At 30.8% G+C, this 230,686-nt stretch carries 202 protein-coding genes, 31 pseudogenes, 2 riboswitches and 2 other annotated features (2 of these 237 cut by a window edge); of the genes and pseudogenes, 109 read left to right on the top strand and 124 right to left on the bottom strand.

Going from position 1 to position 230,686, the window contains the following annotated elements:
• The 4 genes and pseudogenes from AGR56_RS19715 to AGR56_RS22975 form a co-directional block, all read left to right on the top strand.
• Nucleotides 1-746 (top strand): annotated as a pseudogene (locus AGR56_RS19715) (spore germination protein); it begins 729 nt to the left of the window's first position.
• 30 nt (nucleotides 747-776) lie between these two features.
• Nucleotides 777-1,934 carry a Ger(x)C family spore germination protein gene (locus AGR56_RS14820; RefSeq protein WP_053242877.1) on the top strand — a complete coding sequence of 386 codons (1,158 nt, stop codon included), beginning with the start codon at nucleotides 777-779 and terminating at the stop codon, nucleotides 1,932-1,934.
• Nucleotides 1,935-2,006: 72 nt separating this feature from the next.
• Entirely contained in the window at nucleotides 2,007-2,480 is a 474-nt protein-coding gene (locus AGR56_RS22970) for a GerAB/ArcD/ProY family transporter (RefSeq protein ID WP_278279651.1), read from the top strand.
• Nucleotides 2,481-2,490: 10 nt separating this feature from the next.
• The gene (locus AGR56_RS22975; protein ID WP_278279652.1) at nucleotides 2,491-3,057 is read left to right on the top strand and encodes a GerAB/ArcD/ProY family transporter; all 567 of its coding nucleotides are present in this window, start codon (nucleotides 2,491-2,493) and stop codon (nucleotides 3,055-3,057) included.
• A gap of 54 nt (nucleotides 3,058-3,111) precedes the next feature.
• On the opposite strand, the gene AGR56_RS14830 is transcribed toward AGR56_RS22975, so the two are convergent.
• Genes AGR56_RS14830 through AGR56_RS14840 form a run of 3 tightly spaced genes read right to left on the bottom strand, consistent with a single transcriptional unit; the run spans nucleotide 3,112 to nucleotide 6,745 of the window.
• Nucleotides 3,112-3,579: a (2Fe-2S)-binding protein gene (locus tag AGR56_RS14830; RefSeq protein ID WP_053242878.1), complete on the bottom strand. Its 468-nt coding sequence runs from the start codon at nucleotides 3,577-3,579 to the stop codon at nucleotides 3,112-3,114.
• A gap of 3 nt (nucleotides 3,580-3,582) precedes the next feature.
• Nucleotides 3,583-4,413, bottom strand: coding sequence for an FAD binding domain-containing protein (locus tag AGR56_RS14835; RefSeq protein ID WP_053242879.1), 831 nt, complete (start codon nucleotides 4,411-4,413; stop codon nucleotides 3,583-3,585).
• Nucleotides 4,400-6,745, bottom strand: a complete 2,346-nt coding sequence (locus AGR56_RS14840) for a xanthine dehydrogenase family protein molybdopterin-binding subunit (protein ID WP_053242880.1) — start codon at nucleotides 6,743-6,745, stop codon at nucleotides 4,400-4,402. Before AGR56_RS14840 ends, AGR56_RS14835 begins: the two co-directional genes overlap by 14 nt.
• A gap of 140 nt (nucleotides 6,746-6,885) precedes the next feature.
• On the opposite strand from AGR56_RS14840, the gene AGR56_RS14845 reads away from it, so the two are divergent.
• Both AGR56_RS14845 and AGR56_RS14850 read left to right on the top strand, forming a co-directional pair.
• Entirely contained in the window at nucleotides 6,886-7,554 is a 669-nt protein-coding gene (locus AGR56_RS14845; RefSeq protein WP_053242881.1) for a hypothetical protein, read from the top strand.
• A complete protein-coding gene (locus AGR56_RS14850; RefSeq protein ID WP_053242882.1) occupies nucleotides 7,551-8,012 on the top strand; it encodes a nucleoside-triphosphatase in 462 nt (153 codons plus the stop codon). The genes AGR56_RS14845 and AGR56_RS14850 overlap by 4 nt, the downstream gene beginning before the upstream one ends.
• 674 nt (nucleotides 8,013-8,686) lie before the next feature.
• On the opposite strand, the gene AGR56_RS14855 is transcribed toward AGR56_RS14850, so the two are convergent.
• From AGR56_RS14855 to AGR56_RS14870, 4 genes and pseudogenes are all read right to left on the bottom strand, one after another.
• Nucleotides 8,687-9,523, bottom strand: coding sequence for a polysaccharide deacetylase family protein (locus AGR56_RS14855; RefSeq protein ID WP_231015273.1), 837 nt, complete (start codon nucleotides 9,521-9,523; stop codon nucleotides 8,687-8,689).
• Between the two features lie 562 nt (nucleotides 9,524-10,085).
• On the bottom strand, nucleotides 10,086-10,781 hold the full coding sequence (locus tag AGR56_RS14860; protein WP_053242884.1) for a hypothetical protein: 696 nt from the start codon (nucleotides 10,779-10,781) through the stop codon (nucleotides 10,086-10,088).
• Nucleotides 10,782-10,855: 74 nt separating this feature from the next.
• Nucleotides 10,856-12,161: pseudogene (locus tag AGR56_RS14865) on the bottom strand (folylpolyglutamate synthase/dihydrofolate synthase family protein).
• Nucleotides 12,162-12,245: 84 nt separating this feature from the next.
• A pseudogene (locus AGR56_RS14870) lies at nucleotides 12,246-14,889 on the bottom strand (valine--tRNA ligase).
• 80 nt (nucleotides 14,890-14,969) lie between these two features.
• Nucleotides 14,970-15,193: a binding site (T-box leader), on the bottom strand.
• A gap of 152 nt (nucleotides 15,194-15,345) precedes the next feature.
• Here AGR56_RS14870 and AGR56_RS22125 point away from each other — a divergent pair.
• Nucleotides 15,346-15,633, top strand: a complete 288-nt coding sequence (locus tag AGR56_RS22125) for a hypothetical protein (protein ID WP_242851470.1) — start codon at nucleotides 15,346-15,348, stop codon at nucleotides 15,631-15,633.
• Between the two features lie 563 nt (nucleotides 15,634-16,196).
• Here AGR56_RS22125 and AGR56_RS14880 read toward each other — a convergent pair.
• A pseudogene (locus AGR56_RS14880) lies at nucleotides 16,197-20,468 on the bottom strand (acyl-CoA dehydratase activase-related protein).
• 378 nt (nucleotides 20,469-20,846) lie between these two features.
• On the opposite strand from AGR56_RS14880, the gene AGR56_RS14885 reads away from it, so the two are divergent.
• Nucleotides 20,847-21,200 carry a tetratricopeptide repeat protein gene (locus tag AGR56_RS14885; protein ID WP_053242885.1) on the top strand — a complete coding sequence of 118 codons (354 nt, stop codon included), beginning with the start codon at nucleotides 20,847-20,849 and terminating at the stop codon, nucleotides 21,198-21,200.
• Nucleotides 21,201-21,298: 98 nt separating this feature from the next.
• Here AGR56_RS14885 and AGR56_RS14890 read toward each other — a convergent pair whose 3' ends face one another.
• From AGR56_RS14890 to AGR56_RS14905, 4 genes and pseudogenes are all read right to left on the bottom strand, one after another.
• Complete coding sequence (locus AGR56_RS14890) at nucleotides 21,299-22,474, bottom strand: transglutaminase-like domain-containing protein (RefSeq protein ID WP_053242886.1); 1,176 nt, start codon at nucleotides 22,472-22,474, stop codon at nucleotides 21,299-21,301.
• Between the two features lie 18 nt (nucleotides 22,475-22,492).
• Complete coding sequence (gene recX, locus AGR56_RS14895) at nucleotides 22,493-23,140, bottom strand: recombination regulator RecX (protein ID WP_053242887.1); 648 nt, start codon at nucleotides 23,138-23,140, stop codon at nucleotides 22,493-22,495.
• A gap of 1 nt (nucleotide 23,141) precedes the next feature.
• A pseudogene (locus tag AGR56_RS14900) lies at nucleotides 23,142-24,391 on the bottom strand (pitrilysin family protein).
• Between the two features lie 485 nt (nucleotides 24,392-24,876).
• Nucleotides 24,877-25,875, bottom strand: a complete 999-nt coding sequence (locus AGR56_RS14905; protein ID WP_053242888.1) for an NAD(P)/FAD-dependent oxidoreductase — start codon at nucleotides 25,873-25,875, stop codon at nucleotides 24,877-24,879.
• 183 nt (nucleotides 25,876-26,058) lie between these two features.
• On the opposite strand from AGR56_RS14905, the pseudogene AGR56_RS14910 reads away from it, so the two are divergent.
• Nucleotides 26,059-28,323: pseudogene (locus AGR56_RS14910) on the top strand (ATP-dependent Clp protease ATP-binding subunit).
• 40 nt (nucleotides 28,324-28,363) lie between these two features.
• On the opposite strand, the gene AGR56_RS14915 reads toward AGR56_RS14910, so the two are convergent.
• From AGR56_RS14915 to AGR56_RS14925, 3 genes and pseudogenes are all read right to left on the bottom strand, one after another.
• Nucleotides 28,364-29,059 carry a hypothetical protein gene (locus AGR56_RS14915; protein ID WP_053242889.1) on the bottom strand — a complete coding sequence of 232 codons (696 nt, stop codon included), beginning with the start codon at nucleotides 29,057-29,059 and terminating at the stop codon, nucleotides 28,364-28,366.
• Nucleotides 29,060-29,154: 95 nt separating this feature from the next.
• Complete coding sequence (gene tsaD / locus AGR56_RS14920) at nucleotides 29,155-30,177, bottom strand: tRNA (adenosine(37)-N6)-threonylcarbamoyltransferase complex transferase subunit TsaD (RefSeq protein WP_053242890.1); 1,023 nt, start codon at nucleotides 30,175-30,177, stop codon at nucleotides 29,155-29,157.
• 208 nt (nucleotides 30,178-30,385) lie between these two features.
• Nucleotides 30,386-31,839 (bottom strand): annotated as a pseudogene (locus AGR56_RS14925) (6-phospho-beta-glucosidase).
• Nucleotides 31,840-32,052: 213 nt separating this feature from the next.
• Between AGR56_RS14925 and AGR56_RS14930 the strand changes: the two are divergent.
• Entirely contained in the window at nucleotides 32,053-32,685 is a 633-nt protein-coding gene (locus AGR56_RS14930; protein WP_053242891.1) for a RusA family crossover junction endodeoxyribonuclease, read from the top strand.
• Here the strand turns inward: AGR56_RS14930 and aroQ are convergent.
• From aroQ to aroF, 9 genes and pseudogenes are all read right to left on the bottom strand, one after another.
• Complete coding sequence (gene aroQ / locus AGR56_RS14935; RefSeq protein WP_053242892.1) at nucleotides 32,677-33,111, bottom strand: type II 3-dehydroquinate dehydratase; 435 nt, start codon at nucleotides 33,109-33,111, stop codon at nucleotides 32,677-32,679. The genes AGR56_RS14930 and aroQ overlap by 9 nt on opposite strands.
• Nucleotides 33,108-33,614 (bottom strand): shikimate kinase, encoded by a 507-nt coding sequence (locus AGR56_RS14940; RefSeq protein WP_053243351.1) that lies wholly within the window; start codon nucleotides 33,612-33,614, stop codon nucleotides 33,108-33,110. Before AGR56_RS14940 ends, aroQ begins: the two co-directional genes overlap by 4 nt.
• Nucleotides 33,604-34,716 (bottom strand): shikimate dehydrogenase, encoded by a 1,113-nt coding sequence (gene aroE / locus AGR56_RS14945; RefSeq protein WP_053242893.1) that lies wholly within the window; start codon nucleotides 34,714-34,716, stop codon nucleotides 33,604-33,606. The genes AGR56_RS14940 and aroE overlap by 11 nt, the downstream gene beginning before the upstream one ends.
• Before the next feature lie 5 nt (nucleotides 34,717-34,721).
• Entirely contained in the window at nucleotides 34,722-35,801 is a 1,080-nt protein-coding gene (gene aroC / locus AGR56_RS14950) for a chorismate synthase (RefSeq protein ID WP_053242894.1), read from the bottom strand.
• Nucleotides 35,779-37,062: a 3-phosphoshikimate 1-carboxyvinyltransferase gene (gene aroA, locus AGR56_RS14955; RefSeq protein WP_053242895.1), complete on the bottom strand. Its 1,284-nt coding sequence runs from the start codon at nucleotides 37,060-37,062 to the stop codon at nucleotides 35,779-35,781. Before aroA ends, aroC begins: the two co-directional genes overlap by 23 nt.
• A gap of 47 nt (nucleotides 37,063-37,109) precedes the next feature.
• Nucleotides 37,110-38,136: pseudogene (aroB, locus tag AGR56_RS14960) on the bottom strand (3-dehydroquinate synthase).
• The gene (locus AGR56_RS22135; protein ID WP_242851471.1) at nucleotides 38,133-38,318 is read right to left on the bottom strand and encodes a prephenate dehydrogenase dimerization domain-containing protein; all 186 of its coding nucleotides are present in this window, start codon (nucleotides 38,316-38,318) and stop codon (nucleotides 38,133-38,135) included. The pseudogene aroB and the gene AGR56_RS22135 overlap by 4 nt, the downstream one beginning before the upstream one ends.
• A 13-nt stretch (nucleotides 38,319-38,331) precedes the next feature.
• Nucleotides 38,332-38,997, bottom strand: coding sequence for a prephenate dehydrogenase (locus AGR56_RS14965; RefSeq protein ID WP_242851472.1), 666 nt, complete (start codon nucleotides 38,995-38,997; stop codon nucleotides 38,332-38,334).
• Between the two features lie 26 nt (nucleotides 38,998-39,023).
• On the bottom strand, nucleotides 39,024-40,037 hold the full coding sequence (gene aroF / locus AGR56_RS14970; protein ID WP_053242896.1) for a 3-deoxy-7-phosphoheptulonate synthase: 1,014 nt from the start codon (nucleotides 40,035-40,037) through the stop codon (nucleotides 39,024-39,026).
• An 870-nt stretch (nucleotides 40,038-40,907) separates the two neighbouring features.
• On the opposite strand from aroF, the pseudogene AGR56_RS14975 reads away from it, so the two are divergent.
• Together AGR56_RS14975 and AGR56_RS14980 are read left to right on the top strand one after the other, a co-directional pair.
• Nucleotides 40,908-41,917: pseudogene (locus AGR56_RS14975) on the top strand (ABC transporter substrate-binding protein).
• The gene (locus AGR56_RS14980) at nucleotides 41,886-42,629 is read left to right on the top strand and encodes an ABC transporter ATP-binding protein (protein WP_053242897.1); all 744 of its coding nucleotides are present in this window, start codon (nucleotides 41,886-41,888) and stop codon (nucleotides 42,627-42,629) included. Before AGR56_RS14975 ends, AGR56_RS14980 begins: the two are co-directional and overlap by 32 nt.
• A 106-nt stretch (nucleotides 42,630-42,735) precedes the next feature.
• Here the strand turns inward: AGR56_RS14980 and AGR56_RS14985 are convergent, their stop codons facing one another.
• Both AGR56_RS14985 and AGR56_RS14990 read right to left on the bottom strand, forming a co-directional pair.
• Nucleotides 42,736-43,035: a spore coat protein gene (locus AGR56_RS14985; protein ID WP_053242898.1), complete on the bottom strand. Its 300-nt coding sequence runs from the start codon at nucleotides 43,033-43,035 to the stop codon at nucleotides 42,736-42,738.
• 25 nt (nucleotides 43,036-43,060) lie between these two features.
• A complete protein-coding gene (locus AGR56_RS14990) occupies nucleotides 43,061-43,261 on the bottom strand; it encodes a hypothetical protein (protein ID WP_053242899.1) in 201 nt (66 codons plus the stop codon).
• Nucleotides 43,262-43,406: 145 nt separating this feature from the next.
• On the opposite strand from AGR56_RS14990, the gene AGR56_RS14995 reads away from it, so the two are divergent.
• The 3 genes from AGR56_RS14995 (at nucleotide 43,407) to AGR56_RS15005 (ending at nucleotide 45,755) form a co-directional block, all read left to right on the top strand.
• Nucleotides 43,407-43,832, top strand: a complete 426-nt coding sequence (locus tag AGR56_RS14995; RefSeq protein WP_053242900.1) for a hypothetical protein — start codon at nucleotides 43,407-43,409, stop codon at nucleotides 43,830-43,832.
• Between the two features lie 280 nt (nucleotides 43,833-44,112).
• Nucleotides 44,113-44,559 carry a MarR family transcriptional regulator gene (locus AGR56_RS15000; protein ID WP_053242901.1) on the top strand — a complete coding sequence of 149 codons (447 nt, stop codon included), beginning with the start codon at nucleotides 44,113-44,115 and terminating at the stop codon, nucleotides 44,557-44,559.
• Nucleotides 44,560-44,579: 20 nt separating this feature from the next.
• Complete coding sequence (locus tag AGR56_RS15005; protein WP_053242902.1) at nucleotides 44,580-45,755, top strand: cyclopropane-fatty-acyl-phospholipid synthase family protein; 1,176 nt, start codon at nucleotides 44,580-44,582, stop codon at nucleotides 45,753-45,755.
• Between the two features lie 134 nt (nucleotides 45,756-45,889).
• On the opposite strand, the gene AGR56_RS15010 is transcribed toward AGR56_RS15005, so the two are convergent.
• Nucleotides 45,890-46,471, bottom strand: a complete 582-nt coding sequence (locus AGR56_RS15010; protein ID WP_084757059.1) for a diguanylate cyclase — start codon at nucleotides 46,469-46,471, stop codon at nucleotides 45,890-45,892.
• A gap of 915 nt (nucleotides 46,472-47,386) precedes the next feature.
• Between AGR56_RS15010 and AGR56_RS15020 the strand changes: the two genes are divergently transcribed.
• Nucleotides 47,387-47,890 carry a GAF domain-containing protein gene (locus tag AGR56_RS15020; protein ID WP_053242905.1) on the top strand — a complete coding sequence of 168 codons (504 nt, stop codon included), beginning with the start codon at nucleotides 47,387-47,389 and terminating at the stop codon, nucleotides 47,888-47,890.
• 20 nt (nucleotides 47,891-47,910) lie between these two features.
• On the top strand, nucleotides 47,911-48,282 hold the full coding sequence (locus AGR56_RS15025; protein WP_053242906.1) for an HIT family protein: 372 nt from the start codon (nucleotides 47,911-47,913) through the stop codon (nucleotides 48,280-48,282).
• Nucleotides 48,283-48,526: 244 nt separating this feature from the next.
• On the opposite strand, the gene AGR56_RS22140 is transcribed toward AGR56_RS15025, so the two are convergent.
• From AGR56_RS22140 to AGR56_RS15040, 4 genes and pseudogenes are all read right to left on the bottom strand, one after another.
• Nucleotides 48,527-48,832, bottom strand: a complete 306-nt coding sequence (locus AGR56_RS22140) for a hypothetical protein (protein WP_242851473.1) — start codon at nucleotides 48,830-48,832, stop codon at nucleotides 48,527-48,529.
• A 17-nt stretch (nucleotides 48,833-48,849) separates the two neighbouring features.
• The gene (locus tag AGR56_RS15030) at nucleotides 48,850-49,734 is read right to left on the bottom strand and encodes a M20 family metallopeptidase (RefSeq protein ID WP_242851474.1); all 885 of its coding nucleotides are present in this window, start codon (nucleotides 49,732-49,734) and stop codon (nucleotides 48,850-48,852) included.
• Nucleotides 49,735-49,765: 31 nt separating this feature from the next.
• A pseudogene (locus AGR56_RS15035) lies at nucleotides 49,766-50,232 on the bottom strand (YbaK/EbsC family protein).
• Nucleotides 50,233-50,318: 86 nt separating this feature from the next.
• Nucleotides 50,319-50,425: riboswitch (SAM riboswitch) on the bottom strand.
• Nucleotides 50,426-50,548: 123 nt separating this feature from the next.
• Nucleotides 50,549-51,112: a DUF1836 domain-containing protein gene (locus tag AGR56_RS15040; protein WP_053242907.1), complete on the bottom strand. Its 564-nt coding sequence runs from the start codon at nucleotides 51,110-51,112 to the stop codon at nucleotides 50,549-50,551.
• 221 nt (nucleotides 51,113-51,333) lie between these two features.
• Here AGR56_RS15040 and AGR56_RS15045 point away from each other — a divergent pair, with 221 nt between their 5' ends.
• From AGR56_RS15045 to AGR56_RS15055, 3 genes and pseudogenes are all read left to right on the top strand, one after another.
• On the top strand, nucleotides 51,334-51,978 hold the full coding sequence (locus AGR56_RS15045; protein ID WP_157055824.1) for a hemolysin III family protein: 645 nt from the start codon (nucleotides 51,334-51,336) through the stop codon (nucleotides 51,976-51,978).
• Nucleotides 51,979-52,329: 351 nt separating this feature from the next.
• A complete protein-coding gene (locus AGR56_RS15050) occupies nucleotides 52,330-52,767 on the top strand; it encodes a MarR family transcriptional regulator (protein ID WP_053242909.1) in 438 nt (145 codons plus the stop codon).
• A 52-nt stretch (nucleotides 52,768-52,819) separates the two neighbouring features.
• A pseudogene (locus AGR56_RS15055) lies at nucleotides 52,820-54,219 on the top strand (MATE family efflux transporter).
• Between the two features lie 2 nt (nucleotides 54,220-54,221).
• Here AGR56_RS15055 and AGR56_RS15060 read toward each other — a convergent pair.
• A pseudogene (locus tag AGR56_RS15060) lies at nucleotides 54,222-54,906 on the bottom strand (Crp/Fnr family transcriptional regulator).
• Nucleotides 54,907-55,065: 159 nt separating this feature from the next.
• Between AGR56_RS15060 and AGR56_RS15065 the strand changes: the two are divergent.
• Both AGR56_RS15065 and AGR56_RS15070 read left to right on the top strand, forming a co-directional pair.
• On the top strand, nucleotides 55,066-55,794 hold the full coding sequence (locus AGR56_RS15065) for a 4Fe-4S dicluster domain-containing protein (RefSeq protein WP_053242910.1): 729 nt from the start codon (nucleotides 55,066-55,068) through the stop codon (nucleotides 55,792-55,794).
• A gap of 344 nt (nucleotides 55,795-56,138) precedes the next feature.
• Nucleotides 56,139-56,996 carry an AraC family transcriptional regulator gene (locus tag AGR56_RS15070; protein ID WP_053242911.1) on the top strand — a complete coding sequence of 286 codons (858 nt, stop codon included), beginning with the start codon at nucleotides 56,139-56,141 and terminating at the stop codon, nucleotides 56,994-56,996.
• Nucleotides 56,997-57,148: 152 nt separating this feature from the next.
• Here AGR56_RS15070 and AGR56_RS23520 read toward each other — a convergent pair whose 3' ends face one another.
• The 10 genes and pseudogenes from AGR56_RS23520 to AGR56_RS15115 all read right to left on the bottom strand — a co-directional run bounded on the left by AGR56_RS23520 (nucleotide 57,149) and on the right by AGR56_RS15115 (nucleotide 67,943).
• A complete protein-coding gene (locus AGR56_RS23520; protein ID WP_347460491.1) occupies nucleotides 57,149-57,976 on the bottom strand; it encodes an ATP-binding cassette domain-containing protein in 828 nt (275 codons plus the stop codon).
• Complete coding sequence (locus tag AGR56_RS23525; RefSeq protein WP_347460492.1) at nucleotides 57,951-58,781, bottom strand: ATP-binding cassette domain-containing protein; 831 nt, start codon at nucleotides 58,779-58,781, stop codon at nucleotides 57,951-57,953. Before AGR56_RS23525 ends, AGR56_RS23520 begins: the two co-directional genes overlap by 26 nt.
• Before the next feature lie 634 nt (nucleotides 58,782-59,415).
• Nucleotides 59,416-60,888: a DUF4179 domain-containing protein gene (locus tag AGR56_RS15080; protein WP_053242912.1), complete on the bottom strand. Its 1,473-nt coding sequence runs from the start codon at nucleotides 60,886-60,888 to the stop codon at nucleotides 59,416-59,418.
• Nucleotides 60,878-61,402, bottom strand: a complete 525-nt coding sequence (locus AGR56_RS15085) for a sigma-70 family RNA polymerase sigma factor (protein WP_053242913.1) — start codon at nucleotides 61,400-61,402, stop codon at nucleotides 60,878-60,880. The genes AGR56_RS15080 and AGR56_RS15085 overlap by 11 nt, the downstream gene beginning before the upstream one ends.
• A 268-nt stretch (nucleotides 61,403-61,670) precedes the next feature.
• Nucleotides 61,671-62,567, bottom strand: a complete 897-nt coding sequence (gene pdaA / locus AGR56_RS15090) for a delta-lactam-biosynthetic de-N-acetylase (protein ID WP_242851475.1) — start codon at nucleotides 62,565-62,567, stop codon at nucleotides 61,671-61,673.
• Nucleotides 62,568-62,710: 143 nt separating this feature from the next.
• Nucleotides 62,711-64,284, bottom strand: a pseudogene (locus AGR56_RS15095) (DEAD/DEAH box helicase).
• Between the two features lie 117 nt (nucleotides 64,285-64,401).
• On the bottom strand, nucleotides 64,402-64,560 hold the full coding sequence (locus AGR56_RS15100) for a zinc-ribbon domain-containing protein (protein WP_053242914.1): 159 nt from the start codon (nucleotides 64,558-64,560) through the stop codon (nucleotides 64,402-64,404).
• 150 nt (nucleotides 64,561-64,710) lie between these two features.
• Nucleotides 64,711-65,199 (bottom strand): TrmH family RNA methyltransferase, encoded by a 489-nt coding sequence (locus AGR56_RS15105; RefSeq protein ID WP_347460544.1) that lies wholly within the window; start codon nucleotides 65,197-65,199, stop codon nucleotides 64,711-64,713.
• A 23-nt stretch (nucleotides 65,200-65,222) separates the two neighbouring features.
• On the bottom strand, nucleotides 65,223-65,441 hold the full coding sequence (locus tag AGR56_RS15110; RefSeq protein ID WP_053242916.1) for a hypothetical protein: 219 nt from the start codon (nucleotides 65,439-65,441) through the stop codon (nucleotides 65,223-65,225).
• Between the two features lie 320 nt (nucleotides 65,442-65,761).
• Nucleotides 65,762-67,943, bottom strand: a pseudogene (locus AGR56_RS15115) (alpha-galactosidase).
• 323 nt (nucleotides 67,944-68,266) lie between these two features.
• On the opposite strand from AGR56_RS15115, the gene AGR56_RS15120 reads away from it, so the two are divergent.
• Both AGR56_RS15120 and AGR56_RS15125 read left to right on the top strand, forming a co-directional pair.
• Entirely contained in the window at nucleotides 68,267-69,031 is a 765-nt protein-coding gene (locus tag AGR56_RS15120; RefSeq protein ID WP_053242917.1) for an AraC family transcriptional regulator, read from the top strand.
• 70 nt (nucleotides 69,032-69,101) lie between these two features.
• Nucleotides 69,102-71,001 (top strand): annotated as a pseudogene (locus AGR56_RS15125) (ABC-F family ATP-binding cassette domain-containing protein).
• 26 nt (nucleotides 71,002-71,027) lie between these two features.
• On the opposite strand, the gene AGR56_RS20830 reads toward AGR56_RS15125, so the two are convergent.
• From AGR56_RS20830 to AGR56_RS19725, 15 genes and pseudogenes are all read right to left on the bottom strand, one after another.
• The gene (locus tag AGR56_RS20830; protein ID WP_084757062.1) at nucleotides 71,028-71,231 is read right to left on the bottom strand and encodes a hypothetical protein; all 204 of its coding nucleotides are present in this window, start codon (nucleotides 71,229-71,231) and stop codon (nucleotides 71,028-71,030) included.
• A gap of 24 nt (nucleotides 71,232-71,255) precedes the next feature.
• Entirely contained in the window at nucleotides 71,256-73,322 is a 2,067-nt protein-coding gene (gene fusA, locus AGR56_RS15135) for an elongation factor G (protein ID WP_053242918.1), read from the bottom strand.
• 98 nt (nucleotides 73,323-73,420) lie between these two features.
• Entirely contained in the window at nucleotides 73,421-73,891 is a 471-nt protein-coding gene (gene rpsG / locus AGR56_RS15140; RefSeq protein ID WP_053242919.1) for a 30S ribosomal protein S7, read from the bottom strand.
• Nucleotides 73,892-74,059: 168 nt separating this feature from the next.
• Nucleotides 74,060-74,437, bottom strand: a complete 378-nt coding sequence (gene rpsL, locus AGR56_RS15145; RefSeq protein ID WP_053242920.1) for a 30S ribosomal protein S12 — start codon at nucleotides 74,435-74,437, stop codon at nucleotides 74,060-74,062.
• 127 nt (nucleotides 74,438-74,564) lie between these two features.
• The gene (locus tag AGR56_RS15150) at nucleotides 74,565-74,804 is read right to left on the bottom strand and encodes a ribosomal L7Ae/L30e/S12e/Gadd45 family protein (RefSeq protein ID WP_053242921.1); all 240 of its coding nucleotides are present in this window, start codon (nucleotides 74,802-74,804) and stop codon (nucleotides 74,565-74,567) included.
• Nucleotides 74,805-74,923: 119 nt separating this feature from the next.
• A pseudogene (gene rpoC, locus AGR56_RS15155) lies at nucleotides 74,924-78,463 on the bottom strand (DNA-directed RNA polymerase subunit beta').
• A gap of 21 nt (nucleotides 78,464-78,484) precedes the next feature.
• Entirely contained in the window at nucleotides 78,485-82,192 is a 3,708-nt protein-coding gene (rpoB, locus tag AGR56_RS15160) for a DNA-directed RNA polymerase subunit beta (RefSeq protein ID WP_053242922.1), read from the bottom strand.
• 404 nt (nucleotides 82,193-82,596) lie between these two features.
• The gene (rplL, locus tag AGR56_RS15165) at nucleotides 82,597-82,962 is read right to left on the bottom strand and encodes a 50S ribosomal protein L7/L12 (protein WP_053242923.1); all 366 of its coding nucleotides are present in this window, start codon (nucleotides 82,960-82,962) and stop codon (nucleotides 82,597-82,599) included.
• Between the two features lie 54 nt (nucleotides 82,963-83,016).
• On the bottom strand, nucleotides 83,017-83,523 hold the full coding sequence (rplJ, locus tag AGR56_RS15170) for a 50S ribosomal protein L10 (protein ID WP_084757065.1): 507 nt from the start codon (nucleotides 83,521-83,523) through the stop codon (nucleotides 83,017-83,019).
• 56 nt (nucleotides 83,524-83,579) lie between these two features.
• Nucleotides 83,580-83,715 (bottom strand) — a sequence feature (ribosomal protein L10 leader region).
• A 36-nt stretch (nucleotides 83,716-83,751) separates the two neighbouring features.
• Nucleotides 83,752-84,442 (bottom strand): annotated as a pseudogene (gene rplA, locus AGR56_RS15175) (50S ribosomal protein L1).
• A gap of 66 nt (nucleotides 84,443-84,508) precedes the next feature.
• The gene (gene rplK, locus AGR56_RS15180; protein WP_053242925.1) at nucleotides 84,509-84,934 is read right to left on the bottom strand and encodes a 50S ribosomal protein L11; all 426 of its coding nucleotides are present in this window, start codon (nucleotides 84,932-84,934) and stop codon (nucleotides 84,509-84,511) included.
• A 42-nt stretch (nucleotides 84,935-84,976) separates the two neighbouring features.
• Nucleotides 84,977-85,498 (bottom strand): transcription termination/antitermination protein NusG, encoded by a 522-nt coding sequence (gene nusG / locus AGR56_RS15185; protein ID WP_053242926.1) that lies wholly within the window; start codon nucleotides 85,496-85,498, stop codon nucleotides 84,977-84,979.
• 46 nt (nucleotides 85,499-85,544) lie between these two features.
• Nucleotides 85,545-85,769 (bottom strand): preprotein translocase subunit SecE, encoded by a 225-nt coding sequence (secE, locus tag AGR56_RS15190; protein WP_053242927.1) that lies wholly within the window; start codon nucleotides 85,767-85,769, stop codon nucleotides 85,545-85,547.
• 44 nt (nucleotides 85,770-85,813) lie between these two features.
• Nucleotides 85,814-85,963 (bottom strand): 50S ribosomal protein L33, encoded by a 150-nt coding sequence (rpmG, locus tag AGR56_RS15195; protein WP_053242928.1) that lies wholly within the window; start codon nucleotides 85,961-85,963, stop codon nucleotides 85,814-85,816.
• 252 nt (nucleotides 85,964-86,215) lie between these two features.
• Nucleotides 86,216-86,314 (bottom strand): annotated as a pseudogene (locus tag AGR56_RS19725) (elongation factor Tu); the annotation flags it as partial.
• Here AGR56_RS19725 and AGR56_RS15200 point away from each other — a divergent pair.
• A complete protein-coding gene (locus tag AGR56_RS15200) occupies nucleotides 86,314-86,478 on the top strand; it encodes a hypothetical protein (protein ID WP_053243354.1) in 165 nt (54 codons plus the stop codon). The pseudogene AGR56_RS19725 and the gene AGR56_RS15200 overlap by 1 nt on opposite strands.
• A 67-nt stretch (nucleotides 86,479-86,545) precedes the next feature.
• On the opposite strand, the gene AGR56_RS15205 is transcribed toward AGR56_RS15200, so the two are convergent.
• The 16 genes from AGR56_RS15205 to AGR56_RS15280 all read right to left on the bottom strand — a co-directional run bounded on the left by AGR56_RS15205 (nucleotide 86,546) and on the right by AGR56_RS15280 (nucleotide 101,250).
• Complete coding sequence (locus AGR56_RS15205; RefSeq protein ID WP_053242929.1) at nucleotides 86,546-86,803, bottom strand: response regulator transcription factor; 258 nt, start codon at nucleotides 86,801-86,803, stop codon at nucleotides 86,546-86,548.
• On the bottom strand, nucleotides 86,796-88,124 hold the full coding sequence (locus AGR56_RS15210) for a sensor histidine kinase (protein ID WP_053242930.1): 1,329 nt from the start codon (nucleotides 88,122-88,124) through the stop codon (nucleotides 86,796-86,798). Before AGR56_RS15210 ends, AGR56_RS15205 begins: the two co-directional genes overlap by 8 nt.
• 17 nt (nucleotides 88,125-88,141) lie before the next feature.
• Entirely contained in the window at nucleotides 88,142-89,119 is a 978-nt protein-coding gene (locus tag AGR56_RS15215) for a sugar ABC transporter substrate-binding protein (RefSeq protein ID WP_053242931.1), read from the bottom strand.
• Between the two features lie 267 nt (nucleotides 89,120-89,386).
• Nucleotides 89,387-90,220, bottom strand: a complete 834-nt coding sequence (locus AGR56_RS15220; protein ID WP_053242932.1) for an MBL fold metallo-hydrolase — start codon at nucleotides 90,218-90,220, stop codon at nucleotides 89,387-89,389.
• Nucleotides 90,221-90,273: 53 nt separating this feature from the next.
• Complete coding sequence (locus tag AGR56_RS15225; protein ID WP_084757070.1) at nucleotides 90,274-91,248, bottom strand: ABC transporter ATP-binding protein; 975 nt, start codon at nucleotides 91,246-91,248, stop codon at nucleotides 90,274-90,276.
• Nucleotides 91,238-92,227 (bottom strand): ABC transporter ATP-binding protein, encoded by a 990-nt coding sequence (locus AGR56_RS15230; RefSeq protein ID WP_053242933.1) that lies wholly within the window; start codon nucleotides 92,225-92,227, stop codon nucleotides 91,238-91,240. Before AGR56_RS15230 ends, AGR56_RS15225 begins: the two co-directional genes overlap by 11 nt.
• Before the next feature lie 64 nt (nucleotides 92,228-92,291).
• The gene (locus tag AGR56_RS15235) at nucleotides 92,292-93,092 is read right to left on the bottom strand and encodes an ABC transporter permease (protein WP_053242934.1); all 801 of its coding nucleotides are present in this window, start codon (nucleotides 93,090-93,092) and stop codon (nucleotides 92,292-92,294) included.
• A 23-nt stretch (nucleotides 93,093-93,115) separates the two neighbouring features.
• Nucleotides 93,116-94,057: an ABC transporter permease gene (locus AGR56_RS15240; protein WP_053242935.1), complete on the bottom strand. Its 942-nt coding sequence runs from the start codon at nucleotides 94,055-94,057 to the stop codon at nucleotides 93,116-93,118.
• A 15-nt stretch (nucleotides 94,058-94,072) separates the two neighbouring features.
• Nucleotides 94,073-94,435, bottom strand: a complete 363-nt coding sequence (locus AGR56_RS20405; RefSeq protein WP_053242936.1) for a hypothetical protein — start codon at nucleotides 94,433-94,435, stop codon at nucleotides 94,073-94,075.
• Nucleotides 94,420-95,625, bottom strand: a complete 1,206-nt coding sequence (locus tag AGR56_RS15250) for an ABC transporter substrate-binding protein (RefSeq protein WP_053242937.1) — start codon at nucleotides 95,623-95,625, stop codon at nucleotides 94,420-94,422. Before AGR56_RS15250 ends, AGR56_RS20405 begins: the two co-directional genes overlap by 16 nt.
• Before the next feature lie 12 nt (nucleotides 95,626-95,637).
• Nucleotides 95,638-95,865 (bottom strand): HAD hydrolase-like protein, encoded by a 228-nt coding sequence (locus AGR56_RS15255; protein ID WP_053242938.1) that lies wholly within the window; start codon nucleotides 95,863-95,865, stop codon nucleotides 95,638-95,640.
• The gene (locus AGR56_RS15260) at nucleotides 95,849-96,352 is read right to left on the bottom strand and encodes an HAD hydrolase-like protein (protein ID WP_053242939.1); all 504 of its coding nucleotides are present in this window, start codon (nucleotides 96,350-96,352) and stop codon (nucleotides 95,849-95,851) included. The genes AGR56_RS15255 and AGR56_RS15260 overlap by 17 nt, the downstream gene beginning before the upstream one ends.
• Before the next feature lie 111 nt (nucleotides 96,353-96,463).
• Nucleotides 96,464-97,642 carry an aminotransferase class I/II-fold pyridoxal phosphate-dependent enzyme gene (locus tag AGR56_RS15265; RefSeq protein WP_053242940.1) on the bottom strand — a complete coding sequence of 393 codons (1,179 nt, stop codon included), beginning with the start codon at nucleotides 97,640-97,642 and terminating at the stop codon, nucleotides 96,464-96,466.
• Between the two features lie 435 nt (nucleotides 97,643-98,077).
• Nucleotides 98,078-99,361 carry an O-acetylhomoserine aminocarboxypropyltransferase/cysteine synthase family protein gene (locus AGR56_RS15270; protein WP_053242941.1) on the bottom strand — a complete coding sequence of 428 codons (1,284 nt, stop codon included), beginning with the start codon at nucleotides 99,359-99,361 and terminating at the stop codon, nucleotides 98,078-98,080.
• Between the two features lie 205 nt (nucleotides 99,362-99,566).
• Nucleotides 99,567-99,675: riboswitch (SAM riboswitch) on the bottom strand.
• A 117-nt stretch (nucleotides 99,676-99,792) separates the two neighbouring features.
• Nucleotides 99,793-100,281 (bottom strand): hypothetical protein, encoded by a 489-nt coding sequence (locus tag AGR56_RS15275; RefSeq protein ID WP_053242942.1) that lies wholly within the window; start codon nucleotides 100,279-100,281, stop codon nucleotides 99,793-99,795.
• Nucleotides 100,282-100,359: 78 nt separating this feature from the next.
• Complete coding sequence (locus tag AGR56_RS15280; protein ID WP_053242943.1) at nucleotides 100,360-101,250, bottom strand: D-alanine--D-alanine ligase; 891 nt, start codon at nucleotides 101,248-101,250, stop codon at nucleotides 100,360-100,362.
• Between the two features lie 334 nt (nucleotides 101,251-101,584).
• Here AGR56_RS15280 and AGR56_RS15285 point away from each other — a divergent pair, with 334 nt between their 5' ends.
• Nucleotides 101,585-102,262, top strand: coding sequence for a fructose-6-phosphate aldolase (locus AGR56_RS15285; RefSeq protein WP_053242944.1), 678 nt, complete (start codon nucleotides 101,585-101,587; stop codon nucleotides 102,260-102,262).
• Nucleotides 102,263-102,497: 235 nt separating this feature from the next.
• Here the strand turns inward: AGR56_RS15285 and AGR56_RS15290 are convergent, their stop codons facing one another.
• The gene (locus tag AGR56_RS15290; protein WP_053242945.1) at nucleotides 102,498-103,094 is read right to left on the bottom strand and encodes a DeoR/GlpR family DNA-binding transcription regulator; all 597 of its coding nucleotides are present in this window, start codon (nucleotides 103,092-103,094) and stop codon (nucleotides 102,498-102,500) included.
• A 384-nt stretch (nucleotides 103,095-103,478) separates the two neighbouring features.
• On the opposite strand from AGR56_RS15290, the gene AGR56_RS15295 reads away from it, so the two are divergent.
• From AGR56_RS15295 to AGR56_RS23540, 6 genes are all read left to right on the top strand, one after another.
• Nucleotides 103,479-103,916 (top strand): fructose PTS transporter subunit IIA, encoded by a 438-nt coding sequence (locus AGR56_RS15295; protein ID WP_053243356.1) that lies wholly within the window; start codon nucleotides 103,479-103,481, stop codon nucleotides 103,914-103,916.
• A gap of 33 nt (nucleotides 103,917-103,949) precedes the next feature.
• Nucleotides 103,950-105,053, top strand: coding sequence for a PTS fructose transporter subunit EIIC (locus AGR56_RS15300; RefSeq protein WP_053242946.1), 1,104 nt, complete (start codon nucleotides 103,950-103,952; stop codon nucleotides 105,051-105,053).
• Between the two features lie 344 nt (nucleotides 105,054-105,397).
• Nucleotides 105,398-105,574, top strand: coding sequence for a hypothetical protein (locus AGR56_RS23530; RefSeq protein WP_347460493.1), 177 nt, complete (start codon nucleotides 105,398-105,400; stop codon nucleotides 105,572-105,574).
• Nucleotides 105,575-105,600: 26 nt separating this feature from the next.
• Nucleotides 105,601-107,751, top strand: coding sequence for a formate C-acetyltransferase/glycerol dehydratase family glycyl radical enzyme (locus tag AGR56_RS15305; RefSeq protein ID WP_347460545.1), 2,151 nt, complete (start codon nucleotides 105,601-105,603; stop codon nucleotides 107,749-107,751).
• 1 nt (nucleotide 107,752) lies between these two features.
• The gene (locus AGR56_RS23535; RefSeq protein WP_347460494.1) at nucleotides 107,753-108,346 is read left to right on the top strand and encodes a glycyl-radical enzyme activating protein; all 594 of its coding nucleotides are present in this window, start codon (nucleotides 107,753-107,755) and stop codon (nucleotides 108,344-108,346) included.
• Nucleotides 108,347-108,374: 28 nt separating this feature from the next.
• Nucleotides 108,375-108,665, top strand: a complete 291-nt coding sequence (locus tag AGR56_RS23540) for a hypothetical protein (protein WP_347460495.1) — start codon at nucleotides 108,375-108,377, stop codon at nucleotides 108,663-108,665.
• Nucleotides 108,666-108,906: 241 nt separating this feature from the next.
• Here AGR56_RS23540 and AGR56_RS15315 read toward each other — a convergent pair whose 3' ends face one another.
• Nucleotides 108,907-109,248 carry a helix-turn-helix domain-containing protein gene (locus AGR56_RS15315; RefSeq protein WP_053242947.1) on the bottom strand — a complete coding sequence of 114 codons (342 nt, stop codon included), beginning with the start codon at nucleotides 109,246-109,248 and terminating at the stop codon, nucleotides 108,907-108,909.
• Nucleotides 109,249-109,464: 216 nt separating this feature from the next.
• On the opposite strand from AGR56_RS15315, the gene AGR56_RS15320 reads away from it, so the two are divergent.
• A complete protein-coding gene (locus AGR56_RS15320; RefSeq protein ID WP_053242948.1) occupies nucleotides 109,465-110,100 on the top strand; it encodes a flavodoxin family protein in 636 nt (211 codons plus the stop codon).
• A gap of 239 nt (nucleotides 110,101-110,339) precedes the next feature.
• Here the strand turns inward: AGR56_RS15320 and AGR56_RS19730 are convergent, their stop codons facing one another.
• Entirely contained in the window at nucleotides 110,340-110,561 is a 222-nt protein-coding gene (locus AGR56_RS19730; RefSeq protein WP_157055782.1) for a winged helix-turn-helix transcriptional regulator, read from the bottom strand.
• Between the two features lie 20 nt (nucleotides 110,562-110,581).
• Here AGR56_RS19730 and AGR56_RS19735 point away from each other — a divergent pair.
• The 3 genes and pseudogenes from AGR56_RS19735 to AGR56_RS15330 form a co-directional block, all read left to right on the top strand.
• Nucleotides 110,582-110,792: pseudogene (locus tag AGR56_RS19735) on the top strand (PhzF family phenazine biosynthesis protein); the annotation flags it as partial.
• A 547-nt stretch (nucleotides 110,793-111,339) separates the two neighbouring features.
• Nucleotides 111,340-111,462 (top strand): hypothetical protein, encoded by a 123-nt coding sequence (locus AGR56_RS22980; RefSeq protein WP_278279657.1) that lies wholly within the window; start codon nucleotides 111,340-111,342, stop codon nucleotides 111,460-111,462.
• 142 nt (nucleotides 111,463-111,604) lie between these two features.
• A complete protein-coding gene (locus AGR56_RS15330) occupies nucleotides 111,605-111,784 on the top strand; it encodes a hypothetical protein (protein WP_053242949.1) in 180 nt (59 codons plus the stop codon).
• 382 nt (nucleotides 111,785-112,166) lie between these two features.
• Here the strand turns inward: AGR56_RS15330 and AGR56_RS15340 are convergent, their stop codons facing one another.
• A complete protein-coding gene (locus tag AGR56_RS15340; protein ID WP_053242951.1) occupies nucleotides 112,167-114,542 on the bottom strand; it encodes a phosphoketolase family protein in 2,376 nt (791 codons plus the stop codon).
• Nucleotides 114,543-115,070: 528 nt separating this feature from the next.
• A pseudogene (locus tag AGR56_RS15345) lies at nucleotides 115,071-115,259 on the bottom strand (methyltransferase domain-containing protein); the annotation flags it as partial.
• 924 nt (nucleotides 115,260-116,183) lie between these two features.
• Here AGR56_RS15345 and AGR56_RS19750 point away from each other — a divergent pair.
• Nucleotides 116,184-116,524 (top strand): annotated as a pseudogene (locus tag AGR56_RS19750) (DUF4317 family protein); the annotation flags it as partial.
• Between the two features lie 106 nt (nucleotides 116,525-116,630).
• Here the strand turns inward: AGR56_RS19750 and AGR56_RS15360 are convergent.
• Both AGR56_RS15360 and AGR56_RS15365 read right to left on the bottom strand, forming a co-directional pair.
• A complete protein-coding gene (locus tag AGR56_RS15360) occupies nucleotides 116,631-116,918 on the bottom strand; it encodes a hypothetical protein (RefSeq protein ID WP_242851476.1) in 288 nt (95 codons plus the stop codon).
• A gap of 456 nt (nucleotides 116,919-117,374) precedes the next feature.
• Nucleotides 117,375-117,983: a sugar O-acetyltransferase gene (locus tag AGR56_RS15365; RefSeq protein ID WP_053242955.1), complete on the bottom strand. Its 609-nt coding sequence runs from the start codon at nucleotides 117,981-117,983 to the stop codon at nucleotides 117,375-117,377.
• A 207-nt stretch (nucleotides 117,984-118,190) separates the two neighbouring features.
• Here AGR56_RS15365 and AGR56_RS22145 point away from each other — a divergent pair.
• Both AGR56_RS22145 and AGR56_RS15380 read left to right on the top strand, forming a co-directional pair.
• Nucleotides 118,191-118,640, top strand: a pseudogene (locus AGR56_RS22145) (staygreen family protein); the annotation flags it as partial.
• An 857-nt stretch (nucleotides 118,641-119,497) separates the two neighbouring features.
• A complete protein-coding gene (locus tag AGR56_RS15380) occupies nucleotides 119,498-120,832 on the top strand; it encodes an amino acid permease (protein WP_053242956.1) in 1,335 nt (444 codons plus the stop codon).
• Nucleotides 120,833-120,925: 93 nt separating this feature from the next.
• Here the strand turns inward: AGR56_RS15380 and AGR56_RS15385 are convergent, their stop codons facing one another.
• A complete protein-coding gene (locus AGR56_RS15385; RefSeq protein WP_053242957.1) occupies nucleotides 120,926-122,485 on the bottom strand; it encodes an alpha-amylase family glycosyl hydrolase in 1,560 nt (519 codons plus the stop codon).
• 165 nt (nucleotides 122,486-122,650) lie between these two features.
• Between AGR56_RS15385 and AGR56_RS15390 the strand changes: the two genes are divergently transcribed.
• Nucleotides 122,651-123,550, top strand: a complete 900-nt coding sequence (locus AGR56_RS15390) for a helix-turn-helix domain-containing protein (RefSeq protein ID WP_053242958.1) — start codon at nucleotides 122,651-122,653, stop codon at nucleotides 123,548-123,550.
• 158 nt (nucleotides 123,551-123,708) lie between these two features.
• Nucleotides 123,709-124,356: a cyclase family protein gene (locus AGR56_RS15395; RefSeq protein ID WP_053242959.1), complete on the top strand. Its 648-nt coding sequence runs from the start codon at nucleotides 123,709-123,711 to the stop codon at nucleotides 124,354-124,356.
• Nucleotides 124,357-124,438: 82 nt separating this feature from the next.
• On the opposite strand, the gene AGR56_RS15400 is transcribed toward AGR56_RS15395, so the two are convergent.
• From AGR56_RS15400 to sigI, 6 genes and pseudogenes are all read right to left on the bottom strand, one after another.
• On the bottom strand, nucleotides 124,439-124,708 hold the full coding sequence (locus AGR56_RS15400; RefSeq protein ID WP_053242960.1) for a hypothetical protein: 270 nt from the start codon (nucleotides 124,706-124,708) through the stop codon (nucleotides 124,439-124,441).
• Between the two features lie 97 nt (nucleotides 124,709-124,805).
• A pseudogene (locus AGR56_RS15405) lies at nucleotides 124,806-126,043 on the bottom strand (glycoside hydrolase family 68 protein).
• 134 nt (nucleotides 126,044-126,177) lie between these two features.
• A complete protein-coding gene (locus tag AGR56_RS15410; protein ID WP_053242961.1) occupies nucleotides 126,178-127,722 on the bottom strand; it encodes a glycoside hydrolase family 32 protein in 1,545 nt (514 codons plus the stop codon).
• A gap of 174 nt (nucleotides 127,723-127,896) precedes the next feature.
• Nucleotides 127,897-129,360, bottom strand: coding sequence for a glycoside hydrolase family 68 protein (locus tag AGR56_RS15415; RefSeq protein ID WP_053242962.1), 1,464 nt, complete (start codon nucleotides 129,358-129,360; stop codon nucleotides 127,897-127,899).
• Between the two features lie 187 nt (nucleotides 129,361-129,547).
• Nucleotides 129,548-130,279: an anti-sigma factor domain-containing protein gene (locus AGR56_RS15420; RefSeq protein ID WP_242851479.1), complete on the bottom strand. Its 732-nt coding sequence runs from the start codon at nucleotides 130,277-130,279 to the stop codon at nucleotides 129,548-129,550.
• Nucleotides 130,280-130,304: 25 nt separating this feature from the next.
• Entirely contained in the window at nucleotides 130,305-131,006 is a 702-nt protein-coding gene (gene sigI, locus AGR56_RS15425; protein WP_053242964.1) for an RNA polymerase sigma factor SigI, read from the bottom strand.
• A 934-nt stretch (nucleotides 131,007-131,940) separates the two neighbouring features.
• Between sigI and AGR56_RS15430 the strand changes: the two are divergent.
• From AGR56_RS15430 to AGR56_RS15460, 10 genes and pseudogenes are all read left to right on the top strand, one after another.
• Nucleotides 131,941-132,976 (top strand): annotated as a pseudogene (locus AGR56_RS15430) (ribonucleotide-diphosphate reductase subunit beta).
• A 55-nt stretch (nucleotides 132,977-133,031) separates the two neighbouring features.
• Entirely contained in the window at nucleotides 133,032-133,532 is a 501-nt protein-coding gene (locus AGR56_RS20840; RefSeq protein WP_198150064.1) for an alpha/beta hydrolase family protein, read from the top strand.
• Nucleotides 133,504-133,830 carry a hypothetical protein gene (locus tag AGR56_RS20845; protein ID WP_198150065.1) on the top strand — a complete coding sequence of 109 codons (327 nt, stop codon included), beginning with the start codon at nucleotides 133,504-133,506 and terminating at the stop codon, nucleotides 133,828-133,830. The genes AGR56_RS20840 and AGR56_RS20845 overlap by 29 nt, the downstream gene beginning before the upstream one ends.
• 463 nt (nucleotides 133,831-134,293) lie before the next feature.
• Nucleotides 134,294-134,641, top strand: a complete 348-nt coding sequence (locus tag AGR56_RS22155) for a helix-turn-helix domain-containing protein (RefSeq protein WP_242851480.1) — start codon at nucleotides 134,294-134,296, stop codon at nucleotides 134,639-134,641.
• The gene (locus tag AGR56_RS22160) at nucleotides 134,631-134,930 is read left to right on the top strand and encodes a hypothetical protein (RefSeq protein WP_242851481.1); all 300 of its coding nucleotides are present in this window, start codon (nucleotides 134,631-134,633) and stop codon (nucleotides 134,928-134,930) included. Before AGR56_RS22155 ends, AGR56_RS22160 begins: the two co-directional genes overlap by 11 nt.
• Entirely contained in the window at nucleotides 134,920-135,519 is a 600-nt protein-coding gene (locus AGR56_RS15445; protein ID WP_242851482.1) for a biotin/lipoyl-binding protein, read from the top strand. Before AGR56_RS22160 ends, AGR56_RS15445 begins: the two co-directional genes overlap by 11 nt.
• Nucleotides 135,516-135,665 carry a hypothetical protein gene (locus AGR56_RS22165; RefSeq protein WP_242851483.1) on the top strand — a complete coding sequence of 50 codons (150 nt, stop codon included), beginning with the start codon at nucleotides 135,516-135,518 and terminating at the stop codon, nucleotides 135,663-135,665. The genes AGR56_RS15445 and AGR56_RS22165 overlap by 4 nt, the downstream gene beginning before the upstream one ends.
• A 15-nt stretch (nucleotides 135,666-135,680) precedes the next feature.
• Nucleotides 135,681-136,457, top strand: coding sequence for an ABC transporter ATP-binding protein (locus AGR56_RS15450; RefSeq protein WP_053242965.1), 777 nt, complete (start codon nucleotides 135,681-135,683; stop codon nucleotides 136,455-136,457).
• A 16-nt stretch (nucleotides 136,458-136,473) separates the two neighbouring features.
• Nucleotides 136,474-137,610, top strand: a complete 1,137-nt coding sequence (locus tag AGR56_RS15455) for an ABC transporter permease (protein ID WP_053242966.1) — start codon at nucleotides 136,474-136,476, stop codon at nucleotides 137,608-137,610.
• A 114-nt stretch (nucleotides 137,611-137,724) separates the two neighbouring features.
• On the top strand, nucleotides 137,725-138,072 hold the full coding sequence (locus tag AGR56_RS15460; RefSeq protein WP_053242967.1) for a spore germination protein GerW family protein: 348 nt from the start codon (nucleotides 137,725-137,727) through the stop codon (nucleotides 138,070-138,072).
• Between the two features lie 121 nt (nucleotides 138,073-138,193).
• On the opposite strand, the gene AGR56_RS15465 is transcribed toward AGR56_RS15460, so the two are convergent.
• A complete protein-coding gene (locus AGR56_RS15465; protein WP_053242968.1) occupies nucleotides 138,194-139,468 on the bottom strand; it encodes an ATP-binding protein in 1,275 nt (424 codons plus the stop codon).
• A 390-nt stretch (nucleotides 139,469-139,858) separates the two neighbouring features.
• Between AGR56_RS15465 and AGR56_RS23545 the strand changes: the two genes are divergently transcribed.
• The 3 genes from AGR56_RS23545 (at nucleotide 139,859) to AGR56_RS22170 (ending at nucleotide 141,915) form a co-directional block, all read left to right on the top strand.
• Entirely contained in the window at nucleotides 139,859-140,095 is a 237-nt protein-coding gene (locus AGR56_RS23545; protein ID WP_347460496.1) for a hypothetical protein, read from the top strand.
• 2 nt (nucleotides 140,096-140,097) lie between these two features.
• Nucleotides 140,098-140,382 carry an MGMT family protein gene (locus AGR56_RS23550; RefSeq protein ID WP_347460546.1) on the top strand — a complete coding sequence of 95 codons (285 nt, stop codon included), beginning with the start codon at nucleotides 140,098-140,100 and terminating at the stop codon, nucleotides 140,380-140,382.
• Between the two features lie 291 nt (nucleotides 140,383-140,673).
• The gene (locus tag AGR56_RS22170) at nucleotides 140,674-141,915 is read left to right on the top strand and encodes a methyltransferase domain-containing protein (protein ID WP_231017204.1); all 1,242 of its coding nucleotides are present in this window, start codon (nucleotides 140,674-140,676) and stop codon (nucleotides 141,913-141,915) included.
• Between the two features lie 117 nt (nucleotides 141,916-142,032).
• On the opposite strand, the pseudogene AGR56_RS15480 reads toward AGR56_RS22170, so the two are convergent.
• Nucleotides 142,033-144,157, bottom strand: a pseudogene (locus tag AGR56_RS15480) (sodium-translocating pyrophosphatase).
• Between the two features lie 342 nt (nucleotides 144,158-144,499).
• Here AGR56_RS15480 and asnS point away from each other — a divergent pair.
• Both asnS and AGR56_RS15490 read left to right on the top strand, forming a co-directional pair.
• Nucleotides 144,500-145,891 (top strand): asparagine--tRNA ligase, encoded by a 1,392-nt coding sequence (gene asnS, locus AGR56_RS15485; RefSeq protein ID WP_053242969.1) that lies wholly within the window; start codon nucleotides 144,500-144,502, stop codon nucleotides 145,889-145,891.
• Between the two features lie 541 nt (nucleotides 145,892-146,432).
• Nucleotides 146,433-147,371: an LD-carboxypeptidase gene (locus AGR56_RS15490; protein ID WP_053242970.1), complete on the top strand. Its 939-nt coding sequence runs from the start codon at nucleotides 146,433-146,435 to the stop codon at nucleotides 147,369-147,371.
• Between the two features lie 66 nt (nucleotides 147,372-147,437).
• On the opposite strand, the gene AGR56_RS15495 is transcribed toward AGR56_RS15490, so the two are convergent.
• The 10 genes from AGR56_RS15495 to tpx all read right to left on the bottom strand — a co-directional run bounded on the left by AGR56_RS15495 (nucleotide 147,438) and on the right by tpx (nucleotide 156,590).
• Nucleotides 147,438-147,791, bottom strand: a complete 354-nt coding sequence (locus tag AGR56_RS15495; RefSeq protein WP_084757078.1) for a leucine-rich repeat domain-containing protein — start codon at nucleotides 147,789-147,791, stop codon at nucleotides 147,438-147,440.
• A complete protein-coding gene (locus tag AGR56_RS15500; protein ID WP_053242972.1) occupies nucleotides 147,770-148,300 on the bottom strand; it encodes an Ig-like domain-containing protein in 531 nt (176 codons plus the stop codon). Before AGR56_RS15500 ends, AGR56_RS15495 begins: the two co-directional genes overlap by 22 nt.
• 72 nt (nucleotides 148,301-148,372) lie before the next feature.
• Entirely contained in the window at nucleotides 148,373-149,374 is a 1,002-nt protein-coding gene (locus tag AGR56_RS22985) for a methylenetetrahydrofolate reductase (RefSeq protein ID WP_347460547.1), read from the bottom strand.
• Nucleotides 149,319-150,164: a homocysteine S-methyltransferase family protein gene (locus AGR56_RS22990; protein ID WP_278279659.1), complete on the bottom strand. Its 846-nt coding sequence runs from the start codon at nucleotides 150,162-150,164 to the stop codon at nucleotides 149,319-149,321. Before AGR56_RS22990 ends, AGR56_RS22985 begins: the two co-directional genes overlap by 56 nt.
• Before the next feature lie 85 nt (nucleotides 150,165-150,249).
• The gene (locus tag AGR56_RS15510; protein WP_053242973.1) at nucleotides 150,250-150,705 is read right to left on the bottom strand and encodes a C40 family peptidase; all 456 of its coding nucleotides are present in this window, start codon (nucleotides 150,703-150,705) and stop codon (nucleotides 150,250-150,252) included.
• 34 nt (nucleotides 150,706-150,739) lie between these two features.
• Nucleotides 150,740-151,354 carry a peptidoglycan-binding protein gene (locus AGR56_RS15515; protein ID WP_053242974.1) on the bottom strand — a complete coding sequence of 205 codons (615 nt, stop codon included), beginning with the start codon at nucleotides 151,352-151,354 and terminating at the stop codon, nucleotides 150,740-150,742.
• A 5-nt stretch (nucleotides 151,355-151,359) separates the two neighbouring features.
• Nucleotides 151,360-152,574, bottom strand: coding sequence for an N-acetylmuramoyl-L-alanine amidase (locus tag AGR56_RS15520; protein WP_347460548.1), 1,215 nt, complete (start codon nucleotides 152,572-152,574; stop codon nucleotides 151,360-151,362).
• Nucleotides 152,575-152,831: 257 nt separating this feature from the next.
• Entirely contained in the window at nucleotides 152,832-154,445 is a 1,614-nt protein-coding gene (locus tag AGR56_RS22175; RefSeq protein WP_053242976.1) for an N-acetylmuramoyl-L-alanine amidase, read from the bottom strand.
• 247 nt (nucleotides 154,446-154,692) lie between these two features.
• On the bottom strand, nucleotides 154,693-155,370 hold the full coding sequence (locus AGR56_RS15530) for a manganese catalase family protein (RefSeq protein ID WP_053242977.1): 678 nt from the start codon (nucleotides 155,368-155,370) through the stop codon (nucleotides 154,693-154,695).
• A 725-nt stretch (nucleotides 155,371-156,095) separates the two neighbouring features.
• The gene (gene tpx, locus AGR56_RS15535) at nucleotides 156,096-156,590 is read right to left on the bottom strand and encodes a thiol peroxidase (protein WP_053242978.1); all 495 of its coding nucleotides are present in this window, start codon (nucleotides 156,588-156,590) and stop codon (nucleotides 156,096-156,098) included.
• Between the two features lie 265 nt (nucleotides 156,591-156,855).
• On the opposite strand from tpx, the gene AGR56_RS15540 reads away from it, so the two are divergent.
• The 5 genes from AGR56_RS15540 (at nucleotide 156,856) to AGR56_RS15560 (ending at nucleotide 160,323) form a co-directional block, all read left to right on the top strand.
• Entirely contained in the window at nucleotides 156,856-157,671 is an 816-nt protein-coding gene (locus AGR56_RS15540) for a PAS domain S-box protein (RefSeq protein ID WP_053242979.1), read from the top strand.
• 91 nt (nucleotides 157,672-157,762) lie between these two features.
• A complete protein-coding gene (locus AGR56_RS15545; protein WP_198150066.1) occupies nucleotides 157,763-158,323 on the top strand; it encodes a PP2C family protein-serine/threonine phosphatase in 561 nt (186 codons plus the stop codon).
• Nucleotides 158,324-158,341: 18 nt separating this feature from the next.
• Nucleotides 158,342-158,725, top strand: coding sequence for an ATP-binding protein (locus tag AGR56_RS15550; RefSeq protein ID WP_053242981.1), 384 nt, complete (start codon nucleotides 158,342-158,344; stop codon nucleotides 158,723-158,725).
• A 25-nt stretch (nucleotides 158,726-158,750) separates the two neighbouring features.
• A complete protein-coding gene (locus AGR56_RS15555; RefSeq protein ID WP_053242982.1) occupies nucleotides 158,751-160,031 on the top strand; it encodes a HAMP domain-containing methyl-accepting chemotaxis protein in 1,281 nt (426 codons plus the stop codon).
• A gap of 13 nt (nucleotides 160,032-160,044) precedes the next feature.
• A complete protein-coding gene (locus AGR56_RS15560) occupies nucleotides 160,045-160,323 on the top strand; it encodes an STAS domain-containing protein (RefSeq protein ID WP_053242983.1) in 279 nt (92 codons plus the stop codon).
• A 469-nt stretch (nucleotides 160,324-160,792) separates the two neighbouring features.
• On the opposite strand, the gene AGR56_RS19760 is transcribed toward AGR56_RS15560, so the two are convergent.
• The 4 genes from AGR56_RS19760 to AGR56_RS23565 all read right to left on the bottom strand — a co-directional run bounded on the left by AGR56_RS19760 (nucleotide 160,793) and on the right by AGR56_RS23565 (nucleotide 163,922).
• Nucleotides 160,793-160,909 carry a hypothetical protein gene (locus AGR56_RS19760; protein ID WP_231017112.1) on the bottom strand — a complete coding sequence of 39 codons (117 nt, stop codon included), beginning with the start codon at nucleotides 160,907-160,909 and terminating at the stop codon, nucleotides 160,793-160,795.
• Nucleotides 160,910-161,115: 206 nt separating this feature from the next.
• Nucleotides 161,116-162,765, bottom strand: a complete 1,650-nt coding sequence (locus AGR56_RS23555) for a PRD domain-containing protein (protein ID WP_347460497.1) — start codon at nucleotides 162,763-162,765, stop codon at nucleotides 161,116-161,118.
• Entirely contained in the window at nucleotides 162,749-163,663 is a 915-nt protein-coding gene (locus AGR56_RS23560; RefSeq protein ID WP_347460498.1) for a sigma 54-interacting transcriptional regulator, read from the bottom strand. Before AGR56_RS23560 ends, AGR56_RS23555 begins: the two co-directional genes overlap by 17 nt.
• A gap of 19 nt (nucleotides 163,664-163,682) precedes the next feature.
• Nucleotides 163,683-163,922, bottom strand: coding sequence for a hypothetical protein (locus tag AGR56_RS23565; protein ID WP_347460499.1), 240 nt, complete (start codon nucleotides 163,920-163,922; stop codon nucleotides 163,683-163,685).
• Nucleotides 163,923-164,530: 608 nt separating this feature from the next.
• On the opposite strand from AGR56_RS23565, the gene AGR56_RS22180 reads away from it, so the two are divergent.
• The 3 genes from AGR56_RS22180 to AGR56_RS15580 all read left to right on the top strand — a co-directional run bounded on the left by AGR56_RS22180 (nucleotide 164,531) and on the right by AGR56_RS15580 (nucleotide 166,833).
• Nucleotides 164,531-165,178, top strand: coding sequence for a MerR family transcriptional regulator (locus tag AGR56_RS22180; protein ID WP_242851485.1), 648 nt, complete (start codon nucleotides 164,531-164,533; stop codon nucleotides 165,176-165,178).
• 408 nt (nucleotides 165,179-165,586) lie between these two features.
• Nucleotides 165,587-165,739: a hypothetical protein gene (locus AGR56_RS22185; RefSeq protein ID WP_242851486.1), complete on the top strand. Its 153-nt coding sequence runs from the start codon at nucleotides 165,587-165,589 to the stop codon at nucleotides 165,737-165,739.
• Between the two features lie 125 nt (nucleotides 165,740-165,864).
• Nucleotides 165,865-166,833, top strand: coding sequence for an MFS transporter (locus tag AGR56_RS15580; protein ID WP_242851487.1), 969 nt, complete (start codon nucleotides 165,865-165,867; stop codon nucleotides 166,831-166,833).
• Between the two features lie 89 nt (nucleotides 166,834-166,922).
• Here AGR56_RS15580 and AGR56_RS22995 read toward each other — a convergent pair whose 3' ends face one another.
• Nucleotides 166,923-167,057: a hypothetical protein gene (locus tag AGR56_RS22995; RefSeq protein WP_278279661.1), complete on the bottom strand. Its 135-nt coding sequence runs from the start codon at nucleotides 167,055-167,057 to the stop codon at nucleotides 166,923-166,925.
• A gap of 146 nt (nucleotides 167,058-167,203) precedes the next feature.
• On the opposite strand from AGR56_RS22995, the gene AGR56_RS15585 reads away from it, so the two are divergent.
• Nucleotides 167,204-167,431 (top strand): helix-turn-helix transcriptional regulator, encoded by a 228-nt coding sequence (locus AGR56_RS15585; protein ID WP_053242985.1) that lies wholly within the window; start codon nucleotides 167,204-167,206, stop codon nucleotides 167,429-167,431.
• Nucleotides 167,431-167,754: a hypothetical protein gene (locus tag AGR56_RS15590; RefSeq protein ID WP_053242986.1), complete on the top strand. Its 324-nt coding sequence runs from the start codon at nucleotides 167,431-167,433 to the stop codon at nucleotides 167,752-167,754. Before AGR56_RS15585 ends, AGR56_RS15590 begins: the two co-directional genes overlap by 1 nt.
• A 411-nt stretch (nucleotides 167,755-168,165) precedes the next feature.
• Here the strand turns inward: AGR56_RS15590 and AGR56_RS15600 are convergent, their stop codons facing one another.
• Both AGR56_RS15600 and AGR56_RS15605 read right to left on the bottom strand, forming a co-directional pair.
• Nucleotides 168,166-169,554 carry an MATE family efflux transporter gene (locus AGR56_RS15600; protein ID WP_053242988.1) on the bottom strand — a complete coding sequence of 463 codons (1,389 nt, stop codon included), beginning with the start codon at nucleotides 169,552-169,554 and terminating at the stop codon, nucleotides 168,166-168,168.
• Nucleotides 169,555-169,718: 164 nt separating this feature from the next.
• A pseudogene (locus tag AGR56_RS15605) lies at nucleotides 169,719-171,801 on the bottom strand (helix-turn-helix domain-containing protein).
• A gap of 199 nt (nucleotides 171,802-172,000) precedes the next feature.
• Here AGR56_RS15605 and AGR56_RS23570 point away from each other — a divergent pair.
• The 3 genes from AGR56_RS23570 to AGR56_RS23580 all read left to right on the top strand — a co-directional run bounded on the left by AGR56_RS23570 (nucleotide 172,001) and on the right by AGR56_RS23580 (nucleotide 174,199).
• Nucleotides 172,001-173,230, top strand: coding sequence for a hypothetical protein (locus tag AGR56_RS23570; RefSeq protein WP_347460500.1), 1,230 nt, complete (start codon nucleotides 172,001-172,003; stop codon nucleotides 173,228-173,230).
• 266 nt (nucleotides 173,231-173,496) lie between these two features.
• Nucleotides 173,497-173,811, top strand: a complete 315-nt coding sequence (locus AGR56_RS23575; RefSeq protein WP_347460501.1) for a UvrD-helicase domain-containing protein — start codon at nucleotides 173,497-173,499, stop codon at nucleotides 173,809-173,811.
• 175 nt (nucleotides 173,812-173,986) lie between these two features.
• Complete coding sequence (locus AGR56_RS23580; protein WP_347460502.1) at nucleotides 173,987-174,199, top strand: ATP-binding domain-containing protein; 213 nt, start codon at nucleotides 173,987-173,989, stop codon at nucleotides 174,197-174,199.
• 913 nt (nucleotides 174,200-175,112) lie between these two features.
• Here the strand turns inward: AGR56_RS23580 and AGR56_RS15615 are convergent.
• The 14 genes from AGR56_RS15615 to AGR56_RS23005 all read right to left on the bottom strand — a co-directional run bounded on the left by AGR56_RS15615 (nucleotide 175,113) and on the right by AGR56_RS23005 (nucleotide 188,276).
• Entirely contained in the window at nucleotides 175,113-175,904 is a 792-nt protein-coding gene (locus AGR56_RS15615) for an ABC-2 family transporter protein (protein WP_053242989.1), read from the bottom strand.
• A 4-nt stretch (nucleotides 175,905-175,908) separates the two neighbouring features.
• Nucleotides 175,909-176,016, bottom strand: a complete 108-nt coding sequence (locus AGR56_RS22190) for a hypothetical protein (protein ID WP_242851488.1) — start codon at nucleotides 176,014-176,016, stop codon at nucleotides 175,909-175,911.
• On the bottom strand, nucleotides 176,013-176,726 hold the full coding sequence (locus tag AGR56_RS15620; RefSeq protein ID WP_242851489.1) for an ABC-2 family transporter protein: 714 nt from the start codon (nucleotides 176,724-176,726) through the stop codon (nucleotides 176,013-176,015). The genes AGR56_RS22190 and AGR56_RS15620 overlap by 4 nt, the downstream gene beginning before the upstream one ends.
• Nucleotides 176,727-176,729: 3 nt before the next feature.
• Nucleotides 176,730-177,689, bottom strand: a complete 960-nt coding sequence (locus AGR56_RS15625) for an ATP-binding cassette domain-containing protein (protein WP_331000752.1) — start codon at nucleotides 177,687-177,689, stop codon at nucleotides 176,730-176,732.
• A gap of 422 nt (nucleotides 177,690-178,111) precedes the next feature.
• Nucleotides 178,112-178,987, bottom strand: coding sequence for a metallophosphoesterase (locus tag AGR56_RS15630; RefSeq protein ID WP_053242991.1), 876 nt, complete (start codon nucleotides 178,985-178,987; stop codon nucleotides 178,112-178,114).
• 73 nt (nucleotides 178,988-179,060) lie between these two features.
• Nucleotides 179,061-179,834, bottom strand: a complete 774-nt coding sequence (locus tag AGR56_RS15635) for an alpha/beta hydrolase (protein WP_053242992.1) — start codon at nucleotides 179,832-179,834, stop codon at nucleotides 179,061-179,063.
• A gap of 137 nt (nucleotides 179,835-179,971) precedes the next feature.
• Nucleotides 179,972-181,042 carry a butyrate kinase gene (buk, locus tag AGR56_RS15640; protein ID WP_053242993.1) on the bottom strand — a complete coding sequence of 357 codons (1,071 nt, stop codon included), beginning with the start codon at nucleotides 181,040-181,042 and terminating at the stop codon, nucleotides 179,972-179,974.
• A 190-nt stretch (nucleotides 181,043-181,232) separates the two neighbouring features.
• The gene (gene rbr, locus AGR56_RS15645; RefSeq protein ID WP_053242994.1) at nucleotides 181,233-181,820 is read right to left on the bottom strand and encodes a rubrerythrin; all 588 of its coding nucleotides are present in this window, start codon (nucleotides 181,818-181,820) and stop codon (nucleotides 181,233-181,235) included.
• A gap of 73 nt (nucleotides 181,821-181,893) precedes the next feature.
• Entirely contained in the window at nucleotides 181,894-183,276 is a 1,383-nt protein-coding gene (locus tag AGR56_RS15650; RefSeq protein WP_053242995.1) for a radical SAM protein, read from the bottom strand.
• 533 nt (nucleotides 183,277-183,809) lie between these two features.
• The gene (locus AGR56_RS15655) at nucleotides 183,810-184,349 is read right to left on the bottom strand and encodes a MerR family transcriptional regulator (RefSeq protein ID WP_242851490.1); all 540 of its coding nucleotides are present in this window, start codon (nucleotides 184,347-184,349) and stop codon (nucleotides 183,810-183,812) included.
• A 40-nt stretch (nucleotides 184,350-184,389) separates the two neighbouring features.
• A complete protein-coding gene (locus tag AGR56_RS15660) occupies nucleotides 184,390-185,136 on the bottom strand; it encodes an ABC transporter permease (protein ID WP_053242996.1) in 747 nt (248 codons plus the stop codon).
• Nucleotides 185,136-185,864, bottom strand: coding sequence for an ABC transporter ATP-binding protein (locus AGR56_RS15665; protein WP_053242997.1), 729 nt, complete (start codon nucleotides 185,862-185,864; stop codon nucleotides 185,136-185,138). The genes AGR56_RS15660 and AGR56_RS15665 overlap by 1 nt, the downstream gene beginning before the upstream one ends.
• A 259-nt stretch (nucleotides 185,865-186,123) precedes the next feature.
• Complete coding sequence (locus AGR56_RS23000) at nucleotides 186,124-187,023, bottom strand: hypothetical protein (protein ID WP_278279662.1); 900 nt, start codon at nucleotides 187,021-187,023, stop codon at nucleotides 186,124-186,126.
• Nucleotides 187,008-188,276 carry an Orn/Lys/Arg decarboxylase N-terminal domain-containing protein gene (locus AGR56_RS23005; protein WP_278279663.1) on the bottom strand — a complete coding sequence of 423 codons (1,269 nt, stop codon included), beginning with the start codon at nucleotides 188,274-188,276 and terminating at the stop codon, nucleotides 187,008-187,010. Before AGR56_RS23005 ends, AGR56_RS23000 begins: the two co-directional genes overlap by 16 nt.
• 579 nt (nucleotides 188,277-188,855) lie before the next feature.
• Here AGR56_RS23005 and AGR56_RS15675 point away from each other — a divergent pair.
• The 15 genes and pseudogenes from AGR56_RS15675 (at nucleotide 188,856) to AGR56_RS15745 (ending at nucleotide 204,031) form a co-directional block, all read left to right on the top strand.
• A complete protein-coding gene (locus tag AGR56_RS15675; protein ID WP_053242998.1) occupies nucleotides 188,856-190,391 on the top strand; it encodes a DrmE family protein in 1,536 nt (511 codons plus the stop codon).
• Nucleotides 190,392-190,464: 73 nt separating this feature from the next.
• Complete coding sequence (locus tag AGR56_RS15680; protein ID WP_053242999.1) at nucleotides 190,465-190,947, top strand: hypothetical protein; 483 nt, start codon at nucleotides 190,465-190,467, stop codon at nucleotides 190,945-190,947.
• Nucleotides 190,948-190,954: 7 nt separating this feature from the next.
• A complete protein-coding gene (locus AGR56_RS15685) occupies nucleotides 190,955-191,488 on the top strand; it encodes a DrmE family protein (protein WP_278279712.1) in 534 nt (177 codons plus the stop codon).
• Between the two features lie 5 nt (nucleotides 191,489-191,493).
• Nucleotides 191,494-192,324 (top strand): hypothetical protein, encoded by an 831-nt coding sequence (locus AGR56_RS20875; protein WP_053243001.1) that lies wholly within the window; start codon nucleotides 191,494-191,496, stop codon nucleotides 192,322-192,324.
• A complete protein-coding gene (locus AGR56_RS20880; RefSeq protein WP_053243002.1) occupies nucleotides 192,308-192,628 on the top strand; it encodes a hypothetical protein in 321 nt (106 codons plus the stop codon). The genes AGR56_RS20875 and AGR56_RS20880 overlap by 17 nt, the downstream gene beginning before the upstream one ends.
• Before the next feature lie 47 nt (nucleotides 192,629-192,675).
• A complete protein-coding gene (locus tag AGR56_RS20885; protein WP_053243003.1) occupies nucleotides 192,676-194,172 on the top strand; it encodes a hypothetical protein in 1,497 nt (498 codons plus the stop codon).
• Nucleotides 194,126-195,121, top strand: coding sequence for a helicase-related protein (locus AGR56_RS20890; RefSeq protein ID WP_198150068.1), 996 nt, complete (start codon nucleotides 194,126-194,128; stop codon nucleotides 195,119-195,121). The genes AGR56_RS20885 and AGR56_RS20890 overlap by 47 nt, the downstream gene beginning before the upstream one ends.
• On the top strand, nucleotides 195,114-195,623 hold the full coding sequence (locus AGR56_RS20895) for a hypothetical protein (RefSeq protein ID WP_053243005.1): 510 nt from the start codon (nucleotides 195,114-195,116) through the stop codon (nucleotides 195,621-195,623). The genes AGR56_RS20890 and AGR56_RS20895 overlap by 8 nt, the downstream gene beginning before the upstream one ends.
• A complete protein-coding gene (locus AGR56_RS15715; RefSeq protein WP_084757083.1) occupies nucleotides 195,560-196,990 on the top strand; it encodes a DUF1998 domain-containing protein in 1,431 nt (476 codons plus the stop codon). The genes AGR56_RS20895 and AGR56_RS15715 overlap by 64 nt, the downstream gene beginning before the upstream one ends.
• A gap of 654 nt (nucleotides 196,991-197,644) precedes the next feature.
• Nucleotides 197,645-198,142 carry an A/G-specific adenine glycosylase gene (locus AGR56_RS15720; RefSeq protein WP_242851491.1) on the top strand — a complete coding sequence of 166 codons (498 nt, stop codon included), beginning with the start codon at nucleotides 197,645-197,647 and terminating at the stop codon, nucleotides 198,140-198,142.
• Nucleotides 198,143-198,458: 316 nt separating this feature from the next.
• Nucleotides 198,459-198,668 (top strand): helix-turn-helix domain-containing protein, encoded by a 210-nt coding sequence (locus AGR56_RS15725; RefSeq protein ID WP_053243007.1) that lies wholly within the window; start codon nucleotides 198,459-198,461, stop codon nucleotides 198,666-198,668.
• A gap of 22 nt (nucleotides 198,669-198,690) precedes the next feature.
• The gene (locus AGR56_RS15730; RefSeq protein ID WP_053243008.1) at nucleotides 198,691-199,743 is read left to right on the top strand and encodes a DNA cytosine methyltransferase; all 1,053 of its coding nucleotides are present in this window, start codon (nucleotides 198,691-198,693) and stop codon (nucleotides 199,741-199,743) included.
• A gap of 11 nt (nucleotides 199,744-199,754) precedes the next feature.
• The gene (locus AGR56_RS15735) at nucleotides 199,755-201,308 is read left to right on the top strand and encodes a restriction endonuclease FokI C-terminal domain-containing protein (protein ID WP_053243009.1); all 1,554 of its coding nucleotides are present in this window, start codon (nucleotides 199,755-199,757) and stop codon (nucleotides 201,306-201,308) included.
• A 139-nt stretch (nucleotides 201,309-201,447) separates the two neighbouring features.
• Nucleotides 201,448-201,902 (top strand): annotated as a pseudogene (gene tnpA, locus AGR56_RS15740) (IS200/IS605 family transposase).
• Between the two features lie 551 nt (nucleotides 201,903-202,453).
• Complete coding sequence (locus AGR56_RS15745; RefSeq protein WP_053243010.1) at nucleotides 202,454-204,031, top strand: Ig-like domain-containing protein; 1,578 nt, start codon at nucleotides 202,454-202,456, stop codon at nucleotides 204,029-204,031.
• A 61-nt stretch (nucleotides 204,032-204,092) separates the two neighbouring features.
• Here the strand turns inward: AGR56_RS15745 and AGR56_RS15750 are convergent, their stop codons facing one another.
• Together AGR56_RS15750 and AGR56_RS15755 are read right to left on the bottom strand one after the other, a co-directional pair.
• Nucleotides 204,093-204,929, bottom strand: a complete 837-nt coding sequence (locus tag AGR56_RS15750; protein ID WP_053243011.1) for a hypothetical protein — start codon at nucleotides 204,927-204,929, stop codon at nucleotides 204,093-204,095.
• 160 nt (nucleotides 204,930-205,089) lie between these two features.
• On the bottom strand, nucleotides 205,090-205,491 hold the full coding sequence (locus tag AGR56_RS15755; protein WP_053243012.1) for a hypothetical protein: 402 nt from the start codon (nucleotides 205,489-205,491) through the stop codon (nucleotides 205,090-205,092).
• Nucleotides 205,492-205,697: 206 nt separating this feature from the next.
• On the opposite strand from AGR56_RS15755, the gene AGR56_RS15760 reads away from it, so the two are divergent.
• From AGR56_RS15760 to AGR56_RS15785, 6 genes are all read left to right on the top strand, one after another.
• Nucleotides 205,698-206,492 (top strand): zinc ribbon domain-containing protein, encoded by a 795-nt coding sequence (locus AGR56_RS15760; RefSeq protein ID WP_053243013.1) that lies wholly within the window; start codon nucleotides 205,698-205,700, stop codon nucleotides 206,490-206,492.
• A 106-nt stretch (nucleotides 206,493-206,598) separates the two neighbouring features.
• A complete protein-coding gene (locus AGR56_RS15765; RefSeq protein WP_278279713.1) occupies nucleotides 206,599-207,792 on the top strand; it encodes a type IV secretion system DNA-binding domain-containing protein in 1,194 nt (397 codons plus the stop codon).
• A 14-nt stretch (nucleotides 207,793-207,806) separates the two neighbouring features.
• A complete protein-coding gene (locus AGR56_RS15770; RefSeq protein WP_053243015.1) occupies nucleotides 207,807-208,280 on the top strand; it encodes a hypothetical protein in 474 nt (157 codons plus the stop codon).
• Between the two features lie 3 nt (nucleotides 208,281-208,283).
• The gene (locus AGR56_RS15775; RefSeq protein ID WP_053243016.1) at nucleotides 208,284-209,249 is read left to right on the top strand and encodes a hypothetical protein; all 966 of its coding nucleotides are present in this window, start codon (nucleotides 208,284-208,286) and stop codon (nucleotides 209,247-209,249) included.
• A 14-nt stretch (nucleotides 209,250-209,263) separates the two neighbouring features.
• Nucleotides 209,264-210,358: a hypothetical protein gene (locus AGR56_RS15780; RefSeq protein WP_053243017.1), complete on the top strand. Its 1,095-nt coding sequence runs from the start codon at nucleotides 209,264-209,266 to the stop codon at nucleotides 210,356-210,358.
• Nucleotides 210,359-210,483: 125 nt separating this feature from the next.
• Nucleotides 210,484-211,254 (top strand): methyltransferase domain-containing protein, encoded by a 771-nt coding sequence (locus AGR56_RS15785; RefSeq protein ID WP_053243018.1) that lies wholly within the window; start codon nucleotides 210,484-210,486, stop codon nucleotides 211,252-211,254.
• 508 nt (nucleotides 211,255-211,762) lie between these two features.
• Here the strand turns inward: AGR56_RS15785 and AGR56_RS15790 are convergent.
• Complete coding sequence (locus AGR56_RS15790) at nucleotides 211,763-212,368, bottom strand: sugar O-acetyltransferase (protein WP_053243019.1); 606 nt, start codon at nucleotides 212,366-212,368, stop codon at nucleotides 211,763-211,765.
• A gap of 232 nt (nucleotides 212,369-212,600) precedes the next feature.
• On the opposite strand from AGR56_RS15790, the gene AGR56_RS15795 reads away from it, so the two are divergent.
• Nucleotides 212,601-213,932, top strand: coding sequence for a PLP-dependent aminotransferase family protein (locus tag AGR56_RS15795; protein WP_053243020.1), 1,332 nt, complete (start codon nucleotides 212,601-212,603; stop codon nucleotides 213,930-213,932).
• On the opposite strand, the gene AGR56_RS15800 is transcribed toward AGR56_RS15795, so the two are convergent.
• The gene (locus tag AGR56_RS15800; protein WP_053243021.1) at nucleotides 213,910-214,809 is read right to left on the bottom strand and encodes a hypothetical protein; all 900 of its coding nucleotides are present in this window, start codon (nucleotides 214,807-214,809) and stop codon (nucleotides 213,910-213,912) included. The genes AGR56_RS15795 and AGR56_RS15800 overlap by 23 nt on opposite strands.
• A 581-nt stretch (nucleotides 214,810-215,390) precedes the next feature.
• Between AGR56_RS15800 and AGR56_RS15805 the strand changes: the two genes are divergently transcribed.
• The 18 genes and pseudogenes from AGR56_RS15805 to AGR56_RS15885 form a co-directional block, all read left to right on the top strand.
• Complete coding sequence (locus AGR56_RS15805; RefSeq protein WP_053243022.1) at nucleotides 215,391-216,458, top strand: ROK family protein; 1,068 nt, start codon at nucleotides 215,391-215,393, stop codon at nucleotides 216,456-216,458.
• A 3-nt stretch (nucleotides 216,459-216,461) separates the two neighbouring features.
• Nucleotides 216,462-216,677, top strand: coding sequence for a sulfur carrier protein ThiS (gene thiS, locus AGR56_RS15810; protein WP_053243023.1), 216 nt, complete (start codon nucleotides 216,462-216,464; stop codon nucleotides 216,675-216,677).
• A complete protein-coding gene (gene moeB / locus AGR56_RS15815) occupies nucleotides 216,667-217,497 on the top strand; it encodes a molybdopterin-synthase adenylyltransferase MoeB (protein ID WP_053243024.1) in 831 nt (276 codons plus the stop codon). Before thiS ends, moeB begins: the two co-directional genes overlap by 11 nt.
• Before the next feature lie 4 nt (nucleotides 217,498-217,501).
• Complete coding sequence (locus tag AGR56_RS15820; protein WP_053243025.1) at nucleotides 217,502-217,912, top strand: M67 family metallopeptidase; 411 nt, start codon at nucleotides 217,502-217,504, stop codon at nucleotides 217,910-217,912.
• 14 nt (nucleotides 217,913-217,926) lie between these two features.
• Nucleotides 217,927-218,724 (top strand): nitrite/sulfite reductase, encoded by a 798-nt coding sequence (locus AGR56_RS22200; RefSeq protein WP_242851493.1) that lies wholly within the window; start codon nucleotides 217,927-217,929, stop codon nucleotides 218,722-218,724.
• Nucleotides 218,696-220,243 carry a sulfurtransferase TusA family protein gene (locus AGR56_RS15825; RefSeq protein WP_242851494.1) on the top strand — a complete coding sequence of 516 codons (1,548 nt, stop codon included), beginning with the start codon at nucleotides 218,696-218,698 and terminating at the stop codon, nucleotides 220,241-220,243. Before AGR56_RS22200 ends, AGR56_RS15825 begins: the two co-directional genes overlap by 29 nt.
• An 18-nt stretch (nucleotides 220,244-220,261) precedes the next feature.
• Complete coding sequence (locus tag AGR56_RS15830) at nucleotides 220,262-221,491, top strand: O-acetylhomoserine aminocarboxypropyltransferase/cysteine synthase family protein (protein ID WP_053243026.1); 1,230 nt, start codon at nucleotides 220,262-220,264, stop codon at nucleotides 221,489-221,491.
• A gap of 1 nt (nucleotide 221,492) precedes the next feature.
• On the top strand, nucleotides 221,493-222,095 hold the full coding sequence (gene cysC / locus AGR56_RS15835) for an adenylyl-sulfate kinase (protein ID WP_084757184.1): 603 nt from the start codon (nucleotides 221,493-221,495) through the stop codon (nucleotides 222,093-222,095).
• A gap of 10 nt (nucleotides 222,096-222,105) precedes the next feature.
• Nucleotides 222,106-223,791 (top strand): adenylyl-sulfate reductase subunit alpha, encoded by a 1,686-nt coding sequence (locus AGR56_RS15840; RefSeq protein WP_053243027.1) that lies wholly within the window; start codon nucleotides 222,106-222,108, stop codon nucleotides 223,789-223,791.
• The gene (locus AGR56_RS15845) at nucleotides 223,775-224,089 is read left to right on the top strand and encodes a ferredoxin family protein (protein WP_053243028.1); all 315 of its coding nucleotides are present in this window, start codon (nucleotides 223,775-223,777) and stop codon (nucleotides 224,087-224,089) included. Before AGR56_RS15840 ends, AGR56_RS15845 begins: the two co-directional genes overlap by 17 nt.
• 12 nt (nucleotides 224,090-224,101) lie before the next feature.
• Nucleotides 224,102-225,133 carry an aliphatic sulfonate ABC transporter substrate-binding protein gene (locus AGR56_RS15850; protein ID WP_053243029.1) on the top strand — a complete coding sequence of 344 codons (1,032 nt, stop codon included), beginning with the start codon at nucleotides 224,102-224,104 and terminating at the stop codon, nucleotides 225,131-225,133.
• Between the two features lie 13 nt (nucleotides 225,134-225,146).
• Nucleotides 225,147-225,986, top strand: a complete 840-nt coding sequence (locus AGR56_RS15855) for an ABC transporter ATP-binding protein (protein ID WP_053243030.1) — start codon at nucleotides 225,147-225,149, stop codon at nucleotides 225,984-225,986.
• Nucleotides 225,943-226,694, top strand: a pseudogene (locus tag AGR56_RS15860) (ABC transporter permease). Before AGR56_RS15855 ends, AGR56_RS15860 begins: the two are co-directional and overlap by 44 nt.
• Nucleotides 226,695-226,706: 12 nt before the next feature.
• Nucleotides 226,707-227,508 (top strand): annotated as a pseudogene (gene cysD / locus AGR56_RS15865) (sulfate adenylyltransferase subunit CysD).
• A gap of 12 nt (nucleotides 227,509-227,520) precedes the next feature.
• Nucleotides 227,521-227,934, top strand: a pseudogene (locus AGR56_RS15870) (GTP-binding protein); the annotation flags it as partial.
• A gap of 189 nt (nucleotides 227,935-228,123) precedes the next feature.
• A complete protein-coding gene (locus tag AGR56_RS15875) occupies nucleotides 228,124-229,053 on the top strand; it encodes a DMT family transporter (RefSeq protein ID WP_053243032.1) in 930 nt (309 codons plus the stop codon).
• A 93-nt stretch (nucleotides 229,054-229,146) separates the two neighbouring features.
• The gene (locus AGR56_RS15880) at nucleotides 229,147-230,163 is read left to right on the top strand and encodes a YceG family protein (protein ID WP_053243033.1); all 1,017 of its coding nucleotides are present in this window, start codon (nucleotides 229,147-229,149) and stop codon (nucleotides 230,161-230,163) included.
• Nucleotides 230,164-230,343: 180 nt separating this feature from the next.
• Nucleotides 230,344-230,686: pseudogene (locus AGR56_RS15885) on the top strand (toxic anion resistance protein) (it continues 601 nt past the right edge of the window).

A 230,686-nucleotide genomic window follows, 5' to 3' on the forward strand; every position in this document is an offset into this window, starting at 1 on the left:
GTATTAATAGTTCCTACAATTTTTTTCAGTTTATTCAATCAACAGATGACTATTATGAACGATTTCCAATAGGAACACTTACAAGGTTTGTTAGAATCAGTGCTTATTTTATTTCGGTTATTCTTCCTGCAACGTATATTGCTTTAACAAGCTTTCATCAGGAAATGATTCCTACTACACTGGCCTTGTCAATTGCAGCTTCTCGTGAGGGCGTACCTTTTCCTAGTATAGGAGAAGCATTTATGATGGAAGCTACATTTGAAATTTTAAGGGAGGCAGGTCTGCGCTTACCAAGGCAGGCAGGTCAAGCGGTGAGCATAGTAGGTGGTCTTGTTATAGGTCAGGCTGCAGTTCAGGCCGGAATTGTTTCACAGGCAATGGTAATTGTTGTAGCTTTAACAGGAATAAGTTCTTTTGCTATTCCAGCCTTTAATGCCTCAATTTCAGGACGATTGCTAAGGTTTCCGCTTATGATACTGGCTGCGGTACTCGGTTTGCCTGGTATTTTAGCAGGATTAAGTATAATAGTTATTCATTTAAATAGCCTGCGTTCTTTTGGGGTCAGTTATTTGGAGCCTTTTACATCAGCAGGTAAAAATGGGAACAAAGACATTATGGTAAGACCTCCATGGTGGAAAATGAATTGGCTTCCAAGTTATATTGCTCGTAAAGGATTTAGAAGGATGAGGCACAATGCAAAACCTGAATTCAAAACAGATTCCAACGAAAAAAGCGACAATAAATAACTCTGTTTTAAAGTGAAAGGAGAAATACGGATGAAGAGGAAAATAGCTTGTGTGTTAGTTATTATATTTTCACTTTTGCAGACTGGGTGTTGGGATGCTAGAGAAATTGATGAACTTGCTTTTGTATTAAGTATAGGCTTGGATAAAACTGATAATGGATTTAAAGTGACAGCACAAATTGCAAGTCCTGATACTTACAGTAAGACACCATCAGGTTCTGCCAGCCAAAAGGCTAAACCTTATTGGATAATTTCAAGTACGGGCAAAACAATCTTTGAGGCAATACGTAATATGTCTTCAATATCATCCCGTCGTATTTTTTGGTCTCATATTAAAGTAATAGTTATAAGTGAAGATTTGGCAAGAAGTAATACCTTAGAAATATTTGATTTTTTTAGCAGAAATCCCGAAATACGTTTGAGAGCTTTAGTAGCAGTTACACCGGGTGAGGCGGCAAAGGTTATTGATATTGTACCTGAAACGGAAAAAGATCCATCTATATATTTGGAAAAAATAATTGAAAATAGAAGTTTAAATGGTAAGTCTTACATGATAATGCTTAAAGATTTTCTTGAAGACTATCTTGATCCTAATGTAGGTCCGGTAACTTCAAGAATTATTCTTGATAAGTCAAAATTACCACATTTTTTAAAAACAAGCGGCGCATATGTTTTTGATGGTGGTAAGGTATCTGGTGCATTGAAGGAAGAACAGACAAGAGGACTTTTATGGATTAAAAACCAAATGAAAGATTCTATAATGGTTGTCAATTGTCCCTATGACTATAAACCTGTAACACTGGAAATTAAAAAAGCTAAGACATCCCTGAAAAGCCATATGCAAAGTGGAGTGCCAAGCTTTACAGTTAAAGTAAATGTAAGCGCCAACATTACTGAGCAATCATGTGATACTAATTTTAATGATATACAAAAATTGAATGAACTTGAGAAGGCGATGGAAACAGCCATTGCAAAGGATATACAATCTACAATAATAACGGCAAAAAATGATCAAATAGATTTTATTGGTTTAGGCCGCGTACTTCACAGTCAGCACAAAGAAAAGTGGCATGAAATGTATCCGAAATGGAAGGAAATTTTTAAAAATGTTGAGGTAAATGTAGCTGTAAAAGTAGATATTCGTCATGTATCATTGGCAAAACCGCTTGAAACAACCAAAGCGAAATAAGGGGTAAATAACATGTAAAAAGAAAAGAAAGTCATTAACAATAAGCAGTTCAGAGATATATTAATTTGCATTATGTGGCCTTCAACAATTAATTATGCCAGTGGCATGTTAGCGAGAGAGGTAGGGCGTGATATGTGGATAAGTGGTATTATAAGCGTACTTACCGTACTGCCATTTGTTCTTCTTATTATTTATATCGGACAAAAATTTCCGAACAAAACAATAATGGAATACAGTGAGGAACTGCTGGGAAACGTATTGGGGAAAGTTTTGGGAGTACTACTTGTAGTATATTTTTTTATTTCTGCTGCTAGTTCAATATCTATGTACATACATCATCTTAGTGATTTTTTACTCACAGGAACACCTTTTTTGGTGATTATTACGATGCATGTTTCTGTAATATGCTATTTAATATGGAAGGGACCTGAAGTTATTGCAAGGGTAGGAGTTATTGCATTTAAAGCAGCTGTAATTTTTTATTTGATGGTTTTTGCAGCTTCTCTTAGTGAAATAGATATCAGCAGGATTAAACCTTTTTTTTGATTCAGGAGTTGTGAATGTATTTAAGTCAAGTCTGCAGGTCGATACATTTGTAGGCTTATCTCCACTAGTTGCGCCAATGCTTTTGCCAATGGTGCATGATCGAAAAAGCATTTTTGGAGCAGCTGTTTCTGGGCTAATTATCGGAGGCTTTTTCTTTGTATTTTATTTTGTTGTAGAATTAATGGTTATGGGACCTAAAGTGGTAGCATTAATGCGTATTGCTAGCATGGATTTTGTAAGATCTATTCAAATTACTAAATACCTTCATCGTTTTGAATCATTTATGGTTGCATTGTGGTATTGGAGCATAATGATTCAAGCAGGGGTTTTGAGTTCATGCTCCTTAGAGGCATTTGTGCAAACTACTGGAATAAAAAAGAAAAAGCTATTGATTATTATTTTTGGTTTAGTAATGATAGTTGCCACATATTATATGGCTAATAATAGGGTGTATTTTCTAAATTTAAGAGAACATGTATGGAAGTATTTTTCTATTCCAATTGATTTCGGAATACCATTGCTAATTGCTTTAGCTTTGGGTGTAAAAAAAGTACGTAAATATAGGAGAAAAAAGTAAAGAGTATACTGATAAATAATTTTTTCTCGATTTTTCAAACGCTAATTTAAAAAATTAATTATTTTTTAGAATCGATTTAATTGCATTTTCTATTTCTTCATAACCTGTACATCGACAAATATTTGATTGCAGCCACTGCTGTATTACATAATCATTTGCATCAGGATGGATAGTAGCTAGAGCGTGACAGACCATCAAAAATCCAGAAGTACAATAGCCGCATTGAAAGCCCCAGTTTTCTACAAAAGCTTTTTGTATTGGTGCATTTTTTAAGCCCTCAACAGTTACTATCTTTTTACCTATTGCTTCAACTGTCAGCATTAAGCAGGATTTTATTGGCCAGCCATCTACAAGAATGGTGCATGAACCACAGTCTCCATTTTCGCAGCTAGGTTTAGCTCCTGTAAGTCCTAACTCATTTCGAAGGGTATTAAGCAAGATATCTGATGGTTTCGCAGCCACTTCCCTATCTTCTCCATTTACATTTAATACGATTATGGTTTTGCCAGAGATCTTTAACATATGCTATCCCTCCAATTTCTTTAAAACTTCTATAAGCATTCTTTGCAGCATAAATTTTCTAAAATTAGCTGATCCAGTTAAGTCAGTTAGTATTGAGCCTGGTATGTTATCTATGGTGTTGTTGATCTTAATTTTATTTTGAAGATTAGGATCGTTTAAATAACCTTCAATTAAAGAAGATCTAAATGGATAGTTGCAAAGTCCACTAAAGGCTATGTTTATTCCGTTATTATCTTTAAGTGCTGCAAGTGTAATTAATGGGTAGTCTATTTTATCACTTTTAGTTCTTTTTACATGACAATATGGCAAAGATAAAAAATGATTGTCTATTACTATGCTTACTATAAATTCACCGCTGCTTAATTTTATTCTTTTATCAAATATATCTTTTAATAAAACCTGCTTTATCCCGTTTGGGGTTGCTATAACTACCTCGCTGTTAGATACTAAAAGTGGTAATACAGCCTCACGGTATATAATAGTACCTGCTATATTTCCTCCAAGCGTGATTTTATCCTGCACAGTGTGGTCTGCGATTCTTTGCACTGTTAAGGCAAGTAAAGGAAATAAATTTGCTTCGGCAATTTGTGTAAGAGTAACAGCAGCTCCAATAATAAGTTTGTTGTTTTTTAATTCTTGAACATTACATTCTGCAATGCCTTTTATATCAATAACTGCTTCAGTGTATACATTGTAAGCTCTTGCCATACTTATGATTTCAGTTCCGCCGCCATAATATAAAGGCTTATTTCCTTTAATGCTTAAATCTAAATATAATTTGATGGCTTCTTCAATTGTGTCAGGTTTATAGTATTCAAAATCAAAGGGTATCATAATTTCCTCCAGTTTTAGCTTTCCAAATTGTTTCAGGTGTTATGGGAAGGCTATCAAATTCATACTCGGCTGCCTTTGATATAGCATTTGAAAATGCAGCTGGGATTGCTATTATTCCATGCTCCGCAAGTCCTCGAGCTCCAAAGGGTGCATCAATTTGTGGTGTTTCAATAAATTTCACTACATACTCAGGATTTTCACCAAATCTTATTGGTTTATAAGTTCGAAGCGTAGTAGTCTGAAGTTTAGCATCAGCATCGTATTCAAAGGCTTCTCTAGTGGCTATCCCAAATCCCATATTTACTCCTCCCATTATAAGACCTCTTGCGGTTTTAGGATTGATTACTTTGCCTGCATCTAGGACTGTAATGGCTTTTAAGAGTCTATATGTAAAATTCTTTGGATCATACTCTATTTCGACAGCTTGAGCACCTACAGTCCAAGCTGGGCCAGGTTTACCCTTTCCTGTTTCTTCATCTATATCGGTAATATGGCTCATTATAAAGCTTCCACGTCCAAGTATTTGTCCGTCAACTGCAAGACCATTTGCTTGTTTATGTCCTCTGGCTAAATCTTTAAAAGAAACGTATATTTCAGGATCTTGCCTTAAATATACTTTTTCTTCTTTAATGTCTAAATCTTCTGGAGGAGATTTCATAACAGTAGCAGCTACACTTTTTAGTTGGCGGATAAGATCTTCCGCAGCTCTAAGGGTAGCTCTTCCTGCCATAAATGTCGACATGCTTGCAACAGTTTTCCAATGCTCCGGTGAAACCTGGGTGTCTACGCCCATAAATACATGAATTCTTGCTACATCCATTTTTAATCTTTCGGCAAGGATTTGAGCTAAAGTGGTCTTTGTGCTAGGACCAATTTCAACAGTTCCAGAGTTGAGATTTAAGCTTCCATCTGTATTAAAGGTTAGAAAAATTCCAGAAACAGCATCAGTTGGTGAATCTGAGGTTTTCCAAAGACAGCCTATTCCCTTGGCTTTTATCATGCCATTTTTTGTTCTTATTACTTGACCTTCCTCCCATTTTGCTAGCTTTTTTAATTTTTTTAGACAAGAGGATAAATCTCCTATATTGCTTACGGTTGTTTTTACTTGTGTTGGCGTATGCTGACCAGGTTTTATAGCATTTTTAGCTCTTAGTTCTAACGGATCAATACCAAGCTTTTCTGCTAATTTATCCATCAATCTTTCCATGCAAAAAGTGTATTCTGTATGACCAAATCCACGAAAAGCAGTTGTATAAGTATGATTGGTGTAAACACATAATGAATCACACCATATATTATCAATGTTATATGGACCTGAACCATCTACAGCTATGGCCTTAGCTATGCGGGGAGTACTATCAGCGTAAGCACCACTGTCAACCATGTACTTAGCTTCAAGGACTTTAATAATTCCATTTTTCTCTGCCCCTATTTTTAAGTTTGCTTCGAGACCTATTTTACAAGGCGAAGTTTTAATATCTTCTTCCCTTGAGTTTGATATTTTAACTAATCTACCATTAACAGCTTTTGAGGCAATATATGCAAGAAGCTCTAAATTCACAGTCGCCTTTCCGCCAAATCCACCACCTACAAAAGGTACTTTAACGACTATGTTTCCTTCAGGTATATTATAATATTTGCTTAAAAGAGTTTTTACAGAATATGGTGCTTGGGAAGAGGTATAAATTATTACTCTTCCATCAGTCATAATTTGAGCTTTGGAGTTTCTAGTTTCCATTGCGATATGGTCAGACTGTGGGAGAGAAAAGTTTCCTTCTACAGTAATTTCGCTTTCCGCCCATCCTTTTTTTATATCGCCTTTTCTTATTTGAATTCTATCGGAAATATTTGTGTTTTTCTCAGGATATACATCATGTACTGTATGCTCATACTGCATTAAATTTTCATGTACAAGGACCGCATTTGGTCTTAAGGCATCATTTACTGAATTGACAACAGGCAGAGGTCTATATTTTATATTTATTAGTTTTAGAGCCTTCATTGCTTCTTGCTCGCTGTTTGCAACTACTATTGCTACTGGTTCACCGTAATAACGAACTTTATCCTTTGCTATAGGAGGTCTGTCTTTTATTACTGAGCCACACATGGTAGGAAAGGAATCCCCTGTTATTACTGCTTGAACACCAGATGCTTTTCTTGCTGCCGATACATCTATTGATTCAATCTTTGCATGTGCATAACGACTTGTAAGTATTTTTGCGTGTAAAGTACCAGGAAGTAGTGGATCATCAGTATATTTCGCTGCCCCTGTAACTTTATCAAAAGCTTCTTTTCTTGGTATGCTTACTCCAATTCCTACTGTGTTACTCAAGTGATTTACCTCCTTATGAAAAGATATTATTATAGTATATATTTGCCAATTCAATGATAAGTATGCAGTTTACTTTGAATGTCATAAAAATTAAATAAGAAAAATAAAATATAAGGAATATTTAAATTTGGGGGATTTATATGATTAATTGGTTAATAAAATTACGTCAGCAGGAGAAACTATGGAAAAATTTCTGCACTGTTGTATTCTTTGGATCTATTTGGGGTATAGTTGAAGCTACACTTGGATACCTATTACATCGAATGAATTTAAGCGTAGGATGGTGTATATGGTTTCCTCTTGCTTTTTATTTTTTGGATAAAATCTATAGAAAAACAGGGGATGCGTGGTGCGTGCTTTATGGAGGCTTTGTCGCAGCAGCAATAAAGCTTACTGATTTGTTTATTGAACCAAACGTTATTAAGGTGGTTAATCCATCTGCCTCTATAATTTTTGAGGTGGTCTCACTGCTTATTTTGTACAAGGTAATGGAAAAAAGGAATAAGAAGGTAGGAGTTTTAGGCATAGCTGGAGTAAATGTAGCATGGAGAGCAATTTTCCTAACATATATTTTTTTGTTTATGCCAAAAGCAGTTATATCTACATCGCAGCTCAGAGCGTTAAATCCATTTTTACAATTCATGCTGCTTGAAAGTGCCGCAAATACTATCATTATTGAAGCATATTTAATATTAAGAGAAAGATTTTCAAAAAAACGGGTAAAGGAGAAGCAAGGAGGCATAAGTATAAAAATTGCTTTATCCATTGCAATGTTTTTATTTGCTATAGTGCTGCATAAATTCATATGATTAATATAATTACTGGAAGCGTTAATTCAGGAAAATCAACAAAGCTTGTTAATATCTATAAAAATTTAGGTAAAGGGGATGGATTTTTTAATAAGAAGATATACAATGAAAATTTTTATATAGGACAGAAAATTGTAAGATTATCAAGTGGTGAAAGTGTAATATGGTCTTTAAAGGGGAAGCTTCCAAATTGCTGGCAAGAGGAATACAGTTATGAAACCTATAGTTTCTCTAGGGCGGCACTAAAGTTTGCAGAACAAATAATTAATTCACTGCTTGCATCAGAGGAACCAATATTTATAGACGGAATTGGTCCTCTAGAACTTCAAAACAAGGGTTTCCATAAGCTGTTTCAGCGCTGTCTCACGCTTAATAAGGAATTATATGTTGTTATAAGGAAAAGCTGTGTTAAAATGATAATATGTAAATACAATATAAAAGACTATAAGATTATATAGATAAACTAGAATTTAGCGAGGTGATATTGATTTGGGATATTAAATAAAGCTAATAAATCTAAGATGATAAATCCTAAAAATCTAAGAGAATTTAATAACTCGCATACGCTCAAGCAGATTAAATTCTCTAAGACTTTTACGATTTATCATCTAAGATTTATAAAGCTTTATTTAAACCATCCCAAGTCAACATCACTTCACTTAGCCCGAAAAAGCAAGGAAGATACACATATTGGAGTTTGGGCGTAAGCCATGTGATTCATGAACAAAATGTTATGTACTTTCTATAATCCGATTCTCTACGAAAAACACACTGTAAATGATATTTTACAATAAAATAAATGCTAAATTGTTTAAATAAAGGATTATAAAGATTCACGTCAAAATTCCGTAGGTACGGAGGAATTTTTTCCTTGCACTACCGTGGGGGTGAAGTAACAATGCTGAAGGAACGGTTTAAAAAAATTCTAATAAATCTTGGTTTTTCCCCTGTTTGTATTTCTTTAAAGACTAACATAATTCTCTCATGTTTTTTTACCATCAGAAGAAGCTCCTTTTTGCTTTAAATATAACATATAAAAATATATTTAAAAACAAAAAAATTTTGGATTTTTATAAAATCCAAATTTTTTTCTTTAAGTTGATGACATTGAAAGCCCAAGCCCCGCGTAGGTTTACTTAAATACTCCAAAGGTGTAGCCTTGGCTTTTAAGGTATTGTATTATTGTTGGAAGAGCCTGTACAGTAGTAGTCTTCGCAGGTGCATCGTGCATCAATAAAACCACAATCTTTTCTCCTCTTACATCGTTTTTTACATGATTTATGAGGTATTCTACAGGTTCAAGATTTCTATCTGCATCGCCCGTCATAGCATTCCAGTTAAGGAACCTATAACCGTTTTGCTTTACTGCATCTCTATAAGGTTCAAGCCTTTTTTCACTCTCAAATGCACCTCCGGGAAATCTCATAAATTTTGAGATGTATTTATCACCAACTATGTTTCTAAGTATTCTATCACATTTGTTTACATCATCTATAAAACCTTGAGCAGATCCTCTGTATCTTAGTGGATGACTATAGGTATGGTTAGCTATAGAATTTCCTTCCTCTACTTCTTGTCTTACAAACTGGGGATATCTCTCTGCATTTTGACCAATTAAAAAAAATGTTGCATTTATATTATTTTCTCTAAGTATATCTAATATTTTTCTTGTATTATAAGATGGTCCATCATCTATAGTCAGGTATACTATCTTCTTCTTACTATCTTTTTCAAGTCTCCATGGTTCAAACTCTCCTGGCTCACTATTAACCTTAAACACCTCCATTCCACTTCTTACATTAGTTTTATTTTCTTTTTTTACTACCTTTTTAACTTGGACATTTTTAACTTCCGCATCTACCTTGGATTTTTCACTATAATATCTTCCAAATTGAAAAAAAGCTTTCCAACAACCTACAGCGATAAAACAGGTTAAGACAATAAATATGATTCCTTTTTTGTTTTTCAATAAATTCACCTTCTATATGCAAAGTATAACTAAAGGGTTACCGTACCGAAACTTAAGTTATACATGTTTCAAAATGCATGTTCTAGGCATTATGATGCATGTATAACTTAATAGTTGAGTCGGTAACCCTATAAAGATAAACCACCCTGAAACTTAAAATTTACTTGTGCCAAAATGCCGTCTTCTGAGCATTATTGTACAAATTAATTTCAATAGTTGAAGCGAATTATCTACAGAGAAACTACTTTAAACTTAATTTATATATCTTGTTTCAACTATTAATTAAAAAAATTATAAAACTCATATAAATTTATAGTTAAACTTGTTCCACATATATAATACCACTCAACATTATAATAAATATGTACAAATTTATTACAATATAATTACAACATAATAAATTTGATGTTATCCAACATAATTAAAAAAATCACAATGCAAATACTATACTTTTTTTCTAGCTTTAAAATGAAACACAAATAAGTATGGCTATTAAAGTATCTTTAATAACCATACTTAAACTGGCTTTATTATATTAACGAACAAAAATTAAAATTTTACATTATTTTATTTTCGTATATAAATTTACAGCATATATCATGTTAATTAATGGAGATTCTGAATTTTCAAGTTCCCTGGCAATAGACATTTTACTGCAGCTTTCTATAAACTCCATAATGCTCCAATACCTCAATGGCTTTAACACATCTATAATTCCCTTTTCCCTAGTTGGAATTATAAAACTTACTACTTTTCTTTTGGCATCTTTATCACCTATTATTTCGTCTCTATATTCTTCAATAAGTTTAGCTGCTTTTTTAAACACCATCGATGCTTCTCCACCATTAAACTTACTCCATAAAAGTAACAGCATAGCTCTTATTATTTTATTTTTTTCATTTATATTTTCAATTATAGGAAAATCCTTATTTTCTCTACATAATCTATATAGATATACAATTTTTAAGGTAACGCTAAAGTTATTCCAATTCTTTTCGATGAAGTCCCAATTAAGCTTCCATAACATTTCTAATTTATCATACAATTCAATATTATCAAACATTATGCTTTCTACACATTGTTTTAATAATTCTATATTATCTTCATCTCTTAATAAATTTACTTTTATAGCTTGAGGTCTTCTATTTTTATAGTTCAATCCTTCCTCAAAGCTAACAACTCTACCCTTAGTTAGTTCTCCTACATTACAATGAATATGATTTTTATTAAAATATATATCTTCCTGACCATCTCTCATTATAAATCCAAAATCATTAAACTTTTTTTATTCTAGGATTATATCCGCCAAACCATTTTATGATTCCTATATTTCTACTTTTTTTTGTTTACAATAACTTTTCGCATATCACCTATCATATACAGAGAGCCACATACAAGAATTAAATCTCCATTTTCATAATACGAAACAGCCTTATCATAAGCTTTGTCATATTCCCTTTCCCACTCACAATTTGCATTATATCTTTTAACCACATTACATAAATCCTCTGCAGTTTCTGCCCTATCATTATTAGGAGCAACTGTTATAACTTTATATGCATTTTTAGCTATTATTTCAACCATATTCTCGACTTGCTTATCAGCCAATATACCAAGTATTAATATTATTCTATTGTATTTAAAATAAGTACGCATGCTATCATCTAATTTTTTAATTCCATCAATATTATGTGCACCATCAATAAGTACAATTGGATTAGTACTTATTATTTCAAGTCTCCCTTTCCATATAACGCTGGAAAAGTGCCTTTGTTATATGTTCCTTTTCAATTTTAAGCCCCATATCCTTAAGCTTTTCTGCTGCATAAACCGCAGTTGCACAATTTAAAAGTTGATGAGTTCCTAGAAGAGAAAGCCTGATATCATATTCATTTTTTAAAGTTTTTATAATTATATGCTGAAAATATTTGCTTCCTTCTACCTCAGTTTCTATATAATGAGCAGAATTCTCCCCAACATTTATAATGTCCACATTTTTATTCTTAGCAACATCATTTATTATATCATTAGCTTCTTTTACTTGAGGATATAAAATAAGTGGAACCCTTTCCTTTATTATTCCTGCTTTCTCATAGGCTATTTTACTTAAAGTATCTCCCAATATATTCATGTGATCATAGCTTATAGACGTTATTACCGTTAAAATTGGTTCTATTACATTGGTGGCATCAAATCTTCCTCCAAGCCCAACTTCAATTACTGCGTAATCTATTTTTTCAATATAAAAATAAAGGAAAGCTGCGCAGGTTATTATTTCAAACTCTGTAGGATATTCCTTGCTTTCTTTTTCAACTTTTTCAGCAGCTTCTTTAACTTTTTCTATTATATTGCACAATTTCTCTTTAGGAATATTAACTCTATTTATCTGTATTCTCTCTTCAAATTCCTCTATAAATGGTGATGTATACATTCCAACTTTGTATCCTGCATCCATTAAAATCTCCGATATCATTGCTGTTGTAGATCCTTTTCCATTTGTACCTGCTATATGTATACATTTGAGTTTCTTATGGGGATTATCTAAAAACTGTAAAAGTTTTTCTATTCTTGAAAGTCCCAAAACACTTCCAAATTTCAAAGTGCTGTGTATGTAACTCATAGTTTCTTCATAAGTCAAAAAAATCACCACCAAATTATATAATAATAAGTATATAGGCATACACCCATATACTTATTATATTGTAATAAATATTAATACATTTTACAAGGTATTTATTCTTTCTTCTACAGCGTTAAGCATCTTTTCATATTTTTCGCCTTTTGCCTTTTCTTCATCAACAACTGCTGCAGGTGCTTTTGATACAAATCCCTTATTAGAAAGTTTTTTATTAACTCTTTCAATTTCCTTAGTTAATCTTTCCTTTTCCTTATTTAATCTTTCAATTTCTTTCTCTCTATCTATAAGATCAAAAAGAGGTAGGAATATTTCTGCTCCTTTTGTAACTGCTGATACAGCATTTTCTGGCACATCATTTTTTGACTTTATAAACATAACTTCTACTGCAGAAGCTAATTTTTCGAAATAACTCCTTCCTTCTTCAAAAGCTTTCTTAGTCTCATCTCCTGCAAGTATTATTACCTTAGCTTTCTTTGAAGGTGGAACATTCATTTCGGCTCTTACATTTCTAATAGCTTTTATAGCTTCTATTACATAATTCATAGCCTCCTGAGCAGTCCCATCATTAAGCTTTTCATCATATTCCGGCCATTTAGAAATACTTATTGATTTACATTCACCACCAAGATGTTGATATATTTCTTCAGTTATATAAGGCATAACTGGGTGAAGTAATTTAAGACCTATTGTAAGAACATTATAAAGCACATTAAAGGCAACACCCTTAGCCTTTTCATCATCACCATACATTGCAGGTTTTACAAGTTCTATATACCAATCACAAAATTCATTCCACATAAAATCATAAACTTTTTGTGCTGCTATACCAAGCTCAAAATTTATCTATATTTTCAGTTACTTCCTTTGCAAGACTATTAGCCTCTGACATTATCCACTTATCAGCTAAAGTATACTCCTTGCAATCCTTGTATTTTTCCATTATATTCTTATCGAGATTCATTAATACAAATCTAGATGCATTCCATACCTTGTTTGCAAAATTTCTCGCTGCTTCAACCTTTTCAGTTTTATATCTTATGTCATTTCCTGCTGAATTTCCTACTATAAGAGTAAACCTAAGTGCATCAGCACCATATTCATCTATAACATCAAGTGGATCTACTCCATTTCCAAGTGATTTTGACATTTTTCTTCCTTCTGCATCTCTTACAAGTCCATGAATATATACATTTTCAAAAGGAATATCATTCATATTGTGAATTCCTGAGAATATCATTCTTGCTACCCAGAAGAAAATTATATCGTAACCTGTAACAAGTGTGTTTGTTGGGTAAAAATAATCCAAATCTTCAGTTTTGTCTGGCCACCCCAAAGTTGAAAAAGGCCAAAGTGCCGAACTAAACCAAGTGTCAAGAACATCTTTATCTTGCTCAATATTTTTGCTTTTACATTTACTGCACTCGCAAGGTGTTTCAACTGATACTGTTATCTCACCGCAATCCTTGCAATACCATACTGGAATTCTATGTCCCCACCAAAGTTGTCTTGATATGCACCAATCTTGAATATTTTCCATCCAATTATAATAAATCTTGTCAAATCTTTCTGGTACAAATTTAGTCTTTTTGTTTCTTACAGCTTCTATAGCAGGCTTTGCAAGTGATTCCATTTTTACATACCATTGTTTAGAAATCATTGGTTCAATTACATTCCCACATCTATCATGAGTACCAACGTTATGAACGTGTTCTCTAATTTTCACAAGTGAGCCTGCCTTTTTAAGATCTTCTACCATTAATTTTCTTGCTTCATATCTATCAAGTCCTGAATACTTTCCATAACCTTCTGCTATAGTTCCATCATTATTCAAAATAACTATTTCAGGGAGATTATGTCTCTTCCCAACCTGATAATCATTTGGATCATGTGCAGGTGTTATTTTAACTGCTCCTGTACCAAATTCCATATCAACATAATTATCTGCAATAATTGGTATTTTTCTACCTACAAGCGGAAGTATAAGAGTTTTTCCAACAAGATGAGTATATCTTTCATCCTTTGGATTTACTGCAACAGCTGTATCGCCAAGAAGTGTTTCTGGTCTTGTAGTAGCAATTTCAATACATTCATCGCTTCCTTCAACCTGATAGTTAATATGCCAGAAAAAACCTGATTGCTCTTCATATTCTATTTCAGCATCCGATAATGCAGTTTGGCATTTAGGACACCAATTTGTTATCCTGTTACCCTGATATATAAGACCTTCATCATATAATTTTACAAATACAGTTTTAACAGCTTTATTCAATTTTTCATCCATAGTAAAACTTTCTCTTGTAAAATCAGCTGAAACTCCCATCTTTTTAAGCTGAGTTCTTATTCTGCCTCTATATTCATTAGACCATTCATGTACTTTTTCTAAGAAGGCTTCTCTGCCAATTTCTTTTTTCTTAATTCCTTTTTTTAATAGTTCCTTTTCAACTTTAACTTCTGTAGCTATACTTGCATGATCTTCTCCTGGAAGCCATAATGTACAGTAACCCTGCATTCTTTTTGTTCTAATAAGAAAATCCTGAAGTGCATTATCAAGAGCATGCCCTAAATGCAGTTTTCCTGTTATATTTGGAGGTGGCATTACTATACTATATGGTTTTTTTGATTTATCTACTTTAGGTGTGAAAAAGCCCTCGCTTTCCCAATAATCATATATTCTTTGCTCAAATTCTTTAGGATTATACGTTTTTGCAATATTATTTGATTCATCCATATAAAAAATCTCCTTTCTTAATTGTGAAGTACATTGGAATTGTGTACTAAAAAATACAAATAAAAAAAACACAGCAATCCAAAAAGGACGACTGTGCGCGTTACCACCTTTATTCTTGAAATGTAACATTTATTTTCAAGCTCTCAATACATAACGGTGAGATTCACCGCTTCTATCTACTATAAATTTCAATAGAAGTGCTCCGAAGCTACCTTCAAAGTAATCCACATAGGAAGCCTTTCAGCAAGCTAACTTCCCTCTCTAGATGTTTTATACTTCTACTCCTCTTCATCTAAGCATCTTTATAAAATAACCATGTATATATTATAGACTATTTTAAACTTATGTCAATATATTTTAATATAAAATAGTGTAACACTTGTCTATTATTTTTTATACTCTAATATTAAGGTACTTAATTTACCACTTACGTGAGATTAGAAGAAGGTGTAAAAATTGAAAGAAAAAAAATGCCACACAAATGCTATTATAAGACTAGATGAATGTACTTTTCTTGGTAAAGGTCATAGTGGCAGTGTATATCTTATGAACGACGGCAGAGTCGTAAAAATATTTAAAAACCCAGAAACATGTAAAGAAGAATATTATGTATTAAAAAAGCTCATAAATGGTCCATATTATCCAAAACCATTTGAATTTCATAATCATTATATGATAAGGGAATATATCGGCGGAACAAATATATCAGAATATATCAATAAGCATGGTGTTTCAAAAAATTAATTATAGAGATCATTAATTTCCTATGTTATATAAAAGAAAATGGTTTTAAAAAAATAGATGTAAGATTTCCACATATATTTGTTCAAGAAAATACTTCAATAAAGGTCATAGATCCCAGAAATTCATATACCCAAAAAACCTATTACCCTAAACATCTCATTAGGGATTTAACAACCGTAAACTCACTCGATTTATTTTGGAATGTTTTAAAAGAAAAAAGACCTGACTTATTTAAAAAGTGGTATAGAAGAGTGAAAAAATAATATTTCCGCATATTAAATAAAGAGGTTATATCACTAAAATAATTATTTAATGATGAATAAAAAAGTTGTCAACCCTAAATCAGAGTACAGATAAGAGAGTACATTAAATGTCATATTACATTCGTTCAATAAGTTGAACATCATACTAGATTTTTTATATGACTTTAGATTTATTTGGCGTGAGGAGGATAAATAACCTTCACTATACTCTGTCATCTGTACTTCGTAATCTGATTTAATGGCTTAACAATTCTTATAAATTACGATTGAATTAATTTTTACAACAAATATTTACTTGTTTTACCTATTTCTAAAGGCTGCTATCTCTTGTTTTGAAGCTGTTTCAAGATTATTATCATTATTTAAATTCTTAAATGCTGTAGATAGCATAAGTTTTATTCTATTAAGCTGGTTGACTTCACTTGCACCTGGATCAAAATCTATAGGTGATATGTTAGCCTTAGGATACCTTCTTTTAAGTTCCTTAATCATACCTTTCCCAGTTACATGATTAGGCAAGCAGGCAAATGGTTGCATGCATATTATATTTTGTGTACCGCTTTCTATAAGTTCTACCATTTCTGCTGTAAGGAACCAACCCTCACCAGTCTGATTTCCAAGGGAAACTATATCAGACACTCCTTTTGCAAGTTCTTGTATAGCTTTAGGCGGCTCAAATCTTTTACTCTTAGCTAATGCAGCTTTCATAGGTTTTCTAAACCATTCTATAGCCTTAATCAAAAGATCACTAATAATTTTAGCTTTTTTTGAAGTACCTAAATACCTATTTTTGAAAGTCTCATTGTACGCACAATAAAATATAAAATCCATAAGATCAGGCATAACTGCTTCTGCACCTTCAGCCTCAATAGTATCTACAATATTATTGTTTGCTGTAGGATGAAATTTAACAAGTATTTCTCCAACAAGACCAACCTTAGGTTTTTCAACGGGATTTATTTCAAAATTATCAAATTCATATACTATATTATTAACATTATTTTTAAAGCTTTTAATTCTCACATTTTTAACATCTTCTTTGCAAATTTGAACCCATTTGTTATAAAGACTATTGGCAGAACCTTTTATTTTTTCATAAGGTCTTACTTTATATAAAACTCTCATAAAAAGATCACCATATAATATGGCTTTAATTGCTTTTATACCAGTTGAAACGGAGTAAGTAATTCCAGGGTTACTTTCTAGCTTCTGAGCACTTATTGCAATCACTGGTACATTCTCAAAACCTGCTTCCTTAATTGCTTTTCTTATAAATCCAATATAATTTGTTGCTCTACATCCTCCGCCAGTTTGAGAAATAAGAAGTGAGGTATTATTAACATCATATTTCCCTGATTTAAGAGCCGCTATCATCTGCCCTGTAACTATTATAGAAGGATAACATGCATCGTTATTCACATACTTTAATCCCTCATCAACACAATCCTTGTCAACAGATGGAAGCACATCAAGATTATATCCCTCGCTCCTAAGAGCTTCCTCTAAAAATTGAAAATGGATTGGTGACATTTGTGGACAAAGTATAGTATGTTTCTTCTTCATCTCTTTTGTAAAAACTAATCTTTTAGTAGGTTTATTTATTCTTTTAGGTTTCACATGATTAGCTTCTCTTTCAGCCATAGCTGCTTTAAGAGAACGAATTCTTATTCTTACAGCACCTAAATTATTTCCTTCATCTATTTTTATAGCAGTATATATCTTACCAAAATTCTGAAGTATTTCTTGTACTTGGTCTGTAGTTACTGCATCGAGTCCACAGCCAAATGAGTTTAATTGAATTAGTTCTATATTATCTTGTGTTGCAACAAAACTCGCTGCTGCATAAAGCCTAGAATGATATACCCACTGATCCACAACTCTAAGTGGCCTTTCAACATTTCCAAGCTGTGCAACGGAATCTTCAGTAAGTACTGCCATTCCATAACTTGTTATGAGTCTGGAATACCATGATTTATTTCTGGATCTATATGGTATGGCCTTCCTGAAAGAACTATACCCTTTTTACCTGTTTCCTTTAAATATTTTATAACTTCTTCTCCCTTTTTTCTTACGTCGCTTCTTACATTTTCTTGTTCATCCATGCCTTACTTACAGCCTCTTCTATTTCATTTTTTGAAATTCCAAATTCATTGAACTCCTCATAAAGTCTTTTCTTTAATTCTTCTTTATCATCTAAAGCCACAAAAGGATTTTTAAATACTATACTTTCATCTCTTAGTCCATCAATATTATTTTTAAAACTTCAGCATAAGAAGTAACAATAGGGCAATTATAATGATTATTAGCACCATTCTGCTCTTTCTTTTCATAAGGCACACAAGGATAAAATATAAATTTAATTCCCCTTTTCATGAGGTTAATTATATGTCCGTGACTTAATTTTGCTGGATAGCATACTGATTCAGAAGGTATTGTATCCATTCCATTTTCGTATATTTTCTTTGATGATCTAGGAGAAAGTTCAACTCTAAAACCAAGTTCTGTGAAAAATGTAAACCAAAATGGATAGTTTTCGTACATATTTAAAACTCTTGGTATGCCAACCACACCTCTTTTAGGATTTTTAAGTGGAGTATAGCCAAATATCCTTTTGTACTTATAATCATACAAGTTTGGTATGTCATTTTTCTTTATATCATTTCCAGCTCCTCTTTCACATCTATTACCTGTTATAAATTTTCTTCCATCAGAAAACCCATTTATAGTTAAAAGACAATTGTTAGCACACTTTCCACATCTCCTCATAGAAATCTCACTATTAAAGTTTTTAAGATCTTCTTTCTTTAAAATAGTAGTTTCATAGCCGCTAACATATTTTTCTTTAGCTATTATTGCTGCTCCAAATGCTCCCATAAGTCCTGCAATATCTGGTCTTACAGCTTCTCTTCCAGATACAAGTTCAAATGCCTTAAGTACAGCATCATTATAAAAAGTTCCTCCCTGAACTATCACTTTATTTCCGAGTTCTTCTGGATTTCTAACTTTTATAACCTTAAATAGAGCATTTTTTATTACGGAATACGAAAGCCCTGCTGATATATCTCCTACTTTAGCTCCTTCTTTTTGGGCTTGTTTAACTCTTGAATTCATAAAAACAGTGCATCTTGATCCTAAATCTACTGGATTTAAAGATTTGAGCGCCACCTTTGCAAATTCTTCAACAGTCATATTTAAAGACTTTGCGAAGGTTTCAATAAATGAGCCACAGCCTGACGAACATGCTTCATTTAAAGTAACAGAACTTATAACTCCATCATTTATTCTTATGCATTTCATATCCTGTCCACCAATATCAAGTATGAAATCCACACCAGGAAGAAAAAAATCGGCAGCTTTATAGTGAGCTACTGTTTCAACTTCACCAATATCTACGCACAATGCTGCTTTAATAAGTGCTTCTCCATATCCTGTAACAGCACTATTTACAATGTTAGCATCAGCTGGAAGTTTTTCATATAAATCTTTAAGTATCTTTATGGTAAGCTTAAGAGGACTTCCCTCGTTACTTCCGTAATAAGAATACAAAAGAGTACCATCTTTCGATATAAGTGCCGCTTTAGTAGTAGTTGAACCAGCATCTATTCCTAAAAAACATTCCCCTTTGTATTCTTCAAGCTTTTCAGTTTTTACTTTGTTTTTACCATGTCTCTCTTTAAAACTTACATAATCATTTTCATCTTTAAATAATGGTTTTAATCTTTGAACTTCATAGGTTTCCTTATTATTAAGCTTTAAAAGTCTTTTTTTAACTTCCTTAAAACTAATAAATTCTTCATTTTCAGCTGCTAAAGCTGCACCCATTGCAACAAACAACTGAGAATTTTCGGGAAAAATCACTTCATTTTCTCCTAAATTTAAAGTTTCTATAAATCTCTGCCTAAGTTCAGAAAGAAAATATAGTGGTCCTCCTAAGAAAGCAACTTTACCTTTTATAGGCTTTCCACAAGCAAGTCCACTGATAGTTTGATTAACCACAGCCTGAAATATTGATGCTGCAATATCCTCTTTTGCTGCTCCTTCATTTAAAAGTGGTTGTACATCTGTTTTAGCAAAAACACCGCACCTTGCAGCAATTGGATATATGCATTTATGGCACTTTGCAAGTTCATTTAGTCCAGCTGCATCTGTTTTAAGAAGCGTTGCCATTTGATCTATAAATGCACCAGTTCCACCCGCACATGTACCATTCATTCTCTGCTCAACAGCCCCACCAAAATATGTTATTTTAGCATCTTCTCCACCAAGTTCTATTGCAACATCAGTTTCTGGAATTAATCTTTCTATGGTTTTTGTGCAGGCAATTACCTCTTGTGTAAAACCAATATTAAGCCACTTTGAAACTGATAGTCCTCCTGAACCAGTAACCATAACTTTTACATTTTCATCTTTAAATTTATCATAAGCTTCTGTTATAACCTCTACAATAGTCGATTTTATATCAGAAAAATGTCTTTTGTATTTATTATATATAATATCTTCATTGCTATTAAGCATTACAATTTTTACAGTAGTTGATCCTACATCAAGTCCCAATTTAAAAATATTATTCATTTTTACCTTCCTATCACATAATTTTATAATACAAATTTTCTAATAGAATTTGTTTAAAATATACAATATATGGTGCTGTTATTTTTGTCTTATACCCTATTTTGCATTAATCAATATAATAGTCCTGCAAGCAAATTAATTATAACACATAAATTTATAAAACAACAAGATTATAATTACTATTTAAAAATAACTATTATTAAAAAATTTGTCCCTCTTTTTATTAATTTATCAAATTGTTTATGTTTTCGTAAGTTGAAGCATTTAAAAGTTAATAATTGAACTGTTAACATTATTAAATAAAATTCCATTGAATATTATTACATATTTTGGTTATAAATTATTATGTAAGAACTACTTTAATTAGGAGGAAATTATATGGTTTATTTCGATAAAGGCATAGAATATTACAACAAAAAAAACTACAAAAAAGCTATAGAAATGTATTGTAAGTCAATTGAGATGAAGGAAAATGAAACTGCTTCAATGTATAATGCTGCAGTTTGTTTTATAAAATTAAAAAACTATGTAAATGCAATTTCACTTATAAGAGCAGCTTTAGAAAGAAAAAAGGATAGTAAATACTATTTCAATTTAGGTTACTGCTACGCAATGCTTAAAGAAAGTAAACTAGCCTTAATATACTTCAACAGATCTTGGGCTCTTAATAATGATGACACAGAATGTGAAAAAGCAATAAATATCTTGCTTACAAAATTAAAGTCAGCTTAAATAAAACTTATAATAAGTGAAAGATCTTACCAAAGCTTTACGTCATTAAATCTTTCACTTAAAATAACTTTTCTCTACACCTCACCCATTATTCATTTTTACCACTCGCCTACAATTTTAGCATCTTTATGATCTATTGAAAACATAGTTTTATTAAAGTAATTTCCACCCTTCGCAAAGGTGGTATCAACATTTATCCATTTACCACTTTCCGGTATATATACTTGGTTCCATGCATGACTTACCCATGAAACCCCATTAAATCCTTGTCCAGTTATAAGCCTTACTTTAATATTGTTAGCCCTTGCCATCGCAACATACAAACAAGAATAATCAAAACATATACCCTTTCTAGTATTAAATGTATAAATAGCTCCTGATTTTACATCATAATCATTATTAAGAACTAAATTTGCCTTATTATAATCATACGATATATTGTTTCCTATCCAATCATATATCTTTCTTGCCTTATTTTCAGTACCAGTTTCGTTAAAAACAAGATTTCTAGCAAAATTGTCAATTTGGCTATTTGAAGCTACTCCTTCATCAAGAGTTACACCGTTATAATAAACAATGGTTCTTCCAGTATCTATACTGTTGCCAGAGGCATTATCACTAGGTACAATAATTTTATCCTTTTGTTTATATACAACTTTAAAAGAATTATCTATAATCGATGGTAATTTTTTAGCTAAATTTGAACTTGTAACTGGCAAAACTATTTGCTTGCATAAGTACCCATATACTTTAGATGCTTGTAGATATTTATCTAAGTTTTTATTTATATTTACCATAGATAAAATATTTAGTACAAACAATATTGTAATAAGATAGCATATTGACCTTGGTACTTGTACTACTGCACCTAATATCCTTTTTACAAAGCTATTTTTATTAGAAATCATTCTATCTATTCCATCAAATAATCTATAAAAAGTAATTTTATTTATAAAATTAAATGCCGTCCTAATAATAATATAAATTAAATACACTAATATAGGTATAACTACAAAATATAATACCATTGGTTTTTTTTCTATGAAGCTGTATACATTCGTCGGTAAAAACTTATATATCTTATTTATATTGCCAATTAAAAGTAATTTAGAATATCTTACCCCTATAAAGATTGCGGCTATAAAAGCTATGCTATTTACAACTCCTTCCCAATCCCTTTTAACATCATAGGAAGAAAACTTAAACAAAAATCCTTTTAAAAGTGGATATGCAAAGCAAACAACTATAAAAATAGTTACAGGATTTATTTTCAAATAAAATCATCTCCTACATTATTCAAAATCACTACTATTAAACAACTCATTTGAAACTAATTTTATTTCACTCCACGAATATCCTTTTCTAAGCAAATAGTCATATAGCTTTTTTTTCAATTTAACTAATTCTAAATTTTGCTTTTTAAGACTAATATACTTTTTTTCAGCAATCTTCTTTAATGAATTTATATATTCGTTCTTATCTTCATCATAAAACTCAAAGCCCCTATTTATAGAACTTTCATTTATTCCTTTTTTAAGTAAATTAAACTTTATTTTTTTCTTTCCATCTACTTTTAGTTTTTCCTTCATGTAACATTTTACATATTTATCATCATCTACAAAGTCATATTCTCTAAGAAAAATCATCACTCTATCGATTGCACTCTTATCAAAACCTTTTTTCTCTAATTTGCCTATCACTTCTTTTTCCGTTTTTAAAGTCCTCTCTATAGCTTTAAGTGCTGATTCTTTACAGTAAATATAATTATCCTCTTTGACTACTTCTTTAATATAATCTAAATCTATATCAGCACCTTTTTCTAAATTATATCTATATACTAACTCCATACTGCACGAAAAAGAATAATCCTCATTTATATATACATTTACTCTTTCTTTTTTATTTTTTTGTGCTTCAATTTTAGTTATAATATGCTTCAATCTAATCACTTTCCTTTGAGGTCAATATATGAATAGTTGGATCATTCAAAACTTTATTAGCAACTACCATTATATCATTGCAATTTACCGAATCTACATTTTTTATATCTTCCAAAAATTCATATATACTCTCTCCATCCAAACACTGATGAAGTGCATAATTTGACAAATCTGTAGTATCTTCTATTGTAGACACCACAGCAGTTTTAAGCACCTTCTTCATAACTGCAATAGACTTATCATCAATAAAATTTTTCTTATTTTTTACTTTTTCAAGACACCTGTCTATGCATCTAGCAGCATCATCAATATTGCTTTTTCTAACAGCCGTGTATATATACATTGTCTTTATATTTTTTGAAGTATTAAGTTCAGAGTATATATCATATGCAAGTCCCTTTTTTTCCCTAATCTCTCTAAATAAAATGCTGTTAGCACTTTCACCCAACTTATAATTAAGTATTTTTAAAGCCATTTCTTCTATCCTTGTTAAATTGTGAAATGTAAACATATATATTATAGTACTTTGCTCTATATCATTTTTATATGATATCTTCTTCAAAGGCAAATTTTTTTCAGCTAAAACACTTCTTTTTATTATACTTTTTTTATTCCAGTTGTCAAAATATTTTTTTACATTGAGTATAACTTCTTCATGTTCTATATTAGAAACTACAACAATAGAGCAGTTATTAGGAGCATAATACTTTTTATAAAACTGAATTATATCCTGTCTGGTAAATTTGTTTATATTTTTTTCACTGCCTATAGTATCATATTTTAGCGGTCCATTTAAAAATCCAATTTCATGAATCTTATTAAAACTATAATCTTCAATATCATCCTTTACACTTCTAATTTCGGATAATATTACCTCTTTTTCTTTATTGAATTCTTCTTTATCAAAAACAGCATTTTTTATCATATCAGAAAGAAGATATAACTTCTGTTAAATTCTTCATTCAAAGCAGTTACACTATATACTGTACAATTATAGTCAGTATATGCATTGTATTCTCCCCCAAGTTCTTCAAATGCCTCGTTTAACTGTTCATTATTCATATTTGATGTTCCCTTAAACAGCATATGTTCAATAAAATGTGATATACCTTTTTCCTTATCATCTTCATAAATTGATCCTATTTTAACTCCAAAATGTAAAGAAAATAATCTAGTATTTTTTTTGATGGATATAATTTGGAGACCATTCTCCAGTTCAAAGCTTTTTAGATCTAAAATGTTTTCTTCCATAAAATCTCCCGTCTATTGATGAGCCACTTTAACTGCTGAAATTTAAGCTTTAAATGGATCATCCATCCAAACACAAATTAAATTTTTATATTTTCATAGATAAATTATACTCTAAAATAGTACATACATTCAACTATAGATAGACAACTTGAAACTTTAAAATTGCAATCTCCAAATTTATCCTGATAAACTGGAATTTGTCGAGCTGAGTGAAGGGTTTTAATTCGCCCTGCTCATTAAAAAACTAACTTTTTCACTTATGTGAAAACCAAAAGTTAAGGTGATTTTTTCTTGCGCTCCGCTGCAGGAAATTTTTAATTTAAATTAAAGATTTTCCGTAGAGAACGGAAGAAATCATCATTAACTTTTTTTACTGAAGGTAAAAAAGTTCACTTTTTTTAACAAGCGGCGCAAGTTAAAACCCTTCACTTAGCTTTTTTCGCCTTCTTTTTAGGCGAAAAAAATTAGTTATTGCTTCACAATTTTTATAAATTATGACTTAATATATTTAGTGCGACAGCTCCATTTTTAAAGATAAAATTTGCAGCATTTATACCAGCTTTGTATGCTTCATCAGCAATACTTTCTACATAATCATGCTGATGAATAACATTTCCGCAAGCAAAAATTCCACTTACACTTGTTTCCAAATTCATATCTACATAGGGTGAACCTGAAATCTTTGAAAGTGAAACATTTGCCTTTATCATTAGCTCATTTTCTGGTGAAAATCCTAATGCTAAAATAAGAGCATCACATTTCATGAACTTTGCACTATCTTTAATTACTTCATTATTTTCATCTAACTGAGCCACATACACTCCTTCAATTCTTCCATTACTTTTTATTTTTGTTACTGTATTCTTTGTTAAAAGTGGAATATTAAAATCTCTTAAACATTCCTTTTCATTCTTTTTATTACCAACACATCTGTCTCCTCTTTCAATTACAGCCTTAACCTCTGCCCCTTCTATAGTCATCCTCCTTGCAAGTATAAGTGCAATATCCTCTGATCCTAGTATTACAGCATTATTTCCAGGCATATATCCTTCTATATTAATAAACTTTTGTGCTGTTAATGCAGAAAAAATACCAGAGCAATGTGTTCTATGAAAAAATATATTACTTTTTGTTTTTTCTCTAAATCCTACAGCAAATATTACAGCTTTTGCTTTTATTTCAAGTACTCCATCACTTTCATTTACAGCTGTTATATTCATCCTATTATCCATATCAATTACTGTCGTATTAACTTTATATTCTATTTTCATATCTATAATTCTATTTTTTAGTTTATTTGCATATTCAGGCCCAGTAGTTCTTTCATCACCAAATCCATTATGTATGCACTGGTTTAAAATTCCTCCAAGCCTATCTTCTCTTTCAATTATAAGAATATTTTTAACTGCAGCTTCACTAGCTGAAATTGCAGACATGAGCCCAGCTGCTCCCCCTCCTATAATAACCAAATCATATCTTGTCATCGACACCCCTCCATACACAACAATTCTAGCCTAACTATATAATTTTTTCAATAATAAAATATACTTTTCTTTATATGTTAATAATATAGTTTAAGATTATTAATATACTTATTTCTTTTTTCTGGTATAATGTATATAATAAGCAATTTATAGTTGTAAACGTGAATATTGGAGATGATACTTATGATTAAATGTTCAGTATGCAAAAAAAATGTAGCTGTTATATTTACAAATAAAATTGTAAATGGAAAACAGGATTTAGTTGGATTATGCCTTCCATGTGCAAAAAAAATGGGCATTTCACCTTTAACTCAAATGGTTGACACAAAAGATATGAAAGAAGAAGATTTTGAAAATTTAAACGAACAAATGAATGAAATGCTTGGAAATATAGATTTAAATAAAATTATATCAGATGAGTCTGGCAACTCTATAATGAATCTTTTTAACAATGCTATATCAGGTGAATCTCAAGATATACCTGAAGAAGAAAAGTCTTCTGAAACTACTACAAATAAAAAAGATTCTAAGCCAAAAAAGGCTAAAAGGAAAAAGTATCTTGATGCCTACGGTACTAATTTAACAGAAAAAGCTAAAAATAATAAAATTGATAAAGTAATTGGCCGTCAAAGAGAAATTGATAGAGTTATTCAAATTTTAAATAGAAGAACAAAAAATAATCCTATATTAATAGGCGAAGCTGGTGTAGGAAAAACTGCTATAGCTGAAGGTTTAGCTGTTAGAATATCAGAAAAAAAGTTCCTGTAAGATTTTATGATACTGAGGTTTACCTTTTGGAACTTAATTCAGTAGTTGCCGGAACTCAATTTAGAGGACAGTTTGAGGCTAGAATGAAAGGCATCATAGATGAGGTAAAACAGTATGGAAATATAATTCTTATAATTGATGAAATTCACAACATCATAGGAGCTGGAAATGCAGAAAGTGGCTCGTTAAACGCTGCAAATATCTTAAAGCCATCGCTTGCCAAAGGTGAACTTCAAGTAATTGGTGCTACAACAATAGAAGAATATAGGAAATATATAGAAAAAGATTCTGCACTTGAAAGAAGGTTTCAACCTGTATTTGTAGATGAACCTTCTCCTGAGGAAACTATTGAAATATTAAAAGGCATTAAAGGTTATTACGAAGATTACCATAAAATAATAATACCAGATGAGATAATAGATGCTGCTGTAAAATTATCTGATAGATACATTTCAGATAGATTTTTGCCAGACAAAGCAATTGATGTAATAGATGAAGCTGGTTCAAGAGCTAATCTTAGGAATAAAGGCCTTGTTGAACTTGAAGCTTTAAATGAGGAAATGAAAAAAATAGAAGCTCAAATAGAAAATGCTTCTCAAAACAATGACTTTGAAAAAGCTGCTGAATTCAAAGTTGAACAATGCAGAATACAGGATAAAATAGATAACTTTAAAAATCAATATAAAAATATTGTTCTCACTCTAGATGATGTTGCCTCCGTTGTAGAATCATGGACTAAAATTCCAGTAAAAAAGATAACAGAAATTGAGGCCGAAAAAATTTTTAAACTTAGAAGAAAGACTTCATAAAAAAATAATAGGGCAAAATGAAGCTGTATCAAGCGTAGCAAAGACTATAAGGAGAAATCGTTCTGGATTTAAGAAATTAAGAAAACCCGCTTCTTTCATTTTTGTTGGTCCTACTGGGGTTGGTAAAACAGAACTTGTTAAAACCTTAGCAGAAGAATTATTTGAAAATAGTAATTCATTAATAAGAATTGACATGTCTGAATACATGGAAAAGCACACAGTATCAAAGCTTATAGGAGCCCCTCCAGGATATGTTGGATATGATAACGGCGGACAGTTAACTGAAAAAGTAAGGCGTAACCCTTATTCTGTAATACTTCTTGATGAGATTGAAAAAGCTCACCCAGATGTGTTTAATATACTTCTTCAAATCCTTGAGGATGGTAGACTTACAGATAGTCAAGGTCGTACAGTTCACTTTGAAAATACAGTTATAATAATGACTTCAAATGCAGGAACAAGTTTAAAATCAAATGGTATTGGTTTTACAAGAGATAATTATGTTTCTCTTTCAAATAGAGTTGATGATGTTTTAAAAGAAACTTTTAGACCAGAATTCTTAAACAGAATAGACGAAACCATAATTTTTACAGAGTTAAATAAAACAGAGTTAAAACAAATCATAGACTTAATGCTTAAAGAAATTTTAAGAGAAGGAAAAGAAAAAAATATTGATATAGAAGTTTCTGATGATGTAAAAGATTTTATCTTGGAAAAAGGATATGATAAAAAATATGGTGCACGTCCATTAAGAAGAACTATACAGAAATATATAGAAGATGAACTTGCAGAACTTTATTTAAAAGGTGAATTTAAAGATGTTAACCATATAAAAATATCCATGAAGGATGGAAAAGTTAACTTTGAGTAAAAATAATAGGGTGCTTAACACCCTATTATTTTTCTGCTTATTAAAAATCTCCGTCACAAAGCTTTACAAGTTTTTCTCTTATCAATTCTGAGTCAACCTTAAAAAGAATGTCTATCTCAATTGTAAAACATTTTATAAGCTCTTTATATTCTTTCATATATGGATAGTCTTTAAGTGCTCCACACTGCATAATCTCAAGATGCTTATTTATTCTAGTTTCATATTCAGATAGCTTGTCTATTTGTGAGTAATAGTTAAAAAATTGCTGCATTTCTAATCTTGTAAGCTTTGATGAAATTTTAGCAAAAGCTTCAATCCAATTTTTCATGACTGTTATACTGCTTATTTTTACAAGAGTGAACCGTTTATTTTTAAAAAGTCTATTTGTCCTTTCCATATCTGCTTTAATAAGTCTGGAATAATTTCTTATACTTTCTCTAGATTTTATATCACTTATTTTTTTAGCATAACTCATCCTAGCCCAAACAGTAAGAAAACATCCCATTGACATACCTATAATAGTACAGTAAAAAATTGTTTTTATTGATATATATGCTTTTCCTAAATTTTTATAATATATATAAGGGAACACACTTCCAATCAAAAGCACAATCAAAATCATTACCCATACTATTATAAATATGTGTTTTTCTAAAAATCTGTAAATCCTATAAGTCTTTTGCTTTCTATAACTTCTTTTTTCGCTGCGTTTTTTTATATTTAACTCAGCTACCATATGTATTCATCACCTCTTAAATACTCTATAATGGTATATCTCTAGTAATACAATACATATTATAGCATAATTTCCGTTTTTTTACAATAAGTATTTTATCTTTCGCCTAATTTTAGGTTTGGAATTGCATTTATGTCAAAAGAAGCTGTCCTCCCTTTTTTATATTCAAAATAAGCTGCACTGGCTATCATTGCTCCATTATCTGTACACAAGATTGGTCTTGGCACCATTACTTTTATTCCAAGTTTTTCTCCTTCTTGTATCATTTTTTCCCTTAAAAATGAATTTGATGCCACTCCTCCTGCTACTGCTATTCTATTAACCTTTTTAATTTTACAAGCTTTCATAGTATTATCCACAAGAAAATCAACTACAGACTTTTGAAAAGAAGCTGCAACATCTTTCTCACTTATATCCTCATTTTTCATCTTTTTTGTATTTAAGTATCCAAGCACTGCTGATTTAAGTCCACTAAATGAAAAATCAAGAGAATTATCATGAAAATTTGCTCTTGGGAATTTGATAGCATCCGGGTTACCTTCTTTTGAAACTTTCTCTATTTTAGGTCCTCCTGGATAACCAAGTCCAATTGCTCTTGCAATTTTATCAAAAGCTTCCCCTGCCGCATCATCTCTTGTTTGCCCTATTACTTCAAACTCTCCGTAATCCTTCATATAAACTATAAACGTATGTCCTCCCGATACAACTAGGCACATAAATGGTGGCTCAAGTTCAGGATATTCTATGAAATTTGCACTTATGTGCCCTTCTATGTGATTTACACCTACAAAAGTTTTATGTGCAGAATAAGCAAGCCCTTTTGCATATTGAAGTCCAACTAAAAGTGCTCCAACAAGCCCCGGTCCATATGTAACACCGACAACATCTATGTCATCTAATGTCATATTTGCATCACTAAGTGCTTTTTCAACTACAAAAGAAATATTTTCAATGTGTTTTCTTGAAGCTACTTCCGGCACCACTCCACCAAATTTCGTATGAATATCTATTTGAGATGATATTACATTTGATAAAACCTTTCTTCCATTTATAACAATCGATGCAGCAGTTTCATCACAACTGCTTTCTATTCCAAGTACAACTATATCCTTTTTCATTAAAATTTCCTCCAAATTACTTTGTAAGCAAAACCAGCTAATCTAAAACTATGTATGCACTATAATTTTAAAGTATAAATATTTTAAATGCTGCAGTGGTTTCACTTTTATGCACTTTATATATTTTATCACAATGAAAAAGTCTTATAAACCTTATACAATATAAAAAGATTCCAAAATACTATTACTTCGCCTAAATTCGGTTGGCTTAATCTAATTCTTCACCATTTGTAGCTATGACTTTCTTGTACCAGTAAAAGCTTTTCTTTTTTAACCTACTTAAAGTTCCTTTTCCTTCATTATCCTTATCTACGTATATAAAGCCATAACGCTTTTTCATTTCACCAGTTCCTGCGCTTACTAAGTCTATACAACCCCAAGTTGTATATGCGATTAAGTCAACTCCATCTATTATGGCCTCTTTCATTTGCTCAATATGCTCTCTTAAGTATTTGATTCTATAATCATCATTAATGGAACCATCCTCTTCAATCGTATCAACAGCCCCTAAACCATTTTCAACAACCATTAATGGAATTCTATATCTATTATAAATATTATTTAAAGACCATCTTAATCCCTTAGAATCAATTTGCCAATCCCAAGCACTTGCTTTTAAATATGGATTTTTTAATCCAGTTGAAACATTTCCTTTTGATTTATCCTTATTTCCTTCAGCACTTACGCAGTTTGAACTATAATAGCTAAAAGTATAAAAATCAACACAACCTTCTTTTAAAACTTTATCATCATTTTCTTCCATAGCTATGTTTATATTATTTTCTTTAAAATATCTTTTTGCAAATCCTGGGTATTCTCCTCTTACCTGTACATCCGAACATAAAAAGTTATTAATATTATCCTTTTCTTGAGCCAGAAGTAAATCGTCTGGATTACAAGTAAGTGGATATGTACACATGTAAGCTATCATACACCCTATTTTAAAATTATTATTTATTTCATGTCCTAGTTTTACCGCCTTTGCACTTGCTATAAACTGGTGATGAAGTGCTTGAAATCTAAGCTGCTCATCATCAAACTCTATATTATTAAGTTCTCCATTTCCTTTTGGCATAATTGCTCCACCCATAAATGTTCCAAAAGGTGTCGTCAAACAATTAATTTCATTAAAAGTAAGCCAGTACTTTACAACATCCTTATATCTATTAAAAATAACATCACAGTATCTAACAAAAAAATCCACTAGCCTTCTATCTGCCACCCATTGTACTTCTTAGTTAGACTAAATGGCGCCTCATAATGTGATATAGTAACCAAAGGCTCAATATTGTATTTTTTAAGTTCCTTAAATACGTTATCATAAAACTTTAACCCTTCCTCATTGGGTTTATCATCATCCCCATTTGGAAATATTCTTGACCACGCTATAGACAACCTAAATACTTTAAAGCCCATTTCAGCAAACAGTTTTATATCTTCTTTATACCTATGATAAAAATCTATACCCTCATGATTTGGATAATATTCATTTTCATCTAAAACGGGAGTAATTTTTCTAGAAGTTGTATGAGTTCCACCAGTTAAAACATCAGCACCACTAAGCCCTCTTCCGTCCTCATCATATCCACCTTCAAATTGGTTAGCTGCCGTTGCCCCACCCCATAAAAATCCATCTGGAAATCCATTAATTAAATGTTGCATAGCTCTTCCTCCTAATTTAATAAATATATTTCGTAATATATATTATCATACATGTTAACCGTTTTCATTGCAATAGATTTAATAACATTACTATATAAAATTTGTATACCTATATTTAAACTGAACATATGTTTGTGTTATAATATTTAATGTAGCTTAACAAAAAATTAAATACAATAAATTTATTATACGAATATAAACAGGGAGTATCACATGAAGAATAAATATGCAAAGATAGTAGTTGATGGTTCACCAATTTCAAAATCAAATTTCAAATTGTTTAATGTAAACGGAAGAGCTATTTTACCATATAATTCTGGTAAGTACCACGATAGATATGCCTTATATGAAGAACAAATAGCTTACGCGGCCCGCAGTCAAAACCCAGATACTTTAATCGATGAAGCTGTTATAGCAATACTCAAGGTTTTCTATAAAAGTAAAAAAAGACACCCAGATACAAATAACATAACAAAAAGCATATTTGACGGGGTTGAAAAAAGCGGAATAATAGTGAATGACGCTCAAATAAGACGAATTATAATAGAAGAATTTTATGATAATAAAAACCCTAGATTTGAACTTGAACTTTTTGCAGAAAGTAAATTTAAAATTAGCTATTCCGTACTTGAAAGAAAAGAAGAGGAAGAACCTATATTATACGGTCCTCCACCAAATAGAAAAAAAGCTTCCGTTTCATCTCTTTTAAAGCATAAAGCTGAAGCTAAAGATGACAATTCCATAGTATGCCAAGTATGTGGAAAAGTTGTTTCTAAATCAAACTGCATATCTGCAAACAGCGGCAAACTTATAATATGTAAGAATTGTTTTTCTAAGTTACTGTAAATTATTTTTAAGTGCCATTATTGCCATAATATATCCGTAAAAACCAAATCCACATATCTGACCAATACAAGCAGGAGCAGTGACAGATTTCCTTCTAAACTCTTCTCTTGTATGAATATTGCTTATATGAACCTCTACAGTAGGAATATTCACACCTTTTATAGCATCATATATTGCTATACTATAGTGAGTATAAGCTCCTGGATTTATGACAATACCATCTACCTTTTTATTGTACGCATCTTGAAGAAAATCTATAATTTCTCCTTCTGAATTGCTTTGAACCACTTCTACATTTGCCTCAAGGTTTTTACCTTCGTTTTGTATATATTCGCATAAATCTTTATAAGTATTTTTTCCATATATATTTTTTTCTCTTATCCCCAAAAAATTGATGTTAGGTCCATTTACAACTAATATATTCATATTATCCCCCTCTTTTCCAGTTCAATTCTTATATGCTCTATTACCTTTTCAACATTTTCATCATTAAGTACTTCAAAGTCACAGTACTCTTTATAGAGTTCAAATCTTTCTTTATAAAGTTTTTTTAATTTCTCTTTTCCTTCTTTAAGAAGCGGCCTCGTTTCTGTATCTACATCACTCATTATTTTATTAAGAGGTCTGTTTATAAATACAATTATTCCTTTTCCACTTAAGACAGTCATATTTTTTCTTCTTTTTATGACTCCTCCTCCTGTTGATATAATCATATTGTTCATGCTAGATAGCTCTATTACGGTTTTACTTTCAATATTTCTAAATACCTCTTCTCCATCTTTAAAAATATCCGAAATACTCTTTTTTTCAGTTTTCTCTATATACTCATCAATATCAATAAATTTCATTTTAATTTTTTCTGACAAAATTTTACCTATAGTTGTTTTACCGCATCCAGGCATGCCTATTAAAATCACATTATTTTTCACCATGGCCGCTCACCTTTTCAATCAAGCTTTCATATATCTCATCTACAATTTCTTCATCAATTAGAGTATCATTCCAAATCTCTTCTGAAGCAATAGCCTGACTAACGAGCATATAAAGACCATTAACAGCCTTAACCTTGCTTTCTCTTGCATGCTTTAGAAATTCTGTTTCAAGAGGATTGTATATAAGGTCAACTGCTGTGGAAAATCTAGCTACAATTTCTTTATTTACTGGTGAAACTCCCGTCTTAGGAAACATCCCAGCTGGTGTACAGTTTACTATAATATCTCCATTTTTAATGTTGCCAAGTTCTTTATAATCTATAATTTCATAATTACCGAATTCACTCAAAGCTTTTTCTGGATTTCTACTTACAATATATAACTTTTTGCACTTATTATCAGAAAGATATTGTATTACGGCTTTTGCTGCCCCGCCGCTTCCTAATACTGCACAAATTGAATCTCGAACTTTTACATCAAACTTTTCAAGCATTTTTCCAAAACCTATATAATCAGTATTGTACCCTCCTAGTTTGTTTTCTGAAAACTTCAAGGTATTTACTGCCCCTATATTTTCAGCTTCTTTAGATATATAATCTAAAAATTTAATAACATCAGTTTTGTATGGTATTGTTACATTAATTCCTTTGCAGCTTATAAGTTTAAAACCTTCCAATGCTTCTTTTAATTTATCCTTAGGAATTTCAAATAAGTTATATATAGCTTTTTTATCGGATTTTTGAAATACAGATTCATGGATTTCTGGTGAAAAACTATGTCCAAGCTTTTCACCCAAAAGACCATAAATTTCAGAGCCTTCTTTCTCTTTTTGTCCCATTTCATTTTCTTCTAATTTTTTGCTTACATTCATAAGATTTATAAAGAGAGCTTCCAATGAATTTGAAAGTTCTTTATTCTTTAAATAAGAAATATTTTTAGTTATAACCTCTTTTTCTCTTTTAGAATTAAGCACTGGAAGATTATTTTTCTTTTTGTAGTCTGCAACTTTCTTTACAAGCTCCATTCTCTTTTCAAAAAGCTTAGTTAATTTCCTATCCACTTCATCGATTTCATTTCTTATATTGTCAAGTTCATTCATCTTTATCACCTCGAAATAATATCAAGAATACCAATTGCACATACTGCTTCTATAACCGGAACTGCTCTAAGCGTAATGCATGGGTCATGCCTTCCAATAATAGCTATGTCGTCATTTTCCTTTGTTTTCAAATTTACTGTTTTTTGTTTTCTATATATTGATGCCGTTGGCTTGATAGCTGCTCTAAATATCAAAGGCATTCCGTTTGTTATTCCTCCAAGTATTCCTCCATTATTGTTTGTATAAGTTTTTATATTCTTATCTTCATCATAATAGTACTCGTCGTTTGCTTCAGAGCCTTTAAGTTTAGCTATATCAAAACCCAAACCAAACTCCACTCCCTTAACTGCCGGAACAGAAAATAACAAGTGACTCAAAGTGCTTTCAACAGAATCAAAAAATGGATCACCTAAACCTACTGGCAAATTTAAAGCACAGCATTCAATAACTCCTCCTACAGAATCAAGTTCATCTTTTACTTTAAGTATTGCCTTTTTCATTTCTAAGCCTTTTGCATCATCCATTACAGGAAATTCCTTACTTACAAGTTCCTCAAGAGTTTCTTTATTTATATTGACTTTATCAAAATACTTTTCTTTAATGTCATGAATGCTTAAAATATGACTTCCTATTATTATGTTTTTTTTCATTAGAATCTGCTTTGCAACAGCTCCTGCAAAAACCAGAGGCGCTGTAATTCTTCCAGAAAAATGTCCGCCTCCTCTATAGTCATTAAAGCCTTCATATTTTACAAAGCCAGTATAATCCGCATGTCCCGGTCTTGGTGTATCTTTTATATTGCTGTAATCACTTGAATGTTGATTACTATTCCATATAAGTGCTGTAAGTGGAGTTCCTGTAGTTTTTCCATTAAAAAAACCACTTACAATTTGCACTTCATCTCCTTCTTTTCTCTGAGTAGAAAACTTATTCTTGCCAGGGGCTCTTCTTGCCATTTCCTTATTTATAGCTTCCATATCAAGCTCTACTCCTGGTTCTAGTCCGTCAATTACAATGCCTATAGCTTTTCCATGTGATTCTCCAAATATAGATACTTGTATTTTATTTCCCCACACACCACTCATCTACATCGCCTCCAAGTTTTTTAAAATCGTAAAAGAACTGTGGATATGATTTTTCTACACATTCACTTCCTTCTATTACAAGCTCCTCTTCACATTTTAAGGATGCAATTGCTAAAGCCATAGCTATTCTGTGATCATTCCAGCTTTGAACTTTTCCGCCTTTTAAAGTTTTCTTTCCATGTATTATAAGTCCATCTTTCTTTTCAATTACTTCTGCACCTATTTTATTAAGCTCTGTGCTTATTGCACTAAGTCTATCTGATTCTTTTATTCTAAGTCTTTCAGCATTTATTATTTCGGTAGTTCCACTGCTTAATGCTGCTAAAACAGTCAAAATTGGAACTAAGTCCGGACATTGAGATGCATCAATGGTAATTCCTTTAGTATTTGAAGTTTTGGTACTAAATTTATTTGTATCTATATCTCCGCCCATAGCTTTTATAAGCTTTACTATAGCTTTATCGCCTTGAAGTGAACTAGCATTCAAATCTTCACATACTATATTTCCATTTAAGATTCCTGCTACAAGCCAAAATGCAGCTTGCGAAAAGTCTCCTTCAACTCTATAATTTTGGCCTTTGTAATTTTGATTTCCTTTTATGTAAAAACTCTTATAATCATTATTTGCAATAACCACACCAAATTTTTTGAGCATATCTATAGTCATATCTATATATCCAATAGATTCAAGCGGTGTTGTTATTTCTATTTTTGAATCTCCATTAAGTAATGGAAGTGAAAACATAAGTCCACTTATAAACTGAGAACTTATATTTCCCTTAAGCTTAAATGTACCTGGCTTTAAATCCCCATTTATGCTAAGAGGAAGAAATTCCATTTTAGGATGTGAATATTCTATACTCTGTTCATCAAATATATTAAAATAAGGTTCTAAAGGTCTTTTAGACAACTTGCCCTTACCATAAAAAGTGGATTTTCCATTGTATAAAAGTGATACTGGAATCAAAAATCTTAATGTAGAGCCAGATTCACAGCAATTAAGCTGCTTTTCCACATCCTCGCTGGTTTTTCCACCTTTAATAATTACTTTATTCTTATTATCAAAATAAGAAATGTAAGCTCCAAGTTCCTTCATACAGCCCAAGGTAGCATCAATATCTTTTGAATAAATCAAATTTTCTATAGCACTTTCCTCCTTTGAAAGTGAAGCACATATTATAGACCTATGGCATAGACTTTTAGAAGCTGGTATTTTTACAATTCCTTCCAAGCTCGAAGGATTTATTTTAACGCATCTCAATCTGTACACCCCTTTAAACCTTTAAATATTTATCCATCTCTGATTTTTTATCTTTTTATAAAGCATTCGCCTATATTCTTAATTAAAATTATATTTATAAAGTCTCCTCTTGTCTTTTTATCTAATGCTGCTGTTTCAATTATCTTATCCTTATTAAGTCCTTCTATATTGTAACTTAAATTATATTTCTCTAAAACCTTTTTTATATCTAAAGCAGTTTCCTTTTCTGTAAGTCCAAGTTCTTCACTGTTTTTAGTTATTGCATACATACCATACGCAACACCTTCTCCGTGAGTGTACTTTTCATAATTAAAAAATTCTTCAACAGCATGGCCTATAGTGTGTCCAAAATTAAGTATCATTCTCTCGCCATTGTCTTTTTCATCATTTTCAACTACAGCTTTTTTAATGCTGCAGCAACTATATATTATATCTTCTATATTTTCTAAAAGTTCACTGTCATCTTTAAAATTCATTAACTTATAAAATAGTTCCTTATTTCTTATTGCCCCATATTTTATAACTTCTCCCATGCCATCATGGAGAAATCTTGTACTTAGTGTTTTTAATAGAGTTGGATCAATGAATACAGCTTTAGGATGATAAAAGTTTCCTACTAAATTTTTACCTTCTTTAAGGTCAACTGCTACTTTTCCTCCTATGCTGCTGTCTATTTGTGCTAAAAGAGATGTTGGAATTTGAATGTAGGAAATGCCTCTTAAGAATGTAGCTGCTGCAAAACCGCCAAGATCTCCAACTACACCTCCACCAAAAGCAATTATTAAATCGCTTCTTGAAATCTTAACCTCCGCAAGTCTAGAATATACTTCTGTAAGAGTTTCTATACTTTTGCTTTTTTCTCCAGGCTTAATTACTATTTTATGCAAATCATATTTTTTTAAACTTTTGCATAATCTTTCATAATATAACTTTTCTATGTTTTCATCAGTTATAACTACAATTTTTTTGCCCTGAGTAAACTTTAGATATTTCTTCTTCTAAGTTATCTATAATTCCATTTTTTATATAGATATTATAGTTTGCATCTGCTAAATTAATATTTAAAGTTTTCAATTTAATTCCCCCTTTTTTACAGCTGCATTTTTCATGATGGTCTTAAGTCTTTCTGAATCATCATTTTCAATTGCTTCTTTTATATCCGCAATGCTTTCTTGAAATTCATCAATAGACTTTAATAAATTATCCTTATTACTTAAAAAGAGTTCACACCAGAGCTCTGGATTTATGCTAGCCACTCTAGATTCATCTTTAAAACTTCCACCCACAAAATTTTTTTATATTTTTATCTACTCCTTTTGAGTTTATAAGCGATAAAGCTATTACATGTGGAAGCTGACTTGTTACAGCAATTAACTTATCATGCTTTTCTGGTGTAACAATAGAAATATTTTCAAATCCAATTGCTCTTATTAAATCTTCCATGTAATCTATAGTTGTTTTTTTATTTTTTTCAGTTGGTGTTAAGATATAATTTGCTCCCTTAAATATATCTTTAGAGGCATACTCAAATCCGCTGGATTCTTTTCCCGCCATTGGATGTCCTCCTATAAATTCTACATCATATCCATTTAAAATACTTTGAATTATATTTATATTATTCCCCTTTATTCCAAGAACATCTGTAATTATAGCCTCTTTTTTAAAACTTTTCGCATTTTTCTCTATTATGTTTACAGCAGCCTGTGGATATACTGCAATAATAATAACATCTGATTTTTCGATAGGGATATGTGCTGAAGAGTCACAATATCCCTCATCTATTATTTTCATATGGGCTGCCTTTTTCAAGGTGTTTTCATTTGTGTCCACGCCCCATACGTGTCCATTATTAATTTCTTTAAATGCCATAGCGTAAGATCCGCCTATAAGCCCCAAACCAATGACGGTTATATTAATATTAAGAATTTTCTGCATTTAATTCACCTTCAACCCCATACTTATTACATTTCTCTATCTTCAACTGCTGCAATAGCCTTAAGTTTTCCCATAAGTGCATCAAATTTCTTAGGCTTTATTGACTGTTGTCCATCGCACAAAGCATGTTCTGGATCATTATGCACTTCTATTATAAGTCCATCAGCGCCTGCTGCTATTGCTGCCTTTGACATTGGTTCAACCATCCACCATAATCCTGCTGCGTGACTTGGATCAATTATTATTGGCAAATGGCTTAATTTTTTTATAGCTGGTATTATACTTAAATCAAGGGTATTTCTAGTATAAGTTTCAAACGTTCTTATTCCCCTTTCACATAAAATTACATTTTCGTTTCCACCAGCCATTATATACTCGGCAGACATTAAAAATTCTTCTACTGTAGCACTTAATCCTCTTTTTAAAAGTATTGGTTTTCTTGTTTTTCCAAGCTGCTTTAAAAGTTCGAAATTTTGCATATTTCTTGCTCCAACTTGAATAATATCTACATCCTCAACAAACCTATCAATCATATCTGCTGACATTATTTCTGTTACTATAGGAAGACCTGTTTCCTTCCTTGCAAGCTTTAATAAATCAAGTCCTTCTTCTCTTAACCCTTGAAAGCTGTATGGTGAAGTCCTTGGTTTAAAAGCACCACCTCTTAAAAATGAGGCTCCACTTGCCTTTACACTTTTAGCTATTTCAATAATTTGCTCTTCACTTTCAACCGAACATGGTCCTGCTATAACAGGCACTTTATTTCCACCTATTTTTATTCCACATACATCTACTACTGTATTTTCAGGATGAAAAGCTCTATTTGCTTTTTTATAAGGTTCTTGTACTCTCATTACTCTATCGACACTTTCACAAGCCTGTATTTGTTCTATATTAACATCACTTGTATCTCCAAGTAATCCTAAAACCACATAATCCTTTCCATTCATTACAGTTACCTTACATCCATATCTCTCTAGAATACCTTTCATTCTTGCAATTTCATTTTCTTCTACGTTGTGCTTTAATATAACTACCATAAAAATTAGCCCCTTCCATTTACTTATTATTTTTATAAAAAAAATAGAGCTCTTTAATGAGCTCTATATTTTAACAAAAGAATATCAAATATTCGTAAGTGTATCAATATATATAATTTAACTTGTAAAACCCATTAGAAAGAAAATCTTTTATTTTTTTGTATGAAAAAAATGCCAGCGCCACTAAAGTAATAATAGCCCAAGCTAAAGTAATAAAAGTTTTTAGTTGTATTTGCCTTTCTAAAGTTTTTCATAAGTAATCACTCCAATTAATTTTTAAGAATCGCTTTGAGGTAATTATAACACACATAATATTTATGTCAACAACGAAGGGTTGTTTTGATAATATAATTTATTTAAATGATATTTTTTCATAATCTTATAACAAACTCATCTTTTTATTAACGACATGTTTTTATAGATAGACAACTTGAAACTTTAAAATTGCAATCTCCAAATTTATCCCGATAAACTGGAATTTAACTCAGAGTACAAAGTACAGAGGACAGAGTACAGTGAAGGATGATTTTTCTCCGCTGTCGCTACAAAAAATCTTAAACTTAATGCACGCAAAGCGCTTAAAATATAGTGCTCAGCGTAGCTGACACTATTAAGTTCTAAGATTTACCTGAGAAACCTTAGCTTTTTATTGAAGATAAAAAAAAAAAAAAAAAAAGTTCACCTTTTACGTGCACAGCACCGTAAAAACCCTTCACCTTTCGCATAGCGAAAACCTTAGTCTTTTAACAAACGAAGTGAGTTAAAAACCCTTCACTATAGTGCTCAACAAATTCCAGTTTGTAAGGATAAATTTGGTATTGGTAATTTAAATATTTCAGCTTGTTTATCTATATAAGGGAGAGATTCAAATTGAAAAAAAATAAGATAATATCATTGGTAACAGTTTTAGTAATGAGCACAGTAATGTTTTCAGGTTGTAGTACTACTAGCGGTACAAAGGAGAGCGCAAATAAGGCACTGAATAAAACTACAGTTATACTTGATTGGACACCGAATACAAACCATACAGGCATGTATGTTGCATTAAAGAAGGGATACTATAAGGCAGAGGGTTTAGATGTCAAAATTCAGCAGCCAGGGATACAGCAGTTACTACACTTATAGCCACTGGAAAAGGAGATTTCGGTGTAAGTTATCAGGAGGATGTAACTTATGCGCTTACTGGTGATTCACCACTTCCTGTTAAATCCATTGCTACTTTAATGGAACATAATACTTCAGGATTTGCAGCGCCAAAAAGTAAAAATATAAAGACTATTAAAGATGTTGAAGGAAAAGTATATGGAGGCTGGGGTTCCCCATCAGAACAGGCAGTAATAAAAGCAGTTATGGAGAAAAATGGAGCAAATTTTAGTAAGCTTAAAATTGTAAATGCAGGAAATGATGATTTTTTTGCGGCAACAAAGAAAAATATAGATTTTGAATGGATTTTTGAAGGCTGGACAGGAATTGAAGCAAAACTTAAGGGAATTGATTTAGATTATATTGCTGTTAAGGATTTAGATCCAGCACTTGATTACTATACGCCAATACTCATAACTAATAATAAAATCATAAAACAAAATCCTGAAAAGGTAAGAAAATTCTTAAAAGCTACTGAAGAAGGGTATCAGTATGCAATAAAACATCCAGAAGAAAGTGCAAAAATACTTCGCTCATATGCTCCAGAAATAGATGAAAAATTGGCAGTGGAAAGCCAAAAATATATGACAACTCACTACATTGCAGATGCACCAAGATGGGGAGTAGAAAAGGCAGAAGTATGGGATAGATATGCAAAATTTTTAAAGGATAAAGGATTAATTAAAAAGGAGCTAAATTCAAAAGATGCATTCACAAACGAATTCTTGCCAAAATAATAAGGTTATAAGTCTTAAAAATATAACAAAAAGTTTTGATGATAATATTATACTTAAGGATATTTCTATTGATGTAAATAGAGGAGAATTTGTTTCAATACTTGGACCAAGCGGCTGTGGAAAAAGCACATTGTTCAATATAATAACAGGATTAACTAATATGGATAGCGGAAATATTTCAGTGTTTGGAGACATAGGGTATATGCAGCAAAAAGATCTGCTGCTTCCTTGGAAAACTATTATGGAAAATGTGGTACTTCCGCTTGATATAAAAGGTTTGAATAAAAAATCCTCAAGAAGTAAAGCAGCTAAATATATTGAATTGATGGGCCTTTCTGGATATGAAAATAAATATCCTTATGAGCTTTCTGGAGGTATGAAACAAAGAGCTAGCTTTCTTAGAACTTTTCTTTCTTCAGAGGAAATAATGCTTCTTGATGAACCTTTTGGTGCTCTAGATTCTATAACAAGAGAAAACCTGCAAAAATGGATTTTAGATATGAAAAAGGCAGTGGAAAGAACAATACTTTTTATTACACATGATATTGAAGAAGCTGTATTTTTGTCGGATAGTATATATGTTCTTGGTTCAAAACCGGGTGTTGTAAAAAAAAGAATTGACTTAGACTTTTATAAAAAGGATAAGGAAAAACGATTGTTTTCTTCTGAATTACTTGATTATAAAAAAGAAATAATAAAATTGATAAAATAGCAGAATATTTAATTTAGAAAAGTCCATAAATTTAAGAAAATAAAATGTTGAAAGGCTTAAGATTTAGAAACTTAAATTTATGGATTTTATTTAATTTTACAAAATATTATTCACTCTCAAGTATACGTTTTGAATCATTTAAATCATCTTTTAATTGCTGTTCAGGATCTTCATAGGCTTCAAACCAGTTCTTACTGACAGCTATGTCGCATAACTCATGACTTTGATTTATAGCCATTGATAATTGAGTGTCTATAATTTGACGTAATTGTGGATTTATTGTTTCAGAAGTTGCTTTGGATAATGTTACTATATTAAATTTTGAATCTTTAAGCATATCAAAGGTTATACTTCTATCATCAAGTTTTAAATTGTTGTTTTTTTGAGATTCATTAAATAAACTCATATATTTTCCTCCATATCTAAAATAATTATTCCGATTTACCCAAGAAGTTTTGTATTGCTTTAATATTATTCTTTTTTGAATCTATACATTTTTCTACGAAAAAATTGAGTTTGTCATCTTTACAAATATCTATGTAAGTAGTTAATTTTTTGAGTTCGTTTACTTCATTACTTAGTACTTCCTTAATCATAAGATTTTCATAAGGAGTTAGTTTTGCACTACTCATAAAACTCACCTCTTTCTATACTTATTTAAAAAACAGCCTTTTCTTTAGTATTTACTTCAACATATGATTTTAGTCATACTTAAGATAGATAAGGTGACACCTTTTTTTATATTCTAAAATAAAATATATTTTAGGAGATGATAATATGGGAAATGAGAGTATTGTTGCTATTTCTGTATTGTTTGGAGTGCTTGGTGGAGTTTTGGGAACTATAATTTTCTTGTTTCCATATCTTAAAAGCAAAGGTGTAGATTTAAAATCAGTTTTATCGGATATAGAAAATGTTGTAGATGTTTCTGGAAAGGCTATTGATGTTATAAGTGGGATAGTACCAAATAATAAAGCTGTAAATATTCTTGAAATTATAGAAAAGTGGGCTAAAATTGCAGTTGGAGATGCTGAACAACTTTATCATGCAGGAGATATTTCTAAAGACGGAAGAGCTGAAATAGCAGAGAGCGTTGTTTATAGCGTTTTGAAGGAAATGAATATTAATATAGATGATAATAAAAAAGAGCTTATAAATGCAGCTATTAAAAATGCAGTAAATGATTTAGGGCATTCCAATTAATATCACAAGTAGGCATTATAGTAAGTTCACATTTGTACTTGATTATTTGTCTTTCTTTAGTATATTTAGCTTTGTTTACAAAATGTTTTAATAAATTAAATTTTAAGTACACAAATATTTTGTATAATAAAGGCGTAATAAGTTAATGGTAAACATTGATAAAATATGTTAAAAGAGTCCTCCTCTTTAAATACCAGCATTAATGCTGGTATTTTTTTATGGATGTTGTTATAATGTATAATAGTTATATATTATAACAATATTTATTTAGGGGATATCTATGAATAAAAATCTTATTTGCGAATTATTTGATGACATTTTTTCAGTTATGCCCGTATTTAGTAAGATAATTCTAAACGTTGGGGATAAAGTTTTAAAAGAAAATGGGATAGCCGTAGCTCATATAAAGGTTATTTATATGGTAAAAAGGTACAAAAAAATCAACATAACTGATCTTGGAAAGGCGCTTTCATCACCTAAATCTAATGTTACAAGTTGGACCAACAAGTTGGTGAAAATGGGTTTCGTTCAAAGAGTTTTTGATGAAAAGGATAGGAGGGTAATATACATAAAATTAACTGATAAAGGTGAAGCATTTTTTCAATTTTATGAGGAGGCTTTAAGAAAATCTTTCGAAGAAAAATTGTGGAAACTTAGTGATGAAGATTTAAAGTTGTTTAAAGATACTTTAGATAATATGAGAAAGTTGGTTGATAAAATTAAATGAGTTAATTAGGGAGGAAAATTATGAATACTAACAAGATATTTTATAAGACACTATTTAAGAATTTGTTTTCTGATCCATGCGATATAAAGTATTGGGATGGAGAAGTTCAACATTGTGGTGATGGGCAAAGCAAATTTACAATACTATTTAACGAAGAGATACCTAAAGGAGACGTAATAACGGATCCATTTCTTACATTGGGTGAAGGATATATGACAAAGAAAATTGATATAGATGGAAATATTCAAGAAGTCATAGAATCTTTGTACAATAATAAAGAAAGCTTTATGAGTAATGGTGAAAAATATCAAAAACTTATAAAGTTCATACCTAATAGTATAAAGAAAAGTAAAAATGATATAAGATACCACTATGATATAGGAAATGATTTTTATAAACTTTGGCTAGATAAAACTATGACGTATTCCTGTGGATATTTTAAATCAGAAAATGATTCATTGGAGCAGGCCCAAAAAAATAAAGTTGATCATATACTGAAAAAATTGTGCCTAAAGGAAAATCAAACATTATTGGATATTGGCTGCGGTTGGGGCGAACTTATAACAACTGCCGCTAAAAAATATAATGTAAATGCCGTTGGAGTAACTTTAAGTAAAGAACAATATGAAGCCGATAAAGAGAGAATAAAAAGAGAAGGTTTAGAAGGCAAGGTTGAAGTTATTTTAGAAGATTATAGAGAAATAAAACATAGAACTTTCGATAGAATTGTAAGTGTTGGAATGGTTGAGCATGTTGGTAAAGGACGTATAGACGAATATTTTACAGATGTTGACAAGATGCTTAACAAAGGTGGTGTTTCACTTTTACACTGCATAACGGGAGTAAAAGAAGGTGGTACAAATAGCTGGATTAATAAATATATTTTCCCTGGCGGTTATCTTCAATCTGTTAGAGAGATTATTGATAGTTTAACAGGACACTCACTTTATCTTGTTGATGTTGAAAGTCTAAGAAGGCATTATGGAAGAACGTTGGAACATTGGACGAGAAATTTTGAAAATGCACTTCCTGAAATAGAAAAAACTAAGGATGAGACATTTATAAGAATGTGGAGAATGTATTTAAATGCATGTGCTGCATCATTTAACTGTGGCAACATTGATATTCACCAATTCTTATTTACAAAAGGAATAACTAATGACATACCATGGACTAGAGATTATATTTATAAATAAAGTTAAATGGAATTTTTTCCTTGCACTACTGTGGAAGTTAAGTAACAATGCTGAAGGAACGATTTAAAAAAATTCTAATAAATCTTAGATTTATAGGATTTTTTAACGTGGCGAAGCATTGTTACTTAACATTTTTATTCATATATTATGGCTTTATTACGATTCCTTTTTTTTGCTTCATACAATGCCACATCTGCTTTTTCTATAAGGGTTTTTATTGAAGAATCATCTGAAGGTATTAATGAACTTACACCAAGGCTTATTGTTACATAATTTGAAACTGGTGAAAAATCATGTGGTATATTTAAATTTTCTATGTTTTTTCTGATTTTTTCAGCTTCTATGAGAGCTAATTCTTTAGTTAATCCTTCAATTACAATTATAAATTCTTCACCACCGTATCTTGCTACTATTCCATAACTTGTATTTATGCTGCTAGAAAGAGTTTCACCAATTTTTTTTAAGCAATAATCACCAGTTTGATGACCATAATTATCATTAAAAAGTTTGAAAAAATCAACGTCAATCATTATTGCAGATAAAGGTATTAAGTTTTTTTTGCATTTGTTCCACTGAAAATTAATGAAATTATCAAATTTTCGTCTATTAGCAATGCCAGTTAGACAGTCTGTACAAGATAGTTCTTCAAGATTTGAATTTATTTCAATAAGTTCACTATTTATTTTACTTAATTCAATATTTTTTTCTGAATTAATTTTCTATTCTTGAAATCATTGAGTTTGTTATTGAACAATATTATTGATATTACCCATGATAGAATAATGAATATGGAAGAATAAAAAATGTTAATAAAAAGGAGTAACGTAGATTTCTGAGAAAAAAATAAGCAGATAATAAATATTATGTGAGTACACAAATATACTCCAAGAGACCATTTTGGTTTTAAATAAGGCATTATTGCCATTGCCATAGCAGCAACGCAATATACAGTAACTTGACCAGTTGATGCTTGGTCAAGTATTGATATAGCACCACTCCAAAACAATATATAGCTTATGAAAATAAAATTGAAAAATGGATGTTATCTTTTTATTTATAGTTTTATAGGACTCTATTTTTTTAAATATAAAAAACCAGAGTGGCGATACTATAAACATGGTAATATGGAAGTACATATGCTTTAAGTTTATAAATCCAAGAAAAGCTTTACCAGATGTTAAAATATAAATTAGAAAAATAATGAGCTCAAGTAATATAAAAAAAATGCATATTACTTTATTTCTGAATAAATTTATTTTAAACAATTCATTTGTGAATTCTTCGTCTTCGTAATATAAATCGTCTCCTAATATTTTACTGGTAACCCCAGGTATCAAGTTAATCACCTTGCTTATAGAAGTATTAAAAAATATTAACAATATTTCTAATTATACCATAAACTAGATAAAAGATAAATCAATGGTATAATGAAAATTACAAAATAATCTGTGCTTATAGGTAAACTACCTGAAACATTAAAATTAGCAAAAAGTTTTTTGATGACATTTAACTTATAAAAAATAAGTGTACAATTCACAGTTAAGGATAATTTGCCTTTTTATATATTATATTTTTAAGTATTTAAAGTTGTGTTATAATAATTAATATAAAAATTAGGAAGGATTTTGTTGATGTTTGATATAAAAATATTTGATGGAATGAAGACGGAAGAAAAGTACAATATGATGCTTAGCATGCTAAAATCTATTATTGAAGATGAATCGGATGTTATAACAAATATTTCAAATGCCACTGCACTTATAAATGCCATTATTGGAAGAATAAATTGGTGTGGTTTTTACTTTATTAGAAATGGAGAACTTGTTCTAGGGCCATTTCAAGGTATGCCTGCATGTACTAGGATTAAAATTGGTAATGGAGTATGTGGTACGGCAGTAAGAGAGAGGAAAGTTATGAGAATTGATAATGTTCATAACTTTAAAGGACATATAGCTTGTGATGCAGCTTCTAATTCAGAGCTTGTAATTCCAATAATAAAAAATGGAAAAGTTTATGGAGTACTTGATATAGACAGCGAAGAAGCTGCTAGATTTACTGAGTTAGAACAAACGTATGCTGAAAAAAGCATTGAATTACTTAGTAAATACATAGATTGGGAGAAACTTAGTCAATAACTTATTTTAGGAGATTAGAAATGGAATGTATTTTTTGCAATTATGATAATGAAAATTATATAGCTGAAAATAAATATGCTTTTGCAATACTTGATAAATATCCTGTTAATGAAGGACATACTTTGATTATAGCTAAGAGGCATTTTGAAAGCCTGTTCGAGGCTACACCAGATGAAGCAAAAGCTATATTTAGCCTTATTCATGAGGTTAAGGAAATTCTGGATGTGCAATATAGTCCACAGGGATATAATATAGGTGTTAATGATGGATATGCGGCAGGTCAAACTATTAGGCATCTTCATGTACACGTAATTCCAAGGTACAAAGGAGATGTAGAAAACCCAAGAGGGGGAATAAGAAATTTAAAAGTTTCATTGATTAATTATGACTGAAAATAAATGAGATTACCACACTAAATTAGAGTACAAAGTACAGAGGACAGTGAAGGTTGATTTACCTTCCTTGTGTCAGGTAAATCTAAAATTATATAAGAAACGTACGTAGTATGATGTTCAGTCTTGCTTTAAGGGGATAATGAGCTAAATAAGTATGAATCTTGATATTTACGATTCATACCCAAAATTCCGTAGGTACGGAGGAATTTTTTCCTTGCACTACTGTGGGAGCGAAGCATTGTTACTTCGCATTATTTTTAAAGTCTTCTTTTACTGCATTAAGCTTATCTTTATCTGTAATTAATGTAAGAGCAGTAAGTGCTAATATTTTTGCAGCATTTATAAGTGCCTCGTCACCTTCTTTTGAGATAGCGGCATCACAAAATTCCGTTGTATGAGGAGCTAAATTGTTGTTGCCAATTTTTAAATATGGCTGGATTGTAGGAGTGACATAGCTTACATTTCCTGCGTCTGTGGAGCCAAGACCATATCCAAGTGAAGTTTCCATATTGAGCCCAATCAGTTTTGCGTTTTTCACAAAAATCATATCAAGAGTTCTATTTATTAGGAAATCATCAATTTGATTTTGAAAAAAAAAAATGTCGTTTTTAGTTTTGCACCTGTAATTAAAGCTGCTCCTTTTGCAATGTTTATTACTTTCTGTGTGGTTTCATTGCAGGATTTTCTAGTTTCAGCTCTAATAAAGAATTTAGCTTTTGCATATTCAGGAACTATGTTTGGTGCATCACCACCATTTGTTATTATTCCATGAATTTTAATATCATTTGTTAAGTGCTGTCTTAATGCATTTATTCCGTTAAAAAGTTCAATTACAGCATTTAATGCATTTATTCCTTCCTCTGGGGCCGCAGCGGCATGAGCAGATTTTCCGAAAAATTCAAAATCTATTGGGTCTAGGGCAAGGCATTTGCCTGTTACAGAGTTTTTATTCCATGGGTGAACTATAAGACATGTATCAATATCTTTAAATACATCATTTTTAACAAAGGTTGCTTTTGCACTTCCGTTTATGCCACCTTCTTCAGCTGGAGTTCCAAGAACTACTATTTCTCCACCAATTTTATTAATCAAGTTTGAAATGGCAATAGCAGCAGCTACACTTGAAGTTCCTATTATATTATGGCCACAAGCATGGCCTATTTTAGGCAAGGCATCATATTCTGCAAGAAACCCTATTGTTGGACCAGATTTCGCGGATTTTTTTCTTGCAATAAAAGATGTTGGATGACCAAAAAGTGATTTTTCTAACGAGAATCCCTCTTTGAATAAAATATTTTCTAGAAGTTCTGAAGCAAAATATTCTTCATTACCTATTTGAGGATTTGCATGTATGTCGTGGCTTACTTTTATATATAAATCTTGTTTATTATTAATATCATTTATTATGTCTTGTTGCAAATTGCCTATATCATTACAATTTATATTCATATAAGATCCTTCTCCTTTGTTAAATTTAATATTATAATTTACAAACGTCAACCCAAGTAGCATTGGTTAAATTTTGTATATCCTGTGGTGAAATTTTTAAAGCTGTGTTCTGAGAACCAGCAGCAGGATACACATATTGAAAATCTTTTATTGAAATATCAAGATAAATGTTCATGTCTGCTTTAAGGCCAAAAGGGCAAACGCCTCCAACTGGGTGACCAGTTATTTCGTAAACTTCATTGTGATCTAGCATTTTTGCTTTAGTTTTAAAAAAATCTCTATATTTTTTATTGTCAACTTTAGCATCTCCGCGAGTTACAATTAAAATAGGTGTATTATCTTTCAATTTGAAAGCAAGGGTTTTTGCTACAAATTCAGGTTCAATGTGAAGGGTTTTAGCAGCAAGTTCAACTGTAGCACCACTATCCTCAAGTTCAAACACAGGGTCTTTTAGTCCTCTCTCAACAAAAAATTTTTTTTAACACTTTCTAAGCTCATTAAAAAACACCTTCCTTAAAAAATAAAATCTTCTTCAAAATATAAGAAGAAGATTTTTAAATTACAAAATTTAAATATAAAATTTCTCCTTATCTTTCAGAATAGTCTGTGGAATTAGCACCATATATGCAAATGTGACATATTGGTTGCTGAGATTTCATCGGGCCAGTCCCTCCATCTCTCTTAATAAGGTTATTTAATTGTGGATATTCGATTAATACTTAAAGTTTATACATATGTAATAAAAATGTCAATATTATAGCTATGATTTAAAAGAATTTTGATAAAAATTTATTAAATTAATACACTTTAAGTATTATTGGTTATTAAAACAATTATCAATAATTTTTTCAGCAAGTCTTTTTTGTATATTTGCGCTTAGGATAAGTTCAAGCACGAGCAAAAAAAGTTTTTCATCATAATCAAAGTTTGAATTAGTGCCTTCTATTGTTTGAAACATTTTTTCTAAATCTGTTTTAAGATTTTTGGATGATTTATTCTGTATATCCAAAAAACTATTGTATATTTCAGTGTAATTTATACTGTTTTTTTCATCTACAGTCATAAAATTCATCAGTTTGCCAATATCATTTATAGATAAAGTCTGTTTAAGATGATAAACCCATATAAGAATCATCATATGTTTTTTACTATACTTTTTTTTTTTATTTGGAGACGGTATTACCTTATTTTTTGCGTAATTATTTATCATCGTTTTGGATAAAATTATATCATCATTGTTTCTTTTAAAGTCTGAAAGTTTATTGTTCATAAAAGATGTTACCTGATCCATATATAGATCTATATCAGGAATTTCATAATCTTTAATTTCAATATAGTTTGCTATTTCATCAGCTAATTTTAGAATATCATCATACATATTATCACCCACTACAGTATATAGCATTAATTACTACGTTTCAATATATAAATATATTTTTATTATTTTCTAGATATTTGTATATAATCGGAACAGGTGACAAAATATAATGATATAAAATAAAATTTACGTGTTGAATTAAATCAGTAAACAGCATATTATATTATTATAATAATACATAGTTTTTGAAACTACGTATAACAACATGAGAGGTGAAAAATATTATGTTAAAATTAAAAGATCCAGTTAGTGGATTAACACATCTGTTTGCTGCTTTATTGTCTGTTGCTGCACTTACATTTATGATCCATCAGTCAGTTATTACTGATAACAATGTAAGTTTAGTTTCTTCAATAATATTCGGAATGAGTTTGATTTTTTTGTACTCAGCAAGTGCTTCATATCATCTTATAAATATCTCTAAAAGATTAACAGCGATATTGAGAAGAATAGATCATATGATGATATTTGTTCTTATAGCAGGAACATATACCCCTGTATGTCTTGTAACGTTGAATGGCAAAACTGGGAAAATGCTTTTTGTAGGTATTTGGGCAATAGCAATTTTGGGAATACTTTTTAAAGCTTTTTGGTTCAGTGCACCAAGATGGCTTTATACTTTATTTTATATAGCTATGGGATGGATAATTGTATTTGCATTTTCACCAATAAGCAAAGCAATGGCAGTACCTGGAATAGTACTTATGGTAGCTGGTGGTATAGTATATAGCCTTGGTGGTATTGTATATGCTTTAAAGTGGCCTATAAAAAATTCGAGATACTTTGGATTCCATGAGATATTTCATCTATTTGTTATAGCAGGAAGTGTACTCCACTTCTTGATGATATACAAATACGTTTTATAAAAATATTGCGAAGTAATACTGCTTTGTAACATTAAAAAAATTCTATAAATCTAAGGTAAAAAAATCATAAAATCCTAAGATATTTTAATAACTCCCATCGGCCAAGCAAATTAAAATATCTAGGTATTTTATGATTTTTTTACCAAAATTTATTGGAATTTTTTTAAATTGTTTCTTCAGCAGTATTATTTTACTTTCACAGCAGTACAAGGAAAAAATTCCTCCGTGTCTACGTAATTTTGGTACAAATAAATTTCAAGTTTGATTTATCTTTATAAAAAGAAGATAGTTGCATTTATCTTTACAAAGTGATATCATACTTAGGTAAAAATAGTTAGGAGGCTAATTTTTATGATGCATGATATGGACAAATATCCGGGGTATTGGATTAGAAGAATATTTAGAATTATGAATGTTATATATGACAAAGAACTTTCAAAATATAATTTGACTTCATCGCAAATTTCGGTTTTATTTAATATATGGAATAAAGATGGAATTACCCAAAAGGAAATACAAGAAAAATTAAATTTAAGAGCAGCATCTGTAACAGGACTTGTAGATACTCTTTGTGATAAAAAATTTATAACGAGGATTCAAGATGTTGAGGATGCAAGAGTTAAAAGATTGTATTTGACTGAGAAGGGAACTGAAGCTGAAAAGTTATCTACAGATATCATAAAAGGGCTTGAAAGCATTATTTCAAGCGGATTAACTGAAGATGAAAAAGTAATTTTTGTATCATGGCTTAAAAAGGCTTACAACAATTTCCATTCTATGGATAAGTAGTTAGGAAGCTAATAAAGTTGTGCGTGAAAAATTCAATTAAGGAGGAATGATTATGGATAATTCTAAAGAATTAGAATATGAAAGTGTAGGAAAGCTTTTAATTAAATTTTCTATACCGTCTATTGTAGGTATGGTTGTAAATTCCCTTTATACAATTGTTGATAGAATATTTGTTGGAAGAGGAGTAGGTTCACTTGCTTTATCAGGGGTAGCTGTTACTTTTCCTATATCAAATATTTTTATGGCTTTTGGAATGTTAACAGGAATAGGTGGAGCAGCAGCTGTTTCTATAAAGCTAGGGCAGAAAAAAAGGGATGAGGCAGAGAAAATAGTAGGAAATGTATTTACTTTAAACATTATATTTTCACTTTTAATAACTATTATAGGGATTGTCTTTTTAGATCCAATACTTAAAGCATTTGGTGCAAGTCCAGAGATAATGCCATATGCAAAACAATTTTCGTTTATACTTCTCTTAGGTGTAATACTTCAAAATTTAGGATTTGGAATGAATCCGTTAATGAGGTCTGAAGGTGAACCTAAAATGGCAATGATAACAATGCTTATAGGTTCAGTGCTAAACTTTACCATAAATCCTATTTTAATATTTGGATTTAAATTAGGTGTAAGAGGTTCAGCGCTAGCAACAATAGTATCTCAAGCGGTTTGTTCTTTGTGGATATTTTTATTCTTTACAAAGGGTAGAAGCTTGTTAAAGCTTAAAAAAGAAAATATGAAATTAGATAAGAAAGTTATAGGAGAAATAATAGCTATAGGTATGTCTCCTTTTGCTATGCAGCTTGCGGGGAGTCTTATTACAGTTACTTTTAATAAAAGCCTTTCTCAATATGGAGGAGATCTTGCAATAGGTGCATTTTCACTTATAAATAGTATTGCCATGCTAATATTAATGCCTGTTTTTGGCATAAATCAAGGGGCTCAGCTATAATTGGATATAATTATGGTGCACAAAATTTTCATAGGGTAAGGAAAGCCTTAAAATATGCAGTTGCCGCTGGAACATGTATTGCAACGGTAGGGTTTATTATAGTACACTTATTCCCTGTTCAAATAATAAGAATTTTTAATACAAGTGATGTAAAATTAATAGACATCGGATCAAGAGGGATATTTATATTTTTAATGATGCTTCCACTTATTGGATGTCAATGCGTGTGTGCAAATTATTTTCAAGCTATTGGTAAGGCTAAAATATCTATGTTCTTGAGCCTATCAAGACAAGTAATAGTTTTACTTCCACTTTTATTGATACTTCCACATTACTTTAAGCTAGATGGAATATGGATATCAGGTCCTATAGCTGATTTTATAGCATGGGCTTTAACAATGGTTTTTGTTGCATATAATATTAAAAAACTCAATTTATTTAATAAAGATATTAAGGAGATTAAAGAGGAAAACCTTGATGATGCTGTTGGATCAAGAATATGATTTTATGACCAAAGCAGTTCTTCAAGACCTTTAATATTTAAAATCTTTATGGTATTTTTGTCAAAATCTATTAACTGTTCATTTTTCATGTTAATTAATTCGCGTGATAAAGATGGTCTAGGGATTCCAAGCTGCTCAGCTAGCTGCTTTTTGGAATAAGCCATTTTTATCATTATGTTTTTTTGTAGAGTATGCTCATCTAGTATATAATTTGCTAATTTCTGCCTTATAGTTTGATAGGACATTGTCTTTACTTTTTTATTTAGCATAAGTATTTTATTTGATAAAAGAGTCATGAAATTATTAAGAAATATAGAATTTTCTCTACATAACTTCAATATAGATTCCTTAGGGATAAACATTATTTCACTTTTTTCAGAAGCTATTATTGTTGAAGGATACGTGTTTTTGTTTGAAAAAATTATGACTTCTCCAAATATTTTTCCGCAGTTTAGCGATGCCAATGTTAAACTTTTTTCCTGATTCATATATTTTTTGAACTTCTACATTTCCAGCTAATACAATTCCTATGCTAGAGCAAATATCATCTTCTATAGCAGGCATTTCATTTTTAAAATAATTTTTAATTAAATAATCTATAGAGGATAGACAAGTAGCAATTTCATTATCATTAAATTTTGAAAATAATATACATTTTTTTAAAGAACTCAATATTAAGTTATCCATGATAAATTTCCTTTCGCTCTTATTATTTTTATATTTATGAAATTTGAAGTTTTTAGGTATACATAAAAATTGAATAAGGTAACTAATGTTACCGATAGTTTTAATATATTTTAATATAATTTAAGCATAAAAACAATGAAAATTTATGGAGGAATGATTATGAAAAGAAAGATAGTAAACATAGATGAAAGAAAATGCAATGGATGCGGGTTATGCGTAAAGGCATGTCATGAAGGGGCAATTGAACTTACAGATGGAAAAGCTAAGCTTATATCCGATGAGTATTGTGATGGTCTTGGAGATTGTTTACCAGAATGTCCTACCGGAGCTATAACTATAATTGAAAGAGAAAGCAAAGAATATGATGATGAGTTAGTTAAAAAGAGAATGGAAGAAAAGAAAAAAGCAGAAAGCATAAATAAAATGCCATGTGGATGCCCTGGAAGTGCTGCTAAGAAAATTGAAAGAAAAGTTATTTCTAATAAAATGAAGGAAGTAATAAGCTATAATGATAATGTTCAATCTGAATTATCTCAATGGCCAGTTCAATTAAAGCTTATTAACACAAAGGCTCCATATTTAAAAAATGCAAGTTTGCTTGTGGCAGCAGATTGTACAGCTTATGCATATGCAAATTTTCATAAAGAATTTATAAAAGGAAACATTACTCTTATTGGATGTCCTAAACTTGATGATGTTGAGTATTATAAGGAAAAGCTTACAGAAATAATTAAGATAAATGATCTTAAAAGCATTACAGTTGTTAGAATGGAAGTGCCTTGCTGTGGTGGAATTGTAGCAGCGGTTAAAGCAGCAATGCTTGAAGCGGGAGTTATAGTGCAGTATAAAGAAGTTATTATAGGAACTGATGGAAGAATCATGGATTAATTATAGATAAACAAGCTGAAATATTTAAATTAACAATACCAAATTTATCCCTACAAACTGGAAGTTGATTCAGAGCACAGAGTACAAAGTGCAGAGTACAGTGAAGGTGGATTTACCTTTCGTTTCTCTCAGGTAAATCTTAGAACTTAATAGTGTCAGCTACGCTGAGCACTATATTTTAAGCGCTTTGATTAAGTTTAAGATTTTTTGTAGCGACAGCGGAGAAAAATCATCCTTCACTGTACTCTGTCCTCTGTACTTTGTACTCTGAGTTAAATTCCAGTTTAACTGGGTACATTTGAACATTGTAATTTCTAATTTAAGAGTAATTTAGGGGTGTTATTATGCTGAACATAACTGGATACTATCAAGAAACTTTTGAAGGAATTGAAGATGACAGTGATGATATTATTGTTAATAGTGTAGGACATCAAAAATTAATCACTAAAAACAAATTTGAAACAATAAGACCATGTGGACGACGTGATTTTCAAATTCTTTACCTTGCAAATGGACTTGGACACTACAAATTTGGTAATTCCTTTCAAACTGCAAAAGCAGGAACCTTTATTGTATATTTTCCAAATTACGAACAAAATTATCATTATTTACTTCATGAAAATCCAGAAATATATTGGATTCACTTTACAGGACATAATGCAGCTTCTTTATTAAAAAATTCTGGTTATTCACATACTGGTTTTTATACAATATCAATAAATAATAAATATGATGACTTGTTTAATAAAATAATTCAAGAAATTCAACTAAAACGATCCAATTACTTGCTTTTAACAAAATTATACTTACAAGAAATTGTAGCAAATATGTCTCGTGACACCTCAGAACAAAATACAGCACATCATGCTAAAAACGATATAATATTCAATTCGATACAATTTTTTCAAAGTAGCTATCAAGAGAATATCAATATCGAAAATTTCGCATTGGAGAACAATTTAAGTTACAACTACTTCATAAAAATATTTAAGGATTTTACTCAAATGACACCCAATCAATACATTATTCAAGCTCGCTTATCCAAAGCTAAAAATCTGCTGCTTGATTCTAACTACAATGTATGTGAAATTGCTGCAATGGTTGGATATGATAATCCCTTGTACTTCAGTCATATTTTTAAAAAATACACAGGAGATACACCAACTGGCTTCAGAAATAACACCCGAAATATTTTTCTTTAAATACTCTTTTATGATTTACAGCTACTAATATACCTGCTATAGGTTTACCGGCTCAACTATTAAGTTATACATGCCTCATAATGCCAAGAACATGGCGTTTTGAAACATGTATAACTTAAGTTTCAGCACAGTAGCCCTTTATAAGCTTTGTTTTACTTCTCTAAGCCTTTTGAGAATCCTTTTGTACTCCGCATCCAATTCTTGAATATCATCATTTTTTTCAGGCATAGAAAGCTTCCTATGATTTCAGATAATTTATTCTCTAAAATCATTTTCTCGTTCTTAGCACTAACATTTACATCCTTAGGTTTATTTATAAACTTCAAGTAATCATCATAATTTCCTCTAAAGGTATTTATTTTATGATTTTTTATAGTAAATATATCGGTTGCAACTTTTTTTATAAATTTTCTATCATGAGATACAAATAAAACTGTTCCGGCATAATCTTTCAAAACCTCTTCTAATGCCTCAATTGAATATAAATCTAGATAGTTAGTTGGCTCATCTAATATAAGCATATTGCTTCCTGTAAGAATCATCTGCGCAAAAGAAAGCTTTACTCTCTCCCCTCCGCTTAAAACTGAAACTTCTTTATATACATCTTCTCTTTTAAACAAAAGTCTTGATAAAATAAGTCTTGCAAAAGCTTCATCATAAACAGAAGTTTTCATCACATTGTAAAGCACTGTTTTACTTTCATCTAAAATGCTTAAATCCTGGCTAAAATATCCTATCTCAAGTGCTTTTGAAATTTTTATTTTCTCCTTATCATTTAGTATCATCTTTATTAAGGTTGTTTTTCCGCAGCCGTTATCTCCAATTAAAGCCACTTTAGCCCCACTAAATACTTCAAATTCAGCATTGTTAAATATTGTTCTTTTTCCAAATGCTTTATTAATATTTTCGCCTGAAATAACAACTCTAGAATGTACTTTATTTAATGCCTCAAAATCAATGTTTGCCTTTTCTACATTCACAACTTTTTTCCTTTGCCTCTAAGTGCTCAATTCTTGAATAAATAGCCTTTCTTGTTTTATCTAACTTTGCCTTAGATTTTTGATTTCCCATTTTTCTATGAAGTCTAGCTTCAGAATTTCCCATTCTCTTAGGTGCCTTTTTCATTGATACAGTTTTACTTTCAATTTTAACTGCCGCCCTTTCAAGCCTTTCTTTTTCCTTTACATACTGAGTGTATTCAAACTCTTTTCTATCTTTTTCCATTTTCTTTTGATTTATAAATTGAGAGTAGTTTCCGTCATATAGTTTAACTTTTCCATTTTCAATTTCAAGTATCTTGTTACAAACACTGTCCAAAAGTTCTCTATCATGTGAAACAAGCATTACACTACCATTAAAATTTAACAGCATTTCTTCAAATATTTTTACAGCTGATATATCTAAATTTGATGTTGGCTCATCTGCAAATAAAATGCTGCTTTTTTTACTAAAGGCTTCTGCTATTTTAAACCTTGTTTTTTCTCCACCGCTTAGATTACTATTGTCTTTATTTTTCAAATTAAATTTACTGCATAATTCATTATCCTTAAATTCATAATTAGGTTCTTCAAGCTGACTTATATAAGAATAACTTCCATAATGCTTTATATCCCCTTCATCTTTTTCAATTTTTGTGCAAAATATATTAAGTAGTGTGCTTTTACCCGCCCCATTTACTCCAACTATACCTATTTTATCTTCACTATAAACCTTTAAATTATCTATTTCTAAAATTAATCTATCTCCAAAATACTTTTTTAAATTATTTATTTCTAAATTTAGCATAAAAAAAAATTCCTCCCATTTGGTTAGAGAGAAACTAAATACTTTAATCATTAAATTTAATGTACCCTTTTTAAATATTACGAACTAAATCAATTCACAATTCACAATGCACAGTTCACAATGAAGGATGATTTTCTTCCGTTTCACTACAGAAAATCTAAAACTTATTGCTTACGCCATTTCAAGATAATACCTTGTTATGTTCGTTCAGCCAGCTGAACATCATACCAGTTTTTTATATAATTTTAGATTTATCTGACGAAAGGAAGATCAACATATGCGAGGTTTGGACAGAGTCCATTATCCTTCTAAAACTATATATTTGTAATCTTTTTATACCTTCACTGTGCATTGTGCATTGATTAAATTGGTTCGCAATATTTATTGTACAATAAATAATCAATTTTATATAAAAGTATGTAGTAATCCTCTCTAGAATATTATTGCATCACAAAAAAACATACTCGTGTACATATTTTTAAAACCTTGTGATGTTATTTGTTCTAAAAAAGATTACTTTCGCATCGCTTACATACCTTATCCTTTCAAAATATTATGATTATTATAACTCACTAATTTATATTTAACAAGTAAAATTGGCTGAAATACTACTCTCAGCCAATCAGTTCTTTAATTATCTATAAGAATTATTTATTATAACTTCATCTTCATCATAAATTAAATTTTTATCTGCACCTAAAATTTTGAACTCTGTTGGAGTACTAGTTTCCTTATGTTTCACTGTTATCTTATCACTAATATTAGCATCTTCTAGGGCATTACTTTCTCCGTCAATACTAATCTGCTTTTCAATATCCTTAAGATTAGGAACTTCTTTAACTAATGAAGCATACACTTTATCTCTATAGGCTTGATCTATAAATTTGACTTTACCTCTTTTAGGAATTTCCCTCCAGCCATTATTTTCTGATGAATCATTTGAAGGCGGCTGACAAAAATCAAATTCAACACTATTGTATATTTTATTATTTTTTTCATATTCTACATTATAATTTGTAGAATCCTTCTTTTCTTCAATTGAAGTTATTTTAATTTTTTCTCCATTATAATTAATCTCCATTGGAAGCTTATTTTTATCTATCTTATATACTTGTGAATTATTAGACTTATATTTCACTTCCATAGCAATTAATTTTATTCCTATTTGGCTCAAATTTTTATAATATACAGACTCAAATTCACGTGTTCCAAAATATCCTACATTTTCTCCAACTCCATATTCAACATTTCCACCAGGCTTATTAGAAATAGCCATTCCACCTCCAGGTCCAAAGTCCTCTCCAATATCTCCATTTACATATTCATTACCTAATCTTATGGAAAACATAGGATGTACCATTGATATACTCTTGTCTTTAGGAACAAAACTGTAATCCAAAATGCTTTTGAGCACTCCAACTTTAAGGCAATTAATCTTTAAAGTACCTATATCAAGAGCATATTCTTTATTTATATTAATTGTTTTGGTCTTTTGCATTGGAACCTGCATTTTTAATGACCAATCGACCTTCAAGTTCGAATTTTTTCCATAAATAAATGCATTTAAGTCAGCAAGTAAACTTTTCGAACCTTTTCCATCACTAAATGCAACAGTGTAAACTTGTATAGTGACAGGATTCTCATGCATATAATTTATAGCATCTTTATCCATTGTTATACAAAAAGCTTTTTCATTATCTTTTAAATATTCATTAGGAGTAGTGTATCCCCAGGTTGTAAATGCTTTACCATCTTTATCGCCAAATTTAACACTATTTATAGAATACCTTGGATCAGATACATCATAAATAACCTCCATACCCGTATCATCTGCGACAATTTCTTTTATAGTAAAGGTAACATTTTTATATTTAAAAACCTTATTTATTTTAGTAATATTATTGTGCTGACGGGCCAAGTCTATTTCCTGTTTATAAGGAATACTATCTGTATACTGAGCATATGCAAAAACAGAGGTTGGCAAAATTATTCCACATCCAATTAAAGCTGCTGCTGCCATATGAAGTTTTTTTCTTTTATTTTTAACATGCTTTCTAAGTTTTCTTTCAACATTATCCATTAAATCATCCGGAATATTAGTATTCATTTTTAAGACCTCCATTTATACATTTCAAAACATTTAAACTTCTATATATTTTTGTCTTAATCGTACTTAAAGGCATGTCCATAATATTTGATATTTCTTTTATGGAATAATCCTTAAGATACCTAAGTGCTAGTATATCTCTCTCGTCTTTTTTTAATTTAGAAAGAAGCCCTTCAATGATAATTTTATCATCAACAGACCTATAGGAAAATTCATCTCTTACAAAATTCAATTCTTCCTCTGAAGATGCTTTTACTTTTTCCCTAATGCTTCTTCTACACACATTTATAAGAACAGAAATATACCATGAATAAAATTTTTCTGGATTTCTTAATTGTTTTATTTTATCAAAAGCCTTTATTGCCGCCTCCGATATGCAATCCTCAGCATCATATTTATTTTTTGTATAAGTAAAGGAAATTTTATATATAAGCTCCTCTTTTTCTCTTAAAAGCTTCATAAATGCTGAAATATCCCCATTTTTGCTTTTTATAACAAGCTCTTCTACATCCATTTGTTACCTTCTTTCAACTGCTGCAGCACCTTTTATCTTACATACATTAGATAACTTACGAGTATAAAAAGTTTCAATAAATAAAAAAATCTTATTGAATTTAAAAAATAATCCAAACCTTAAACCAGAGTACAGATGACAGAGTACAAAGTACAGTAAAGGACTATTACTATACTCTGTACTTTGTACTCTGATTCTTGGTTCGTATTATTTTTATAGTGTAACCAACCACTTTAGGTTTATTAATTGGATTTAATTGCATAAAACACTACTGTTTCACCAGTTCATCTACTGTTTCTATCTTATATCCTTCTTTTTCAAATCTAGTTAAAAGTTCATCCATTATATCACTATTTGTTTTTGATACAGCATGCAAAAGAAGTACAGAACCATTATGTGTTTTGTCCATTATTCTTTTTATTGCAAATTCATGAGAAGGCTGTTTATTTTGTTCCCAATCTTCATAAGCAAAACTCCAGAATATAGTCTTATACCCCAATTTTTTTGTAGTATAAAGAGATAATTCACTATATCTTCCCATAGGTGGTCTAAAATACTTAGGCATTTTTTTACCTGTTACTTTTGTATAGGCATCTTCAACATCTGTAAGTTCCTTTTTAAATTTATTCTCATCTATTATTGATGGCATAGATGGATGCCTTGCGCTATGATTACATACTAAATGCCCTTCGTTAACCATTCTCTTTACTAAATCAGGGTTTTGAGTTATATACGGTTTAACGACAAAGAATGCTGCTTTAACATTGTGCTTTTTTAAGGCATCTAAAATTTTTCCTGTATAACCTTTTTCATATCCTTCATCAAAGGTTAGATATATTATTTTTTTAGATTGATCTCCCATGTAATAGCAGTCATATTTAGGTACAAACTTTGAAGATTCCTTTGGTGGTCCAGGAGTTACATTTTTGCCTGGATTCATATAGTACCACTCATATGCTCTAGAACTAAGTCCATTGTAATATTTAGAAAAAAATACATTTTTGAGCTGATCTAGTACAGGTTCTTTTATATATTCTTTAATTTCCTCCTGCTTCTCTGATTGCTTATCTAAAGTCTTGCTGCTACTTTGAGCTGCTGCACTATAGAAAAAACAATTAATTGTCAAAACAAAAGCCATAAAACCACACAAAATTTTACCTTTCAACAAATTTCACCTCCATTTTTAGTATGTTCAATCTGCCGATAATAATTAATATAAATAAAATTAATTTTTGCATACCAAAAAGCCATCTAAAGTTTTAAATACCTAAAGACAGCTTTCCATAAAATATTATAATAAATTATTTTCTATTTATTACTATTTGATATTTCTACATTTACTTTTCTTCCATTTAATTTCTTGCCCCGTACATTTTTTATTATAACTTCTGTAAATCTTTCTGGAACATCAATAAATGTAAACTTATCGAGTATATCTATATCGCCAATTTCGTTTCCTTCTACTCCTGATGCTTTATCTATAAACTCAAGAAGCTTCTTAACATTGACTTTATCTTTTCTTCCTACATTGATAAATAATCTTACATTTGAGTCAACGCCTATTGAATTTTCAGTATAGTCAAAACTTATTTCCTTTTCAAAAAGCATTTGCATAAGAGCAGCTGATATATCTACTAGATTATACTCATCATCTAATTTCTCAACAAAAGGAACATACTTCTTGAAATCATTTTTTTCTATATTTTTCTTTATCTTTTCAAGCATATTGTTATACTTTGTTTCAAAAATATCATCAACAGTTGGTATATCTTTTCTCTTTATTTTACTCTTTGTAAACTTTTCAATTTGTTTAAGCATTACATACTCTTTAGGAGTTACTAGTGAGTATGCTATTCCTTCTTTATTTGCTCTTCCTGTTCTTCCTATTCTATGAACATAAGATTCAATATCCTGTGGTATATCATAATTTATAACATGTGATATATCATGAACGTCTATTCCTCTGGCAGCAACATCCGTAGCTACAAGGAAATCAAGTGTATTTTCCTTAAACTTTTTCAAAGTATTTATTCTCTGATTCTGGTTCATATCACCATGCATTCCCTCAACATTGTATCCTCTAACCTGCATGGATTCAACAAGCTCATCTACGCCTCTTTTAGTCTTGCAAAATATTATAGTACTTTCAGGCTCATCTGCATCTATAATTCTGCATAAAGTTTCAAATTTATCTTTATTCTTTACTTCAAAATAATATTGTTTTATCTTTTCAACAGTTAAAGAATTTTTAACTATAGCAATGTGCTTTACTTCATTTTTCATGTATCTTGAAGCTAATTTTTTTATAGGTGCTGGCATTGTTGCTGAAAAAAGCATTGTTTGTCTGTCATCATTACTAGATTTTATTATTGATTCTATATCATCTATAAATCCCATATCAAGCATTTCATCTGCTTCATCCAAAACAAGAAACTTAATGCTATCAAGTTTTATTGTCTTTCTATTTATATGGTCTTTTATTCTTCCAGGAGTACCAACTATTATATTAACTCCTCTTTTAATTGATTTTATCTGTCTATCTATAGACTGACCTCCATAAACAGGTAATATTCTAGTTCTGGCATACCTTGCAAGTCTATTTAATTCGTCTGTAATTTGAATTGCAAGTTCCTTGTTGGGGTTAGTATCAAAGCATCTATCCCATTTGTTTTTTCCTCATCTGATATCTTACTTATAATAGGGGCACCAAATGCGAGTGTCTTTCCTGTTCCTGTTTGTGCCTGACCTATCATATCATTTCCTTCAAGTACAACTGGAATTGCTTCTGCTTGAATTTGAGAAGGTTCTTCAAATCCCATATCATCTATTGCCTTTAATACGCTGCCACTTAACGCTAAATCATTAAATTTTATATTTTCCATTAAATCTTTCCTTTCCTAGATACTTACGATTATTATTTAAAGTATAATAATCGAATTGTTTAAGATACATAAAATGGCTGTTGACGAGATCAACAGCCACTAAAAGTTCTCTTTTAATTATTTTCTGAAGGATCTATTTTGCTTTCTTGATTTTCTGCATTCAGGGCATCTTACTGGATCATTTTCAAATCCTTTTTCTTTATAGAATTCCTGTTCTCCCTCAGTGAAAACAAATTCTTTACCACAATCTTTACAAACGATAGTCTTATCAGCCATATTAAACATCTCCTTTTTTTAGTTCTAATCTAATAAATAAAAATTTCAATTTCCATAAAAAAAGGAGATGTGAATTTCTTATATATTAAATTACCTTATTTATAATATCACACAAAGTTCCTTAATGCAAGATGCTTTTAAGGCTTAGCATTATTTGCTTTTTAGTGAAAACTCATATATTGCAATACCTGCAGCTATAGTCAAATTAAGTGAATCTATAGTCTTTTGATGAGGTATAAGTACACTTGTTCCATACTCAAGAAAATTGTCACTTAACCCCGCTGCTTCATTACCAAATACTATTGAAAAAGACTTATCTTTTTTAATTTCTAAGCTATCTAAAGTCACTGCACCTTTTAACATAAAAGGATATATATCATGTTCACTATTTTCCTTAATATAATCTTCAAAACAATCGTAATGAGTAAAATTCAATTTAAAGATTGCTCCCATAGAGGCCCTTACTACCTTCGGATTAAATAAATCTGCACCGTGGCCTATAACAGCAAGATTATTTATTCCAAAACCAATCATGGTTCTTATAATTGTTCCTATATTACCCATATTGCTAGGATCTACAAGTACAACATGGCTTTTACTCTTATTAATATGTGATTTAAACTTTTTAAAAACTCCTATTACGTAGCAATTTTCTTTAGGACTTAATTTATTAAAAAGTTTATCATTTTCTCTACCTCTATATTCTTACCATTACAAACATTATATATACTATCTTCTGATGATTTTTTATCATAATTAGTGCTTACTAAAACTTTTACTACAGCTTCAGGTTTGAAATTGATGAGTTCCATTGTTGGAAATGCACCAAAAGTATAAGAATAATCAAAATCCTTTTTATAACTTTTTAATTTAAAATCCATATCTAAATCTCCTACTACATTTATTTTAAGCAAAAGCACTTTTTTATTATAATACTATTTCTTATGCATTTCAAAACGTCATATGTAGGAAGATGTGAAAAAAGGTATTCTATAGGTTTTACTATACTGCACATAAAGCCTTATGAGCGGCTCGTAAAAAAGAATACCTATATTTTTCACATGCTCCTGTAGATATACTACTTGAAGCATTAAAATTAACAAAAAGTTGTTTTAGTAGCATTTAACTTATAATAATCAGTTCACAATGCACAATGAAGGATAATTTTAGCATTGCATTCTTAGGCTTTCAGGTAATATTTCTATACCTCTTTAAGCCTCCACATAATACTCGAAAAATCTTTTGTTTCCCTTGGCACTTCAATTCCAATATACATAAGCTCATCTCCACTGCAAATCATATCTTCGCCAATTATTTCATACATAGTGCTTGGATCCAAACCTTGAAGCTTAATTCTAATTGGAAGAATATTAGGCTCCGCAAGAACTTTAAAATATGATACTACAGCTTCCTTTTTATCCTCCGTAACAGATATCCATGAAGTTTCATTTCCTTCAAAAGGACTCAATATTCTATAAAAGTCACCAAACTGAATGATATGTCTTATTTCTTTATAAATTTCCACCTGTTTTTTAACAATAATTTTTTCTTCTTCCGTGAGCTTTGTAAGATCTAGTTCATATCCAAAATTACCTGCCATGGCTACATTTCCTCTAGTCTCCATGTCTGTTATTCTTCCAATCTGATGATTTGGGCATGCTGACACATGTGCCCCCATTGAAATGTTAGGATAAACTACACTTGTTCCATACTGAATTTTAAGTCTTTCAACAGCGTCTGTACAATCACTTGTCCAAGTTTGAGGCATGTAATATAAAATTCCTGGATCAAACCTCCCACCACCAGATGCACAGCTCTCAAAAAGAACATTTGGAAATCTAGAAGTTATTTCATCCATAACCCTGTATAGTCCAAGTACGTATCTATGTGCCGTTTCCCTTTGATGTTCAGATGACAGCTTTTCAGAACCTATTTCAGTATATGGCCTATTCATGTCCCATTTTACATATGATATATTGGCATTCTTAAGTATCTCAGACATAAATCTTACTATTTCGTCGCATACATCCTTTCTTGACAAATCGAGAACAAGCTGATTCCTTTGATGCTTGCCACTGGATCTTTCCCTATCAGAAACATGAAGACACCAATCTTGATGTTTTCTATATAAATCACTATCAGGTGAAACCATCTCAGGTTCAAACCATATTCCAAAAGCTAGTCCCATGTCATTTACATCTTTCACAAGCTTATGAAGCCCATTTGGAAGTTTATTTCTATCTTCAACCCAATCACCTAACGAACAGTTATCTGAATTTCTCTTTCCAAACCATCCGTCATCTAGCACAAATAGTTCTATGCCAAGTTCGCTTCCAGCTTTTGCTATATCCTTTATTTTTTCCTCAGTAAAATTAAAATATGTTGCCTCCCAGTTATTTATAAGTATTGGTCTTTCTTTATCTCTATAAAGTCCCCTACAAAGTCTATTTCTATAAAGTTTATGATAAGTCCTTGACATATCTCCAAGCCCATTTTTTGAGTAAACCATTACAACTTCTGGTGTTCTAAAACTTTCCCCTGGGGTCATTACCCATGAAAAATCAAACGGGTTTATACCTATATTTACTCTTGCTTTTAAAAATTGGTCAACATAAACTTCTGCTAAAAAATTTCCACTATAAACAAGGCTAAAACCAAAAACTTCTCCGTTAATTTCATCCGTATTTTTGCTTAATAATGCAATAAAAGGATTTTGTTGAGCACTGCTAAAACCTCTTGCACTATCAACTGCTTGAATACCAGGAACAAGAGCATGTCTATAAATACTTTTTTCTCTAGCCCAAGAACCAGAAAGCTGTAGCATATCATAATTTGAGCTGTCAAAATCAACACTTGCACTCATTACCTTTAATAACTTTAACTTTTCTCTTCCGTAATTTATAAATTTTGTTGATCTTGTAATAACATTATAATTTTAAAACCGTATAAGTAAGTACTACGTTTAGCCCTGTGAGCTTGTCAATCATTGTAATTTCAAGAGTATCAGCTTCATCATCATTTTCAACATATGTAGCTGGTAACCCTTCAAGCTTTGGTTTTCCACCGTATATTTTATATGAATTATATACTAAGTTGCTTATTGTGCTTCCATTCTCAAGTTGTACATGATAAGCTGGGCTTCTAAAATCACCAGTTCCATAAGCTGGATATTCCTGAGGTAATACATCCATATTAAAGCTTGTAACCTTTGGGTCATAATTCAAGGTGGATATTATTGATTTATTTCTAAAATTTATGTTCTTTATTGTCCTCCCCCAATAGGCATGGGCAATTTTCCCATCATCACATATTTGAATTATATAACTCATATCTGCAGCTTTTAAATGAAATATTTTTTCTTCTTCACTGTAACTTATTAGCATTAAAATCATCTCCTTAATTTTATGTTTTCATTTTATAACTTTTACTGGTTTTATAATATGGAATAATGTATACTAATGATATTACAATGTTGCTATCTTGAAAGTAAACATACGCGAGGTTTGGGCAAAGCCCATTATCCTTCTTAAACATAATTATATGCACTTTTTATAATACGCGAGGTTTGGGCAAAGCCCATTATCCTTCTTAAACATAATTATATGCACTTTTTATAATACGCGAGGTTTGGGCGAAGCCCATTATCCTTATTTAACAAGATACTATTCACTTTTTATTTATAATACACATAGAGGTGATTTTTAAAATGTTCGTAGAATACACCACTTCAAAATATGTTAACACAGACCTTAACGTAACATGCTATGGTCATCAGGCATGCTATAGTAAACATTACTGGGGACCCGGGATAAGAGATTACTATTTAATACACTATGTCATAAGAGGAAAAGGAATTCTAAAAACAGCAGAAAAAGTATATGAAGTAAATGCCGGTGAGACCTTTATTATAGAACCAAAAACTCTATCTTACTATGAAGCTGATAAGGATGATCCATGGGAATATTTTTGGATTGGTTTTAATGGTATAAGAGCAAAGCACTATGTGTCTCAAATATACGAAGAAAACACTTGTCCTATTTTTGACTGTAAAAAAAGTAATGGACTTGAACAATGCCTAAGTGAAATGTTATCTTACTCCTATGAACAAGATGGTAGGGATATAATTCTTCAATCTTATTTATATAAATTCATTTACCTTTTAATTAAAAGTATTGGTATAGATAAAAGAAATACTCAAAACAATATTGCAGAAAAATACGTAAATGATGCTGCCGCATATATATGCAATAATTATAGTAATGATATAAAAGTATGCGATATAGCTAAATATGTTAACATTACAAGGGCGTATCTTTTTAGACTTTTTAAAAAATACTTGCATACTTCTCCGCAGCAATTTTTAATAAACTTGAGAATGGAAAAAGCCTCCGAACTTCTTAAAAATCCATGTTTTACTATTGGTCATGTAGCACGTTCTGTGGGTTATAGAGATGTACTTTTTGTTTTCTAAAATATTCAAGAAAAATATTGGTATATCTCCTAGTGAATTTAGGAAACAAATATGAAAGGATAATTGTCTTATGAATTTAATAACTCTTAATAATATATCAAAAAAGTTATGGTGAAAAAACTATTCTAAACGATATAACTTTTACTATAAATTCAGGTGAAAAAATAGGTTTAATTGGAATAAATGGGACTGGTAAATCAACTCTCCTTAAAATAATCTGTGGACTTACAGACTATGATTCTGGCAGTATAACAACTTCAAATGAACTTTCAATAAGCTATCTTTCACAAAATACATATTTTGACGATGACTCAACAGTTATGGAACAAATTTTTAAAGGTAACTCAAAAGAAGTAACAACTTTAAAAGCTTATGAAAAAGCAGTTCAAGATGCAGAAATTCACCAACAGGATAGAAGAACTCAAAAACTTATTGTTGATTTGACCCAAGAATTAGACGCTTTAAACTTATGGGATATGGAAAGTGAAGCAAAAACCATACTTACAAAGCTTGGAATTAAAAATTTTGAAGAAAAGATAAGAAATCTATCTGGTGGACAAAAAAAGAGAATTGCTCTAGCAAGTGCTCTTATAACTCCCTCTAATCTTTTGATTTTAGACGAACCAACCAACCATCTCGACAGTGAAACAATTTTGTGGCTTGAAAAATACCTAACTCAAAAAAAAGGTGCAGTATTTATGATAACTCACGATAGATATTTTCTTGACAGAATCACAAACAACATGTTTGAACTTCACAATGGTAAAATATACACTTACACAGGAAATTATAGCGACTTTTTAAGCCAAAAACTTGAAAGAGAAGAAATGGAAAAATCCTCAGAAGAAAAAAGAGAAAATCTTTTAAGAAGAGAACTTGCGTGGATAAAAAGAGGAGCTAAAGCAAGGAGTACAAAACAAAAAGCAAGAATACAGAGATTTAACGATTTAAATGATAAAGAAGCTATAGACATACAGTCCAAAATTGAAATTTCTGCGCAAAGCTCAAGGCTTGGTAAAAAAGTGATTGAACTAAAAGATATAAGAAAAAGCTTTGGCGCTAAAAAATTAATAGATGATTTTAGTTTTATTTTTTCTAAACATGATGCTGTAGGTATAGTTGGTCCAAATGGCATAGGAAAATCTACACTTCTAAATATAATAACAGGTAGCATTCTTCCTGATAATGGCATTGTAGATGTTGGTTCAACAGTTAAAATAGGATATTTTTCTCAAGAATCTAAAGATATGGATGAATCCTTAAGAGTAATTGAATATGTACGTGAAGGTGCCGAATTCATAAAAGATGAAAGTGGTGAACTTATAAGTGCTTCCAAAATGCTAGAAAACTTTCTTTTCTCAGGAGAAATGCAATGGACTCCTATCTCAAAGCTTTCTGGCGGTGAAAAAAGAAGACTCTATCTTTTAAGAATACTTATGGAAGCTCCTAATGTTCTTATACTGGATGAACCTACAAATGACCTTGATATTGAAACTCTTACAATACTTGAAGATTATCTTTACGGTTTTTCTGGTACAGTAATAACAGTTTCTCATGATAGATATTTTCTTGATAAGGTTGTAAATAAACTTATCATCTTCAAAGGTAACGGAAAAATAGAGTACAATACTGGAAATTACTCCGAATACCTTGAAAAAGCAATTTTAGATGAAGAACCTAAAACAGAAAAATTAAAACAAAATAAACCTAAAGAAGAAAAAGCTAAAAATCACAAGCTTAAATTTTCCTATAAAGAGCAAAGAGAATACGACGAAATAGATGGGTTAATCGAAACTGCAGAAACTGAACTTGCTGAGCTTGAAGATAACATAGCTTCAGCTGGAAGCAATTATGTGGCTTTACAGGAATTTTTATCCAAGAAAAAAGATCAAGAAGATAAGCTTCAAAATTTGTATGACAGATGGGAATACCTAAATGAATTAGCAGAAAAGATCAAAAATCAGAAGTAACAATATTGAAAAGTATTAAACAAAATTCATCCTGATAAACTGGAATTTAACTCAGAGTACAAAGTACAGAGGACAGAGTACAGTGAAGGATGATTTTTCTCCGCTGTCGCTACAAAAAATCTTAAACTTAATGCACGCAAAGCGCTTAAAATATACTTACCATGATCTACGTGTCCTATTGTTCCTATGTTTACATGTGGTTTGTTTCTTTCAAATTTTTCCTTTGCCATTTCTGGTTCCTCCTTAATAATAAACTATTTATTTTTTTCTCCAACTATTTGTTCCTGAATATTCTTAGGAACTTCTTCATAGCTATTAAGTTCCATGCTGTATGTTCCTCTACCCTGTGTTCTTGATCTAAGTGCTGTTGCATAACCAAACATTTCTGAAAGTGGTACAAATCCAGTTATTACTTCTGCACCAGCTCTTGGTTCCATTCCTTCAATTCTTCCTCTTCTTGCGTTAACGTCTCCTATAACATCTCCCATGTATTCTTCTGGAACTGTTATTTCAACTTTCATGACTGGCTCAAGAAGTACAGGATCTGCTTTTGCCATAGCATTTTTGAATGCCATAGAACCTGCAATTTTAAATGCCATTTCAGAAGAATCGACATCATGGTATGAACCATCTACTAACTTAACTTTGAAGTTAATAGTAGGATATCCTGCTATAATACCACTTTGAGAAGCTTCCTGAATACCATTGTCAATAGGCTGTATATATTCTTTTGGTACAGCTCCACCAACTACAGCATTTTCAAATTCATAAGCGCCTTCAGTTGGTGACATTTCAATTACGGCATGACCGTACTGTCCACGTCCACCAGACTGTCTGATGAATTTTCCTTCAGCTTTAACAGCTTTTCTAATAGTTTCTTTATAAGCAACCTGCGGATTACCAACATTACATTCAACATTAAATTCTCTTTGAAGTCTATCAACTATTATTTCAAGATGGAGTTCTCCCATACCACCTATAATAGTTTGACTTGTTTCTTGATTAGTATATGTCTTAAATGTTGGATCCTCTTCAGCTAATTTTGCAAGAGCAATTCCCATTTTCTCTTGATCTGCCTTTGTTTTAGGCTCTATAGCAACTTCAATAACTGGATCTGGGAATTCCATACTTTCAAGAACTATTGCATGTTCTTCATCACATAAAGTATCTCCAGTAGTTGTAGATTTCAATCCAACTATAGCACCTAATTCACCTGTTTCAAGTTCCTCAACATCCTGTCTGTGATTTGAGTGCATCTTAACAAGTCTTCCTATTCTTTCTTTCTTTCCTTTTGTAGAATTTAAAACATAACTTCCACTATGCATTACTCCTGAGTAAATTCTAGTAAACGCAAGTCTTCCTACAAATGGATCAGTAGCAATCTTAAATGCTAATGCAGAAAGTGGCTCATTGTCATCTGCTTTTCTCTCATCTTCTTTTCCTTCAAGATCTACTCCCTTAACTGGAGGTATATCTAATGGAGATGGTAAATATTCAACAACTGCATCTAACATTTGTTGAACACCTTTATTCTTATATGAAGAACCACAAGTTACAGGAACAAATTCATTAGCAATAACACCTTTTCTAATTGTTGCATTTATTTCATCAACTGTTATTTCTTCACCTTCAAGATATTTAGCCATAAGGTCTTCATCTAATTCTACTACTGATTCAATCAATTGTGACCTGTATTTTTCTGCTAATTCTTTCATGTCATCAGGAATAGGTTCTTCTTCCATAACTGTTCCTAATTTATCTTCATATATTACAGCTTCGTTTTTAATAAGGTCAATTATACCTGTAAAATTATCTTCTTTACCTATTGGTAATTGTATAGGCACTGCATTAGCATGAAGCCTATCTCTCATCATTTGAACTGATCTAAAGAAGTCAGCTCCCATTATATCCATCTTATTTATATAAGCCATTCTTGGAACATTATACTTTTCCGCTTGCCTCCAAACAGTTTCAGATTGTGGTTCAACACCGCCTTTAGCATCATATACAGCAACTGCTCCATCAAGGACTCTTAGAGATCTTTCAACTTCTACTGTAAAATCTACGTGTCCTGGTGTGTCTATTATATTAATTTCATGATCCTTCCAATAACAAGTAGTGGCAGCTGAAGTTATTGTTATACCTCTTTCCTGTTCTTGAACCATCCAGTCCATTGTAGCAGCACCTTCGTGAACTTCACCTATCTTATGAGTTTTTCCAGTATAAAAAAGTATACGTTCAGTTGTTGTTGTTTTTCCGGCATCGATATGTGCCATTATTCCTATGTTACGAAATTTTGACAAAGGATATTTTCTAGCCAATTTTTTTTCCTCCTCTCATTGTGCTAATTAATCTGATAAAACTGCTTTAGCAAATGCTAAAACAGTTTTATGCAATATACAAATAAAGTTTATTTGTATTAGTATCTGTAATGAGCAAATGCTTTATTAGCTTCTGCCATTTTATGAGTATCTTCTCTCTTCTTAACTGCAGCTCCTGTATTATTTGAAGCATCAAGTAATTCTCCAGCAAGTCTCTGGTACATGTACTTTTCTCCTCTTTTTAAAGCTGCATCTAATAACCATCTAATTCCTAAAGTCTGCCTTCTTTCAGGTCTAACCTCGATAGGTACCTGATAAGTAGCACCACCTATTCTTCTTGCTTTAACCTCTAGTAAAGGCATTACGTTGTTCATAGCTGCCTCAAATACTTCCATAGGTTCTTTATCAGTTTTTTCTTTTAAAACATCAAAAGCGTTGTAGCATATTTTTTGCGCTACTCCTTTTTTTCCATCTAACATTACGTTGTTGATTAATTTTGTAACAACCTTACTGTTATATAATGGATCTGGTAATACATCTCTTTTTGCAATATGTCCTTTTCTTGGCACTTTTCTTCCCTCCTTAACACTCTTATTTAAGTTCATCGGTACTCGACAATTAATGTCGTAAAATGCTTTGCTTCTGCAATTTAAATAGCATATTAAAATATGTACAACAAATTTTAATATAAAAGTAATCTATATATAACGCCGAAGACATAGCACTAACTAAAAACCTTACTTTTGCTTTGGTTTCTTAGCACCGTATTTTGACCTAGCCTGTTTTCTATCAGCAACGCCAGCAGCATCTAATGTACCTCTAACTATGTGATATCTAACACCTGGTAAGTCTTTAACCCTTCCACCTCTTATAAGAACAACACTGTGCTCTTGCAAGTTGTGTCCTACACCTGGAATATATGCAGTAACTTCATATCCATTTGTAAGCTTTACTCTGGCGATTTTTCTTAACGCTGAGTTAGGCTTCTTAGGAGTTGCTGTTTTTACAACTGTACAAACTCCTCTTTTCTGTGGACATTCTTTTAATGCTGGTGCAGTGGATTTAACTATTGATGTCTTTCTGCCCTTTCTTACTAATTGACTTATAGTTGGCATGTTTACACCTCCTCCTTTTAAAGTTATATCTATATATTAATTTAGTGAATAGCATAACAAAACATATAAAGATTATAAACTCTGCAATTTCATAAACTTTATATAAATCAAAATGTAAAACAATATTTTACTTAAGAACAACTGCTGTAGAAGCTTTTACATCTATACTGCACAGCTTTCCTAACTCTTTCATGGTATCTACATACACAATTTGCAGGGAGTGCTCCTTAGATAATTTTTCAACATTTTCGAATAATTCTCTGTCTGCATCTTTTGCAAGGTACACAATCTTTACTGTTCCTTCATTTATAGCCTTAATTGATTGTTTTACACCTACTACCTTTTTACCCGGCAATCTGTTTACCATTGTGCTTACCTCCCCTATATTAATGGTAGAGACAAAGCAACGCTTTGACTCTACAATAAATATAATCACACAAATTGTATTTTATCATTTATACTTTGCTATGTCAATAAAACAAATTTTTAACCTTCTATTTTATTCTCTAAATTTACTTCCTCACTAACCTCTGGTTCTATCTCTATGCTCTTATATCTAGTCATTCCAGTACCAGCTGGGATAAGTTTTCCTATGATTACATTCTCTTTCAAACCAACCAAAGGATCTACTTTTCCTTTTATTGCTGCATCTGTAAGAACTCTTGTTGTTTCTTGGAATGATGCTGCTGATAAGAATGAATCTGTAGCAAGTGCAGCTTTTGTTATACCAAGCAATGCAATTCTACCTTTAGCAGGTTCCATGCCAAGTTCTTCTACTCTGCTATTTTCTTCATTAAAATCGAACATATCTATCATAGTTCCAGGGAGCAATGCTGTGTCTCCTGAATCTTCTACTTTTACTTTTCTAGTCATTTGTCTTACAACAACTTCTAGATGCTTATCGTTTATGTCAACACCTTGTAATCTATACACCTTTTGAACTTCTGAAAGAAGATAATTTTTAACAGCATTTACGCCTTTAATTCTAAGTATATCATGTGGATTTATTGATCCTTCTGTTATTTCATCTCCGGCACTTATAACATCTCCATTAGATACTTTTAAACTTGAACCAAATGGTATATCATAGCTTACTTCTTCTCCTGATTCAGTTGTTACATAAACAATTCTTTTCTTCTTAGTTTCTTCTACTCTTACAGTACCAGAAACTTCACTAACTATCGCAAGACCTTTTGGTTTTCTTGCTTCAAAAAAGTTCCTCAACTCTAGGAAGACCTTGAGTTATATCTGAACCCGCAACTCCACCAGTATGGAATGTTCTCATTGTAAGCTGTGTACCAGGCTCACCTATTGACTGAGCTGCTACAATACCTACAGCTTCTCCAATTCCTATCTTTTGTGCTGTTGCCATATCCATTCCATAACATTTCGCACAAACTCCATACTTACAATTACAAGTAAAGATTGATCTTATTTTAACTTTCTTTAAGCCAGTCTTCTCTACTTTCTCAGCAAGATTAACATCCATATAAGTATCTCTTGGAACTATAACTTCACCATTTGCTGGATTAGTTATATCTTCTGAGGAATATCTACCTGTTAATCTTTCAGCTAAAGATTCTATAACTTCATTGCCTTCTTTAATTTCTGAAACTTCAAATCCTTCTTTTGCTCCACAATCTTCTGTTCTAACAATTACATCTTGGCTTACATCAACAAGTCTTCTTGTAAGGTACCCTGAATCCGCTGTTTTAAGAGCAGTATCGGCATTACCCTTTCTAGCACCATGAGTAGAAATAAAGTACTCTAATACATCAAGACCTTCTCTAAATGAAGATTTTATAGGGAACTCAATAATACTACCCGATGGACTAGCCATAAGTCCTCTCATACCAGCAAGCTGTTTTATCTGGCTCTTAGATCCTCTGGCTCCTGAATCTGCCATCATAAATATAGGATTAAATCTATCGAGATTATCCATAAGAGCGTTAGCAACATCCTCTGTTGTTTTTGTCCATGTAGCTATTACTCTTTCATGTCTTTCATCATCTGATATGAATCCTCTTCTGTACATCTTTGTTATTTTATCAACTGAAGCCTCTGCTTCTTCCATAAGTCTCTTCTTATCCGGTGGAACAGACATATCTGAAGTAGATACTGTAATAGCGCTTATAGTTGAATAATGATATCCTTTTGCTTTTATCTTATCAAGCATAATAGATGTTTTTGTAGGACCATATTTTAGATAACACTTATCTATTATTTTACCTAAATTTTTTTTTTTTTCTTTCCAACAAGAAAATCAATTTCCATAAGAAGTTCGTTACCTGGTATACTTCTATCTACAAATCCCAAATCCTGTGGTATAGAATCATTAAATATTATTTTTCCAACAGTAGTAGTTATGATACCAACTACCTGCTTTCCATTAACCATTCTTGAAAGTTTAACTTTAACTTTTGCGTGAACATCAATTTCACCCAATTGATAAGCCATTATAGCTTCTTCAACACTTGAAAATGCTTTTCCCTCTCCCTTTACTCCATCCTTATCTATAGTTAAATAGTATGAACCAAGTACCATATCCTGAGTAGGTACACAAACTGGCTTACCATCTGATGGCTTTAATATATTATGTGCAGCCAACATTAAGAATCTAGCTTCTGCTTGTGCTTCTACTGATAGAGGAACGTGCACTGCCATCTGGTCACCATCAAAATCCGCATTGTATGCAGTACATGCTAACGGATGAAGTTTTATAGCTCTTCCTTCTACAAGTACAGGTTGAAATGCCTGAATACCTAACCTATGAAGAGTAGGCGCACGGTTTAAAAGCACTGGATGATCTGATATTACTTCTTCAAGAACATCAAACACTTGATCCTGAACTCTTTCTACCATTCTCTTTGCACTTTTAATATTATGTGCTATACCTGATTCTACAAGTTTTTTCATTACAAATGGCTTAAATAATTCTAAAGCCATTTCTTTTGGAAGTCCACATTGATACATCTTAAGATCTGGACCAACAACTATAACCGAACGTCCTGAGTAATCAACACGTTTTCCAAGAAGGTTCTGTCTAAATCTTCCCTGTTTACCTTTTAACATATCTGATAAAGATTTTAAAGGTCTATTTCCAGGTCCAGTTACAGGTCTTCCTCTTCTTCCATTATCTATAAGTGCATCTACTGCTTCCTGAAGCATTCTCTTTTCATTTCTAACTATAATGTCTGGCGCACCTAGATCAAGAAGTTTCTTTAATCTATTATTTCTGTTTATAACTCTTCTATATAAATCATTTAAATCCGAAGTTGCAAATCTTCCTCCATCTAATTGAACCATTGGTCTTAAATCTGGAGGTATTACAGGTATAACATCCATGATCATCCATGCTGGTTTGTTTTTAGATTGTCTAAATGACTCAACAACTTCAAGTCTTCTTATTACTCTTATTTTCTTTTGTCCAGTACTATTTTTCAAGTCACTTTTTAATTCTTGTGACAATTGATCTAGTTCTATTTCTTCAAGAAGCTTTTTTACTGATTCTGCTCCCATTCCAGCTTCAAAACTACTTTCACCATATTTATCCACAGCTTCTCTATATTCTTTTTCATTAAGAAGCTGCTTTTTTAGTAATGGAGTTTCTTTAGGTTCTAATACTACATAAGAAGCAAAATACAATACTTTTTCCAACGCTCTTGGAGACATATCAAGTATAAGTCCCATACGTGATGGTATTCCTTTGAAATACCATATATGAGATACTGGGGCGGCAAGTTCTATATGCCCCATTCTCTCACGTCTTACCTTAGCCTTGGTTACCTCGACACCACATCTATCACAAACTATTCCCTTGTATCTAATTCTTTTATATTTTCCGCAGTGACATTCCCAATCCTTAGTAGGTCCAAATATCCTTTCACAGAAAAGACCATCTCTTTCAGGTTTTAGTGTTCTATAATTAATAGTTTCAGGTTTTTTAACCTCGCCTCTTGACCATTCCCTTATTTTTTCAGGTGAAGCTAAACCTATTTGTAATGCATCAAAATTATTTAATTCCAAGGGTACTCCTCCCTTCACAAATTAATGTTCATCATTAAAATCTTCAAGTTCTAAACCTTTTTGAAGATCATCTAAAGGTAAATCATCATAATCAATATCTAAATTTTCATCGTCCGGTTCAGCTTCATCACCCTCCACGTAATCATCAGTAACAGGAGGTTCTGGTGAATCTTCATTACCTTCTATATTGATATTTAAATCATCTGCATCATCATCAACAGATTCTTTAAGCTTAATTTCCTCATTGTCATTAGTTAGTACCTTAACATCCAAGCATAACGCCTGCAATTCCTTAATGAGAACCTTAAATGATTCAGGGATTCCAGGTTCAGGTATATTTTCGCCTTTAACTATAGCTTCGTAAGTTTTAACTCTACCTACAACATCATCAGATTTTACAGTCAAAATTTCTTGTAGAGTATGTGCTGCTCCATAAGCCTCTAGTGCCCAAACTTCCATTTCTCCAAATCTCTGACCACCAAACTGAGCTTTACCTCCTAGTGGCTGCTGAGTGACTAATGAATATGGTCCTGTAGATCTAGCATGTATCTTATCATCAACCAAATGCGCAAGTTTTAATATATACATATATCCTACAGTAACTCTACTATCAAAAGTTTCTCCTGTTCTACCATCGTATAATACAGTTTTTCCGTCTTCATCATATCCTGCTTTTTTCAAGCATTCTACTATCTCAGGCTCAAGCGCACCATCAAATACTGGTGTTGCAATATGCCATCCTAAATTAGCTGCTGCCCATCCAAGATGAACTTCAAGCACCTGACCTATATTCATACGGGAAGGAACTCCAAGTGGGTTAAGACATATTTGAAGTGGTCTACCATCAGGTAAAAATGGCATATCTTCTTCTGGTAATACTCTGGATATAACACCCTTGTTACCATGTCTTCCAGCCATTTTATCTCCTACAGATATTTTTCTCTTTTGAGCAATATAGCATCTTACAAGTTCATTTACTCCTGGAGGTAATTCGTCGCCGTTTTCTCTAGTAAATATCTTTACGTCAACTATTATTCCGGCTTCTCCGTGTGGAACTCTAAGTGAAGTATCTCTTACTTCTCTTGCTTTTTCTCCAAATATTGCCCTTAAAAGCCTTTCCTCTGCGGTAAGTTCAGTTTCGCCCTTAGGTGTTACCTTTCCAACTAATATGTCACCTGATCTAACCTCAGCACCTATTCTTATTATTCCTCTTTCATCTATATCCTTTAATGCCTCTTCACCTACATTAGGAATATCTCTTGTTATTTCCTCTGGTCCAAGCTTAGTATCTCTTGCTTCTGCTTCATATTCTTCTATGTGGATTGAAGTAAATACATCATCACGAACAAGCTGTTCAGAAATAAGCATAGCATCCTCATAGTTATAACCTTCCCAAGTTATAAAGCCCATTCTTATATTTCTTCCTAATGCTATTTCACCTAAATCTGTTGAAGGTCCATCAGATAACACTGTTCCTACTTCTACTCTTTCGCCCTTATCAACTATAGGTCTTTGGTTTATGCAAGTTCCTGAGTTTGATCTTTTGAATTTCAATAATTTGTAAGTGTCAACTCCGCCATCTTTATCTCTTCTTACTCTAACTTCATTTGCGCTTACATAATCAACAAATCCAGCATTTCTTGCTTTAGGAAGTACTCCCGAGTCTACTGCGGCTTTATATTCTATTCCAGTTCCAACAACAGGCGCTTCAGGTTTTAATAAAGGCACTGCCTGACGCTGCATGTTTGAACCCATAAGTGCACGGCTCGCATCATCATTTTCAAGAAATGGAATCATAGCAGTAGCTACTGATACAATTTGTCTTGCAGAAATATCCATTAAATCAACTTCTGTATATGGAACTATCAAAACATCGTCAGGAATTCTTACAGTTATCCTTTTATCTATGAAATGTCCTTCTTCATCTAAAGGTTCATTTGCCTGTGCTATTAAATATTGATCTTCTTCATCTGCAGTAAAATAACGAATTTCACTGGTTACTCTATTTTCAGTCTTATCAACTATCCTATATGGACTTTCTATAAATCCGTATTCATTTACTTTTGCATAAGCTGCAAGGGAGTTTATAAGTCCTATGTTAGGACCTTCAGGTGTTTCTATAGGACACATTCTTCCATAATGTGAATGGTGAACATCTCTTACTTCAAATCCGGCTCTTTCTCTTGAAAGTCCTCCTGGTCCTAAAGCTGATAACCTTCTTTTGTGAGTAAGTTCAGAAAGCGGATTAGTTTGATCCATGAACTGTGAAAGCTGAGAACTTCCAAAGAACTCTTTTATAGAAGCTGCAACTGGTCTTATATTTATAAGAGCCTGTGGTGTTATAACTTCTTGATCCTGTATAGTCATTCTTTCTTTGACTACTCTTTCCATTCTTGAAAGTCCGATTCTAAATTGGTTCTGTAACAATTCTCCTACTGACCTTAATCTTCTATTACCCAAGTGATCAATATCGTCAACATCTCCAACCTCATAGGCCAAACCTAATTCATAGCTCACAGTGGCATATATATCGTCCTTAACTATATGTTTTGGAATAAGTCTGTGAATGTTTTTCTTTAATTGTTCTTTTATATTTTCTTCGCCTTCATAATTATCTAATATCTCTTTTAGAACTGGATAGTGAACCATTTCCTTGATATTTAAATCACTAATGTCGAATTTTATGTAATTTTTTATGTTGACAAAATTATTTCCTATAACCTTAATAACCTTATCATCGACAACTATATCTACAGAATTTATTCCTAAATTTTGAATTTCAAGAGCTTTTTCTCTTGTTATTCTTTCACCTTTTTGTACTACTATTTCCCCAGTTTCTGAATTGATTACATCTTTTGCTGCTGTCTTATTTATTAATCTAAGACTTATAGCTAATTTCTTATTAAACTTATATCTTCCAACCCTTGACAAATCATATCTCTTAGCGTCAAAAAACAAAGAATCTATAAGTGAAACTGCACTATCAACTGTTGGTGGTTCACCTGGTCTTAATCTTTTATATATCTCTAAAAGCGCTTCTTCACGTGTCTTTGTGTTATCTTTTTCTATCGTAGCTTTTAATCTTTCTTCATCGCCAAAATAGTTTATTATTTCGGCATCAGAACCAAATCCCATTGCTCTAACTAAAATTGTGATAGGCAATTTTCTTGTTTTATCAATTCTAACATAAACAACACTGTTGGAATCTGTTTCGTATTCAAGCCAAGCACCTCTATTAGGAATTACGGTAGATGCATATAGCTTCTTTCCAGTTTTATCAACTGTGTAATTATAATAAACTCCTGGTGATCTTACAAGTTGACTTACAATAACTCTTTCTGCACCATTTATAACGAATGTTCCTTGTTCAGTCATTAATGGGAAATCTCCCATAAATACTTCTTGTTCTTTAACTTCACCAGTTTCTTTATTTAAGAGTCTAACTTTAACTCTTAGTGGTGCTGCATAAGTTGTATCTCTTTCCTTACACTCTTCAATAGAATACTTAATATTCTCCATATCAAGTTTATAGCCAATAAACTCTAAAACAAGATTACCAGCGTAGTCCTGAATTGGATTAATATCATCAAATATTTCCTGAAGACCTTCATTTAAAAACCACTTATAAGAATCTAACTGAACTTCAATAAGATTTGGCATCTTACCAATTTCATTGAGTTTTGAAAAACTCATTCTTGTTCTTTTACCGACTTGGACAGGATGTATCATTAGCCTTCACCCCTTGCATAAACTAAAATAACCAAAAATGACCTTCCTTTAAGCACATTTTTGGATTGTTTACAATAACTATCTTTTTATTATATCCACATTCACACTAATAATTCAGTTGAACTAGAATATTTTATAAAAAACATACAATTCTTCGCATTTAGTTATTTTATCACACAAAATATTAAAAGTCAACATAAATTATAAATTTAATGTATCAATTCTACATGTTGTAATACAATGAAACCATTATGAAACTAAATACATACATAAACCAAAATTTGAATCTTCAAGGGATTTTGGTTCATATATGTATTTTCAGTTGAATTGATTTCATTCTTTACATTTAATTACTCTAAAAAAAGAGCCCTCTTACGAGTGCTCTTTTTAGTTAATCATTTTAACTATTTTAATTCTACTTTTGCACCAGCTTCTTCGAGTTTAGCTTTCATAGCTTCTGCTTCTTCTTTAGCTACTGCTTCTTTAATTGTCTTAGGAGCTCCATCTACTAATTCTTTAGCTTCTTTTAATCCTAATCCAGTTGCTTCTCTAACAGCTTTTATAACTTTTATCTTCTGAGCACCAGTTTCTGCTAATACTACATCAAATTCAGTTTTTTCTTCAGCTGCAGCACCTGCTGCACCTGCTGCGCCTGCTGCTACTGGAGCTGCAGCACTTACTCCAAATTCTTCTTCACAAGCTTTTACTAATTCATTTAATTCTAATACAGTCATACCTTTTATAGCTTCTATAATTTCTTCTTTTACCATTATATATAGCACCTCCGAATTTTTCTCACTCTATTTTATATTTTTATAATTTTATTATGCTTGCTCTTCAGTCTGTTTCTTTTCTTGAACTGCGCTTAACAAGTAAGCAAATTTTGATAATGGAGCCTTGAAGCTTCCAAGAAGTTTTGCAATAAGAACTTCTTTTGGTGGTACTGAAGCGAGTTCCTTTACCTTGTTAGTATCGAATTCTTCCCCATTTACCAATCCTCCAATAAGTTCCAATGCCTTATGATCTTTTGCAAAATCATTTAAGATTCTTGCTGGAGCTGTAACATCGTCATAGCCCATTGCTACTGCTACTGGTCCTTCAAAATATTTAGTTATACTTTCATGACCTAGTTCTTTTGCAGCTCTACTAGCTAAAGTGTTTTTATATACTTTATATTCAACACCGGCTTCTCTTAATTGTTTTCTAAGTGCAGTATCCTCTTCAACATTTAATCCTTGATATTTAACTAATATCAAAGCCTGAGCCTTATCCATTTTTTCTTTTATTTCAGCAATTTTTTCTTCTTTTAATTGTCTGTTTTTATTTGGCACTGTGTATCCACCTCCTCACAGTATTAAACTGCTCTATTAAAAATTTCAAAATACTTTATAATAAAATCAAAGGCCTCTCCGTAAAATTCGAAGAGACCATATATTTACACGCATATATTGGAATCCTCGGCAGGTTGGTTTCCCGTTACGCTTTAAAGCACCTACTATCTACGGAGTATTTACTATTTGACTTTAAAAGTATATAATATTTAAACTAAAAAATCAATATTAATCTAAAACTTTAACTGGATTTATTTTTATTCCAGGTCCCATAGTAGATGAAACTGCTACAGATTTAATATACTGACCTTTAGCTGAAGCTGGTTTAGCTTTTACTATTGCTTCCATTAATACGTGGAAGTTTTCAATTAATTTTTGAGTTCCAAATGAACTTTTTTCCAATCAAAACGTGAATTATAGCAGTTTTATCAACTCTATATTCAACTTTACCAGCTTTAATTTCTGATAATGCTTTTGTAATATCAAATGTAACTGTTCCTGATTTTGGATTTGGCATTAAACCTTTTGGTCCTAATACTCTTCCTAACCTTCCTACTACACCCATCATATCTGGTGTTGCAACAACTACATCAAAATCAAACCAATTTTCATTTTGTATTTTAGCAGCGTACTCTTCTGCTCCTACATAATCTGCTCCTGCATCCTGAGCTTCTTTTGCTTTATCGCCCTTTGCAAAAACTAATACTTTTACTTCTTTACCTGTTCCATGAGGTAATACAATAGCACCTCTTACTTGTTGATCTGCATGTCTTGGATCTACTCCAAGTCTAATTGCAAGTTCAACAGTTTCATCGAATTTAGCTTTAGATGTCTTCATAACTAAATCCATTGCTTCTTCTGGTGTATACAAAGCATTTTTATCAACAAGCTTTGCACTTTCCACATAATTCTTTCCCATTTTTATTCCTCCTTCGTGGTAATAATGGCACAACTATTGTTATACCTCCCACAATTTAAAAACATACTATTTTTCTACTTCTACGCCCATGCTTCTTGCAGTTCCAGCTATCATATTCATTGCAGCTTCTAATGATGCTGCATTTAAATCTGGCATTTTTGTTTCAGCAATTTGCTTAAGTTGGTCTTTAGTTAATTTTCCTACTTTAGTTTTGTTAGGAACACCTGAACCACTATTTATTCCTAATGCTTTTTTAATCAATACAGCTGCTGGAGGAGTCTTTAATATGAAACTAAAAGATCTATCCTGATAAACTGTAATCACAACTGGTATTGTTAATCCTGCCTGATTAGCAGTTTTAGCATTGTATTCTTTACAAAATGCCATGATATTTACACCGTGTTGTCCAAGTGCTGGACCAACTGGTGGAGCTGGAGTTGCCTTTCCTGCAGGCAATTGTAGTTTTATTAAACCTACTACTTTCTTTGCCATAAAACATACACCTCCTAATGTAGTTTAAATAATTGGATAATTTTAATCCAATTTTTCTATTTGATTAAAATCAAGTTCAACAGGAGTTTCCCTGCCAAACATGTTAACTAAACCTTTAATCTTATGTTTTTCAGTATTTATTTCCTGAATTAATGCAACCTGATCTAAAAGTGGTCCTGAGATAACTCTCACATTTTCTCCAACTTTTACATCAATATCAACAACCTTTTCCTTTATACCCATAGATTCAACTTCTTCATCAGTCAAAGGAACTGGTTTTGATCCTGGTCCAACAAATCCGGTACATCCTCTTGTATTTCTAACAACATACCAAGATTCATCAGTCATAAGCATTTTTATGAGCACATAACCAGGGAATACCTTTTTTAATGTTATTTTCTTTTTTCCATCTTTTTCTTCAACTTCTTCTTGTAATGGAACTTGTATGTCAAAGATAAGATTTTCAAGATTTCTATTTTCAATAGTCTTTTCAATATTAGCTTTTACCTTATTTTCGTACCCTGAATATGTATGAACAACATACCATCTAACTCTTTCACTCATAATTAAAGGAACAGGAACACCCTGAACCTATAACCTCCCTTTCATCTTACTTAAAGATCACCCTAAAGAGGTTATTAAAGCCATAATCCAACACTGCCACTAGCGCTATACATATAGCACAAAATATTATTACCGATATTGTAGATTTTTTAGTATCTTCCTTTGAAGGCCACGTAATTCTATGTGTTTCATTTGCAAGGTCTTTAAAAAATCCAATGAAACCTTTTAATGGTGATTTCTTTACATTATCATTTTTTACATTAGCAGCCATTTTTATTCACATCCTAAAAGTTATTACAAAATACGGTTAATTACCTATTTTGTTTCTTTATGAAGTGTATGTTTGTGGCAAAATGGACAATATTTTCTCATCTCTAACCTATCTGGATTATTTTTCTTGTTTTTCATTGTATTGTAATTTCTCTGTTTGCAATCTGTACATGCTAATGTTACTTTTACTCTCACAATCTACACCTCCCAGTTACTGCAGAAAAACTCGATTTTTCTGAAAATATGCACTACCTTATTAATTTATCATAATGTAGTATATATGTCAACTAATTTTTCTAGCATTATTTTTTATTATGTAAGATTTATTGAAAAATTGTCTTAATAGAATTCAATGCAGAATCTATCATCACTAAAACATTTCAATAAAAATCATCTTAATCATACACAAACGGATTAGGCTCACCCCAATCCGTTCGTAAGAGTAATTTATTCTAAAATAGTAGTAACAACTCCTGAACCTACTGTTCTTCCGCCTTCTCTTATTGCAAATCTTAAGTTTTCATTCATTGCTACTTTTGTTATTAATGAAAAGCATAAAATGCAGAGTTCCTATTAAAGATACAGCAGTGTATGACTATATAATAAAAAAAGAATCAGAGGGTAAGGCAAAGAAACAAGCTAAAATCGCAGGACTAAATAAATTTTTGAGAATATATTATGCTAGGGTTTTAGAAGTTTTAAAAAACTAAAAGACATAAAAATAGGGCACTTTAAAAATCTTCTGTAAGAAGGTTTTATTAAAGTTACCCTATTTTCTTAAAAAAATTTCTTTGAAAATTTTTTAAGAAAAAACACTTGACTTTGCTTAGCAGGTTTTGTACATTGAACTCCATCCATTTCTGGCATACGTACATCCATTAATATTACATCAGATTTACACTTACGGACTGATTCAACTACTTCGTTTCCGTTACATACCGTTCCCACAATTTCAATATCTTTATTTGCACTTAAAACAATTTTTAAGCTTTGCCTAATTAGCTCCTGATCATCAGCAATTAACACTTTAATCACTTTCATCGCCCCATCTAATTGGAATATTTACAGTTATCCAAAAACTATCACTGCCATTATATTCTACAGTGCCATTTAGCAACTTAACTCTTTCTTCTATATGCCTTAATCCAAAACCTTCTTTTATATTAGCACATCCCCTGCCGTTATCTCTTATTGTTATGTCTAACTGCTTATCCCTCCTTTTCATACTTATATAAATTTCTGTAGCTTGTCCATGACGGATTGCATTTGTTATTCCCTCTTGTATAATTCTATAAATAGTGTCTTCTTCATCATGACCAAATTTCAATGATTTTACATTAGTATTAAAAAAAACTTTTGTTTTTGTAACCTTACTTATCTGGAAAATCATATTGTTTAACGCATCTTCTAAACCAGAACTTTCAAGTGCATCTGGCCTAAGTTTTTTTACAGAACGCCTTACATCTTTAATAGCTTGTCTTGCTACATCTGCAATTACATTTAACTGCTTTTTAGTTGCCTCTGTAGACATATCTATTGTTGTTAAACAAGCATCAATTCCTACTGATATCCCTGTAAGCGCATGTCCTAATGTATCATGAATCTCCCTGGCTAGACGATTACGTTCTCTGGTTTCAGCCATTGATTCTATCTTTACAGCATACTGCTTTAGCTGTACATTCATGACCTCTAATTTTTCATTAGCTAAATTTAGTCTTTTGTTCAATGAAATAATCTTTTCATTTTCCCTCATCTGAACTTGAATAAGCACAATCATATACAATATAAATACTATGATATTTATAGAATTCAATATGCTTTTTATCTCCATTAAATAGCTTCGCATATCGGCATTATAATAAAATAGAAAACTTTGAAAAGAAACCATCTTTATTTTAAGTGATATAAAATCATAAACGCTAAGTATATATATAATTATCATAAGAACCAAAAATATAATTTTATTGCTCTTATCTTTGGTATTTGTTACTAAATCAGCAATAATAAATAGCATAATTCCGTTATAACTCATATTTAATGCTGTCATTATTGCAATACTTAAAAAAATCTCACACAATAATAGAACAGCTATTTTCCACTTTTTCAGAGAATTTACACATTTCTTTTTTACTGTAACTAATAAGATTAGTATTATATAAGATCCTATAGAAACTATAGTTATATTCTGTGGTTTCCAGGGTATAACTGTGATTTGGTCAAAAAAATCCCTTGCCATAAATTCTGAACTAATTTTATATAAAGTTATAGTCATGATTTTTGAAATAAAAATTACGATGGTAAAATTTATAAAAATCATAAATAAGTTAATATACTTTAAATTTCTATTTGATTCCATAATTCATCTTCCATCCATTACTTCCATCCACTTATTTCATACTGTAGAACATTTTCTCTTGATATTAAAGTTATCGGAACAATTACATCCTTTTTTAGCTTTTTTCCTTTTAAAATGTTATAAGCTTTCTTAGCAGCTATATTGCCAATTTTATTAGGAAACTGAGCAGAAGTAGCAGTCATAAATCCATCATGAATCATGGTCTTAGCTTCAGGTGAACCATCCACTCCAAATACCATAACCTTACCTAATAGTCCATTTTCTTTAAGTGCTGCTAGTGCACCAAGAGCACTTGGATCATTTAATGCCATAATTGCATCTATATTGGGATGCTTTTTAATCAAATTATCCACTAAAGGCATAGCCTTATCCAGTTGTCCTTCACTATCTCCAGCAGCAACTATTTTATATTGTTTATTAGCACCGATAGTATCTACAAATCCTTTGATTCTATCAATACCAGATTTTGCTTCCGAGTGTTCAATTAACATAATATTAGCTTTTGGCTTTAATTTCATAAGATATTTTGCACATTGAACTCCAGCATCATAATTATCCGATATTACCGTACACGCAACAAGCTTATTATCATAAACTGGTGTATCAACAACAATAACAGGTATCCCCGCATTTTTAGCAGCTACCAACGCTGGCTTTACTTGTTTCCAATCCACAGGATTTATAAAAATAGCATTAACTTTTAATTTAATAAATTCATAAATCTGCTGCATTTGCTTGTCCTTATCTAAAGCTGCATCCCTTGTTACTAATATATCTCCATTGCTCTCTACAACTGAACGTATTTCATCGTTAATTATTTCATAAAACCTATTATTAGTTGTCATATAAGTAGCTCCAAATTTTTTTCTATTTTCTATTTGCCTTGTAGAGTAATCCCTACTACTTTTTTTTAATACTTTGAAGTTAATTAAAATAAAAATAGCAGTAAAAATTAACAATATGAATATTACTATTTTTTTATAGTTTTTATTCATTAATACATCTCGCCCTTTTCCTTATATAACCTAATAATTATTTTTGATATCTTGCCTCAAACGACATTAATCCTTCATTAAAAGTGTATAAATACTCATAGTTGTACTATATTTATTGGTAATAATTATCATCTTATATAATTAATTATCATTATGGAAATAATATTTGTATAATAATTCATTATAAATCTTATATTTCATTGCGTCAAGATATTACAATTTTAGCATATTACCTTGCATGCACTTTTTTAACAAAAGCTGTTAAAGTTAAATGTTTTCTTTATCATAGTATATAGTTGCCTGTCCATATCTGTGAGCATATAAATTTCCATGCTTTAAAAACTCATAGTCAGCGTTTTCAATTTCATCATCAGCACCATTTATTATTGCTCTAGCAGCTGTTTGCAAATCATGAACAAGCTCTAAATCAAATGCCTTAGGAACATGAGCTGCATAAATCTTTTTTACCCTTTTAGCTTTATTCTCAAAATGATTTAATGTATTTAAAAAATCTTCTACTTTTATTGATTCTTTACCATCAAACCAATGTATATCAGCAATTCCATCTCCTGTAAAAGCATAATGATCTTTATTATTTACATAAGATATAGAACCAGGAGTATGTCCCGGTGTACTTACCGCTTCTAATTTTGTTTCGCCTAAATCTATAGTATCACCATCACTTATATTGTTGTAATAAGTCTTTTCACTTTTCACAATATGACTTTTAATATTTTCATACATTTCTGTTTTATCTTTTAAATTTAATTTAATAAAATTTAATCTTTCATTTGTAAGAGCTTGAAAATCACCACCATTGCTAGCTAGATAATATTCTCTACAATTTAAATAAAGTTCAGAAAATAATGCATCTGCACCAACATGATCTAAGTGTCCGTGAGTATGCAGTACTATAACTTGCTTTTTAGTAATTGATCTTACTACCTCACTCAAATTACCTGACCCTATACCAGTATCAATTAAAGCTGCCTTTTCTTTTCCAATCACTAAATAAATTATTATAGGAAATTTATTATTTGTTATATCCTCTTTAATTGAATATAAATTATCTTGTATTTTTTCGACTTCATAAACAGACATAGTTTTACATCTCCATAATATAATTTTAACTATATAATTTTAAAGCAAATCAGCTAATTAAAATTATATAAATGACACCGTACTAAATGTTCAGATCCATCTTTGGTGTTAATATTTTTAATTTCAGGCGAAACTGTTTTGCAAATTTTTTTAGCACCACTACACCTTGCATAGCATTTGCAGCCAGCACTAATATTTAAAGAGTCATTTAAATCACCTTTTATTATAACTTCATCTCTATTGTTAGCTGTACTAATTTCCACCACAGAATTAAGAAGAGCTTTTGTATATGGATGCTTTGGATCATTATATATTTCTTCTGCTGATGCAAGTTCAACAATCTCCCCAAGATACATTACAGCTACTCTGTCACACATATAATATACAACATTTAGATTGTGAGAAATAAATAAAAACGATAAATTTAGCTTATGATGCAAATCCATCATTAAATTTAAAATTTGAGCTTGAACAGAAACATCTAGTGCCGAAACAGGTTCATCGAGTACTACAAATTTGGGATTTAATATAATAGCACTTCCTATACTTATTCTCTGCCTTTGTCCCCCACTAAGTTCATGTGGATATCTTTCTCTATAACTGCTGTCAAGACCTACAAGCTCTAGAATTTCATTTACTCTCTTAATTCGTTCTTTTTTATTGCCTTTCCTATGAATCTTTAAAGGTTCTTCTAGAATCCAACCTATAGTTCTTTTAGGATTTAATGAACTTAATGGATCTTGAAAAACAATTTGCACTTTTTCGCTTATATTTTTAATATGCTTTATATCTTGGCCTTCAATTAAAATGTCACCTTCAACATTATCATTCAATTTAACGATTGACCTTGCAAGAGTAGATTTTCCACATCCGCTTTCACCTACAATTCCAAATATCTCACCTTTCTTAACATTAAAATTAACAGCTTTAAGAACTTTTACAGCTTTCCCTTTGCCAAAAATATTACAATTACTGTTATAGTAAGTGCTTTTCAAATTTTTCAGTTCCAACACAAAATCATATGACACATTCCTCACCTTCCCCTACTGCCAAATTACAGCATACCCTATGAGTGGACTCAAAAATAATACTTTTAGGCTTCTTATAAAAACATTTTTGTTCTGCTTTTTGACATCTAGGTGCAAAGCTGCATCCACATTTTCTTTCCTTAATAGATGGAACTTTTCCAGGAATGCTTACAAGCCTTTTACCTTTATTTTTTCTGATTGGAATAGACTCAATAAGACCTCTTGTATACTGATGTATTGGGTTGTAAAATATGCTTTCTGTACTTCCCTCTTCAACAAAACTTCCTGCATACATTACTGCCACTCTATTGCACAGCTTACTGATAACACCTAAATCATGTGATATAAACAAAATAGATGTCTTATATTGCATGTTTATATCTTTTAAAAGCTTCAGTATCTTCGCCTGTGTTGTAACATCAAGTGCTGTAGTTGGCTCATCTGCTATTATCAGTTTAGGTCTACAAATCACAGCCATAGCAATCATTACTCTTTGCCTCATTCCTCCAGATAACTGATGAGGATAACTATTATAAAGTTCCTCCACTCTATCTAAGCCTACTTCATTTAAAACTTTCAAAACCCTTTCCTTAATTTCTCTATCTGTCAGCTTATAATGAATTTTTAATCCCTCTGCCACCTGCTTTCCTACAGTCATGAGTGGATTTAGCGAAGTCATTGGTTCTTGAAATATCATAGTAATATCTTTCCCTTGTATTTTTCTGAATTCATCTTGACTAATATTTTTAAGTTCCCTTCCATCAAAAACTATACTTCCATTGTTAACAGCTGCACCCTTTGGTAAAAGCCCCGCAATTCCTAGAGCCGTAAGGCTTTTTCCGCATCCAGATTCGCCTACAATTCCTAATATTTCTCCGTTTTCTATATCAAAAGAAACTCCACTAACAGCAGTATTTCTTTCATTTCCATTTTTCACATTAATAGAAAGCTCTTTTACACTAAGCAAAGTTTCTGGCATATTAATTCCCCCTCATATAGTGAAATTAGTTCAACTATTAAGTTTCACCTTGATTTCACTTTAATCATCCAAATATTTTTCTCAAGCCTTCTGCAATAAAATTAAATCCAACAACTGTTATTACTATCACTATTCCAGGTGCCACAGCACACCAAGGTGCATTAAACAAATACGTTTGCCCCTCTGAAAGCATTCTGCCTAAACTAGGGTCAGGCGGCTGAACCCCAAACCCTAAAAAGCTAAGTCCTGCCTCAGAAAGTATTGCATTAGAGAGACCTATGGTTACAGCCGACAATAAAGCTGGATATGCATTAGGTAAAATATGCACAAACATTATTCTAAGATGACTGGCACCAAAAACCTTAGCACTTTTTACAAACTCCATTTCCTTGATTTGCAAAAATTCACTTCTAGTAATACGCGAATAACTTGGTACAAAAATTATAGCTAAAGCTAAAATAATTTGATATTTTCCTTGTCCCAAAACTGTAACTAAAACCAAAGCTAGCAATATACCAGGAAATGCAGTTAAGGCATCATTAATTCTCATAATAATTTCATCAATCCAGCCCCCAAAATACCCAGCAACTGTTCCTAAAGTAACTCCAATAAGCACCCCACAAGCAATTGTACTAACAGCTATAAAAAAAGTAATTTTCGTGCCTGCCATAATGCGGCTCAATATATCCCTTCCAAAATTATCTGTTCCAAAAATATGCTTTAAACTTGGATGCTGATATTTGCTTACAATATTCATTTTATTAGGATTATATGGAGTATAAAAAATCCCCAAAACCATCATAAAAATTACAATTCCTATCAAAATTAAACCTACAATTAAATTCCAATTATGATATTTTTTCATTATATCCTCCAAAAACGATGAATTTATCTTACTCTTATCCTAGGATCAATTACTTGATACAAAACATCTACAAGAAAATTAATGACTACAACAATAAAGGCAAGATACAGCACCAACGTCTGAGTTAATGGAAAATCTCTAGTAGAAATAGCTGTAATTAAAAGGTTTCCTATGCCCGGCAAAGAAAATATCTGTTCAACTATTATACTTCCACCTAAAATTCCTGCAATAATCATACCCATTAAGGTTATAACAGTTATCAATGCATTTTTTAGTACATGCACATATAAAACAGTGTTTTCCTTATTCCCCTTGCTATATGCTGTTCTAACATAATCCTTTCTTTTTTCCTTTATTACAGCTGCTCTCAAAAATTTTACTACTACAGCAATATTAGGAAGTGCTATGGTTACAGCTGGTGCAATTAAATACTTTAAAAATCCAATAAAGTCTTCATTATAATCAACATAAGCTCCTGGAGAAAACACTTTAAGAACTATACCAAATATTAAAATTATTATTACCCCTAGAAAAAAAGATGGTATACCTATATTTATTTGGCATATTATATTTATTATTGTATCTATTATAGCTCCTTCTTTACTTGCAGCAAAAATACTCAAAGGAATGGCTATTATAAATATTATAAATAAAGATAGAATAGCCAGTGATACTGTCACTGGAATCCTTTTTGAAACCAAATCCTTAACTGGCTCAGAAAATCTTATAGACTTTCCGAAATCACCCCTTATAAAATTTGCCACCCAGGTTACATACCTCTTAGTTAAACTTTCATTTAGTCCAAGTTCTTTTCTTAAGGCTTCAACTCTTTCAGGTGAAGCATTTGTTCCAAGCATTACTAAAGCTGGATCGCCTGGTATCACGTTAAATGCTGCAAAAGTAAATGCTGATACAAATATCAATGTAACAATAAGTGCAATGCCCTTTCTTAAAACGTACTTCATTGACCTCACCTTCTTTTAATTTGTGTAATACATAGAAGCTAAATCCTGAACATAGGTTGGATAAAATTTATATCCAGCTAATCCTTTCTTTAAAACAACTACCTTTTGTTGATCCTGTATATATATTGATGCTGCATCTTGATTAAGAATCTCTTGTAGTTCTTTATAGTCTTCTACTTTTTTATTATCATCAATTTCATTAACGGCCTTTCTATACAATTCATCATAATTATTATTTTTATAATTCAAAAAGTTACTTGCATCAGTAGAAACATATCTTCCTAAAAGTGCTCTTGGAGATAGATAAGCTGCATCCAAACTTACAACTGTTGAATCATATTGTCTTCCCTTATATGTCTTTTCTAACCATTCTCCCATTCAACCTTCTTTATTGAAGCTTTTACATTAATAGCTTTTAACTGTTCTACAATTATCTGTGCAGTATCAACATGAAATTGATAAACAGATGGTACAGTAATTGTGGTTTCAAATCCATTTGGATATCCGGCTTCTGCCAGTAACTTTTTAGCTTTATTAATATTCTGAGTATATGTTTTTTCTAATCCAGCTTTATAATATTTTTTAAAGCTGGATAAAAAATTTGTTCCAGCTTGCTTTCCAACGCCATCTGCAACTGTATCTATTATGCTTTTAGTGTCTATGGCATAATACAATGCTTGTCTTACCCTCACATCATTAAATGGTTTTTTTGAATTATTTAAAGCAAGTAATTGCAGCAAGTTCGCACTTCCAATTAAAGTATTATAGCTAGTTTTAAGTTGATCAGCTTGTTCCTTTGTTATGAATCCAGAATCTATATTCCCAGCTTTAAGTCCCAAAAATAATGCATTTGCATCCTCAATTTTGTAAGTAACCTTATCTAAATGAGGCAAGCCTTTTTGCCAATAATCCTTATTCTTAGCAAGTTCTATTTTTTGCTGTTTATCATATTCCACAAGTTTAAATGGTCCTGTTCCAATAGGCTTTGAGTTTTGATTCTTATAGTCTTTAGGAATAATTGCAACAGTTAAATATGGTAAAAAATCCGTGTCTGGAACTGTCAAATTAACTTCTATTGTAGAAGAATCCTTAATATCAACAGATTTAATATTTACCAATTCAGTTTTTAAAGGCTTACCTGTATCTTTTCCAGCAGCTCTATCCAATGAATATTTTACATCCTGAACAGTCACAGGCTTATTATTATGAAACCTTATACCTTTTCTTAATTTAAAGGTATATTTCAAACCGTCTTTTGATATTTCATGACTACTTGCCACCGCGTCTATTAAATTTCCATTTTCATCTGGCTTTACAAGTCCTTCAAATACATTGAATAAAATTGATCTAGTATCCGCTGCAGTAGCTAAATCAGGATCAAGGAAATCTGGTTCACTTGTTGTTAATACAATTGAACCTCCTTCTTTAATATTTCCATTGGCTTTTCCTTCCTTTGTATTACTAGTTTTACTCGTATTGGCTTCTTTACCGCAGCCTACAAGAGTAATTATATTTATCATAACAATTGCGGCAATAATCATTAAAAATAGTTTTCTATTTCTTCTCATTGATATCACTCCCTAAAATAATTTCAAGTTATAATTTCGCTCTATAAATTTGGGCAGTTCAGATATATTAGATATAATATAAGCGTAATTTAATTCCTCAATTCCAACTTTGCCATAAGGGTTTATAAGTAACGACTTCATATTTACTTTGCTGCTTCCTACAATATCATCATAATAATTGTCTCCAACAAATAAACATTCATCAGGCTCTACATTTGCCCTTTTAAGTGCAAAAATCAAATATCTCTTTTTGCGGCTTTGAATATCCAACTTCACTTGATATTACAATTTCATCAAGTAAACTATCTAAATTATTCTGGCACAATACCTTTCTTGATGTATTATCCCAATTAGAAATAATTCCCGATCTTATTGAATTTTGTTTTAAAGTTGTAAGTACACTGACAGCACTATCATATGTATACCAAATTTTTTGATACTTCTGTTCTCTTTTATTTATTTCATGTAATAAAATATTCCTATCAACTTTTATATTTAAAACTTCAAGCAGTTTTTTTAAATAATAGGGCATAAACTCTTCTTTACTTTTACATAATAATCCTTTATGCTCTCTCATAAAGAACTTATCTGTTAGATGATAGGCCATTTTTATTTTATTAGTATCTATACGCTTATTCATACTTACAAGAATATCTTGTAATATTTTTTCACGTTTTGAATAAACAAGTGTATATCCAAGATCGAACCAAATATACTTTAAAGTCATGCTAAAATTTCTCCTACTGTAAAATTTAATATAAAAAAACTTAGAGACTGCAAATAAAATTAATTTATTTGCAGCCTCTAAGTTTTTCTAGTCAGCTCATTTTCTAATATACTATAATCCACATTTCTTAAAAGCTTGTTTTAAATCATTAATTATATCATCTACATCCTCTAAGCCAACACTAAATCTAAGATGACCATTTTTAAATTCTTCAGGATAAAAATGATTTCTTTCATCATTTGGCCCTGTATAAACAATTAAACTTTCATCATGCCCAAGTGAAACGGCTGATATAACAAGCCTAAGTGAATTTACAAACTTATTATGCGTTTCAACATCCGCTTTAAGCCCAAAAGAAAGTACTCCTGAATACATGCTCATCTGCTTTTTGGCAATTTCATGCTGAGGATGACTTTTAAGTCCAGGGTATGCAACAAATTTTACAGCTGGATAGCTTTCAAGGAATTGTGCAATCTTAAGTGCACTTTCACTATGCTGTTTCATACGAAGTGGCAAAGTTACAACTCCACGCATAATTAACCATGCATTAAATGGGCTTATTGCTCCCCCTACATTTACCATTGCCTCAGCTTTTATCTTGTCTATAAGTTCCTTTCTCCCAATAACAGCTCCACCCATAGCATCACCATGTCCATTTATATATTTTGTAAGACTGTGTACTACAAGATCCGCCCCAAGTGAAAGTGGATGCTGTAAGAATGGAGATGCGAAAGTACTATCCACAGAAAGAAGTGCACCTATGCTCTTTGATATTTTAGCTATTTCCTCAATATCACTTACTCTAGTTGTTGGATTTCCTGGAGTTTCAATATGAATTAATTTAGTATTTGGCCTAATTGCCCTTTTTATTTCATTTAAATTAGAAGTATCTACAAGAGTTGCTTCTATGCCATATTTCTTTGGAAAATATTCATTTAATAGTCTATACACTGCAATGTAGGAAACATTTGAGCATATAACATGAGAATCTTTATCTAAAAATGTAAAAAACACTCCAGCTAAAGCTGCAACCCCACTAGCTAATACAACACAATCTTCTGCCCCCTCAAGCGCAGCCAATCTTTCTTGAAGATATAATTGATTTGCCGATGTCGTCCTTGTATAAATCACATTATTTGGATCACTCCAATTAAGAGTTGATGCATCATAAGGAAGCTTATAACTATTCGCCATAGTAATTGGTCTTCTTATAGCTCCTGTTTCTTTATCTATATCATTGCCAACGTGAATACATTTAGTTGAAAACTTTATTTCATTTCTATCTATCACTGAAAAGCCCCACTCTCCACTTAAAATCAGTGCACGGTTCACAGTTCACAATGCACAGTTAAGGATAATTTACCTTTCGTTTCTCTCAGGTAAATTAATTTTATTTTCATTATAATATTCCACCCCTGCATATTATAATAAGAATGAATTTAAGGTTCTAAAAGGATAATGAGCTTCTCCCAAGCCCCGCATATGTTTACCTATTTTTCGTAAGGTACTGGAGAAAAATCTTCCTTGCCTTTCCATTTTAAATGAAGTGACAGCATTGAAAGGACGGTTTAAATAAATTGCTATAAATCTTAGCTGAAGTTTTAAAAAGGCTTAGAGCTTTCAATCTGTCTGAGCGACAGCAGGTTATTGAAAGTTCTTAGCATTTTTTAAACTTCAACTTTAGATTTATCAATTTATTTAATGTCACAAAATGCTGCTACTTCATCAAGCTTTCTCAAGTGCTTGATTCAAATCCCAAATTAAATCATCAGCGTCCTCAACACCTATTGAAAGTCTTATCAAATCTGGAGTAACTCCAGCTGCTTTTTGCTCTTCCGCATTAAGCTCTGCATGTGTTGTACTTGAAGGATGTATTACAAGTGATTTTGCATCTGCGACATTGGCAAGAAGAGAGAATAATTTAACACTATTTATAAATTTCTTTCCTGCTTCAAGTCCACCCTTTATTCCAAATGTAAATATAGAACCTGCTCCTTTAGGCAAATATTTTTTAGCTAATTCTTTATATGGGCTATTGTCAAGTTCAGGATAATTAATCCATGCAACTTTTGGATGCTTGCTTAAAAATTCTACTACCTTTCTTGTATTTGCTACGTGTTTTTCAACTCTAAGTGATAGTGATTCTAATCCTTGAAGAAAATAGAATGCACTTTGAGGACTAAGTGTTGCTCCTGTGTTTCTAAGAAGCTGCACTCTTGCCTTTAATGCAAAAGCAGCTGCTCCTAAATCTGCATACACTAAACCATTATAGCTTTTATCTGGTGTTGTGAAATCAGGGAATTTTCCACTTGCTCTCCAATCAAATTTACCACCATCAACTATAACTCCTCCTATAGTTGTTCCATGTCCTCCAATGAATTTTGTTGCTGAATGAACTACAACATCTGCTCCAAATTCTATTGGTCTTATTAAATATGGTGTTCCAAAAGTATTGTCTATTATAAGCGGTATTTTATTTTCATGTGCTATTTTAGCTACAGCTTCTATATCAAGCACATTTATTCTTGGATTTCCTATTGTTTCTCCATATACTGCTTTTGTCTTATCTGTTATTGCTTTTCTTATGTTTTCTGGATCATCTGGATCTACAAAAACAACTTTTATTCCAAGTTTCTTTAGAGTAACACCAAATAGTTCATAAGTTCCACCGTATAATGTACTTGCTGCTACAATCTCGTCTCCTGAACTTGCTACATTTAAAATAGCATATGTTATTGCTGCAAGCCCTGATGCTGTTGCAAGACCAGCTACTCCACCTTCAAGCGCAGCTATTCTTTGCTCAAATACATCTGTTGTTGGATTCATTATTCTTGAGTAAACATTTCCTGGTTCTTTTAACTGAAATAAATTTGCTGCATGATCTGCATTCTTAAATACATATGATGTTGTCTGATAGATTGGGACTGCTCTTGATCCTGTTGTTGGATCTGGCACCTGACCTGCATGTACCTGTAATGTTTCAAAACCAAATTTTCTTTCTTCACTCATCTTTCATTTCTCCTTTTACTATTAATTTTGACATTTTTTAATTTTTCAAAAATTCAAATTAATATTCACGCATCTTTCACTTATTCCTTAAACTTAATCTACTTGTGTTTAAGAAACTCAATCTTAAACTGATTTTAATATAATAAAAAATCCCCTTCTGCTATGAAGAGGATTAATTTACTATATACCATTAGCCTAAATTATCCTCTTATCTCTCAAAATTTAATTTGCAGGAATTAACACCATACATTCAAATGAAAAATGCTGGTTGTTGGGTTTCATAGGGCCAGTCCCTCCACCTCTCTCGATAAGATGCTAAATATTTATTCGATTTTATTTCCTATTATTCAGATAGGAATTATTAACTTGCTTATGTTTAAATTATATCATGTTTTAAAACCATGTCAATATATTTTTATAAAATATATTTATTATTTTGCATCATTTATACCAAAAGTGTTCTGAACAACTCCATCCAAAAGACTATAAATTGACTTACCCATTTTTTCTTCAAAGTACTTTTTATTCTCGAAAGTCCTTTTCCACTTATTAATAGTATTCTCATGTATCCCATGTCTTAATGCAACATCAATCATCCTTTTTTCAATCAAGCAAAAACCGCTTGGCAGTGCAAGTGCATCACATAATTGAATTAACCTATCATAATTAGTATATTCCGCAGTTTCAATAAATTTTTTCACAAATTCATACTCTTCCTTGCTGCAGTCCCATTTTCCCAAAGCTTCTCTAATATCCTGACAATCAAAAAAATGAGTCAAACAAATTTTTGCAATTGCTTCAGCTGCTTTTCCAGCATATAGAGAATGCTTAACCCATTGTCCAGGATTCATTTTTTCTGCTTCCTCAAGTATCTTCCTTGCAGTGTCTAAAGATGGTACTTCCCCTGATTTACTTAACATACCTATCAACTCCCCAATTATTAATTACAAAATTTATCCATAACCACATTACAGTATAAGCCACTTTTCAACGCCAGTTCATAGTGAATATTCAATTATTTTATCTAACAAAACACTGTATTTCATTCCTGCTAGTGCTGCACTTTTAGGAAACAGCGAATTTGTTGTCATTCCTGGAAGTGTGTTTAGCTCTAATACATACGGTATTTCATTATTTACTATTATATCAACTCTAACATATGCGCTGCAATCAAATATTTCCCAACATTGTCTAGAAACCTCTTTTATTTTACTTTCTAATTCATTTGAAAGCTTAGCTAATGTTTCTTCGGATTTTCCTTCTGTGTACTTGCACTTATAATCAAAGAACTTTCCTTTTGACTTAATTGATAATATAGGTAAAACCTCTCCATTTAGCATACAAACTGTATATTCATCTCCAGCTATATATTTTTCAACTATAACTTCATCATCATATTTAAAAGCTTCCTTTATATTTTGCTCTAGCTCTTGTTTATTTGAAGCCATTGATATACCTATACTTGATCCTCCATTATTAGGCTTTACAAACATAGGATAGTTAAGTGCTTCAAACCTTTCAAAATTTACTTTTTTATTTTTATAAATCACATAAAAAGGCGCCGTATTAATATTTTCCGCCTTCAATATCCTTTTAGTTTGCTTTTTATTCATGCATATAGCACTGGTAAGCATATCGCATCCAGAATATGGCATAGGAATACTATTAAGTATAGCCTGTATAGTCCCATCTTCTCCAAAAACACCGTGAAATGCCAATATCACAAAATCCATGCCTTTTACTTTTTGAATTACCTCATGCTTTGAGTTTATTATAATTGGATAAACTTCATATTTATTTTTATCAAGATTTTTAACAATTTCCTTTCCCGAAAGAATGGATATTTCTCTTTCTGATGATATTCCTCCCATAAGCACACCTATTTTCATATATCACAACTCCTTAATGCTCTATTATAAATAAACAACTTTAAACTAAAAATTGTAAGCTGCAAGTTTATCCTTACAAATTAGAATTTAGCTCAATGCACAATTCACAGTTCACAATGCACAATGAAGGTAGATTTACCTTTCGTTACTCTCAGGTAAATCTTAGAACTTAATAGTGTCAGCTGCGCTGGATTAAGCAAGTTAATATTGATAATTTAGTTCATACAGATTGGATTATCAATTAAAAAATGGTGTTAAAGCTAGGATTTGTATTAATTGAACAAGCATCAATTATTAATAAAACTTATAAAAAATGTATGGGAGGAAATAAAATATGAAGCTTATTGTAGATTTTGCCAATTTACATCAAATTAAGGAGATGTATTCATATTATCCTGTAGATGGAGTGACTACTAATCCGTCTATTTTAGCAAAGGAAGGAAAGAATCCTTATGAGGTATTAAAAGCTATTAGAGAGTTTATAGGTTCAAATTCAGAATTGCATGTTCAGGTTGTTTCTTTAGATGCTGAAGCAATAGTTAAGGAAGCACATAAAATTCGAGAAGAATTAGGAGCTAGCACTTATGTAAAAGTTCCAGTAACAAGAGAAGGATTAAAAGCAATAAAAATTCTTGCAAAAGAAGGCGTTAATATTACAGCAACAGCTATTTATACTCAGATGCAGGCTTATTTAGCTGGAAAAGCTGGTGCCCTTTATGCAGCTCCATATGTAAATAGAATTGATAACCTTGGGGCTGATGGTGTAAAGGTTGCTAAAGAAATTCATGATATATTTAAAAAGAATGAACTAAAGACAGAAGTTCTTGCAGCAAGTTTTAAAAATTCACAGCAAGTGTTGGAACTTGCAAAATATGGTGTTGGTGCAGCTACAATTGCTCCAGATGTAATTGAAGGACTAATTAAATTAGATGCAGTTACATGTGCCGTAGAAGCATTTACTAAAGATTTTGAAAAGCTATGTGGTAAAGGCAAGACAATGATAAATTGCTAAATTAAAATAATTAATTTGAAAAGAGGCTCCTTAAATAAAATAGAGCCTTTTTTGTTGTACTGAAACAATTTATATTATTTCAGTATTGGTTTTTGATAGTAAATTAGTGATTTCTTTGTCAGGAGCAGCTTCAGTGATTATAAAGCTTATGTCATGTAATGTTGCAAATTTATATGTCCCATCAATATAAAACTTGTTATTTTCCATTACTAAATATGTTTTTTGCTGTTGTTAATTATAGATTTTTTGTGTTTCCATCCTCTCCATCAAAAGTTGTAACGCTTTTATCAAATATATTGACACCGCAGCTTCCTATAAAGCATTTTGTTGGCTTATAATTGGATATGCTTTCAATGGCCATTGAACCAGTAAAACCATCTAGATCCTTACTTAATTCTCCACCAGTACATACGACTTTTATATTATTATCAGAATTGTTTAAAATAGAAACTATATCTAGCATATTGGTTACGACAGTTAATTTTTTCTGGCTTTTTGAGAGTTCTTCAGCTAAAAGTATATTTGTTGTAGAGATATCTAAAAATATAGTTTCGTTTTCTTCTATAAGCCTAAAAGCCTTTTGGGCTATAACGGTTTTAAATTCAATATTAGTATTTTTTCTTGATTGAATATTTTGCTTAGGAGCAGATGTTCTAATCAAAACAGCACCACCATAAGTACGTTCTAGCAATTTTTGATTTTCTAAGTTTTTTAAATCTTTTCGTATGCAGTCTTCAGTAACATTAAATCTAGTGCTTAAATCTTTAACAATAACTTTTCCTTCTTTATGTAAAATGTTTAATATTTCATTATGCCTTTCCTGTGCAAACAAAGTTTACTACCCCCATTTGATTATATTTTTTACTTGGCAATATCAATAAAGAAATTATAACAAAACAAAGAGATATAATAAAGTGTCAAAAATAAAAAACAATAAAGACACATAAGTAATATTAAAATTTAAATAGGAAACAATAATATTTAAGTTAAAAAGCATTTGACATTATATTAGGTTTTCCACATTGTTGTGGAAATAAAATTGAATATTGAGGTATAGAATATTATGCCTAGGCATGTTAATATAATATTGCAACAAACAATAATAAACAATAAAAAATGCGCCGGAGCATATAACAATTTAGTAAAATTCAAGACGAATAAATTTATTAATTTATTTTTAAGAAAGCAATTGCATTTTATGAAAGGAGAGTTAGCAGTGGATAATTTAATAACGAAGGAACTTATTATACTAGATATGGAGGCTTCCTCTAAAGAAGAAGTAATAAAAAATTTATCAAAGGTTATAGAAGCACAGTATAAACTTATTGATTACGATGGATATGTTAAGCAGGTATTTGAAAGGGAAAAAACTTTTCCAACATCAATAGGTTTTGATGTGGCTATACCGCATGGAAAATGTGATTCAGTAAGGTGCGCAGCATTAGCTTTTGCAAGATTAAAAAATGAAGTTCAGTGGAGTGAAGAAGAAAAAGCAAAATACGTTTTTTTAATTGCAGTACCAGAAAAAGAAGCAGGAAATACTCATTTGCAAATTCTAGCTCAACTTTCTAGAAAGATTATGAGGGAAGAGTTTAGAGAAAAATTACAGGAAGCTTCTAAAATTGAAGAGATATTAGAAGTATTAAGTAGTTAAGATATTAAATCAAATAAATGGAGGGGAAAGAAAATGAGCGATTTAAAAGCGTTATTAAAAGATAGTAGACAGCATTTAATGACGGGTGTTTCATACATGATTCCTTTTGTTGTAGCAGGAGGAGTTTTATTAGCACTTTCAGTTTTGTTATATGGATCAGCAGCAGTTCCACCTAAAGGAACAGCACTAAATGATCTGTTCAATATAGGTGCAGCTGGACTTGGACTTATGGTACCAATATTAGCAGGCTATATAGCATTTTCAATGGCAGATAGACCAGGTATAGCACCGGGAGCTATAGGAGGCTACCTAGCAAGCCAAATAGGAGCAGGTTTCTTGGGAGGAATTATAGCAGGATTACTTGCTGGAATAGTTGTTTATTGCTTAAAGAAAATAAAAGTACCATCAATAATGCGTTCAGTAATGCCAATATTTGTGATTCCACTAATAGGAACGCTTATAGTTGGAGGACTAATGGTTTGGGTTATAGGAACTCCAGTAGCAGAAATAATGACCGGAATGAAAGCATGGCTAAATAGTTTGGGAACAGGTAACTTAGTATTATTAGGAGTTATATTAGGAGCAATGATAGGCTTTGATATGGGAGGACCAATAAATAAAGTAGCATATGGATTTGGAGCAGCAATGGTAGGAACAATAGATAAAACAACAGGAATGGCAAGTCCAATATCATTAAAGATAATGGCAGCAATAGGAGTAGCAATATGTGTTCCACCAATAGGCTTGGGGATAGCAACATTGTTAGCGCCAAAAAAATATACAACAGAAGAAAAAGAAGCAGGAAAAGCAGGAATATTGATGGGGTTAATAGGAATAACAGAAGGAGCAATACCATTTGCAGCAGCAGATCCAATAAAAGTTATACCATCAATAGTGGCAGGATCAGCAAGTGGAGCAGTAACAGCAATGTTATTAGGGGCAAAAAATCCTGCACCATGGGGTGGATGGATAGTATTGCCAGTAGCTACAGGAAAAATTGGTTATGTTATAGCAACTATAGTAGGTGTTGCGGTAACAGCAGTATTAGTAAATGTCTTAAAGAAACCGATTACAGAAAAATCCAATAATAGTGATGATAATCATGATAGCGATGAAATTGAATTGGATTTTGAATAATATTTTTAATAAAGAGAAATTGTATTTTCAAGCAAATGTAATGCAATTAAGCGAAAAATGGAGAATATAAAATAAAAAAGGAGCTATTGATTTAATAAATTACTAAATCAACAGCTCCATATTTGATATAAGATTTATTTTTTATCGCTATAATTAATTTTATATAACAATCTTATATGCAATGGTCAATTAATATTGCAGTAAAAACAATCATCGAGTTTATTATAACAAACATGAATAATAAAAATCAATAGAAAACAATTGAAAACAATTTTAAATTACATTATAATATAGATAAAGATAATAAGTATAAATAAGTTGAAATTAGAAAGGGGCATTATAATATGAATAAATTAAAATTAACTGATAGAGTATTATTGTTAAAGAAAAAAATGCTGTCAGAGCCAAGGTATGCTTCTATAGAACAAGCAATGATTATTACAAATACGTATAAAGAAAATGAAGATAAGCCGCGTATTGTTAAGAGGGCTTTAGCATTAAAAAATTCTATGGAAAATTAAAAATTAATATAGAACCAGAAGAATTAATTGTTGGAAATAGAACAGCTGGAGTAAGATATGGCATTGTTTTCCCGGAAAGTGGCAGCACATGGGTAGATAAAGAATTTGAAACTTTACCTAAAAGAGCTCAAGATAGATTTAATGTAAAAGAGGAAGATATCAAAACTTTTAGAGAAGTAATAAAACCTTATTGGAAAGGGAAATCATTAGAAGATATTTTACGTAAGAGATATGGAAAAGAATTTGATGAAATAGCTAAAGTAGTGAAGATAAACCAAAAGGATCATGCTCAAGGTCATATTTGCCCAAATTGTGAGGAATGGTTACAAAAGGGACCTACGAAAATTAAAGAAGAAGCTGAAAAACACTTAGAGGAAGCTGATGGAGAAACTAGAGATTTTTACAAAAGTGTTATTTTAGTTATGGAAGGTACTCAAAACTTTATGATGAGATACCATGATCTATTAGTTGAGCGTGCAAATAAGGAAGAGAATAAAGATAAAAAAGAAAATATGATAGTGGTAGCGCAAAATTGTAAAAGTATAAGTATTGCACCACCAAAAAGCTTTCATGAAGCAGTACAATCATTATGGTTCCTATTTGTTATTTTACACATGGAATCCAATGCATCTTCATTTTCACCAGGAAGAATGGACAAATATTTGTATCCTTTCTACAAAAAAGATATTGACCTTGGAAAATTAGATAATCAAAGAGCTTTAGAAATAATTGAATGTCTTTGGTTAAAGTTTAATGAAATTGTGTATATGAGAAATTGTAATAGTGCAAAATATTTTGCTGGATTTCCAATAGGATTTAATATCGCTATTGGAGGTCAAGATGAAAATGGAAATGATTATTCAAATGAAATATCATTTTTATGTTTAAAAGCTCAAGAACACTTAGGATTACCACAACCTAATTTATCTGTTCGTTTGCATAAGAAAGTAGAGGATAAAATACTAAAGGAGGCGATTCATGTTGTCTCAAAAGGAAGTGGAATGCCACAATTTTTCAACGATGAAGCTGTTATTCCTGCTATGCTTGAATTAGGTATCGAAGAAAAGGATGCAAGAGACTACGCTATTGTTGGTTGTGTAGAATTAACTACACAAGGAAATAATCTTGGCTGGAGTGATGCAGCAATGTTTAATTTAAATAAGGCATTAGAAGTTACTTTAACTGGAGGAAAGTGCCTTTTAACTGGTGAACAAATTGCTGAAAATTATGGAGATATAACAACTTACAATACTTTTGAAGAATTAGAAGAAGGATTTAGAAAGCATATAGATTATTTTATGGATAAAATGATTTTAGCCTGTGAAGAAGTTGAAAAAGCACACATTGAGTTATTACCAACGCCATTCTTGTCCTCTGTAATAGATAATTGCATGGAAAAAGGAATGGATGTAACAAATGGAGGAGCAAAATATAATTATTCTGGAATCCAAATGATTCAAATCGCAAATTTAGCTGATAGTTTAGCTGCTATTAAGAAATTAGTATTTGATGAAAAGAAAATTTCTAAAGAAGATTTATTATTAGCATTAAAAAATAATTTTGATGGATATGAAGTTATTAGGACTATGCTATTAAATAAAGTACCTAAGTATGGAAATGATGTCGATTGGGTAGATGAACTTGGAGTAAAATGGGCGGAATATTTTAAAAACAGATTATCTAAATTTATCAATTATCGTGGAGGTAAATATCATACAGGAATGTATACAGTTTCTGCACATGTTCCTATGGGAGAAAATGTTGGAGCATCTCCAGATGGTAGATTTGCAAAAGAGCCACTTGCTGATGGAGGTATGTCACCAGCATATGGGAGAGATATAAGCGGACCTACAGCAGTATTAAAATCAGTTTCTAAAATAGATAAAAGTTTAACAAGTAATGGCGGATTATTGAATATGAAATTCTTGCCTGAGTTTTTTAAGACAGAAGCCGGAATTGATAAGTTTGCAAAAATGTTAAGAAGTTTTGTTGATTTAGAAATACCACATGTTCAATTTAATGTTGTAAGAAAAGAAGACTTATTAGCTGCGAAGAAAAATCCAGAACAATATGGAGGATTAACAATAAGAGTTGCAGGTTATACCGCATATTTTGTTGAATTGGCCGATAAGCTTCAAAATGAAATTATAGCTAGAACAAGTTATGGAGATGTTTAATATGAATGGAACAATTTTTGATATAAGAAGATTTTCTACTCATGATGGAGAAGGAATAAGAACAACGGTATTTTTAAAAGGATGTCCATTGAATTGCATTTGGTGTCAAAATCCAGAAGGAATTTCTACTAAAAGACGTCCAATACACTTTAGAAATCGTTGTATTAAGTGTGGAATTTGTGTTAAACTAGCAAAAAATAATGGTGTTGTTTTTGAAGATGGAAATATAAAGTTAAATGTAGATAGGGAAGAAAATTGGAAGGAACTCATTGATAATTGTCCAAGCGGAGCTCTTATGATGGATTCACAAATTCAAACTGTAGATGAAGTGATTAAAGAAGTAATGAGAGATAAAGTGTTCTTTAAACATGGAGGCGGAGTTACTTTATCTGGTGGAGAGCCTCTAGTTCAATCAAAATTTGCAATAGAACTATTAAAGGAATTAAAAAAATTAAATGTTAATACAGCAATTGAAACTGCACTTAATATAGGTACCGAAGTTATAAAAGAAGTACTGCCGTATTTAGATATAATTTATGCGGACTTTAAAATTTTTGATGACAATGATCATAAAAAAATATGTTGGTGTTTCTAATATAAAGATAAAAAATAATATAAAATTTTTGCTGCAGTCTGAAAAGAAGCAAAATGTGATTATACGTACACCTATGATACCAGGATATACTACATCAGAAAAAAATATAGCAGAAATTAGCCGGTACATTTCAGGCATATATGCTGATGTGTCATATGAAATATTAAATTATAATCCATTGGCAGAAGCAAAATATCCTCTTGTAGATAAAGAATACTGTTTTAAAGAGAGGCATCAGCTATATTCTAAAGAAGAAATGAAGCGATTTGGAAGTGTTGCTAAAAATAATGGAATTAAGAATCTAATTATAGAATCCTGATCAGAAATATTAAAAAATAAATAGAGGAATTGCAATTAGTTCTGGTAATAAAGCTATAGGAGGATTAATGTCAGAAAACGATTATTTGAATTTAAGATATTTTCATATATAAACATTTAGGCTTAAAGATGCAGCAGACAGTTTTATGTAGATGCAAAACTGTCTACTGCATCTTTTTTATATAATTTCGATTATTCAAAGAGAATTTGAAAAATATAGTGTTAAAAAGTGAATTATAATGCTATTTGCAACTGTCACCTAAGTAAGAGTAATATTTAATAGACCAAGCTTCAATTTCTTTAATGGCTTTAGTGAGATCTTTACCTTTATCCGTAAGAAAATATTCAACTTTAGGTGGGACTTCAGGATAGATTATTTTATCTACTAATCCGTCATTTTCTAATTCTTTAAGTTTTTCGTTTAATACTTTTTGGCTTATTCCTTCGGTCATTCTTTGAAGCTCTAAAAATCGTTTTGGTCCGTTGTATAAATGGCATAATAATACACCCTTCCATTTACCCCTTATAAAATCCATTGCAAAGTCTAATAAGCATACATAACTTTTACCATTATAATTTACCATTTTGTTACCTGCTTTCAATATTTTATAACTAGTATAAACTAACTTATTTAATAATAGCAAATTAAATATTTAAAATAAATAAAGTGAGTACAATTCAGTTATTACAATAATTCCTACTTATAGGTAAGTTATCTAACAAAAAAGTGCGTACTTGTCACTGAAATTATTGAGCCCTATAATAGCCTTATCATTTAAAGATTATATGGAGGTATATGTATGAAAGTAGTCGCTTTTAATGGAAGTCCTAAAAAGAATGGAAACACATATCATGCAATAAAAGCTGTAGCAGAAGAATTAGAGAAGGAGAATATAGAAGTAGAAATTATTCATGTTGGTAATAAGATAATACGTGGATGTTTAGACTGTGGTGGGTGCAGCAGAAATATGAATGAAAGATGTGCTATTCAAAATGATGAGGTTAATGATTGGATTCAAAAAATGAAAGAAGCCGATGGTATTATTTTAGGTTCTCCTGTACATTTTTCAGCTATAGCAGGAACAATGAAGTCATTTTTGGATCGTGCATTTTTAGTTACATCAGTAAATAATGGTATGCTTAGGCATAAAGTAGGAGCAAGCGTTATTGCTGTAAGAAGATCTGGTGGCGTTCCGGTATTTAATCAGTTAAACAACTATATAAGCTATTCAGAGATGATAATGCCAACATCAAATTATTGGAATGTGATTCACGGTACAAAACCAGGAGAAGCAGTACAAGATGAAGAAGGAATGCAAATCATGAGAGTTTTGGGTAAAAATATGGCATGGTTATTAAAACTTGCTGATTCAGGAAAAGGCGAGGTAGAAGAAAATAAAATGGAAAATAAAATATTTACAAATTTTATAAGATAAGCCTTGAGAATATCTATTAAAAAATGTAAAATTCCAATTTGATTTTCAGTGAGGAAATGTTAAAAAGGTTAAAGCTGGAGAAACAGAATTATTTAAAGCAGTTCTAAAGTAGAAAATTTAAGTTTTATTTATTGTTATGAATCCAATTAAAAACAACAAAAGTTATGGGGCGGATGGAGCAGTTCTTGATTGAACTAAAAATTATTTTTTATTTAGAATTAATCCATATATTTTTTGCCTCAACTACATAATTGTGCTAATTTTTTTAATTCTTGAACTAGTACCTTATGGTTTATATTAGGAATAGTCTTTTTTAGCTTACCATATCGTATAGGATTACTATTTAATATGTGCCATAATATTATAGCTCTCCATTTGCTTCCAATTACAGTCATAGTAAAGACTAAAGAGCAATTAAAATCTTTTTGCATTTCTTTCTGATTTGGAAATTTTTCAGTCATATCTTTTATCCTTCTTTCCAAATGGTCCTTTAGGTGCATATCTTGTACATCATAGTCTTGTTTATCACAACAATTCTTTGCTTAAATTTAAGGCTAAGCAGGGGAAAGCTATAAAAAGGGCAGGTATTATTGAAGTTGAGGTAAAAATAGAAGATAAAGAGCCGGTAGAAGTTAAAGTCTTTGGAAATGCGGATAATAGTGTTTAAATCCAAATTAGTGTTGAATGATTAAATAAAATAATATATGACGCAGTGTTGTCATGTTATATATCCTAAACTCTTCACTTTTTGCTTTTTTACTACAACGCAATCTTCTAAGGTAATATTATTTTTATATTTTTCTAAAAGGTCTAGTCTGTGGCTTAAAATTGTTTGTAGGTTTTTATTGTTTAAGGCTAAGGTCTAAAATTAATAAGAAGCTTGGTGTAAGTGATAATGTTAAAATAAAGCCCTGAAGCTTATAAAAATGGACATGTAAAAGTATTTTGACATTGAAAAAACATCATGTAAAAAAGGTTTGATAGACGAATTTTCTTAAATGTGAGAATATGTTTATGGAAGGAGTATTGTTATGGAAATTGGAAATAAATTAAAAAGAGCACGAATAGATTCTGAATTAACTCAAGAAAAGGTGGCAGAGAAAATATAGGTATCTAGGCAGACAATATCAAATTGGAAAAATGAAAAATGAAAAATGCTATCCAGATATTATAAGTGTAATCAGATTGAGTGATATCTATGGCATTAGTTTAGATGAATTGCTGAAAGGAGATTCGAACATGATGAAACATTTGGAGGAAAGCACCGATATTGTAAATAGCAATAAAAGGTTGTTGATGGCTATTGGGTTTAATGGATTATTACTATATTTGTTGGTAGAAGGAAATATTCATCTTCTATGAGCAAAAATGATAAACTTGTAATGGAATCAAGAAAAAAGAAAGCGGAAGTTTCTTTAATTTTTCTAGCATTATCAACAATCGCTTTATTTACAATTTGTATTTTAAAATTTTAGTAGCATTAATTTTTATCGGGGGCATAATTATGAGTTTTAATTCAGTGGATCCGTTAATCAGATATAAAGATGTTCAATTTAAAGCTAACAAAGCTGGTGAAAAATTAACTTTTAGACAAGAGTATGCATACAAGCGAAAGAATGTACATGTACAAGTTAGCTTGTTGGGTGCTCACTATGAAATGGGACTGCAGTATGGCAATAGGTGATGGACATATCTGGAGTGATGGAAATAGTGGAACAGGCTGTATTATTGAAGCTGCACCTAATGAAAAAGCTCCTACCAAGCTATTGAAATGAATGGTAACATTCAGTCGCACATTAACAAGTACATAGATACTGAATATATAAGCCCAAAGGCACAGCTGCTTTACCTTTATAAGATGTGCTATAGTAAAATGAATAACAAAATTGAAGCAAAGAAATATGAAAAGAAGTTTTTATTATTGGTTGCTGATAAGAAAACACAAGACAAAATTGTGAAGAGTTTAAAAGTTCTTTTTTTATAACTATTTTGCTGAATATAATCCATAGAAGTTAAAGGAGCTAGAGCACTAAAAGTAGCGTTCTAGCTCCTTTGTTATTCTAGAATTAGTTAAGACCCTTCCATTCCCAGTTAGCGATTTCTGGTAAATCAACACCGTTTTCGTGTACATATTTAGTGTGCATATCTAATTTTTCATTCATTTCTTGGATGATATGAGCACCTTTGTTACCTAACTGTGGTAAATGATAAATTGCATCTTTTACAAGACTGAAACGATCTAACTGATTTAATACACGCATATCAAAGCCAGTTGTGATTTCACCTTTATCTCTGTAGCCATGGACAGAAACATTGTGGTTAGCACGTTTGAAGAATAAAGTATCTACTAAGTTTTCATAGCCATGGAATCCAAAGATAATTGGCTTATCTGTAGTAAATATCATATTGAATTCTTCATCAGAGATACCATGCTCATAGCTTTCTGGAGATTGTAATTTTAATAAGTCAACTATGTTTACAAATCTGATTTTAAGTTCAGGTAAATACTCATGTAACAATTGTACAGCAGCCAAGCCTTCAAGTGTTGGAGTATCTCCAGCCATTGTAAATACTATGTCTGTTTCTCCGTTTTTGTCTGTACTTGCCCAATCAACAATTCCTAAACCATTGTTAACTAAGTATTCAGCTTCATCCATAGTAAACCATTGTTGTCTTGGATGTTTTGATGCTGTTAATAAGTTTACTTGTCCTACACTTCTCAAGCATTTATCGAAGGTTACAAGTAAAGTATTTGCATCTGGTGGTAAATATTCATGAATTAAGCCGGAATTTTTATCAGCTAAATGTCCAAGCATACCTGGATCTTGGTGAGTATAACCATTATGATCCTGTTGCCAGATGTGTGAAGTCATGATTAAGTTCAAAGAAGAAATTTTATCTCTCCAAGGAATATCTTCACATTGGTTCAACCATTTAAAGTGTTGTGTAACCATTGAATCTACAACACGTAGGAATGATTCATAACTATGAATGAAACCATGACGGCCAGTTAATAGGTAAGCTTCTAAAGCACCTTCTGCTATATGTTCACTAAGCATTGAATCTAATACACGTCCATCTGGAGCTAGCCATTCATCATAAGGTTCATTGATTTTTCCTACCCACTGACGGTTTGTTTCTTCAAACATAGCATATAGACGGTTTGAAGCAGCTTCATCTGGGCTGAAAACACGGAAATTACGTTCTTTTTTATTTAATTTCATAACGTCACGTACATATTTACCTAAGACAAGCATATCCTGTGCAACGCTTTTACCCTTAACTTCATTATTGATGGCATAATCATGATAATCTGGTAAACGTAAAGCTTTCATGATTTTTCCACCATTTGTTGAAGGGTTAGAAGACATACGTTTATCACCCTTAGGAATAATCTCTGCAATTTCATCTATTAATTTACCATCTTCAGTAAATAATTCTTCTGGACGATAGCTCTTCATCCATTTTGTGAATTCATCTGCAAGTTCCATATGCTTGCTATCAAAAGGAATTGGAACCTGATGAGCACGGAAGGAGCTTTCAATTGGTTTGCCATCTAATTCCTTTGGACCTGTCCATCCTTTAGGGGTTCTGTCAAGGATAACTGGCCATTTAGGTCTGGACATATCATTTGCTTCAGCAGCTCTTCTCTTAATCCTTTGGATTTTTTCAATAGCTTCGTCCATTTTTTCAGCCATTAAGCGATGCATTACTTTAGGGTCATCGCCTTCAACAAAGATTGGATCCCATCCTAAGCCTTCAAAGTATTTTTGTAATTCTTCATCAGTCATTCGAGCCATAATTGTAGGATTGCTGATTTTGAATCCATTTAAATAAAGTATTGGTAATATAACACCATCTGTAACAGGGTTTATAAATTTATTTACTTGCCAAGAAGTAGCTAAAGGTCCTGTTTCTGCTTCACCATCACCAACAATAACAGCAGCAATTAAATCAGGGTTATCGAGGACAGCTCCAAAGCCATGTACTATAGAATAACCTAATTCTCCACCTTCATGTATTGAACCAGGAGCTTCAGGGGTTGCATGTGAACCAACTCCGCCTGAAAATGAGAATTGCTTGTATAATTTTGACAAGCCTTTTATATCTTGAGAAATTTCAGGGTAAGTATCGCTATAGCTTCCGTCTAAATAAGAATTAGAAACCATAACTTGTCCGCCGTGGCCAGGACCAGAAATATATAACATATTCAAATCATATTTGTTAATAACACGGTTTAAATGTGCATAAATGAAGTTTTGTCCAGCAATTGTACCCCAATGACCAAAAACGGCATTTTTTACATGCTCAGGTTTTAGTGGTTCTCTTAGCAAAGGATTGCCCTTAAGATATAATTGTCCGACTGAAATATAATTGGCAGCTCTCCAATATGCGTCTACTTTTTTTAAATAACTTTCAGAAGAGTAATCAATGTTCGTCATTTTATAAGTCTCCTTTATATGTTTTTTTTCGCAAAGCAAATAAATTTGATTACTTCTCACTAAGCGAAATTATTGGTAAGTTAAATTGGCCAATGATAAACAGGCAGTTGTACGTACAAGTAACGACATACTATACCTTGAAAAATAGCAATTATCACTGACAAAATTATAAAATATATACACAGTGTGAGATTATTTTTCTCTATAAATAAAAAAATTATAAATCATTGTTTATTATTTAACAGTATTATAATAAGGCTTTTTTCGATATAATTCAAGATATTTTTGTCAAAAAAAATTTTTTGTGTTATAAAAAGAAAGATTTAGTATTTTGAAAAATTAAATGAGGTATTTTAATATAAATTATCATGAGCATATTGTCAATGATTTCACAAATATTAGAACTAGTAACAAACATGTTCGGTACAAGTTGACTAGTAAGCATATATTTTGTTAAAAAGTGTAAAATATATTAAATACTCAAAAGTACAGTTATTAAATTATTTTTATAAACTAAAAGACCCATGAAAATCTTGATAAATCTAAGACCGTTCTATGATATGCTTTTACGGTACTTCCCTTCGACTTTAAAACTCCTAAATTGTGTTTTACAAGTTCAATTGCAGTAACATCATAGCATTCATTGGCCAGTTCAACAGAGTATTTGCCAGTTCCTGAACCAACATCTAAGATTTTTGCACGCTTATTGTTTTCTAAACTCCCCATCCATTATTATATTAGAAGTTATTAGCTACAATTATTTTGTGTTCTAATAGACATTATATTATATAATTAATGTTTATTGCTGCCTTTGTTAAGATAGCAACAAAAACTAGTTATAAGGATGTTCGTTCAGCTTCTGAAATGCAAGGTAGAAAAGCCATTGAGCTAAAGCTTTTTACTGAAGACAAGAGCCTCTACTATTAGAGCTGCTTTGCAATTTTTTACTTGATTTTACTCTATAGTTACGAGATAAACATCATTTTGCCTATATCCTACACTGTATACCGTCAATTGATGGTTGCCTGGTTTTAAAGTGGACAAACATAACTGAACTTTTCCAGCAGGTAGGGATGGTAAGTCTCTCTTGTAATATACTTGGTTTGGGACATCCTTTTGCTCAGCACAGGTATAATTCCAAAACCTCAGTGAAAATGTGATTTTGGTGGACCTGGTTCTTCAAAAATATCAGAAAATACCCAGTATGACATTGAATTAACTAAATTCCCCCAGCATTTTATCTTTGACAATATGTATGCTGCTGAATGATATGAATCATGCACTTAGGCTGCGTATCGAATATGCATGCGTGCTGCTAAGAAAAAGTAAGCTAAAAATTTCCGATATAGCCTATGAAAGTGGTTGTGATGATAGCAATTACTTCATGAGACAATTTAAAAGGGTGATGAGTGTTTCCCCAAAAGAGTATTGATTAAATGAAATATAGTAAATTGATTTTTGTTTGAGATACAGTTACTTTATTTTTATAGAATGTATTATAATATAGAAGGATGTGAAAAAAGGTATTCTATAGATTCTACTATACCGAACATAAAGCCTTATGATCGACTCGTAAGAAAGAATACATATACATTTTCACATGCTCCTATAAATAAACAACCTGAATTGAAAGAGAGAGCTATATATGAGAAAAAAAGATATATTAGATTAAAAAGACGTTTAAAAAAGGACGAGTTCTTTAAATATTTAGAGATTGCAAAAAAACATTATCAGGAACAGTAGGTAATAACCTTTTAGAACTTAACTTTCCTCTTGATGAAGAAAACGTAGGTGGTAGACAGCATTCTTTAATGGGATTGAAAATGAGTAAATTAAAAGATGATGCTTATGATGTCATGAAAAAAACTACAGATAATTCAAAATTAGATGAATCTGAAGAAGTTTATGAGTACATTTTATGTGCAATATGTCCGGTGTCACTTGCAAAACCGGCCCTTGGATATCTTGAAGATGAAAATCGTCAAACCCTTCACTTTTCACATAAGTGAAAAAGTTAGTCTTTTAACGAGCAAAGCGAGTTAAAACCCTTAACTCCAATTAATTCGCAATATTTATTATAATCATGATTTAACAATTTTTAGTGCGACAGCCCCCTTTTTGTACGATTAATTTATATAATTCGTTTTCCTCTTTTGCAATTCTATTTTTTATATCATTAAGTATATCGCTTGTATCTGCCTCAAAGGTATTGAGCCTATCATTAACTTTACTTTTAGTATTATATTTATTTTTATAATCTGTAAAAACGCTAGATATATCGCCCATTTCATGCATATATAAATTGGCCATATTTTTTAATTGTGTGTCTTCTCCATTAATTAAATTTGGATATAGAAACTTATCTTCATAACTCAAGTGAATTTTAAGCTTACCTGCTAAACTATTTATATGTGAAACAAAATCATCTGAATATTTTTTATAATCCTTTCTATTTATTATTTTTCAATTTCATTTATATCCTCTATAACATCCTTGTGTTGTCTTATAAAATTATTTATATCAATCATATATATTGCCCCTCATCCTCAGTTTCATTAACCTTTTACTACTATAAGCATCATTTTAAATTTTTCAGTTGCTCTTAAAGCATGTGGAACATTAGCTGGCATAACTAACCTCTTCCTTAAGTGCCAACTTCTTTGCAAATTCTATATTCTTAAAGAATTTTCCACCCATAGCTATTTGTCCTAAATTATTCTTATTTTATCTAAAGCTTACTGCACTTATTTTATTATGTCCGTAACATAGGTTACCAATTCAAATTTAAAAAATATGAGAATGTTGCACCAAAACTTAACTTTAGGTTAATTTTTAATAATCATCAACATCAAATTCTCTATTCTTAAAATAGTACTTTCTGTCAGCATCCGTTATTTCTCGTATCACTCTACATGGATTTCCAACTGCAATAACATTATCCGGTATATCTTTTGTAACAACACTGCCAGAACCTATTACAACATTATCTCCTATATTAACACCAGGATTTATTACAACACTACCACCTATCCATACATTATTGCCTATTGTTACTTTAATGCCATACTCATAGCCAGAATTTCTCGACTTTGGATGAATTGGATGTCCTGCTGTATAGATTGATACATTAGGCGCAAACTGAACATTTTCGCCTATTATCACCTTTCCAACGTCTAATATCGTACAGTTATAATTTGCAAAAAAATTATTTCCCACCTCAATATTTTTGCCATAGTCACAATGAAATGGCTGTTCTATAAAAATATTTTCACCTGTTCTTCCAATTATATCTTTAATCATTTTATCCATTTTTTCTAATTGATCTGGACGAAGTAAATTATAATCATATATCTTTAGTTTATTTTCCATTCTATCTTCGCTAAGTCCATCTAGCCATGCTTTATATGGTAATTCTTCCATCATTCTTTCCTTTTGATTCATTTTTAAATTCTCCTTTTCCTTTATATTACTATACCTATAATTTTCTCACATTATAGCATTATGGTCGTATAAATTCTTGTATTATATTATTGAAAAATAATACAATAGTATTATTTTTATTAAACTCTTAAATTATGTCCTATCCTGAACACAATACCTTTAGTCACCATATAATACTTATATTAGAAATATTAAGGAGCAAATTAAATGAGTAAATTAAAACCAGAAAAACTTTCAGTAGAGTTTAGAAAATGGATCACCGATACAGAACCCATTATTCCCAGGCGTTATACTCTTACTCATTCTGATATAATTGCAGAGCTTTTTTTAACCATTGGATTAATATATGCCTATGACAAAGTTGATAAAAATATAAGAGATGAAGTGCTTGGCGAATGGATGAAAAAAGATGAGCATTATATTTACTATGTGTACTTGCATGTAGATGGTAAGCTTGGCTTTAAAGAATCTGCCATAAGAAATTATATTTTTAGACGTGAACTACCTCTTGCTTTAGAAGCCATTAGATATGGTGATAGAAAATTTTTTAATGCACATCTTAAATTAGACGAATCTCCAATAATGGTTTCCTTCATCTCGGTCAATCCGCGGCTCAATAAAGTTGAAAACTGGGGAACTTTTTCAAATTATGATATTACAAATCCTAATAAAAAAAGGGGCTTCCATGAAAATAAGTATCTACTTGATGTTAAAATAGGTGATGTAACTGGAGATAAAATACCTGATAAAGTATCCTTGTATGGTATAAAAAAAGCTCCATCAGAAATTTTCGCTGACAACATTACTGTTGTAATTGAAGATGGGCGTACACACAAAGTTGAAATCATCACTCCTAAGTTTAATTCGGGGTATGATGCCAAAATATTTCTAGGTGATTTTACAAAAGACAAAATAAATGATATAAAACTAAGCATTGATTCAGGTGGCAGTGGGGGATATGGTTTCTTTTATGTTTATTCCTTTAAAAATAATTATTTTAAAGAAATTTTTAATTTTGATGATTATAACAAAAAATATAAATATACAGTAGATTATGCTTCCCTTTATAAAGTTGATGTTGCTAATATTACGCTGGATAAGCTTTTCATATTAGATATAAGTTATAAAGGGCGTGGATATTTATCCCAGTACTACTCTGAAGATGGCAAGCTAAAGAAGCCTTTGCAGGGAGAAGTGTTAGGTTTGGGAGCATTAGTTTCACTTGTAAATAACGAAAAGCTTAATTACTATGATTTGCTGGCTTTTCAGCGCATCATAGGCACTTCTAACAGTGATACTCTAGGATATATTCAAAACCTTCTATCTTGGGACGGAGAAAAATTTGCATCTTCAAGGATGCTAGCCGCTGTGCCTGGCACAAATTTAATATCTCATACCCTTAAAAATACCATTCGACATTACTAATCTCTTGCTTTATAATATATTAGTTATATCTAGCTAGTACTAAGCTAAAGTTTAAATTAATAAGCAGCTAAAGAAAGGATGCATAAGCTTTGAAATCAAACAACGACTCAGACATAAAATCATTAAAAAAAGAAATTAACTTATTAGAAGCTATTACAATGGTTGTAGGTGTAGTGATAGGATCAGGGATTTTCTTTAAAGCATCTTCAGTATTCAGTAACGCAGGGACCTCAATCTTAGGAGTACTGGCATGGGCAGTTGGAGGTATAATTACAATAGCCTCCGCACTTACAATAGCAGAAATTGCAGCAGCCATGCCTAGAACTGGTGGCATATTTGTATATCTAAAAGAGCTTTACAGCGAAAAATGGGCATTTTTATTTGGATGGATGCAAACAATCGTTTACACTCCTGGTGTTTTAGCAGCATTATCAATAGTTTTTGTAACCCAAGCAACATATTTTATATCGCTATCACCTATCAATCAAAAAATGTTGGCTATCATCATTATATTTTTTATAACTATTATAAACATAATTTCAACTAAGCTTGGCAGCAAGTTGCAATTTATATCTACAATAGCGAAGCTAATACCCATTTTTGTTATTATTGTTTTTGGACTTATAGAGGGTAAATCCCAAGGCTTTACAGCAGTATCTTCCTCCTCCAATATAACTATAGGCTTATCAGGCTTTGGAGCCGCCATCCTTGGTACTTTGTGGGCTTATGATGGTTGGGCTAACGTTAGTAACATGGCAGGAGAACTTAAAAATCCAAAGAAGGATATTCCTAGGGCTATAATTATTGGATTAACAATCACAATTGGTGTTTACATATTGATAAATATAGCAATTATAAAAACGATGCCAGTTCAAAAGGTTATAACCTCCCCAAAAGCAGCTTCTGATGCTGCAGTTATATTATTTGGCAGTAAAGGTGCTGCTCTAATTGCAGCAGGTATTATGATATCTATATTAGGTACACTTAATGGTTACTTAATGACTGGTGTAAGAGTTCCTTTTGCTATGGGGGAAGATAGATTATTTCCATTTTCAAATTTCTTTGGGAAAATCAGTCCTAAATTTGGGACTCCAATAAATGCTCTATTGTTCCAAGCAGCACTATCTTCATTATATGTATTTAGTGGTTCTTTTGAAACCTTAACAAATCTAGCTGTATTTACTATGTGGATATTTTTTGTAATGACAGTTGCAGGTATATTTATATTAAGATCGAAACACAAGGATATTAATAGACCTTATACAGTCCCCCTATTTCCTATAGTTCCAATTGTGGGTATAGGAGGCGGCGTATACATACTTATTAGCACTTTAATTAACAGTACTGCATATGCTCTATATGGTTTAGCAGTAACCGCTTTAGGAATTCCTATTTATATGTTAATAAAAAGAAACGTTAAGTAATAATCCTTCAGAACATTAAATACAAATATTTAGAAGCAATCACAATAGTGAAGGGTTTTAACTCGCCTTGTGCGTTAAAACCCTTCACTTAAATTATTTCATTATTTTAAATATACTCGCAGAACAAGCCGGCGCGGTAATAATGCTTTTATCTATAACAGCCTCACCATTATTTGAGTAAATTACCTCACAGCTTAAATTCTCATTTACTTCACACGAAGCCTCCTTTTTTGAAGGATTCAACACAACTAATATGCTTCCTTCTTTTCCAGTTCTCTTATAAATAAATGGATAAGTTTTTTCTTCAGCATATAAAAATTCTATTCCTGCATTAGAACAAAGAGGTTCATTTTCAACTCTTAAATTAGTTAATCTCTTTACTTCTTTATATAAGGAATTTTCAGTTTCCATCTGCCTCTTTACCGTAGGTCTATCCTCATCTGGATCCTGCATGATATATAAATCTTCCTTTTTAGCAGTAGAAAATCCTGCATTAACAGTGTTGTCCCACTGCATTGGAGTACGAGAACCTGTTCTTGCATAACCGCCTTCTACTGATGTAATATTTTCTAAATACTTCATTCCTATTTCATCACCATAATATATAAAAGGTGCTCCAGGCATTGTAAGTAAAAATGCAAAAGCTATTTTTAGCTCTTCATCATCCAATTTATGTGCAATTCTTGGCATATCATGATTACCAGAAGGAATACACATAAGTCCTTTTCCATTAGTTAGTTTATAATTTTCCATATACTTATTAGCAAACTTAGATATATCCCCCTTTCCCTCTCTTGAGAAATAAGGATTTTCACTTCTGAATAAATCCATGTAGTTAGATGTTCCAAAGTGGAGCAGAAAATCCATATGAAAACCACCTTCTAATGACTTTTCTGGCTCTCCCCATTCAGAAATAAGCACTGCTTCTGGAAACTTCTCATCCAAAAAGTTTCTAAAATTCTGCCACAATTTAATAGTTTCCTTACTATCATCATCATTTTTTACGAGTGAGCCAGCCATATCTACTCTAAAACCATCACAGCCCATACTAAGCCAAAAACTCATTACTTCTTTCATGGCCTCCCTTGTAGCAATTGCCTCCTTTGAAGAAGTTGAAAACTGCCAGCTCTCCTGTGGATTTGCAAATCCATAATTAAGTGCTGGCTGCATAGAAAGAAAATTCACTGCACAGCATCCATTTCTATCAGACATTCCACGAATAGATCCAAAGACACCTTGAACATCCTTAAAATCTGTCCAAATATCATCTGTCCAAACATATCTATTTGTATACTCATTTTCTGTTGGTTTCATGGATTCCTTAAACCAAGGATGTTTAACAGAAGTATGTCCAGGCACCAAATCTAAAATCACATGCATATTTTTTTCATGTGCCTTTTCAAATAACTCTTTTAAAGCTTCATTTGTTCCATAGCGCGGGGCTACATTAAAATAATCTTCAACATCATAACCAGCATCATAAAAAGGAGAAGCAAAACACGGATTAAGCCATATTGCATTGCAGCCTAACTCTCGAACATAATCTAACTTTTCTATAATACCCTGAATATCTCCAATACCATCAGAATTGGTATCTTTAAAGCTTTGGGGATAAATTTCATAAAATACAGCATTGTCAAGCCATTTTGACATAATAATTCCTCCTATAATATACAAATGTAATTTTCAATAACATAATATCAATATATAATCATTAATTCTTGCAAAATATTCATTTAAAATAACATAATATTCGCAAGTAACCATTGAAGAGATTGAGAAATCTGATACAATAAAAAATAGAAAGGATTGAGAAGCATGAATTACTCCCTAAAAGAAGAAAAATCTCACGGAACATCATTATATCCATTTGAAATTTATCATATGCATAACGAAAACGCCAAAATGTTTGTTTTACACCACTGGCATAACTATGTTGAAATAATATATGTAAAATCCGGGAAACTTTTTATTAACATCAATAATGAACAGTATGTGGGCACACCTGGTGACATATTTATTATCAATGAGGAGGAACTGCATGAAATGTACTCAGAAGATACTAAAACCTTGTACCATGCATTTTTATTTCCTATACAATATCTAAATTTTGAAATGAAGGATCTTGTAGAAAGCTCATATCTTGAGTCTCTTTATAATCAAGATATTATATTCGTAAATAAACTTCCTACTAACTCAGAAGTTTATGAAGAAATACTTAGTGAACTAGAAACTTTAATTCGCTTAAACTTTTCAAAAGAAACTGCATATCAATTTGCAACTAAGATATCACTTTTGAAAATAGTATATCTTTCGGTAAAGGGAGATCTTATAAAGGAAAGAAAATCTAGTATTTCTTTGGCTAAATATAATAAATTAAACTTGTTAAAAAATATCACTTCATATATATACGAAAATTATAACAGCAAAATTTACTTAAAAACCATTGCCAGCGAGTTTAACATGTCACCAAAATATTTTTGCAAATTCTTTAAAGATAACTTTGGAAAAACCTTTATTGAATATGTAAAAGGGCTTCGCATAGAAAAATCTATGGACATGCTCGCTAATACGGATTTATCAATTATGGATATTGCCTTTGCAAATGGTTTTGAAAACTTTAGTTACTACATTCGAACCTTTAAAAAATTGATAGGCTGCACTCCTTTATCTTATAGAAAGAAAAAATTGCAAAATAACAGTGCTTTGGAACATTAAAAATAAGCCTGGAATAACACCAAAGCAATCCATCATGCATAATATTATATAAAAACTAATTCCATTCTTTTAAAGCACCACTTAATATTTTTTATTACATCATTATTTGTGCTATAATTGGACTAACTAAAACAATTATAAAAAAGTGAGGTTTTATTTTGAAGATTATCGATTTAACACATACTATTTCAAAAGGCATGCCTGTCTATCCAGGTACAGATGGACCAAAATTAGAAGTGGCAAATACCTATGAAAAAAATGGATTTAAGGAAACTTTACTTACAATGTTCTCTCATACGGGAACACATATGGATCCACCTGCACATTTATTTGCCCAAAGAACTACTCTAGATAAACTTCCAATAACTCAATTTGTAGGCAGTGGACTAGTTATTGATTGTAGTGATTTAAAAGAAGGACAAAGAATTACTATGAACTATATTGAATCTGTAAAGGAAAAAGCTGATAAGGCGAATTTTATTTTATTTAATACTGGTTGGGATAAACTTTGGGGAACAAGATCCTATTTTGGGGAATATCCATATATCACAGAAGAAGTTGCTGAATATTTAATCCAAAGTAAAAAGAAAGGCGTTGGGCTAGATGTAATAGGTATAGATCCTATTTCAGATGATCACTTAACTATACATCGCAAACTTTTCGCTAAAAATGATATAGTTGTAATTGAAAACTTAACTTGCCTAAACAAAATTGGAAGTGAGTTATTTACCTTCTGTGCCCTTCCAATAAAATATGAAAACTCTGATGGCGCACCTATTCGTGCAATTGCTATAGTAAATGATTAAAACATATACATATACAGTTACAATTAAAATAATAAAAATGCACAATTCGGACATTAAAACTGTGCATTTTTATCTCTATAATTCATGATTTACTATAAGCATCTGTAACTTTTGCAACATAATCATCATATCCTGATTTAGCTAACACTATAATAGGCTGATTCTGACCTGCTATTTCAACTCGATATGCCTGCGATTCGTCCTTGTCGAGATGCTTATCTCTCTTAACACTAATTTGATTTTTATTTGCAACTCTATAATCTTCTAGTATTTCTTCAACTCTATCTTCTAAATTTCCCGTTGCACATTCAAGTTCCCTAATTCTATCAATTGCTTCATCAATTTTTTCCATTATGTTATCCTCCCATAGATTAGTTCTATTTTTATTATGACTTAAAAGTAGTTAATTATTCTGACAGCGGAAACTTGTATCAAAATCATATTTTTAACTAGTATGAATAGTTAATTACTCCTTCCCCAAACTCCCCCATAATTTTCGATTTATCTCCATTTAAACTAATTTGCAAGGTTGGTGCAAAGGTTCCTCCATATCTAAGCTGTCCATTAACATGATATTCATTTATAAAACTTATAACATCATGTCCAGATACTAAATACCACGAGTATGCTTGATATGGATCATTAGCTGGATTGGTTATTACAAGTCCATTTCCATTTAAAGGTTTATAATTACTGCGCAAAGAATTACCCAAAAACCATATAAACCATCTGGACCATTTAGCCCTGGAGCATAAGTAAATCTATGGCTTATAATAAATAAGTAGTATTTATTTTCCTTAACTACAACCTCTGGACGTTCAAGCTGCTGATTGACACCAACTGCTTCAAGTAATGGCGGCAATAATTTAAATTTTGTTAACTCCCTATTCTCTGCAACAGCAATACCAATATTTCCATTAAAATTTTCTGATCCCGATGGTACTGTATGATTTTTACGAAATAACTCATCGCCAATATTTTCAGTTTTTAATCTTTCAGTATTTCCACCTTTGTTTCCTTCAAACAGCAAATAATCCTTTCCAGTTTTAGGGTCTTCAAAAAAATATGGATCACGAAAAGAATATATTATGGGTCCTTTTGCTTGCTGCATGTTTTGATAGTATACGCCATCTGGCTCAAGAATAACTTGATGTTTACTCCAATTTGAAATATGAACTCCATTTTTATTTGCACTTATATTAAAGGTAGTTTTAACTAATCGCTGCTCAAAAGTTCTAACCGCTTCTCCCTTTCTGCCAGTAGCAGTATAGAAAAACTGAACCCTTCCATTTTCATCAAGCATAGCTGAGCCTGCCCATTGCCTGGACCCAAGAGCATCTTCTACACTATAAGCTGGACCTTTATACATCCAATCCTTACCATTCTTTGAACAAAAATAACTTATAACTGCAACATCATGGCGTTTATTCCAATCTACGTTTCTAGGTGCAGTTAAGGCAAAAATAACCTTGTACCCATCAACTACCGCTGGAGAACCATCCCTTTTAAGAAGTGTCCAAGTATCCCAAACCCAAAGATTAGGAGCTACAAGTTTAAAATTCGGATTAATATTAGGTGCTGTATTTTCCTTTGTAAGTTCGAAACCTTGCGCTTGCTGGCGTGACCAAATACTAGTATGTTCTAAATTAATTGCATTATGACTTAATATTAAAAAGATAGTCAGCACTATTCCCAAACTAACTATTAAGACAAATATTTTCTTATAAGTTTCTCCTTTTTTCAAATAAACCTCTCCTATCTTTTAATATTATGTACTTAATTGAGCTTTCTCTTATAGTTCCACATTTTGAAAATATATATTTAATCAATATGCTTAATTATAATATTTTTAAAGGTGGCTTTACCTCCAACAGAGAAAAGGGTTATTCCTTTGTCATTTAAATTAGGAAATACCTCACTTGAGTAAACTACCTTACCATCATCAATAAATACTTCTACACTTACTTTATCCACTAAAATTCTTAAATGAACGCTCTTCTTATTTTTATCGAAGGCTGCTCTGCTTTCAACATATTTTCCACTTTTATCTGGATTTCCTGTATAAGCTCTATTCACATAAGAATATTGACCTTCAGCAAAGATTCCAACATCAATATGATGTTTTTTATCTGCTGATTCTCGAAGCCTAAGTCCTACATTCTTTGCATATATCCAGCTAATATCTACATCAACTTGATACGCTTTACCTTGAACTTTAAGAAGCTTTGATCCTGTCACTGAAATTTGCTTAAAATAATCAGTTGATGTTATAATGCTATCCAATTTTTCAACAGGCTGTGAGAATAAACTATATGTATTGTCTTCTTGTTTTTTTAAGCCAATTTGGCGCACAATAGAATCCATTCCATTGAAACCATTCTGCATTGTTGGTGTGTTATTGGAATAATCCCAGTTATTCATCCATGCTAAAGCATAGCGTTTTCTAAATTTGTCACTACTGATGCCGCTATCAAAGGTCACAGCTGCATACCAGTCAAAACCGTAATCAAGCCATTGAGGCTCACTTTCATTCGCAATAAATTCTTTTCCGTTATAACTTCCTACCCAATACGCATAAGTATTTGGTTTACCTGAAGCTTTACCATTAGCACTGGCACCTAAAATCCACTTATAATTTCCGTCATTTGCTTGCAACATAAAAATATCTGGACATTCTACAATACCTATATTATCTGTCAAAAAACCGCCTGTATATTGCCAACTTTTTAAATTATGAGATTCATAAAAACCAATTTTTGTCCCTTCAGCTAAGACCATCACCCATTTATTATTCTTGATATCCCAAATAACTTTTGGATCTCTAAAATCTTTTGTTCCTGGATTAGGTATTATTGGCTGATTACTATAAGCTTTAAATGTTCTTCCTTTATCTGTGCTGTACCAAAGAAATTGTTCCTGTAGACTACCACTCGCAGAAGGTTGTGTTACTATAGCAACAATTGCACCTTTTCCAAAACCCGCTGTATTTTGTACATCGACAACAGCAGATCCCGACCATATGTCTCCATTCCTATTTGTGTATTTAGGAATAGCTACTCCCTCATCCCTCCAGTTTATTAAATCTTTAGATATTGCCTGACGCCATTCAGTACCATTGCCATTTGGATAATTCTTATTATATAGATAATAGTAATGATACTCTCCGTCAAAAAATATAGGTCTTTGCGGATCATTTTTCCACTTGCTAGGAGTTGTAAAATGATACACTTCTCTATAATTTTGCTTTTGAAAAACAGTAGCTTTACTTCTATTATTGTTTTCCCTATAAAAAAATAATAATACAAGTAATATTGCAGCAGTGCAAATCATTAAAACGGTTAATAATTTAAGTTTTTTTCTCTTCAAATTAATGCATTCCCTTACTCATTTATATACAAAACTTACATGTAAAAAATGCCGATAAGATATCGGCATTTTAATATTTTGCTATGCTTTAAATAAGTGTTGATATTGTATGTTAGAGTCTATTAATGGCATAAGTTTTTATCAACATTCTTTTAAGCCACACCCTAATATTTCTTACTTGCCAACAGTAAGTTGTCCTTGCTCAAGTATGCTATTTGATACAACTGATGTTTTTGTTCCTTGAATGTTAAGTAAAAAGCTTGGTGCAAAACTAGAATGATGATCCGTATATAGTCCTCTATTTGTTATGTAACTTGTTATTACTACATTTTTGCCATTGGTTTGTGGTACAGCAAAATGAGAATACGTAAATGTTGTGTCAGCAGGATCAATATTTAGATTTAATACAAGACCAGTTTTATTTAATGGTTTGTATGGTCCAGTTAAAGAATCTGAAGTAAATCCTAACATGTATATATCTCTGGCACTTATTCCGTCAATTGTCATTTTAGATCCTCTTGAATCTGTGAATAAATACCACTTACCATTCATTTTAAATACATTAGCACGTTCAATCTCATCTGTTACGGTATTAGATGCAATTAATGGTTTCATTTCTTTTTTTAATGTGTAATCATTATTTAATTCAATAATACCTAGTGCTCCATTAGATAAAGAAGCATCGTGCTTTTTAGTGCCAACTAATAATTTATCTTTTTCTGTTTGAAAGAAACCTTCACTTCCACCATAGAAAACTTTGTTGAATAAAGAGTTATCTCCTTGGTAGCCATCCTCTGTTCCTGTATTAGCTTCAAATACAAGATACTTATGACCGTTATCTTCAACATAATGTGGATCTCTCAAGGTATGGTTATCACCAGAAGTCCACTTCCCTTCATCTATAAACTGCTGAACATTTTGATAGATTGTCCCATTTCCTCCATCAAAAACAGACTTATGATCACTTACACCATCAATCTTAAGGGTACTTGCATCTGGTATAGATAGATTTACTTGAGCGGTTGTTAAAACTTGATTACTAGCATCTGTTCCTCCATCCTTTGCAGCTCCTGAAAAATCTGTGTAAAATAAACGAACCTTACCATCAGATGTTAAAGTTGCAGAGCCTGACCACTCTTGTGTTTGATACTTAAGATAAGAATCATTGGCAGCAAATTTGTCACTATCTTTAAATACTCTACCTGCATTTTTCCAACTGTCAATAGACGTTTCACCAATTTTCTGATAGAACAAGTAAATAGAAGTATCATCCGGGTTCTTTGGATCACCTGCTAAAGCAAAAACAACATGATATCCATGATAATTTGCTGCTGTTCCATCTGCATTTTGCAGTGGCCAGCTATCCCATACATCCAAATCTATCAAATTACCATTTTTATCATAACCCTTTGCTGAAGCTATATTTTTTAATGTTGATGCATTAAATTGAGGTACCTTAAATTGTGGACTGTTTTCTTGTGCAGGTATCTTTAACATATCATAACGAGTAATATGAGAAATTCCATATGTCTCTTTATAATCCATACTACTAGTTGCAGCAAAAATTTGCTGAGTTATAAGTCCACTACAAATTATAGAACCAATTAAAATACGCTTTACAATTTTCAACTTATTCATTACTAAAACCTCCAAATAATCATTTTCCCCTACCAAAATAAATTGTAGATATATTTTTTTACATTTATGTTATCCCCCTTTCAACATATACATACGCAGGCTTTAGTATTTTTTTTAAGGTATATTAAAAATTAAATTAAATTTTATTTTTTACTTTTATTGGATATGAACTATTTTTCTAGGCCTATTATTCATAGTTTCCTTGTCGATTGGCTATATTAATAAGCTCTTCTACAGACTTTTTATTTAAATCATTAAATTTATAAGAAGGATTCTTTTTTATGGCTTCGTTTATCAAAATAAACTTATCGATTGGAACACCTATTTGTTTTGATTTTTTATAATCAATTTCATCTCCCAATACAATCATAGCTTTTGCATTTATCTTATTATCCCTAATGTAATGCTCAACTGAACTATCAATGCTTTCATCATTAATTTTCTTACTAGAAGACGCTATTGTTATTACAATTGTATTTTCTTTCTTCTGTGAAATAACATTTTCATCTTGAGCTACTTTAATAAATTTATTAATCACTGTACTGGTGGATTTAAATTGAGATCTATCTATCTTTCTAACAATGACACTTCCTCTTTTATTTGCGCCCTGTAATTTTACTATTTTTGTAAAATAATTGTAGTGTATTTCCATGGCTGCATTTTTATTATTACTTGGATTTATACTAACGATTACATATTCTCGTGTAAAAAAGGAACCATAAATTGAATAACTTGCTAAAATAATAATAAAGATTGCAGCTGCAGCTAAAGCAAATCGTCTAAAAGTTTTTTCTATATTTATTTTTTGTCTTTTGATAATAATCTCTTCTCCAATTTGTACCTTTCTATCTGACTTATCTACCTCTACAAAGTCACCTTTTTCTGTTAATATGATAAGTTTATATTCTAATTCTTCCATTACAATTCCCTTCATATTCTCACCTTCATTCTATGTACTCTCGTATCAATTCATAGTCACCTATTGTAGCAATTACTAATGCAATAATATATATTCTTCCTCTTTCAAGCTTCTTACGATTTATGCATATACTCTTCTCTATTTCCTTTAAGGGCAATCTTTTTATGCTTATCAATTTATGAAGGATATCTTGATTCTGTACAATAAAACGAGCGATATCCTTATAAGTTTTTTTTAGTCTTTCTTGCTTGGGAGAAACCTGCACTAGGTCTATAAATTCAATTCCCCATTCCTTTAGTTCCTTTTTATATTCTAAAATTTCTAATTTTCTCATTTCATTCACATTTCTATGTTTATACTCTTCCATAGCTTTATTAAGCATTACAGTGCTTGCATCTTCATTTTCTATACCATAATTTCCTTGCAAATAAACTGTATTTTCCGATTTTTTATTCTTTCTATAATAATCTATCCCTCTTAAAACAATAACTTGTCTGGCAAAATTTAAAAATTTACCTTTACTTTTATCATATGACTCTACAGCTTCTTTAAAAGCCATCATACCAATTGAAAGCTCATCATCATATCCATACTGCAGATATTTTCCTGCTTTTTTCTGCAAAGTGCTTGCTATAAAAGGTTTATACTCCTGAATTAACTTATTTAATTCTTCTCGGTCATTTTTTGCCTTCTCTACTCGATCCTCAAGGGATTTCTTAAAAAACATATTTTCACCTCACAATAAAATCTTCCATATATATTCGATATAGAGCTTGTAAATATTAAGGTTACATGTACTTAAAGTTAATAATTATTTTTTACATTTGCTATGTTTTAAAAGAATGAGACTCTGCAAAGCTAAGTAAAATAATATAAAAAAATTAGCCTTCACTCTACTCCCTACTCTATTTAAAAGTTTTTCGGTAACATTTATGGTCTATATAAAATTAGTGCACAACTCACAGTTCACAATCCACTTTAACTGTGAATCGTACATTGTCAATTGTGCACTAAAATATATTACTTGTAAATCTTCGTAAATACAATTTTCACTTTCTAGCCAATCTATAGATAAACAAGCTGAAATATTTAAATTACCAATACCAAATTTATCCTTACAAACTGGAATTTGTCGAGCTGAGTGAAGGGTTTTAATTCGCCCTGCTCATTAAAAAACTAACTTTTTCACTTATGTGAAAAGTGAAGGGTTTGACATAGCTTTGCTTGTCAAAGGTGAAGGTTTTTGCCACGGCAAAAGGTTAAGGAATATTTTTCACTGTTAACGAGATTTTACAATAAAATAAATGCTAAATTGTTTAAATAAAGGATTATAAAGATTCACGTCAAAATTCCGTAGGTACGGAGGAATTTTTCCTTGCACTACCGTGGGGGTGAAGTAACAATGCTGAAGGAACGGTTTAAAAAAAATTCTAATAAATCTTGGTTTAAAAATTGTAGAATGCTTAGATATTTCAATTTGTTTGAGCGTATGCGAGTTATTGAAATTTCTTAGTATTTTACAATTTTTAAGCCTTAGATTTATAGGATTTTTTTAACGCGACGAAGCATTATTACTTCACAACTTCCAGTTTGTCAGGATAAAATTTAAGTTTGCAATTTTTAAGTTTCAAATGTTTATTATAAATAAGGAGGTAGATTAAGTGTATATAAATAGAAAACCGTTGTTCAATGAAAATGGTGATACGGAAACAGCTAAAAAGAGAATGGTGAATGGAAATACTACTAATTTAAATGATTTTAATAATATGAAATATACATGGGTTTCAGACTGGTATAGGCAGGCTATGAATAACTTTTGGATACCAGAAGAGGTGAATTTAGCTCAGGATTTAAAGGACTATGGGAAGCTTACCGAAGGGGAGAAAACAGCTTATGATAAAATACTTTCATTTCTTATATTCCTTGATTCTGTTCAAACGGCCAATCTTGGAAATATAAATAATTACATTACAGCAAGTGAGGTTAATTTATGTCTTACTATTCAGGCATTTCAGGAAGCAGTACATTCTCAAAGCTACAGTTATATGCTTGACACAATATGTTCTCCAGAGAAGAGAAATGAAATATTATTTCAGTGGAAAGATGACAATATACTACTTAATAGAAATAAGTTTATAGGAGATATATATAATAACTTTGTTGAAACCCCTAACGAGAAGAATTTTTTAAAAACAATAATGGGAAATTACATACTTGAGGGCATTTATTTTTACTCAGGTTTTATGTTTTTTTATAATCTTGAGAGAAATGGTAAAATGCCAGGTTCAGCACAGGAAATAAGGTATATAAACAGGGATGAAAATACGCATTTATGGCTATTCAGAAATATTATAAAAGAACTCCAAAGGGAAGAACCACAGATGTTCACAAAGGAAATTAAAAAGGAATTAAGAGATATGCTTAAAACTGGTGTAGAACATGAAATTGCATGGGGACACTATGTAATAGGTGACGAAATTCAGGGGTTAAACAAAAAGCTTATAGAGGATTATATAAAATATCTTGGAAATAAAAGACTTGAGGCAATTGGATTTGAATCTTTGTATGAAGGATATGATGAAAATCCAGCCGTTTGGGTGGATACTTATTCTGATGCAAATTCAGTAAAGACTGACTTTTTTTGAAGCAAAATCTACAGCATATGCGAAGGCAAGTACTTTGGTAGATGATTTATAATTATGGTATATTATAAATAGTACTTAAGTTAAATATATAAATGAGGTGAAAATTTATGGCACTTATTGATTGCAAATTTTATTCTGAGATTTTGGGATTATCGACATCTGCTAAGGTTATACTTCCTCAGAATACTAAAACTCAAATAGGTATGGGTGGAGCAAAAGCTAATGGAAATTCTTCTGTTTTATATCTTTTGCATGGATTGTCAGATGATGAAAGCACTTGGATTAGAAGAACTTCTATAGAAAGATATGTCTCAGAAAAAAACTTGATTGTTGTTATGCCAAATGGAGGAAGAAGTTTCTATACGGACATGGCACATGGATGTAAGTATTTCACATTTATTACTGAGGAGCTTCCAGAATTAATGCAGCAGTTTTTTCATATATCCGATAAGAGAGAAGATACATTTATAGCTGGTCTTTCAATGGGTGGGTATGGTGCACTTAAAATTGCTTTGAGTTGTCCAGAAAAGTATGCTGCAGCAGCAAGCTTATCTGGAGTTACTGATATCGTTAGGACTTATGAAGATACGAAAAAAAGATCCGCATAATTCTATTATGACGGCAGATGAGATTCAGAGTATTTTAGGAGATTTTACTAATATTAAGGGAAGTAAGCATGATTTATTTCATTTGGCTAAGGAACTTTCAGAAAAGAACTGTGAAAAACCAAGAATATATCAATGCTGTGGTACAGAAGATTTTTTATATCAAGACAATGTTAAGTTTAGAGAATTTATGAAGCAGCTTAATTATGATTACACATACAAAGAAGAAAGAGGAATTCATGAATGGGGCTTTTGGGATAAAAAAATACAAGATGTGTTGAAATGGTTGTCATTGGAGTGAAGACTATGTTTTAAGAGAAGATTGATAAAATTTATATCATTAATGAGTTCCAGGAATATAGACAAATTTGTGCATTATTTTATCCACAGGCTGTGTCTATATAATATGGTCAAATAATGGTGTATTTCCGGGAAAAATGTGTTTTATCATAGAAAAAAATGTGTATAGATTTTTAGATATTCACATGCTATTATGAGATATCCACAACAAATGTGGATAAGCTATGAAAAATGTGCATAATTAACTGAAAATTTTAAAACTTGTGGATTAAATTATATAATAATTTAAAATAGCCTGCATCTTAAGATGTGGGTTATTGTCATATTTTCTTAATATATTGAAAAAATATAAAAGTTAATTGTAAAATTGCATTAAAGCTGGTTGACATTATCCAAAGGAGGAATATAATATAAGTGAGCACTCACTCATTAATAAAAAATTTTAGTAGGGATGATAATTGCTTATGGTAAGAAAAGCATCAGAAAATAGGGAGCAGCAAATATTAGATGCCGCAATTAAGATTTTTTCTGAAAAGGGATATAATGCGGCAACAACAAGCGAAATTTCCAAGGAGGCTGGTATAGCTGAGGGAACTTTATTTAGGTATTTTAAAAACAAAAAAACTTTGCTTGCTAAGATAGTAATACTTTCTTCAAAAACTATAGGTAAAAATATTATAGCTAGAAGATTAGGTAAGTTAATAGAAAAAAATAAAGATAAAGATTTAAAGGAAATACTTAAATTAATAATGCTAGATAGAATTGATTTACTTGAAAAGAATAAAGAACTTTTTCAAAATTGTGTTTACTGAAATTCAATATCAAGATGACTTAAAAGAAGCTTTTAAAGAAAATATAATCTTAGTAGGCAAAGATATTTTATTTGATTATATTGATAAAAGTAAGCTCAAAGATTTGTTTAAGGATGTCGATCCAATGGTAGTTGGAAGAACTATGATTGCTAGCGTATTTGCATATGTAGTTCAAAGTACGGTTTTTCCTGAATTAATAACAATTAGCAAAGAACAGCAGGTAGATGAAATGGTAGAGGTATTTCTAAATGGAATAGTAAGGAAAGGTGATGAAGGGAATGAAAAATAAAAAGGTAGTATTTGCCCTTGCAGTAATTGTATGTTTTAGCTTAACAGCATGCACAAATAAGACAGGTGACAAAAATAAGTATACAGGCACAGTAGAATGTAAAAGTGTTTATGTAACTTCAGAAGTTAGCGGAAAAATTGATAAATTGAATGTTGAAGAAGGAAATAAAATTAACAAGGATGAAGTTGTAGCTAATATAAATTCTGATGCGTATAAAATTCAGAGGAGCCAGGCAGAAGGCTCCCTTGAAACTGCAAAGGCAAATTTTGATAGTTTGCCACAAAGCGTTGATGATAATAAGAAAAAACAAGTGGAAGGTGCAGTAAAACAGGCACAAGCAACATTGGATTTAGTAAATTTAAATATATCAAAATGCGAGGTTAAAAATTATCAAAGTGGTGTGATTTCAGATGTACTTGTTAACGAAGGGGAAGTAGTTCAGCAGGGTGGAAATATAGCAAAGGTTCTTGATGTTGATAATAGGTATATAAAAATATATGTTGAACAGTCAAAGCGCGGTGATATAAAGCTAAATAACAAATTAAATTTGTATTATAATGATAAAAAAAAGTTGGAACAGGTGAGGTGATTTTTATATCTCCTGAAGCTGAGTTTACGCCTAAGAATACAGAGACAAAAGAAGATAAACAAGGAATGGTATTTGAAGTTAAAGTTAAAATCCCTAGTGATCTAAATTATACTCCTGGAACTTTAATGGATGTTGAAGTTAAGTAGAGGGAGATGATAAAAATGAATGCAATAGAGATAAAGGGACTAACTAAAAAGTTTGGAAACCTTACTGCAGTTGATAATATAAGTTTCAATGTTCCCAAGGGTAAAGTATATGGATTTATTGGTCCTAATGGTTCCGGGAAATCTACAGTTATAAAAATGCTTTGTGGAGTTATATCACCTACTGAAGGAACAGCCTATGTGCTTGGAAATGATGTTAGAAAATCTAAAGCAGAGGTAAAGGCTAAGATAGGATATATGTCTCAGAAGTTTAGTTTATATGAAGACTTAACTGTGGATGAAAATTTAAATTTCTATGCTGGGATTTATGGGCTTGGTAAAAAGGAAAGGGAAGAAAGAAAAAAATATATTGTAACCATGGCTGGACTAAATGGAAGAGAAAAAAATATTACAGGCACTTTATCCGGAGGATGGAAGCAAAGGCTTGCTTTAGGATGTGCACTTATTCACAGACCAGAAATTTTAATTTTAGATGAACCAACTTCAGCAGTTGATCCTGTATCTAGGAGAATATTTTGGCAGATGATATTTACACTTGCTCGTGAAGGAATAACAGTACTTGTGACAACACATTATATGGATGAAGCTGCTAGCTGTGATATGCTTGCTTTTATATTTAATAGTAAACTTATGGCTACAGGAACTCCAAAGGAACTAATTGAAAGAGAAGGAGTTAAAAATATTGAAGATGTGTTTATAAGATATGTAGAAAGAACGACTAATGAAAAAGTAGAAAACTCCTTTGAAGAGCTCAAAAAGATGATAGGGAAATAAGAAAGGGGGCTTAAATATGAATATGCAAAGATTTCTTTCTATAATAAAAAAGGAAGTAATTCAGCTTAAACGTGATAAAGCAAGCTTTGGAATTGCAATTATGATGCCAATAGTTATGATACTTTTATTTGGATATGCAGTCAATACAGAGTTAAATAATATATCAATGACGGTGATTGATCAGAGTAATTCAGTAGAGAGCAGAGAACTTATACAAAGTTTTGAAAATACAGGTTATTTTAATATTGTTTCAAGGGAACACAGCATTGATAAAGTAAATGAAAGTATTGATGAAGGCAAGGTGCACTCAGCTCTTATTATTCCACCAGATTTTTCAACAAAACTTCAAAACAAAGAAAAAACGGATGTGCAGCTTCTTGTTGATGGATCAGATCCTACAACGGCAAGGACCGTTTTTAGCAGTGGAGTTTTGTCAGGTCAGCAGTATGGGGTAAGCAAGCTTCAAGAATTAAGTGAAAAGGCTAATTTCAAGGTATCAAATGAAGGGGTTAGTGTAAATACAAAAGTATTGTATAATCCAGATTTAAAGAATCAAAACTTTACGATACCAGGTTTAATAGGACTTATAATGCAAAATATAACTATACTTTTAACAGCATTTGCACTAGTAAGGGAGCGTGAAAGGGGCACAATTGAACAGTTGACGGTTTCACCACTTAAATCTCCGGAAATTATCTTTGGTAAACTTGTTCCATATATTTTTATAGGATTTGTAGATTTCTTATTTTCACTTGCTTTGGGACTTGTATGGTTTAATGTACCTATAAATGGGAGTCTGCCACTGCTGCTACTACTTGGTGCAGGGTTTGTAATATGTGCACTTGCTATAGGAATTTTAATATCCACTGTTTCAAAAACACAGCTTCAAGCTATGCAGCTTACAATATTAGTTTTACTTCCAAGTGTTCTTCTTTCTGGTTTTGTATTTCCAATAGAAGCTATGCCTAAATTTGTTCAGATTATAAGCAGCATACTACCACTGACTTATTTTATAGATATATTAAGAGGTATTATAACAAAAGGTGTTGGATTTCAATATCTCATTAGAGATGTAATTTGTTTATTCTCTATAGGAGGAATACTACTTATAATAAGCATAGTTAGGTTTGCAGTTAAACCGTATAATAGCTAGGGCAGGGTACAGAGTACAATTTGCAATTTATTAGGATAAATATATATTTTGTGGATATAATTAATAGATAAAAAGGCTAAGGGGATATAAGTGGAATTCATGGAGGAATTTTAAATGGAAATGAATATAAAAGGAGATTTAGATAATTTATTTACAGGACTTGAAAAATCCTTAAAAACAGAAATAATTGCAGGAAAACCAATAGCCATAGGGGAAGTTATATTAGTGCCCATAAGTAAAGTTATTTTAGGTTGTGGCAGGTCCAATAACACTAACAGAGTAATTCACAATAATAAAAAGGGCAGTGGATTTTGTACCGGTGCAAGAATTAGTCCAAATGCCATTGTGGTAATAAGAAATGATGAGGTAAATACTCTTCCTGTAAATGATAAAATCAATTTAGACAAAATTCTTAAAATGGTTCCAGAGATAGTATCAAAGGTAAAAGCTAACAAAAAATAGTTGTTAGCTTTTACCTTTTGGGTTAGTTCTAATATTACTTCACAAATTCCAGTTTAACGGGATGAATTTGATGGTACTAATTTTAATATTCCAAGTTAGCTATCCCTATACTGTTATTTACTTATTCTGACAGCGAATTTATAAATTGTTTAGCTGTTCTTCCAGAGCGTCCATTTTGAGAAGCAGCCCATTTTACAGCTTCACTTCTTAAAGTTTCCACAGGAATATTAAGATTATGTTTTTTAGCTAATTCTTCAACTATTTTAAAATATTCATTTTGGTTTGGAGATATATAAGTGAGTTTTATGCCAAATCTATCTGAAAGAGATAACTTTTCATTTACAGTATCAGAACTGTGGATTTCTTCTTCACCAACTTGATTTCTATCACTCCAGGTTTCCTTTATTAAGTGTCTTCTGTTTGAAGTTGCATAAACTAAAACATTAGAAGGAATTTTTTCTATTCCGCCATCTAAGAAGGATTTCATTTGTTTATATTCAATTTCGCCTTCTTCAAAGGAAAGATCATCTATAAATACAATAAAGTATTTTCCGCGGCTTTTAAGTTCCGTAAGTATTTCAGGAAAGCATAAAAGTTGGTTTTTTGTTATTTCAATTAGTCTAAGACCTTTTTCATAGTATTCTGTAGCTAGTGCTTTAACAGAAGACGATTTTCCAGTACCACGAGCACCTATTAAAAGAACGTTATTTGCAGAGTGTCCACTTATAAAAGCTTCTGTGTTTTTTATAAGAGTTTCTTTTTGATATTTATATCCAACAATATCTGAAAACTCAACATAATCGTAATCCTTAACACCAACAAGCCCATCTTTCCACATAAAAGCTATGTTATCGCACATTTCACCAGAACCTATTTCAAAGTAGTACTCTACGATGTTTTCAAGCATATCCCTAGGAGAAGTGGAATTTAATATATTATTCTTTTTGATCTCAAACATGTTTATAGATGGTTTTGTTAAAGTTGGAATATAATTTTGAGTTAAACTATCATCTAAATCTAATGTACTTTTAATATCTAATTTAGTAAGGTTATAGAGTATTTCCATATCGTTTAATGCTGCACTATAAAGGCTTATTTCTAGATTTGCACCATATTTCTCACAAGCCTTTGTAAAGAAATTTTTAGATTTTATTATGGAATCTATTATGTATGCTTTTAATAAGTTTCCGTTTAAACCTGACTTTTCTGAGCAAGAAATTAAATTATAGTTTAATTCATAATAAAGATTTATAATTTCATCTTTGTTTCCATTAGTTAAACAAACCTCATCAATTAATTTTTTTAAAATAGTGAAAACAGGATCTTTTAATAGATTTCTGTATACGACTAATTTGTTTAAATTTGCCCCAAATTCTTTTACTGATAAATTATTCATTGGAATGCCCCCTTCTTATAGGTATATTAAAATTACATGAAAGTTTTAAAATCTGTATAGTAAGATTTACAAGTAATGTTTGTTTAGTTCACAATTCACAATGCACAGTTCACAGTGAAGCATGATTTATCTTCCTCACGTCAGACAAATCTAAAATTATATAAAAACAAATGCTGTTCACCCTTAGTGAACGAAGGAATTTATGTGCTCTCTCTAACTGGCGTCAGCATTAAGTTTAAGATTTTCTGTAGTGGAACGGAAGAAAAATCAACCATCACTGTGCATTGTGAACTGTGCACTGATTTAAGAGTAGTTTTTTTATATTATAGAATAACCTTTTAAAATAGTATATAATTATATTAATTTTTATGAGAAAGGTAATAAAATATTATGAAATTTGCTTATTATGAATCACCAATTGGAATAATAAAAATATCGACAGATGAAAAAAGCTTGTTAGGTTTAGACTTTGTATCGCAAAAGGAAAATGATTATTCAGAATCAGACTTGATTTTAGAAGCTTTAAAGGAACTTGATGAGTATTTTAAAGGAAAAAGAAAAGAATTTAATTTGAATTTATTTTTGAATGGCACAGATTTTCAAAAGAAGTATGGGGGGAGCTTATAAGAATACCATATGGAAAGGTTGCAACTTATGGTGAAATTGCAAAGCTTATTGGAAATGAAAAAGCGTCAAGGGCTGTTGGAAATGCAAATAATAAAAATAAAATAGCAATAGTAATACCATGTCATAGGGTTATAGGTTCCAGTGGAAAACTTGTTGGATATGCAGGGGGACTGTGGAGAAAAGAGTGGCTGTTGCGGCATGAAAAAAAGATAATGCAAAGTAACAATGCTTCGTCACATACACATACGCGGGGTTTGGGATGTAATCCCATTATCCTTCTAGAATAATATAGAAGGACTTTTAATAATAAATTCTATAAATCTAAGGTTCAAAAATTATAAAATACTAAGATATTTCAATAACTCGCTGAAGGGATGCTCAGACAATTGAAATATCTAAGCATTTTCCAATTTTTGAACCAAGATTTATTAGAATTTTTTTTTAACTGTTCCTTCAGCATTGTTACTTTGCTCCCACGGTAGTACAAGGAAAAATTCCTCCGTACCTACGGAATTTTAGGCATAAATTTTTATAAACTAAGTACAAATAAATAATTGATACTCATTAATAGTAATAAGATGGTGCATATAAATGGGAAGATAGGTGGATATAAGTATTATGAAGAATTAGGATATACTTTGTTAGCAAAAATTTGTATGACACATTTTTGTCCATCTAACAGTATTAACGATATTGAAGAGATTATAAATAAAAGTTGCAGGGATAATGAGTATAAGTTTGCTTATGATTTTTTTAATAAGGTTAAGTTAAATGATTATGACAAGCTGATACAATTATGTGATGCATTGGCTTTACCAAGTGGTTTTACGTTGATAGAAAAAAGACTAATTGATGTTGCTATACGTTATGGATATGATTCTCAAGCAGCTTTTTCAAGAGTATTCAGCAGATTTCACGGAATAGCGCCATCTTTGGTTCGGAACGAGGAGAGAGCTATAAAAACATTTCCACGCCTGACCTTTAAACTAATATTGATGGAGGGAAACGGTATGAAAAAGAATCCTAATCATAGAACTAACATTATAGGTGCTGGAGAGGTTGGCTATGCCATTTCGGTTGATATGGATAAAAACAATATTCATAAAACTAACAGTTCTTTTTGGGACACTAAAGGAAATGAAGTTATAGGTACAACTGCACTTCCTAAATATGGAGCATTTGTTTCGGAGGAAAAATGTCATCTTTTTGGCGATGTAGCAGGCAAAAAGTTGTTAGAGATATGCTGCGGAACTGGGCATTCTCTAAAATATCATGGAGACCGCGAAGCTTCTGAACTATGGGGGATAGATATTTCTGAAAAGCAAATAGAAAAAGCTAGGAAGTATTTATCATTGAATGGTTTTTCTGCAAAGTTGATCTGTTCACCAATGGAAGAAGATTGTGGAATACCTGTAGATTATTTTGACTATGTTTATTCTGTTTACGGTGTGGGTTGGACTACTGATCTTGAAGGTACTTTTTGCAGGATTGCTTCTTACCTAAAAAAAGATGGTGTATTTATTTTTAGTTGGTCTCACCCAATACATAAATGCGTTGCTATCGAAAATGATTTGCTTTCTTTTAAAAAAAGTTATTTTGATGAATCTTGGTACTCTGTACCTCTTGAAGGAGGTGCAATATCTTTATCGGATCGCAAGCTATCAACTTATGTCAATGCATTAGCAAAAGCAGGATTTGTCATTGATGAAATGATTGAAGAATCTGATGATGAGATTATTCAATTATATAAGGATAATGACTTTGCTAAAAAAGCCAAAATGCTTCCTGTAACATTTGTAATCAAAGCAAGAAAATTATAGCGATTTACAGTAATATCATTAAAATAAGCAGTTAAAATGCTCAAATTGCATTTCGATAATATTAACATGCGAAAAAAGGATGTATGGAAAAATTTAATTCCATACATCCCTTTTTCGTTATCTAAATAACGAAATAAATACTAATGTCAAAGTACTTACTAGCTTGATTAATACGTGAAGTGAAGGACCAGCAGTATCTTTAAATGGATCGCCTACAGTATCTCCAACAACGGCTGCCTTGTGAGCTTCAGAGTTTTTACCTCCATGCGCTCCAAGTTCAATAAGTTTTTTTGCATTATCCCATGCACCACCACCGTTGTTTAAGAATAAAGCCATAACTACACCAGCTATAGTAGTTACGAGAAGAAAACCACCAGCTGCTTCCTTACCTAAAAGAATACCTATAATAATAGGAGTAATTACAACTATTATTCCAGGAAGAATCATCTCTTTTAAAGCACCTTTAGTAACTATGTCAACACATTTAGCATAATCAGGTTTTGCTTTCCCTTCCATTATTCCAGGTATTTCTTTAAATTGTCTTCTTACTTCTAAAATTACATATTGTGCTGCATTACCAACGGCTCTTATGGCAGTGGAACTAAAGAGAAATACTATCATGGCACCTATAAAAGCAGCTATAAATACTTCTGGTTTTCCAATATCTATAGCGAACCAAGAGCTTAAAGGTTTGCCAAGTATTTTTTTTACTTCATCTAGATAAGCAGAGAATAATAAGAAGGTAGCAAGAGCAGCTGAACCAACGGCATATCCTTTTGTAAGAGCTTTTGTCGTATTACCGCAAGCATCTAATCTGTCGGTTACAATTCTTATCTCTTCTGGAGCACCAGACATTTCAGTTATTCCACCTGCGTTATCTGTAATAGGTCCAAAAGTGTCCATTGCAAGTATATAAGCACAGCTTGAAAGCATTCCCATAGTAGCTATAGCTGTTCCGTAAAGACCAGCATTTGCAGTTCCAGGAAGTGCAGCAGAACCTAACTTGTAAGCTATAAATATAGCTAAAGATATAAATACTACCGGTAATGCAGTAGATTCCATTCCTACAGATATACCTTTAATAATATTTGTGCCTGCACCTGTTTCGCATGCTTCTGATATTTCTTTTACAGGTCTTTTGTTTATTGAAGTATAGTAATTTGTAACTACTACAAATATGATACTTAAAATTATACCTGTCACAGCACATCCGTACAGCAGCCAATAATTAACATTACCATTTAGTCCACTTAGCATAAATTTAACAACAAATATTAACAAAATCAAATTTAATATAGAGGTTATAACATATCCAACTTCAAGTGATTTCATAGGGTCGTCATTGTCATCTTTAACCTTAACAAGAAATATGCCTATTATAGATGTAATTATACCTAAGGCACGAGCAACAAGTGGAAATAATATGCCTTTTATTCCAAATACAGGATATAAGGCAACACCTAAGATCATTGCACCTATGTTCTCTGCAGCGGTAGATTCAAAAAGATCAGCACCTCTACCAGCGCAGTCACCAACATTATCGCCAACAAGGTCGGCTATAACGGCAGGATTTCTAGGGTCATCTTCAGGTATTCCAGCTTCTACTTTTCCAACAAGATCGGCACCTACATCGGCAGCTTTTGTATATATTCCACCACCAAGTTGTGCAAAAAGAGCGACAAAGGAGGCACCAAATCCAAAACCTACAATTAGAGATGGAGCTTCTTTAATGATATTAACATCGCTTGACATACCACCATAAAGTAAAAATAAAGTGGCTACACCAAATAAAGAAAGAGTAGTAACAGCAAGTCCTGTAACAGCACCGCCTTTTAAGGCTATTTGAAGGGCTTTATTAAGACCTTTTTTTTGCACCAGCGGCGGCTCTTATGTTAGAGTTAACAGCCATGTACATACCAATGTATCCAGAAAGTGCTGAACACAACGCACCAACTATAAAAGCAACACCTGTACGTAGGGCTATACTGAGTGCAGAGGAAGAGCCTTTAGAGGAGTTCCCTAAGTAATTCGCCAAAACGATTACAACTAATAATAGTACAGAAAGCATTGCAATAGTTTTATATTGTCTTTTAAGAAAAGCCATAGCACCTTCGCTTATTGCATTTGAGATTTCTTGCATACTTTTTGTGCCTTTGTCTTGGTTAAAGATAAATTTAGCAAAATAAATAATAGCTAAAATAGAAATAATTACAACGCCATAGATAACAAAATAAGAATTCATGTTATACACACTCCTTTGTTAAAACATTTTAATTATTCCGGAAAATTTCGTTAAAAAAGTATCACACTCCCTTATTGAAAGATTTTGAAAATTTATTATTTATGCAATATTAATGTTCTTCACAAAATTCAAAACTCCTTTCTAAAACAAAAAAATTTCTCCTATATAAGTATACTTTACTATAAAGTAAAAAATTACATTAATTATAAAATAAGGTTTTTATTTATAATTGAGTTGACATACGATACGGTTGTGATATTATAATTCGTGTAATAAAATTAGACTATATGGATTAAAAATTTTGATGAAAATTTATATATACATTAAATTGGAGGAAATGCAATGAAAAACTTAATTGTAAAAGAAATTTATAAATCACCCGAAACTTATTCAGGAAAGAATATTGAAATTTCTGGATGGGTTAAAACTATAAGAGCATCTAAGTCCTTTGGATTCATGGAAATAAACGATGGAAGTTTTTTTAAAAACATTCAAGTGGTTTTTGATGATAAACTTGAAAATTTTAAGGAAGTTTCGAAATTTATTATAAGCTCTACTGTGTACATACAAGGAGAATTCGTGCTTACTCCAGATGCAAAGCAAGACTTTGAAATTCACGCATCTAAAGTTGAACTTTTAGGTAATTCAAATAATGATTATCCTCTTCAGAAAAAAAGACATACTTTAGAATATTTAAGAACAATTGCACATTTAAGACCAAGAAGTAACACATTTTCAGCAGTATTTAGAGTACGTTCACTAGCTGCTTATGCAATACATAAGTTTTTTCAAGATAGAGATTTCGTATATGTAAATACTCCCCTTTTGACTGCCAGCGATGCGGAAGGTGCTGGAGAAATGTTTCAGGTTACAACATTGAATTTAAATGATGTGCCTAAGAATGACAAGGGAGAAATAGATTATTCAAAGGATTTCTTTGGAAAGAAAACAAATCTTACTGTAAGTGGTCAGTTATCTGCTGAAACTTTTGCACTTGCTTTTAGAGATGTATATACTTTCGGTCCAACATTTAGAGCAGAAAATTCAAATACTGCAAGACATGCGGCAGAATTCTGGATGATAGAACCTGAAATGGCTTTTGCAGAATTAAAGGATTATATGGATGTTGCAGAAGAAATGGTTAAGTACATAATAAATTATGTTATGGAAAAAGCACCGGAAGAAATGGAATTCTTTAATAAGTTTATTGATAAGGAACTTTTTGAAAGACTTCACAATGTTATAAACAATAATTTTGGAAGAGTTACATATACTGAAGCTGTTGATATACTAAAAAAGTCTGGAGAACAATTTGAATATCCTGTTGAATGGGGTATAGATCTTCAAACAGAGCATGAAAGGTATTTAACTGAAAAGATATTTAAAAAGCCAATATTCGTAACTGATTATCCAAAGGATATAAAAGCATTTTATATGAGAATGAATGATGATAATAAAACAGTAGCAGCAGCAGATCTTCTCGTTCCTGGAATAGGAGAAATAATAGGTGGAAGCCAAAGAGAAGAAAGACTTGATGTTCTTGAAAAGAGAATGGAAGAGTTAGGACTTAAGAAAGAAGATTACTGGTGGTACTTGGAGCTTAGAAAATATGGAGAAACTAAGCATGCAGGTTATGGACTTGGTTTTGAAAGAATGATAATGTATCTTACAGGTATGTCAAATATAAGAGATGTTATTCCTTTCCCAAGAACTACAGGAAGCGCTGAATTTTAAACACAATGCGAAGTAACAATGCTTCGTCACATTAAAAAAATCCTATAAATCTAAAGTGGTGATTCTAAGCGAGTGCTTGCTTGAGGCATAGAAGGATAATTGGCAAAGCCCAAACCTCGTGCATGTTTACTCGCTGAAAAAATGCTCGTGCGTCCAGCTAAGCTGGACTATACTAACTGGTGAAAGTCCAGTCAAGGTAATTGCCAAGAAGTCTTGTAACAAACCACCAAGCGTAGTAGAATGTCGCCGTTTATTTAGTTCGCATTAAATTTAATTTAATGTCATAATTTTCATATTATAATGAAATGATTATGAATCATCATTTCCATTATAATAAAAAAGCTAAATATATTTATTATTCAGTTTACTGAATAATTAGGTTGATGGCTATGGGGTGGAACCCATGTGATTCTGAAATTATATATTAGCGTTTCTATATTCTAGGGGTTTGGGCGGAGCCCATGTAATTCTAAAACCATAACACACTCTCTTATGATGTTAATCCCACTGAACGAGTATACCTAATAAATATATTTTAAATATGATTGAAGGTGATTTTTTTGATAGGAAAAAATTGAATTATGGTGATATTATAGGAATAGTTTCACCATCAAGTCCAGAAAAACCAGAAGCAATAAAAAGAGGAATAGATTTTCTTACAAAGCTAGGCTTCAAAGTGAAAATAGGTAACCACGTTTATGATAAATATGGTTATCTTGCAGGAGAAGATAAAGCTAGAGCAGAGGATATTATGGATATGTTCCTTGATAAAGATGTAGACATGATTCTATGCATAAGAGGTGGATATGGTTCTATGAGGACCCTTCCATATATAGATTTTGATGTAATAAAAAACAACCCAAAAATATTTGTTGGTTTTAGCGACATAACAACTTACTTAAATGTATTTTTTAATAAAGCAGGCCTTATAACTTTTCATGGACCAATGGCGAGCTCAAACTTAGAAGATGAATATACTTTAAAATCCTTTTTAGATACTCTTATGAAAGGAAATAGAAAATATATAATAAAAAATCCACCAAAAATTGATATGAAATGTGAAATATCTGGTAATGCATCTGGAGATATAGTGGGAGGTAACCTATCACTTATAAGTAATACCATAGGAACTCCTTATGAAGTTAACTTTAAAAATAATATACTTTTTATAGAAGATGTTCACGAAGAGCCTTATTCAATAGATAGAATGTTAACACATCTTCTTTTATGTGGAAAACTTCAGGAATGCAGTGGGTTCATACTAGGTCAATTTAAGAATTGCACTTTACCTCATTATGAAAGAAGCTTAAGACTTGAAGAAGTAATAAAAGACACCATATTGTCTCTAAACAAACCAACTATCTCAAACTTCATGAGTGGACATGATTATCCAAAGCTTACACTTCCAATAGGTGCTAAGGCTCATATTAATTGTAATGCTAAAACCATTGAAATTTTAGAACCAGTAGTACATCTATAAATAAAATGAGGCTGTCGCAATTTTTTTAGTACGACAGCGCCCTTTTATCTAGTATATTTTGCTTCTTTAAAATATAACATTTCCAGAAGAATCTATATCAAAATCTTTTCTCTTCAACTGTGAACTCAATGTTTTTAAAGGTGTAGTATCTTTAATAGGATTATCTGAAATCTCAAGATCTGTAAGACTCTTAAGCTTTAAAAGAGGACTAACATCTTCAATTTTATTGCTATCTAAAGATAAATACTGAATATTTGTCAATTTTTCAATTGGCGTTATATCAACAATATTATTACCACTCAAGAATAAAAACTGTAAACTAGGAATTGAACTTAGCGGACTTATATCTTGAATTTGGCATCCAACTAAATTTATAGTTTCAAGCTTAGTTAGCTTTCCTAGTGGTTCAATACTCGTAATTGCATTGCCTCCAAGGAAACTTCCGTTAAATTTCTTAAATTTTCAATTCCATTAAGATCTTTTATATCTGCATTTACTGCTGCAAGTGTGGTTACTTTATCTAAATCATTTTGTGTTAAGTCTCCAGTTTCTTTACCTATTTGTTTCCTTACGGCATTTTCCAAATTTTTGTCATTAAAAATTATGCCAGAAGCATCACCTGCAACCGAAAATGTCAACGTAAGTGGATTTTTAATTGTGTCATTGCTCTGGGATTTCATATCCTCTGTTATAGTTAAGCAGTATTTTTCGCCTGACCTATATCCGCCATCAGGTGCATCTACCACTATACTTTTATTATTATTGGTTAACTCTAGATTTATATCAGCATTGCTACCATCATTTTGATCAAATACAATTATGCTGTTTTTTGTATTATCATTTAGTTCTACAGGCTTAGTAAATGTTATTGTCCATTTCTTATTTTTATCAACAGTTTGATTATCCTTAAAAAATTTCAGCTTTTGCATTAAACCCTATAAACATAGAGAAGAAAAGAACCATAAATACGATCTTATACTTTTTCATTAAAAACGCCCTCCTTATATACCTATAGATGCCTTTATCACCTTAATTATCATTTCAATTCTATTAAATGGTGTAACAAGATATAAACCATCAACATGATTTTTTATTTTATTAATAATCTCTACAGCTATTTCTATTCCTACTTTTTCTGCTTCATCTCTTGTCATATCCTTGTCAAATCTATCAACATACTTTTGTGGTATCCTAACTCCTGGAAGTTCGTTATTTATAAACTGAGCATTTTTATAACTTATAAGAGGCATAATTCCACCTAAAATTTTAACATCATTTTCTTTTTTAAAATTCGATAAAAACTCTATAGTTTCATCTTCAAAAATAGGTTGAGTTAGAAAAAATTTAGCACCATTTAATAACTTTTTATTCATCCTGGCTACTTCTGAATTTTTATTTGAAACATTTAAGTTTAATGCCCCACCTATACTTATTTCGTCACCATTAAAAACCTCTTTATTCATTTCTGATATAAGTTCTATAAGTCTAAAAGAATTTAAATTAAATACACTTTTAGCCTTTATTTCTTCAGCTCCAGAAACGGGATCACCTGTTACAGCCAGTATATTTCTTATGCCTTCTATATTGGCTGCAAGTATACTTGATCTTATAGCATTTATGTTTTTATCTCTGCAGCATATGTGCGGCATAACATCTATACCTATTTCTCTTTTTATTTTTGAAGCAATTACAATGGAATCAACTCTAACTTTTGACATCGGCGAATCTGCAACAGTAACTAAATCTATATTATTGTCTCTACACACTTCAGCACAATGCATAATCTTATCCATCATTGTGTTTGTAGGTGGATCTAATTCTACCACCAATGGAAACTTATTTCTATTAAGTTTATCTATAAATTTATTATTAGTTTTTCTAACTTTTCTTATAACTTTATTTTCATCCGAAGTCTTTAAGATTACCTTTGAACCATCTATTCTCAATTTATAGTTTAGTTCCCTTATATGTCTCGGAGTAGTTCCGCAGCAACCACCAACTATCTTTGCTCCAGATTTTTTTTATGGATAGCATTTTATCTGAAAAATAATCAGGATTATCAATGTATACCATTCTTTCATTTACAATTTCAGGATATCCTGCATTTGGAAGGGCTGATATAATATTCTCCCTATATATATTTAATTTTTTAAGCATACTGTATAAATGTGCAGGTCCGGAACCACAATTGAAGCCAAAAGCATCTATATCTTTAATTTCCTTTATTTTGCTAACAATTCCATTTATACTTACTCCATCTCTTGTATATCCATCCTGCATAACTGCAAATTGTGTTAACACAAATGCTGATTTATTTTTTTTCTTAATATACACTGCAATTTCTTCTAAACAATTTAAATTACTTAAAGTTTCAAATACAAATATATCAGCACCTTCGCTCATAAATGTATCAACTATAAATTTATATTCATTATACACATCCTCAACCGTTTTATCTATTCCAGATATATTTATCGGTCCAATGTCAGCCGCTACAAATACTTCCTTCCCATCAACAGCTTCTTTTGCTATTTCATATCCTCTTTTTATAATATTCTCCAATTCTTCTCTAGAAACATCAAGAGTTATAGCATTAGCAGAAAAAGTATTTGTTCTGATAAGCTTGGCACCTGCCTCGATATACTCATTATGTATACTTTTTATTATTCCAGCATTATTTAAATTTGCAAATTCACAAAATGACTTATTATCACCTGTTATTTTTGAGTAATAAGTCCCCATAGCTCCATCTGTAATGAGAAAATTATTTTTCAAATATTCAAATATATTCATAGACTATCTCTCCATTATTAAATAGTAAATTTACGTATATTCTATCATACATACTGAATATCTAAAAGATGTAAATAAAGATATACTAATTTTGTATCACTCTAACCCCAATATAAAACTCCATATACTTCAAATATTCAATTCTAATTACATCTCCAGTCTTAGGGGCATGTATAAACCTTCCCCCACCTATATATATACCATCATGATATACATTATCTTCTGTTCCAAAAAAAACGATATCTCCAGGTTTTAAATCGTCTTTGCTAACTTTGGTTCCAACCTTAACCTGATCATATGTTGTTCTTGGCAAGTTTACTCCAAAATGTGCATATACATATTGAACAAATCCAGAACAATCAAATCCTGCTGTTGTTGTTCCAGCATTCATGTATGGTATTCCTAAAAACATTTTTGAATACATTACAATAGCCTGTCCATTTTCACTTACTGAACTAGCTTTAACTTTGCTAATTGAAAAAACATTTATTAACAGTGTAAATACAAAGAAAATAGAAATAACCTTTTTCATCTTATTCATATAGACACTCCATTTCTATAGATATATTTTTTTACTAAATACCCAAAAGCTTCTGCCAAGTCATTTTCCCGATTTCTCCATCAGCTCCAAGTCCATTTGTCTTTTGAAAACTTATTACTGCCTGCTTAGTTGCATCTCCAAATATTCCATCTGCATTTACTCCTAATCTCTTTTGAACCCATTTTACTACATCTCCACTAGATCCACTTTTTAAAAGTGGGCATGCTGCTATAGTTGCTGGTCCTGCTTGATTATCTACTGTTAGATGTCCATATCCATTGTTATTAAGTATTGCCTGAAGATCTGCTATATTTCCACTAGTGCTTGGTGTTGTATTATTTTCTGCACTTCCTCCAGTGCTTGGATTAGTAGTATTTGAACTTGATGAACTTAATAGTTTTGTCCAAGTTCCCTTACCAATTACACCATCTGCTTCAAGTCCATTTGCCTTTTGAAAATTTATTACTGCCTGTTTAGTCGCATTGCCAAATATTCCATCCGCATTTACCCCTAATTTCTTTTGAACCCATTTTACCACATCTCCACTAGATCCACTGCTTAAAAGTGGGCATGCTGCTATAGTTGCCGGTCCTACCTGATTATCCACTGTTAAATGTCCATATCCACCGTTATTAAGTATTGTTTGCAAATTTGCTATATCTCCGCTAGTGCTTGGTGTTGTATTATTTCCTGTATTCCCCCAGTACTTGGATTAGTAGTGCTTGAACTTGATGAACTTAGTAGCTTCGTCCAAGTCATTTTCCCGATTTCTCCATCAGCCGTAAGTCCATTTGCCTTTTGGAAGTTTATTACTGCCTGTTTAGTCCCATTGCCAAATATTCCATCCGCACTTACTCCTAATTTCTTCTGAACCCACTTTACTACATTTCCACTAGATCCGCTTTCCAAAAGTGGACATGCTGCTATTGTCGCTGGTCCTGTCTGATTATTCACTGTCAATTTTCCATATCCGCTGTTATTAAGTATTGTTTGCAAATCTGCTATATCTCCGCTAGTACTTGGTGTTGTACTATTTCCTGTACTTCCTCCAGTGCTTGGATTAGTAGTATTTGAGCTTGATGAATTTAATAATTTTGCCCAAGTCATTTTTCCTATTATTCCATCAGCCTCAATACTATTTGTATTTTGGAACTTTATTACTGCCTGCTTAGTTGCATTTCCAAATATTCCATCTGCACTTACTCCCAATTTCTTTTGAACCCATTTTACTACATCCCCACTAGATCCACTTTTTAAAAGTGGGCATGCTGCTATAGTTGCTGCCCCTGCTTGATTGTCTACTGTTAGATGTCCATATCCATTGTTATTAAGTATCGTTTGCAAATCTGCTATATCTCCACTTGCACCTGGCTGCGTTGGATTATTGCCAGAACTTGTACCATCTATAGCTTTCTGAATATCACTTAATAGCTGATCCCATGTCTTACCATACTCGTTTAAATATCCTATAGGATCTGTATGATCTGTTTCGCCATAAGTTTCTGATACCCATTTATGACTATGAATATTGTTCGAATTCCAGCCATATCTTTTACATATGGAAGCCACTAACTCCACTGTGTTTTGATATACTTCATTAAACTTAGCTTGATCAGTTCCATACGGAACGCACATTTCAACACCTAAATACTTACTATTAGCTGTAGGTCCAGCATGCCATGCAACTTCGTTTTCTGGAATCGCCTGAATAGCTTGATTCCAATCAACAAAATAATGTGCTGAAGCCTGTGCACTTGCATAATTATTAAAATAATCCCTATTATTTTGGGCTGTACCACCTGGATCATCAGTATCATGTATTACTATGCCTGTAGGTTGTAGGCTTGTCCCTGGTCTATTATTATTTATGTACTCCTTTTTAACTGTTACAGCTTGTAACTAAAATTTTGTGTAAAAAAAACATTACTTGTGACAACAATTGCAACTGATAAAATTATCACCATTATTTTTTTCTTAACATTAACTCATCTCCATATTGTCATGTAAAAATTTGACTTTTTACAATAATAATTGTCATTTTATATTCTATGCTACTTATATCTAACTTAACATAAATGGTGCTGTTGTGCAATAATTTTACAACATTGTTACATTATCATCATGTTTTACATTCCCAATAACTTTACCCATGTCGTCTTCCCAATAACTCCATCTGTTCCAAGTCCATTTGCTCTTTGAAAATTTATTACTGCCTGTTTAGTTCCACTTCCAAATATGCCATCCGCACTTACTCCTAATTTCTTTTGAACCCATTTTACAACTTCTCCACTAGAGCCTACTTGCAATAACGGACATGCTGTTAGAGTTGCTGGCCCTGCTTGATTATCCACTGTCAATTTTCCATATCCAGCTTTATTGAGAATTGTTTGCAGCTCCGCTATGGTTCCGCTTGCATTTTGTGTTGGTGTTGTCTGATTATTACTATCTGTTGTATTACTATTTATAGTACTACCATTATTTTGATTTGATAAATTCAGTAACTTTGTCCATGTCATCTTCCCTACCGCACCATCTGCTCCAAGTCCATTTGCCTTTTGAAAATTTATTACCGCCTGTTTAGTTGCATTTCCAAACGCTCCATCCGCACTTATTCCCAATTTCTTTTGAACCCATTTTACAACTTCTCCACTAGAGCCTACTTGCAATAACGGACATGCTGCTATAGTATCTACGCCTGGATAATTATTAACTACTAAATGCGAATACCTATCTTTGTTTAATATAGTTTGTAATTCTGCTACATCTCCACTGCTGTTTTGAGCTGGTGTATTATTGCTTGTATTACCTTCACTATTATTTTGATTTGCTATACCCAACAATTTAGTCCAAGTCATTTTTCCAATTACACCATCTGCTTCAAGTCCATTTGCCTTTTGAAAGCTTGCTACTGCCTGCTTAGTTCCAGCTCCAAATATTCCATCTGCACTTATTGCCAACCTACTTTGAATCCACTTTACTACATCTCCACTAGAACCACTTTTTAGAAGCGGACATGCTGCTATGGTTGTCGAATCTATTACATTATCAGCATTTAATTTTCCATATCCATTTTTAGTTAATATACTTTTTAGTTCTGATATGCTTCCATTTGTATTTTGTGCTGGATTAGTATTATTGTTTGTATTATCATTAGAACTTGTACTATTAATTTCTTTTTGGATATCATTTATCATATTATCCCATGACTTTCCGTACTGATTTAAATATCCTATAGGATCTGTATGATCTGTTTCGTGATAAGCTTGCGATACCCAATTATGACTATAAATATTACTAGAACTCCATCCATACTTTTTGCATATGGCCACTACTAAGTCTACTGTATTCTTATACACTGCATTAAACTTTAAAGTATCTTGCCCATATGGAACACACATCTCAACACTTAAGAATTTATGATTAGCTGTATATCCGGCATGCCATGCCACTTCATCCTCAGGTAAAGCTTGAATTACATAATCCCAATCAACAAAATAGTGTGCTGATGTTTTAGCATTAGCGTCTCTATTAACATAATCTCTATTATTTTGAGCTGTTCCTCCTGGCTCATCAGTATCATGTATTACTATTCCTATTGGCTGTAATTTTTCATAACTTCTATTGTTATTTATGTATTGCTTCTGAATCGTTACTGCTTGTACAAAACTCGTTTGTATAAAAGCAGTACTAGAAAAAATTAAAACTCCCAATATTAACGCTGCTAATTTCTTTTTTAACATTTTATCAACTCCGTTAGTATATAAAATTAAGTTTTAAATACGATATATTTCATGATGTAACATTATGTTATTTATCGTTTACTTCTTTATCAACCTAAAGCAAAATCTTCATTTGTATACACTAATATTTCAATAAGGTTCAATTTTTCCAATACAAAGCCTAAATTTTACAAAAAATAAAACTAGATCATACCAAATGTCTTCAGTACAATCTAGTTTAAAATTTTCATATCTTATTTTTATTCGCTTACCTTCTAGGATTAGAAAAGCTTGGTTCTGTGGGATTAGGATCATTGAAATATCTACCTGGCGTTGATAAATCAAAATATAACTTAGAATCATCTGTCACCCCAAAATCCTTATTCGAACCTGTATCTTTCACCTTATTTAAAGCCTCTCTAAACAAGGCATTATGTGCTTCTTCACGATTTAATAAAAAATCTATTGTATTTCTAACTTCTCTATCTTTAATCTGACGATACAAATATTCATATACAACTTTAGCTCTTTGTTCTGAAGCTATGTTTGAAAGCAAATCTGCTACAAGATCCCCTGTAACTGTTACATAATTTGCGGTCCATGGTTCTCCAGAGGAATTCACCAAAACTGGTGCTAATCCACTAAGTACATGGCTTTCAATTTCGCCACTTCCTACTGCTTCATGATTTACACTATGTCCATTTAATAAATTTATAGTTTCAGCCACTATCTCCATATGACTAAGCTCTTCTGTTCCAATATCTAAAAACAAATCTTTTATCGTTTGATCTTTTACTCTAAAACTTTGTGATAAATATTGAAGTGCTGCCTTAAGTTCTCCATTTCCTCCCCCTAATTGCTCCTGCATAAGAACTGCATATTGAGGATTAGTTCCTTCAACTTTTACTTGTAAATTATTCAATAATTGTTTTTCATGTTTGAACAAATTCTACACCTCCACAATTTTAATTTCATGTATATTTTATACTTGCCAACTGCTATTTATACATAAGCAATCTTATATACCCTATAATAAATTTCACCATAAAAAATATGGTTATCAGCAAAACTTACTCCTATTTTGCAACAACCATATTTTATTCATTTTTATAGCCTTGTTTCAATACTATTTACTATGTATATTTATAATTTTCAATATTGTCTATGATTTAGTTAAGTAAATTTATTTATAATAGTTCAAAGTTTAAGGGGCTGTCGCATTAAATTTATTTTTAACCGTAATTCATAAATATTGCGAAGCAACTATAGTGAAAGATTTTTAACTTGCTTTGCTTGTTAAAAAGTGAACTTTTTCATTTACATGAAAAGTTAATGAGGATTTTCCTTCGCTTCTCTACGAAAAATCTTTAAATTAAACCAGCTATGTTTTTATAACAAAATTTAAACATTCTTTACATATAGATAGCAATAAATTTAAAAATTTTCCATAGTAAAGCGGAGGAAAATTATCCTTAACTTTCGGCTTTAGCCGAAAAGTTAACCTTTGACGTGCAAAGCATCGTCAAACCCTTCACTTTTCACATAAGTGAAAAAGTTAGTCTTTTAACGAGCGAAGCTAGTTAAAACCCTTCACTCAAATTAGTTTGCAATATTTATAAATTATTATTGAATTAATTTTTAGTGCGACAGCCTCTTTAAAATAATAATATTTTATTTTGCATTTTGGGCCGCTTCTAGTATTTCATCGTAATTTGGATAATCTGTTATTTCATCAAGGTACTTAGCATAAGTAATTGTATTATTGCTATCTACTACAAATGCTGTTCTTGCAAGAAGCCCAATCTCTTTTACGTAAGTACCAGTACTGTTTCCAAAATCTCTATCTTTATAATCGGAAAGTGTAATAACACTTTTAATCCCTTCAGCTCCACACCATCGACTTTGAGCAAATGGTAAGTCCATTGATACTGTATAAACTGTAACTCCTTCTATTTCAGCTGCTCTTTTGTTAAATGTTTTTACTTCAAGATCACATACTGGAGTGTCAATTGATGGTACTGTAAGAAATACTCTAACACCCTTTGTATCATTTAAAGAAACAGGTTCAAGAGAATTACTTGCAGCGGTAAAATCAGGGAACTTATCTCCTGCTTTAAGCTCACTTCCAATTAATGTTACTTCTTTTCCTTGAAATTTTACTTTCATATTATTTAGTTTACTTGCAAATATAGGTAAATTTGTAAGTAAACATTTCACCTCTTTTCGTAATATTTGTTATTATTTAATATAAATTATCTATAAATATATATTACTACATAATTAAAGTTTTGTAAATAGGTACACATTTACTTTATATCCTCAGTTCACTTTGAATATTGGCAATAAATCTATTTATTTGTGTTTTTATTCGCATTGTACTATAATAATCACAAACACACATCATCTAACTTATATATGGGAGTGACTTTTTTTGGAACAAATATTAACTTCAAATTTATTCAGTTCAAGTGATGCAACTTATATTACAACTAATTTATTAAACAACCCTGATATTTTGTTTAAAGTACTCAATGCTATTCCTGATGTAATAAAAGTATATAAAAGAGATAAAAGTATAATATTTTTCAATGAAGCGGCCTGCCATTTTTACGATAAGAACCTAGAAGAGGTCTATAATAAAAAATGTTATGAAATTCTTGATTATAGAAGCCACTGTGCTAACTGTGCTTTTAATAAAGTATTAAAAACAAAAAATACTGTGTCAGGTGAAAGATATTATCCTAAAGCCAATAAATACATGGATGTATGCCTCACACCAATTTTTGACAAATCTAAAAAAATAATTTTTATTGTAGAAAGATTAACAGATGTAACTGAAAAAAAGACACTTTCAAACCTTATTAAGAGAGATGAGAAAATGTATCATCAAATAGTCAATTTCTATCCTGATGGCATAATTATTTTGCAGGATTACAAAATTGTTTTGGCAAACAATGAAGTTAAAAATTTGCTTGGTTTATCTGAGGATTCTAAAAAAAGCATACTATATTATATTCCTCAAAAAGATAGAAAAAATGTAACCAAAATCATAAGAAGTATTTTAAAGAATAAAGATACAAAAATTATTCGACATTACAACTACATAAACCACAAAAACAAAAAAATCAGCTTGCAATTTTCATTAAGTTATATATCCTATAAAGGAAGCGATGCAATTATTTCAGTAATTAGAGATACAACTGAATTTGAAAAAAAGTTTGGATATGGCGACAAAGATTCAAAGTAGCAACCTTCAAAAAAATTTTCCTATAATGGAAAAAGCAAACTTCGAATATCTCTATTATCCGGCGCATACTGTCAGTGGCGATTATTTCAAAATGTTTAAAATAAGTGAAAACCTTGTTGTTGGTATATTGATAGATGTCAGTGGCAATGGCGTTACTGCCGCACTTAACGTTTCAGCCTTTGATATTTTATTTCTTCAAGAAATTTTAAAAAAACATAATCCTATAACAATTTTAAATAACTTAAATGCAAAATATAACAAATACGACAAAGGGTTTATCGCTGCTTGCTGCTTTAGCTTTGATTTCGCTAAAAAAGAGGCAGTTATAATTGGCGCTGGAATAAATGAATTTATTGTAAAAAGAAAAAATGGAATAGTAGAGGAGCGAACTGTAAAAGGTTCTTTTCTTGGCATGTTTCAAAATAGCATTTTTGATAAACAATTAATTAAATTTGATAGTGGAGATACCTTCTACTTTTTTACTGATGGATTAGACTTTGTATTTGATGAAGACAAAATTGTACAAAATTATATAAAGCATTCAACTATGTATGAATTCAAAAAATATCTAGATGATTACTTAAATGACCTGCTAATTGAAAAAGGTAAGCTAATTGATGATTCTTCAATGCTTGCCATAGAAATAAAATAAACTTAGGGTGATAATATGTTGAATTTAATAAAAAATACTCAAACTCTATATGGCATCGATGGTTATAATAAAATAATTGAAACCATAATACAAAAATTAAATGCCTATGACTATTACTTCGATATAAAATTAATTTTGACCGAAGCTTTACTAAATGCCTTTGAGCATGGAAATAAAAGTGATAAAACTAAACCTATAAATTTATTTTATAATTTTGACGGTAAATATTTAAACTTTAAAATAACACATTATACAAAAAATACACAAAATATTAATATACCTGAATCTATAAATAATGAAGACCTACTAAAAGAACATGGTAGAGGGCTTTTTCTCATAAGATCCTTATCTGACAAAGTAGAATTTAAAGATAATTCATTATTTATTAAAAAAACATTTTAAATACTACACCTAAGGAGGTCCTTATATGAAAAAAAGTTTAGAATCAAAATTAATTTCACTAATTTTTATAGCGTTTTTTGCACCAACCATAATTATGGGAGCTTATGTCTATATTTCTTCATCAACCTCAGCAATATTTATCAAACTTAATTCTATAAAAACGCCTTTGCTAATTGTACTGGCTTTAATAGGATTAATATACATAGTTTTCTGCTATTGTTTTGTTAAATACAACATTATTCGTCCAATAAAACAATTAGAAGCATCTATGACAAAAGCAGGAAATGGAGATTTTACTGTAAGAACTGATATTAAAACTGGTGACGAATTACAAATATTAGGTAATTACTTTAATAATATGCTTAATGATCAAGATAATATAATAAAAAATATAAGAAATTTCTCTGAAAATTTAACTGCATCATCTGAGGAAATGTCTGCATCTAGTGAAGAAATTAGTTCCAGCACTGAGGAAATAGCTTCACATATTGAAGAAGTGGCGCAAAGTTGTGAGCAACAAAACAATTTAATTGTACAAACTTCTGAAGTTCTTATTCAGCTTTCTAGCTTAGTTCAAATAGCTCAGAATAAAGCCTCAACTGCTAAAAGCAATTCAGATACCACTATGGATGCTGCATATAATGGAAGAACTCAAATTGAAAAAACATTGGATGCTATCGAAAATATAAGCAAAACTTCTGCAGAAGCTGAAAATCTTATGCATACTTTAGATAAGCTTTCAAATAAAGTAAGTGGAATAACAACAACAATAAATGATATATCAGAACAAACTAATTTACTTGCTTTAAATGCCGCAATAGAAGCTGCAAGAGCCGGTGAACATGGTAAAGGCTTTTCCGTAGTCGCAGATGAGGTTAGAAATTTATCAGAACAAACAAGTAATGGTGCTAATGAAATATCTAAATTAATAATTGAAATGACTACCTTAACTAAAAAAGCTGTTGAATCCATGATTTCTAATAAAAAGGCAGTAGAAAACGGTGTATCTGTAGCCACAAATACCGATAAATCCTTTGTCAATATAATTGCTTCAGTACAGCAAATTGTAAGCGATGTTAATGAAATAGTAGATGTAACTAAAGATGAAGTTGCAAGTTCAGAACAAATAGTAAAATTAATAGATTCAGTTGCAAGCATTACAGAAAAGAATACTGCTAGCAGTGAGCAGGTTGCTGCTGCTGCAGAAGAACAAGCATCTGTAATACAAAATGTTGCTTCTAGCGCAGAACATACAAGTGAAACTGCAATTGATATGAATAATTTAATTGAAAAATACAGTGTTTAGAAGGTGATTATTAATGAAAAACATTACTATACCAGAAAATTTTTCTGTTGAAGAAGCTTCTGAATATAGAAAAAAACTTAATGAATTAGTTGAAGCTGGTGAGAAAAATTTCACATTAGATTTTAGCAAGTGCACTTTTATTGATAGTACTGGATTAGGTGTTTTAGTTAATGTTTATAAAAAATGCACCGAACTTAATGGAACATTTATACTAAGCTCAATAACAAATCCTCAAGTTTTAAAAATATTTAAGCTCACTAGACTTGATAAAGTCTTTAAAATTACGAAGTAACAATGCTTAGTCGCGTTAAAAAAGTCCTATAAATCTAAGGTTGAAATATCTAAGTATTTTATGATTTTTCAACCAAGATTTATTAGGACTTTTTTAAATCATTCCTTCAGCATTGTTACTTCACTTCCACAGTGGTACAATCATGACCACCGGCTAAGCCGGTGGTTTGCTCAGCCCTGTAAGGGCATATTACTGGCTGGGCTAAAAGCCCTCTGAATGGTCCGCCACCCGCATACTTTTCCGTGCAGTCGCTAAAGCGACTATTTTTTGTTCTTCTTTACTTTTTTCTTTCACCCAATGGGTGAAAGCTGAATTTTGAAGGAACGTATATTTATCAATGCTTTGAGGGTGGTTTATAAAGTACTGACGTAGAATCTCAGTGCCAATACTATATTCATTATAAATCATTCTCCTCATCATCACTGTTATTATCTAATGCTTCTTTTAATGAGTAAACTTACACCTGTAACTAAATTATATTTATGTTTTCGTTTTCATCTACAACTCTACTAGCTACATTAAAATAACTTCCTCCAAATAAATCTACCATAAACATTAATCCATCTTTGTAATCCAATTCTGTCACACTATTATATACAGCAATTGTCGTGCCAAAATAGTGTATTGTTTTTTATGTTTATGTGAAGTCTTTTAAAATAGCTGTTTTTTTGTTCTGAAAAATTTTTTTATTTTTTTACTGATACACTTCTTTTGTGATTTTAATACTATTTTTTGATTTTCAATAATAAAAAAGTATATTGTGATAGAAGTGTATCAGTGTATTGTATTTTTTTATTCTATTATCTCTGCTAAAAACAATATTTCGTCTTCAGATAAAGTTATATTTATAGTATCCTTAAATATTTTATTTGCTTCTGTGATAATTTCCACTATGTGCATATTCAATTTATCCTTTTCCCTCTTGTATTTTAGACCGTCATTTATTACCATTCTCTCTAAAGCACAGCCAACATGAACCATTATTCTTATTTTGGTTGCATTGTTAAAGCTTATTTTTCCATTCTCCTCCAAAATATTTATAAACTGATACAATACACTTATTATTTTAGAAGGATTTAAATAAGTTAAAAATTGATTCAAACTGTCTTCGCATAAGTCCTTTACTACTGTGTTTCCATGATTTTTTTCAATTTTAAAACTCTTTCTTTGTATTATACTCATTAAAATATTTTCGCCATCACCACTAATTAGTTCTTCAAGCGATATAAATGGTGCTTCGATTTTAGGATTTAAAACACCAACAGAAGCTATTATATTATAGCTATTTTTTATTTTTATTACTTCCCTTTTTATGTCTTTTATACTTATTGGTAAAATTTCAATTTCTTTTTCCTTTGTACTTTTAACAATGCTTTCCACAAGTTCTTTTAATTTTACTGCGGTTCCTTCTCCAGTTGAGCATATTGTTATTATTGCCTTTTTCTTATTTACACTTTCTTCATTTATAACTTCTTCTTCCTCAACTTTTGACTTTGAATATCCTCTAAATTGCTTAAGTGAATTGTACAATCCATCTAAATCCATGTCTAAGATATTAGCCTTTCTTACGGCTTCAAGTACTAGCGGCGTAGTCACCATGTCTATTGTCTTAACCTTAATGTCTGTTTTTTCCATTATTATTGAATCAAAATTTGAAAGCGATCCCATGTCAACTAATAAAAGTATTCCTTTCCCCATATCAATTTCTCTAGCTTTTTCTATTATTTCATCAAGTATTTGGGTTGGGTTTACTTCAAGCGGCATGTCAATTGCTTCTATTACTCCCTCTCCTAATAACTGTTTTGTAACATTTACCATACTACTAGCTGTGCTGCTACCATGAGCTGCAACTATTATTGCCACATGTGTATTAGTTTGTTCTTCTGTAACTGAACTAATTAAAATTGTCAAATATATTACTTCAATTTTAGGTACAACTACATCATATTTTTTTTCAATCATTCCCTTAATTTCAACTGCAATATTAAATTCTGCTCGCTTGTCATTTATTATGCCTTCAATATTAGTGTATTTTAAATTTTCATGATTGCTTAATCTATTTAAAAAAGAACTTAGATGAAGACTTAAAGCATATAAAAACCTGTCATTTAATTTCTTATTTATTTTCTTTTCAATCATTAGCATTACATCTTCTGAAAATTTTAATATATCTTCATTTACAATCTTTAATATTTTATTTCTATCGTCCTCATCATTTTTCACCTTATTATAGAAAGATTTAATATGAATATTAATATCTGTAGTTATAAAGTTGTTTATATACTCATCATCAGCTCCACCATCTTTTAATATTGCAGCTTTATCTTCTATTATTTTATAAAGATTAAAAGGTGGATCGTAAGGATCCTTATCGATTAGTACATTATGTCCCTCTGGTGTTATTACTAGCTGCGAGTCAAGATAATCAGATATCTTCTCCATTTCCTTTCTCTTTCCACTTAAATAAAAAAAGTCCATTTTTAATGTCTGATGGTAAAGATTTAAAGGTGATATCAATGTGATCCTTAGTATTGATACTCTTTAAAAATGCTGTAGCACAAATTAACTGTATATTAGACTTCATCTGTCCAATATTTCCATAGGATGTACTTCCAATTATTGCTTTAACCGCCTCGTCTTCTATTTTAATTACTTTATTCACTCTATGTGCTTCATTTGCAAGCAAATATTTAATTAAGTCAACCTTTTCTTTTATTGATCTTTTTTCAAAATTAGGAATAGTTATTACTATTGGTATTCTTCTAATAAATGTTTTTAATAATGATGAATTTGGATCTTCTGTAGTAGCTCCAATTATAAGTACAGAGGATTTCCTATTTCTTTCAGTTTCTCCTAATCTGTTAAATCTACTTGTATCCATAAAGTAAAATAACATTTCTTGACCTTCTGGAGGAAGTCTATGTATTTCATCTAGGAATAATATTCCACCATCAGCCTTCTCTACTATTCCAGATTTATCACTGTCTGCTCCTGTATAAGCTCCTTTTATATGTCCAAATAAATGCGATATTAAAAGTTGTGGATTATTGTAGTAATCCGCACAATTAAATACTATGAAAGGCGCATCTTCACTTAATCTACTTACATATTTTGCTTGATTGTACATCATATTTGCAAAAAGCGTCTTACCAACTCCTGTTTGCCCTACAATAAGAGTATGCAGCCCATTAGGCGGATATAATATTGCTGCTTTTGCCTGTTCTACTTGATTTCTAAGACTCCCTTTGGCTCCAATTAATCTGTCAAATGGCGATTTTTCTTCTACCTTTTCTATCTTTTCTTCAGAGTTCAAAATTTCATCTAGAGATTTTATTTCCATAGGCCCTTCTTGTAATTTTTTATTTGATAAGCTTTTCAACGCAGGCCTTATCAATGTATAGTACAGGTCGTACTTTTATTTTTATTATCTTACCTTGTCTTTGCAGTTCATTAAGCTCCATACTTACATTATTTCTTAATATGTCTAAATTTTCTGAAATTTCTAAGGAGCTGAATCCACATTTCTGCTTCAGTGTATCAATGTCAAATTCTTTAGTTTTTTCTACAATATAATTATATATTCGTTCTATTCTTTTCAAAACTCTAGCCTCCTATATATAGTAAAACCAGCTCAACTACAAACTATATATGCACCATAATGTCTAGAAGCCGACATTTTAGTGCAACTAAAATTTTAAGCTTCACAGTTGTATATTTTTAATAATATCAATACACTTTTTTTATATCAATACTATTATAGGATTTATATTGGTAAGTTTCAATACTAAATTTTACATCTTAATTTATGCTACCCCTTTCTATTACCTTAGCTGCTCCGTCATTGTCGTTTGTATCGGTAATAAGCTTGCCTTAATCTTTCAACATCATGTACAGATACGAATTCCAATATATGATTTATTTTTACATATATATCAGCTATAACAAAGTTACTTCCATTTCAATAATAGAATCTTCATATTCTTTATCTCTTCATTGCCCTCTTTTATATATATAAGATACAGACCTAAAGTATTGTCAATCTTAGCTATTCCCTGTAGAGTCAATATAAATGGCTTTGTTTCTGAAAGCACCTTCTTGAAATGCTCATTAATCTCAGTTGATGTGATACTTCTTTCAAATGTAAATACCAATTTGATTATGCTATAATTATTTATTATTAAAGCTTACCACATATGGAGGTAACAATATGAAGATTGGCAAATTTTCTAGAATTAATAATTTAACTATAGATACTATAAGGCATTATATGAATATAAATTTGATAATACCCGAAAAACAAGGGGGACAATACAACTTTGATACTAAATGTCAAAATGATTTGGAAGACGTATTATTACTTAAAGAAATGGGATTTTCATTAAATGAGATCAAATCAATTTTTATGTTTAAAAGACTAGCTAAACTTACTTCCTATCAAGAAAATGAATGTTTCAAAACATTTTTTACAAATAAATATGAACAAATAGAACATCAAATAATAGTGCTTAATAAAATGAAAGAAAAACTCAAAGCAAAATCAAGTCTCCTTTCAAACATAGAAACCAAAAATAAATCTGTTATGGGTGTAGACATTAAAGCACTAAATATTTTAAAGTGTTTTAAATGCAAACAGGATTTAGAACTTCGTGAAGGCAATATAGTAGACAATCAAATTATAAACGGAAAGCTTATATGCCCTTGTGGTGAAGAATATACAATTCAAAATGGAATATTAAAAATTTATAATACAGACGTAAATGACTTTAAGTTTAATTCTAATTATATTATAGATTATATAAATTCTACCAATATAGATTACTTAGATAATGTTTATCGTGATGGACTGGCTATATAAAAAATTAATTTACTAATTTAAAAATAAAGTAATACTTGAACTAGGTTCAGGAATTGGGTTTTTTTAAGAAGCATTTATCAAAATCTACCTGATGATTCAATATATATTGCCGTAGATCATGATATAAACAGACATTTATTATTAAAAAGCATACTAGAAACCGTAAACTGCAAAAAGAATATATTATTTATTTGTTCAGACTTTAAGCAAATTCCAATAAATGATAAATCTGTTGATGTACTTTTAGATATTTCCGGAACAAGTAATTACAGCTTTGACAATGAAGAATTTTTATTAAAGCTAATCGATAATTATGTAAAAGATAACGTAATTATAATAGGTACTTATATTTTATTTAAAAATTTTGCCTCAAATTCTTTAATAAGAAATAATTATCGAAAAAACTTTATGATAAATAATATTAAAAATGAAATTTCAAAGCTTAACTATAATATCTTTGAAGAAAATATATCAGATTATATAGAAAAAGGCGGTAAATATGAAGGTTATTTTAAAGATGGCGAGAAAGTATATTCATATTTAATCTTTGGCAAAAGATAGGGTTAACTCTATCTTTTGCTTATTTTATAATAAAATTTTATTAATTAATGTATTGATATGGTGATAAGACTACTATCTATAATGAACTTAAACAAAAACAATATTTAAAGGAAAGTAGGATTAAAATGTTAGTATCAGTCTTATCATTAAAAAGATTTTCAAAGAATAGAGAATTCTTAAATGTATTCTTGTTTTCAATTGCAAACTTCATATCTCTATTTGGGACATCTGTATATAATTTTGCCATTAGCTTATATGTATTAAAGCTTACTGGTTCTGGTTTAAACTTTGCAACTACTTTAACAATAAGTATTTTATCTACTGTTCTTATAAATCCATTTGCAGGTGTACTTGCTGATAGAATGAGCAAAAAATTGCTTGCTGTAATTACAGATATCTTAAATGTCACTTTATTATTAGTTCTTTATATATTAACTATGAAGCACACTTTAAATCTACCAATGATTTACGTAAGCACCTTCTTCTTAAATGTATTTTCCACTATTTATGGAATAGATGTCGAAGCCTCAAAACCAAATCTGGTATCGAAAAAAATGCTTATTTCTATAAATTCCGCTAGCAAAATAATTGAATCCATTTCTTCAATAATTGGCCCAATGGTTGGTGGTATAATTTTCGCTTTGATAAATATACGACTTTTCATCATAATTAATGCTTTTTCTTTTGGCATATCTGCATCTCTTGAAATATTTATGGATTTCAATTTTAATTATAGTAATAATAAAAAAAGCAAAGAAAATTTCAATTTTTTTACTGACATAATTTACGGAATCACCTATTTAAAAACCAGAAAAAATATTATAAGTATATTTACAATTTTTATTGTATTAAATTTTTTCATCGGTCTTTCAATAAATGTTCCAATGCCATATATAATAAATAATGTTTTAAAATTAAGCACTAATTTCTTTGGTATAATAGAAGCATTTTTCTCTGTTGGAATGATTTTAGGCGCCCTTATAATAAAAAAAAGTTATGAAAAAATACTGCTATCAAAAGATTACAAAAGTAATGAATATCATTCTATCAATTTGTATGATAGTAATAGGTTGTTCCGTTATAATTCACTATAAAATACTCAATAAAATTTTTATTTGATATATTTCACTCTAATAACATTATTATCAGGTATAGCTATAGCTTCAATTGACATTCCTCTCTTCTATATTCTCCAACAGACTATTCCAGACAATTTTAGAGGAAGAGTACTTGGTGTGGGAAGCAGCATATCTAAAATAATTCTACCTATTGCACTAATCATAGCTGGAGCTCTTATAAATCTTACACCATCATACATTTTACCAATAATAAGTGGTGCAGGACTTTATATTTTTAGTATGTTATACATTAAAATTGACTGAATTTACTTATGTTGATTATATCCAATATAATGTTTACTATATACAACATTATGTGCTATACTCTTTCCAAGGAAGTGATTTTATGGTTAAAAGAAAAAAGATATTCAACACTAAAATCAAAGTATTAAGAGCTGAAAAAGATTTAACTCAAGAGGATTTAGCCATAGACCTTGGAGTAAATAGAAGTACCATACTAGAAATAGAAAGAGGAACTTTTAATCCTTCGTTAAAACTTTCTTTTAAAATTGCAAAATACTTTGGGAAAACTGTTGATGAGATTTTTGAGATGATAGAGAAGGATGAAGAATAATGTTAGTTAAATTAATACTTGAAATTAATGCTTTAATAGCCGCTATGTTTTGCGGTTCATTTTTCATAATAGCTTTAAGTGACAAGGATGAAATGGACGAGAGTAATTTTAATGCTGCTCTTAAAGGAGCTTCTATAGTAACAGTTGTTTCTATACTAATATACTGCTATTACATGCTTGCAACAGGAACAAAAAACATATCAATAAACCTATTGTTTTTAGCTGTTGATGAACTAAGTGGTTTAACACTTATATTTAATTTTTTAGAACAAAAGGGGATTGATTTTTCCATAAAACTAAAAACAAAAAACTTAGAAACATAATAATGTATATTTCTGCAGCTCTTTCCTCAGTACTTATTATATTAATTTTCTTAAATTTAAAAATCTTTCAGAACAAATCTGGATTTATAGGATATGATATGCTTTTAATGTGTTTGAATTTTATTTTAATATCTATACTAATCCCTTTGATGCCAAACAAAAAAAAGAATACCAACAGGGAAGAAGTAAAAGAAAATAATAAAAAAATTGATAAACTTTTTAGAATATTTTATTTAGTATTCGGTACTTTCTGGGGACTGTTTATAATTTATGTTATATACATACTAGCAACTAGGTGAATCAAGGTAATTATAAATTAAGTTAAAGATTTTCCGTAGTATAACGGAGAAAAATCATCATTAACTGTGAACTGTGCATTGTGAATTGTGCACTAAAAGTGGTAAGTAAAAATTAAATACTTTTACTTACCACATGCCTTGGCATTTTTTCTTCTTCAAATTTCTCTTTGAAGGCTTTTCTTATAAAGTGAATTGATGTTAATATAACAACCACATCTCCTACTGGATAAGCCATGAAGGCACCTTTCATTCCAAAAATCTTTATAAACAATGTTGCTAAAGGTATAAATATTACTATCTCTCTATATATTGATAAAAGAAAACTTTTCCTTGCCTCTCCTATTGCTTGATAATAATATATGGTAACATAATATATTCCCAAAAGCGGAACGAGAAGTGTACAAGTTCTAAATGCACTTACAGTTTGAGCTAATAAAGCCTTGTCCTTCAAGAAAAATCCTATTATCGGATAAGAATATTTCATAAATACAACCCAAAACACAACTGAAATTATAATAATATATTTAATTGAGCATTTTAAAATCTTTCTTACTCTATTGTAATTTCCGGCTCCAAAGTTATAGCTTATTATAGGCTGCATTCCAGAACTTATGCCGATTATCGCAATAAACATAATCATTAAAGCTTTTGTAACTATTCCAATAGTAATTATCGCAGAATCCCCACCTATTGGATGCAAAATATTATTAAGTACTGCTCCAACGAAAGCATCTACCATTTCAATTATAAAAGTTGAAAATCCAACGGTTATTATTTCCCATATTATGTTTTTATTTACAGTCTTTAAGGTCAAACGACTTGAAAATTTAATTTTAAATTGATTATTCGTTTTAATAAACATGAAAAGTGCAAATATAAACGAAATTACCTGTGCTGTAATATTAGCAACTGCACTTCCTATAAGCCCCATACCGAATGCTACAACAAGAATATAGCTAAACACTATATCAAGTGATATGCCTATAAGATTTGTATAAAGAATTATCCTTGCTTTACCAAAAGATATCATTATATAACACGCTACAATTGCAAGTGCCTGAAAAACTCCACCTATCAAAAGTATTGATACATACTTATCTGCTAAGGCATAAATTGCACTACTTGCTCCAATAGCATGAATAACAGGCTTTCTAAAGAAATATATTAAAACGGAAACCGTTATTAAAGAAATCAAAGTCAACATAAGAGAATTTACTATTACATTCTTTAATTCCTTTGTATTTTTTTCTCCCATAGCCCTTGCTGCATATGCTAATGTTCCTGAAGCAATCAAAAGTCCAAGTGCAATCATAAGCTTTTGTATTGGATAGGCTACTGTTACAGCTCCTATCGCTTCAGTTCCAACATATCTTCCAGCAAAAACCGTATCAACAGTATTATAAAGTTCATAAACCAGTGATGAGAGTATCGCAGGTATTGCAAATTTTAAAAGCAATTTACTTATATTTTCGGTAAGGAAACTTTTATCATTTGCTCCCATAAAACCACCTCATTTCTTGCAGCTTAAAGATCTCCTAAGCTACAAGTTAATTATACTATTTATATAAGGTGGATTTCATCAACTAAAGTGCTCACATAAAAGTACCAATATGCTATGTTAATAAAATGGATTTTTTATGCTAAAAGCAAATAAAACCAATTTTATTACTTATTTATACCTTCTACAGGTCTAATAACTATCAATACAGCACCATATCCCTGAATTTTACTTTGAATATTAAATATTGTACTTTTCTTTATGCTCCTAAAATGTATACTAGGAAAGGCTGCCTTGTGAAGTATTTCCTTTTCTTCTTTACTAAGTCTCTTAGGTCTGCCCATATCTGTCCAATAATTATAGGAGGAACCAACCTTCTCGTTTATATCGTAAGCCGTTACTCTTACAGCCGAAGGTATACCAACTATATTAATTGAAAATTTCTTCTCGGTAATGTTTCTAATTCCTCTAAACTTCGAAAATTTGTCAAAAAGGTTGAGGTTATCTATATCTTCATGATAGCTATAAAGCAAAATCTGGTATTCATTATCACTCTTAGTAACTATATATCCATTATCCTTAGCAACTAAGACATCTCCTAACTTATTCATTAAAAAATAAGCATAATACGAAGGCTTTTTTATACCCTTATCATTAATAAGTCCCGAATATCCAAAGAAAACTTCATTTGTAAGATTAACCTGCTTATCAAGAACATCAAAAGCTCTTAAAACATTTCTGCTTGGTTTCTTATTTACAACACTGTTAATTACAAAAGGAAGCATATATGCAGTATCATATATATAATTTATATCATCATTATAGGAGAATTTCTCCTCAATAATTTCAAGTTCATAATCTTCCAAAAGCAGTTTTTCTACCTGCTGTCTCACTTCATCCTTCACTTTATCTGCAAATTGAAACTTGAATTCATTGAAGCTTACAGTATCAAGTTCATTAAAGTAATCCAAAAAGGACTTTAATGCTTTTATAAATTCATCAGACGTAAAACTATCATCATCAAGTACTATTACTACACCTATTCCAAGGGTATCTAAGAACTCTAAAACATCTCTAGTTCTATTCCAGTTATAAAACTTTGATTCCGGAAATATTCCCATGTCCTGACTAAACACATTTAAAAGCCTTGCATACTTAAATCCAATTTCATCTTGAATCGTTTCAAGTATATCCTTATTGTCTTCAATTAAAAGTTCAAAAGCATCTCCCACATTAATTATATCTTTAAACTCCTTTTGAAACTCACCAATTTCATTTGACATATTAAGCGTTATCTTAGATATTTTTTCTTCATAGTTAAACCTATCATAGTCCTCAAGATAATAAGTTATATAGTCGATGCTATCTTTAAGTTCAAAATAAGTTATTTTCTTTTGCTTTTCAAATTCCTCATCAGATAACTTAAATTTTTTTCTGTACTGAGTTGGCGAACACTTAAAGTGAATTTTAAAGTGCTTATTAAAATATCTAGTATGCGAAAAGCCAACTTCTTCTGATATCTCAGATATAGTTTTATCTGTATCTAACAAAAACTTTAATGCTTCATCAACTCTAGTTAAGTTAAGAAGGTCTGTGAAACTATATCCAGTTGTATCCTTTATTTCATGAGACAGATAATGGGTGCTTAAAAATTCCTTTTTTGCTATATCTTGAAGTGTTATATTGTCATTATAATTATTAAATATATATTTTGTAATTCTGTGGTATCTTTCAAGCTGTTCTTCTTTCTCCCTTAAATCTTCTCTTTCACTTGTAAGATAGTGAAAGTTATTTATGAGGTGATATAGAATCTTTACCAAAATATCTTCAATTGCCTCATCATAGTTGTCCTGCCTTTGAACAGCTTCGCAGGTTATTCTTGAAAGAAATGTCCTAAGTTCATCATACTCCTCTCCTTTTTGACCATTATCATCAGTAATATTGGTGTAGAAGAACATATTTTGAATATCATTATAGTATTTCTCAAAAAAAATTTGGGTCAATATGAAATACCAATATCATATTGTTCTTATCTCTGCTTACAATACTGTGAGCCTCATCTATATTGACTATTTCTATATCTTTTTCAATAAGCTCATACTTATCAGAATCTATAGTCACATAGAATTTTCCCTTAAGAACATATAATATCTCTATGGAGTTATGCCAGTGTACAGGATATTCCATTATATTGGCACAACAAATATTAACTGGTACATCTTTTTTATAATTTATATATTCTCTTCTCATAAAACACCCCGTAATAAAAATAAAATCATATTTACTTTACACAAACATGATTTTAATATATAATAAAAAAGCTTATAGTTTTTCATTTTATAATATAATAATTCTATTATATTATAGCACATTACAGTTTTCAATGTCAATAGGCAATTCCCCTGTAAAAAGTCTTATTTTTATCAAAAATTTTTAGGAGGTACTATTTATGTGTAATTTTAAGGAAGATTCTAATGAAGAAGCTTTATATCTCAAAAAAACTCTTAATTTCATAACTCAGGAGTTAAATAAAGAAAATCAAAATACCAATAATTTTGAAAAGGATCTTATCAACTCTAGAAAAAATATGTGGCAAGAAACATCTCATTCCTCAAGTGATCTTGACAAAATACCAGAAATGAATCACTATCTTTCCGAAATAAATATTAAGTCTAGCATTTTTGAAAAATCTGCTGCGAGGATAACCGCATATAAAAAAATGCTTTCTTCCCCTTACTTTGGCAGAATTGACTTTAAAGAAGACGGCTTTGATGATACTGAAAAAATTTATATTGGAATGCATAATTTGCTTGATGAAAATACAGATGAAATTTTAGTTTACGATTGGAGAAGTCCTGTTGCCAGCATGTTTTATGAAGGTGAACTTGGTCAAAGCCATTATAATTCTCCTATTGGTATAGTTAGCGGAAATATATCTTTAAAGAGACAATATAAAATACAAGACTCAAAGCTAATATATTTCTTTGATAGCAGCCTTCAAATAAAGGATTCCATGCTTCAAGAAATATTGAGCAAAAACTCTTCCGATAAAATGAAAAACATAGTTCAAACAATACAAAAAGATCAAGATGTCATAATAAGAGATACAGAAAACGAACTCTTAATAGTTCAAGGCTGTGCTGGAAGTGGTAAAACTTCTATAGCTCTTCACAGAATTGCTTTTTTGCTTTACATTGGCATGTCCTCTAATTTATCCTCGAATAATTTTATAATAATCTCTCCAAATTCAATTTTTAGCAAGTATATCTCAGGAGTTTTGCCTGAACTTGGAGAAGAGAATGTAAATCAAATAACCTATGATGAAATATCATCAAAATATTTAAATAATGGCCTTAGACTTGAAAGAAGAAATGAACAACTTGAAGATCTAATACTTTCTAAAAATTCTACTAAGCTGGATAATATAAATTTTAAGGGTTCTACAATCTTTTTAGAAATACTTAATAGATTTATAGATTATTATTTAAGAAAGCTAATTCCATTCGCAGATGTATACTATAATAATAAAGTTATTTATTCAAAGGATGAAATTAAGAATATGTTCTTAAACAATAAAATAGGCATGGCTCCGGCTAAAAGACTTAAACGAATTGAAAATATAATATTCAATAAAATTCACCCTATACAAAAGGAAAGATTAAAAAAATTGAAGTCATAGTTAAAAATAGTTATGGACATGAACTTGAAGTAAAATCCTTCAGCAGACTACTGTCAATAAAAGAAACAAAAATATTAGTAAATGATCTTTCTAAATTTACCAGAATAGATTACCTTGCATTGTATAAACTATTATTTTTTAATTTAAAACTATTTAAGAAACTCTGTAAAGGTTTAGCACTTCCTTCAAATATAAATGAAATAATAGAGTATACTAGGAAAAGTTTATCTGAGAAATTTATTCCTTATGAAGACTGCACTCCCATTATGTATTTAAAATTAAAATTTAATGGACTAAATGATTTTTCTCAAATATCACATGTGGTAATAGATGAAGCACAAGATTATTATCCATTTCAATTTGAAATATTTAAGCTTTTATTTCCTAAAGCACGTTATACCATTTTAGGAGACTTTAATCAAGCAATGGAAAATAAAAAGGATGAAACAATATATGAAGACATAGATAAAATACTTCATAAAAACAGATCCCTAAAACTGTTCCTAAACAAAGGCTATAGATCTTCTATGGAGATAAATTTATTTGCACAAAAAGTTTTAGGTAAAAAAATACTTCTATAGACTTTTTGAAAGACATGAAAATAAACCAGAAATAATATCGCTTCCAAATGAAGTTTCAATATATACCTCAATAGTTTCTGACATAGAAAGGTTTCATAATGATGGTTTTAAATCTATTTCAATAATATGCAGAACTCATAAAGAGGCAAAAAAAGCCTATGCTGCCCTTAAAAATTTGTCAGATGTAAAATTGATAGACAGTGATGCACTAGAAATTGAAAAAGGAACATTAATAATCCCATCATATATGGCAAAAGGCTTAGAATTTGATGCTGTTATAATATTAAGCACTTTTACTGAAAACTATACTAACGAGTTCGATAAAAGGCTTTTATATGTAGCTTGCACAAGAGCACTCCATAGACTTAAACTCTATTACATTAAGTAAACTTGAGCAATTTAAAAATATTGCGAAGTAACAGTATCTTGAGATATTAAATGGAAACTATAAATCTAAGGCGATGATTGTCAAAATTCTAAGAAGTTTCAATAACTCGCCTGTGGCTCAGACAGATTGAAACTTCTAAGCCTTTTAACAATCATCACCTAAGATTTATTAGCTTTCATTTAAATCATCTCTTCAATACTGTTACTTGGCTAAACCGGAAATGCAAGGTAAATTTTTCTCCGGTTCCCTACGAAAAATACTCTATAATCACTGTTAATCAATAAATGAATGGACAAGTTCACGCCAAAAATTCCGTAGGTACGGAGGAATTTTTTCCTTGCACTACCGTGGGAGCGAAGTAATACTGCTGAGGAAACGATTTAAAAAAATTCTAATAAATCTTGGTAAAAAAATCATAAAATACTTAGATATCTCAATTTGCCTGAGCGCACAGCGAGTATAAACATACGCGGGGTTTGGGCTCTGCCCCATAGCCATCAACCTAATTATTCAGTAAACTGAATAATAAATATATTTAGCTTTTTTATTATAATGGAAATGATGATTCATAATCATTTCATTATAATATGAAAATTATGACATTAAATTAAATTTAATGCGAACTAAATAAACGGCGACACTCCGTTTCCCTACGGAAAATCTTTAACGTATTTAAATTATTTATTTTTCGTAGAGAAACGGAGAAAAAATATTCCTTAACCTTTTGCCGTGGCAAAAACCTTCACCTTTGACAAGCAAAGCTATGTCAAACCCTTCACTTTTCACATAAGTGAAAAAGTTAGTTTTTTAATGAGCAGGGCGAATTAAAACCCTTCACTCAGCTCGACAAATTCCAATTTATTAGGATAAACCTGGAACTTATAATTTTCAAGTTTCACATTATCTATCTATATTAACTTCCTGAACTTTCATATCTATTCATTCCTTTAAGCCATATAAAATAAGCTACACAAATACTTATAACACTAATTAACAAAGTTAACATTATACCATAAAAAAAACTCATCCTACCAATAAAATACGCTCCTGGAAAATACCCTGTAAATGCAAAAGGTATAATAAAAGTCAATATAGAACTTATTACTTTAGGATATATACCCATTGGATATTTAGCAAAACTACTTAATTGATATGTCATAAATAAATAGCTTTGTGCAAATTTAACCCAAAACGCTATACTTGCAACAGCAAGTTTAATTGCTGTATATATAAAACTTGCAAATATTATTACAATTATCATAAGTACTAAATTCAAAGGTGTTAGCTTGATATTTAACCTGTTACATGAGGTCACAACTAAAATTAAACCTATAATTATTTCTCCAAAGCCATCTGGCTGAAACCTTTCTGCTATAAGTTGAAATAAAGGATTTAATGGTCTTATTAAATATCTATCAAATTGCCCCTGTACTATTATGTTTCTACTTAACATCCACAGATTGTCTGTAAATACATGGTCAATTCCCCTTGGTATTTGTGCAAATCCGTAAATAAATAAAATTTCATAAAAACTCCATCCAGCCAAACTTGGTATATTATTAAATATAAGCTTTATAAAAACTACACCAGCAAACTGAACAAAGATAAAACCTATCAAGCCTAATATAAAATCTATTCTGTATTCCATCAAGGATTTTATATATTGTTTAAGAAATTGTATATATAATTTAAAATATCTCTTCATAATATCAACCTCCCAGAATAGTAAGCTTTTTAATCAAACTATTCCACATGACCTTAGCAATAACTGATAAAATTATCAGCCATATCACTTGAAGTATTAATGCTTTTATCAAAAAATACCTGTTAATTTTCCCAAGTATATCATTGATGGGGTATATATTAACGAACTAAATGGTAAAACTTCAATAAACTTTTGGATTATCTTAGGGAAAAACACTATTGGTATCAATGCACCAGATAGCAAATCTGTTATAGCGCCCATTATTTGGGTTAAACCCCACATGTTTGTTATCTTAAAAGAAAGTAGTGCAAAACAATAACTATAATAAAAGTTAATTAATAATCCCAATATAGCACTAATTAAATACAATAAAATATTGGAGATACTAAAAACTCCAGTATACTTATAAAGCAATATATTTATGCCAGAAAACCCAATTATGAATATTAATATAAAGTTATACATTACATTTCCAAGTGCTTGAAACATCATTCTTTTTTCATAACTAATAGGTCTTATGAGGTTAACTGCAATAGATCCATCCTTTACTTCTGAATATATGTCACTAAATATACTAACACCAATCATTAAGCTTGTAAGAAATGATATCAGTATATATATAACCATTTCATTTAAAGAAAACCCTTTTATTGTAGTCTTTGAGGAGCTTCCATATACAGCCTTCCAAAGATAATAACTTACTGCAAGTACCATAAATTGTCCAAACAAAAATATAATTACATCAGCTTTATAAGATAACTTCCTTTGGAAAACATTAGTTGCAAAGGGTAGATACATTTTCAACTTACTTCTTCTTTTCACCTTCTACACCCCGCTTTTATATATCTTCTTAACAATATCCTCAATGCTTGTCTCTTTTATAGAAAAATCTAATATATGAAACTTTCCAATTAATTTTTCAATTATATCTGCAGCTGAAATATTATTTTTATTAAAAGTTATATTAATTTTATTTTCTATAACTTTAATTTCTATATTTTGAACATCTAATTCTTTAATAAAATTAATCTCTTCAAGTTTTACTTTTTCTTTCATTTGAGCTTCTATGCTAGTCATGTATCCATACTTTTCTTTTATTTCATTCAAACCTCCGTCGTATATTTTCTTTCCATTGTCTATTATGATAATTCTATTGCATAATTCTTCAATATCATTTAAGTCATGTGTTGTTAATATTATAGTTGTTCCATAATCCTCATTAATTTTCTTTATAGCCTTCCTAACATTATCTTTTACTACTACATCTAATCCTATTGTTGGTTCATCAAGATATATAACCTTAGGATTATGAATGAAAGCTGCTGCAAGGTCTGCCCTCATTCGCTGTCCCAATGAAAGCGTTCTAACTGGACTAAGCATAAAATCTTTTAGTCCTAATGTTTCATTTAAAAAATCCATTCTTTCCTTAAATTTTTTGTCCCCTACATCATAAATATCCTTTAAAAGAGAAAATGTCTCTGATAACGGAAGATCCCACCACAGCTGCGTTTTCTGGCCAAAAACAACACCTATACTTTTAGCATTTTCTTCTCTATTTTCATAAGGAACAATACCGTTTACAAGCACACTACCTGAAGTTGGAGTTAATATTCCTGTCATCATCTTAATTGTTGTAGATTTTCCAGCACCATTAGCTCCTATGTATCCCACAACTTCCCCATCATCAATATTAAAGCTTATATTATCAACAGCAGTTTTAATAGTATATTCTCTTGAGAAAAATGATTTTATTGCACCCTTAAATCCCGGATATTTTTTGTTCATTTTAAATTCTCTTTTTAAATTTTTTACTTCTATCAATTAATGTTTCCCCCTACTTTTAACTTAATTAGGTTTTTTATGCTGATTATTCTAATATTATATATCTGTGCGCAATCGTTTTGCAAGAAATATTTTTCTTACAATACTTCCTATAAGGAAATGGTGCTACACCTTGATATTTTTAAATATATTTCATTTCTGGTTTTAAGGTACCTATTACATTAATATCATATAAGAATAAAATGTTAAATAGAAAAACTAGTTAAAAATATTCTTCTCTAAAAAAATGAGGGGGCTATCGCAATTTTTTTTGATATGATACCTCCAAAGTAGATTTTGGTTATTTACCATGTCTACTTTGGAGGTATCATATCATTTTTTAGTGCGACGCCCCTTCATTTTCTTGTCTATTATCTATATATTTTCTATGAATTATCATGCTTATTGTATAAAGTTATTACAGAAACTTCAGGTCTGTTAAAAAGTCTTATGCAAAAACTTCCCCTTCCAAGTCCTCTATTTACATTCATAAAACTATTATTATACCTATATATGCCTTCATAATACTTAGGAAAAAATCTGTATTCTGGAGAAAAAACTCCTCCTAAAAACGGAAGTTTTATCATTCCCCCATGTACGTGACCAGTAAGTATAAGATCTGCTCCCCATTTAGCGTAAGTACTAAAATAAACAGGATTATGAGAAAGCAATAAATTGTAATTACTTTTATCACATTTTCCAATTAATTTTTCCATACTTTCAACACTAAGATTTACACTTCTAGAATTCTTGTTTCTAAAATCTCTATAGTATTTTAAATCAATATACATTCCATATAAATTTATAAATTTTTTTCTAAAATTTATTACAACTTTTTCATTATCTATTATATTGATTCCTTTATCTTCTATTGACTTAATAAAATTATTAAATTCGCTAGGATTTCTTTTAATTACATTTTGCTCATGATTACCGAGTATATAATATATCTTATATTTTTTTACAAGCTTACTTACAATGCAAGCAAATGATGAATAATCAAAATCATCATTTACCATATCTCCTGTAATTACTATAATATCAGGATTAACTGCTTCAACTTTTCTTACTAATTTTATATTATCTTTTCCAAAACTTTTACTATGAAGATCTGAAAGCTGTAATATCTTAAAACCATTAAACTCTTTTGGTATTTTAGATAAACGTATTTTATAATTCAATATCTCTATAAAATTATTATCTACATATATTTTTAAAGTAGTTATACATACTAAAATTATTATTCCAAGTTTTAATATCATCTTTACCCAGCTATCTTTCTAAATTTTATATATTAAAAAACAGTGTATCATTTTTAAGTTTACAATACAAATTCTAATCTGCAAGCTTTTTGTTAAAATAATCAACTACATAATTAATTATTTTCTTTTCCCACTTATTGTTTTCAAATGTATGATTAGCATCTTCTATAACCTTAAGTTCTGAGTTTTGCTTATATATATCCATATATATCTTCGATGTATTAAAAGTGACAACCTCATCTGAAGTACTGTGTATTATCATAGATTTTTTATTGTATCTAGAAGCTCTTTCAAATATATCTATATTTTTTATATCATCCATAAAATTCTTTCCAAGCAAAAAACCTTGTATATCAAAACATCCTTCTCTAATATATTCATTATATTTGTCTCCAATAAATACTTCTTTAACAATTTCCTCCATATTACCTGCAGGCGCTAATAAGCATAAGGTATTAATTTCCTCTCTTCTATCTCCAGCTATAACACTGGCAATAGCTCCTCCCATGCTATAACCAAACACTCCTATTTTATCTCTATCTATAAAATCAAGGCCTTTTACATAGTCAAAAATGGCATTTGCATCGTCAATTTCATTTGCGAAAGTCATATCACTAAAATCTCCATCACTCTCACCACTGCCTATAAAATCAAATCTAGCACTTGCAATGCCATGCTTTTCTAAAATCCTAGATAATTTAACAAATGCAAAGTGAGGTCCCATTTTATTTCCACCAAACCCATGGTAAATAATAACTATAGGTGTTTTTTTATCTGCCTTTTCAGGTATATGAAGCATGCCCCTTAATGTTAATTCTCTGCTTTTTATTTCAACTGATCGCTGCATTTTAATGCACCCCTTTTTTATTTCAAAGTATTTCAATATATTTAGTATATATTAATTCGTTACTTTTTTCAATAAAAATGGTACATTATAATTATAATAAACCACCTAAAATCCCAAAATATCAAGCACTCTGGTTTTTACAAGTATTCTTTTGCTTTTTCTCTTTCCTCTAAAACATCCAGAGCACCCTCAGCAAGTGCAAGCATTTCATCTTCTCCTGGATACACTACTATTGGTGCTATAAATGAAACTTTTTTTGATATAAAGTTGATTATTGGTTTTCCATATGCCATACCGCCAGTTAATATTATAACATCTACCTTGCCATCAAGCACCGCTGCTGCAGCTCCTATATCCTTAGCCACTTGATATCCCATTGCCTCTTCAACCTTTTTAGCTTTCTCGTCACCTCGAAGAGCAGCCTTTTCCACCTCAAGAGCATTATTAGTTCCAAGATATGCAACAAATCCTCCCTTACCAGTTATTTTTTTCAACATTTCATCTTTTGTATAACTTCCACTAAAACACATTCTAACTAAGTCTCCAGCTGGTAATCCTCCACTTCTTTCAGGTGAAAAAGCTCCATCTCCGTCAAGAGCATTATTAACATCAACTATTCTTCCCTCCCTATGAGCACCTACAGATATTCCACCGCCCATATGCACAACGATTATTCTTAAACTCTCATACTCTTTTCTACACTCTCTTGCATATCTTTTTGCAACAGCTTTTTGATTTAATGCGTGAAATATACTTTTTCTTTGAATTTCAGGTATTCCTGAATATCTTGCAATATCGTCCATTTCATCTACTACTACTGGATCTACTATGTATGCTGGGATATTCAGCTTATTTGCAATTCCATCTGCAATTAATCCTCCAAGGTTAGACGCATGTTGACCTTGAATTCCAATTTTTAAATCTTCAAGCATTTTTTCATTGATTTTATATGTTCCACCTACTATAGGCTTTAAAAGCCCCCCCCTAGCTACAACAACATCTATTCTATTAATATCAATATCTCTCTCTTCTAGTATCCTTAATATTACGTTTTCTCTAAATTCAAATTGTTCACATATATCTTTGTAGTTTTGAAGCTCTTCAGTTGAATGCTTTATAGTTTCAACTAAGACTTTCTTATTATTATCAAATATTGCAATTTTAGTTGAGGTTGAACCTGGATTAATAACTAATATTCTAAAATTCAAAATAACATCCTCCTAGTATTTGTATTTTTGTGTAAACGTTTACCAATATATGCTTATATTATCTAATGTTACATCTATTAATAATATAGACATATTTTTTTTTATTATACGATTACACCATAAAATTAAAAAATAATATCTTACATAAAAAAACGCCTGAAAAATTTTAAACTTTTCAGGCGCTCTTTAATCAATATTTCTCGCTTAAAATTTCGAAATAGCTTTGGGGATGCAGGCAAGCTGGGCATATTTTAGGTGCTGACTCGCCCTCATATATATAACCACAATTGCTGCATATCCATAATTCTTTTTTATCTTTTTTAAATACACTATTGTTTTCAATATTCTGTACTAGCTTTCTGTATCTTTCTTCATGATGTTTTTCAACTGTAGCTATGAGTCTAAATGCAGCTGCCACAGCTTGGAATCCTTCTTCCTCTGCAACTTTTGCAAACTTAGGATATAATTCAGTCCATTCCTCATTTTCACCGTTAGCTGCTGCCGTAAGGTTGGTTTTTGTATCTCCTAAGGCTACTGGATACCCGGCATCATTTATTACTACTGCTTCCCCGCTTAGATCTTCCGCTAAAAATTTAAAAAATCTTTTTGCGTGCTCTTTTTCATTTTCAGCAGTCTCAGCAAAAATCTTAGATATCTGAACGTATCCTTCTTTTTTAGCAACAGATGCATAGAATGTATATCTATTTCTAGCCTGTGACTCTCCAGCAAATGCTTTCATTAAATTTTCTGCCGTTTTTGTACCCTTTAGATTACTCATAACAAATCACTCCCTTTTAAATAAACCTATAATTAATTTTTCGACGTTTTATCTAATATTCCTTCTAAAAATTTTATCCTTTAGCAAAGTTATCATTTCCCTTTTCATCAAAGACTTCCTTCCATGCCTTTTCTGCATAAGGCACAAACTCATCTGCACTCTTAGTTATCTTTTCATGAAATTCTTTATCATGAAGCATCTTTTCTGCACCATAATCATCAGGTTTAGCTCCTGTTTCCTTGCATACATGCAGTATAACATCTGTATTATCTATCATCATGCACGGTCTTAACATATTTTTATTATATGGTTGAATTGATCTCAATTTTTTAAAGAAAGGATCCCTAAATGCATCGATAAGATGTCTTCCTTTCAAATTAACTGTAGAAAAATGAGAAAATATACAAGGTTCAACATCTTCCTTTGAATTAATATGAAAATAGTACTTACCAGCAATGCATCCACCAACATATGGAGCATCATTAAAGAAATCAATTGTAAAATACGGTTTTGTAGCTCTTATTTCTCTTGATCTCTTACCAAGAAAATCCCTTTGCTCTGCCGTGAGCATCATATCAAAATCTTTGTCATCACCATTTACAGGCATAAATAAGAAGTACCAACTCATTCTCGAACCTTTTTCAATTAGCATATCTGTAAACTCATCGCTTAGCACAGTATTTATATTAGTTCTTGTTACAGCTGAAGATACTCCAAACAAAATTCCTCTCTCATGAAGTAAATCCATAGCTTTTAAAACTTTTTTGTATGTTCCTTTGCCTCTACGATCATCTGTATCTTCTTCAAAGCCTTCAATTGAAAGCATCGGTATAACATTTCCACATTTTTTAAGCCTGTCTGCTATTTGTTCATTTAAAAGAAGTCCACTAGTAAATGGTGTAAATGTTATATCATCATACTTTTCATATATGTCGAGTAAGTAATCGTTAAAGAAAGGCTCCCCGCCAAGTATTATAATATAATAAATTCCAAGGTCCCTTGCTTCTCCTATTATTCTATCAACCTCTTCAGGTGGTATATCATCTTTTTTACTAAAACTTGATGCGTAACATCCCTTGCAATGAAGTGGACATCTCATAGATGGACTTATGAGCATAACAAATGGAATTTTGGTATTTTCCTTTTCCATATATTTTTCCCTTTTAGGTCCTGCATACCAATTGGCGTTAGCAAAGAAATTAGTAAAAAACTTTTTTAAACATCTATTATCAGTATTTTTTAAAATATCTTGGATGAAATCATGCTTTGACTTATCGTTTTTATAATACTTATAAACATGATCGATCTGAGCTATTGCTGATTTGTCTTTTGTTAAATGATAAATTGCATTAAATATCTTATCGACATTTTCTTCTGGATTCTTATCAAGATATCCAACAATCTTATTTATAATTGCTTGCTTAGCTGCCTTTTCTAAACTGTTCTTGATTTCCATAAATAATTCCCTCCCACTAAAACTTAATAATCTATAATTTCATAAATTATTGCCTATTTAAAACTTAATTAGAGCGATTATTTATCCCAATTACATTATATGCTTCATTTTCTACATATATCTAATTATAGCACATAAAATTTATTTATACACACTTAAAATAAATTCATTTTTGAAACAGACAGAATGAAGTAGCATAGAATAGAGAATTTTTAAAAATCCTTTACTCTATACTACTTCATTTTAATTTCATATGAATTCAGGTAACTTTACAGGGATTTGAATTTCAGTCAACCATTCCTCTTCTCTTTCTTTATTCCATATTCCATCGATATAAGATTCTCGTATGTTTCCTATGATCTCATAATTATTCTCTTCTATCCACTCAAAAGCAAAAGCATAAGTTTCTCTAAACTTGCTGTAAGTTCCTTTATGAAGAATACAAACTGCATTGTCTATACCATCAATTTCTTTAAATTTTAATATATTATTATTCTCTTTTTTACAAACTACTCTCTCACATACTTCAACATCTATATTTCATCTTTATATTCACCATCATGATACATAGTAAAACAGTAATTAGGTTGAAATTTTTCACACTTAAGTTTATTCAATTCTTTTTCCATAATATTATTACTTATATAGAATAATTTATCATAGCTTTTTATAGTTTTTCTTATAGAAGCAACTATGACCTTCGGTATATCTTTAATAATTGGTGTATACATAAGATTAATTCTACCACTTTTAGCTAAATTAGAAATACTCCTTATCTGAGATAATTTTATTTCTTCATTTTTTATATTTCTTTTTATTTCTTCTTCTTTTAATTTTAAAAATAAATTTAATGCCATTGGATTATCAATAATCTCTTTTATATCTTGAAGGGATAATCCCATTTGCTTTAATGCCAATATTTGATGAAGTTTGGGAAGCTGATGTGTTGTGTAATATCTATATCCAGAAAATTCATCTACATGTTCTGGTTTAAGAATTCCTATTTCATCGTAATGCCTTAAAGTCTTAGTAGTTATCCTATTTATTTTTGAAAACATACCTATTGTATACAATTAGTACACCTCTTTCTTGTCTATCGATATACTACATATATTACTCTTCCCACTTAAAACTCTTCAATGAGATAACTATACATAAAACTGCTATAGCTATCATAAATACTATCGAAAACATAATGTTATATACTGGCTCTCCTAAAGAAGTTTCCTTTAGAAGCTTTATACCTTGTGTAAGTGGCATTACATTTGAAACCTTCTGCGCACTTCTGGGTAATATTTCATATGGAATTGTGGCTCCCGATAAAAATATCATTGGAAAATAAACTAAATTACATATTAAGTTCGCTATTTTCACATTAGGAGCTAAACTCGAAATCAACCCTCCAATACTGTAAATACATATTGTCACTAATATAAACGTAAGCATAAACTTAATTATAGATCCATTCATTGTATATCCAAAAGCAAGTTTGCATACAAAAAAAACTCCTAAAGCTGAAATAGTAGTAATTGCAAAACATACTACTATTTGAACTACTATTATTTCCATCGGACTAACTGGTGTAACCTTAAATCTTTTCAATATACTTTTATTTCTATAATCTGAAATAACTATCGGTAGTCCCATAAGTCCCGTTGCACAAATTCCTATTGACACAACTGCCGCAAAAGATGCTTGCAACATAGTATAATTTGCCCCCTTAAAAGCAGGCTTATTTCCATATATAATTCCAATTAAAAATGCAACTACCATTGGAAAAATTATTCCAAAAAAAATAGAATCCATACTGCGAATAGCTAATATACCTTCAACTTTTAGCATAGTTTTAAATGCTTTCATTATTCTAATTCCTCCTCACCTGTATAATATAGATAAGCGTCCTCAAGCCTTTCTTTTCCACTGATCTTTATTACATTTTGCACAGTATCACAAATAACCATATTTCCCTCTTTTAAAATACAAATTCTATCGCACAAATATTCAACCTCATCCATGTAATGTGAAGTTAAAAAAATAGATATTCCTTTACTTTTTAATTTCTTTAAGTATCCCCATATTTCTCTTCTAGCTTTAGTATCTAATCCCGTTGTAAGTTCATCTAAAAATACAATTTCAGGCTTTGGAATAAGTGCAAGTAAAACCGATAACTTTTGCTTTTGTCCTCCAGAAAGATCAGAAACAAAGTTATTTCTTTTATCGTAAAGTTTAAAATCTTTTAAAATACTTTCATAGTTAACTGGATTTACATACAATGACGCTGTCATTTCACATATTTCCTTAACTTTTATCTTATCTTGATAATTAGATTGTTGAAACTGAACCCCTACTCTCTCAAAAAGTTTTTTTCTATTCTTTATCGGATTCATGTTAAGAAGAACTACTTTTCCCTCCTCAAACTTTTTAGTTCCAAGAATGCATTCAATTGTACTGGACTTTCCCGCACCATTATGCCCAAGAAGTCCAAAAATTTCTCCACGCAATACCTTTAAACTTAAATTTTTGACAGATGTAAAATCACCATACTTTTTTGTAAGCTTAGATACCTCTAATACAATATCCTTTGACATTTTATCAACTCCTCTTGTAAAAGTTTAAAGCTTCCCCTAAGGGCAAAGTCAATAGCAAATAGGCTTATAAAAAAAGGACTTATTGAACAATATCAAAGTCCTTACAATAAAAAAATGTTTTTTATAAACTTACTGAGCATGGTGAAAAAGTAAATACAATGCATAACGAATATTTCATTACTTCAAGCGAAAATGACATTAAAGTTATAAATAATTTTTTCATTGAACTACCGTGGGAGCGAAGCATTGTTACTTCGCCTTATTTGTGCCACACATATCCATAAGCATTAATAATGCCATTTTCTCTTTCTAAGTATACTCCCTGAATCTCCGGAGCAAAACCTGGAAACTTATTGATCCCTTCTTTTAATATTAGAAAATACTTTTGAGCAACTTTATTCCATCTCTCACCCGGTGCAACACAGAATATTCCAGGTGGATATGGCAAGGCTCCTTCTAATGCTACTTTTCCTACAATGTCCTCTAATGGCACAAGTTTAGCATTATTTCTTACCAATTCCCAATTAGCTTCCTGTGCCGTAATTACCTGCTCTGGAAATGAATCTGCTCTAAATAACCTTTGCTGATATGTTTTTGCGTCATTATCTTTATAAAAATCATGCATTTCTTGGCACAACATTCTAATAGTATATCCTTTATATCTTTCTGTATTATCATTGTAAAGTCTAGGCAATACCTGTTCCAATGGTAAATCTTTTTCTACGAGCTGCTCAAATTTAACAAGCTGATCTATCATTTTATTCATTTTTTCAATACTTTCTGCTGGTGTTAATAAAAATAATATAGAATTCAGGTCATTCTTTTCTGGTATAATTCTATTTTCTCTTAAATAACTTGCAAGTATTGTGGCTGGAATACCAAAATCTTCATATTCTCCACTTTCAACATTAATACCTGGTGTTGTGAGCATAAATTTATTTGGATCTACAAAATACTGATTCTCACCATATCCCTCAAAAGAATGCCATTTTTCTCCTGGTTTAAATTTAAAAAACTCAATATTATTTGCAATCTTGTCTGTATCATACTCTTCCCATTTCCTTCTGTTTACAATTGGTGGGATAAATGGTCTAAATAATGAACATCTTTTTAAAACTGATTTTCTTGCTTCAATACCTAACTTTATACAATCTGCCATAGCCTTTTTCCAGCTTCTCCTTCCTGCATTCTAGCATTAACATCTAAAGCCGCAAACAGTGGATAAAACGGACTCGTTGAAGCATGAAGCATATATGAATTATTAAAACGCTTATGATCTACATAGCGCTTTTGACCCCTTATATGACTATCTTTTTTATGTATTTGGGAAGTTTGAGAAAATCCCGCTTGCTGCTTATGAACAGATTGAGTAACTAAAATACCTGGATCTTCTGGTCCAAGCTTTAACAGTAAAGGTGAACAATCCCTCATCATAGGAATAAACTGTTCATATCCAACCCAAGCTGAGTCAAATAAAATATAATCACAAAGATGTCCAATTTTATCAACCACATACCTTGCGTTATAAATTGTCCCATCATAAGTTCCAAGTTGAATAACTGCTAACCTAAATGGTCTTTTATTTTTAGCTTTCTCAGGATCAGCTTTATCTGCTAAACCGCGCAAATATTCATCATTAAAGCAGTGTTCATCTATACCTCCAATAAATCCAAATGGATTACGTGCAGTTTCTAAGTATACAGGCTTACCTCCTGATTGGACTAAGGCAGAATTATAAACTGATTTATGATTATTTCTATCAAATAACACTAAATCTCCTGGAGCAACTACAGCATTTATAGCTACAGAATTTGATGTACTTGTTCCGTTCATAACAAAATAAGTTTTATCAGCATTATATACCTTAGCTGCATGTACTTCAGCTTGCATAGCAGCTCCTTCGTGTATAAGCAAATCTCCTAATTCAACATCTGCATTACAAATATCTGAAAGGAAAACATTCTTACCATAAAACTCATATAAGCATCTTCCTGCTGGATGTTTACGAAAATATTCTCCTCCTTGATGCCCTGGACAATCAAACTGTAAATTTTTCTGAGTTGCATAATTACTTAACATTTTAAAAAACGTAGGCAATACCCTATCTTCATATTCGCTTGCCGCAGCTTCTATATCCATACTATAATGGTTTACGTCAATTTTATTTACGTTTATAGAATTATAAATTTTGCTTGTTAATTCATCGTTAAGCTTATGTATATTTTTCAAAATAACAAAAACAGGTATTTCAAATTTTGTATTGTATACCTTGTTAATTAATTCCTCATTAGAATCAATCAACACAACTGAAGCTACATCGGTATAGTCAGTATTTTCTGCTGGAACTATATCTCTGCTAGTTGAAAAATACTCTTCTGCTTCACTGGTGCAAGCAATTTTTAGATACTTCATGGCCAATCCTCCTACGTATTTAATACATGGCAAAACTGTATTTTTTACAGCTTTACAATTGTTAAATAAAACCTTTCCAAGGTCATATTTTATAATTTTTTAAATCCCTTTGTCAATATATAATTTTTAGTATTTAGTAAGAATTTTATACACTTAATATAGATAGGCAACGTGAAAGATTGAAATTACTAATATCAAGTTTATCCTGTTAAACTGGAATTTGTCGAGCTGAGTGAAGGGTTTTAATTCGCCCTGCTCATTAAAAAACTAACTTTTTCACTTATGTGAAAAAGTGAAGGGTTTGACATAGCTTTGCTTGTCAAAGGTGAAGGTTTTTGCCACGGCAAAATTACATGCAGCATAAAAACTGCCAGCAGGGTTATACCTGCTGGCAAAAAAAGATTTTATTTTTTTAACTGTCTACTTGACGGGAAGCAGTTCAGCTAATGTGACACCTTTTTAATAAAAAATGAATAATATATTGAAATTTTATAAAAAAAATAAATAGTAAAAACTAGAAAAATGGTTAAAGATGGTCTAACATATAATATAAGTAATATTATTGGCAGGTGTTTAAAAGTGAATAAAATCAAAATAGTATTAGATAGCATAAAAAGAATGAAAATTAAATACAAAAAACAAAATGTTCAATTAGAATCATTTGAGGATTTACTAATAAATAACTTTTTAAATATTCTTAATAATAAGGATAAAAAGATATTATTCATTGGAATAGAAAAAGAATTAATGTCTATCTTATTAATAATAGTATTATCAATAAAGCAATATATGGATAATATGGAGAATCCGGATAATAATATTCTACATACAATAAAAAATGGTGATAAGGTAGTTCTAAGAGGAAATGTATTTACATTTGATAAGATAGATATAGATGAAATAAATAATAAAAAATATATATACTTATTTGGAAAAAATAAATTAAAAACATTACTACCATATGAAAATTCACATTTATTAACACTATATAACGGACAAGCGAGTAGAATCAATAAAGTAAAAGGAGTTTTACAGAAGTACAACATAACTAAAAGATTTATGTCTGAGATAATGAAAATAGATGAACTAAAGTTAGATGGAGTAATTAAAGAAAGTACAATTGTTGTATTTGAGAATAAAGATGAGTTGTACAATTTAATTAACTCATTAGAAATAATTTTTAATGATAAGAGATATACGATTTCAGAATTATTTCCATTTGCATACTATACATCCGAAGAAAATTTTCAATATTTTAAGGGAAATAAAATTAAAGAAAATCCAGTAATAAAGTTTGCTTCTAATATTAGTACAGCAGTTGATATTATTGGAAATGATGAAAATGTGAAAAGTATTGTATTAATTGGCGAAAAGACATATAAAGATTCATTGGAAACTGAGCTGAGAGAAGTTAGTATGATAGACGGTATAAAAAAGATATTGGTGGTGGATACCTGGGAAAGTAATTTTGATTTTTCGCTGCTTGTTGGTGATGACGAGCCTTACAATATATATGCTCTAACTCAGGAAGTGCTACTAGATAATGTTAATTTATATGATGAAGCATTAAGAAATTTAAAATCTAGCCTGCAGCTGAAAAATTATAATCTTCTAGAAAATTTAATTAATAAAAATATTGATATATATGAAGTTGAAAATTCAGAAATAATTAATAAGAATATTTATAGTATAAGTGAAAAACTAAAAGCTTTATTTGATTATTCTGATAACAATTTAAATGTATTAAGTTTTATAAAAATAACTTACTATTTGTGTAATAAAATAGAACAAACTATTTTGCCTTTAGAAAAATGTGAGGATAACTTAAATAATTTAAAGATGAGATTAGATAGCCTAAAGGATATATTTACAACCTTTCCTAAAGAAAGAATTGAGTATGAACTGATGGAAGGGGTAATTTCTCAAGTTGAAGAAATCTTAGATGCTTTATTGAAGAAAAATTATAAAATAAAAATAATAAGTGGAAAACTTCTAGAAGGTAAAAAAACTCTGCTGGTTATAAGGAATGCAGAAGAATTTGCTAAGGTTGAATGTTGCTGTAGAACATACAGAAAAAGTAAAGTAATTGTAAAGAAGCTGGATAAAAAAAGTTAATATTTATGGAAATGAAAATCTAATAATTCCATGCTATTTTAAAGAAGGATATTTTAATATACTCAATACTAATATGGTTCAAAATATTAAAATAGTGACCTATAGACGTGAAAAAATTAGAATTAAGGGATTAATGAGAAGAAATAATCAAATGTTAAAATTAATTCTAAAAAATAATAAATTATCAGAGGATGAGGAATTTGAATTGCCTCAAATAGTTGAACATCTTTTGCCAAAATCTAATTATATTGAAAACAAAGATTCTTATGAAAATGAAGAAAATTTTAATAGTATTGAGGATGAAGTTCAAAAGATTATATGGGAAAACAAAATAAAAATTTTTGTTAATGAAGATAAAGCATGTGGAGGAACGTCTAATAGTAAAATTAAAGTAAGCAGGATAGTTTATTTTGAAGATGAAAATTATTCATTTTTATCTGATAATTATCAGGCCAATATTGTAGATAGCAGCAGTAATGATATAAAACAGAAAAGTATTTCAGAATTGATACTTGGAGATAAGATGATTTTTACAAAAAGTAAAAATATCTGGTGAGCAGGATATAGTTAAAGTAGTTATTAAAGAACTTTTAAATCATGAAGAATTTGAAAAGAAATTTGGTAGATATTTTATCTTGAATAACTTATGGAAAGACTGCCTAAGGAATTATATGAGAATTTATAATTTAACAGAAAGAGATGTTAGCAATGAATTTAAACTATATGGAAAGCAAATTACATCAATGGCTATAGCAAGTTGGTTAAATGGCAGTATCATTGGACCAATTGATTCGGAGGATATTCGCACAGTTGCAAATATAGTAAAGGATAGTGATCTACATGAAAAACTAGAAGAAGCAATAGTTGCTTGCAAGACAGAAAGGAAGATACAAGTCCAGGTAAGAAAGTCTATTGCAAAAATAATAATCAATTCGTTATTTAACAATAATGAAAAAGATGACGAGATATATAACATTGTAAAAAGTACTATAGGTGATTTAAATAAGTATGCATATATAGGAACAGTTTCTTTCATTGAAAATATTGAAGAAAAAATAAGTTCTCAATATGTTAATAAGGTTATTGAGGGGGATTAATAACAGTGATAGATGAACTAGAATGCATTAGAATTAGAAAAGAAATAATTGAAAGAGTAAAGGCGGAGATGCTTGGACCGGGTTCAGAGAATATAGGAATTGATGCCAAGTATGAAGTGATTTCAGATTCACCACTTGAAAGGTATTCATTAGGAGTGCTGTTTCCACAGGAAAATTTATTTGAGCAAGATGAATCTGAAAAAGAAAGATCGAGTGAAAGTGATAATGAGGAGATAAATGAAGAAATAGAAAAAGAAATAGAAAAACAGGAAGGTAAATCATCAAAAGGTTTTCAAACAGTTCTATCAGAAGATGAAGAAGCTCAAGAAGAAATAAGTATGACCAATCAAACTTTGCCTTCAGCAGTAGGGCTAACTTTTTTTGTAGAAGGGGATATAAAGGAACTTAACATAACAGTAAGCTGCGCTAAATATAGGGCAAGTAAATTTAAAGATTGCGCTGTTAGAATTGAGAAAGATATAGATATAGAAAAATATTCTTTAAATGAATATTTGTATGAAGAAGATGGATTAATAAAATTAAAAAGAAATTTATCTAGAAAAGATGTATTTGAATTGGTTTCAGGCAGAGATGTACAAAAAGAAAGACCAGATATAGAAGAAATATTATATAAGCTTTCTGACTTATGTTCCTCTGAAGAAGGTAGAAAGCATACAGGTTATGTTAGAAATCCATTTTTGGACCATAAGAATATATCAGTACCTTTAAATAAAGAATTTAATAAGATTTTTATTACAGAAGATGGAGAAATTAGCGAAAGTTCTGGAGTACTAAAACTTACAGTTTCGAGGAAAAATTATGAAAAAAAGATCTAATAGTTATACTGTAGTTTTAGTGAATGATCAAAAGGTAAAAAAAACATATAAAACTTGTTTCTTTCAGCCGGAAATAAGAATTACCACAGATAGTAATGCTTTTAAATTTATTGAAGGATATAGTATACAGAAAATAAATTCTGAATTTATTGATAAGGAAGAAATGGTTTTTGACTTACTCTATAGAAATAAGAAAAGTTATGCGGTAGGACATGGAACTGCAACAGGGCAGAAGGTTAATGCTGAAACTGGAACAGGAGAAGTATTTACAGACTTTTCCCAAGTTATCAAATTCCACAGTTAGAATTTGAAATAGAAGAGTTAGGAGATGATGGTAAGGAAATACTATCCATGTTTGCTTTGTCGGATATTTCAAAAGTTAACAAGGATGAAAAAATTAATTTATTAATTAAATTTACAAATGCTTACAAAGAATGGATTAATAAACTTAATGAATTATCAAGCAAATTAAAACAAAAATACAATGAAGAAATAATAAATAATCAAATTAGTAAATGCAGAAGGGTATTAGACAGAATGAACAAGGGAATAGAGATATTAAGTGAAAATAAAAATGCTTATGATGCTTTTTCACTTATGAATAGGGCTATGTTAATGCAAAGAGCACATTCTAAATTAGCAGGCAGTGAATATGATAGATTTCCAGGTGAAAGTAAGATGCCAGAATTTGATTATCATAATATAGATAAAAAAAGTGCCAGCTGGAGAGCATTTCAATTAGCTTTTATTTTAATGAATGTTGAATCAATTTCTAATCCAAATTGTAAGGCTAGGGATGTTGTAGATTTAATATGGATACCAACAGGTGGAGGAAAAACAGAGGCATATTTGGGACTAACTGGATTTGCTATATTTCTAAGAAGATTAAATGATCCAGTAAATGGTGGCGGTACAGCTATCATTATGAGATATACTTTAAGGCTTCTAGCTGCTCAGCAGTTTACCAGAGCATCTATACTTATATGTGCTTGTGAAAAAATAAGAAGAGAAAGTAAGCAATACAATTTAGGCAAAGAAGAAATATCTATTGGTTTATGGGTAGGTGGTGATTCAACTCCGAATAAAGATGCAGAAGCAAAAAAAGAATACAAAGAATTAACAAAGCCTGTATCTAATAAGGAGGAATTAGAATCACGAAAACTTCAACATAATAAATTTCAAATGCTGAAATGTCCTTGGTGTGGAACAAAGTTAGAAGTAGAATACGTAGATGGCAAAAAGAAGGGATTATGGGGATATGATTTTGATAAAAAGAAGATTATTTATTGTCCAGAATCAAAATGTGACTTTCATAAAAAGCTTCCTATTCAAGTAGTTGATGAAGAACTGTATAAAAATCCTCCTACGCTGCTTTTTGGAACTGTAGATAAATTTGCAGCGTTGCCATGGAAAGGGGAAGTGTCTAATTTATTTGCTTTAAATAAAGAAAGCAGAAGTAAAAGTCCTGAGCTAATAATTCAAGATGAGCTGCATTTAATATCAGGTCCTTTAGGTACCATGGTTGGATTATATGAAACTGCGGTTGATGCTATGTGCAGTGCAAAGGGAGTAAAACCTAAAATAGTAGCATCTACTGCAACTATAAAAAGGGCCGAAGAACAATGTAAAATGCTATTTGATAGAAATGTATTGCAGTTTCCTCCATCAGGCTTAAGCATAGAAAATTGCTTTTTTACTAGGGAAATACCAATAAAAAAAAAGGCCGGGAAGATTATATATAGGTTTAATGCCTTCAGGAAAAACTGCGGCTACAACACAAATAAGGCTTTATACAGTACTTTTGGAAGCTTTAAGGTTTATAGATGCATCAGAAGAAGTTTTGGATAAATACTGGACATTGGTTGGATATTTTAATTCTATAAGAGAACTTGGAAAAACTTCAACTTTGGTTAAAGATGATATAGCAAGTAATATAATTAGGTATATGAAGAGACTTATGAAAGGAGATGACATTAGGTATGCAGGAATACTTAATGAGTTAACTAGCAGACTTTCATCTACAGCTGTAGTGAAAAATTTGAAGAATTTAGAAAACATATATCAAAAAGGAGAAGAAAAAACTAAAAGTGGCAAAAAGAAAGATAACATAAATTATGCTGTTGATATACTGTTAGCTACTAATATGATAAGTGTTGGAGTGGATGTAAGCAGACTTGATTTAATGGTAGTATCAGGACAGCCTAAGCAGACATCAGAATATATCCAAGCTACCAGTAGAGTTGGAAGAAAGTATCCAGGATTAGTATTTACCTTATATAATGCTTCAAAGACTAGGGATAGGTCTCATTATGAATTATTTTATCCTTATCATAACACCTTTTATAAGTACGTAGAACCTACAAGTATTACTTCATTTTCAGAACAAGCTAGGGAAAGAGCACTCCATGCAGTTTTTATAAGCATGGTAAGACATATATTAAAGCTGAATGGAGATGAGCAAGCTAAAGAATTTAATAAAAATCTTGAGGGCTTAGATGAAGCGATAAATTTTATATTAAAAAGAGCTGAAGATTTAGATACCAGTCAGAAAAAAGATATAATGAATAATACTAAAAAAGAGTTGGGTCAAATTGTGAATAGATGGATAGATAAAATTGACACTGCAGCACCAGATGAAGAAGTACATTACTATTTAAAAAATGCGGACAAAAACTTGTTAGTTCCATTTTTCGAGGATGATTGTAGAAATGCATTTCCTACTATGCAGTCCATGAGAAATGTGGATAATCAAGCTGGTGCAGAAATAATCGAGTTTGGAGATGAGAACAATGAATAAGGTTAATAAGAAAATTCCATTGCCCGCAATAGCTTATAATGTGAGATTTTCTCAATCCATAGCACCTTTTGGAGTTGGGGCTATGGTTGATTTTAAAGATCAAACCTTAATGACCGCAGCACCAGAGTACTGGACTGTTAATCAATCACAGGAAATACATGATGAAAGATTAGAACGTTTATTAAAGGTTGATAAGTTTTGTTTGCCACCGGATAAGAATCAAATTAGTAAAATACCTTTTGTAAGGTTTCCCAGGTGGTATTTTTGCCCAAAGTGTAAAAGGCTTAGACAATTGAATGAATGGGAAAAGGAGTTTGTACCTAATAAAAGGTCTAAGAATCCATATATGGTTACACCAAAATGCATGGAGTGCAATATGCAGCTTGTTCCTGCAGGAATATTGGTTGCTTGTGAAGATGGACATATTGATGATTTCCCATGGATTCAGTGGTACATGATAGAAGCAAAAAACCAAACTGTGACAGTCTTCATTCGCATTTAAAGATAAAAAATTCAAGCAGTGCTTTAGGTTTGGAAGGCTTGATTATAGAATGTAAATGTGGTGCAAAGGCAAGTATGAAGGGTGCATTTATGGAAGATGCTTTTAAAAAACACAATGTAAATTATAAATGTACTGGTAATATGCCGTGGAAAGGCAAAAAACAAGAAGGGTGCGAAAAGACACCTAGAAGTATACAGCGTGGTGCTATGAATATATATTTTGCTAAAGTGGTAAGCTCTATAGTAATACCTCCATATTCAAGTGAATTAAATTTGCTTGTAAAAGAGAGTAATAAGTTCTCTTTACTTTTGGAAATTCTTCAGGATGAGGATTATGTTCAACTGAAGGGAAGAAAAAATATCATTAATGCCTATGTGGAAAGAATAGCACAGGATATTCACCAAGATAAGAACATAGTAAAAATTATTTTAGATAAAACTTTTAATACTGAAAACAGCGAAAATATTGAAACTAAAGAACAATATAGAGTTGAAGAATATAATGCACTGATAGGAAATATACCTGAGGAATGTATGAATGAAAAAGATTTTAAGATAGAAAAACAAAATAACATTGAAGATTATCATATTCATGGTTTGTCTAAAGTTACATTAGTAAAAAAGTTGAGAGAGGTTAGAGCATTAGTTGGTTTCAGCAGATTGCAACCAGCAGTGACAGATCTAATGTCAGGTTTTGAAGAAGGGACAGGCAGTAATGGATTTGTATCAATAAAAGAAAAGGAAACAAGATGGTATCCAGCTTATGAAACTAGAGGTGAAGGTATATTTATTGAATTTAATAACGAAATTATAGAAGATTGGATAAAAAAATATCCTAAGATTTCTGAACGTATTGAAATATTGAATACAAGGTATAATCAGCGTGAAAAGAAAAAAGGAAATAAAGGGAGAAAAATAACTCCTAAGTTTGTTTTACTGCATACAATTTCCCATTTACTTATCAAAGAATTAAGTTTTCAATGTGGATATGATTCAGCGTCTTTAACAGAAAGAATTTACTGCAATACAGAGGATAATTCTGTAAATATGAGTGGAATATTAATATATACTTCATCAGGAGATTCTGAAGGAACACTAGGTGGACTTGTGAGACAGGGAAAAAGTGATATGCTACCTAAAACTATAGCAAATGCAGTAAGGAAAGCGGTATGGTGCTCCTCAGATCCAGTATGTATCGAAAGTTATGGACAGGGAAGAGACAGTTTGAATTTATCAGCCTGTCATGCATGTACGCTTATTTCAGAAACCAGTTGCGAAGAATTTAATATATTGCTGGATAGGGCGCTTATCGTTGGAGAGCTGGAAGATAGAGAGATTGGTTTTTTTAATAATGTCTTTGAAAAATAAAACTTAAAATAAGATAATAGTTATTAGCATACAAGTTATGTATAAAAATAGAAGGAGAGAATTATATGAGTGAAAAACATGATTGGAAATTTTATGATGATGTCATTGCATATTATATGTATAAATTTGGTGCTGATAGTATTGGCTTATTATGTAAATAAGTAGGTAGAATATTAAATATTAAAGAAGAAAGTATGTAGATGAAGTTTTTCTAATTTAAAATCGTTAGAAGGAAAAGGAAAATTAGAACATGTATCTGATAGATGTAAAGTGGTTTATAATGCATTTAAGAATATTAAAGAAAGTTATTTTAGAGAATTGGTTTTGAAAATATTAAATTTAAATTATGAGGATAATAATACAAAGTTTAATTAGAAGTATTAAAATTAAAATGTATTGGAAAAAGTACAAGTTGTTTATGTATGTAACACTTTGTGAAATTAGAACTCACTTAGTAAAATATTTAATGCAGAGAGTGCAAGAAATCTTGTTTTTTATTTATCTGTATATTTTATTGCTAAATAATAATATTTCTAATTCAGAGCATATGTTGCTAGACAAACTTCTTTATTTGAGTTATTACTAATTGTTAAAATTAGATATATAATTATTTTGTAATGCATGAAATTTATTATATAGGAAGAGGATATTAGTATGGATGTATCAGATGAAGAAATATGTATGTTTCAGTGTTTCTTACTTGATTGGTATGATAAAAATAAAAGGAAATTTTCATGGAGATATACATTTGATCCATATAAAGTTTTAATATCTGAAATATTACTGCAGCAAACTAATGTTGAGAAGATTATAGAACCTTATTTAAATATAATTAAAGCTTATAAAAATATAGAAGAGCTTGCAGAATGTGATACTGAATTTTTAAAAGATATTTTTAAGGATATAGGATTATTTTATAGAGCTGATAGATTGAAAGATATAGCTAAAGATATAGTTAAATATCATAATAAAACAATTCCTGATAGCTGGGATGAATTAATAAAAATAAAAGGCATAGGATACTACATATGTAGTGCATTACTATGCTTTGGATTTAATAAGCCTTATGCTGTTTTAGACACTAATGTAATAAGAATATTTAAAAGAGTATTTGATGTTAAATCTGAAAAAAAAGGTCTAGAGACGATATAAAGCTTTTTGAATTTGCACAGCTTCTTATACCTGAAGATAGGTATGTAGATTATAATTATGCGGTGTTAGATTTTGGCGCTTCCGTGTGTACAATGTATAATCCAAAATGCAGTACATGTATATTTAAAATTAATTGCAATAATGCTGAAATTTAAAACTACATTTTTTACTTTGGTTAGTATAAGTTAGAAGTTTTAATTCAAATTTACAAAAAAATTATAATGATTAAATATAGTATGCTAAACATAATAATTGACAATATAAAATTAAAAGTTTATACTATTCGATAGATTATTATTTGTTATGAGGTAGAAAAATGACAATATCAGAGCAAATTAAAGTATTATGTGTTAGAAGTAATATAAGTGAAGCAGAGCTTGCAAGGAGATTAGGAAAATCTCCCCAAAATTTTAATTCAAAGTTGAAAAGAGGAAGTTTTACGATAAAAGAATTAGAACAAATAGCAGAGGTTGTAGGAGCAAAATTTGAAAGAAAGTTTATATTAACAAATGGAGAAATGGTTTAAATTAGACAGGAGAGGATTTTTTATGATATTTGAATTGGGAGAATTATTTTGCGGTCCAGGTGGTTTGGCTTGTGGGGCTAAAATGGCTAAGGTAGAAAATAGTGAATATGGCATAATACATAAATGGGCTAATGATTATGATAAAGATACTTGTGATACTTATACATATAATATATGTCCAGATAATCCTGAGTCAGTTATTTGTCAAGATGTAAGAAAATTAGATATAGATTCATTAGAAGCGATAGATTGCTTAGCATTTGGTTTCCCATGTAATGATTTTTCAGTAGTAGGTGAGCAAAAGGGGTTTGATGGTAAATATGGTCCTTTGTATACTTATGGTGTTAAAGTATTAAAAAAACATAAACCAAAATGGTTTCTTGCTGAAAATGTAGGAGGTCTAAGGTCAGCAAATGATGGTGCAGCATTTAAAAAGATACTTAAAGATTTAAAAAATTCGGGATATAGGTTATATCCTCATTTGTATAAATTTGAGGAATATGGAATACCTCAAGCACGTCATAGAGTAATTATTGTTGGTATTAGAAAAGATTTAAAGTGTAAATTTAAAGTTCCTTCGCCAGAACCTTATATGAATATAGATAATACTTGTAAGAGAGCATTGGAGGTTCCACCTATACCTTTAAACGCATCCAATAATGAATTAACGAGGCAATCAGCTATAGTAACAGAGAGGTTAAGACACATAAAACCTGGTGAAAATGCATTTACAGCAAATTTACCTGAACATCTTCAACTTAATGTGAAGGGAGCTAAAATAAGTCAGATATATAAGAGGTTGGATCCAACTAAGCCAGCATACACGGTAACTGGTTCAGGTGGAGGTGGTACGCATATTTACCACTATAGTGAACCTAGAGCATTAACTAATAGAGAAAGGGCAAGATTACAAACATTCCCGGATAATTATGTGTTCATGGGTTCAAAGGAGAGTGTAAGAAGGCAAATAGGCATGGCTGTACCAGCTAAAGGTGCAAAAATAATATTTGAAGCTATATTAAGAACATTTGCTGGTATAGAATATAAATCTGTTCCATGTAATGTAAATGAATAGGTGGTGATAATTTGATAAATTATTGGTGGGTAACAAGACCAAAGCGAAAATTAAATTCTATACCAGAGGTTTTATCTACATTTGCTGAATTATCATTGGATCAAGAATGGCAAGGACAAAGAAACTCGCATTTGTCTTTTGAGGAAGCATTGGAAGAAGCAGGATTAAAGCGCAAAGGTGAACGTAGAGATAATACAGGTGGCGGAGGAAGAACTTATAAAGCTTGGGTAACAAGCTTAGGATTGATATTTACACAAGAGTCTACGAAAAAAATAAAGTTAACACTTGCAGGTGAAGCTATAATGGCTGGTGATTCTCCAGTTGAGGTGTTAAAAAATCAAATTTTAAAATATCAATTTCCATCTTCTTTTTCTTTAAGCCGTGGAGTTCAAGTTTCTTCAAGATTCAAAATTAGACCTTTTAGATTTTTATTAAAGTTGTTAAATGATTCAACTATAGATTATTTGACAGAGGAAGAAATAGCAAAAATTATAATAACAGAAGCAGAAAATGAAACTGATAAATGTTATAAATACATAGTAAATAGAATTTTAGAATTTAGACATAAGGGAGATTCTTGTCTTGAAAAAGAATTTTTCGATAAATACAGTCCGTCAAGAGGTAAAGTGAATCCTGAGCATCCGTATAGTCATTTATTTGATATAGCTAATACAATTGTAAATTGGATTGAATATACACAACTTGCAAAAAGAGATAATGGTAAAATTCGTATTCTTGATGATAAACGTTTAGAAGTTCAACGTATTTTATTTAAAAAAATTCCTTTTATTGCTCGACCAGAACAACATGAATTTTTTCAGAGAAAATATGGAGTGGATCCTAAACATAGAAAGGATACTAGGAATCTGACAGAAACAAAAACTGTTACGGCAATGCTTATTGCTGAACAGAAAGTTAAACAATTTTATATTGCAGAATCTTTGAAACAGCCAATAACAAAAATAACATCAGATCTTATAGATAAGATCGTTGAAAAAACTGGTTTTGAGGACAAGCTTGTAGAAGAAATACTTTTAAAATTATATCCAAGAGGTTCTGTTGGTGCGTTTATGACTGAATATTTTGAGATGGCATTTAAAGGTAGAGATGAAGCAGTTGATTTTGAAAAAGCAACAGTTAAATTATTTGAGAATGTTTTTGGGTTTCAAGCCAAGCATGTAGGTCCTATAGGACTTACTCCTGATGTACTGATTTTATCAGATGAATATGGATATCAAGCTATTATAGATAATAAGGCATATAGTAAATATACAATTAGTAATGATCATCATAATAGGATGGTTCATAATTATATAGAAAATTTAAATCTATATAGTAATTATAATGTTCCACTTGGATTTTTTACATATATCGCAGGAGGATTTGGAAAGAATATTAATTCTCAAATTATAGATATTGTTAACGCTACGGGCATGTCAGGATCAGTTATAAGTGTCTCTAATATGATTAAACTTGTTGAAGTGTATCAATCTAGAAATTATACACAGAAAAATATAAAGGATATTTTTTCTATTAATAGACAGGTATTATTATCTGATATATAATTTTTTATTGTCATTCATGAAAACCACTTGCTGTGCAGGTGTGTTCAGAATAGCTTAAGCGATGAACAAAAAAACTCACTTTGATAAAATAGAGATGGTCTCGTCAGCCAAATCTAAAATCAAAGGAGGTCTGCCCTAAATGGACAGTAATAGTTTAGCACATAGTAAATGGAGATGTAAATATCATATAGTATTTGTGCCCAAATATAGAAGGAAAGAAATATATGGAGAAAAGAAAAAGAGATAGGAAAAATATTGAGACAACTTTGTGAATGGAAAGGTGTTGAAATAATAGGGGCAAATGCATGTAAAGATCATATACATGTGCTTTTATCAATACCACCGAAGATGAGTGTCTCAGGATTTATGGGATTTTTAAAAGGAAAAAGTAGTTTAATGATATTTGAGAAATTTTCAAATTTAAAATATAAATATGGAAATAGACATTTTTGGTGTCGAGGTTTTTATGTTGATACAGCAGGAAAAAATAAGAAAGCAATAGAGGAATATATAAGAAATCAACAAAAAGAAGATATAATCGCTGACCAAATAAGTATGAAGGAGTATATGGACCCTTTTAAGGGTGGCAAGTAATGTGAATTGCGGCTGGCGAGATTTTGAGGTGCCTTAAGGCATAATGCTGGCAATGTGCCATTATAGGGCTTAAGGAAAAAGGGAGGGTGCCGCGTTAAGTTGATATGCTCCCTTCTAGGTAGACAAGTGAAATAATAAAAAACTTGTCACTTAGGAGGGAGCATATTTTTATGGCATTTAAACACAAGTATTCCTATGCACAAAAAGAGAAAATTATTATTGAATATCTCAATAACAATTATGGATTTAGAGAATTATGTCGTATCTTAAAAATTGAAGATTTTTAAGGTTTATTTGTCATACCTTAAAATAGTTTTATACCATCAATAAAGCACCAGCAAAAGCTGGTGCTAATAATTAAAAACTTTTTGGGACATTTTCAAAAATGCTTGACATATTTTCATAGAAATGTATTAATTAATTTTTTTACATGAAAGCAATAAATTTTTTTATGTAATGATATGGAGGAAAATATATATTTATGTACAATATTAATTAAAATGGTAGCTTTAAATTAATTATACAAAAATAAAAGGGGGATAAAATTAATTATGAAAAAAAATCTAAAGAATGGAATAATGACGGTAAGTACATTTTTTATAATGTTTTTATTAGTTGTGAATATTCCATTTACAAGCGTTAAGGCAACAACTACTAATAATAACTGGATAACATTGGATGAAGTGAGCAATGTATCAATAAATAAGGAATTTGTAGTGACTTTTTCAGGTGAAGTTCAAAATGATAAAATAGATGGCATTGTTATAGAAAAGGATAATACATATATTCCGGTTGAAATTAAAAAACTTGATACGAACAAAATAAAAATAACACCAGTAAATAATTATGATTTTAATTCAAGATATTGCATTAAGATTTTTTTAAGCAATGGGAAAAAATATTGTAAGTATTTTAATACTGTAAGTTCTACTGTATCCAATCAAACAGAAAATTTATTAAATAAAACTAATACCTGCGCTTCTCTTAAAGAGGGTGACAAGTATCCTATAGAATTATCTGAAGATGGAAAGATTAATATCACATTTAATCACAATAAATTGGTTGGAGAAACTGATACAGTATGGGATATAAGGGTTACTGATGAAGATGAAACTACTACTGTAAAAGAAATATATGTAAATGGTATTGAAGATAAAACTGTCGTTCCACTAGGTTTAAAAAAAGGCAAATATAATGTTATAGTAGAACCATATTTAAGAGAAAATTATTCATATTATGTAGGCAATCCAGATTATTATTCAACTTATGTTTTAAAAGTTCCGTACAGCATTTCTGTAGACTTTACTGGATCTGAATATTTTGAGCAGGAACCAGATGATGATATGGTGAGTGCTCAAGTTATAAATTTAAATCAACAGTACACAGGATATTCAAGCTCGCTTACAGATGATGATTATTATGAAGTCCAAGTTAATGAAGATGGGTATGTTAATGTAAATTTTTCACACGACAAATTTGTAGGAGAAACAGATGGTGATTGGAAAATAACTGTTATGGATGAAAGTAAAAATGAGTTTATGACTTTAATCTCAACAGGAATGGATGCAAATATAAATAGATATCTTGGGCTTTCAAAAGACAATTATTATATAAAAGTGGAGCCATACTTGAGAGAAGATTATTCATACTATGTAGGAAATCCCCAATATTACTCAAAAAATGTTGTGGATTCACCGTATAGTTTAACTGTAAATTATATTAAATCAGATAATTATGAAAAGGAATTTAATGATAGTTTGGATAAAGCAACCAATATAAATTTAAATGAAATGTATATGGGAAATTCTAATATGTTGACAGACAATGATTATTATAGTTTTTCTGTTAAAAATGAAGGGGATTTTAATATAGAATTTTCGCATGATAAATTTAATGGTGATTTAGATGGTATATGGAAGGTAACTGTTTTAGATGAATACAATAAAGAGATAAAATCTTTCACATCAAATGGTCTTCAACAGGATTTAAAAGAACAATTGAATTTGCCTATAGGTAATTACTATGTAAAAGTAGAACCATATTTAAGATCATATTCATATAATGCAGGCGATCCTAAGTACTATTCTGAAAATGTATATAATCAATATAAAATAGGAGTTTATCAGTAATAAAGCAGGGCACCTTTGCATAAGCAAAAGTGCTCTACTTTATTACTATGTATTGAAGATTTTAGAAATTAAAATTTTTAATATTATCTGAACTTAAACTGCTTATTGGACTGTTTCCTTGTATAAGCCATTTCTTTGAATTTTCATCGTAATACATTTTATATTCCCAATTATAGTTAGCTGCTTTTAAAGCATTATTTGTATCTGATTTATTGTAGTAAGCCTCATTCATATATTCAGAATCATCAATGCTGGCATAATATTTATTATCTTCTTTATATATTTTGATGCTGTTTAAATCAAAATTTGTTTTAGTTAATTTGCCGCTGTAAAGCTGATTAGAAGATTTCATATTATTTATATTTGATGTAAGTTTACTATTTTCCTCAGGAGAACAGTTAGCAAGTTTGCTAGGGTCAAGACTATTCATAGCTGCCATCCAGCCTTTATTGTAATCATTTATAGTATTCATAAGGGTAGTTTTTAGAGAATCATTAGTTAAATTTATTTTTAAATTAACAGGGTTAGTATTAAAAATTTTTTCTTTATCACTTTTGGCAGTTCCCCAAGGAAAAGTGACTTCTGCATATAGGGAAATTGATCCGTCTGTTGATACTGGGCCAAAGTCATCTATGTCATTTACCTTTAAGCCTGTATTTTTTCCATTTGCGTAAAGATAAGCATCGTCGTTGTCACAGGATACATTTATAAATTTTTCATCAACATTTAAATCAGCATTTATCATGTTACTGTCAAATAAATCTAAATCTAAATTCTTACTTAGAGTGGTGTATTTTTCTTTACATATGCCTTTTGAGCTCATAACTGCCAGGCATAAGTGTCCTATTTGTTTAGAGAAGCTTTTATTATTAATTTTATAAAGCTTTTTGCCATTCATAAAAATTTCTTCGTTTAAGCAATTTGAATTTATATTTATGAAATATGGATTTACTTCAAAAACGTAATTATTAAACAGTAAAAATTTTTTACCTTCCTTTTTACTGTTATTATACTATTAGAATTAGTTGTGTCATTATTTAATGAATTTGTTATGGATTTTAAATATGAAGGATGTTTTTTATGAGTTTAATAAAATTATTAATATTTGACGCATCAATAACTAGTCTAGGGTCTGATGATTTCATTATTTTTGTAAGTTTATAAGTATTGTTATTAGCTAAGGCTTCGGTAAATTCTGAGATTTGTTTATCTTTACTTGTATAGGCTTGACCTATTTTTATTAATATTAGTGAACATAATAATAAAACACATATTAGTGCGATTAGAATTTTATGTGTACGAGAGAATTTTTTGTTTTTTAAATATGTATAAGTTTTATTAAATATTGAAGGTGAATAAAATTCATTTTTGTAAGAGGAATAATCTTCTTTCCCTTCAGAATTAGTAGGTTCTGTTGTTATCTTAGTTCCACAGTTTGAACAAAAATTTTTTACCTTCATCTATTTTTGCTCCACAATTTTTACAATATTTCATGTTATTAAGTTCCTTTCCTAATGTTTATAATTTTATATTCTACATAAATTTTGTTTATCCTCTACAAAATCAAATAAATGTAGTAATATGTAAAAATATTCACTTTCAAATATTGATAAAATATTACTGTTTTAGTATAATCAAGCTATTAATTGCTTAGGGGGAATATAAAATGCCAAATTGTTCAAATTGTGGAGCAGAATATAATGAAGGTGACACTTTCTGTGGAGAATGTGGATCGCCAATTGGCGAAAATGTGCATAAAAGCAGCGTAGATTATAAAACTTTTGTGGCACTTAGTGAAGGAGAGGTTAAAGTTAAGACATATCATTGTACAACTTTAAAAAGGCCTCAGGGTGAGGGATATGTAACGATTACTAATAAGAGAGTTATATTTCATGCTTTTGGAAAATCAGGTGGCGGCAGCAGCAAATTAGTTAGCGAAGTACCTATAGAAACCATAAGCGGAGTTCGTACATACTTTGGAACAGGAATAAATATAATGGAGCTTGTTTTAGGAATATTATCTAGTTTAATTAGTTTATTTTTTATGTTTAATAAGAACTTGGGAGTATTTTCGGAATTTGGTTCGAAAATTTCAATAGTACCTTTAGCTGTATTTTTAACTTTAGCAATAGTATTTCTTCTTAGATTTAGAAAGGTAAGCTATGAACTTTCAGTGTATTCAACAGGCGCAAATGGCTCACCAATAAATTTTGGAGATGGAACTTTTGGAAATAAACTTACAGGTCAAGGAGCAGTTGCATCCATATCAGCACTTCCATCAGAAGACACTATAAAGCTTATGAAGGAAATTGGAGCTATTATACTTGATTTTAAGGCTATGGGTGATCATGCAATTGAAAAATGGACTCCAGATGTTAAAATAAAAAAGAATTTGGATAAAAAGGTAGAAAATAAAGAGAGCACTTCTTATGAAAAAAGTGATGAGGAGTTTTTTAAATGATATTTAGTGAAGTTGTAGAGGGACAAGAGCTAAAGCATATGGACCTGGAACTATAATAAGAAAAGGCAAGGCGGCAAGAGGAATTCGTGGACAAAACAATACAGGTATAGTTCTTGATGATGAGCTATTAAGTAAGCATATTCTAGCATTGGGTTCTATAGGAAGTGGAAAGTCAAATCTCATGTACCATATAGTAAAGTCTATAATAGGCAGCGTTAACGAAAACGATATTATTGTGTTTTTTGATGCAAAAGGCGATTATTTGTCTGAATTTTATCGGGAAGGTGATTTTGTTATAGGCAATAAAAATAGGCTGGGAGGTAAATACAAGGTAGCACTTTGGAATATTTATAAGGATATTATTATGTCACCAGAGGAGGAACAATTAGATACCATAAGAGAAATTACATCATCTCTGTTTAAAAAATATATAGATTCCTCACAAAATCCAACATTTATAATGGGAGCAAGAGATATACTTACAGCAGTAATTACCTGCCATTTGAGAGAAATGAAAGACAAAAATGTGACATGGAATAATAAAAAATTAAAGAATTTATTGAATAAATCCGTGGCAAAAGACTTGCGTGAAAATATATCTAAATATGATGATTTACTTTGGGCAACTTCGTATATAATGAGTGATAAGAGCCCAACTACACAAAGTTATTTATCACCTCTTTTTATGGTTGCACAGGAGGTATTTACTGGCTCTTTTGCGGATGAAGGAGATTTTTCTATAAGAGAAGCTATTCAAAAGAAGGGAGGCAAATCTATTTTCTTAGAGTACGATATAGCAAATGGAAATGTGCTTCAAGCAATATATACAGTATTAATTGATTTAGCTATGAAAGAAGCTCTTGGACAAAATAAAGCTAAAGGAAATGTATTTTTTATTTTGGATGAATTCCCTCTGATACCAAAATTAAATTATATGGACAATGCACTTAATTTTGGAAGATCTTTAGGAGTAAAGGTTATAGCAGGAATTCAAAATGTAGGGCAGGTTGAAAATACATACTCAAAAGCAATGGCTCAAAGCTTACTAAGCGGTTTTGGAACGTTTTTCTGTTTTAAACTGTTTGATGAAAATAGTAGAAAAATAATTTCTGAAAGGCATGGCAAAAATAGAAGAAAAGTAGGTGTGATGTCATCAAATTCTTTCAAAGGAGTAAATGATTCTTTAATGATTATGAATACAATAGAGGATTGGGATATTGTAAAATTAAATGTAGGGGAATGTATTGTGTCGCTATTAAATGAGGAACCCTTCTTTTTTCAACCGTTACTTTATAAATGAAAGGAGTTAGATTTATGAGAATAGATAAGAAAACGGGAGATATAATATTTGACGACAATATAGTTTTAAAGGCAGGAATGACAATAGATGAGATGAAAAATTCTAGGGTAAAGGAACTTTTAAGAGAAAGAAGTTTAGAAGAAATAGATAGTACAAAGCATTTGATATTTAAGCCAATAGATACTGAATATGGGAAAATATATATTGATGTTGGAATTTCTATAATTTCTAATAATATTAATAAAATTACAATTAGTTTTGAAGAAGCTTTAAAGATTTATGATACAGGAATTAATAATGATGAATTTAAAAAAATAATAAATAAGCATGAAAAGTTTCTTAAGGAAAGTTTGCAATTGAAAGGTTTACCTAATAATTTAGATTTTAAATGGGGTTATATAGAAATTAGGGCAAATATTAACATTCCACTTATAGAAATTGATTTATATTACATGAAATTAAAATATGGTATTGACCAAGTTAACTAGTAGATGGCTGTTGACAATATATACACCTATGACCCCATTAAATATAATAATCTAAATCAAGCACAAAGTGGATATCCTGGCATTGATAAAGTTGAAAATTATATATTAAAAGAAGGTACAATATTAGTTGCATTAGAAGGTCCTAAAGCTGGAGCTGGCGGAAATTACTTTATGACATTAGATGAATTTAAAAATAGCAATTTAGATTCAATAAACTTATGTCAGGGATTACAGGTTGCGCCTTATTATGATAAACGGAATAAAGATAGCCAGCCTCAGTATAAGACAAATGCAAGATTTTATATCATTAATGAAGAGATATTATCTGCTGAAGGTGCTATAAGTGCAAATACTAATTATGGTAAAGGCGGATTGCAGCAGATAGTAGTACCTAATGGCAGTGAAATGATAAAAGAAGCATACAGAAATGATGAGCATAGTTTAAATGATAATATAATACCAATAGATTTAAATAAGTTTGAAAATGATGAAAGAATTTCAGGGAAGACAAAGGAAGAATTAAATAGCGTTAAGAATAAATTCTTTGATAATTTAAGTGATGATGGAAGTATACAGCTTAATAATAAGGTTATATCTGAACAAACATATGACTTAATTCAGATGAGAACTGAAATTCACGAATTAACTGCTAAAAACAATTGCTTGTTAAAAGAATACACTGATGAACTACAAAAGGAAGATAAAGATATAAATTATATTAGTAAAATAAGCAATCAGATTAGTAATAATGAAAGCAAGTTAAATTATAAAAAATACGATTTTGAAAAGAATTGCGAATATTTAAATGAAAAATCATCTTTATTAGATGGTTTTACTGATGAGCAAAAAGAGCATATGTTAAACGCAGACACCTGCTGTCCAAAAGAAACACTAGAAAAATCGGAATATCTAAAAGCAAAAGCTTCAGAACTTGAAAAAAATTTGAGTTATGATGAAAAAAGCTATTAAATATTGAAGATGATGTGTCTAGTGATAAATTAAATGATTTTAAAGAGAACACTAAATTAGAGGAAAGCATAAAAGAAGATTATGAAAATTATACAAGTCTTGATCCAGAAGGTATAGTAAATAGGAAACTTATATATACGCCTATTGAAAAAGATAAGAATGAAGATACTGATGGTAGAAGGACAGCTTTAGGTGAAAAGGACCAGCTGTATGAGGAAAATTCAAGTGATCAAGCTAAAAATATGGATGCAGAAAGCAGCAAAGTTTATGAGAATGTAAAAGATAATGAAAATACTACAGAAAATAAAAAAGAAAACAATAAAAATAAACTTGAGAGTAAAGAAGAGCTTTTAGAAGAAGTGGATTATAAGAATATCAATGAAGACAAAAATCTAGAAGTACATGCTCAGGAAAATATAATTGAAGAACAAATTATTAATGAAAAGCATGATGAAAATTTAGAGATTAATAAGGAATTAGAGAATAATGAGGTATCAGGTAAAATAAAAGGAAATAAAGAGAAAAATGAAACAATGGATCAGGATGAAAATTCAAATAAAAACGATAGGACAAGCTCAGAACTAAGCAGCGATAATAAAGTAGATATTGAAAATGATGAAATTAAAGTAATAGATGAAGCAGAGGCTAGTGAAGTTTCTGAAGAACATAGTGGCCTAAAAGATGTAAATGAAAATTTAGAACAAAATGAAAATTATGAGGATGGAAATTTTGAGACAAGTGAAATATCAGATGACAATAATGATGTGTCAATAGTAGAAAGTACGCAAACAGAAAACGATCAGCAAGCTCAAACTGATATAGAAGCTGGTGCTGAAAATATAATCTCTAGAGGGGCAGAAAAAGTAGATATAGAATATAACGAAGAAACAAATAATAGTGAATTAAATGCTAACGATTGTAATAATGATATGTTAAATTTAGATGCTAATTTAGAAAAAATGGACAATGAAAACTGTGATGAAAATGAAGAATTAAAAGATTGTAGTGAAGAAACAATTGAAAGTTCAGTTAATTGTAATGGCACGGCATCCAGCGAGGAATCAGATGAAGATTTAGATGAAGACGAAGATGAATTTTATGATTATTGATTAATTAATAGCCAGTAGCTTTGAATAAAAATAAATCGCTGGCTGAGTTTTTACATATTTTTAATGAATATCAGTATGATATTATGGTATTATTGTGTAAAATAGTAAATTTAGGGGGCTATATTATGGTTAAATGGAATTCAAATCAATATTTGAAGTTTAAAAATGAGAGAACGCAGCCAGCAATTGATTTGGTAAATAGGATAAGGTTGGCTGATCCTAAAAAAATTCTTGATATGGGCTGTGGTTCGGGAAACAGTACACAAGTTTTAAAAGAAAGATTTCCTCACGCACGTATTCTTGGAGTCGATAATTCAAAGGAAATGATTGAAACTGCAAAAAAGGAATTGCCTGATTTGGATTTTGATATATGTGATGCCAGCAAAGATTTAGCTAAATTAAGTAGCGACTTTGATATTGTTTTTTCAAATGCATGTATTCAATGGATACCGAATAACGTAAAACTTGTAAAGGAAATGTTTGCACTTTTAAGAAAAGGCGGCGAATTAGCAGTGCAGGTGCCCATGAATTACGATGAGCCAATACATAAAATTATCAGGGAAGTTTCAGAAAATGCAAAGTGGAAGCCATATTTTGATAATCCAAGAGTTTTTTATACCTTGAGCCAAAGTGAGTATTTTGACTTATTGTCTGAAATCACTTCTGATTTTTGTATATGGGAAACAGTATATTGCCATAGGTTAAAATCACATGAGGCTATTATGGAATGGTACAGGGGAACAGGTCTTAGGCCATATTTAAATGTATTAAGTGAAGAAAAGAAAGAGGAATTTGAAAAAGATATTTTTGATAGACTAGTACAGGAATATAAGGCTGACAAAAATGGAGAAATCATCTTTAGATTTCCAAGATTCTTTTTTACTGCTAGAAAGTAAAGTTGTGAAATAATGTTGATTTGGAATATTAAATAAAGCTAATAAATCTAAGATGATAAATTCTAAAATTCTAAGAACTTTCAATAACTCGCCTTTGGCTCAAACAGATTGAAAGTTCTAAGACTTTTACAATTTATCACCTAAGATTTATAAAACTTTATTTAAACCATCCCCAATCAACATTATTTCACTTAGCCCGAAAGGCAAGGAATATTTTTCTCCGTTTCCCTACGAAAAATACACTGTGAACGAGATTTAGTAATAAAAATATCTAAGTATTTTACAATTTTTGAAGATGCCTTAATCGTTCCTTCAGCATTGTTCCTTCACATCAAGGGGAGTGCAAGGAAAAATTCCTCCGTTCCTACGGAATTTTATGTGAGAATCTTTGTAGAAATGATAAGATATAACAGTGCACAATTCACAGTGAAGGTTGATTTACATTTTGTTTCACTCAGGTAAATCTTATAATTTAAAATTTTAAAGTTCCAAGGGGCTATATAAATGGCTATAGTAAGTGCAATTTTGAGTCTTTTTCTGTGATCATTCTTATCGGCTTACAAGGGTTTCCATATGCAATGTAATTATCTGGTATATCTTTTGTAACGACACTTCCAGCGCCAATAACGGCATTGTTTCCAATATGCACGCCGCCGCAAACTACAACATTGCAGGCAATCCAAACATTATTTCCAATGTGTATTTCATCTGCGTATTCGGATACAGATACATGTCCATCTTTGTATTTCATTGAAGTTCTTTCCTCTGGTATAAGCGGGTGTGAGCTTGCCATAAGAGAAACATTTGGTCCAAGCATTACATTATCACCTATGTAAATTCTACCATCATCTAAAATTGTCATATTAAAATTAGCAAAGAAGTTTTCACCGATAAAGGTATGGCAGCCGTAATTAAACTGTACGGGACCTTGAAAATAGTATTTTTCTCCGATTTTTCCGATGAATTTTCTTATGATTGGCAATCGATTTTCATCATATTCATCAAGTGAATTGAATTTTTGACAGAGTACGTGGGCTTTATGCTTAATATCACGAAGTTCTTTTGTGCGGGCATCAAATAATCTTCCAGCAAATATTTTTTCTTCTTCCGTCATAAGATTTACCTCCTAAAAATATGTTATGCTTAAAGTATAAGCTAGCCTTAATATAAAAAACAATTATAAAAATTTGTATGTGGACTGGTACAGAAACATGGCAGTGGACAGTTGACAAGGGACAGAGGATAGTTAAGTGGTTATAGTTATGGAGTTTAACAATTACTAGTTAACTATAGACATTTAACTGACAATTATCTTCTATCCACTGTTTACTAAAAGGGGTGAGAGTTTGAATAAGTATGAGAGAATTATGAAGTATATAAAAAGAAAAATAGTGATTTGTGATATTAAGGCTGGTGAAAAGCTGCCATCTATAAGGAACGTTTCGGAAAAATTTAAGTGCAGCAAGGCAACGGTTGTTAAGGCATATGAAGTTATGGAAAATCAAAATATAATTTATTCTGTACCAAAAAGTGGTTATTATGTTATTGAAAATAGCTCTAAAAGCAGCACACTAGAAAATAATGAAAAAATAGATTTTGAGGCGGCAGCGCAAGATAAGTCAGCTTTACCATATAAAGAATTTCAGCATTGTGCAGATATAGCAATGGATTTATATAAAAATAGTCTTTTTAACGCATCCTATGCACAGGGCCATCCAAATTTAATTGAAGTTGTAAGGAAACAGCTTGAAAATTATCAGGTGTTTGCAAATAAAGAAAGTGTATTTATAACATCGGGGTCGCAGCAAGCTATAAATATTTTGACTATAATGGACTTTGGAAATAATAAAAAAAATGTACTTGTTGAAGAACCTACTTACTATGGGGTGTTGAAATCTTTAGAGCTTAATCATATAAAAACTATAGGTATAAAAAGAGGCGCTAATGGAATAGACTTTGATGAGTTTGAGAAAATCCTAAAATCACAAAGTATAAAGTTTTTTTACACTATACCTAGATTTCATAATCCTACAGGTTTTTCCTATGATATCGAGGACAAAAAAATAATATTAAAGCTTTGTAAAAAATATGATGTATACATAGTTGAAGATGACTATTTGGTTGATTTAGAGATTGATAAAAAAGCTGATCCAATATATGCGCTAGATATGGATTCAAGGGTTATATATTTAAAAACATATTCTAAAGTGCTTTTTCCGGGTCTTAGGGTTTCAACTGCCGTTATTCCAAGTAAATTATCTAAGATTTTTAAGGAATATAAAAAATGGAATGATTTAAATACATCAATATTATCTCAAGGAACTTTAGAAGTTTATATCAAAAGTGGAATGTTTGATGAAAATATTAAAAAGCTTAGAAGAATATACGGTGAAAGAATGAATTATCTTAAAGAATTGACACAAAATTTATGTAGTGCAAATATAAAATGGTACATACCTAAGTCTGGTTTTTTTGCAAGTTTTGAGATGAAAAAAACAGTGGATGTAAATAGAATTATTGAAAAGTTAAAGAGCAAAAATATAATAATTATAGATACAGCTAAATTTTATTTGAATAATAATGATGATAGATTTATAAGAATAAGTGTAAGCAGAACCAATTTACACAAAATAAAAAAAGGTATTTATGAAATAGTTAAAGTTGTAGAAGAGGGCTAATATCCTCTTCTATTTTGATATATTGTCCAAAATGGACATGAAAAATGGGATACCCGATTAAGTGCAGGCATTTGTATACATCTATTGTTACGGGCTGCCAATTGCCACTACTGTCCTTAATAAATTGACCAACCTGAACATCTGTACCATTGGTTAGCTGAAAAAATTCAATTTTGTATTCTTTATTATCAGTACCTGTAAAATAAACATTTTTAACGTATCCCTTTTGCTCAATTGGATGCATTTTTTTTATAAGATTACACCAATCACCATAAGTTACACCTACATAGCTTTCAGCATCGTGTGACCAACCATGATATGCAGCACATAAAAAATCTTCTCCACGTATATCTATATCAGAAATTTTATATTTTCCATTTTCGTTTTTTAAATACATAAATCCATAGTAATACGCAAAACTTGTGTTGCCGTTTGTAGATGGTTCTATTGTTTCTATTTCAAAAAAGTATTTGTAGGTGTCTTTAGGGGTACTTGGATCAGTTACATTATTTAGCTTTACTAAATTTATATGACCGATATCATTGAAGGCTTTTAGATATTCAGAATATGGTAAAGTGTTTTGATATTCTTTTGTGAAAAAATTATAGGAAATTGGATATGGGGTTTTACCATCGCCAATACTTCCGCAGCCACCTTTTGATATGCTTTCTGCTTCACGAAGTATGCTGAAGTAATTTAAAATTGAATTTTCAGGAGAAGTAAATAGATAGTCAGGCAAAATTATCTTTGTGTAATCTGGATTTGAATATTTATCATAAAAAGAGTAGTCAAAGTTTCTAATGTTTAATGCAGGAAGTTTAGAAGGTCTAAAATATCTTTCATTTATTTTTGCAGTATCATAATTTGAAGTATCCAATTTAAATACACTCCATTAATAATGTTAGACTTATAATATTATATTCATTTTATAATATAGGGTGATAAAGAATACAAGGTGGATTTTTTCTCTGTTTCCCTACGAAAAATGCACTGTAACATGATTAAACAAATAATTTAATAGTCATGTCCATAATATAGTACAAAAATTTAATTGGTTGCAAAGATTCACGCCTAAAATTCCGTAGGTACAGAGGAATTTTTTCCTTGTGTAACGAAGGAAACCACTTGCTAAGCAAGTGGAAGAAAAAAGGCTTATGCCGTTGAGCAGAAAAAAACTCCTATGTTAAAATAGATGCAGGTCTAATGGAATTATACTGAAATAGTAGACAAGCGAAAAATAAAACTTAAGTAAAATATTGTAATATTGACTGACTAGAAAGACTAGAGGTCAAACTTTATTATAACTTGATTTATAAAATGAGCAATTTTTTAAGAGGAATTGTGTCCTCTTAAAAAGTTATTATTATTTTGTAAATTAAATATATAATAGTTTGACCTTTTTTATTTTTTTAGAGTCTTTTATCTAAGACGGTTAAAAGTTGAAGTGGAAGGATAATTATGAAGTGCAGCTATGATATATTTAAAAATTTAAGTGATGGAAGTAAGATCATATTTAATTTGCTTCAAAAAAATAGGGCTATGACTAAAAGTGAAATTTTAGAAAAAACTCAAATGAAGCTAACAACTTTAAACAGATTTATGAAGCCTCTTGAGGAAAATAAAACAATTGTTGAGTACTGCATAGGAGAATCAACTGGCGGCAGGAAACCTGTAATATATAACATTAATTTGTGTAATTTTTATGCTATAGGGATTAATGTACAAGAAAGTTATGTAGAAGTGGCATTTACAAATTTAAGAGTTGAACTGTTACATAAAGAAAAATTTCAAATTGATAAAAGCTGCAGTTTAGATAAAATTTCTAAAAAAATATTAGAGGTAATAAACAAGGTAATTTTAGAACTTAGGTTAGATTTTTTAACGTTATTTGGAATTGGATTATCTGTTGAAAACAATAAAGCAGAAATAAAAGATGTGCTTGAAAACACATTGCGATGTCCTGTAGTTACTGAAAATGCAGTAAAAGCGGCAGCTCAAGTAGAATACTTTTATGGTTTCAAAAGTTCACTTAAAAATATTGGATATTTTGATTTGGATTCAAGGATTAAGGCAGCAATAATATTTAATGGCAAAATTTTAAACACAGCGGAGGATGAAGAAGATCCATTTGCTCACATGATTGTCAAAATTGGTAAAGAAGAATGTGCATGTGGAAGCTTTGATTACATTGGAAACTATGTTTCAAAAGCAAGTATAGGGGAAGCTATAGAAAATAACGATGATTTATCAAAAGAGGTAATAAAAAAAGCAGCAGTTATTATTGCAATTGGAATATTAAATTACATAAGAATTTTTAATTTAAAAGCTGTAGTGTTAAGTGGTGAGGAGATGTTAGCTTCCGAATTTTTTTATAATACATGTGTTGAAACGGTATTGAAAAATTCGTTAGATAAGGAAATTATTTTTAAAAGAGGAGGATACTTTGGACAGGATGCAAAAGCCTTGGGAGCAGCAGCAATGGTGGTTGAAAGGTATCTTGAAAATTATAATGTGGAGGAAAAATAAAAGATGATATTAGAAATTAATGGTTCAAAAAAAGAGGTAAAAGACAATTTAACAGTAAGTGAAATTTTAGTAGAAGAAAATGTTGAAATGCCAGACATGGTAACTGTTCAACTCAATGGAGAATTTTTGGACAGGGAGGAGTTCTCAAAAACAACGCTTAAAGAAAATGATCAAGTAGATTTTCTATATTTCATGGGAGGTGGAAGCTTTGGATTTTAATGAAGAGCAGATAGAAAGATACTCTAGACATATTATTCTGGAGGAAGTCGGAGTAGAAGGACAAGAAAAATTGTTAAAATCTAAAGTACTTGTCATAGGAACAGGAGGACTTGGAGCCCCAGCAGCTATGTATCTTGCTGCAGCAGGTATTGGGACGATCGGGCTTGTAGATGGTGATGTTGTAGATCTTTCAAACCTTCAAAGGCAAATCATACATCAAACCAAAGATGTAGGAAAGCCAAAGGTTCAATCCGGAAAAGAAACCATTAACGAAATGAATCCTGATGTAAATGTAATAACTTATAATGAACTGGTTACTTCAGAAAATATATTAGATATTATAGAGGATCAAGATTATGATTTTATAATTGATGGAACAGATAATTTTGCAGCTAAATTTTTAATTAATGATGCTTGTGTTTTGGCTAAAAAGCCATTTTCTCATGCTGGAATTATAAGATTTCAAGGACAGCTCACCACATATATACCTGATAATGGGACACCTTGCTATAGATGTATATTTCAATCTCCTCCACCTGCAGGAGTGGTTCCAACTTGTAGAGAAGCTGGTGTAATAGGAGTTATGGGTGGAATAATAGGTACGCTTCAAGCGCTTGAAGCAATAAAATATATACTTGGAGTTGGTGAAACTCTTGCAGGGTATCTTTTAACCTTTGATGCAAAGAAGATGGAATTTAGAAAAATAAAGGTAGGAAAAAATAAAAAGTGTGGTGTTTGTGGAGAAAAGCCGACTATAAAGACACTTATAGATTATGAAAATCCTTCATGTGATTTAAAATCAGGAAAATTAAAAGGGTGATGAAATGATTTATTTGAAAAGATTAGAATATGACTTGATTTTGAAGCAGGCAAAAGAAGAATATGATAATGAATGCTGTGGTTTTCTTGCTGGCGTTAAAAAGGGTGAGGATATATACATAAATAAGATGTACTCGCTTACCAATATTGATAACAGCAGTGAACATTTTTCAATGGATCCAAAAGAACAGTTTGAAAAGATAAGGCTTATAAGAAAAGAGAAGATGGAGCTTTTAGGAAATTATCATTCGCATCCACATTCTCCATCAAGACCTTCGGAGGAGGATAAACGCCTTGCTTTTGATCCAAGGGTAATTTATTCGATTTTGTCGCTTCAGGATATTGAAAAGCCAGTTTTTAATATGTTTAAAATAAATAAGAATGACGTTGAAAAGCTCGATTATGAGATTATTTAAAAGAGGTGAAAGGTATGATTGATATATCTAAAGAAAACTTTAAGGAAGTAGAGGACTTTAAGGAAAAAGCGCAGCAGTATTTAAATAGCAAAATTGATCCTCTTAGATTCAAGGCTTTTAGAGTTTCTATGGGGGTGTACGAGCAAAGAGAAAAGGAAACTTACATGGTAAGGACTAGGATTCCAGGTGGATTTATAACATTAGATCAATTTAGAATCATAAGTAAACTTGGTGAGAAGTATTCACATGGTAAAATTCACCTCACGTCAAGAGAAGATGCGCAGTTTCATAAAGTTGAACTTAAAGATGTATATACAATAATGAAAGAACTTATAGAGAACGGAATACTAACTAAGGGGACAGGTGGAAATACAGTAAGAAACATTGAATGTTCTCCACTCTCAGGAGTTTCCTATGATGATGTTTTTGATGTTGAACCTTATAAAAATAAAGTTACAAATTACCTAATAAAAGATCCAAGCACTATGAATCTTCCAAGAAAATATAAGATTGCTTTTTCAAATAGCAAAGAGGATACTGCTAATGCCTCAATTTCGGATTTAGGATTTATAGCTGAAATAAAGGACGGAAAAAAAGGGTTTAAGATTTTTGCAGCAGGAGGACTTGGAGGAAAACCAAGGGCAGCTATAAAAATTGAAGATTTTATAGCTGCTAAGGATGTTTTATACTATGTAGTTGGCCTTAAGAGATTGTTCGAAAGAGAAGGAGACAGAACAAATAAAAGCAAAGCAAGAATAAGATTTATTTCGTACAGATTTGGAGATGAAAAAGTTCAAGGAACTTCTTCATGATGAAGTTGTTAAATTAAAAAAAGAAGAAAATTTAGATTTAATAATTGATGAGAGCGGAAAAGAAAAAGTAAATTATGAAAAACTCGAATATATAGAAAATTTAGATGAAAAATATGAGAATGTGCTGTTCAAACAAAAACAAAGTGGATATTATTCAGCTTACGTTCACCCCGAATGCGGAAATTTGAAAACAGATGATTTAAATAAAGTTTTAGATTTTATAAGTAAACTTGATTATAGGACATCTATAAGATTAACTAATACTCAAGGATTTTTTATAAGAGATTTAAAGGGAAATGACGCTGTTAAACTTGCAGAGATAATAGAAGCTTTTTCATCAAATATAAATTTATTTAATTCCTCAACCTGTGCAGGAGCTTCAACTTGTCAGCTTGGACTTTGCTTGTCGCAGAATTTACTTGTAGCAATAAAAGAAAGCTTTAAGACTGCTGATGCAAAAGTTAAAAAGGCACTTCCTAAAATATATATATCTGGATGTTTAAATTCATGTGCTCAGCATGAAAAAGGAGCAATAGGTTTAAATGGAAGAGCTAGCAGAACAGATGATGGCTTGGTTCCTATGTACACAGTTTCCTTTGGAGGCTATTTAGGTTTTAATGGAGCAAAACTGGCAGAAGCTTTTGGTGACGTTCCAGCTAGAAAAATTCCAAAGTATCTTTTAAAGCTTGCAGAATTTAAAGTTAAAACTGGGTATGAAGATTTTTATGAATTTTTAAATGATAAAAAAGACGAGATAAAAAGTCTTACAAAAGAGTTTGGAAATATAGAAAGTTATTCTGAAAATCCAGACTTGTATTATGACTTTAAAGCAAACAAAAAATTCTCGCTTGAAGGTAGAGGAAAAGGTGAATGCAGTACAGGTGTGCTTGATGTAATAAAAATGGATATATCAAATGCGGAAGCTTATATTGCGGAATATGGTAGTTCAAAGGAAAATTTAAAGTTGTATGAAGCAGCACTTTCAGCTTGTAGAGCACTTTTAATATTAAAGGGAATTGATACAACAAAGGAAAGAGAAATATTCAGTGAGTTTATAGATAACTTTGTAAATGAAGGATATTTAAATAAAAACACAAAAGGTTTAATAGACAGTCTTATAGATTTTAAAATGGGAGATATAGGTGACTTAAGTGACAAGGTTTCTGAAGTAAGATATGTGGTTAAAAGGGTTAAAGATATGTTTGAGTCTTTAGATGGAAAACTTGATATAACCCTCCCTAAAGAAAATGAAGATCAAGTAAAGGAAGAAACTTTAGAAAAGAATGAAGGAAATGAATATAAAATTGTTGATTTCAGAGGAGTAAAATGTCCTATAAATTTTGTTAAGGTAAAGATAGAACTTTCAAAGGTCAAATCGGGAAACAGGCTTGGAGTTTATTTAGATGATGGAGATCCTATAACTAATGTTCCTAGAAGTGTAGAAAAAGAAGGAAATAAAATAATATCTATTGATACGAATTATGATGGATACAACCTTCTTGTAATTGAAAAAAAGTAAAAACAAGGAGGAAAAGCTGTGAAATTTTCAACAAAACTCATTCATGGTAACTATAATTTGGAGAATAGCGGCGCTACAAACGCAGCTATATATATGTCAAATGCCTACGCTCATACATCTCCATATGAATTAGAAAATATATTTCAGGGAAAGGCCATGGGATATGCTTATACAAGAATATCAAATCCAACAGTAATGACTTTAGAAAGAAGACTCGCAAGCTTGGAAGGTGGAGTTTGTGCTACAGCAGCAGCATCTGGAATGAGCGCCATATACATGGCAGTTACTAATGTTGTTTGTGCTGGAGATGAAATAATAGCTGCTTCCGGCCTTTATGGTGGAACATATACTTTACTTTATGATTTAAAGGATATAGGCGTTAAAGTTAAATTTTTAGATACGCTTGATAGAGAAAGTCTTTTAACTGCAATAACCGATAAGACAAAGCTTGTATATGCAGAATCCATAGGAAATCCAAAACTTGATGTTCTTGACATTGAGGAGGTTGGAGAGGTTTGCAAAGACAATAATATAATTTTTATGGTGGATTCTACAATTTCAACTCCATATCTTCTAAATCCAATTAAATATGGAGCAGACATAGTAATTCATTCCACATCAAAATATATTAATGGGACATCAAATGCAATAGGTGGAATTATAGTTGATGGAGGCAGCAAAAAGTATAGGAATAAAAAATATAAGAATTTTCACGAATTTGTAAATAAGTACGGAAGCTTTGCTTTTACTTCAAAACTTAAAAATTCAATAGGCAGAGATATTGGAGCATCAATGTCACCTTTTAATGCATTTTTAACTTTAACAGGAATAGAAACTCTTTCACTTAGAATGCAGCAGCATTGTAAAAATTCAGCTAAAGTAGCAAAGTTTCTTGAAAAAAATGAAAAGGTGAAATCAGTAAATTATCCTAATCTTGAGAGTTCAAAATATTATGACCTTGCTCAAAAGTATTATAAAGAAGGAGCATCAGGTATATTGACCTTCAGGCTTGGAAGTAAGGAAAAGGCATTTAAATTCATTGAAAATTTAAAACTAATATTAAATTTAACCAATATAGGAGATGCAAAAACTATAATAATCCATCCATCCTCCACTATTTGTGCACATAATACTGAAAAGGAAAAAGAAGAAATGGCGGTTTACGATGATCTTTTAAGACTTTCTGTAGGCATTGAAGATGTAGAAGATATAGTGATGGATATAGAAAATGCACTTAAAGCAATTTGAGGTGAAGAATATGAAAAGTACAAATATTCGCTGGCAACAAACCAAAATAAAAAGAGAAGACAGAGAAAAGCTACTTAAGCAAAAAGGAATAGCTTTATGGTTTACCGGACTTTCAGGTTCCGGTAAATCAACAATAGCCTCTAGGCTTGAGAGCGAACTTCACAAAAATGGATATCTTACTTACCTTTTAGATGGAGACAACTTAAGATATGGTTTAAACTCGGATCTTGGGTTTACAAGTGAAGATAGAACAGAAAATATAAGAAGAGTTTCTGAGGTTACAAAGTTATTTGTAGACTCCGGAATAATAACAATAACAACTTTTATATCGCCTTTTAAAAAAGATAGAACAAATGCAAGAGAATTGCTTGGAAAAGATTTTATAGAGATTTATGTAAAATGTCCAATAGAAGAGTGTGAAAAAAGAGATCCAAAGGGAATATATAAAAAGGCAAGAGAAGGAAAAATAAAGGATTTTACAGGGATAGATTCAAAGTATGAGGCTCCAGAAAATCCGGAAATAGTAATTGAAACCTATAAGAACACAGAAGAAGGATGCGTAAAAAAAATAGTGGATTATTTGAAGGAAAATAAAATAATATAGGAGATCAAAAATGAAATTATCGTGTGAAGTTTTAAAAACAGATATTCTCATAATAGGAGGTGGAGCGGCAGGATGTTTTGCAGCACTAAGTGCTTCTCAAAAACCTAGTATTCAGATAATAATTGTAGATAAAACTAATATAAAAAGAAGCGGATGTCTTGCTGCTGGAGTAAATGCATTAAATGCTTATATCTCAGAAGATGAAACGCTAGATTCTTTTGTAGACTATGTAAAAAATGAATTTAATGATGTGGTGAGGGAGGATTTGGTTTATACCATTGCAAAGAGGCTTAATGAGGTAACGAATAAAATAGAAAAAATGGGACTCACTATTTTAAAGGATGAGAGTGGAAATTACGTTTCAAGAGGAAAGAGAAGCATAAAAATAAATGGTGAAAATATAAAACCTATTTTGGCTAAAGCTGTTTATGATAGAGAAAATATAAGAGTTTTAAATGAAGTAAATATAGTTGATTATATCATTAAAGCTGGAGAAGTAATAGGAGCTTTTGGATTTTCCATAAGTGAAGAAAAAGTGTATGTAATTTACTCCAAGGCAGCAATATGTACAACAGGAGGTGCTGCAGGCATATATAAGCCCAATAATCCTGGATTTTCAAGACACAAAATGTGGTATTCACCTTTCAATACAGGAGCAGGCTATGCAATGGGAATAAGGGCAGGAGCAGAAATGACCACTTTTGAAATGAGATTTATTGCACTTAGATGTAAAGATACAATTGCACCAACAGGAACTATAGCTCAAGGTGTTAAAACACCACAGATTAATGGAAATTTGGAGGAATACGTAAAAAGGTATGGGAAGCCAACTACTATTAACAGACTTTACAGCACAGTTATGGAAAATGTAAATGGAAAGGGTCCTTGCTATTTAAAGACACAGGGTATCACAGAAAGCCAAGTTCAGGATTTATTTAAAGCTTATCTCAATATGGCACCTTCTCAAGCTTTAAGTTGGTTTGATAGAAAAATAGATCCCTCAAAAGAAAATATTGAAGTAGAAGGAACAGAACCTTATATAGTAGGTGGACATGGAGCTAGCGGATATTGGATTGACACAAATAGAAAAACAAGTATGAATGGTCTTTATGCAGCTGGGGATGTTGCTGGAGGAAGTCCTAAAAAGTATGTAACAGGATGTTTTGCAGAGGGAGAAATAGCTGCATTAAGTGCACTTAAGGATATAGAAAATAAAAAATTGAGAATCATGTCGCAGAATGAAATAAATAAAAAAATAGAACACTTAGAAAAGTTTTTTACTAATGAAAGTCAATTTAAAGTAGAAGAACTTGAAGAAGCAATGCAAAAGGTTATGGATGAGTATTGTGGTGGTATATCAGAAAACTATGGGTATACATATAAAAAACTTGTTATAGGTGAAAAAAGAATTGATGAACTTTTACAGCTTTCAAAAGACTTAAGAGCAGATGATTTACATGAACTTTTATTTATATATGAACTTATTGATAGGCTGTATGTTGCAAAGATAGTCATAGCACATTTAAAGGCAAGAAAAGAAACAAGGTGGAAATGCTATGAGCAAAATAGAGATTATCCAGAAAAAGATGATACTAATTGGCGTAAGTACGTAAATTCTATTTATAAAGATGGAAGAGTGAATATAGTATTTAGGGACCTTGTTGAAAGGAAGGAAGTTTATGAGCATAAAAATTGATGTAAATAAGTGCGTCTCCTGTGGAAAATGTATAGAAGTATGCCCTGGAAGTTTACTCCTTAAAAACGAAAATGGAAAAGCCTTTATAAGATATCCTAAAAATTGTTGGGGATGCACCGCTTGCCTTAAGGAATGTAAGTTAGGAGCCATAAAATATTATCTTGGAGCAGATATTGGGGGGAATGGTTCTACTATGTATGTTACTCAAAATGGTGAAAGTTTAGAGTGGCGCCTGGAAAGCAAAGATGGCAGGAAAGTTGTAATAACAACAAATAGTAAAGAAGCAAATAAATATTAAGGGGGCATTATTATGAAAAGAAATAAAAGCATTTTAAGCTTTATTTTGAGCTTTATAATGTTAGGAGCATTAAGTGGATGTGGTGTTAAAGGCAATAAAGAACTTTCAGAAGTTAAAATTGCATACTTCCCCAATATAACACACTCTCAGGCATTGCTTGAAAAGGAAGATGGCTCGCTTCAAAAAGCTTTAGGAAATAAAATCAAGGTAAACTGGCAAAAGTTTAATGCAGGTTCATCAGAAGTGGAGGCTTTTTTAGCAGGAGAAGTAGATATCGGATATATAGGACCTGGACCAGCAATAAATGGTTATACAAAATCAAAGGGTGAAATGCAGGTGATTGCGGGAGGTGCAGATGCGGCAGCTATACTTGTAAGTAGAAAAGATTCAAACATAAAAAGTGTAAAAGATTTAAGTGGAAAAAAAGTGGCTATACCTCAATTTGGAAATACTCAAGATTTAAGTTTAAGAATACTCTTAGATCAAAATGGATTAAAAGATAAAACAAAAGGTGGAACTGTAGAAATTGTTCAAGCTGAGAATCCAGACATAAAAACACTTTTAGATAAGGGATCAATTGATGCAGCGCTAGTTCCAGAACCTTGGGGTTCAAGACTTGTTAAAGAAGTAGGAGCAAAGGTTGTACTAGATTATGATAAAGTTTGGAAAAATGGAAAATATCCAACGGCCGTTGTAGTGGCGAGAAAAGATTTCATAAAAAACCATAGTGACATAGTAGAAAAGTTCTTAAAAATCCATATTCAAAAAACAAAGAGCATTAATGAGAATACTGCTAAAACCGAAGATGCAATAAATAAAGAGTTGAAAGAGATAACTGGTAAAACTTTAGATAAAGATATTTTAGATTCCTCATTTAAGAGAATAAAAGTTACTAATAATCCTGAAAAAGAGGCAATTAGTGATATGGCGAATTGGTCCTTGAAGGAAGGTTTTATAAAAAAGAAAGCAGATCTTAAAGATATGTTTGACTTCAATATTTTAAATAAGATTTTAAAAAGTCAAGGGGAAAGTGAAATCAATTAAGGGAGGTAGAAACTTGAGTATTGAAATAAAGGGTATAAGTAAAGATTTTATTTCAAAAGAAAAGACCACACATACTCTTGAAAGTATAGATCTTTCTATAAATGATGGAGAATTTGTATGTATACTTGGACCATCGGGCTGTGGAAAATCAACACTGTTAAATGTAATAGCAGGTCTTGAAGCGCCAAGTAGTGGAAAAGTTTATTTAGATGATGATGAAATAACAAAACCAGGACCTGATAGAGCATTTATGTTTCAAGATTCCGCACTATTTCCATGGCTTAAGGTAATAGATAATGTGGAATTTGGAATGAAGGTAAAAAATGTACCCAAGGAAGAAAGGCGAGAAAAGGCTTTAAAATATCTTAAGATGGTTCACCTTACGAAGTTTCAAAATTCATATATACACGAGCTTTCTGGTGGAATGAGGCAGAGAGTTGCTCTTGCAAGGGCATTAACCCTCGATTCAAAGGTACTGCTTATGGATGAACCATTTTCGGCACTTGATAGCCAAACTAAAAGTATACTTCAGCTTCAACTCCAAAATATATGGTGGGAAACTAAAAAAACCATAGTTTTTGTAACCCATAATGTAGAAGAAGCAGTGCTTCTTGCAGATAGAGTTGTCGTTATGTCAGCTAATCCAGGAAAAATAAAAAAGATATTTGATATAAAATTAGCAAGACCAAGAAAAGCGCAAAGTGTAGATCTTGCATATGTTTCAAATGAAGTTATGAAAGAACTTAAGGAGGAGGTTGAGAAAGTTGCAAAAGCTGAGTACGACAGTGATTGGAGTATTGAAAAAAGTGATGTTTTATATAATCCTAATAATGATATGGGAGCTGGTTTATAAGATTTTTGTTGATGTTTTAACTATATGGAAGCCATACACTTTTTCATCACCAGTTGAAGTTTTGAACACGCTTATAGGATTAATAAAAGATAATACTTTGTTTATAGCCATAATAACAAGCTTAAAAAGACTTGTTATAGGATATGTTATATCAATTTTAATTGGAGTTGCAATTGGACTTATTATCGTAAAATACAAGTATATTGATGAAAATTTAAGTCCTTTAATATTAGGTTTTCAAACTATACCAAGTGTATGCTGGATTCCATTTGCTATTCTTTGGTATGGAATTAATGAAAACACAATATTATTTGTTACTGTAATTGGTTCTATCTTTTCAATAGCTATATCAACAGAGTCCGGTATAAAGAATGTAAATCCAATTTATATTAAAGCGGCAAAAACCATGGGAGCAGGAGGAAGAAAGCTTTATTTTGATGTAATAATTCCTGCAGCTATGCCGCAAATAGTATCTGGAATGAAACAGGGATGGTCTTTTGCTTGGAGAGCACTTATGGCTGGAGAAATGCTGTCAGGTACTAAAGGATTAGCCAAGTACTTATGGCAGGAAGAGATTTAGGAGATATAAGTCAAGTAATGGCAGTTATGATTGTAATAGTTGCTTTTGGACTTGTTTTTGATAAATTGCTGTTTGGGAAAATTGAACAAAATGTTAGATATAAATGTGGTCTTGAAAATAAGAATTAGGAGGAATTTAAAATGGATCATTTAGATAGATTGGAAGCAGAAAGTATTTATATTTTGAGAGAAGCGTATAAGCATTTTGGAAAGCTTGGAATGCTGTGGTCTATAGGAAAGGACTCAACCGTTATGCTTTGGCTTGCACAAAAAAGCTTTTTTTGGTAACTGTCCTTTTCCGCTTATACATGTTGATACTAAAAGGAAGATACCAGAAATGATTGAATTTAGAGATGAAGTTGCTAAAAAGTATAATCTTAATCTCATAGTTCATACAAATTGGGATGCAATCAATAGTGGAATGGGGCCAGAAAAAGGAAGATTGGAATGCTGCAAGGCTTTAAAAAGTGAAGGACTTCAGCAAGTTATAGACAAGTATAAATTTGAAGGTCTTATTGTTGGAATAAGAAGAGATGAAGAGGGGTCTAGATCAAAAGAAAGGGTATTTAGTGAAAGAAATGCTGAATCTGAATGGGATTATACAGATCAGCCGCCTGAGCTTTGGGACCAGTTTAAAACTGATTTTAAAAAAGGGAACCATATAAGAATTCATCCATTACTTGGTTGGAATGAAATAGATATATGGGAATACATTAAGAGAGAAAATATCCCTGTAGTAAGTTTATATTTTGCTAAGGATGGAAAGAGGTACAGAAGTCTTGGGTGTGCGCCTTGTACGTCACCTATAACTTCCAATGCTTCTAATCTTGATGAAATTATTGAAGAACTTAAGAATACTAATGAAACTGAGAGAAGTGGTAGAGCACAGGATAAAGCAGATCCACATGCGCTCGAAAAGCTTAGAAAACATGGATATATGTAGGAGGGGAAAATAATGAGCAGTGGAAGAGAAAATTTAAATATAGTAGTTGTTGGACATGTGGATCACGGTAAATCTACCTTAATAGGAAGACTTCTTTATGATACTAAGGCACTTTCAGATGGAGCCATTGAAAAAGTGAAAAAAATATCTAAAGAAGAGGGTAAAAATTTCGAGTACGCATTTCTTCTTGATGCTTTTGAAGAAGAGCAGAGACAGGGAATAACAATAGATATAACCATGATTCAATTTTTTACTAAAAAAAAAAAGAGATTATGTGATAATTGATGCTCCTGGGCATAAAGAGTTTTTAAAAAAATATGATATCAGGTGCAGCTAGCGCAGAAGCAGCAATTTTAGTTGTTGATGCTAAGGAAGGAATACAAGAGCAGTCAAAAAAGACATGGATATATTTTATCTCTTTTAGGATAAAAAAAAAAAAAAGGTTTATGTTGCTGTAAATAAAATGGATACCCGGGGTTTGGGCTCTGCCCATTATCCTTCTAGAACTCAAAGCAACCACTTTTTTTAAATAACCACTTAGATTTATTAATTTTATTTAATATTCCAAAATACTGTTACTTCGCAATATTTTTAAATGGCGAAAGGATGTTTAGATTGGACACTAAAAAATTTTTAACAAATAAAAAAATCATAATCATACTCGCAACCATATGCTGCTTATTATGGGGAAGTGCCTTTCCTGGAGTTAAAAGTGGATATTCTCTTTTTAAAATAACAGCTAATGATATCCCTTCAAAATTTGTTTTTGCAGGATATAGATTTACACTGGCTGGTATTATTGTACTTATTATAGCAGTTATAAGTGGAAAAAACATACTAATACTTAATAAAAAAAATATATTACAAATTATTATACTTGGCTTAACACAAACTACTATACAATACGTATTTTTTTACATAGGTTTAGGTTATACTACAGGTTCAAAAGGTTCAATTGTTAATGCCACGCTCACTTTTTTCAGTATTATACTTGCACATTTTATATATAGGAACGACAGGTTAAATTTCAACAAGGTAATTGGATGCACATTAGGGTTTATTGGAGTAATTGCTGCCAATCTTTCTTCTGATGTATTGAAACTTTCTTTTTCTTTTAAAGGTGAAGGTCTTGTAATGCTCTCTGCTTTTGCGGCTTCCGCTTCCAGTATATATGGAAAGAAAATAACTCAATCTCTTGACTCTATAATAGTGACAGGCTATCAACTTTTCATAGGTGGTTCTATTTTGACTGCACTAGGCTTATTAAATAGAGGAAGCTTATCAACTTTTACACCAGAATCAACCTTACTCTTATTTTATCTTGCAATTTTATCTTCAACTGCTTTTTCAATATGGACAGCGCTTTTAAAATACAATAAAGTTGGTTTTGTATCAATGTTTAACTTCCTGGTGCCTGTTTTTGGGGTGCTTTTATCTGCAATTATATTAAAAGAAAATATCTTTGATATAAAAAACTTAGTAGCATTAATTCTGATTTGCATTGGAATAATATTAGCTAACAGTGAAAAAGCTTATTCAAATTAATGTTTATCTTATATATTATAATTTGTTTTTTTTGATATAATGTTAATAATAAAAATATGAGCAACTATATTTATTTGGGGAGGAAATTGGCGAATGTCCGGTTTAAACGAAGAAAATAATGAATTTCATAATCAAAGAACAGAAACAGACGCATTTCGTGCAACTGAAGAATTTAAAAAGATGTTCCACGATAATGAATCATTTTGTTATGAGCCATGGCAATTTGCAGATTATGAAGTTTGTGCTGATACTTTAAAAACTACATATGACGAAATAAACATATGGGGAAAACAAGAGGCAGTTATAAGACCTGGTTGGAAGGTTTCAAAAGACAATAGCAAGGTTTATATTCCAAATTTATTTTCTAAAATAAGTGGAATATATCAAGATACCATTCAATACAGGGAAGATATAAGCGCACTTTTAGAACAAGACAATACTTTGTTTTTCAAGCATTTTCCTTTGTTTCATATAAAAAAACATAGTAGTATGTCTAAAACTTATTCATCGCTTTTAGATAAAAAAGGTCTGGTAAGTAAAAATAAACTTATTACATCTAAGTACTGGAAATACTCAAACTTAAAGCCTGGTCTTCAAGAAAACATAGCCGAAAAAATAATAGAATTTTGCAAGCTTCCTGATTTTTGGAAATATAAGCATTTCAATACAAATGTAAAATTATCTGTAATGGATAAAATATCAACTTTTTTAACATGTATAGATGATAAGTCAGCAAGAGATGAATTTATCATGAAAGTAGCTACACTGAATGTCTTAATGAATCTTGACGTTAAGCTTCTTAATTTACTCCAAAACTTTGATTATCCTCTTCATGTTCCTAAAATAATAGTATTTAATAATTATAAAAGTGGTCATTTTTCTTTTTCCGATGCTGTAAGCCTCATGTTTATGAATTCAATGGGGGTTGACATACTGATTTATAATCCAGGAGCCACAAGTGACATTGAAAATTTTGTGAAAGATGGTTATTTCGACATTCATAAACTTCAGTTTACAAATTCAAATTTTAAATACAAAAGAGTAAACTTTTTTATAAGATGGATAAGAAAACTTCGTGCTAAAAAGAAACTCTTAAAGGAGATGAAATAATTGAGATTCAAAGAGGAAAATTCAGTTTACAATAACGCAGTTCCAGAAAACAATGAAATTCCTAATGATACTAAAAGAGAAATGGAAGAAAAACTCGAAAATATAAAGAAGGAATTAAAAAATTCACCTGAAGTAATTCAAATTTCAAAAAAATTAGATGTTTCTAATATTAACGCAATAATGGAATTTGGAAGCGAACCTGCATCTGAAATTTCAAAGTTCTCAGATAAAATATTAAACACCATGAAAGTCAGCAGTGTAGAAAATTCTGGTGCTCTATTAAAAGACTTACAGTTATTATGAAAAGATTTGATAAAGAGGAATTAGAGGAAAAGCCAGAAAGTTTCTTCTCTCGTATTTTTAATTCCAGCAAAAAAACAATACAAAGCATTTTAAGTAAATATCAAAGCCTTGGAGGAGAAATTGATAAAATTTATTCAAGAATAACTTCCTATAAATCAGAAATAGAAAAAACAAATAAAATGCTTGAAGAAATGTTTTCTCAGAATTTTAATTATTATAC

The organism is Clostridium sp. DMHC 10, assembly GCF_001270375.1.
Lineage (GTDB): Bacteria > Bacillota > Clostridia > Clostridiales > Clostridiaceae > Clostridium_S > Clostridium_S guangxiense.

Bases quoted from the DNA above. Each gene is read 5' to 3' on its own strand.
- AGR56_RS14820 (WP_053242877.1), top strand. From the start codon at position 777: ATGAAGAGGAAAATAGCTTGTGTGTTAGTTATTATATTTTCACTTTTG.
- AGR56_RS22970 (WP_278279651.1), top strand. From the start codon at position 2,007: ATGTGGCCTTCAACAATTAATTATGCCAGTGGCATGTTAGCGAGAGAG.
- AGR56_RS14830 (WP_053242878.1), bottom strand. From the start codon at position 3,579: ATGTTAAAGATCTCTGGCAAAACCATAATCGTATTAAATGTAAATGGA.
- AGR56_RS14835 (WP_053242879.1), bottom strand. From the start codon at position 4,413: ATGATACCCTTTGATTTTGAATACTATAAACCTGACACAATTGAAGAA.
- AGR56_RS14845 (WP_053242881.1), top strand. From the start codon at position 6,886: ATGATTAATTGGTTAATAAAATTACGTCAGCAGGAGAAACTATGGAAA.
- AGR56_RS14850 (WP_053242882.1), top strand. From the start codon at position 7,551: ATGATTAATATAATTACTGGAAGCGTTAATTCAGGAAAATCAACAAAG.
- AGR56_RS14860 (WP_053242884.1), bottom strand. From the start codon at position 10,781: ATGAGAGATGGTCAGGAAGATATATATTTTAATAAAAATCATATTCAT.
- AGR56_RS14885 (WP_053242885.1), top strand. From the start codon at position 20,847: ATGGTTTATTTCGATAAAGGCATAGAATATTACAACAAAAAAAACTAC.
- AGR56_RS14905 (WP_053242888.1), bottom strand. From the start codon at position 25,875: ATGACAAGATATGATTTGGTTATTATAGGAGGGGGAGCAGCTGGGCTC.
- AGR56_RS14915 (WP_053242889.1), bottom strand. From the start codon at position 29,059: ATGGTAGCTGAGTTAAATATAAAAAAACGCAGCGAAAAAAGAAGTTAT.
- tsaD (WP_053242890.1), bottom strand. From the start codon at position 30,177: ATGAAAAAGGATATAGTTGTACTTGGAATAGAAAGCAGTTGTGATGAA.
- AGR56_RS14930 (WP_053242891.1), top strand. From the start codon at position 32,053: ATGAAGAATAAATATGCAAAGATAGTAGTTGATGGTTCACCAATTTCA.
- aroQ (WP_053242892.1), bottom strand. From the start codon at position 33,111: ATGAATATATTAGTTGTAAATGGACCTAACATCAATTTTTTGGGGATA.
- aroE (WP_053242893.1), bottom strand. From the start codon at position 34,716: ATGAATGAACTTGACAATATAAGAAATGAAATCGATGAAGTGGATAGG.
- aroC (WP_053242894.1), bottom strand. From the start codon at position 35,801: ATGAGTGGTGTGTGGGGAAATAAAATACAAGTATCTATATTTGGAGAA.
- AGR56_RS14965 (WP_242851472.1), bottom strand. From the start codon at position 38,997: ATGCAGAAAATTCTTAATATTAATATAACCGTCATTGGTTTGGGGCTT.
- aroF (WP_053242896.1), bottom strand. From the start codon at position 40,037: ATGGTAGTTATATTAAAGCACAACGTAGAAGAAAATGAAATTGCAAGA.
- AGR56_RS14980 (WP_053242897.1), top strand. From the start codon at position 41,886: ATGCATTCACAAACGAATTCTTGCCAAAATAATAAGGTTATAAGTCTT.
- AGR56_RS14985 (WP_053242898.1), bottom strand. From the start codon at position 43,035: ATGAGTTTATTTAATGAATCTCAAAAAAACAACAATTTAAAACTTGAT.
- AGR56_RS14990 (WP_053242899.1), bottom strand. From the start codon at position 43,261: ATGAGTAGTGCAAAACTAACTCCTTATGAAAATCTTATGATTAAGGAA.
- AGR56_RS14995 (WP_053242900.1), top strand. From the start codon at position 43,407: ATGGGAAATGAGAGTATTGTTGCTATTTCTGTATTGTTTGGAGTGCTT.
- AGR56_RS15000 (WP_053242901.1), top strand. From the start codon at position 44,113: ATGAATAAAAATCTTATTTGCGAATTATTTGATGACATTTTTTCAGTT.
- AGR56_RS15005 (WP_053242902.1), top strand. From the start codon at position 44,580: ATGAATACTAACAAGATATTTTATAAGACACTATTTAAGAATTTGTTT.
- AGR56_RS15020 (WP_053242905.1), top strand. From the start codon at position 47,387: ATGTTTGATATAAAAATATTTGATGGAATGAAGACGGAAGAAAAGTAC.
- AGR56_RS15025 (WP_053242906.1), top strand. From the start codon at position 47,911: ATGGAATGTATTTTTTGCAATTATGATAATGAAAATTATATAGCTGAA.
- AGR56_RS22140 (WP_242851473.1), bottom strand. From the start codon at position 48,832: ATGATTTTTGTGAAAAACGCAAAACTGATTGGGCTCAATATGGAAACT.
- AGR56_RS15030 (WP_242851474.1), bottom strand. From the start codon at position 49,734: ATGAATATAAATTGTAATGATATAGGCAATTTGCAACAAGACATAATA.
- AGR56_RS15040 (WP_053242907.1), bottom strand. From the start codon at position 51,112: ATGTATGATGATATTCTAAAATTAGCTGATGAAATAGCAAACTATATT.
- AGR56_RS15050 (WP_053242909.1), top strand. From the start codon at position 52,330: ATGATGCATGATATGGACAAATATCCGGGGTATTGGATTAGAAGAATA.
- AGR56_RS15065 (WP_053242910.1), top strand. From the start codon at position 55,066: ATGAAAAGAAAGATAGTAAACATAGATGAAAGAAAATGCAATGGATGC.
- AGR56_RS15070 (WP_053242911.1), top strand. From the start codon at position 56,139: ATGCTGAACATAACTGGATACTATCAAGAAACTTTTGAAGGAATTGAA.
- AGR56_RS23525 (WP_347460492.1), bottom strand. From the start codon at position 58,781: ATGCTAAATTTAGAAATAAATAATTTAAAAAAGTATTTTGGAGATAGA.
- AGR56_RS15080 (WP_053242912.1), bottom strand. From the start codon at position 60,888: ATGAATACTAATATTCCGGATGATTTAATGGATAATGTTGAAAGAAAA.
- AGR56_RS15085 (WP_053242913.1), bottom strand. From the start codon at position 61,402: ATGGATGTAGAAGAGCTTGTTATAAAAAGCAAAAATGGGGATATTTCA.
- AGR56_RS15100 (WP_053242914.1), bottom strand. From the start codon at position 64,560: ATGGCTGATAAGACTATCGTTTGTAAAGATTGTGGTAAAGAATTTGTT.
- AGR56_RS15110 (WP_053242916.1), bottom strand. From the start codon at position 65,441: ATGGATTTTAAATTAAAAAGTTATAAAAAGGATTTTGATTATTCTTAT.
- AGR56_RS15120 (WP_053242917.1), top strand. From the start codon at position 68,267: ATGTTCGTAGAATACACCACTTCAAAATATGTTAACACAGACCTTAAC.
- AGR56_RS20830 (WP_084757062.1), bottom strand. From the start codon at position 71,231: ATGGCAAAGGAAAAATTTGAAAGAAACAAACCACATGTAAACATAGGA.
- rpsL (WP_053242920.1), bottom strand. From the start codon at position 74,437: ATGCCAACTATAAGTCAATTAGTAAGAAAGGGCAGAAAGACATCAATA.
- AGR56_RS15150 (WP_053242921.1), bottom strand. From the start codon at position 74,804: ATGGTAAACAGATTGCCGGGTAAAAAGGTAGTAGGTGTAAAACAATCA.
- rpoB (WP_053242922.1), bottom strand. From the start codon at position 82,192: ATGATACATCCTGTCCAAGTCGGTAAAAGAACAAGAATGAGTTTTTCA.
- rplL (WP_053242923.1), bottom strand. From the start codon at position 82,962: ATGGTAAAAGAAGAAATTATAGAAGCTATAAAAGGTATGACTGTATTA.
- rplK (WP_053242925.1), bottom strand. From the start codon at position 84,934: ATGGCAAAGAAAGTAGTAGGTTTAATAAAACTACAATTGCCTGCAGGA.
- nusG (WP_053242926.1), bottom strand. From the start codon at position 85,498: ATGAGTGAAAGAGTTAGATGGTATGTTGTTCATACATATTCAGGGTAC.
- secE (WP_053242927.1), bottom strand. From the start codon at position 85,769: ATGGCTGCTAATGTAAAAAATGATAATGTAAAGAAATCACCATTAAAA.
- AGR56_RS15200 (WP_053243354.1), top strand. From the start codon at position 86,314: ATGAAAAGCATAAAATGCAGAGTTCCTATTAAAGATACAGCAGTGTAT.
- AGR56_RS15210 (WP_053242930.1), bottom strand. From the start codon at position 88,124: ATGGAATCAAATAGAAATTTAAAGTATATTAACTTATTTATGATTTTT.
- AGR56_RS15215 (WP_053242931.1), bottom strand. From the start codon at position 89,119: ATGAATAAAAACTATAAAAAAATAGTAATATTCATATTGTTAATTTTT.
- AGR56_RS15220 (WP_053242932.1), bottom strand. From the start codon at position 90,220: ATGTCTGTTTATGAAGTCGAAAAAATACAAGATAATTTATATTCAATT.
- AGR56_RS15230 (WP_053242933.1), bottom strand. From the start codon at position 92,227: ATGCCAGAAACTTTGCTTAGTGTAAAAGAGCTTTCTATTAATGTGAAA.
- AGR56_RS15235 (WP_053242934.1), bottom strand. From the start codon at position 93,092: ATGAAAAAATATCATAATTGGAATTTAATTGTAGGTTTAATTTTGATA.
- AGR56_RS15240 (WP_053242935.1), bottom strand. From the start codon at position 94,057: ATGAAGTACGTTTTAAGAAAGGGCATTGCACTTATTGTTACATTGATA.
- AGR56_RS20405 (WP_053242936.1), bottom strand. From the start codon at position 94,435: ATGGGAGAATGGTTAGAAAAGACATATAAGGGAAGACAATATGATTCA.
- AGR56_RS15250 (WP_053242937.1), bottom strand. From the start codon at position 95,625: ATGAGAAGAAATAGAAAACTATTTTTAATGATTATTGCCGCAATTGTT.
- AGR56_RS15260 (WP_053242939.1), bottom strand. From the start codon at position 96,352: ATGACTTTAAAGTATATTTGGTTCGATCTTGGATATACACTTGTTTAT.
- AGR56_RS15270 (WP_053242941.1), bottom strand. From the start codon at position 99,361: ATGAGTGAAGAAAGAAAATTTGGTTTTGAAACATTACAGGTACATGCA.
- AGR56_RS15275 (WP_053242942.1), bottom strand. From the start codon at position 100,281: ATGTTAAGTAAATCAGGGGAAGTACCATCTTTAGACACTGCAAGGAAG.
- AGR56_RS15280 (WP_053242943.1), bottom strand. From the start codon at position 101,250: ATGAAAATAGGTGTGCTTATGGGAGGAATATCATCAGAAAGAGAAATA.
- AGR56_RS15285 (WP_053242944.1), top strand. From the start codon at position 101,585: ATGAAGCTTATTGTAGATTTTGCCAATTTACATCAAATTAAGGAGATG.
- AGR56_RS15300 (WP_053242946.1), top strand. From the start codon at position 103,950: ATGAGCGATTTAAAAGCGTTATTAAAAGATAGTAGACAGCATTTAATG.
- AGR56_RS23530 (WP_347460493.1), top strand. From the start codon at position 105,398: ATGAATAAATTAAAATTAACTGATAGAGTATTATTGTTAAAGAAAAAA.
- AGR56_RS23535 (WP_347460494.1), top strand. From the start codon at position 107,753: ATGAATGGAACAATTTTTGATATAAGAAGATTTTCTACTCATGATGGA.
- AGR56_RS15315 (WP_053242947.1), bottom strand. From the start codon at position 109,248: ATGGTAAATTATAATGGTAAAAGTTATGTATGCTTATTAGACTTTGCA.
- AGR56_RS15320 (WP_053242948.1), top strand. From the start codon at position 109,465: ATGAAAGTAGTCGCTTTTAATGGAAGTCCTAAAAAGAATGGAAACACA.
- AGR56_RS19730 (WP_157055782.1), bottom strand. From the start codon at position 110,561: ATGACTGAAAAATTTCCAAATCAGAAAGAAATGCAAAAAGATTTTAAT.
- AGR56_RS22980 (WP_278279657.1), top strand. From the start codon at position 111,340: ATGATGAAACATTTGGAGGAAAGCACCGATATTGTAAATAGCAATAAA.
- AGR56_RS15330 (WP_053242949.1), top strand. From the start codon at position 111,605: ATGAGTTTTAATTCAGTGGATCCGTTAATCAGATATAAAGATGTTCAA.
- AGR56_RS15340 (WP_053242951.1), bottom strand. From the start codon at position 114,542: ATGACGAACATTGATTACTCTTCTGAAAGTTATTTAAAAAAAGTAGAC.
- AGR56_RS15365 (WP_053242955.1), bottom strand. From the start codon at position 117,983: ATGAATCAAAAGGAAAGAATGATGGAAGAATTACCATATAAAGCATGG.
- AGR56_RS15385 (WP_053242957.1), bottom strand. From the start codon at position 122,485: ATGTCAAAATGGCTTGACAATGCTGTATTTTATGAAATTTATCCCCAA.
- AGR56_RS15390 (WP_053242958.1), top strand. From the start codon at position 122,651: ATGAATTACTCCCTAAAAGAAGAAAAATCTCACGGAACATCATTATAT.
- AGR56_RS15400 (WP_053242960.1), bottom strand. From the start codon at position 124,708: ATGGAAAAAATTGATGAAGCAATTGATAGAATTAGGGAACTTGAATGT.
- AGR56_RS15415 (WP_053242962.1), bottom strand. From the start codon at position 129,360: ATGAATAAGTTGAAAATTGTAAAGCGTATTTTAATTGGTTCTATAATT.
- AGR56_RS15420 (WP_242851479.1), bottom strand. From the start codon at position 130,279: ATGGAAGAATTAGAATATAAACTTATCATATTAACAGAAAAAGGTGAC.
- sigI (WP_053242964.1), bottom strand. From the start codon at position 131,006: ATGTTTTTTAAGAAATCCCTTGAGGATCGAGTAGAGAAGGCAAAAAAT.
- AGR56_RS20840 (WP_198150064.1), top strand. From the start codon at position 133,032: ATGGCACTTATTGATTGCAAATTTTATTCTGAGATTTTGGGATTATCG.
- AGR56_RS20845 (WP_198150065.1), top strand. From the start codon at position 133,504: ATGAAGATACGAAAAAAAGATCCGCATAATTCTATTATGACGGCAGAT.
- AGR56_RS22155 (WP_242851480.1), top strand. From the start codon at position 134,294: ATGGTAAGAAAAGCATCAGAAAATAGGGAGCAGCAAATATTAGATGCC.
- AGR56_RS15445 (WP_242851482.1), top strand. From the start codon at position 134,920: ATGAAAAATAAAAAGGTAGTATTTGCCCTTGCAGTAATTGTATGTTTT.
- AGR56_RS15450 (WP_053242965.1), top strand. From the start codon at position 135,681: ATGAATGCAATAGAGATAAAGGGACTAACTAAAAAGTTTGGAAACCTT.
- AGR56_RS15455 (WP_053242966.1), top strand. From the start codon at position 136,474: ATGAATATGCAAAGATTTCTTTCTATAATAAAAAAGGAAGTAATTCAG.
- AGR56_RS15460 (WP_053242967.1), top strand. From the start codon at position 137,725: ATGGAAATGAATATAAAAGGAGATTTAGATAATTTATTTACAGGACTT.
- AGR56_RS15465 (WP_053242968.1), bottom strand. From the start codon at position 139,468: ATGAATAATTTATCAGTAAAAGAATTTGGGGCAAATTTAAACAAATTA.
- AGR56_RS23545 (WP_347460496.1), top strand. From the start codon at position 139,859: ATGAAATTTGCTTATTATGAATCACCAATTGGAATAATAAAAATATCG.
- AGR56_RS22170 (WP_231017204.1), top strand. From the start codon at position 140,674: ATGGTGCATATAAATGGGAAGATAGGTGGATATAAGTATTATGAAGAA.
- asnS (WP_053242969.1), top strand. From the start codon at position 144,500: ATGAAAAACTTAATTGTAAAAGAAATTTATAAATCACCCGAAACTTAT.
- AGR56_RS15490 (WP_053242970.1), top strand. From the start codon at position 146,433: ATGATTGAAGGTGATTTTTTTGATAGGAAAAAATTGAATTATGGTGAT.
- AGR56_RS15500 (WP_053242972.1), bottom strand. From the start codon at position 148,300: ATGCAAAAGCTGAAATTTTTTAAGGATAATCAAACTGTTGATAAAAAT.
- AGR56_RS22990 (WP_278279659.1), bottom strand. From the start codon at position 150,164: ATGAATATATTTGAATATTTGAAAAATAATTTTCTCATTACAGATGGA.
- AGR56_RS15510 (WP_053242973.1), bottom strand. From the start codon at position 150,705: ATGAATAAGATGAAAAAGGTTATTTCTATTTTCTTTGTATTTACACTG.
- AGR56_RS22175 (WP_053242976.1), bottom strand. From the start codon at position 154,445: ATGTTAAAAAAGAAATTAGCAGCGTTAATATTGGGAGTTTTAATTTTT.
- tpx (WP_053242978.1), bottom strand. From the start codon at position 156,590: ATGAAAGTAAAATTTCAAGGAAAAGAAGTAACATTAATTGGAAGTGAG.
- AGR56_RS15545 (WP_198150066.1), top strand. From the start codon at position 157,763: ATGTTTAAAATAAGTGAAAACCTTGTTGTTGGTATATTGATAGATGTC.
- AGR56_RS15555 (WP_053242982.1), top strand. From the start codon at position 158,751: ATGAAAAAAAGTTTAGAATCAAAATTAATTTCACTAATTTTTATAGCG.
- AGR56_RS15560 (WP_053242983.1), top strand. From the start codon at position 160,045: ATGAAAAACATTACTATACCAGAAAATTTTTCTGTTGAAGAAGCTTCT.
- AGR56_RS23555 (WP_347460497.1), bottom strand. From the start codon at position 162,765: ATGGAGAAGATATCTGATTATCTTGACTCGCAGCTAGTAATAACACCA.
- AGR56_RS23560 (WP_347460498.1), bottom strand. From the start codon at position 163,663: ATGGAAATAAAATCTCTAGATGAAATTTTGAACTCTGAAGAAAAGATA.
- AGR56_RS22180 (WP_242851485.1), top strand. From the start codon at position 164,531: ATGAAGATTGGCAAATTTTCTAGAATTAATAATTTAACTATAGATACT.
- AGR56_RS22185 (WP_242851486.1), top strand. From the start codon at position 165,587: ATGATAAATAATATTAAAAATGAAATTTCAAAGCTTAACTATAATATC.
- AGR56_RS15580 (WP_242851487.1), top strand. From the start codon at position 165,865: ATGTTAGTATCAGTCTTATCATTAAAAAGATTTTCAAAGAATAGAGAA.
- AGR56_RS22995 (WP_278279661.1), bottom strand. From the start codon at position 167,057: ATGTATGATGGTGTAAGATTTATAAGAGCTCCAGCTATGATTAGTGCA.
- AGR56_RS15585 (WP_053242985.1), top strand. From the start codon at position 167,204: ATGGTTAAAAGAAAAAAGATATTCAACACTAAAATCAAAGTATTAAGA.
- AGR56_RS15590 (WP_053242986.1), top strand. From the start codon at position 167,431: ATGTTAGTTAAATTAATACTTGAAATTAATGCTTTAATAGCCGCTATG.
- AGR56_RS15600 (WP_053242988.1), bottom strand. From the start codon at position 169,554: ATGGGAGCAAATGATAAAAGTTTCCTTACCGAAAATATAAGTAAATTG.
- AGR56_RS23570 (WP_347460500.1), top strand. From the start codon at position 172,001: ATGTGTAATTTTAAGGAAGATTCTAATGAAGAAGCTTTATATCTCAAA.
- AGR56_RS23575 (WP_347460501.1), top strand. From the start codon at position 173,497: ATGTATTTAAAATTAAAATTTAATGGACTAAATGATTTTTCTCAAATA.
- AGR56_RS15615 (WP_053242989.1), bottom strand. From the start codon at position 175,904: ATGAAGAGATATTTTAAATTATATATACAATTTCTTAAACAATATATA.
- AGR56_RS15625 (WP_331000752.1), bottom strand. From the start codon at position 177,689: ATGAACAAAAAATATCCGGGATTTAAGGGTGCAATAAAATCATTTTTC.
- AGR56_RS15630 (WP_053242991.1), bottom strand. From the start codon at position 178,987: ATGATATTAAAACTTGGAATAATAATTTTAGTATGTATAACTACTTTA.
- AGR56_RS15635 (WP_053242992.1), bottom strand. From the start codon at position 179,834: ATGCAGCGATCAGTTGAAATAAAAAGCAGAGAATTAACATTAAGGGGC.
- rbr (WP_053242994.1), bottom strand. From the start codon at position 181,820: ATGAGTAATCTAAAGGGTACAAAAACGGCAGAAAATTTAATGAAAGCA.
- AGR56_RS15650 (WP_053242995.1), bottom strand. From the start codon at position 183,276: ATGGAAATCAAGAACAGTTTAGAAAAGGCAGCTAAGCAAGCAATTATA.
- AGR56_RS15660 (WP_053242996.1), bottom strand. From the start codon at position 185,136: ATGAAAGCATTTAAAACTATGCTAAAAGTTGAAGGTATATTAGCTATT.
- AGR56_RS15665 (WP_053242997.1), bottom strand. From the start codon at position 185,864: ATGTCAAAGGATATTGTATTAGAGGTATCTAAGCTTACAAAAAAGTAT.
- AGR56_RS23000 (WP_278279662.1), bottom strand. From the start codon at position 187,023: ATGGCAGATTGTATAAAGTTAGGTATTGAAGCAAGAAAATCAGTTTTA.
- AGR56_RS23005 (WP_278279663.1), bottom strand. From the start codon at position 188,276: ATGAAGTATCTAAAAATTGCTTGCACCAGTGAAGCAGAAGAGTATTTT.
- AGR56_RS15680 (WP_053242999.1), top strand. From the start codon at position 190,465: ATGGTTCAAAATATTAAAATAGTGACCTATAGACGTGAAAAAATTAGA.
- AGR56_RS20880 (WP_053243002.1), top strand. From the start codon at position 192,308: ATGAAAAAAAGATCTAATAGTTATACTGTAGTTTTAGTGAATGATCAA.
- AGR56_RS20885 (WP_053243003.1), top strand. From the start codon at position 192,676: ATGTTTGCTTTGTCGGATATTTCAAAAGTTAACAAGGATGAAAAAATT.
- AGR56_RS20895 (WP_053243005.1), top strand. From the start codon at position 195,114: ATGAATAAGGTTAATAAGAAAATTCCATTGCCCGCAATAGCTTATAAT.
- AGR56_RS15715 (WP_084757083.1), top strand. From the start codon at position 195,560: ATGGATTCAGTGGTACATGATAGAAGCAAAAAACCAAACTGTGACAGT.
- AGR56_RS15720 (WP_242851491.1), top strand. From the start codon at position 197,645: ATGGATGTATCAGATGAAGAAATATGTATGTTTCAGTGTTTCTTACTT.
- AGR56_RS15725 (WP_053243007.1), top strand. From the start codon at position 198,459: ATGACAATATCAGAGCAAATTAAAGTATTATGTGTTAGAAGTAATATA.
- AGR56_RS15730 (WP_053243008.1), top strand. From the start codon at position 198,691: ATGATATTTGAATTGGGAGAATTATTTTGCGGTCCAGGTGGTTTGGCT.
- AGR56_RS15745 (WP_053243010.1), top strand. From the start codon at position 202,454: ATGAAAAAAAATCTAAAGAATGGAATAATGACGGTAAGTACATTTTTT.
- AGR56_RS15750 (WP_053243011.1), bottom strand. From the start codon at position 204,929: ATGAATGGCAAAAAGCTTTATAAAATTAATAATAAAAGCTTCTCTAAA.
- AGR56_RS15755 (WP_053243012.1), bottom strand. From the start codon at position 205,491: ATGAAGGTAAAAAATTTTTGTTCAAACTGTGGAACTAAGATAACAACA.
- AGR56_RS15760 (WP_053243013.1), top strand. From the start codon at position 205,698: ATGCCAAATTGTTCAAATTGTGGAGCAGAATATAATGAAGGTGACACT.
- AGR56_RS15770 (WP_053243015.1), top strand. From the start codon at position 207,807: ATGAGAATAGATAAGAAAACGGGAGATATAATATTTGACGACAATATA.
- AGR56_RS15775 (WP_053243016.1), top strand. From the start codon at position 208,284: ATGGCTGTTGACAATATATACACCTATGACCCCATTAAATATAATAAT.
- AGR56_RS15785 (WP_053243018.1), top strand. From the start codon at position 210,484: ATGGTTAAATGGAATTCAAATCAATATTTGAAGTTTAAAAATGAGAGA.
- AGR56_RS15790 (WP_053243019.1), bottom strand. From the start codon at position 212,368: ATGACGGAAGAAGAAAAAATATTTGCTGGAAGATTATTTGATGCCCGC.
- AGR56_RS15805 (WP_053243022.1), top strand. From the start codon at position 215,391: ATGAAGTGCAGCTATGATATATTTAAAAATTTAAGTGATGGAAGTAAG.
- thiS (WP_053243023.1), top strand. From the start codon at position 216,462: ATGATATTAGAAATTAATGGTTCAAAAAAAGAGGTAAAAGACAATTTA.
- AGR56_RS15820 (WP_053243025.1), top strand. From the start codon at position 217,502: ATGATTTATTTGAAAAGATTAGAATATGACTTGATTTTGAAGCAGGCA.
- AGR56_RS22200 (WP_242851493.1), top strand. From the start codon at position 217,927: ATGATTGATATATCTAAAGAAAACTTTAAGGAAGTAGAGGACTTTAAG.
- AGR56_RS15825 (WP_242851494.1), top strand. From the start codon at position 218,696: ATGAAAAAGTTCAAGGAACTTCTTCATGATGAAGTTGTTAAATTAAAA.
- AGR56_RS15840 (WP_053243027.1), top strand. From the start codon at position 222,106: ATGAAATTATCGTGTGAAGTTTTAAAAACAGATATTCTCATAATAGGA.
- AGR56_RS15845 (WP_053243028.1), top strand. From the start codon at position 223,775: ATGAGCATAAAAATTGATGTAAATAAGTGCGTCTCCTGTGGAAAATGT.
- AGR56_RS15850 (WP_053243029.1), top strand. From the start codon at position 224,102: ATGAAAAGAAATAAAAGCATTTTAAGCTTTATTTTGAGCTTTATAATG.
- AGR56_RS15880 (WP_053243033.1), top strand. From the start codon at position 229,147: ATGTCCGGTTTAAACGAAGAAAATAATGAATTTCATAATCAAAGAACA.